The organism is Flavobacterium esculini (assembly GCF_048284325.1).
GTDB lineage: Bacteria > Bacteroidota > Bacteroidia > Flavobacteriales > Flavobacteriaceae > Flavobacterium.
Map to the genome: position 1 here is coordinate 1 of NZ_JBLVPI010000003.1, position 230,686 is coordinate 230,686.

General features: G+C 35.9%; 164 protein-coding genes and 2 pseudogenes. 60 read left to right on the plus strand and 106 right to left on the minus strand.

Annotation, left to right across the window (positions count from 1 at the left end):
• Window positions 1–1,632: T9SS type A sorting domain-containing protein (locus ACNQGG_RS03460; protein ID WP_417961574.1), on the plus strand; the 1,632-nt coding region annotated here is incomplete at its 5' end.
• 463 nt (window positions 1,633–2,095) lie between these two features.
• Here ACNQGG_RS03460 and ACNQGG_RS03465 read toward each other — a convergent pair.
• Window positions 2,096–2,617, minus strand: a complete 522-nt coding sequence (locus ACNQGG_RS03465) for a DinB family protein (protein ID WP_417961576.1) — start codon at window positions 2,615–2,617, stop codon at window positions 2,096–2,098.
• Window positions 2,618–3,055: 438 nt separating this feature from the next.
• Between ACNQGG_RS03465 and ACNQGG_RS03470 the strand changes: the two genes are divergently transcribed.
• From ACNQGG_RS03470 to ACNQGG_RS03485, 4 genes are all read left to right on the plus strand, one after another.
• Window positions 3,056–3,781 carry an IS3 family transposase gene (locus tag ACNQGG_RS03470; RefSeq protein WP_417961578.1) on the plus strand — a complete coding sequence of 242 codons (726 nt, stop codon included), beginning with the start codon at window positions 3,056–3,058 and terminating at the stop codon, window positions 3,779–3,781.
• 218 nt (window positions 3,782–3,999) lie between these two features.
• Window positions 4,000–4,218, plus strand: coding sequence for an integrase core domain-containing protein (locus ACNQGG_RS03475; protein WP_417961851.1), 219 nt, complete (start codon window positions 4,000–4,002; stop codon window positions 4,216–4,218).
• A 303-nt stretch (window positions 4,219–4,521) separates the two neighbouring features.
• A complete protein-coding gene (locus tag ACNQGG_RS03480) occupies window positions 4,522–4,812 on the plus strand; it encodes a helix-turn-helix domain-containing protein (protein ID WP_111410209.1) in 291 nt (96 codons plus the stop codon).
• A gap of 60 nt (window positions 4,813–4,872) precedes the next feature.
• Window positions 4,873–6,129, plus strand: a complete 1,257-nt coding sequence (locus tag ACNQGG_RS03485) for a type II toxin-antitoxin system HipA family toxin (protein WP_417961581.1) — start codon at window positions 4,873–4,875, stop codon at window positions 6,127–6,129.
• Between the two features lie 1,129 nt (window positions 6,130–7,258).
• Here ACNQGG_RS03485 and ACNQGG_RS03490 read toward each other — a convergent pair.
• The 6 genes and pseudogenes from ACNQGG_RS03490 to ACNQGG_RS03515 all read right to left on the minus strand — a co-directional run bounded on the left by ACNQGG_RS03490 (window position 7,259) and on the right by ACNQGG_RS03515 (window position 9,222).
• Window positions 7,259–7,420, minus strand: a complete 162-nt coding sequence (locus ACNQGG_RS03490; protein ID WP_417961583.1) for a hypothetical protein — start codon at window positions 7,418–7,420, stop codon at window positions 7,259–7,261.
• 200 nt (window positions 7,421–7,620) lie between these two features.
• Window positions 7,621–7,761 (minus strand): annotated as a pseudogene (locus tag ACNQGG_RS03495) (DDE-type integrase/transposase/recombinase); the annotation flags it as partial.
• Complete coding sequence (locus ACNQGG_RS03500) at window positions 7,752–8,285, minus strand: zinc-binding dehydrogenase (protein WP_417961852.1); 534 nt, start codon at window positions 8,283–8,285, stop codon at window positions 7,752–7,754. The gene ACNQGG_RS03500 and the pseudogene ACNQGG_RS03495, both read right to left, overlap by 10 nt.
• A gap of 55 nt (window positions 8,286–8,340) precedes the next feature.
• Window positions 8,341–8,541: a hypothetical protein gene (locus ACNQGG_RS03505; protein WP_417961585.1), complete on the minus strand. Its 201-nt coding sequence runs from the start codon at window positions 8,539–8,541 to the stop codon at window positions 8,341–8,343.
• Between the two features lie 22 nt (window positions 8,542–8,563).
• Complete coding sequence (locus ACNQGG_RS03510; protein ID WP_417961587.1) at window positions 8,564–8,971, minus strand: Cif family virulence factor; 408 nt, start codon at window positions 8,969–8,971, stop codon at window positions 8,564–8,566.
• Window positions 8,972–9,000: 29 nt separating this feature from the next.
• Window positions 9,001–9,222, minus strand: coding sequence for a tautomerase family protein (locus ACNQGG_RS03515; protein ID WP_417961589.1), 222 nt, complete (start codon window positions 9,220–9,222; stop codon window positions 9,001–9,003).
• Between the two features lie 293 nt (window positions 9,223–9,515).
• On the opposite strand from ACNQGG_RS03515, the gene ACNQGG_RS03520 reads away from it, so the two are divergent.
• From ACNQGG_RS03520 to ACNQGG_RS03535, 4 genes are all read left to right on the plus strand, one after another.
• Entirely contained in the window at window positions 9,516–10,346 is an 831-nt protein-coding gene (locus ACNQGG_RS03520; RefSeq protein ID WP_417961591.1) for a helix-turn-helix domain-containing protein, read from the plus strand.
• Window positions 10,347–10,427: 81 nt separating this feature from the next.
• Window positions 10,428–10,991 carry an ester cyclase gene (locus ACNQGG_RS03525; protein WP_417961593.1) on the plus strand — a complete coding sequence of 188 codons (564 nt, stop codon included), beginning with the start codon at window positions 10,428–10,430 and terminating at the stop codon, window positions 10,989–10,991.
• Between the two features lie 70 nt (window positions 10,992–11,061).
• Entirely contained in the window at window positions 11,062–11,895 is an 834-nt protein-coding gene (gene ygiD / locus ACNQGG_RS03530) for a 4,5-DOPA-extradiol-dioxygenase (RefSeq protein WP_470303372.1), read from the plus strand.
• A 68-nt stretch (window positions 11,896–11,963) separates the two neighbouring features.
• A complete protein-coding gene (locus tag ACNQGG_RS03535; protein WP_417961597.1) occupies window positions 11,964–12,632 on the plus strand; it encodes an alpha/beta hydrolase in 669 nt (222 codons plus the stop codon).
• A gap of 211 nt (window positions 12,633–12,843) precedes the next feature.
• Here the strand turns inward: ACNQGG_RS03535 and ACNQGG_RS03540 are convergent, their stop codons facing one another.
• On the minus strand, window positions 12,844–13,626 hold the full coding sequence (locus ACNQGG_RS03540; protein WP_417961599.1) for an alpha/beta fold hydrolase: 783 nt from the start codon (window positions 13,624–13,626) through the stop codon (window positions 12,844–12,846).
• 350 nt (window positions 13,627–13,976) lie between these two features.
• Between ACNQGG_RS03540 and ACNQGG_RS03545 the strand changes: the two genes are divergently transcribed.
• Window positions 13,977–16,442 carry a glycoside hydrolase family 3 N-terminal domain-containing protein gene (locus ACNQGG_RS03545; protein ID WP_417961601.1) on the plus strand — a complete coding sequence of 822 codons (2,466 nt, stop codon included), beginning with the start codon at window positions 13,977–13,979 and terminating at the stop codon, window positions 16,440–16,442.
• A gap of 201 nt (window positions 16,443–16,643) precedes the next feature.
• Entirely contained in the window at window positions 16,644–16,865 is a 222-nt protein-coding gene (locus ACNQGG_RS03550; protein WP_417961603.1) for a tautomerase family protein, read from the plus strand.
• 276 nt (window positions 16,866–17,141) lie between these two features.
• Here the strand turns inward: ACNQGG_RS03550 and ACNQGG_RS03555 are convergent, their stop codons facing one another.
• From ACNQGG_RS03555 to ACNQGG_RS03595, 9 genes are all read right to left on the minus strand, one after another.
• Window positions 17,142–19,784: a TonB-dependent receptor gene (locus tag ACNQGG_RS03555; protein ID WP_417961605.1), complete on the minus strand. Its 2,643-nt coding sequence runs from the start codon at window positions 19,782–19,784 to the stop codon at window positions 17,142–17,144.
• A gap of 263 nt (window positions 19,785–20,047) precedes the next feature.
• Window positions 20,048–20,911 (minus strand): alpha/beta fold hydrolase, encoded by an 864-nt coding sequence (locus ACNQGG_RS03560; RefSeq protein WP_417961607.1) that lies wholly within the window; start codon window positions 20,909–20,911, stop codon window positions 20,048–20,050.
• A gap of 40 nt (window positions 20,912–20,951) precedes the next feature.
• Entirely contained in the window at window positions 20,952–22,478 is a 1,527-nt protein-coding gene (locus ACNQGG_RS03565; protein WP_417961609.1) for a carboxylesterase/lipase family protein, read from the minus strand.
• A 60-nt stretch (window positions 22,479–22,538) separates the two neighbouring features.
• Window positions 22,539–23,504 carry an HpcH/HpaI aldolase family protein gene (locus ACNQGG_RS03570; protein ID WP_417961611.1) on the minus strand — a complete coding sequence of 322 codons (966 nt, stop codon included), beginning with the start codon at window positions 23,502–23,504 and terminating at the stop codon, window positions 22,539–22,541.
• A gap of 41 nt (window positions 23,505–23,545) precedes the next feature.
• Complete coding sequence (locus ACNQGG_RS03575) at window positions 23,546–24,406, minus strand: 3-hydroxyacyl-CoA dehydrogenase family protein (RefSeq protein ID WP_417961613.1); 861 nt, start codon at window positions 24,404–24,406, stop codon at window positions 23,546–23,548.
• Between the two features lie 35 nt (window positions 24,407–24,441).
• Window positions 24,442–25,566, minus strand: coding sequence for a bile acid:sodium symporter family protein (locus tag ACNQGG_RS03580; protein WP_417961616.1), 1,125 nt, complete (start codon window positions 25,564–25,566; stop codon window positions 24,442–24,444).
• A 96-nt stretch (window positions 25,567–25,662) separates the two neighbouring features.
• Window positions 25,663–26,415 (minus strand): LamG domain-containing protein, encoded by a 753-nt coding sequence (locus ACNQGG_RS03585; protein WP_417961618.1) that lies wholly within the window; start codon window positions 26,413–26,415, stop codon window positions 25,663–25,665.
• Between the two features lie 32 nt (window positions 26,416–26,447).
• Window positions 26,448–27,224 carry an IclR family transcriptional regulator gene (locus ACNQGG_RS03590; protein ID WP_417961620.1) on the minus strand — a complete coding sequence of 259 codons (777 nt, stop codon included), beginning with the start codon at window positions 27,222–27,224 and terminating at the stop codon, window positions 26,448–26,450.
• A gap of 70 nt (window positions 27,225–27,294) precedes the next feature.
• Window positions 27,295–27,711, minus strand: coding sequence for a VOC family protein (locus tag ACNQGG_RS03595; protein ID WP_416858285.1), 417 nt, complete (start codon window positions 27,709–27,711; stop codon window positions 27,295–27,297).
• A gap of 127 nt (window positions 27,712–27,838) precedes the next feature.
• Between ACNQGG_RS03595 and ACNQGG_RS03600 the strand changes: the two genes are divergently transcribed.
• From ACNQGG_RS03600 to ACNQGG_RS03630, 7 genes are all read left to right on the plus strand, one after another.
• Entirely contained in the window at window positions 27,839–28,672 is an 834-nt protein-coding gene (locus tag ACNQGG_RS03600; RefSeq protein ID WP_417961623.1) for an HTD2 family dehydratase, read from the plus strand.
• Between the two features lie 6 nt (window positions 28,673–28,678).
• Window positions 28,679–29,896 (plus strand): CaiB/BaiF CoA transferase family protein, encoded by a 1,218-nt coding sequence (locus ACNQGG_RS03605; protein ID WP_417961625.1) that lies wholly within the window; start codon window positions 28,679–28,681, stop codon window positions 29,894–29,896.
• 132 nt (window positions 29,897–30,028) lie between these two features.
• Complete coding sequence (gene pcaF / locus ACNQGG_RS03610; RefSeq protein ID WP_417961627.1) at window positions 30,029–31,243, plus strand: 3-oxoadipyl-CoA thiolase; 1,215 nt, start codon at window positions 30,029–30,031, stop codon at window positions 31,241–31,243.
• Window positions 31,244–31,250: 7 nt separating this feature from the next.
• Entirely contained in the window at window positions 31,251–32,063 is an 813-nt protein-coding gene (locus ACNQGG_RS03615; RefSeq protein ID WP_417961629.1) for an SDR family NAD(P)-dependent oxidoreductase, read from the plus strand.
• Between the two features lie 20 nt (window positions 32,064–32,083).
• Window positions 32,084–32,323, plus strand: coding sequence for a hypothetical protein (locus ACNQGG_RS03620; protein WP_417961631.1), 240 nt, complete (start codon window positions 32,084–32,086; stop codon window positions 32,321–32,323).
• Window positions 32,324–32,342: 19 nt separating this feature from the next.
• On the plus strand, window positions 32,343–32,660 hold the full coding sequence (locus ACNQGG_RS03625; protein WP_417961633.1) for a cupin domain-containing protein: 318 nt from the start codon (window positions 32,343–32,345) through the stop codon (window positions 32,658–32,660).
• A 40-nt stretch (window positions 32,661–32,700) separates the two neighbouring features.
• Complete coding sequence (locus tag ACNQGG_RS03630; protein WP_417961635.1) at window positions 32,701–33,351, plus strand: nuclear transport factor 2 family protein; 651 nt, start codon at window positions 32,701–32,703, stop codon at window positions 33,349–33,351.
• 1,475 nt (window positions 33,352–34,826) lie between these two features.
• On the opposite strand, the gene ACNQGG_RS03635 is transcribed toward ACNQGG_RS03630, so the two are convergent.
• The 3 genes from ACNQGG_RS03635 to ACNQGG_RS03645 form a co-directional block, all read right to left on the minus strand.
• Entirely contained in the window at window positions 34,827–35,312 is a 486-nt protein-coding gene (locus ACNQGG_RS03635; protein WP_417961637.1) for a hypothetical protein, read from the minus strand.
• Window positions 35,313–35,469: 157 nt separating this feature from the next.
• Window positions 35,470–35,835 (minus strand): DUF2200 domain-containing protein, encoded by a 366-nt coding sequence (locus tag ACNQGG_RS03640; RefSeq protein ID WP_417961639.1) that lies wholly within the window; start codon window positions 35,833–35,835, stop codon window positions 35,470–35,472.
• An 11-nt stretch (window positions 35,836–35,846) separates the two neighbouring features.
• Complete coding sequence (locus tag ACNQGG_RS03645) at window positions 35,847–36,239, minus strand: DUF1801 domain-containing protein (RefSeq protein WP_417961641.1); 393 nt, start codon at window positions 36,237–36,239, stop codon at window positions 35,847–35,849.
• A gap of 446 nt (window positions 36,240–36,685) precedes the next feature.
• Between ACNQGG_RS03645 and ACNQGG_RS03650 the strand changes: the two genes are divergently transcribed.
• The 4 genes from ACNQGG_RS03650 (at window position 36,686) to ACNQGG_RS03665 (ending at window position 43,349) form a co-directional block, all read left to right on the plus strand.
• Window positions 36,686–37,264 (plus strand): TetR/AcrR family transcriptional regulator, encoded by a 579-nt coding sequence (locus tag ACNQGG_RS03650; protein ID WP_416835146.1) that lies wholly within the window; start codon window positions 36,686–36,688, stop codon window positions 37,262–37,264.
• Window positions 37,265–37,414: 150 nt separating this feature from the next.
• Window positions 37,415–38,626: an efflux RND transporter periplasmic adaptor subunit gene (locus tag ACNQGG_RS03655; protein ID WP_417961643.1), complete on the plus strand. Its 1,212-nt coding sequence runs from the start codon at window positions 37,415–37,417 to the stop codon at window positions 38,624–38,626.
• Window positions 38,627–38,636: 10 nt separating this feature from the next.
• On the plus strand, window positions 38,637–41,798 hold the full coding sequence (locus ACNQGG_RS03660) for an efflux RND transporter permease subunit (RefSeq protein WP_417961645.1): 3,162 nt from the start codon (window positions 38,637–38,639) through the stop codon (window positions 41,796–41,798).
• 132 nt (window positions 41,799–41,930) lie between these two features.
• The gene (locus ACNQGG_RS03665) at window positions 41,931–43,349 is read left to right on the plus strand and encodes a TolC family protein (protein WP_417961647.1); all 1,419 of its coding nucleotides are present in this window, start codon (window positions 41,931–41,933) and stop codon (window positions 43,347–43,349) included.
• Window positions 43,350–43,444: 95 nt separating this feature from the next.
• Here ACNQGG_RS03665 and ACNQGG_RS03670 read toward each other — a convergent pair whose 3' ends face one another.
• From ACNQGG_RS03670 to ACNQGG_RS03755, 18 genes are all read right to left on the minus strand, one after another.
• The gene (locus ACNQGG_RS03670; protein WP_417961649.1) at window positions 43,445–43,984 is read right to left on the minus strand and encodes a TetR/AcrR family transcriptional regulator; all 540 of its coding nucleotides are present in this window, start codon (window positions 43,982–43,984) and stop codon (window positions 43,445–43,447) included.
• Between the two features lie 36 nt (window positions 43,985–44,020).
• Window positions 44,021–45,229, minus strand: coding sequence for a 3-oxoadipyl-CoA thiolase (pcaF, locus tag ACNQGG_RS03675; RefSeq protein WP_417961651.1), 1,209 nt, complete (start codon window positions 45,227–45,229; stop codon window positions 44,021–44,023).
• Between the two features lie 16 nt (window positions 45,230–45,245).
• Window positions 45,246–45,764, minus strand: coding sequence for an FUSC family protein (locus ACNQGG_RS03680; protein WP_417961653.1), 519 nt, complete (start codon window positions 45,762–45,764; stop codon window positions 45,246–45,248).
• Window positions 45,765–45,826: 62 nt separating this feature from the next.
• Window positions 45,827–47,173 carry a 3-oxoacid CoA-transferase gene (locus tag ACNQGG_RS03685; protein WP_416858300.1) on the minus strand — a complete coding sequence of 449 codons (1,347 nt, stop codon included), beginning with the start codon at window positions 47,171–47,173 and terminating at the stop codon, window positions 45,827–45,829.
• 3 nt (window positions 47,174–47,176) lie between these two features.
• On the minus strand, window positions 47,177–47,956 hold the full coding sequence (pcaD, locus tag ACNQGG_RS03690) for a 3-oxoadipate enol-lactonase (protein ID WP_417961655.1): 780 nt from the start codon (window positions 47,954–47,956) through the stop codon (window positions 47,177–47,179).
• A gap of 15 nt (window positions 47,957–47,971) precedes the next feature.
• Window positions 47,972–48,760: a benzoate diol dehydrogenase BenD gene (gene benD / locus ACNQGG_RS03695; protein ID WP_417961657.1), complete on the minus strand. Its 789-nt coding sequence runs from the start codon at window positions 48,758–48,760 to the stop codon at window positions 47,972–47,974.
• A 16-nt stretch (window positions 48,761–48,776) separates the two neighbouring features.
• Complete coding sequence (gene benC, locus ACNQGG_RS03700) at window positions 48,777–49,796, minus strand: benzoate 1,2-dioxygenase electron transfer component BenC (RefSeq protein ID WP_417961659.1); 1,020 nt, start codon at window positions 49,794–49,796, stop codon at window positions 48,777–48,779.
• Between the two features lie 10 nt (window positions 49,797–49,806).
• Window positions 49,807–50,292 carry a benzoate 1,2-dioxygenase small subunit gene (benB, locus tag ACNQGG_RS03705; RefSeq protein WP_417961661.1) on the minus strand — a complete coding sequence of 162 codons (486 nt, stop codon included), beginning with the start codon at window positions 50,290–50,292 and terminating at the stop codon, window positions 49,807–49,809.
• 1 nt (window position 50,293) lies between these two features.
• Complete coding sequence (locus tag ACNQGG_RS03710; protein WP_417961663.1) at window positions 50,294–51,643, minus strand: SRPBCC family protein; 1,350 nt, start codon at window positions 51,641–51,643, stop codon at window positions 50,294–50,296.
• Window positions 51,644–51,806: 163 nt separating this feature from the next.
• The gene (gene catA / locus ACNQGG_RS03715) at window positions 51,807–52,733 is read right to left on the minus strand and encodes a catechol 1,2-dioxygenase (protein ID WP_417961665.1); all 927 of its coding nucleotides are present in this window, start codon (window positions 52,731–52,733) and stop codon (window positions 51,807–51,809) included.
• A gap of 50 nt (window positions 52,734–52,783) precedes the next feature.
• Complete coding sequence (gene catC, locus ACNQGG_RS03720) at window positions 52,784–53,074, minus strand: muconolactone Delta-isomerase (RefSeq protein ID WP_417961667.1); 291 nt, start codon at window positions 53,072–53,074, stop codon at window positions 52,784–52,786.
• A gap of 10 nt (window positions 53,075–53,084) precedes the next feature.
• Window positions 53,085–54,206 carry a muconate/chloromuconate family cycloisomerase gene (locus ACNQGG_RS03725; RefSeq protein ID WP_417961669.1) on the minus strand — a complete coding sequence of 374 codons (1,122 nt, stop codon included), beginning with the start codon at window positions 54,204–54,206 and terminating at the stop codon, window positions 53,085–53,087.
• A 354-nt stretch (window positions 54,207–54,560) separates the two neighbouring features.
• Window positions 54,561–55,439 (minus strand): AraC family transcriptional regulator, encoded by an 879-nt coding sequence (locus ACNQGG_RS03730; protein ID WP_417961671.1) that lies wholly within the window; start codon window positions 55,437–55,439, stop codon window positions 54,561–54,563.
• Between the two features lie 115 nt (window positions 55,440–55,554).
• Entirely contained in the window at window positions 55,555–56,940 is a 1,386-nt protein-coding gene (locus tag ACNQGG_RS03735) for an MFS transporter (protein WP_416858440.1), read from the minus strand.
• 58 nt (window positions 56,941–56,998) lie between these two features.
• Entirely contained in the window at window positions 56,999–58,309 is a 1,311-nt protein-coding gene (locus ACNQGG_RS03740; RefSeq protein ID WP_417961674.1) for a DcaP family trimeric outer membrane transporter, read from the minus strand.
• Between the two features lie 62 nt (window positions 58,310–58,371).
• Window positions 58,372–59,736, minus strand: a complete 1,365-nt coding sequence (locus tag ACNQGG_RS03745) for an MFS transporter (RefSeq protein WP_417961676.1) — start codon at window positions 59,734–59,736, stop codon at window positions 58,372–58,374.
• Between the two features lie 871 nt (window positions 59,737–60,607).
• Window positions 60,608–62,641 carry a tetratricopeptide repeat-containing sensor histidine kinase gene (locus ACNQGG_RS03750; protein ID WP_417961678.1) on the minus strand — a complete coding sequence of 678 codons (2,034 nt, stop codon included), beginning with the start codon at window positions 62,639–62,641 and terminating at the stop codon, window positions 60,608–60,610.
• A 109-nt stretch (window positions 62,642–62,750) separates the two neighbouring features.
• A complete protein-coding gene (locus tag ACNQGG_RS03755) occupies window positions 62,751–62,993 on the minus strand; it encodes a hypothetical protein (RefSeq protein WP_417961680.1) in 243 nt (80 codons plus the stop codon).
• Window positions 62,994–63,105: 112 nt separating this feature from the next.
• Between ACNQGG_RS03755 and ACNQGG_RS03760 the strand changes: the two genes are divergently transcribed.
• Complete coding sequence (locus tag ACNQGG_RS03760; RefSeq protein WP_417961682.1) at window positions 63,106–63,780, plus strand: response regulator; 675 nt, start codon at window positions 63,106–63,108, stop codon at window positions 63,778–63,780.
• Between the two features lie 303 nt (window positions 63,781–64,083).
• Here ACNQGG_RS03760 and ACNQGG_RS03765 read toward each other — a convergent pair whose 3' ends face one another.
• From ACNQGG_RS03765 to ACNQGG_RS03775, 3 genes are all read right to left on the minus strand, one after another.
• Entirely contained in the window at window positions 64,084–67,032 is a 2,949-nt protein-coding gene (locus ACNQGG_RS03765) for an exo-beta-1,4-galactosidase (RefSeq protein ID WP_417961684.1), read from the minus strand.
• Between the two features lie 113 nt (window positions 67,033–67,145).
• Window positions 67,146–69,494 carry a beta-galactosidase gene (locus tag ACNQGG_RS03770; RefSeq protein WP_417961686.1) on the minus strand — a complete coding sequence of 783 codons (2,349 nt, stop codon included), beginning with the start codon at window positions 69,492–69,494 and terminating at the stop codon, window positions 67,146–67,148.
• A 112-nt stretch (window positions 69,495–69,606) separates the two neighbouring features.
• Entirely contained in the window at window positions 69,607–71,214 is a 1,608-nt protein-coding gene (locus tag ACNQGG_RS03775; RefSeq protein ID WP_417961688.1) for a family 43 glycosylhydrolase, read from the minus strand.
• Window positions 71,215–71,252: 38 nt separating this feature from the next.
• Between ACNQGG_RS03775 and ACNQGG_RS03780 the strand changes: the two genes are divergently transcribed.
• Window positions 71,253–71,546, plus strand: coding sequence for a hypothetical protein (locus ACNQGG_RS03780; RefSeq protein WP_417961690.1), 294 nt, complete (start codon window positions 71,253–71,255; stop codon window positions 71,544–71,546).
• Between the two features lie 91 nt (window positions 71,547–71,637).
• On the opposite strand, the gene ACNQGG_RS03785 is transcribed toward ACNQGG_RS03780, so the two are convergent.
• The 4 genes from ACNQGG_RS03785 to ACNQGG_RS03800 form a co-directional block, all read right to left on the minus strand.
• Entirely contained in the window at window positions 71,638–73,068 is a 1,431-nt protein-coding gene (locus ACNQGG_RS03785) for a TolC family protein (protein ID WP_417961692.1), read from the minus strand.
• Window positions 73,061–76,231, minus strand: coding sequence for an efflux RND transporter permease subunit (locus ACNQGG_RS03790; protein ID WP_417961694.1), 3,171 nt, complete (start codon window positions 76,229–76,231; stop codon window positions 73,061–73,063). Before ACNQGG_RS03790 ends, ACNQGG_RS03785 begins: the two co-directional genes overlap by 8 nt.
• A 22-nt stretch (window positions 76,232–76,253) precedes the next feature.
• Window positions 76,254–77,336, minus strand: a complete 1,083-nt coding sequence (locus tag ACNQGG_RS03795; protein ID WP_417961696.1) for an efflux RND transporter periplasmic adaptor subunit — start codon at window positions 77,334–77,336, stop codon at window positions 76,254–76,256.
• Window positions 77,337–77,509: 173 nt separating this feature from the next.
• Window positions 77,510–77,992, minus strand: a complete 483-nt coding sequence (locus ACNQGG_RS03800; protein WP_417961698.1) for a hypothetical protein — start codon at window positions 77,990–77,992, stop codon at window positions 77,510–77,512.
• A 179-nt stretch (window positions 77,993–78,171) separates the two neighbouring features.
• Between ACNQGG_RS03800 and ACNQGG_RS03805 the strand changes: the two genes are divergently transcribed.
• Together ACNQGG_RS03805 and ACNQGG_RS03810 are read left to right on the plus strand one after the other, a co-directional pair.
• The gene (locus ACNQGG_RS03805; RefSeq protein ID WP_417961700.1) at window positions 78,172–78,471 is read left to right on the plus strand and encodes an ArsR/SmtB family transcription factor; all 300 of its coding nucleotides are present in this window, start codon (window positions 78,172–78,174) and stop codon (window positions 78,469–78,471) included.
• Window positions 78,472–78,477: 6 nt separating this feature from the next.
• On the plus strand, window positions 78,478–79,584 hold the full coding sequence (locus tag ACNQGG_RS03810) for an NADH:flavin oxidoreductase (protein ID WP_417961702.1): 1,107 nt from the start codon (window positions 78,478–78,480) through the stop codon (window positions 79,582–79,584).
• A gap of 97 nt (window positions 79,585–79,681) precedes the next feature.
• Here ACNQGG_RS03810 and ACNQGG_RS03815 read toward each other — a convergent pair whose 3' ends face one another.
• On the minus strand, window positions 79,682–80,380 hold the full coding sequence (locus ACNQGG_RS03815) for a LytR/AlgR family response regulator transcription factor (protein WP_417961704.1): 699 nt from the start codon (window positions 80,378–80,380) through the stop codon (window positions 79,682–79,684).
• On the minus strand, window positions 80,380–81,417 hold the full coding sequence (locus ACNQGG_RS03820) for a sensor histidine kinase (RefSeq protein ID WP_417961706.1): 1,038 nt from the start codon (window positions 81,415–81,417) through the stop codon (window positions 80,380–80,382). The genes ACNQGG_RS03815 and ACNQGG_RS03820 overlap by 1 nt, the downstream gene beginning before the upstream one ends.
• A gap of 165 nt (window positions 81,418–81,582) precedes the next feature.
• On the opposite strand from ACNQGG_RS03820, the gene ACNQGG_RS03825 reads away from it, so the two are divergent.
• The 17 genes from ACNQGG_RS03825 (at window position 81,583) to ACNQGG_RS03905 (ending at window position 110,835) form a co-directional block, all read left to right on the plus strand.
• Window positions 81,583–82,968, plus strand: a complete 1,386-nt coding sequence (locus ACNQGG_RS03825) for a TolC family protein (protein WP_417961708.1) — start codon at window positions 81,583–81,585, stop codon at window positions 82,966–82,968.
• A 10-nt stretch (window positions 82,969–82,978) separates the two neighbouring features.
• Entirely contained in the window at window positions 82,979–86,251 is a 3,273-nt protein-coding gene (locus ACNQGG_RS03830) for an efflux RND transporter permease subunit (protein WP_417961710.1), read from the plus strand.
• 96 nt (window positions 86,252–86,347) lie between these two features.
• Complete coding sequence (locus tag ACNQGG_RS03835) at window positions 86,348–87,430, plus strand: efflux RND transporter periplasmic adaptor subunit (RefSeq protein WP_417961712.1); 1,083 nt, start codon at window positions 86,348–86,350, stop codon at window positions 87,428–87,430.
• A gap of 338 nt (window positions 87,431–87,768) precedes the next feature.
• Window positions 87,769–88,827, plus strand: coding sequence for an NAD(P)-dependent alcohol dehydrogenase (locus ACNQGG_RS03840; protein ID WP_417961714.1), 1,059 nt, complete (start codon window positions 87,769–87,771; stop codon window positions 88,825–88,827).
• Window positions 88,828–88,833: 6 nt separating this feature from the next.
• Complete coding sequence (locus tag ACNQGG_RS03845; RefSeq protein ID WP_417961716.1) at window positions 88,834–89,250, plus strand: (R)-mandelonitrile lyase; 417 nt, start codon at window positions 88,834–88,836, stop codon at window positions 89,248–89,250.
• Window positions 89,251–89,534: 284 nt separating this feature from the next.
• Complete coding sequence (locus ACNQGG_RS03850) at window positions 89,535–90,767, plus strand: ROK family transcriptional regulator (RefSeq protein ID WP_417961717.1); 1,233 nt, start codon at window positions 89,535–89,537, stop codon at window positions 90,765–90,767.
• A 610-nt stretch (window positions 90,768–91,377) separates the two neighbouring features.
• Window positions 91,378–94,764 carry a SusC/RagA family TonB-linked outer membrane protein gene (locus ACNQGG_RS03855; protein ID WP_417961718.1) on the plus strand — a complete coding sequence of 1,129 codons (3,387 nt, stop codon included), beginning with the start codon at window positions 91,378–91,380 and terminating at the stop codon, window positions 94,762–94,764.
• A gap of 18 nt (window positions 94,765–94,782) precedes the next feature.
• On the plus strand, window positions 94,783–96,234 hold the full coding sequence (locus ACNQGG_RS03860) for a RagB/SusD family nutrient uptake outer membrane protein (protein ID WP_417961719.1): 1,452 nt from the start codon (window positions 94,783–94,785) through the stop codon (window positions 96,232–96,234).
• Between the two features lie 105 nt (window positions 96,235–96,339).
• A complete protein-coding gene (locus tag ACNQGG_RS03865; protein WP_417961720.1) occupies window positions 96,340–97,260 on the plus strand; it encodes a dihydrodipicolinate synthase family protein in 921 nt (306 codons plus the stop codon).
• Between the two features lie 30 nt (window positions 97,261–97,290).
• A complete protein-coding gene (locus ACNQGG_RS03870; protein ID WP_417961721.1) occupies window positions 97,291–98,463 on the plus strand; it encodes a galactose oxidase in 1,173 nt (390 codons plus the stop codon).
• Between the two features lie 89 nt (window positions 98,464–98,552).
• Window positions 98,553–99,797, plus strand: a complete 1,245-nt coding sequence (locus ACNQGG_RS03875) for an MFS transporter (RefSeq protein WP_416856523.1) — start codon at window positions 98,553–98,555, stop codon at window positions 99,795–99,797.
• 137 nt (window positions 99,798–99,934) lie between these two features.
• Window positions 99,935–102,040: a GDSL-type esterase/lipase family protein gene (locus tag ACNQGG_RS03880; RefSeq protein ID WP_417961722.1), complete on the plus strand. Its 2,106-nt coding sequence runs from the start codon at window positions 99,935–99,937 to the stop codon at window positions 102,038–102,040.
• Between the two features lie 95 nt (window positions 102,041–102,135).
• The gene (locus tag ACNQGG_RS03885) at window positions 102,136–103,323 is read left to right on the plus strand and encodes an AGE family epimerase/isomerase (protein ID WP_417961723.1); all 1,188 of its coding nucleotides are present in this window, start codon (window positions 102,136–102,138) and stop codon (window positions 103,321–103,323) included.
• Between the two features lie 97 nt (window positions 103,324–103,420).
• Entirely contained in the window at window positions 103,421–106,657 is a 3,237-nt protein-coding gene (locus ACNQGG_RS03890; RefSeq protein ID WP_417961724.1) for a LamG-like jellyroll fold domain-containing protein, read from the plus strand.
• A 58-nt stretch (window positions 106,658–106,715) separates the two neighbouring features.
• Window positions 106,716–107,837 carry an N-acetylglucosamine-6-phosphate deacetylase gene (gene nagA / locus ACNQGG_RS03895; protein WP_417961725.1) on the plus strand — a complete coding sequence of 374 codons (1,122 nt, stop codon included), beginning with the start codon at window positions 106,716–106,718 and terminating at the stop codon, window positions 107,835–107,837.
• Between the two features lie 52 nt (window positions 107,838–107,889).
• The gene (gene nagB / locus ACNQGG_RS03900; protein ID WP_417961726.1) at window positions 107,890–109,827 is read left to right on the plus strand and encodes a glucosamine-6-phosphate deaminase; all 1,938 of its coding nucleotides are present in this window, start codon (window positions 107,890–107,892) and stop codon (window positions 109,825–109,827) included.
• 138 nt (window positions 109,828–109,965) lie between these two features.
• Window positions 109,966–110,835, plus strand: coding sequence for an EamA family transporter (locus ACNQGG_RS03905; protein WP_417961727.1), 870 nt, complete (start codon window positions 109,966–109,968; stop codon window positions 110,833–110,835).
• A gap of 83 nt (window positions 110,836–110,918) precedes the next feature.
• Here ACNQGG_RS03905 and ACNQGG_RS03910 read toward each other — a convergent pair.
• The 10 genes and pseudogenes from ACNQGG_RS03910 to rhaT all read right to left on the minus strand — a co-directional run.
• A pseudogene (locus tag ACNQGG_RS03910) lies at window positions 110,919–111,050 on the minus strand (YegP family protein); the annotation flags it as partial.
• Between the two features lie 129 nt (window positions 111,051–111,179).
• Window positions 111,180–112,199, minus strand: a complete 1,020-nt coding sequence (gene fbp, locus ACNQGG_RS03915) for a class 1 fructose-bisphosphatase (RefSeq protein ID WP_417961728.1) — start codon at window positions 112,197–112,199, stop codon at window positions 111,180–111,182.
• A gap of 118 nt (window positions 112,200–112,317) precedes the next feature.
• Complete coding sequence (locus ACNQGG_RS03920) at window positions 112,318–112,905, minus strand: LutC/YkgG family protein (RefSeq protein ID WP_417961729.1); 588 nt, start codon at window positions 112,903–112,905, stop codon at window positions 112,318–112,320.
• The gene (locus tag ACNQGG_RS03925; protein ID WP_417961730.1) at window positions 112,898–114,298 is read right to left on the minus strand and encodes a lactate utilization protein B; all 1,401 of its coding nucleotides are present in this window, start codon (window positions 114,296–114,298) and stop codon (window positions 112,898–112,900) included. The genes ACNQGG_RS03920 and ACNQGG_RS03925 overlap by 8 nt, the downstream gene beginning before the upstream one ends.
• A 71-nt stretch (window positions 114,299–114,369) precedes the next feature.
• A complete protein-coding gene (locus ACNQGG_RS03930; protein ID WP_417961731.1) occupies window positions 114,370–115,740 on the minus strand; it encodes a glycoside hydrolase family 28 protein in 1,371 nt (456 codons plus the stop codon).
• Window positions 115,741–115,793: 53 nt separating this feature from the next.
• The gene (locus ACNQGG_RS03935; RefSeq protein WP_417961732.1) at window positions 115,794–116,534 is read right to left on the minus strand and encodes a (Fe-S)-binding protein; all 741 of its coding nucleotides are present in this window, start codon (window positions 116,532–116,534) and stop codon (window positions 115,794–115,796) included.
• Between the two features lies 1 nt (window position 116,535).
• Window positions 116,536–117,897: an FGGY-family carbohydrate kinase gene (locus ACNQGG_RS03940; RefSeq protein WP_417961733.1), complete on the minus strand. Its 1,362-nt coding sequence runs from the start codon at window positions 117,895–117,897 to the stop codon at window positions 116,536–116,538.
• A gap of 13 nt (window positions 117,898–117,910) precedes the next feature.
• On the minus strand, window positions 117,911–119,185 hold the full coding sequence (locus ACNQGG_RS03945; protein ID WP_417961734.1) for a sugar isomerase: 1,275 nt from the start codon (window positions 119,183–119,185) through the stop codon (window positions 117,911–117,913).
• A 178-nt stretch (window positions 119,186–119,363) separates the two neighbouring features.
• A complete protein-coding gene (locus ACNQGG_RS03950; RefSeq protein WP_417961735.1) occupies window positions 119,364–121,505 on the minus strand; it encodes a bifunctional aldolase/short-chain dehydrogenase in 2,142 nt (713 codons plus the stop codon).
• Between the two features lie 53 nt (window positions 121,506–121,558).
• Window positions 121,559–122,608 (minus strand): L-rhamnose/proton symporter RhaT, encoded by a 1,050-nt coding sequence (gene rhaT / locus ACNQGG_RS03955; protein WP_417961736.1) that lies wholly within the window; start codon window positions 122,606–122,608, stop codon window positions 121,559–121,561.
• 732 nt (window positions 122,609–123,340) lie between these two features.
• Between rhaT and ACNQGG_RS03960 the strand changes: the two genes are divergently transcribed.
• Window positions 123,341–124,381, plus strand: coding sequence for a GntR family transcriptional regulator (locus ACNQGG_RS03960; RefSeq protein ID WP_417961737.1), 1,041 nt, complete (start codon window positions 123,341–123,343; stop codon window positions 124,379–124,381).
• Between the two features lie 130 nt (window positions 124,382–124,511).
• Here ACNQGG_RS03960 and ACNQGG_RS03965 read toward each other — a convergent pair whose 3' ends face one another.
• Entirely contained in the window at window positions 124,512–126,389 is a 1,878-nt protein-coding gene (locus ACNQGG_RS03965) for a rhamnogalacturonan lyase (RefSeq protein WP_417961738.1), read from the minus strand.
• Between the two features lie 143 nt (window positions 126,390–126,532).
• Window positions 126,533–128,011 (minus strand): glycoside hydrolase family 28 protein, encoded by a 1,479-nt coding sequence (locus ACNQGG_RS03970; RefSeq protein ID WP_417961739.1) that lies wholly within the window; start codon window positions 128,009–128,011, stop codon window positions 126,533–126,535.
• A gap of 266 nt (window positions 128,012–128,277) precedes the next feature.
• On the opposite strand from ACNQGG_RS03970, the gene ACNQGG_RS03975 reads away from it, so the two are divergent.
• From ACNQGG_RS03975 to ACNQGG_RS03990, 4 genes are read left to right on the plus strand one after another with little or no spacing between them, the layout of a single operon-like run.
• The gene (locus ACNQGG_RS03975) at window positions 128,278–129,591 is read left to right on the plus strand and encodes a rhamnogalacturonan acetylesterase (protein ID WP_417961740.1); all 1,314 of its coding nucleotides are present in this window, start codon (window positions 128,278–128,280) and stop codon (window positions 129,589–129,591) included.
• A 22-nt stretch (window positions 129,592–129,613) separates the two neighbouring features.
• Window positions 129,614–132,481, plus strand: a complete 2,868-nt coding sequence (locus ACNQGG_RS03980) for a glycoside hydrolase family 2 TIM barrel-domain containing protein (RefSeq protein WP_417961741.1) — start codon at window positions 129,614–129,616, stop codon at window positions 132,479–132,481.
• 17 nt (window positions 132,482–132,498) lie between these two features.
• Entirely contained in the window at window positions 132,499–134,007 is a 1,509-nt protein-coding gene (locus tag ACNQGG_RS03985) for a rhamnogalacturonan acetylesterase (protein WP_417961742.1), read from the plus strand.
• 41 nt (window positions 134,008–134,048) lie between these two features.
• A complete protein-coding gene (locus ACNQGG_RS03990) occupies window positions 134,049–135,359 on the plus strand; it encodes a right-handed parallel beta-helix repeat-containing protein (protein WP_417961743.1) in 1,311 nt (436 codons plus the stop codon).
• A 166-nt stretch (window positions 135,360–135,525) separates the two neighbouring features.
• Here the strand turns inward: ACNQGG_RS03990 and ACNQGG_RS03995 are convergent, their stop codons facing one another.
• From ACNQGG_RS03995 to ACNQGG_RS04095, 21 genes are all read right to left on the minus strand, one after another.
• Window positions 135,526–138,015: a glycosyl hydrolase 115 family protein gene (locus ACNQGG_RS03995; RefSeq protein ID WP_417961744.1), complete on the minus strand. Its 2,490-nt coding sequence runs from the start codon at window positions 138,013–138,015 to the stop codon at window positions 135,526–135,528.
• Window positions 138,016–138,050: 35 nt separating this feature from the next.
• Window positions 138,051–139,376 carry a rhamnogalacturonidase gene (locus ACNQGG_RS04000; RefSeq protein WP_417961745.1) on the minus strand — a complete coding sequence of 442 codons (1,326 nt, stop codon included), beginning with the start codon at window positions 139,374–139,376 and terminating at the stop codon, window positions 138,051–138,053.
• A 6-nt stretch (window positions 139,377–139,382) separates the two neighbouring features.
• Window positions 139,383–140,789, minus strand: coding sequence for a family 43 glycosylhydrolase (locus ACNQGG_RS04005; protein ID WP_417961746.1), 1,407 nt, complete (start codon window positions 140,787–140,789; stop codon window positions 139,383–139,385).
• A 288-nt stretch (window positions 140,790–141,077) separates the two neighbouring features.
• Complete coding sequence (locus ACNQGG_RS04010) at window positions 141,078–143,414, minus strand: glycoside hydrolase family 2 TIM barrel-domain containing protein (protein WP_417961747.1); 2,337 nt, start codon at window positions 143,412–143,414, stop codon at window positions 141,078–141,080.
• Between the two features lie 176 nt (window positions 143,415–143,590).
• Window positions 143,591–144,937, minus strand: a complete 1,347-nt coding sequence (locus ACNQGG_RS04015; protein ID WP_417961748.1) for a TolB-like translocation protein — start codon at window positions 144,935–144,937, stop codon at window positions 143,591–143,593.
• Window positions 144,934–146,295, minus strand: a complete 1,362-nt coding sequence (locus ACNQGG_RS04020; protein WP_417961749.1) for a glycoside hydrolase family 88/105 protein — start codon at window positions 146,293–146,295, stop codon at window positions 144,934–144,936. The genes ACNQGG_RS04015 and ACNQGG_RS04020 overlap by 4 nt, the downstream gene beginning before the upstream one ends.
• 29 nt (window positions 146,296–146,324) lie before the next feature.
• A complete protein-coding gene (locus tag ACNQGG_RS04025) occupies window positions 146,325–147,617 on the minus strand; it encodes a DUF4861 domain-containing protein (protein WP_417961750.1) in 1,293 nt (430 codons plus the stop codon).
• Window positions 147,618–147,890: 273 nt separating this feature from the next.
• Window positions 147,891–149,003, minus strand: coding sequence for a PKD domain-containing protein (locus ACNQGG_RS04030; protein ID WP_417961751.1), 1,113 nt, complete (start codon window positions 149,001–149,003; stop codon window positions 147,891–147,893).
• 14 nt (window positions 149,004–149,017) lie between these two features.
• Window positions 149,018–150,412, minus strand: coding sequence for a glycoside hydrolase family 28 protein (locus tag ACNQGG_RS04035; RefSeq protein WP_417961752.1), 1,395 nt, complete (start codon window positions 150,410–150,412; stop codon window positions 149,018–149,020).
• Between the two features lie 325 nt (window positions 150,413–150,737).
• A complete protein-coding gene (locus ACNQGG_RS04040; RefSeq protein WP_417961753.1) occupies window positions 150,738–153,161 on the minus strand; it encodes a DUF4982 domain-containing protein in 2,424 nt (807 codons plus the stop codon).
• Window positions 153,162–153,406: 245 nt separating this feature from the next.
• Window positions 153,407–153,733 (minus strand): L-rhamnose mutarotase, encoded by a 327-nt coding sequence (gene rhaM / locus ACNQGG_RS04045; RefSeq protein ID WP_417961754.1) that lies wholly within the window; start codon window positions 153,731–153,733, stop codon window positions 153,407–153,409.
• Window positions 153,718–154,758, minus strand: coding sequence for a family 43 glycosylhydrolase (locus tag ACNQGG_RS04050; RefSeq protein WP_417961755.1), 1,041 nt, complete (start codon window positions 154,756–154,758; stop codon window positions 153,718–153,720). Before ACNQGG_RS04050 ends, rhaM begins: the two co-directional genes overlap by 16 nt.
• Window positions 154,759–154,776: 18 nt before the next feature.
• Window positions 154,777–156,180, minus strand: coding sequence for a sulfatase-like hydrolase/transferase (locus ACNQGG_RS04055; RefSeq protein WP_417961756.1), 1,404 nt, complete (start codon window positions 156,178–156,180; stop codon window positions 154,777–154,779).
• Between the two features lie 138 nt (window positions 156,181–156,318).
• The gene (locus tag ACNQGG_RS04060) at window positions 156,319–161,091 is read right to left on the minus strand and encodes a rhamnogalacturonan lyase family protein (protein ID WP_417961757.1); all 4,773 of its coding nucleotides are present in this window, start codon (window positions 161,089–161,091) and stop codon (window positions 156,319–156,321) included.
• A gap of 683 nt (window positions 161,092–161,774) precedes the next feature.
• Window positions 161,775–163,916 (minus strand): hypothetical protein, encoded by a 2,142-nt coding sequence (locus tag ACNQGG_RS04065; protein ID WP_417961758.1) that lies wholly within the window; start codon window positions 163,914–163,916, stop codon window positions 161,775–161,777.
• Window positions 163,917–163,936: 20 nt separating this feature from the next.
• Window positions 163,937–165,472, minus strand: coding sequence for a sialate O-acetylesterase (locus ACNQGG_RS04070; RefSeq protein ID WP_417961759.1), 1,536 nt, complete (start codon window positions 165,470–165,472; stop codon window positions 163,937–163,939).
• A gap of 361 nt (window positions 165,473–165,833) precedes the next feature.
• Entirely contained in the window at window positions 165,834–167,357 is a 1,524-nt protein-coding gene (locus ACNQGG_RS04075; RefSeq protein ID WP_417961760.1) for an alkaline phosphatase family protein, read from the minus strand.
• Between the two features lie 108 nt (window positions 167,358–167,465).
• A complete protein-coding gene (locus ACNQGG_RS04080) occupies window positions 167,466–168,950 on the minus strand; it encodes a SusD/RagB family nutrient-binding outer membrane lipoprotein (RefSeq protein WP_417961761.1) in 1,485 nt (494 codons plus the stop codon).
• An 11-nt stretch (window positions 168,951–168,961) separates the two neighbouring features.
• Window positions 168,962–172,435 carry a SusC/RagA family TonB-linked outer membrane protein gene (locus ACNQGG_RS04085; protein ID WP_417961762.1) on the minus strand — a complete coding sequence of 1,158 codons (3,474 nt, stop codon included), beginning with the start codon at window positions 172,433–172,435 and terminating at the stop codon, window positions 168,962–168,964.
• A 68-nt stretch (window positions 172,436–172,503) separates the two neighbouring features.
• Entirely contained in the window at window positions 172,504–173,115 is a 612-nt protein-coding gene (locus ACNQGG_RS04090; protein WP_417961763.1) for a sigma-70 family RNA polymerase sigma factor, read from the minus strand.
• Window positions 173,105–174,052: a FecR family protein gene (locus ACNQGG_RS04095; RefSeq protein WP_417961764.1), complete on the minus strand. Its 948-nt coding sequence runs from the start codon at window positions 174,050–174,052 to the stop codon at window positions 173,105–173,107. Before ACNQGG_RS04095 ends, ACNQGG_RS04090 begins: the two co-directional genes overlap by 11 nt.
• Before the next feature lie 897 nt (window positions 174,053–174,949).
• On the opposite strand from ACNQGG_RS04095, the gene ACNQGG_RS04100 reads away from it, so the two are divergent.
• Both ACNQGG_RS04100 and ACNQGG_RS04105 read left to right on the plus strand, forming a co-directional pair.
• Window positions 174,950–175,063, plus strand: coding sequence for an Arm DNA-binding domain-containing protein (locus ACNQGG_RS04100; protein ID WP_417961853.1), 114 nt, complete (start codon window positions 174,950–174,952; stop codon window positions 175,061–175,063).
• Between the two features lie 177 nt (window positions 175,064–175,240).
• A complete protein-coding gene (locus ACNQGG_RS04105; RefSeq protein ID WP_417961765.1) occupies window positions 175,241–175,423 on the plus strand; it encodes a hypothetical protein in 183 nt (60 codons plus the stop codon).
• Between the two features lie 37 nt (window positions 175,424–175,460).
• Here the strand turns inward: ACNQGG_RS04105 and ACNQGG_RS04110 are convergent, their stop codons facing one another.
• The 5 genes from ACNQGG_RS04110 to ACNQGG_RS04130 form a co-directional block, all read right to left on the minus strand.
• Window positions 175,461–177,233, minus strand: a complete 1,773-nt coding sequence (locus tag ACNQGG_RS04110; protein WP_417961766.1) for a T9SS type A sorting domain-containing protein — start codon at window positions 177,231–177,233, stop codon at window positions 175,461–175,463.
• Window positions 177,234–177,290: 57 nt separating this feature from the next.
• Window positions 177,291–178,853, minus strand: a complete 1,563-nt coding sequence (locus ACNQGG_RS04115) for an ice-binding family protein (RefSeq protein ID WP_417961767.1) — start codon at window positions 178,851–178,853, stop codon at window positions 177,291–177,293.
• 374 nt (window positions 178,854–179,227) lie between these two features.
• Window positions 179,228–180,805, minus strand: a complete 1,578-nt coding sequence (locus ACNQGG_RS04120; protein WP_417961768.1) for an ice-binding family protein — start codon at window positions 180,803–180,805, stop codon at window positions 179,228–179,230.
• Window positions 180,806–181,117: 312 nt separating this feature from the next.
• Entirely contained in the window at window positions 181,118–186,619 is a 5,502-nt protein-coding gene (locus ACNQGG_RS04125; protein ID WP_417961769.1) for a hypothetical protein, read from the minus strand.
• Between the two features lie 36 nt (window positions 186,620–186,655).
• The gene (locus ACNQGG_RS04130) at window positions 186,656–187,633 is read right to left on the minus strand and encodes a hypothetical protein (protein ID WP_417961770.1); all 978 of its coding nucleotides are present in this window, start codon (window positions 187,631–187,633) and stop codon (window positions 186,656–186,658) included.
• Window positions 187,634–188,479: 846 nt separating this feature from the next.
• On the opposite strand from ACNQGG_RS04130, the gene ligD (ACNQGG_RS04135) reads away from it, so the two are divergent.
• Together ligD (ACNQGG_RS04135) and ligD (ACNQGG_RS04140) are read left to right on the plus strand one after the other, a co-directional pair.
• Window positions 188,480–190,024, plus strand: a complete 1,545-nt coding sequence (gene ligD / locus ACNQGG_RS04135) for a non-homologous end-joining DNA ligase (protein WP_417961771.1) — start codon at window positions 188,480–188,482, stop codon at window positions 190,022–190,024.
• Window positions 190,025–190,242: 218 nt separating this feature from the next.
• Window positions 190,243–191,178, plus strand: coding sequence for a non-homologous end-joining DNA ligase (gene ligD / locus ACNQGG_RS04140; RefSeq protein WP_417961772.1), 936 nt, complete (start codon window positions 190,243–190,245; stop codon window positions 191,176–191,178).
• Here the strand turns inward: ligD (ACNQGG_RS04140) and ku are convergent.
• Both ku and cfa read right to left on the minus strand, forming a co-directional pair.
• Window positions 191,175–191,963: a non-homologous end joining protein Ku gene (ku, locus tag ACNQGG_RS04145; protein ID WP_417961773.1), complete on the minus strand. Its 789-nt coding sequence runs from the start codon at window positions 191,961–191,963 to the stop codon at window positions 191,175–191,177. The genes ligD (ACNQGG_RS04140) and ku overlap by 4 nt on opposite strands.
• A 68-nt stretch (window positions 191,964–192,031) precedes the next feature.
• Entirely contained in the window at window positions 192,032–193,150 is a 1,119-nt protein-coding gene (cfa, locus tag ACNQGG_RS04150) for a cyclopropane fatty acyl phospholipid synthase (protein WP_417961774.1), read from the minus strand.
• Window positions 193,151–193,689: 539 nt separating this feature from the next.
• Between cfa and ACNQGG_RS04155 the strand changes: the two genes are divergently transcribed.
• Window positions 193,690–195,084 (plus strand): glycoside hydrolase family 130 protein, encoded by a 1,395-nt coding sequence (locus ACNQGG_RS04155; protein ID WP_417961776.1) that lies wholly within the window; start codon window positions 193,690–193,692, stop codon window positions 195,082–195,084.
• A gap of 120 nt (window positions 195,085–195,204) precedes the next feature.
• Here ACNQGG_RS04155 and ACNQGG_RS04160 read toward each other — a convergent pair whose 3' ends face one another.
• The 9 genes from ACNQGG_RS04160 to ACNQGG_RS04200 all read right to left on the minus strand — a co-directional run bounded on the left by ACNQGG_RS04160 (window position 195,205) and on the right by ACNQGG_RS04200 (window position 212,002).
• Window positions 195,205–196,206, minus strand: a complete 1,002-nt coding sequence (locus ACNQGG_RS04160) for an LLM class flavin-dependent oxidoreductase (protein WP_417961777.1) — start codon at window positions 196,204–196,206, stop codon at window positions 195,205–195,207.
• 207 nt (window positions 196,207–196,413) lie between these two features.
• On the minus strand, window positions 196,414–196,929 hold the full coding sequence (locus tag ACNQGG_RS04165; RefSeq protein ID WP_417961778.1) for a cupin domain-containing protein: 516 nt from the start codon (window positions 196,927–196,929) through the stop codon (window positions 196,414–196,416).
• Between the two features lie 39 nt (window positions 196,930–196,968).
• A complete protein-coding gene (locus ACNQGG_RS04170) occupies window positions 196,969–198,591 on the minus strand; it encodes an alpha-glucosidase (protein WP_417961779.1) in 1,623 nt (540 codons plus the stop codon).
• Between the two features lie 10 nt (window positions 198,592–198,601).
• Entirely contained in the window at window positions 198,602–200,329 is a 1,728-nt protein-coding gene (locus ACNQGG_RS04175) for a hypothetical protein (protein WP_417961780.1), read from the minus strand.
• Between the two features lie 48 nt (window positions 200,330–200,377).
• A complete protein-coding gene (locus tag ACNQGG_RS04180) occupies window positions 200,378–201,667 on the minus strand; it encodes an MFS transporter (RefSeq protein ID WP_417961781.1) in 1,290 nt (429 codons plus the stop codon).
• Entirely contained in the window at window positions 201,667–202,725 is a 1,059-nt protein-coding gene (locus tag ACNQGG_RS04185) for a glycoside hydrolase family 130 protein (RefSeq protein WP_417961782.1), read from the minus strand. Before ACNQGG_RS04185 ends, ACNQGG_RS04180 begins: the two co-directional genes overlap by 1 nt.
• A 299-nt stretch (window positions 202,726–203,024) precedes the next feature.
• Window positions 203,025–204,506: a RagB/SusD family nutrient uptake outer membrane protein gene (locus ACNQGG_RS04190; protein WP_417961783.1), complete on the minus strand. Its 1,482-nt coding sequence runs from the start codon at window positions 204,504–204,506 to the stop codon at window positions 203,025–203,027.
• Between the two features lie 22 nt (window positions 204,507–204,528).
• On the minus strand, window positions 204,529–207,594 hold the full coding sequence (locus ACNQGG_RS04195; RefSeq protein ID WP_417961784.1) for a SusC/RagA family TonB-linked outer membrane protein: 3,066 nt from the start codon (window positions 207,592–207,594) through the stop codon (window positions 204,529–204,531).
• Between the two features lie 205 nt (window positions 207,595–207,799).
• Window positions 207,800–212,002, minus strand: a complete 4,203-nt coding sequence (locus ACNQGG_RS04200) for a hybrid sensor histidine kinase/response regulator transcription factor (RefSeq protein WP_417961785.1) — start codon at window positions 212,000–212,002, stop codon at window positions 207,800–207,802.
• Window positions 212,003–212,402: 400 nt separating this feature from the next.
• Between ACNQGG_RS04200 and ACNQGG_RS04205 the strand changes: the two genes are divergently transcribed.
• The 4 genes from ACNQGG_RS04205 to ACNQGG_RS04220 all read left to right on the plus strand — a co-directional run bounded on the left by ACNQGG_RS04205 (window position 212,403) and on the right by ACNQGG_RS04220 (window position 215,116).
• On the plus strand, window positions 212,403–213,185 hold the full coding sequence (locus ACNQGG_RS04205) for an RMD1 family protein (RefSeq protein ID WP_417961786.1): 783 nt from the start codon (window positions 212,403–212,405) through the stop codon (window positions 213,183–213,185).
• Between the two features lie 225 nt (window positions 213,186–213,410).
• Entirely contained in the window at window positions 213,411–214,112 is a 702-nt protein-coding gene (locus tag ACNQGG_RS04210; protein WP_417961787.1) for a virulence RhuM family protein, read from the plus strand.
• Window positions 214,113–214,158: 46 nt separating this feature from the next.
• Window positions 214,159–214,383: a Fic family protein gene (locus ACNQGG_RS04215; RefSeq protein ID WP_417961788.1), complete on the plus strand. Its 225-nt coding sequence runs from the start codon at window positions 214,159–214,161 to the stop codon at window positions 214,381–214,383.
• Window positions 214,384–214,405: 22 nt separating this feature from the next.
• On the plus strand, window positions 214,406–215,116 hold the full coding sequence (locus ACNQGG_RS04220; protein ID WP_417961789.1) for a DUF4339 domain-containing protein: 711 nt from the start codon (window positions 214,406–214,408) through the stop codon (window positions 215,114–215,116).
• Between the two features lie 288 nt (window positions 215,117–215,404).
• Here ACNQGG_RS04220 and ACNQGG_RS04225 read toward each other — a convergent pair whose 3' ends face one another.
• From ACNQGG_RS04225 to ACNQGG_RS04270, 10 genes are all read right to left on the minus strand, one after another.
• On the minus strand, window positions 215,405–216,256 hold the full coding sequence (locus ACNQGG_RS04225; protein WP_417961790.1) for a TorF family putative porin: 852 nt from the start codon (window positions 216,254–216,256) through the stop codon (window positions 215,405–215,407).
• A 56-nt stretch (window positions 216,257–216,312) separates the two neighbouring features.
• Window positions 216,313–217,665: an NAD-dependent succinate-semialdehyde dehydrogenase gene (locus tag ACNQGG_RS04230; protein WP_417961791.1), complete on the minus strand. Its 1,353-nt coding sequence runs from the start codon at window positions 217,663–217,665 to the stop codon at window positions 216,313–216,315.
• A 94-nt stretch (window positions 217,666–217,759) separates the two neighbouring features.
• Window positions 217,760–218,410 (minus strand): GNAT family N-acetyltransferase, encoded by a 651-nt coding sequence (locus ACNQGG_RS04235; RefSeq protein WP_417961792.1) that lies wholly within the window; start codon window positions 218,408–218,410, stop codon window positions 217,760–217,762.
• 114 nt (window positions 218,411–218,524) lie between these two features.
• Complete coding sequence (locus tag ACNQGG_RS04240; protein WP_417961793.1) at window positions 218,525–219,946, minus strand: aldehyde dehydrogenase family protein; 1,422 nt, start codon at window positions 219,944–219,946, stop codon at window positions 218,525–218,527.
• Window positions 219,943–221,241, minus strand: a complete 1,299-nt coding sequence (locus ACNQGG_RS04245) for an aspartate aminotransferase family protein (RefSeq protein ID WP_417961794.1) — start codon at window positions 221,239–221,241, stop codon at window positions 219,943–219,945. Before ACNQGG_RS04245 ends, ACNQGG_RS04240 begins: the two co-directional genes overlap by 4 nt.
• Window positions 221,234–221,719 carry an Lrp/AsnC family transcriptional regulator gene (locus ACNQGG_RS04250; protein WP_039109557.1) on the minus strand — a complete coding sequence of 162 codons (486 nt, stop codon included), beginning with the start codon at window positions 221,717–221,719 and terminating at the stop codon, window positions 221,234–221,236. Before ACNQGG_RS04250 ends, ACNQGG_RS04245 begins: the two co-directional genes overlap by 8 nt.
• A 56-nt stretch (window positions 221,720–221,775) precedes the next feature.
• On the minus strand, window positions 221,776–223,371 hold the full coding sequence (locus ACNQGG_RS04255; protein ID WP_417961795.1) for an amidohydrolase: 1,596 nt from the start codon (window positions 223,369–223,371) through the stop codon (window positions 221,776–221,778).
• 51 nt (window positions 223,372–223,422) lie between these two features.
• Window positions 223,423–224,769, minus strand: a complete 1,347-nt coding sequence (locus ACNQGG_RS04260; protein ID WP_417961796.1) for an aspartate aminotransferase family protein — start codon at window positions 224,767–224,769, stop codon at window positions 223,423–223,425.
• A gap of 72 nt (window positions 224,770–224,841) precedes the next feature.
• Window positions 224,842–225,489, minus strand: a complete 648-nt coding sequence (locus ACNQGG_RS04265; RefSeq protein ID WP_416856728.1) for a GNAT family N-acetyltransferase — start codon at window positions 225,487–225,489, stop codon at window positions 224,842–224,844.
• A gap of 12 nt (window positions 225,490–225,501) precedes the next feature.
• On the minus strand, window positions 225,502–227,028 hold the full coding sequence (locus ACNQGG_RS04270) for a Na+/H+ antiporter NhaC family protein (protein WP_417961797.1): 1,527 nt from the start codon (window positions 227,026–227,028) through the stop codon (window positions 225,502–225,504).
• A gap of 197 nt (window positions 227,029–227,225) precedes the next feature.
• Between ACNQGG_RS04270 and mmsA the strand changes: the two genes are divergently transcribed.
• The 3 genes from mmsA (at window position 227,226) to ACNQGG_RS04285 (ending at window position 230,589) form a co-directional block, all read left to right on the plus strand.
• Window positions 227,226–228,683: a CoA-acylating methylmalonate-semialdehyde dehydrogenase gene (mmsA, locus tag ACNQGG_RS04275; RefSeq protein WP_417961798.1), complete on the plus strand. Its 1,458-nt coding sequence runs from the start codon at window positions 227,226–227,228 to the stop codon at window positions 228,681–228,683.
• Between the two features lie 104 nt (window positions 228,684–228,787).
• Window positions 228,788–229,237 (plus strand): GNAT family N-acetyltransferase, encoded by a 450-nt coding sequence (locus tag ACNQGG_RS04280; RefSeq protein ID WP_417961799.1) that lies wholly within the window; start codon window positions 228,788–228,790, stop codon window positions 229,235–229,237.
• Between the two features lie 17 nt (window positions 229,238–229,254).
• Window positions 229,255–230,589 (plus strand): aminotransferase family protein, encoded by a 1,335-nt coding sequence (locus ACNQGG_RS04285; protein ID WP_417961800.1) that lies wholly within the window; start codon window positions 229,255–229,257, stop codon window positions 230,587–230,589.
• Window positions 230,590–230,686 lie beyond the last annotated feature (97 nt).

Below are 230,686 nucleotides of genomic sequence, written 5' to 3' on the forward strand. Positions count from 1 at the left end.
GGCCCTTATATGGTGAACTTCAATGGCGCAGGATTCTTGGCTCAAGCCTCTCCAAAAGTATATGCAGGCCTTACCGCCGGTACCTACACTTGGATTGTTAAAGATGCCAATGGATGTATTGTACAAGGTTCAGAGACTATTGCACAACCAACCATTTTGGTAGCTTCGGCAACTCCAGTAAATCCTAGATGTTGTAATGAACCAGATGGTTCAATTACACTAACATTCAGCGGTGGAACAAGTCCTTATATGGTCAACTTCAATGGTGCAGGCTTCGTGGCTCAAACCTCTCCAAAAGTATATACAGGCCTTATAGCCGGTACGTATACTTGGGTAGTAAAAGATGCGAATAATTGTATCTTTACAGGCGGCACGGTTACTTTAACCAATCCACCATTGATAGTAGCATCATCAGTCCTTGTGAATCCTAAATGTAACGGAGGAACCGATGGTTCGATCACAATTATTGCTTCAGGAGGTACTGGTGCACTAACGTACTCTATCGATCAAGGGGTGACTTATCAAGCATCCAATGTATTTACAGGGCTTGCTGCAGGAGAATACAAATGGAGAGTAAAAGATGCCAATGATTGTTTATTGAAAGGCACATTTATCTTAACCACTCCACCAGCTGTAATCGTATCAGCAACTCTTGTGAACCCTAAATGTAACGGTGGAGCCGATGGTTCAATCACGGTGAACGCTACAGGAGGCACAGCTCCATTGATGTACTCTATAAATGATGGAGTTTCTTACCAAACATCTAACGTGTTTAATGCACTGGCTGCAGGACAATACAAATGGGCGGTAAAAGAGGCCAATGGCTGTATTTCGAAAGGAACGGTTAATTTAATCAATCCACCAGCGATAGTTGCATCAGCAACACCAGAAAATCCTAAATGTAATGGAGGAACCGATGGATCTTTCAGTATTACAGCAACAGGAGGAACAGGTATACTGATGTACTCTAAAGATGACGGATTGACTTACCAAACATCTAATTTATTTAGCGGTCTAGCCGCTGGAGATTACAAATGGGTGGTAAAAGATGCCAATAACTGTATCTTGAAAGGAACTGTTACTTTAGTAAATCCGACATTAATAGCGGTATCTGTAGCAGCAGTAAATCCTTCCTGTTGTGAAGCATTAAAAGATGGTTCAATCACCTTGAATGCTACTGGCGGAACAGGTACATTGATGTACTCTATAGATAATGGAGTTTCTTACCAAACATCTAATTTCTTTGGTAATTTATCTGCAGGAGAATACAAATGGGTGGTGAAAGATGCTAATAACTGTCAAGTCAGTGGCATCGTTACTTTACGAAATCCAAGCGATCCAAATGCACGATCAATAGCTACGAAAACCGCAACAGCTGATTTTACGGCTTACCCTGTTCCTTTCAAAGATGTTCTTACAATCAGATACGATTTTGATTATACCTCTGATGTAAAAATTGAAGTATTTAATGCACAAGGTATTTTGGTACTTTCAAAAACGGAGACAAATAGTTATTTGAGTAAAGAAATCATGCTACACCTTCATACATATCAAGGACAAGAGCAGATTTTTATTGTAAAACTGACTACAGATAGAGGAAGCAGTATCAAAAAAGTAATGTCTTCTAAATAACTTCTAACACTTAACTAGTCCTATAAAATATTGAGAAGGATTAGAGTTACATTAAACCTCGGAAAGTAAAACTTTCGAGGTTTTTTGTTGTGTTTTACAAAGCTAAATAATATAAGTCCCAAACGAGTCTCCTAATGGGAATCGTTAGTTGCGAGCAAGGGAGCTCAGGGCGACCTCAAATCTGAAGGAAGCCGGAGACAAAACTATGATTGAACGAATAGCAACATAATACAAGGCTTCCTCTATAGACTATTGAAACAGGAATATACAGAATGTCCAGCCCAATTGTTTTTTCTTATCAAATCAGCAATTCTATGAGTTATTCCAATATTTTTATCATTTTTATTTGATTTGCCAGATTGTATTATAAACGTTAATTGTTCATAGGCCTTTGAACTCGCTTTATCTTTAATTGAAAGGGTTAAAAAGTTTCTTTGATCAAGTAAAAACAAAACTCTTGTTATCAGTTATTTATATTTTCTTTATTCAGTTTTTCTGTTTCAATTTTTCCAAGAAGCCATCGCAAAGATGATAGATGTTCAAAGTCATGGCTACACAAAATGTGTATTAATGATTTCAAGGTAATATTTCCATACCCCTCAAAATAGGCTATTCTGTTCCATTTTGATTCATCAATTTCCTCAATCATTACCAACGTTTTTTTTCTTGCATTGTAAAAATCATAAATGACTTCTGAAAGCTTTACATTTTGATAATCTTTTTGAATAGACAATTTGTAGTCAATTGTTTTTAAGATTGGATAATTTTCATTTAAGATAGCTTGTATGTGTAAGTGATATTCATTCCTTTCAATGTCATTGAGATGACAAATTTGTTCAATTGCAGAGAATCTTTCTCCTGGAATTCCGTCCCAAGATTCAGGTTTCCATACTAAATCGTGGGTAGAGAATAATTGCAAAATTTTAATAACCTCTGCCGTCATACTTGAAAGCGAAAAAAATAATTTTGATTTTAAATTTCCCATTATGCTTTTATAATTTGTAAATTATTTCATTACCTTTTTTGAATTTTCCTTGTTTTTTTCAATGATTATTAACCATTTGAGTAAAAACTAAAGCTGAGTTTTAATAACTGTTAGTAACACTCATTTTATTTTCCAGCTACATATTCCATTGTTTTTCTGCAAAATTCCCTCATTCTTCTTTATATTTAAATGGAATTTGATAGACTCTTTCATTGATCTTTTTTTTCCAGAAAGATCAAATAATTTTACACTAATATTAGAGTTCCATTTAGGCTACGTATAAAACCAGATTATTTCAAATATAAATGAAATATCAATACAATTATTACCTTTACAAGAAAATGATTTAAGGCCTGAAAATTAAGCGACCCCATTTGTGGAGTTCATACCTAAAAATGGATGCAGAACACTAGACCTTTGGTTTTTAAAACAAAAAAAATGCAAAAACCAAGGCAATCATACACGTTAGAATTCAAGCGCAAGGCTGTAGCGATGGGCAATACACATTGCAGTATTATAAGGGCCTCGCGTGAACTGGGTACAAGCGCGGAAAATATCCGAAGATGGAAGAGCCAGCTCGATGATGAAAGATTGGGCAATAGAGCAAAACAGACTACGGAAAGTACACTTCTGCAATTAAAAAGGCTGAGGAGAGAGCTTGCAGAAGTCAAGCTGGAAAGAGACATATTAAAAAAAGCTGCCAGCATTCTATTTAGCAGAACACAGGTTAAATTTGAATTCATAAGAGAGCACAGAGACTGCTATCCTGTCGAGAACATCTGCAAAATACTTAGCGTCAGCAAGAGCAGTTATTACTATTGGAATGACAGGAAGCCATCCAAAAGAGCACTGCATAATCTTATCTTGCTCGATCAGATAAAAATCATACACAACCGGAATAAGAAAAGATACGGCAGTCCGAGGATTGCAAGAGAGCTGAAAGTCTCGGGCTTTCATGCCTCGGAAAAACTGGTCAGAAAACTGATGAAGCAGGCATCCATGCAGAGTGTCCTTAAAAGAAAATTTAAGACAACCACCGATTCTTCCCATAGCTATCCGGTAGCAGAAAACAAGTTAGACAGGGAATTCACCGTGGGTGGGGAAAATCAGGCCTGGGTGTCGGACATAACCTATATCAGGACAGCAAAGAGGTGGCTGTACTGACAACAGTAATTGACCTATTCGACAGGAAGGTCATCGGCTGGGCAATGTCCTCTGTGATCACAGCAAGGAATACCAGTGTCAGTGCCTCCAGAATGGCTCTTGTCAACAGACCAATTATTAATAATTCTCCCCTTATTTTCCACTCCGACCGCGGAATACAATACGCCTGCGGGGAATTTGTCCGAGAAATAGACAACTACAAATCGATTACCAGAAGCATGTCTGGAAAGGAAAACTGCTGGGACAATGCAGTTGCAGAGAGTTTCATCAAAACATGGAAGACAGAACTGATCTACCAGAATCGCTTTCGAAACAAGCAGGAAGCTGAGTCCTCAATTTCTGAATACATTGAAAAATTTTACAACACCGATAGAAGGCACGGGCATTTGGACAACCTAAATATTCTTGAATATCGAAAATTGCTGAGTCGAAATTGAAAAAGAATGGGCAAAAACCAACAAAGAATTTCACCCACGATAAAACGAGAGTAAAATACAGACGAATTCACTCTCATTTGATTGTGCATTTCAATTGTACTTTGCTGCGCAATATGTGGTAAAATGCAAATAGAAAAAGAAGATTCAGAAGATAATAATCCAATACTTCTTAAAAATAGTAATTAAAACAAATAGTCATAAAGACCCCAACAGCCCTAACTTTTAAAGATGAAAAAACACGAAAATGTTTGTTATTATGAACATAAACATTATTTTTGTTCATAATAATGAACATTTTAAATAATGAACAGAAAGAAACAAACCGTTTTTCCTAAGCACCAAATGACATTAGAACAGATGGGAGAAAACATAAAACTAGCCAGGAAAAGAAGAAAGCTAACCGCTGTTCAAGTAGCAGAAAGAGCAGATATTGTTAGGACTACTTTATATCAAATAGAAAAAGGTAATCCTAGCGTTGCTATTGGCGCTTATTTTAATGTGCTAAGAGTATTAGGACTTCAGGATGATTTTCTAAAACTCGCTGCAGATGATGAACTGGGAAGAAAACTCCAAGATCTTGAACTCTTAAAATAATAGTATCATCCAGAGCACAGTCAATAAAACGCTAACCATCAAAAAACAAAACCATTCCTAATGTCCACCAACAAAACCGACATATACGTTTACGCACATTGGAAAGAAATGTCTGAACCAAAAATCATTGGTGTCCTATCGGCACAACAAGCCAAAGGTAAAAAAACATTCAGCTTTAAATACGATAACGAGTGGCTTAAATCAGAACAAAAATTTATACTCGACCCAGATATTCAATTATACGGTGGTCCACAATACCCAAACCAGAAAGAAAACTTTGGCATATTCCTAGACAGTATGCCCGACACTTGGGGACGCACATTAATGAAACGAAGAGAGGCTCAGTTAGCAAGAGAAAATAATGAAAAACCTAAAACGCTGTACGATATTGATTTTCTTTTAGGAGTATACGATGAAAGCCGTATGGGAGCATTGCGTTTTAAAACAAACCCCGAAGGAGATTTTCTGGACAACAATAAGACAGCTTCTACTCCACCATGGTCATCCATTGGTGAATTGCAAAACGCAGCGGCTAATTTTGAAAATGACGATGATAGTGATGACGTAAAAAAATGGTTATCCGTTTTAATGGCTCCAGGTTCCTCATTAGGCGGAGCAAGACCAAAAGCCAATGTCTTAGATGCTGATGCTGATAAAAGTCTTTGGATTGCCAAATTCCCATCTAAAACAGATACAACCGATAAAGCAGCTTGGGAATTCTTAGCTTATCAACTGGCAATCAATGCCGGAATAGAAATGGCTTCCTGTCGTATAGAAAAAATAATGGGAAACTACCACACATTTTTCACAAAACGCTTCGATCGGGAAAATGGTGAAAGAATACACTTTGCATCCGCCATGACAATGACCAGAAATAATGAAGATACTATCCGGGACAATCCAGCAAGTTATTTAGATATCGCTGAATTCATTAGCAACTACGGAGCAAACATTGAAGCTAATTTACACCAACTATGGCGCAGAATAATCTTCAATATTGCCATTTCCAATACAGACGATCATTTAAGAAACCACGGTTTCATACTAACAAAAGAAGGTTGGATACTTTCACCTGCTTATGACCTTAATCCATCTATTGACAAAGACGGTTTAGCTTTAAACATTGATACCGATAATAATGATCTTGATTTTGAATTGGCAAAAAGCGTTGGCGAATATTTCCGTTTAAACAAACAACAAATGGAAACCATTATACAGGAAGTGCTACAGGTTATAAGCAACTGGAAAACGATTGCTAAAGAAATAGGAATTTCAAGAAGTGAGCAGGAGTTGATGATAAAAGCATTCCATTTTTAGTAATCGCGCTATACAATTTAATAAAGCATAATAATATTCCTAAATTTTCAAAAGAAAAATTTAGGAATGTAGCTAAAAAAGATATTGAAGGTTTTATAAGGAATAACAGTAAACTTATAGCGACAAAATAAGAACAACAATAAAATAAGTTATTGTGGTTTGAATCCAGTCAAGGTCACCTCAAAATACAATTAAACCAGCTTTTCAATCAAATATATTTTATACATTTGCACCAACCACTGGGCTAATGTGTTCTTAAAAAAGATATTCCTACAGATTAACAAAATGCTGTCCTTCAATTGAAATAATGGATAAAAGTTTGTTTGTTTTTATTTATTGTTGTTTTGTTCAGATTAGTACTCCAGTTGTACTTCATAATCTGTAAACCCTTATAAATACTGGGTTGCGAATTTCTGCATCGGCAATTACTATTTATTATAAAACTTAATTGTCATTACATTGTTACGACAATTAAGTAGATCAATTCATGGCTATATTATAGCTGCCATTCTCTAAAAATAATTAAGTAAATTTGAGAAATAGAATTTAAATAGCTTTCAACATAACCAGTTTATTTAAATCATGTATAAATTGGTTTATAAATTGTCTAGTAATGGTAATATTTACGTCACAAGTTATAGTACCCGATTTTATTTTCATTACTCTAATCATTAAAGTGTTCGACACTGGGTAAGAGTTCGACAGTCGAACTCTAACTTTCTTTCAACGACAACTTTTTACCTTTAAAAAACTTATAATTATTAAAAAACGTCAAAACAATTAGTTAAAAATTTTAAACTTAAAAAGTAATCACCAAAAAAATAATAATTTAAATAACTTAAAATCAACATATTAAATCATAATTTAAGCTATCAAAAAAAGTTAAAATCGGTATAAGGTGTTCGATTGTAATCCTGGCGACTCCACAAAAGGAAGGTGTCGAACACCTTCCTTTTTTATTATTCAAAGTGCTTATAATCAATCGCTTAATGATTCAATCATTTGGAAATTGAGACAAATTCCTTAAATATATTAAAAAAGAAAAGGGATTCGTTGGGAATCGAACACCTTAAAACACTAACAATCAATGTTTAAAACATAAAAAAAACAAGTGTTAGATCGAAATTTCTCACTCCCGTCCACTATCCTTATTTTTTTCATAGAATTCTTCAAGTGTCTTTCCCACAATTACTCGGACAAACCAATCAACTATAGCAACACGTTTTTCCTTTTCTTTACTCTTTTTTTTACTTCCATCACTTTTTTGAGACTTACTAGATTTTGGTTTCATGGCAAGATTATTAAATCAAATTGCAAAAACTTTTATCAAAGTTTATAATTCAATTTAAATTGATCATTAAAGAATAAAGATTTTTAGATTAATACTTAGGTTCTGTCTCAGCTGTCGATTATAAATCTAATTATTATTGCTTTCGGTTGGTTATGCTACCAATGAACAGAATGATTTAAAAATAGTTACATCAGGATTAATCATCTATTTCTTAACATTTGTACAACTTCAATTCCACTTAACGTTCTTTTAGCTGATTCAAAATCTTTAAATCCTAATCCATTTATAATTCTCCACTTGACAAAACGATGATCTTGCTCGACAATGTTGTTTAAGTATTTACCGTAGCGGGGATATATTCCATAGGCGCAAAATCAATAATTGACCATTCTTCCGACAACATACCCGTCATACAAACAGTGCCACCACTCACTACACATTTCAACGAATCTCTTAATGTAGAAGTACCTACCAATTCTAGCAGCTTATCAATTTTAAATTGAACTCCGTTTTGAATAATCTGACTAAGATTACCATTGTCAATAAGAACCTGATCGGCCCCATTAGCTAATAATAATTCTCTCTTATCCTCACTTCCGGTTGTTGCAATTACAAAAAGTCCTGCTTTTTTAGCGAGCTGGGCAGACAGCATTCCCACTGAAGATGTACCTCCTCTAATGAGCAGTGTTTCCCCCTTAGATACTTTAAGAGCCCGGTATAAAGAACCATATGCAGTTTGAAACATTTCAGGAAGGGCGCCAAGAATTCCCCAAGACAGTGTACTTTCAAAAGTATAAACAAGGCTTGCGGGAAGAACCGCATATTGCGTATAACTCCCATCAAAATCACGCCCCATTCCTCCCATAAAGGCAGCTACTTTTTGTCCTTTTTTCAGAATGCATGCTGGATCATACTCCACTTCACCCACACATTCTATTCCAATGTACTCTAGGAAAAACTACATTTGGTGACAGCCCCTTTCGTGTCATGAGTTCTGAACGATTAAGTCCAAAGGCTCTTATCCTGATTAATATCTGACCGGCTCCAGCCACAGGAATGTGACGCTCTTCAATAGAGAAGTTTTCAGCTCCACCGGCCTTTAGTAACACAACTGCCTTCATAAATCAATTTTTCGTAAATTAGTTACACTTCACGAACATTATTAAAAATATAGCGATAAATCTTCCAGCGCTCCGCTGTCTTTTTAAGGATAAAAAAATCAGTACTGGTCTTAGTCAGAAGTTTTAAATCTGAAATACGATTTTCTGTTGTAATTGCAAAAGCTTCTACAAAAGCAAAATCTCCCTCTATAGCAATCTCCTTTACAGCATAACTAATTTTAAAATTAGACCGTCTTAGATATCCTTTATCAGTTGTTCCTAATTGATCACGACCTATAATTTTTTTCATACCCTCAGGTATAAATATGCCATCCTGGTCAAAAAAGTCAGGAATTGACGCTGTCTGCGCGGTATTTAGTACCTCTGCAAAATTGCCCAGTACTGTATTTACAGCTTCTCTTTCCTTTTGGAAACTCATATTGATTTTCATTTATTATTAAATCTAGTGACACTTATTTCTTAATAACCTGGCTTTTTATAAAGCTTGTCCATATTTGGCTTTATTTCTTTTTCATATACCTCTTCCATCCAAACATCTTCAGCTACCTCAGTGATACCAATAGAAATCGCTGCTTCAGGTTTATCAGTACCTTCCATAATAATTTTAGTGATTTCTTGCGCTATTTTTTCTTTTTGTTCCTCAGAAACTCCAGGATACATTTTTACAACAATATGTGGCATTCTTTTTCTTATTTAATGTTTAACTTTAATTTTACAGTAAATCATTTACACATGATGATTCTGTAGTGCAAAATTGCAATAAAACGGTCCTTACAGTTAATAAACAAGTTTAAGAAATAGTCTTAATTTAGTTTTATATTGCTTCTTAAACTAGATTAAGACTTTACCGTATTACTTTATTTAATTTTGCAAAAAAAATGCCCAAGTTTTCTATCTAATCTTATCCTGTAGAGAATCTGCTGTTGCTTATTATAAATTATAATTATCTTTAACATCCTTTTAAAAAGCAAACTATGACAGAAATTTTCAATATGTTTCGCCTTACAGCTGCTGAATCACAGAAGATAATGCATTCTGTGAATGAGCCCCATACCCACAATTTTGAAGAACTTATCATAGGTGGGCAAGGTCAGCTGGAACATTTTATAGATTTCAAATCCCATCTAATGGATGCTCCTTTTGTAAGTTTTGTAACACAAGGGAAAATCCATCGCGTCAAGCCACTTCTTAAAGATGGTAAATGTGACATGTGGGTACTAAGGTTCAAAAGTGAATTTATCGCAGAAACCACCTTCAGTCTTTACGCATCATTCCATGATAAAGCCAACATCTCAATGCAGAGTAATAAATGTTTTGAAAAGTTAGACACTATATGTAAAATAATTTATGATGAATATCAACAGGAAGCTCCTGATCTTTCTGTAATCAGACAATTATTGAGTGCGCTTTTTACCATAATAGAATCCGAACGCCGAAAACTCAATCTGAACGATGATGAGTCAAAAAAAATACAAAGCAGCACTTTTAAAAATTTCCTACGATTATTGGAAGAACATTATAAAGAACCGAAAGATGTAAATTTTTATGCAGATAAACTTTTTATGTCCTCGCGCAACCTAAACCTCATTTGCCAAAATATATTACAGCAAAGCGTCACGGAAATTATCGAAATCCGTAAACTTACCCAGGCCAAAAATCTTCTGATGTCCACTGATAAAAATGTGGCTGAAATAGGTTATGAACTTGGTTTTAATGAAAAAACGTATTTTACCCATGCCTTCAAACGTAAAGCAGGATTGACTCCAACGGAGTTTAGAGAAGAAATACAGAAGATGCTTTCCTAAAAACACAACCTTTCTTCCGAAAAGTGTTACCTCAACCTTGTTATTAAGTCTCAACTTTGCATCATTAAAAAATGATACATTATGAAAAATTCAATTACAAGACAGGTAGCTGGTGTAATACTAGTTTTTACAGCTCTGAGTACTACAGCTTTTGCACAAAAAAAAGAAGATAATGCATCTTTGGTAAAACAAATTAAAGAACTTACCGCTGCTAACGCTCAAGTAGCGAAACATCTTGAAACTTTTGACACTTTAGACTATATAGTTTTCAGTAATCATGAATTTACACGTTTGCACGAAAGCCATGCAAAAAATATTAAGGTACACTTTCCTGACGGTCATACTGAGGTGGGTCTAGAGCAGCATATTAAAACTCTTGATGCGATGTTTGTATATGCTCCGGACACCCGCATTAAAGAACATCCATTTAAAATTGGCTCAGGCAATATTACTGCCGTAATGGGTTATATGGAAGGTACGTTTACACAACCGATGCCCGCAGGTGATGGTACTTTTATACAGCCTACTGGTAAGAAATTCAAATTACCAATGGCAACTATTGGAGTTTGGGAAAACGGTGTAATGCAAGAAGAATATCTTTTTTGGGATAATCAATCTTACATAAATCAAATATTAGGTAAATAAAAAAAGTAAAAAAATGGATAGAAAAGATTTTCTTAAAACCATGGCCATTTTACCATTGGGAGCTGCAGCAATGCAGCTCAGCTCCCTTAAAACAGCCACCGATGCTTTTGGTCCTACCGAAAGGATGCCTGTACTTTTTCTTGGACACGGTAATCCTATGAATACCCTAGCAGATAACAGTTTTACTCAAGGTTTTCAGCAAATGGCAAAAACATTGCCTAAACCAAGGGCCATTCTTTGTATATCAGCTCACTGGGAAACCAAAGGTACTTTTGTAACGGCAATGCAAAAACCAGAAACTATTCATGATTTTGGAGGTTTTCCTCAGGCGCTTTTTGACGTTCAATATCCTGCACCAGGAAGCCCGGAACTCGCATTGGAAACTCAAAAACTGATCACTTCAACCGCTATCGGGTTGAGCAATGAATGGGGACTGGATCATGGCTGTTGGACAGTTTTGAAATTCCTATATCCCAATGCCGAAATTCCTATTGTCGAAATGAGCATTGACTATACCAAACCTGCTTCTTATCATTATAAATTGGGAAAAGAGCTGGCAGCATTAAGACGCAAAGGTGTTCTAATTGTTGGAAGCGGTAACACGGTACACAATTTACAATTGGCCGCATGGGATAAAATGATGCTACCCGGATATGCTTTCGAGTGGGCTCATATTGCGAATGAAAAAATGAAAAAAATGATTCTTGAGAATGATTACCAGTCTCTTATCAATTTTGATAAACAGGGACGTGAGTTCCAGCTCGCCGTACCAACTCCTGAACACTATATTCCTATGCTTTACACTCTCGCTCTGAGGGAAAAAGACGAAAAGGCTACTGTCTTTAATGACGCCATAGTAGCCGGATCCCTTAATATGCTTTCTATAAAAATAGATAAGGCATGATGATAAAAAAACATTTTTGGATTTGCTTTAGCATCCTAATTTTAATTTCAATCTTTAGTTTTACCATTATGAATTCCAGCAAAGAAAAAACAACACTACATTACCTTGTAAGACAACCCAAAACCAAAATAACAAATCCGCCTTTACTGATACTATTACACGGTGTAGCTGGAAATGAGCAAAATCTTTTTTCTTTTGCCAACGACTTGCCTGACAATTTTTTAGTAGTATCAGCACGTGGGCCACTTACTCTGGGACCGCAAAGTTTTGCCTGGTTTCAGGTAAATTTTACCAGCGGACACCCCCAGATCAACGAGCAGCAGGCCGAAGCTGCCAGAGTAACTATTCTTGATTTTATTGAAAGTCTTAAAAATGACCTTGATTTTGATGATAAACAGGTTTATTTGATGGGCTTCAGCCAAGGAGGTATAATGAGTTACAGCGTGGCTCTTACTGAACCTGAAAAAATTAAAGGAATCGCTGTAATGAGCAGCAGGCTGCTTCCGGAAGTTAAACCTCTTATTGCCGATGAAAAACGTCTTGAAAAACTTAAAGTTTTCGTTTCCCATGGCAGACAGGATGCGGTACTTCATTTTCCTTTTGCAACTGATGCCGTATCGTATCTTCAAACAAAGGGTATAAAACCCGAATTCCATCAATACGATGAAGGTCATACTATCAATAAACAAATGTTTGACGACGTAAGTCTTTGGTTAAAAACAAATAGTGCTCAATAATAATTTCCCTATCTTGACATCTTAAAAAAATACCCGCTTTGTCGTAAAGCGGGTATTTTTTTAAGATGTTTTCTTTGTTTTTATGGCGTCTTAGAAACCCAAAGAATTAAAAAGACTTATACTGTCAACTTTAATTTAGTTAAAGAGTAAATAGTAAATTAGTCCAATAGTGGCCATTCTAGAAAAGTTTTTTTACATATAGAAGTCCCATTTATTTCAATTTCGTTATAAAATCTTTAGCTGCATTAAAAGTCTGTTCGGGAGCTTCTTTGTGAGGGGTATGGCCAATACCTGGGATAATAAGTTTTTTAGTTTTTGCACGTACCTGGTTAATGGTTCTGTTAACCTGTTCCAATGTTCCGTACTCATCTGCTTCGCCCTGAATAAAAAGCAAAGGACAAGTAATATCTTTCAATAGGTATTCAATGTTCCAGTCTTTATAAGCAGCACTTGTCCAGGTCTCCGTCCAAGCCTTAAAGATACTCTCTTCTTTATCTCCATGATATTTTGCCAGACGTTCTGCCAGATTAGTCGTTCTGTAGCCTTCCATTGCCTTCCAAATTCCTTTAAGCGTCACTTCTTCCACAAAAATATGTGCTGCTTCACAGATTAGGGCTTTAATTCTGTCCGAATACTTGGCTGCTGTGATCAATGCAATGGAACCACCGTCACTATGTCCAAAAAGAATAGCGTCTTTCACATCGAGTTGGGTCAATAGTTCGTTTAAGACATCAGCTTCCAATTCAAGGTAATTTACGGGGCGCTCATGAGTCGGCATCGGATCTGATTTCCCGTACCCCAACCGGTCATATACCAGCACATTGCACTTTACAGCTTCTGATAGTTTTTGAGGCAAATCTCTCCATAAGGTAACACAGCCTAAAGAATCGTGCAAAAAAACTATTGTAGGACAATCTTCAAAAGTATGATAATATTCTACGTAAATGTTTTTACCATCTACTTGCATGATTTCATCTATTTTATGTTCTGTCATACTATTCAAGAGTAATTTAGGTTGCGAAAATTTCGCATCTATTTAATTGCAAACTTTCATTTTTGTGACCAAAAATTTTAATCTCCCATTCTGAAATACATAATAATCTACGGAGAAATGAAGAATAAAAATTTTTCAGGCTTCATTAGATTATTCTTTAATTATTTTTTCAAACCCCATTGTTAAAAATTTAGGAGAAGAACCAAAGTTTAACCAAAATTAGGTTATTGTAGGTAATTTATTTTATAAAAACCAATAATGAAAATTTGTACTTCGTGGTTGCAAATATTAAAAAATATAATTAATATTGCTTCATTATGAAGCGATATTAATTACCATAAAAAAACCATATGAAAAACTTATCTTTTTCGAAAATTGCGAAAATATCGCTTCTTTCAACACTAGTAATCTCCGGGATTTCTTGGAATAAAAATTCTGAAATTAAAGATTCAAATGACAAACCCATAATCACTATTGACGGGTTTACCTTTTCTGATTTAAACCAAAACGGTAAATTGGATAAATATGAAGATACTCGCCTTCCGATGAATGACAGGATTCGGGATTTGATTAACAAAATGACCGACGATGAAAAAGCAAGTATGCTTATTGGAATAGGAATGCCCGGATTTGATTTAACTACTTTTAAATTTACAACAGAAGGTTTTCAAGGAAAAGTACCTGGAGCTGCAGGTGGAACATTTGAAATCAAACGACTTGGTATTCCAACGGTTACTGTTTCTGACGGTCCTGCAGGTTTAAGAATAAATCCAAAACGAAATAATGACCCAAACTACTATTATGCAACTGCATTTCCTGTAGGAACCGCGTTGGCATCCAGTTGGAATACAGAATTAATCAACAATGTAGGGCAAGCAATGGGTAACGAAGTCAAAGAATATGGCGTAGATGTTTTGTTGGGACCTGGAATGAACATTCACAGAAATCCATTGTGTGGCAGAAATTACGAATATTATTCTGAAGACCCATTACTTACTGGAAAAATTTCGGCAGCAATCGTAAATGGTATTCAATCGCAAGGTGTTGGAACCTCGGTTAAACATTTTGCCGCTAATAATCAAGAACGCAATCGTACGGGCATAAATGCTCATATCAGCGAAAGAGCATTGCGTGAAATTTATTTAAGAGGTTTTGAAATTGCAGTAAAAGAATCGCAACCTTGGACAATTATGTCATCTTACAATTCTTTTAACGGCACTTTTACTTCCGAAAGAAAAGATTTATTGACAACTGTATTAAGAGACGAATGGGGATTTAAAGGTTTAGTAATGAGTGATTGGTTTGGTGGATATTTAAGCTATTCGGCTCCCTTTACACCTAATGTAGTAAGTGATGTTACTGCACAATTATCTGCCGGGAATGATTTATTGATGCCTGGACTGCCATCGCAAAAACAAGCGATTTTAGACAATATGAAAAGCGGAAAATTAACAGCATCAGTTGTAAATAGAGATTTAACCCGTATTTTAGAATTGGTTATGAGGTCACCAGCAATGAATAATTATAAATATTCTGATAAACCAAATTTGAAAGCAAATGCTGAAGTGACCAGACAAGCTGCTGCAGAAGGTACTATTTTATTAAAAAATGACAGCAATACATTACCATTCACATCAAAAAAATCACCATTAGCCATTTTTGGAGTTACTTCTTATGATTTCATTTCTGGTGGAACTGGTAGTGGCGATGTAAACGAAGCGTACACGATTTCATTAATTGATGGCTTGACCAATAATGGATTTGCAATAGATTCATTAGAAGGATTATATAAACCTTATGTTGCAGATCAAAAGGCAAAAGAAATGGAACGTCGTGATAAAAATGGAGGATTACTGGCCACACCAAAACGAATTGTTGAATTAGAATTGAATAAGGCGAATATAGAAAGCAAAGCCAATTCATCTGAAATTGCCTTGATTACAATAGGCAGAAATGCAGGTGAAGGTGGTGACAGAAATGTTGATGAAGATTTTATTTTGGCTGTTGACGAAGTAGCTTTAATCAACAACGTTTCGGAGGCATTTCACGCCAAAGGAAAAAAAGTAGTTGTAGTGTTGAATATTGGTGGTGTAATTGAAACTGCAAGTTGGAAAGATAAAGTAGATGCCATTCTTTTACCATGGCAACCAGGTCAAGAAGGAGGAAATTCTGTTGCTGATGTTTTTTCAGGAAAAGTAACTCCTTCCGGAAAATTAACAATGACTTTCCCTATTAAATACGAAGACACACCTTCATCTAAAAACTGGAATGGAACCCCTGTAGAGAATCCTACAAGTGTAACTTATGAAGAAGGAATTTATGTTGGATATCGTTATTACAACACTTTTGGAGTAAAACCAGCCTACGAATTTGGTTATGGTTTATCGTATACCAATTTTGATGTTTCTAACTTGAAATTAAGTACTAAAACTTTTACCAAAAAAATGACTGCAACAGTAACGGTAAAAAACACAGGAAAAACAGCTGGAAAAGAAGTGGTTCAATTGTATTTGTCTGCCCCATCAAAAAATACAGATAAACCAATTTCTGAATTGAAAGCTTTCGCCAAAACAAAGTTATTACAACCAGGAGAAAGTCAAACCATTACTTTGACAATTAACCCTAAAGATTTGGCTTCATTTGTTACTGCTAAAAATGCGTGGGTAGCCGAAGCTGGTGCTTATAAAGTTGCCATTGGAACATCTTCATTGAACATTAAACAAACAACTAAATTTTCTTTAGCAAAAGAATTAGTAGTTGAGAAAACAAATGCTGCGTTTGCTCCTGATACCAAATTTTCAGATTTAAAACACTAATTTTTAAATTAAATTTGTGATCAAGAAGTAGCTCTTAAAAAGCCTGACTGAAATGTCAGGTTTTTGTAATAAAATTTAAGAAAGGTTTAAGATTTTTATAGATAATTTTAGCCCACTAAAAAATAATAGCGAGAAACGATAGAATTATATAGATAAATCATTGTTGATACGCTGCAAAATTTAACTTTAAATAAGAAAACAATGCCACACGTAATTGTAAAGATGTATCCTGGAACTTCTGAGGAACAAAAAGAGAAAATTGCACAAGAAATTACTAAAGTTTTAATGACAATTGCTGATAAACCTGAAGTAGCAGTTTCTGTTGCCATAACTGAAGTTACAGAAGATAATTGGATGGAAGAGGTATATGCTAAAGAAATAAAACCGAATATGGAAAAGCTTTATAAAAAACCAGGATATTAACACCAATCTTAAGTTCTAAACAAAAAAAATCCTTGTTTTATTTTTTCAAATAAAACAAGGATTTTTTAGTTTAAATATTTTATTGCTAAGGTGTGTGTTTTTTATAAATAACACCTACAAGATTATTGAAAAAGAGGAATTTAATTGAGGTCACCTAATGAAAGGCAACCTCTTTTAAACTCAAAACAAAACCTTTTTCAAACAATTATTAGTCACTACTCAGATTATAATTAGCTAATCAACAGAGTAGTAATATTGATTAACCATTACTATGTTTTATTTAAAACTGTAAGATAATGAAGCCCAAAAACTGCGAGGTAAAATAGTTCTACCAATCATTAGACTTCCTGGAGCTACTGCTGAAAAATCTCTAAATTGATCCCCTCTAACATCTCCTTCGGTAAGAGCTCTAGTATTTGTTAAATTATCAACCCACATTTTAGCATCAATCGCTTTAGATATTTTGTATCCTACACTAGCTCTCATAGTTACATAAGCAGGTAATTTATAGCTATCAGATGGAGACGTGTAACGACTTCCTGTATAGATAATACCCCAATTAGTATAGAATTTTTTGTAATCATAATTGGCTGATAGCTCTGTACTTAAAACAGGAACTCTTTCGGTTCTGTTTCCAGAAAAGTCATATGTTTTTTCTCCCAATTCTGCAAGAACTGCAGGATTAGTATTAGTTGATGCTTTATAATCCGTATATTTAGAATCTTGTAATGTTCCAGTAAGTCTTAAACCTAAGTTATTGGATACTTTATAGGCTACTTCATACTCAGCACTTAAGGTTGCAGTAGAACCAAAAGCTACCAAAGCTTGCAATCCAGCACTAGTAGGAACCATAATATTTAATGAGACATTTTTAATTGCTGAATAACTAACAGAACTAAACAAAGACCAACCATTATTCGCATATTTATATCCTAATTCAGCCAAATATACGGGACGTTTTTTAATAGAAGCAGCATTGAAAACCTGTACACCATAGTCTAAATAATTTGGCGTATTGTATGCTCGTGTAAGTCTAGCAAACATTGCTGCATTTTCGCTTATTTTATCATTAAGTCCTGCAGAAAATGCCCAGTTGGTATTTGAAAATGAATAATCTGTTGTACCGGTAATAGTCGTAGTAGCTGGAGCAGAAGGGTTTGGTGTTCCATCTGAGTTTACCCCATAATAAGGTCTTTTGCCATCTATATTATGATTATCCAAACGGAAACCCAAATCCAATCTGTATTTAGCACTCAAGGCAATTTCGTCAGTAATATAACTAGATAAAATACGTGTATCTGCTATATATAGAGCGGTACTCAATGGTATAATACCATTTCCTACAACACCAAAAGCTGGAATAAGTAAACGACGTGGATTTTCTTTCAATTCCTGAAAAAATAAGAAAGTATCATAGGGACTATTGTTTACATTATGTTGGTGTATTCCTACACCCATTCCAAGGCTATGATTGTTTACTTTTTTCTTGAAATCAAGATTGTTGATATATTGCTTGTCTTTATTTCGCCAATTAATGGCTACTGTAGTAACATTATAATCGTTAGCACCATATACAGCAGGACTTCCGTCTAAATAGGTATAATCAACTCCAGGAACATATCCTCCCACACCTACCGGAATACTTGAATTTATATCAGTTTTATTGTCTTGGTAACGAAAATTATTAGATATCTGCCAGTCATTATCAGTAGTATAATTAAATTGAAATCCTATTGCACCCATTTTGGTGTGCATCGCATCTGCTAAATCATAGCTGGTTGTTTTTCCTGAACCGTTAGTATAATCCCATTTTGAATCTACTACTTCCATTGATTGTGTGAAAATATCGTAGTTTGATATCGCTTTTGGTTTACCTGAACCATCATACGAATAATAACTAGGTAGTCTCCAATATACTTTGTCATTAATATATTTTCCTAAAAGACGAAAGTATCCTTTATTGTTTTTGAAATGATACGTTATATTTCCTTTCAATTGACCACCTTTACCAGCGTTATATGGAGGAGATACGATTCCATTATCAGTACGATAAGATCCACCAATATTGTATCTAATATTATCGTTCAATGATCCCCCTGTATTCCCTTCTACTTTGTATAGACCTTGAGAAAGCCCAGAAGATACTTTTAATTCGCCATAGCTTTTAGCTGCCCCTACATAGCTAATGTTATTTATTACGGCACCAGCCGTATTAGCCAAAACTATAGAGGCATTTCCTCCACGAATGGCTTCGACATTTTTAATGGTAAGATCTGATTTATAATATTGATCTGCAGATGGAGCCGAACTAAATCCAGTTGGTAATACAGCTAGTCCATCTTCTAAGATTCCTAAATAGGTGTAACCGCCTCCTTGAGGAAAACCACGCACCCATACATTTCCGGGACCATCACCACCGCTACTTTCTACTGTAAGACCTGGAATGGCTTTCAACATATCGATATTGTTAAGTGGTGCTCTTTGTTGAATGTCTTTTGCTGTCATTGTAGTAATTGCAACACTTGATTCAACTTTTCGTTTAGGATTTCCTCCAGTAACTACTACTGCATCTAATTGCATTGGATCTTCGACTAATTGTCCGTTTATCACGACATCATTATTTTCTACAGTAACCTGTGCAGAAGAAGATAAATGCCCCAATAGGGTAAAAAGAACCTTGTATTTACCGTTTGGTAAATTATTAAATTTGTAGTAAGACAAGGAATCGACCTTAGTACTTCGATCAGTGCCATTACTAGAGGAAAGTTTAACTGTAACTTCTGAAAGTGGTGTGCCGCTTTTGTCTTTTACAATGCCTGAAATACTTCCTTTATTTTGTGCAAAAACTGCACTTGAAACAATAAATAGACATAGGATCCAAAATGTTCCTATTTTGTCTTTAAATAATAATTTTTTCATTTTGTTTGTTTTTGGTTAATAATTTTTATTAATGGTGATTTGCAAATTTTAAATGCTCTGCAAATTTTATTTAGTGAATTTTATCCCTAATTATCAGGAAATAAAAGACATAGATTATGTTATATTCGAACAATTTCGAAAATTTATAAGTCCCCAGACTATTTAGGGATAGGTATTAAAATGATTTATTGGCGTTTGTTTACACCTTTTGAAGTGAATTAAGGAGGCTCCATAAAATGATATTTCCTCTTTTTATTAACGGATTAATTTTTCAAAAAAGGCACAATGCATGCCCAGCTTGCATCAAAATTTTCGGTAAAACATTCGTGTGTAGTATTTGGAATTATTGCGATTTGAGATTTTGGAATAAATCTTGCAACTTTTACAACACGCTCTACGGGGTTGCTATCGTCTTTGTCTCCAGCCATTACTAATACAGAGCATTTTATGTTTTTAAGCAGATCATTACCAACTGTTAATTTACTGTAACAAGCATTTACCCCTGCAAACATATCTTCTAATCTGTTGGGCTCGGGCATTAGTTTTAACTGTTGTTCAAAAAACGGTTTATCAAATGTCATTGCTTGCTTAGCAGTGAAGTTAAATTCTCTTATGCCTGGATATAATTCTCCTGCACCAATTGCTATTATTTTTTTAATCCTATTTGGATACATAACTGCCATTTGATAAGCAGAGTAACCGCCATCGCTAAAGCCGAGTACCATTACACTATCTTTGGTAACGGTATTTATTACCGCCATTGCGTCGTTGGCACGTTGTTCAAGACTTATGGGTTCAGTGCCCAATTCAGATTTGCCGTGACCACGAGTAGAAATGGCTATTACTTGATATTTTGGTTTTAATCGGTCAATAAAGTCAGCCATTTCAACAGTAGAACCGAATAATCCACCGTGTAACAATACGATAGGTTGCCCTTTACCATATACTTCATAATAAATTTTAGCATCATTCGCCTGTACATAATGTCCTGCTTTGGGATTATTTCCATAAGGTATTTTATTGACCACATTAGCGGGTTGAAAAGCTCTTATTAAATTTTTTTGCTGCGCTTGAACATTTGACATAAAAAACAGTAAAATGAAAGCGGTTACTAATTTTGAATACATATTGATATTGTTTTAGTGAATAAAGTTGTTTTTGATTGGTTTAATTATTTGCTTCTAAAAAATCAAATTCTTTTTTTAATAATACGGACTTTGATTCTATTTTATCGCCTGCTACCAATATGGCACCCGTCTGTTTATCATAACTTTTCCATTCGGGTAAATTGTTTCCATTTGGATTACCCGTTTTTGCAAAATTGACCCAATACGACGAAAAAATAGTTTCTATCTCTTTGTCTAATGCTTGCCAAGGACGATTCCAAGTATGCAAATTATGAAGCACATACGGAACTTCCGAAGTGTGAAAAGCTCCATAATTGGGGAAATTTGGCTTATCTGGTGCAACATGACCAAATTGGTAAATGTAACTTGCTTTGTTATTAAAACTTGCTAAAAGATGGGAAGGCATTCCTGCAAAACCTAGTAATGTCAATTTTTGTTTTACTGTTTTAACTTCATCTGCCGTAGAAGCGGGAAAAATACTCAAAAACGCATCAGCTTTATCGCCATATTTTGTTTGGGCTTCTTTTTTATAATCGTCAAGAGTCATGTTAGCATCACCCATAAAACTTCCATCGCCAGTTACCCAACCGGTTAAAATTGGCGTTTGATTGTGCAAGCCTTTTTTGAAATGTTCTAACAAATTAACGGGTAAAACATAGCCGTCCATCGTTGTTCCAAATCTGCCTAGTTCTGGATTATTACTTAGCATTTGCAATTCTTCGGCTGATTTTTTTCGTAATTCAGCAATTGAATTTGTGTTTGCTCTTTTCATAAAAACAACACCTTGCTCTTCGGATTTTTCTAAATTTTGACTGAGCATATTATTTAACAAACCGCCACTTTGCGCAATGGCTTTGTGAAACAAACCTTTTGCCAACGGTGAAGCAATCAAAGCGGTTACGCTAAAAGCACCTGCAGATTGACCTGCAATTGTAACGTTATTTGGATCACCTCCAAAGGCTGCAATGTTTTTCTGAACCCATTTTAATGCCGCTATTTGGTCTAAAAAACCATAATTGCCCGAAGCCTGATAGCCCGATTCTTTGCTTAATTCCGGGTGTGCCATAAATCCAAAAACGCCAACTCGATAGTTGATACTAACGAAAATTACTCCTTTTTTTGCCATTTCTTCACCATCATAAATCGCACAATTTGCTGAGCCACTACTTAACCCACCACCATAAATCCATACAAATACGGGTTGGTTTTTGGATTTAGCTTTTGCAGTAGTCCACACATTTAGATACAAACAATCTTCATTGATAGGTTCGGGTTGAGCAAGAAACTCCTCCGTCCAACAAAAGAAAGGCTGAGGTTTGTTTTGCATAGGACTTGCCGAAAAAGCTTTACATTGTTTTATGCCCTTCCAGTTTTGAACAGGTTGCGGCGCATTCCATCGCAAATCACCAATTGGTGCCGCAGCAAAAGGAATACCTTTAAAAATACAAACTGTTTTATCCGTACTGGCTGTGCCTTGAATTTTGCCATTAACTGTCCCTACAATTGGGTTTTGAGCTTTTACAAAAACCGAAAAGCATAAAAGGACTAATAGAAGGTTGTTTTTCATAATCTTATATTTTTAAAAGAATGTTTATATCGGGTTTAAATTATAAAAACCTTTCGATTCCTATTTTTTAGCAGCTTGATTAATCCTGTTCGTAATATCCTTGAAAAGCCCAGAATACATTCCTTTGATGAGTTGCCAATCATGTGTCAGCAGAATCATATTGGCTCCCGAAGCTACATTTTTTACGGCTTCATCTGGGGAAAGTGCAAGACGAAGAAATGCTCGGTTTGGAAACGATTTGACTACTGCAGCCATTTCATCTAATACCTGTACTACCTTTGGATCCTTCCAATCGCTAACACCAAGTTCCATCGAAATATCACCCGGACCAATAGCAACACCTGTTACACCTTCAACTGCCAATATTTTAGATAAATTTTCTTTTCCTTTTAGGCTTTCGACAATCATAATGCAAACTACATCTTTGTTCGCTTGCTGACGTCGTTCATATTCATTACCGCTATAACTAATAGAAGCTCTTGCGAAGCCTGAGCCTCGAACACCAAGCGGTTTGTATCGACACCAAGAAACCAATTCGGCAGCTTCTTCGGCAGTTTCTACATGAGGGAATAAAAAGCCACTGGCTCCAGCGTCGAGTATTCGTTCTGTCAGATTTAAGGAACGTTCACCCAGTCGGACAAGGGTAGGAACTTTATGGAGTTCAGCAGCAATAATGGCTTGCCCAATATCGTTGTAGTCACGAAGTCCATGTTCAAAATCCAAGAAAAGAAAATCAGCCCCAGCTTCACAAACTACTTCTACCATTGTAGGATGAGCGATGTTGATTACTGCACCTTTTAAAACTTCCCCATTACTAAGTCGGTCTTTTAATTTTTCTCTCCTACTATTGTTCTTAATCGTATCCGATGCTTTTTTACTAACAAAATTGTCATTCGTATATTGAGTGGAACCAAATATCTTTACAGAAGTATCTTTTTTGACTTTTACATCCTTGTAACCAAGTGATTGCGATTCAAATCCAAATAAAAAAAACACAGATAACAGAAGCAAAAAAATATGTCTCATGATAAATTTGATTTTTAAAACTTCCTAATCTATTATTTTTACTATTGCTCATAATCATAAAACCCTTTCCCTACTTTTTTTCCAAATTCTCCTTTTGTAAATTTCTCAACAACAGTGGGAGAAGGTCTGTCAGCGGGATCTCCACTTTCTTCGTATTTTTCCATTCCTACATGATAGGCTAAATCTATACCTGTAAGGTCTAATAACTGAAAGGGGCCCATTGGGTAGCCCAATCCGTTCTTGGCGGCTGTGTCTATATCTTCAAAACTGGCAACGCCCATATCCAGTAGTTTAAGGGCTTCTTGTCTAGTGGCTTGCAAAAGACGGTTGACTAGAAAACCGTATATCTCTTTGTGAAGTAAAACAGGTGTTTTATTCATTTCCTTTGCAGCATTCATTACTGAATTAACTGTTTCCTCAGAAACGTGTGGTCCTTGTACCACTTCAACCAATTTCATCACCAAGGCAGGATTAAAAAAGTGCATATTGCAAACTTTCTCCGGTCGATTGGTTGCATCTGCAATTTTAGAACTTACGATGTACGAGCTATTCGTAGCCAAAATTGTATGAGCAGGACAAATTTTATCTAAGTGAGCAAAGAGTTCTCTTTTTACTTCTAATTTCTCAATAATGGCTTCAATTACAAGATCCGCTTCAACGACCGCTTCTTCAATTGTTGGGACAAAAGCAAGGTTTCCTAGAGCTTTGTTAGCCGCTTCTTCGCTTAACTTTCCTTTAGCTACCCTTTCTTTCAAATAATTATCGGCGAACACAATTGCTTTTGCCAGTATATCAGGATTGCTATCTGTACATTTTACTTGAAATCCAGACATAGCTGCACATAGGGCAATCTGATGTCCCATATTACCAGCTCCAATGACGCTAATTTTACGTATCTCCATACTAATTTTGCATTTAGTTATTAATGATAAATCCTTCAAATCGACTCAGTAGATTTATTTTCATTTAGGATTAATAATTCTTTATTTTCATTATCTTTTTTCCGCCACCAATTTGATAACATTGACCCTGAAATAGTCATCCAAGGCACAGCTATCACTGATGCTAAACCAACAGTTGCTATTTTTCCCATTTGTAATGCAATTCCAGAAGCAAGCCCTCCATTTTGCATCCCTACTTCCAGAGAAATAGTACGACATGATGCTTCGTCCAAACCCATAAACCGCCCACTCCAATAGCCTAACAGATACCCAATTGTATGGTGAATCATTGCTGATAAAAATAACAATGGCCCAATTTCTAATAAAGAATCTCTACCCGATGAGACAATAACAATCATCATCATCAAAACACCCAACATTGAAAGTTTGGGTAACACAAACTGTATTTTTTTTACACCATTTCTAAGAAACCTATTGACAAGCAAACCTAATATTATTGGTAAAATAATGATTTCAGCTACATGCAGCATCATGGCTTGTAAATCAATAGCTACGTATTGACCTGCTAATAATTTCATTAACAAAGGGGTCAGAAACGGTGCCAAAAGTGTAGAAATCGCAGCAATAGTAAGAGACAAAGGCATATTGGCTTTTGCAATAAATGCTAAAACATTGGAAGTTACTCCACTTGGTACCGAGCCCATCAATATAACACCTGCAGCGATTTCGGGTGCAAAGCCAAAACTTTTGGCTAAGGTAAAACCGACTAAAGGCATGATAGTGAAGTGACTTACGAGACCAATCAAAACTGCCTTGGGCGTTTTAATAACACCTTCAAAGTCTTTCAGACTCATTTCGGTACCCATCGTAAACATTATCAACTGAATAAGCGGGACAATAAAGCCCGTGAACTTAAAATCTCCAATTTTTTGGAAATATTGAGGATAAAAAAAACCAACTGAAACAGCAGCCATTACCCAAATCGTAAACGACATTTGATTTAGAATCGAAACGCTTCGACCTCCTATTGCTAAACATATAAGTGAGCCAACAACAAAAGGACCTGTTGTCAATAATCCGTCTCCAAAAATAAAGGTCACTATTGCTAAAAGAACTAAAATAGCGGAGGCGGCAAGTAGAAATTTGTTTATTTTTTTCATGAATAAATAGAGCTAAGTGACTATGCACTAATAGTTAATGATTCAAATTTATTTTTTTATAGTTTTATTTATTTTTTTGAATACCTATCAACTAATTTAAATATCATTGATTTTTTCACCTGAATGCGTATCTCTTAATGCTTTTTTGGTTACTTTTAAGTCTTTGAAATAGCCAATTGTAGCAATATCAACATAAAGTCCAATACTCCCCTTTATAGTTGTTCCCAACATTTTATTTACAATAAACGACGAATATTTCATGTTGTTGATAAACATTTCTGCGGTTTCGCCATTGACTTCTATTCGCATAGTTATCCATTCGTTGAGTGCCACAGGTGCCGACCCTTCGTATGAACCCGCGGGATATTTATCCCGAAGCGTTTGGAACTTTGCATGCGGGTAAGAAAAATATTGAACTGCATGGTTTCGAGCCATTTGATTATTAACTCGACCGACTTTAGGTCTTAAATAGATAGATTCAAAAGCTTTATCTTCTTCAGCAATTCTAAAATAAAGGCCTATAAATCCTGCCGCAGGTGGATAGGGAGATGGGTTTTGAATCTGACTGTACATTTTTATTTCGATAGTTCCATTTTCAAAATCTTCAAGATCTACCAATTTTGCATAATGCGGCTCATCAACAGTGGATTCTAATCGATTAGCATCGAATGGTATTGCCGTTAAGTCTCGTTCAATTTTTAATACTTTTTTTCCTTTAAAATTAATAATTGCTCCTGTAACGTTGTGCAATTCAAAAGTTTGTTTGCCGAGCTTCAATTTTTGGAACGATTGGGCATTTGCTTCGAAAGTGCCGAAGAACAAAAGTAAAATTAGGATTGTTGTTTTCATTTTTAGGATCAATTATTATTAAAAATTAAATTTTACATAATTATTTTTGTCGATATACGCATACTCAGATTTGATACACATTCTCTTAACATTTCTTCTACCTGCTCATGCGTAAATTGGTTCGTTCCATCAATTCTAGCTAACATAGGAACTGTCATCGCTGCTACTGCATTTCCATTCATATCCAATATAGGAAATGAAATGGCATGAAGTCCTGCATACTGTTTACTCTTTATGGACGCGAATCCTTTTGAAATTACTTCCTTTAGACCATTACTAAAAGTTTCAATCTCAGTCTCTGATGAATTTGGAAGACTCTCTCGAATTCTGATTTCTTTGATGATCTGGTCTTGAAAAGCCAGCAATACCATACCAGATGCTGAAGGAGCAACCTCAATTTCAGAGCCTACCCGAGTCATAAAACCAAGTCCATTTGGTGGCTGAATTGACGCTATAACAGTTTGAAAACCATTATTGTAAACTCTCAAATCACAAGGAAAAGAAACTGCTCTTGATAAACCCTCCATAATTGGAAGTGCTTCAGTCAACAAACGATAAGTAGGAGGATGAAAATGTGACAATTGAAACAACTTAGAAGTAATGGTATAAACATTGCCGTAGTTGGCAACATAATTCCTTTGCACTAAACAGTTCAACATACGATAAATTTCCCCCAATTTTCTCCCAAGTTGAGCAGCAATTTCTTGCTGTGTAAGTCCATTTTCACACGTACTAAGAACTTCTAAAATATCTAAGCCTTTGTCTAATGCTGGGGCTGAATAAGCTCCATTTTCTTCTTTGTCTTTCATACCTTGTTTTTTATTACGTTTATTTTAGATAAATATCCGCTATTTTAAGTAAAATAAACCGTAAATCAAATTACATTCCTATTTGATGTACTTCGATGATATTTCCATCTGGGTCATGAAAGAAGATTTGATACCAACCAGCTAATGCCCATTTACCATAGTCAGCATAGGGAACATTCTGCTCTTCTAATTTCTTTTTAAAAGCTTCTATGTCATCAGTTCTAAAACAGAAATGACCATTTTTGATTGGATTAATCCATTGCTTCATGCGGAATCCTGCATCATTATCTTTCTGTGTGATATGAAATTCTACCTCTCCATCGGTTAGAAATTCAACTTGACCATCATAACGATTCACTGTGTCCTCGGTCGTCAAACCATGTTCTTCGTCTTGAAGGCGATTTAAACCGAATATCGATTGATAAAAATTTGATAATCTTGACACATCTTCTGTGCATAGATTCATGTGATGATACTTAAATTTCATGCTTTGCGAATTTAATATTTGTTATTTCTTTTGCAAATATGAAATAATATTTTCAAATATAAAAAAATAATTTGTATTTTTGTTGAAATTCACATTTATCCACGTATTTGTGAGAATATATAACAATATGCAAGAAACCATTTTAGAGTCTAAAACTCAATCAAATGAACAATGTAGTCCTACCATGGTACGTCGAGTAGCTGCTATGTTAGACTTAGATACTCATTCTTTTTCAGAAGGAGCTATATTACCAAAAGGATGGCATTTTTTTATGCTAGCTGGTGAAACACGAAAATCCAAATTACGCAAAGATGGATTCCCTGGCTTGGGTGTTGCTATTCCTGACCTTGAGCTGCCAAGATTGCTTTTAGGAGGAAGAACTACATCCTACAATGGTGACATTGTAATAGGTTCAGTAGTAGAAAAAACGAGTTTTATCAAAAGCATCGTAGAAAAAACAACTAATTCGGGACCGATGGCAATTGTAACAATCCAACACGAATTACGTCCCGTTACTGCATCAATTCCCGCCATTATTGAAACCCAAACCTACATTTTGCTTAATGCGAGTCCCGCTTCCAAGAATTCTATAAAATCACTTTCTCAACCTATAGAAGTGGAACATCAGAAACAAATAATTCCGGATGAAACTATTTTATTCCAATACTCTGCATTGGGATTTAACTCTCATAAAATTCACTTGGATAGAGGTTATGCGCAAAATATTGAAGGACTTCCAGATTTGGTAGTAAACGGTGGTTTAACTACACTTTTATTAACCGAATATATCAGAACCGATTTAGAGCTGGAAATTACGGATATAAAAGTAAAACATATAGCTCCTCTCTATTGCAATAGACCAATGACTCTGACTGCGGAAAAAAGCGAAACTGGTTGGAAATTATATGTTTATGATGATAATAATGATATAGCAGTTGAAGCGGAAACTAACGTAAAATGATTGAATATGAAGTTTGAACCATTAAAAGGCATCAAAATATTAGATTTAACATCCGTAGTTGTTGGTCCAGTGGCTACTTGGCGATTGGGGCAGTATGGAGCAGAAATTATTAAGGTTGAAAACCCTTCAGGAGATCTGATGCGTGGTCTTGGAGGAATGTCACCTACGGGACAACATTCCGGAGCTTACTTACATCTTAATCGAGGAAAAAAGAATATTTGTCTTGACTTAAAAAAAGAAGATGGAAAGGAAATCATTCAAAAATTAGTGGAATGGTGTGATGTAATTGTTGCCAATATGCGACCCGATGCTTTGGAGCGTTTGGGCTTAGATGCAGCTACGATTAGGTCAAAATATCCAGACAAAATATATTGTTTGATAACTGGCTATGGCACAGATGGTCCTTATTCGGGATTACCAACTTACGACAGTGTTTTACAAGGTGCATCCGGTATTGCTGGATTAACGATGGCTCGTGATGGAAAACCGGCTTACGTTCCTATGTTAATCTGTGACCATGTTGTGGGCGAAATTACGGCAGGCACGGTTATGGCTGCACTGATGCAACGTCAAAATAGCGGAATAGGTTCAAGTATAGAAATACCGATGTTTGAAACCATGGCATCTTTTGTTTTGCAAGAACATTTGGCACAACAAAGTTTTGAACCTCCTGTTGGTCCTCCGGGCGATCTTCGACTTTTAAGTCCACATAATCAGCCCGTTAAAACTAAGGATGGATATATTTCCTTTACCATCAATACTGATGCTCAGGTACAAGCCTTTTTAAAAATAACGGATAGAGCTGAATTACTCCATGATGAACGATTTATAACTGTGGCAAGCAGGGCAAAATATGTTTCAGAATGGTTTGAAATTCGTGGTCGGGCACTCGATAATAAGTCAACTGATGAATGGCTTAAAATATTTCGAGAAACGGACCTACCCGCTATGCCCTGCCATACGCTTGAAACATTAACTAATGACCCACATTTAAAGGCTGTTGCGCTAATTGATTTTGAAAATCATCCAACCGAAGGGAAAACTGCTGTAATTCGATCCACCATAAAAGTTGATGGCAGCTATCCCTCAGCTCGTTCTGCTTCTGTTCCTTGTGGATGGGACACGACGGAAATTCTTAGCGAATTGGGCTTTTCAGAAACGGAAATGGAAAAAATTTTAATAGAAAAAGCAGCCTACAATTTTAAAGATTCAAAACAATCATAAAAGCAGTTATGAATTTATTAAGCTATATTACTAACAATTTTTAATCAGATGAAATCGCCATGATTCCAAAACACAAACTGGAATGAAGAATGCCGATACCATATTCCTTTAAAAATAAATTATTATCTACGTATGAAACAATCCTATATCATTGATGCTATCCGAACACCAATTGGTAGTTTAGGAGGCACTTTATCAGCTCTTCGTGCCGATGATCTCGCAGCATTACCAATTAAAGAACTAATCAAAAGAAATCCAAATTTACCAGCAGAGCTAATTGACGATGTGATTTTAGGGTGTCATAACCAAGCGGGGGAAGACAATCGAAATTTAGCTCGAATGGCTTTACTATTAGCCGGAATACCACACACCGTTCCAGGTGAAACGGTCAATCGTTTATGTTCATCAGGAATGTCAGCGATTATTCATGCCAATAGAGCCATTAAAGCTGACGACGGAGATATTTTTATTGCAGGCGGAATGGAGCACATGACCCGTGGCCCGTGGGTGATTTCTAAAACATCAAAACCTTTTGGCAATGATGCGCAACTGTTTGATAGTAGTTTTGGATGGCGCTTTATTAATCCCGAAATGCAAAAATTATACGGTACCGATGCAATGGGAGTAACCGCTGAGAATTTGGCAACTATGTATGGAATAAGCCGTGAAGATCAAGATTTGTTTGCATTTCACTCGCAACAAAAAGCATTTATAGCACAACAAAACAGCATTTTAGCGGATGAAATTATGAAAATTGAAATGGCGGATAGAAAAGGTAATATTACTATTTTTGATACAGATGAATTTATTAAGGGCAGTACAACACTAGAAATCCTCTCCAAATTAAACCCCATTTTCAAGAAAGAAGGAGGAACAGTAACCGCAGGAAATGCTTCTGGATTAAATGATGGAGCTGCTGCCATGTTGATTACTTCGGAAGAAGCATTAAAAAGACACCATTTTATTCCAAAAGCAAGAATTGTATCATCGGCGGTAGTAGGTGTAGAACCTCGAATTATGGGAATTGGTCCTGTTGGAGCGACACAAAAAGCATTACAAAAAGCAGGTTTAACCCTCGACCAAATAGATGTATTTGAATTCAATGAAGCTTTTGCCGCTCAATGTTTAGCGGTTACTCGAAATTTAGGAATTGCCGATGATGACGTTAGAGTAAATCCGAATGGTGGAGCAATTGCACTTGGACATCCACTCGGAATGTCGGGTACTCGAATCATACAAGCGGCTATGAATGAGCTACAACGTTCAAAGAAAAAATATGCACTTGCCGCTATGTGCGTTGGCGTTGGGATGGGTTATGCCGTAATAATTGAAAATCTTACTATTTAGAAAATATATGAAAAATATACACTCAAACGAGGATAAAAAATACAATCACCTACTGTTAGAAAACAAAGTCTGTGTGATTGTCGGGGCTGCATCTTTACGCAGTATCGGATATGCTACGGCTGAACTTTTTGCAGCTCATGGGGCTAAATTAGTCCTTCTTGATTTGGTAATGAATGCGAAAATAGCCAATGAGGTTGGTACTTCCATCGCTTCACAAATAGGTCATACACCTGACATTATTTATCATCAATGCGATATACGAGATATCTCAGATTGTGATAAAGTGATAGAAATGGCAGTAGCACATTTTGGAACTATTGACTGCTTAGTGAATTGTGCAGGCATTGTAAAATCAGAAGGAATGTTGTCTATCACTGATGAAGCGTATGATTTGATAATGGATGTAAACCTTAAAGGTACTTTCAATATTTGTAAAAGTGCTTTGAAAATATTTACTAAAAAGCAAGCTGGAGTTATCGTCAATTTATCATCTTTGTCGGCTCAACGTGGTGGCGGATTGGTAGGAGGTACTCACTATGCCGCTTCAAAAGGTGGAGTTATTAGCCTTACTAAAGCTATAGCTCGAGAATTTGCACCCATGAATATTCGAGCGAATGTAATTTGCCCAGCCATGATCGAAACCAGTATGCTGGATGGACTTTCGGAAAAACAATTGAATGATGTGATTTCGGGAATTCCATTAAAACGTGTTGGTAAAACGATAGAGTTAGCCGGTACTTGTCTTTTTCTAGCTTCCGACCTTTCGGGATTCATTACTGGTACTACTATTGATGTTAATGGTGGAATCCATATTCATTAAAAGGTACAAACAATTTCGGAATGGACATATTATTAAAATACTATGGTTTAGATTGGCTAGCAATGGCTTCAAGTTTGTTAGCCGTTTATCTAATAGGGAATAAAAACCGAATAGGTTTCGCTTCCTTTATGCTTGCTAATGCGCTTTGGATATATTTGGGAATTTTTAGAATGCAAAGTTTTGGCATCAGTATAGGCAATGTATTTTTTCTAATCATGAATTTTAGAGCGTATCTAAAATGGAGAAAAGTTCAAGAGTAAAAATAATTAAACTAAAAAAATGATTGAAGTAGACACACTACCACAAAATGACATAAAAGAAGGATTCAAAGCAAGGTTTGTTCATACAGAAAATTTCACCTTGGGTTACTGGGATGTCGAAGAAGGGGCGATTTTGCCCATGCACTCACATTTCCATGAACAAGTTACCCAAGTTTTGGAGGGGAAATTTGAATTGACCATTGCCGAGGAAACAAAAATCTATGAAAAGGGACAACTTGCTGTGATAGCACCGAATGTAGTGCACGGAGGAAAAGCACTTACAAAATGTAAGATATTTGATATATTTTGTCCCGTTAGAGAAGATTACCAAATTTAATTTTTAGGTGTTTTATCAAATCAATTTTAAACTATCAAAAATGAAAAGCAAAGCTAATTTTACTATACGATTTGTATTGTATTTCGCCTTTTTATTAATTTCTAATCTACTTTCTGCCCAGAAAGTAGAGGCTAAAAACAAAATAGGCAACTCGACTCTCCATAAACAAACAAGTACTTTGAATACAGAACAACTTCTCGCACGTATTATAGCCACTGAAGACCGACTTGAAATCCTAAACCTTCTTGCAGGTTCAGCTTTTAGTTCTGATGTAGCATCGGAATCGTATTGGACGAAAATGTTTACAGAAGATGCCACCTTTGACAGAGGTGCTACAAGACAAGATAAAGGTCGAGATGAAATATTGAAAATCGTCAATGCACCTGAACAGAAGGAGGCTATCAAAGGCGGAATGACACATTTAACAATGCTTCCTCATATCTCGCTAAAGGGCGATACTGCAGTAGCTACGGGTTATTTGCTTATAGTTATGCCAGACACAACAGCCTCCCATGTGCAACTTCCTGGTAAAGGAACTTCTACTGGATTTTCTATTTATCAACTCACAGTGAACCAATGGAAACTCTTGCGAACTACAGATGGCTGGAAAGTTACTAATCGCTCAGTAAGACCCATATCAAGTGCCGATTCTCGTGCTATTCTTCAACAAGCAATTGAAGTAAAAAAATAGTTAAATAACACCAGATACCTTTAACTTTTATATTGGTTTCATTCAGCCTCTAACTTGCCCCAACTCCTATTTTTCTTTTCCTCATTTGCGCCTCAATAAATGGTGCAAACCTATTTACTCAACGTTGAATTGTAGGGTGAACAACTGAAACTCCCACATTTTTATTATCTCCTACCTCTTTAACTCAACGTAAACCTAAGTTTGAAAAATATTGCCTTAAGAATTATAGCTCTTGGAGAACAATGACCTTTAGTATTCAAGAATTGAAGGATTAAAAAAAAATGAAAGTAAAGGTTATTATTAGATGCAACAGAGCTAAAAACAATCCGCATAGACTTTATTAATTATTAAATTTAACTCTAGATGAATAAAAAATATTCTATGTCTAGAAAAATTTTATCACTTTGTTCCAACCACTGGATTAATGTGTTCTTTCAAATACTTAGAGGTTCAAAAATCGTCATCTAAAAAAAGTATCTATATTTGTTTATTTTTTTTTGTCTTATTTTATTCAGATTAGTACCTTATTAGTGCCTTGAAGTCTGCAAACTTTGATAAAATCTGGGTTGCTAATTTCTGCATCGGGGTAATCATTATTAATTACAATACTTAATTGTCGTTACAATGTCATGACAATTAAATATATAAATTCATGATTTATATTATCGATACCATTCTCTAAAAATAATTAAGTAAATTTGAGAAATAGAATTTAACTTTAATAACTCTTCACATAGCCAGTTTCTTTAAATCATCTATGAATTGTTAAGTAATTATAGTATTTAAATTACAATTTATAGTGCCTGATATTTCTTTTTTTTACTCCAGTCTTTAAAAGTGTTCGATTGTGAATAAGAGTTCGACAGTCGAACTCTAACATCTCCTTTATGTACATCTTTTTACTTATAAAAAACTTAGAATTATTGAAAAACATTAAAAATACTTAGTTAAATTTTTTAACTTTAAAAAATTACCATCAAAAAATAATTATTTAAAATATTAAAAACCAATACATTACATCATAATTTCAAACTATCAAAAAAAGTTAAGATTGGTATAAGGTGTTCGATTGTAATCCCGGCGACTCCACTAATTCATTTTCAATTGAAACCAAAAGCCTGTAAATCTTAGGATTTACAGGCTTTTTCGTTTTTATTAATTTCAAATATCATCATTAAATTATAATCGGAAGGGTGCTTATTCGGTTACCCAAGAAAAAGTAATTTTTAGGTACCCGAATTTCAAACAAGACCTTGTTTAATAAGGAGTTTGAATACTGAACATCTTGACAATAGAATATTTAAAGTCGAAATTTAATAACTTCAAAAGTCACCACATTATGAAAAACAAAATTGCAATACTTTTTTATGCAAAGAGTGCAAACAAAATACAGTGTAGCAAATCAATATCTATTTAACGAGTAGTGAAAATATTAATTAATTTAAACTAATCAGGGAAATAACGTGCCTATTTACTTACTGTTTATCAATACAGTCAACAGTTGTAAATTTAAATTTCACACGTTCAAAATCGATAGGTTTACCTTTAACAAAGTAAGAGGAACCCATAGTGGTTTGTATTTCACCATTTCCTAAAATAAGTGTGTTCCCTCGTTTTAGAAATGCCATTGGATTTTTATATGTTATTTCTTTATTAGCGCCCTGAATAAAGGTATAACTTATAAATAACGTATCTCCACGGAATTCTCCTGCTATTTTCCCAATCTTTTTTGGCATATTAAAAAATTTCATCTCCATATCACCAGTTATTTTTCCGTTTTTTAAAGTGTTCATTTTTAGTTCAAGAGTATCTTGTTCGTAAAGTGCCTTATAGCATTGGACACTCAGCGGTTTTTCAGTCTGAACTTGGGTGCTTTTTTCGATATTTTCGTTTTGATTTTTTTTACAGCTTTGAAATCCTATACAAGCAAACAGCAAACAAAAAAGAACTGGAGTTTTCATAATAGTACGTATTTAGTTAATAATTATAGTCATATCGATTCCCAATTTACGCATAAATAACATGCAATGGTAGTTTTTCTCTTTTGTTCATCATACGCTCTAAGAAGCGCAGTACTGCTGGATCATTCTTGGAAAGTGACAAATCATCCAAGTCACGCTACTCCACTCGCAAAATCTTCTCGATCTTTCGCCCTTTAGCCAACTCATCTACAAGCTTGTCCAAATACCTTACCTTTTGCGTTAACGGATTTTCGATTTCTTCTACCCGATAGCCACAGATTACACCAGTGATTAGGTGAGCATTAGGATTTAATACAGCATTCTCAAAGAATTTTTCAAAACTAACTTTGCCTGCAATAAGGGCTTGCAGTTTTTTTTCATCATAACCAGTCAGCCACTCAATTACTTGATACAATTCATCTTTTGTTCTGTTTTTTCGCTCTACTTTTGTGAGATAATGTGGAAATACCGTTGCAAATGTCATTTTTGCAAAACGTTCATCGTGATTGTTTGTATTATTCATAACGCTCCATTTTATTTTAACCTTAGTAATTGTCCTTTTCTTTTTACAATGTTTTTGTAATCCCATTGAATATCTCTTGATTTTTTCAGACAACGTTTAAGGTCCTTTGGATTGATTTGCTCAACGCTAGTAAAGAAAATAGAAGCATCTTTAAATTTGTCACCTCGTATCTTTAAATTGTCTTCTTCAAAGTCAGCACCACTCCAAAACATCAAACGCAATCCTGCTTTCTGTTGACTGTAACCAACAATTGGATTACCCTCTAAAAACCAAACAGGATGGCCGTGCCAAATTTTGCTTTCTGCTTCAGTCAAAACGTTGTCAATAGTCTGAGCAAGTAAATTGCAAATTGTTTTGCAGTCCGAAGTCAGCTTGTCGTTATATCTTTTAATCTCTTCGTTCATCTGATTGTGCCTTTAATATGGCTTCCAGCGTTTTGTTTCTTTACGATATGCGGTCTTTAAAAGCATAAATTTATCTTAACCAAAAAACTTAATTAAAAGTACAAAAGTAATTGGCAAACGCCAAAAAATTCACAAAGCAACCAAACTTAGATTTACGAACTACCCTGTACATTTTTAAATTAACAACTGTTACACCAATCTCTCGCTAATTCATCTAAAAACATTAATGCTAGTCTTTTAGTTAGTAAAACGGAACAAAACTTCTCGATACGCTTCGCACTCGAAGTGATCTCCCTAAATACGCTAACAGTCATACTCTTTCATTTTCTTAAATTGCTTTTTTTTTAGCTCCTAAAAAAAAATACAACTAAAATTAAAAATAAAATTTAATTCTGAAACGCTTGTTCCAAAAATAATTATATCTTTGCACTTTAAAATTACTCCTAATGGCTCGCTGTGTAGAATTTAACGAAGTTGAAAAAATTGAAAAAGCAATGAATGTCTTTTGGGAAAAAGGATATAATGCTACTTCAATGCAAGACCTCGTGGATGCAATGCAGATCAATAGAAGTAGTTTATATAATACAATTGGCGACAAACACCAATTATTCATGAAATGCATCAGCAATTATTTTGAAACAGCAATGTGCGAAGTAAAGCAAAAAGTGGCCAATGAAAAATCTGCGAAGCAAGCTCTTATCAACATTATTAATGATAAAGCATCTTGGATAGTAGATTGTGAAAAAGGTTGTCTTGGTATTAAAACTATTTTTGAATTAGCACCTGAAGACCTTGTAGTTCGCAACTTAATGAGTAAAAACAATGATATTTTTATTGATTTTTTAGCTGAAACGGTTCAAAAAGCAATGGATAATAAGGAAATGGATGATACTGAAGATGCTGCTTTAATGGCAGAGTATATTATGACATCATTTACTGGTTGGAAACAATCCTATATTCTCCATAGAAATCCAATCAAAATCAAAAAAATGTCAGAATTCCTGATTAAAAATATATTTAAATAACATCTTTTTTTTCGCCTAAATTCTGGAACGTTTATTTCAGAAAATAATATACAATAAGCATACACATTTTTAAATTACAGCATTGATTCTGAAACGATTATTCCAGAATTATCGCTACACAAAATTACTAACCTTTAAATAAAAAACAGCATGAATTCTGAAACGTTTATTCCAAAAATAACTGCAATATCTAAGACCAATTTAAATCCAATTACAATCATGAAAAAAATTACCATTTTAAGCATAATGGCTGTGTTTTTAATCAGCTGTGCAGATAAATCGCAAGCACCTGCTGCTGCGCCCGCTCCTCTCCTGCCTGTTATGGCAATAACTACTGAAAACACTACTACTGATACCGAGTATCCTGCTTCCATACAAGGTACGGTTGATGTAGAAATCCGCCCACAAGTAAGCGGTAATTTAGACCGAGTTTATATCGATGAAGGTGCTTACGTTTCAAAAGGACAATCTTTATTCAAAATAAACGAACGTCCTTTCCGTGAGCAACTTAACAATGCATTAGCAAACCTTCATGGTGCCGAAGCGGCATTAATCAACGCGCAATTGGAAATTGATAAACTGACTCCACTTGTACAAAATAAAGTAGTTTCGGACTATCAGTTAAAAACGGCTAAAGCTTCTCACAGAATTGCAGCTTCGAATATAGAGCAAGCCAAAGCAATGGTAGAATCTGCAAGAATTAATTTGAGTTACACGACAATCAAAGCTCCAGTAAGCGGTTACATTGGAAGACTTCCAAAAAAACAAGGAAGTTTAGTATCTGCAAGCGATATTGAACCATTAACCAATCTTTCGGATATTCACGAAGTGTATGCTTATTTCTCATTAGGAGAAACGGATTTCATCAACTTTAAAGGTCAAAATTCAGGAAATACTCTTGGTGATAAAATCAAACAATTACCACCTGTTTCTCTACTATTAGCCGATGGCAGCACCTATTCTCAATTAGGAAAAATCGATATGGTCGACGGGCAATTTGATAAAAACACAGGAGCAATAACTGTTAGAGCAACTTTTCCTAATGCAAGCGGTACTTTACGTTCCGGAAATACCGGAAAAATTCGTTTAGGCATTCAACATAATGATGCCATTTTAGTTCCTCAATCGGCTACGATAGAAATGCAGGATAAAGTTTTCGTTTTCACCCTAAACAAAGGAAATAAGGTCAACAAAATGCCCATCACGATTATCGGTAAAAGCGGGACTGACTATCTTATCAAAGACGGTGTAAAATCAGGCGACCAAATCGTATTAAGCGGTATCGACAAACTTCAGGAAGGACAAGTTATTGAGCCTGAGAAATCAACCGCTAAAGTTGCTCTAATAATTAACAAAAAATAATTTTACGAAAATGTTCAAAATATTTATACAAAGACCCGTACTGGCAACGGTTATCTCCATATTATTGGTGATATTGGGTATACTTGGGCTTACGAAATTGCCTTTACAACAGTTCCCTGATATTGCACCGCCATCGGTTTTAGTAACGGCCGTTTATCCGGGAGCCAACGCAGAAACGGTTTTGCGCTCCGTTGCACCATCACTGGAAGAATCTATAAACGGTGTGGAGAACATGACGTATATGAGCTCAACAGCCAGTAACGACGGTACTTTAGCAATTACCGTTTTCTTTAAATTAGGAACGAATGCTGATCAGGCTGCCGTTAACGTTCAGAACAGAGTGGCGCAAGCTACAAGTCAATTGCCAGCAGAGGTTGTTCAACAAGGTGTAACCACGGCGAAGCAACAAAATAGTTTTATCATGGCGATTGGTATGTATACCGAGAATGAATCGAAATACGACCAGACTTTTATTGCTAATTATGCCCAAATCAATATCATCCCTGAAATCAAACGTATTCCGGGTGTAGGTTCAGCCAGTATTTTTGGAGGTGTAAAAGATTATTCCATGCGTGTTTGGTTAAATCCAACTCAAATGGCGACCTATAAGATTACGCCAAATGAGGTAATGGCCGCTATTCAGGATAAAAGTTTGGAAGCTGCTCCAGGGAAATTTGGAGAGCGAAGTAAAGAAGTTTTTGAATACGTTATCAAGTACAAAGGAAAACTAACCAAACCCGAAGAATATCAAAATATTGCAATACGTTCTAATGCTGATGGTTCTATACTTCGATTAAAAGATGTAGCGAGAATTGAACTTGGAGCCTACTCCTATAATAGTTTAACGCGTTTGAACGGTAAAAAAGGAGTCGTAATCGGTATCATTCAGTTGGCGGGTTCAAACTCAAATGACATTCAGGTTGCGATTAACAAACTGATGGTAAAATCAGCTAAAGATTTCCCGGCAGGAATAAAACACAATATTTTCTATAGTACAAAAGTTTCTTTGGACCAATCGATAGAACAGGTTGAACATACTTTAATAGAAGCTTTTATATTGGTTTTCATTGTAGTGTTTATTTTCTTGCAAGATTTTAGATCGACTTTAATTCCGGCCATTGCAGTTCCAGTGGCAATTTTGGGTACGTTTTTCTTCATGCAGTTATTCGGATTCTCGATAAATCTATTAACATTGTTTGCCTTAATTCTAGCAATTGGTATTGTGGTCGATGATGCGATTGTTGTCGTCGAGGCCGTGCATGCAAAAATGGAACATAAACATCTGTCTCCAAAAGTGGCAACACACGAAGCGATGCACGAAATTACAGGTGCTATTATTTCCATCACGTTAGTAATGGCCGCGGTATTCCTGCCAGTTGGTTTCATGGAAGGTTCTACTGGAGTTTTCTATCGCCAGTTTGCTTTCACGATGGCAATTGCAATTGTAATTTCAGCAGTTAATGCTTTAACCTTAAGCCCTGCCCTAGCCGCTTTGTTCTTAAAAGACAATCATGCTGCAAACGGCGATATTCCATATGAGAAAAAAGGATTCAAGGAGAAATTCTTTAACGGATTCAATAATAGTTTCAATTCTTTAACGAACCGTTACGTGGGCAGTTTGAGATTTTTGGTTCGCCACAAATGGGTTAGTTTAGGTGGTTTAGCGGTAATTACTTTAGCTACAATTGTAATGGTAAAAAATACGCCTTCAGGATTTATTCCAACTGAAGATCAAGGATTTATTGCTATTGCGGTTAATACCCCATCGGGAACCTCTTTAGACGGAACTCAAAAAATAATGACTCAGGCAGAAAACACATTGAGAGGTTTAGACGCATCCCGATTTGTAACTGCGATTTCAGGTTTCAACTTATTAACGAATTCGACAAGTCCATCTTCGGCAGTTGTTTTTGTTTTGCTTAAACCAAATGAAGAGCGCGGAAAAATCAAAAATATCGACGAAATAATGAACGAGGTTCGTGGTAAATTAGGCGCTATTTCTGGCGGTAGTTTCTTCGTATTTAGTTTCCCGACTGTTCCTGGTTTCAGTAACGTGGAAGCATTAGATTTAGTCCTTCAGGATAAAACTGGCGGTAAACTGGATAAGTTTAGTGGTATTTCTCAAAACTTCATAGGAGAATTGATGAAACGACCTGAAATTGCGGTAGCCTTTACCAGTTTCAAAGCTGATTATCCTCAATTACAATTGGATATTGATGATGCAAAAGCCGATCAATTGGGTGTGAAAGTAAAAGACATCCTGCAAACCATGCAGGCTTATTTTGGTAGCGCACAGGCATCAGACTTTAATCGATTTGGTAAATATTACAGAGTAGTTGTTCAGGCTGATATTGCTGATAGAGCTGATCCGTCATCAATAGACCGTGTTTTTGTAAAAAACAAAAATGGTGAAATGGTTCCACTAAATACTTTGGTAAAACTGACTCGTATTTATGGTTCTGAAACAGCATCGAGATACAATTTATTTAATTCCATTTCGATCAATGCGATTCCGAAACCAGGATTTAGTTCCGGTGACGCCATCAAAGCAATCGAGGAAGTGGCTGCTCAACAATTGCCAGCAGGCTATAGTTATGAATTCTCAGGACAAACACGTGAGGAGATTTCTTCCGGAGGTCAATCAGCAACAATTTTCCTTCTGTGTCTGATATTCATTTACTTCTTGCTTGCCGCACAATATGAGAGTTACATTTTGCCTCTAGCAGTCATCTTATCTATCCCTGCCGGAATATTCGGAGTATTTGTAGCCATTGGCTTGACCGGAATCGAAAACAACATTTACGTACAGGTTGCTCTTGTCATGCTGATTGGATTACTGGCCAAAAATGCGATCTTGATTGTCGAGTTTGCTTCGCAGAGAAGAAAAGCAGGAAAATCATTAGTTGCTGCATCAATAGAAGCTGCAAAATTGAGACTTCGCCCAATTATCATGACATCTCTGGCCTTTGTCGTGGGGTTAATCCCAATGATGAGTGCCACAGGACCATCAGCTCAAGGAAACCACTCGATTAGTATTGGTGCTGCCGGAGGAATGGTTTCAGGAGTAATCCTAGGGTTGTTAATCATCCCGGTTTTATTCATCGTATTCCAACATTTACAAGAAAAGGTTACTGGAAAACCACTAGCCGTAATTCATAACGAAGAAAAATAAAAAATGGAAAATTATATAACCACAATTCTGATAACAGTTTTTGTTATCATCGCATACATATCCTATAGAGTTTCGAAAGATCTTGAAACTAGAAAAGATACTTGTTCAGAAATTTAATGCCAAAAAAGTAAAATGAAAAATCATACAACCAAAATTGTTGCGATAGTAATTCTTATCACAACATTCCTATCCTGTAAAGTTTCGAAGGATATTGAAGTTCCAAAAGATGCATTTCCTGATAATTTCAGGAGTGCATCCGCTTCCGGCGATACAACAAGTATTGCCAATATAGAATGGAAAAATTTCTTTACTGAGAAAGACATCGTAAAACTGATAGACAGTGCTATTACAAAAAATAACGATTTGCAGATTGCAAGCAAAAATATTGAAATTGCACACTATCAATTAACGCAGGCTAAATGGGGAAATATTCCCGAAGCAAATCTTTTTGTGAATGTAAGTTCCAATCGTCCTTCTGAAAATAGTTTCAACGGAATTAACTTAAATCAGGCTTTAAACGAAAAGCATATTGAAGATTATTCGGCTGGAATCGGACTTTCGTGGGAAGCAGATATCTGGGGTAAAATTCGCAGTCAGAAAAAAGGTGCCTATGCAGGATATCTTCAATCAGAAGAAGTAAAAAAAGCGTTGCAAACTACTATTGTTTCAAATGTTTCCAAAGGATATTACAATCTTTTGATGTTGGACTCTCAATTAGAAATAGCCAAAAAGAACCTGCAACTAAATGACAGTACAACTAATATCATCAAATTAAAATACGATGCGGGTCAGGTTTCTTCATTGGCCATTCAACAATCGGAAGCACAAAAACTAACTGCGGCACAATTAATTCCGTTATTGGAACAAAATATTGCCATTCAAGAAAATGCGCTTAGTGTATTGACCGGTTCGTTTCCAAGTTCAAAAGAAAGAACAATTACACTAAATTCAATTCAACTGAAAGAGAATTTAACGACAGGAATTCCATCTTCATTAGTAAGACAAAGACCTGATGTAAAAAATGCTGAATTGGTCTTGCTTAAAGCAAATGCAAACGTAGGAATTACAAAAGCAAGCTTATATCCTTCCCTTAAAATTACGGCAAGCGGAGGTTTAAATTCTTTTGCAACAAGCAACTGGTTTAACATTCCTGCTTCGTTATTTGGAACTGCGCTTGGCGGATTAACACAACCGTTGCTAAACAGCAAAAAAATAAGAACGCAATACAATATTGCTAAAGCCGAAAGAGAAAAAGCAGTTTTAAACTTCCGCCAATCGGTTCTGATTGCCGTTAGTGAAGTATCAGATGCTTTGGTAAAAATCGAAAAGCTGGAAAGACAGCATTTTTTTATTAAAGAACGTGTAAAAACGTTACAACAAGCAATAAAAAATTCGAATATGTTGTTTAAAAACGGAATGGCAGACTATCTCGAAGTAATTACAGCACAAGCTAATATGTTGCAAAGTGAGTTGGAATTAGCTAATATTAAACGGGAACAATTAACCGCAAATATAGAATTATACCGATCATTAGGCGGAGGTTGGAGATAAGATTATTTTAAAAACAGCATTATTTCAAATTTAAGAAATGATGCTGTTTTAACACCTATTTTTTTGCAAGATTTCATTTAGGAAACTTCCATTACTTAATTGAGATTCTTATATTTCTGTTGTAGTAGTTTTGTCAAGGCACTTTCGGTTTTAGAATCCAATTGTTCTGAGGCAAAATGTTTCCACATTCCATCGATATAAATCAGTAATAATTCAGCTTCCAAAACTGGATTTTCATACTGCAATTTAGAAAAAGCTACTGTTAGTTTTTCGTAACAAGGCTTCATAAAAATGTCGTGGTATCTTTGAGAAAGAGAATTTAACGCAATGATTTTATGTTGCATTTTCCAAAAATCGGGATGCGAATCTACCAAAATTTGGGGAACCTCAACGATTTTCAAAATGTATTGCAATCCGCTTTCGTCATTCAAATAATTGGAAATTATTTTTGCCGCCTCTTGATAGCCATGTTTAATAATTTCTTCCAGTAATTTTTCTTTGGTACCAAAATGCCTAAATATCAATGCTTCTGAAGTTTCCGCCTCAGAAGCAATCGATTTTGTAGAAGTGGCTCGCTCCCCATTCTCTGTGAACAGTTTGAGAGCAGCGTCAAGTATGTCCTTTTTTTTGCTCATCTGGAAATTATTTAGATTGAGAGCATTTTTATAATTTTAAACTCTTTCAATAATTACGGCGTACCCTTGTCCAACACCAATACACATGGTTGCCAAAGCATATCGTTTTTGTAGCCGTTGCAAGGATAAAGCAGCACTATAAACTATTCTGGTTCCTGACATTCCCAGTGGATGTCCCAGGGCAATTGCGCCTCCATTTACGTTAATTCTAGAATCATTATCTTGAAGTCCCATGGCTCTGGTACAGGCTAAACTCTGGGCTGCGAAGGCTTCATTCAATTCAATAATGTCGATATCATTCAATGTTAATCCGGCTTTCGCCAATGCTTTTTGCGTTGCCGTAACAGGACCAATTCCCATAATTCGAGGTTCAACACCTACAACCGCCGAACTTACGATTCGGGCTAACGGTTTTAAATTGTACTTTTTTACCGCCTTCTCAGAAGCAATAAAAGTGGCTGCAGCACCATCATTCAATCCCGAAGCATTTCCTGCAGTAACCGTTCCATCTGCTTTGAAAGCTGGTTTTAATTTGGCCAAAGTTTCCAATGTTGTACTGGCTCTGACGAATTCATCTTCAGAAAAAACAATTGGTTCGCCTTTTCGCTGCGGAATGCTAACGGGAATAATTTCTTGCGCCAATACTCCATTTTCTTGCGCTTTTGCTGCTTTCATTTGTGAATTATAAGCGAAAAAATCTTGGTCTTCCCGACTGATATTATACAAATCCACTAAATTTTCAGCAGTGATTCCCATCGGATCTACGCCATACATTTGCTTCATTTTTGGATTTACAAAACGCCATCCAAAACTGGAATCTTCCATTTTAGAATCGGTTCCATAGGCTTTAGATGATTTTGAAATCACCAATGGACCACGGGTCATGTGCTCTACTCCGCCGGCAATAAAAATATCACCATCCCCCGCTTTAATAGCTCTTGACGCACCAATAATTGCAGACATTCCTGAGGCACACAATCTATTAACCGTTTCTCCCGGAACCGTAGCCGGTAATCCCGCTAGTAATGACGCCATTCGAGCCACATTGCGATTGTCTTCTCCAGCTTGATTGTGACATCCTAAGATGACATCATCAATCGCAGCGGGTGGAATATTTGGATTTCTGTTTACTAATGCTGCAATGACAATTGCCGCCAAATCATCTGCTCTGACAGCAGAAAGTGTTCCTCCAAAACTTCCTATTGGCGTTCTGATTCCATCAATTATATATGCTTCTATATTCATTTTTATTACTTTTAAATTATAATTCTTCTTGCGGAAGGTTTGCTTTTTTTCTCCAATAATTAATTACCACCGATGTGATAATGGTAATCGATAATCCAATGAAACATCCGGTAGTCACTGATATAAAACGTTCTACAGCTCCTATCCATGACATTTGCGTCTGTTCATGAATCAATACAATAATGAGTGCTACAATTGCGGTTCGCGCCACATTCATCAGTTTAAATAAATAACAAGTGGCAATGGAAAGAACAATACCCAACAATAGCATATAGACATTTGGGGCATGAATAAAATAACAAAACAATCCAATTCCGGAACCAATTAGGTTCGATTTAAACCGTTCAATCGATAAACGACGCGCATCTTTTGCTTCGGGCGAAATCACCAAAATAATAGAAAGCATCGTCCAATACAGTTCATATTGAGGAAAACCCAAATACAATTGATAGCCAATTAGAAAACCAATGATGCATTTGAACCCATAAATAATTAAATCAGATCCGATACTGTATCGTATTAATTTGTTTACCATTCGATTAGTATTAGATTCATTAGAATTGAAAAACTAAAGGTAATTCTATTCTATCCTTCTTTTTAGGCCAATTGTTCCACGAATTTTGCTTCCGTTTTTTCTCGAATTTCTTCTAATGTTGCTCCTGGCATTAGTTCTATTAAAGTGAGTTTGTTGTCAATATATTTGAAAACGGCCAATTCTGTAATCACCATATCAACAGACCCTAAAGTCGTCAAAGGCAATGTACAAGTAGGTAAAATTTTGGAACTTCCGTCTCTGTTGTTGTGATTCATGGTAATAATCAGCGTTTTTGCTCCTGAGGCCAAATCCATTGCTCCACCAACTCCCAATAAAGGTTGTCCCGGAACAGCCCAATTCGCCAGATTTGCATGCTCATCTACTTCTAAACCTCCCATTACTGCAACATCAACATGTTTTCCACGAATCATGGCAAAAGAATCTGCACTGTCAAAATAACTGCTTCCCGGTACTGCCGTAACTGGAATTTTCCCCGCGTTTACCGGATAATTCATTGCTCCTCCACCATCTACAGGTTCTGGACCAACGCCCAACATTCCGTTTTCAGTATGTAAAATAACACCGTGTTTTGGTGTAATTAAATCGGCAACTAAAGTTGGAATTCCAATTCCTAAATTGACTACATCTCCTTTTTTCAATTCCTGTAATGCGCGTTTGGCAATATTCATACGGTCTTCACTTACTTTTTTCCCTTTACTCACCGATGCCGATGAACCTAAGTCTTCCAAAGTAAGTGTCGCCTGAACCAAGTAATCGACGTAGCACCCCGGTGTGTGAATATAATTAGGATCTAAAGTGCCTTCCGGTACGATTTCTTCCACTTCAGCAACAACCAAATCAGCTGCCGTTGCCATAGCGCGATTGAAATTTTGCTCGGTCATACGATAGATTAAATTTCCTGCTGTATCTGCTTTCCAAGCTCTGATAAAAGCAACGTCTCCACGAATTCCTTTCACAAAAACCTGTTCAACACCATCAATTATTTTAGTCTCTTTCCCTTCTGCAATAGTTGTTCCCGCAGCTGTTGGCGTATAAAAACCTCCTATTCCTGCCCCTCCGGCTCTTAAGGCTTCGGCCAGAGTTCCCTGTGGTATCAATTCATATTCCACAATTCCATCTTGAGCCGCTTTCACCGCTTCGGGATTACTGGTAAAAAAAGAACCAATCATTTTTTTCAATTGTCCGTTTCGCAACAAACGTCCGCCCCCAATTCCCGCTTCGCCTACATTATTTCCAATAAAAGTGATGTTTTTAGTTTCAGTTTTCGATAAAGCATCCATTAAATGGACTGGATTTCCCGTCATCCCAAAACCACCTTGCAATAAGGTATCACCATCTTTTACGAATGCTGCGGCTTGTTCGGTTGTTATTTGTGGAACTGTTTTCATAATTTAATTTTTAATAAATTCTATAAGTAGTTTTGTAAAATCATCGGCTTTTTCAATATTAGAAATATGAGCCGTTTTTAAGCCAGCTAATATCGAATTTGGAATTTTTTCCATTAGAAAATCACCATCTTTTATGGTTGTCACCAAATCCTCTGTACCGGAAATAATTAAGGTTGGTGCTAAAATTTTGGAAACTTCATCTGTAAAATTAGCATCCCGAACGGCAGCACAACAAGAACTATATCCTGCTACTGGCGTTTGCACAAACGTTGCTAAAACCGAATCAACTTCCCCTTTATTTTCGCTGACAAATTCAGTTGTGAACCAGCGTTCCTGCGTTCCAGAAACGATACTGTCCAAACCATTTTTTTGAACGATTTCTATTCGGGAATTCCAGCCTTCCTTGTTTCCAATTTTTACGGCAGTATTACAAAGTATCAGTTTGTTCAACCGTTTCGACGCATGAATTCCCAACCATTGTCCGGTCAATCCGCCAATAGACAATCCGCAGAAATTTACTTTTTCAATCTTCAGAGAATCCAATAAATCCAATACATCGTTCCCTAGCATTTCAATCGAATATTCTCCTTCGGTAGCTTCGCTTTTTCCATGACCGCGAGTATCGTATCGCAGGATATTAAATTCTTTACCAAGCAATTCTACTTGTTTATCCCACATCGTCAAATCAGTTCCTAATGAATTAGAAAAAACAATAGTATGCTGCTTCTTGAAATCATCAAACACATAATTCAGTACTGTGTTCTGCATTTTTATTTTTGACATTATCCTATTTTTTTATTAACCCAAATCACCACCGGCAACCGGAATTGTAATTCCTGTGATATACGACGCTTCATCAGATGCCAGAAAAAGTATGGCTGAAGTTTGTTCTTCAATGGTTCCGTAGCGTTTCATTAAACTCGATTCGGTGGTTTGATCAGCCACTTCTTGTCTCCATATTTTTTCTTGCTCCGAATCTGGAGTTTCATTACGCGGAATCAAGCGTTCTGGAGCTTCGGTTCCACCTGGCGCAACCGCATTTACCCGAATGTTTTTTTCAGCATATTCGAAAGCCATAGCAGCCGTGAGGGCATTGACTCCCCCTTTTGCAGCAGCATAAGGAACACGATTAATTCCTCTGGTAGCAACCGAAGAAACATTCACAATTACACCTCCTTTTTGATCTAGCATAACCGGAAGAACGGCTCTGCATCCCCATAGCGTTGGGAAAAGGGAACGGCGAATTTCTTTTTCTATTTGATCTTCTTCGTAGGTTGCAAAAGGTTTCATCCAGATTGTTCCGCCAACATTGTTAATCAAAATGTCTATTCTTCCAAACTTTGCCACAGCTTCTACTACTACCGACTGAAAACCTGAAAACTGTTCCAAATCGGCAACAACAGGAAGTGCTTTATGCTGTTGTTCTTCACTCAATTGTGAAGCTATCTCATTTACTATTGGAGAACGATCAATTAATACAACCGAACCACCTTCGGCTAAAAGTTGCAATGCAACCGTTTTTCCTATTCCTTGCGCGGCACCGGTAACAAGCGCCACTTTTCCTGAAAATCTATTGGGGTGAAGCATTTTTACTGTTTAAAAATTATAATTGTACATTTTCCTGACCCGTTGGAACAAATTTTTCCATGTAAAAATTAACATGTTGAATCGCCTCTTTGTCAAGCGTAGTTTTTACCGCTTCCACCATCGCATTTGGTCCACAGATATAAATATCATAGGCTTTATCGCCAAGAAGCGCTTTGTTAATCCATTGGGTAACAAATCCTTTATCATGACCTTCCGCTTGTTCATCAGATGTACAAGTGAATAGTTGCAATGGCATAATTTCACTAAACGCTTTTAAGCGTTCCAGTTCCACCACATTCTCTCCTGTGGTTGCTCCATAAAACAAATGAATCGGTGTGGTATTCTTTTCTGCTTTTAGTTTTTCAAGCATCGCCATAAAAGGGGCAATTCCCGTACCTCCTGCAATAAAGATTAAATCACGTTGTGCCTCTCTCAGGTAAAAACTTCCCAAAGGAGTTACAATATTCAATTCACCTCCTACAGTCGCCTCCTCTTTTAGATACGTACTCATCAATCCTCCAGGAACTAATTTGATTAAAAACTCCGCTTCTGAAGCATCCGGTTGTGAACTATACGAATACGATCTGGTTTGTGAAGTTCCCGGAACCTCAATATTTACATATTGTCCCGGAAGAAATTGAAAAGAACTCCCGTCAGCAGCGCGCAATTTTAATTGGTAGATTTCAGAAGACAATCGGTTTAATTCCTTGATTTCGGTAGTGATAGCCGTAGATTTAACTTTACAGGCAGCAGAACTCGCCAATATATCAACCACAAGGTCTGATTTTGGTCTCACTTGACAAGCAAGCGCAAAACCTTCCGCTGCTTCTTCATCTGATAAGGCTTCTTCGATATAGTCTCCCGCATCAAAATTTCCTGATCTCATTTTACATTTACAAGTACCACAAGCGCCATCAGCGCAATCTAACGGAATGTTTATCCCAACACGATACGCAGTTTCTGCTACCGTTTCATTGGGTAAACTATCTATAAATCGGGTAACTCCGTCCTCAAAGTTTAATGCTATTTTTGCCATTACTTTTGTATTAAATATGATATATGTCAAGCACTTGTCGAATGTAATCGTTCTTAAGGATGACTTTTTTATTAGTGATTAAAAATGAATCTCCCACTTTTTTCAAAGTGTAAAAGGAAACACCAAAAAACTGATCCAATTTATTGTATCGAAAACTTAGTGTATTCCAGTTAAAACGTATTTTAACTTCATCATTGTTTTCTTCCAGAATTTCAAGATTGGTACAATTATGACTCGTTCTAGTGTCCGGTAAAGTAGCGCTGGAACGTTCAGTTCTGATTCTAAAAATACGGTCTTCCAAACCATTTCTGTTTGGATAATAAATCAACGAAATCTCGGTTTCGTAATTTGTCGTTAGATTATCCTCGTCATCCCAAGATGGCATCCAAAATGTTACTTTTTCATCGTATAACTGAAGCCATTCATCCCATTGTTTGTCATCTAAATGTCTCGCTTCTTGATAAACAAATGCCTGTATTTTATCGTAATTAGTCATCTTACAAATTGTTTTCTAGATTAATCAATTCCTCTTTTGCCAAAGCTGCTGCCAAAGTTTCTGCCCAATACTGGTGCTGCATCAGGAATAATCCTTCGTCTTCGGTTCGGATTCCACTTAATTTTGGATTGATTCCCATGGCGGTAGCATGTTCGTCCGGACCATAAACCCAATGTTCTGCCCCACGGCTCACATCGTTCCAAGGCATGTCTTTTGCCAAATAACTTTCCTGACACGATCTGAATTCTTCCAAATCATCAGGAGTTCCCATTCCCGTTACGTTAAAGAAATCTTCGTATTGGCGAATACGCAACGCACGGTCTGCTGCTGGTTCATTTTTGGGTGCAAAACAGTAAATCGTCACTTCCGATTTATCGACAGAGATTGGTCGAACCACGCGAATTTGTGTCGAAAACTGATCCATCAAATACACATTTGGATAAATAGCCAAGTTGCGGGTTTCATTAACAATAAAATTGGTTCTTTCTTCACCAAGTTCTGCATTCAATCGATCCAATTGACTATAAAGAGGACGCACTTCCGGATTCAGCATTTTGGTCCAAAGAAGCATATGTCCATTTTCAAAACCATAAACACCACCAATACTTTTTGACCATCCGTTAGGATCTACCGCTTTTACACCATCTTCTTTACGGTTACCCATAGTAGCCACATAGTTCCAATGCACGGAGCTTACGTGGTAGCCATCAGCACCATTTTCCATTTGCATTTTCCAGTTTGCATCATAAGTATACGTAGAAGCTCCTCGTACAACTTCCAATCCAAATTCTGCCTGATCCACCATTTGATCGATAATCTTTTTGGTATCACCCAAATAGTCTTCCAATGAGGAAGAATCTGGATTTAAGCTGCCAAATAAAAATCCTTTGTACGATTCAAATCGGGCCACTTTTTTCAAATCATGCGAACCTTCTGTATTGAACTGTTCCGGATATCCTGCGCCTTTTACATCTTTTACTTTTAGTAATTTTCCCGAATTATTAAAAGTCCAACCGTGAAACGGACATGTATAAGTAGATTTATTTCCTTTTTTATAGCGACAAAGCTGCGCTCCTCTATGGCTGCACGCATTAATAAAAGCATTCAATTCACCTTCTTTGTTGCGAGCGATAAAGATGGACTGTCTACCAATTTGAGTAGTGAAATAATCATTCAATTCTGTTATCTGACTTTCATGCGCCAAATACACCCAATTGTTTTCGAAAATATATTTCATTTCCAATTCGAACAACTCCGGATTGGTAAAGGATTCTCTGTTATGACGATAAAGACCTTCAGAAACTTTGTGTTCCAATAGGCTTTCTACATATTCTTTATTTAATTTTTCCATTAGTGTTGTTGTTTAGTAGTCATAACCTACCCGCTCCGGAGTTATTTTGGGGTAAAACCCCATGAGAATGATTCAAAAAATCGATTTTATTTGTTCCTTCTCACGGGGAATTTACAAGTCCAAAAAAGATTCGGAAAATGGCAATAGACCGTTTCTTTTTTTATTATGCTACAGCTTCAGCTCTCAATCGCTCTACTTCTGCATCGTGAATTCCTACAATTTCGCTATGTAATGTGAAGTCGAAATCGATTGAGGAAAAAGGCTTGTCTAATCCTTTTTCTTTGATTTTTTCCGCATCAGTAATTACGGTAAGATCTGGAATCAAACCTTCACGAGTTGCGAAAGCGAAATCATCCCATAAGTAGGGATCACCATCAAAGTTAATTTGTGTCGTTAATTTTCTGCAGCCTGGCGCTGAAACAAAGAAATGAACGTGAGATGGACGATTTCCGTGACGACCAACTGCATTTAAAAGTAATTCCGTTGATCCACCTGGAGGAACTCCGTAGCCAGAAGGAAGGATACTGCGGAATTGATAGTTTCCGTTTTCATCCGTTTCTATCGTTCCGCGTAAATTGAAATCACTTTGTGATTGGTCAAAATAAGAATAATTTCCTTTTAAATTAGCATGCCAAACTTCTACAATTGCATTTGGAATTGGATTGTTATTTTCATCCAAAACTTTTCCCTGCATGAAGAAAATCTCTCCTTGTTCTATTTCAGTTCCATCGTCCAAACGAGCAAAACCTTTTGATTTTGGTGCGCCGGCAACATAAAGTGGTCCTTCAATAGTTCTTGGTGTTCCACCAGTCATTCCTGCTTTTTCTTCTTCTTCATCCATGCGCAAGTCTAATAAATGTTCTATTCCTAAACCTGCAGCGATCAAACCATATTCTTCATTTTTACCTGCTTGTGTCAAGTAATTTACTGCCGTCCAAACTTCATCCGGTTGTATATCTAAATCTTCGATGGTGTAAAACAAATCGCGAAGGATTCTGTTTACAATTGCTTTTGCTCTTTCGCTTCCAGCTTCTACTTTTTCAGTACTTTCAATTTTTTGAAGTAATCCGTCTATTTGTGCTCTAGTCATGATATTGATTTTTTAATTAATTATAGTTTTTTTTTGATTATTTAAAAGGCTTACAATTCTCCTTCTTTAATAGAAGAATAATGTTTGCATAATGATTTTACTTCAATTTCCATAAAAGGAAAAAGGGGTAAATTGCTCAAAATTTCATGAAGTTCAGCCGGACTTTCTACATTGAAAATACTGATGTTCGAATACTTCCCGACAATTCTCCAAATGGCTACCCATTTTCCGCTGCGTTGCAAATCTTGGGACATTGCTTTTTCTTTTGCTTTTAATTCGTTTACAAAATTCACATCTAAATCATGTGGAATTTTTACGGTCATTTCTACGTGGAATAACATAGTTTTATTTTTATTTACGTTTATATTGGTTGAGTTTTTCTAAATCTAATTCCAAGCCTAAACCCGGACCTTGTGGGATTTTCATCGAAGCATTCGAAAATGCTACTTTGGTTTTAACAATATCATCCGTTAATAATAATGGTCCGAAAAGTTCCGTTCCCCATGACATTGTTTTCAACGTACTGAAAGCATGAGCCGAAGCAACAGAACCAATTGTTCCTTCTAATAAGGTTCCTCCGTACAAACTGATATCAGCAGCTTCTGCAATTGCAGCCACTTTTAAAACATTATGCAATCCGCCTGATTTTCCTATTTTTAAAGCAAAAACATCGCCTCCTCTTATTTTGGCCAATTTGTAAGCATCTGTACTATCGTTCAACGCTTCATCGGCCATAATGGGCACGGTAAACATTTTACTCAAACGAGCCAAACCTTCAAAATTTTCTTTAACTATAGGTTGTTCAATCAAATCAATTCCTGCTTCCTGAAGTTTAGCAATGCTTATTTTTGCGGTACTTTCATCCCAAGCCTGATTCACATCCACCGTTACTTTTGCTCGGTCTCCCAACGCTTTCTTGATAGCGGCAACGTGAGCGATTGCAATTTCCGGTGCTTGCCAACCAATTTTTAATTTGAAAGTAGTGTGTCTTCCGATGGCCAAAAGATGTTCGGCTTCTTCAATATCCTGTTGTGTATTTCCGCTGGCCAAGGTCCATAAAACAGGTAAAGTTTCGGTAATTGCACCTCCTAATAAAGTTCCAATAGAGACACCCAATCGTTTACCATGCGCATCTAGAAGCGCTGTTTCAATTCCGGATTTTGCAATTCGGTTGCCTTTAATGTTTTTTTCAATCCAAAACATGGCTTTGTGAATATTGGTCGCATCCTGACCCACTAATAAAGGAGCAAAATAAGTATCAATGTTGAGCTTCATGCTTTCCGGAGATTCCTCTCCATAACTCAATCCACCAATTGTTGTCGCTTCTCCAATCCCTTCAATTCCATCACTGCAAAACAAACGGATGATAACCATAGTTTGTTTTTTCATTACGGTCATAGAGAGATGATGCGGGCGAATTGTTGGCAAATCCACCAGAATGGCTTCAATTTTTTCAATAATAGGATTATTCATTTCTTAATATATAATTTTATTTGATTTCAACAGGAGTAAGTACTCACTCACAAACAATTAAGTGCTCACTTACTGTTTGCTTATCACAAATTTATAGCTAAAAGCAGGGTCTAAAATTGGATTAATTTGCTATTAATGAGACAAATCAAACAAATAGACAAAAAACATAACTATTTGTTTACAAAACCTTTAAATAGGAAAACAAAGAAAAACAACCCTGATTTTCTTTAAAAAGCAGGACAAACAAGATTTTTTGTAGTACGATTGGAAATAAGATTGTCATAAACACCTAATTTATAGGGTTTACAACTATCGCATTTTTATAATTGTAGTGGTAAAAGACGAATGAAGTGATTACTTACGTCCTAATTGACTTCTGAATTCTTTGGGAGTCAGCCCTGTTTTTTTCTTAAACAAACGCGTAAAATAAGCGGGATCTTCGATATCTAATTCATACGAGATTTCAGCAATTGACATATCAAAATTGCGTAGGTAAACTTTAGCTTCGTCAATAAAAAAATTAATAACAACATCTTTTGGCGATAAGCCGGAAACATCTTTACAAATTCGGTTGAGATGTCCGCTTGAAATAGCTAAGCGAGCCGCATAGTCTTCAACGTTTATTTTAAAAGATTTTTGTTCCTTAATTAATTGAATAAAACGCCTGTAATACATTTTATTCTTATTATCAGAAAGAGGAACAGCAGCAGAAGTTACAAATATCCGATACAAACGCAACAACATCATTCCAACTAGGTACTGTAAAGCATGCTGTTTACCCGGTAGTTCAGAATAATATTCATCGATACATTTACGAATCGTTGTCAAAGCATCATTGATTAATTTATCATCTTCGGATAATTTTGAAATGTGTATTTCGTCTATCTTATTGATGATATCGGTATCAAGCTTCAACATATTCTCCAAGGATTTGTCATAAAGCGAGATTACCCATCCTTTAGTATCCGGATTCATGCGCAGACCATGACTGATATTTTTTGGAATAGAAAAAAAAGAGACACTATCCACAACTTGACTTTCGCCATTAATTATCAATTCAAGGTATCCGCTTTCTACCACAAAAATTTGAAAAAGATCACTATGTGCATGAGGTTTAATATACCATTCGTGGCGTTTACCGGTCATTTCCATTGGAGTAACATGAATAATATCCCTAACCATATCGATAGAGTTATCACCATAAATCCCCTTAAAAAATAATTTACTTCTCATGTATTATTTTATCTCAAAAACTATTTTGAAACCTATCAAAGATACTACAAATACAACTATATCGTTTGAGTACTATTTGCATTTTTTAGATAAAAGAAAAAAGCTTGGTGGTGTTTTAAGACAGATTGGTAGTATTCAATTTTGAAAGTCGGTATAAAAACAGTGCCACAAAAACCAAATAAATAATGGCCATACTCATCGCAATAGTATACCCGTCTAAACCTTGTTTCAAACTATAAAAAAACACGCTGCCAATAATACTGATTCCAAAAGCAGATGAAAATTGTTGCACGGTTGAGTAAACACCTCCGGCCAATGCGGCATAATCTGTTGGGATTTTTTTAAGCGCATAATTCAAAATCGACGGCAAAAGTGTCCCTTGTCCCAACCCATACAATAAAAGAAACCACGGAATGTAATCCACATTTGCTTGGTCTCCAAGAGTAAGCATCTGTAAAACCAAAGAAATAATCATTAGACAGCAGCCTATAATCAATAATTTGATTCCATATTTATGCAATAATTTTAAAGCAATAAATGAAGACATCAAAAAACCAATGCCATTAAAAGTAAAATACTGGCTGGCAATATAAGGATCCAGATGTAATGTTTTTTGGAATTGAACCGCACATATTAATAAATAAGAATTATGTGCTCCGAAAAAAAACAACGCTACCAGTAAAACCAAATTGAAACTTTTTATTTTAAAAAGATTCGTGTTCATTAAAGGACTTCTTTGCTGTTGGGTTTTCTTTTTTTGGTTCTTCCAAAATATATATAATAGAATCCCAGATGAAAATAGCAAAAGCAATACTAAAATCGAAAATCCTTGCTCTGGTACTAAAGTGAGCCCGTAAATTAAACTTCCCAAAGCAATGGTTAATAGCAGTACACCAAGCAGGTCAAATTTACCTCCTCTATGCAGACTCGTTTCCTGCAAAAAGAAAAATGAAAGTACAACGGTTACTAAACCAAAAGGAACATTTATCAAAAATATCAATCGCCAACTTTCTTCAATATAATGATGTGCCACAAAATAGCCTCCTAAAAATTGTCCTAAAATAGAAGCAATACCCAACGTAATTCCGAAAAAGCCAAAGGCCAAGTTTCGTTCTTTGGCTTCTCGAAAAGTAACTTGTATAATAGTCAAGGTTTGAGGAATCATAAAGGCCGCGGCCACACCCTGAAAAAATCTGAAAAGTATCAATTGAAAAATGGTACCCGAGTAACCACATAAAGCCGATGTAATTGTAAACGAAAGCATCCCAATAATGAATATTTTCTTTCGTCCAAAAAAATCTCCGGCTCTTCCTCCTGTGACTAAAAAGACACAATATCCCAACAGATAAGAACTAATGACTAATTCTGTATTACTGTCTGATGTCAAATACTGCTGTTTGATTTCCGGCAAAGCCATATTCACAATATACACATCGATTACCGAAAGTAATGGGGCTACAAGTACAATAATTAATGCTAGCCATTTATTGGTTTCTTTCATATTCACAAAAAAACGTTGGATGCAATTCTTTTGAATTACACCCAACGCATTAAAAAAATTAAAATTTAAGAACTGTGGCAAATACAACTCTCCAGGTTCCTATCAAATTCAGATTAGTTACTGCTCTACCGCTGTTATCCGCATTCCCCCATTCGGCAGCCGAATATTCTGCTTCCAAACCAAATTTCAGATTTTTAATCGGCACTTCAATTCGTGGTGCCAAACGATAAATATAGTTGATAGTTCTGGTCGTTGTATTTCCTGGTGCCGCTATACCTCCTACCATGTTTGAAAATCCATAAGCTACCGCTTTTCCAGAAATTGGATTAGTAGCACCATCATTTTGGCTAAAGCCAGCAAAGAACCCAGGAATTATTTTTTTAGTTTTCCCGGTTAAATCAATCCAAAAAGATTGTGTCGCCATAGTCGAATAGGTTTCTAAACCCGGACCTGAAGCGGGTGTATATCCTACATACCCTCCAAGCATAATGAAAGAAGTGGCGTTTTCGCCATACATTGCTTCTGCTTTTATAGTCATCGGCTTCGTTTCAAAACGGCCATACGCCATAACGGAAACACTGTTGACTCTTTCATTGGAAAAATCATTGGTCAATCCAGAACCTGTTTTAGGACGAATTTGCTCAAAATGACCTGCCAAGCCTACAAGAACATCTTTATTTTTATAATTTACCTGAACGTGTCCGGAAGGAATTGAACTGTTTCTGTACGGAGCCGTATTCGAAGTAAAATCCCTTTGTGAAACGGCTGCTATCATAAGATTAAAATGAGTATTCAACTTTTGGGTAAACCGAATCTGAGGATTTCTGTTGTACGGCATATAAGGTGCACCTCCACTGAAATTTACTACTCCTGGAAACATTTCTGGAATTGTTAGCGGATGCCAAAATTGTCCTATTCCCAACTGGCTTTTTTTCCAGTCCAATGTAATATAGGCATGTCTCAAACGAAATTCATTGATTCCTCCTTCGGCATTACCAAAAAAATCACCTTCAAGAAATCCTACAGTTTTTGCCCCTAAAACATCAGGTGCGTTTACTTTGACTCCCGCTCTGGATAATACATTCAGCATTTGAAACTTGGAAGCGGAATTTCTGTCTTTCCCATTGGCATCAAAGTCAACATCTTTTCCCCAAAGTACCACTGCCGCTTCTCTTACATCAACAGTCTGACGGGAATCAAACACCGCATCATGCCGAATAAAACCAGAAAACTTAACCTCAAAAAGCGGTTCTTTTTTCTCTGGTTTAATAGCGACAACGCTATCCTTTTTTTTAATAGTTTCCTGCGCATTAAGTAGCACTGCCGTAAGTAACAAACCAGTTACTGCAACTATTTTTTTTAACTTCATTTCGTTATTTTTTGTGTTCTATAAATCCTTAACTATTTAGGATTTATCTTGATTTTAATTGTCTATTCTTCGGTAACAATAGTATTTAGTGCAGCCATTTCCTGTTGCTTTACCTGTGCTTTTTTCTCTTGACTGTGCTTTACATTAATAAAACAAACTGCCAAAGCACCTATAGCTCCCGGAATAGCAAATGCCACAAAATTGAATTGGAATGGCAATTCTAAACCCATTAATGCCCCACCTAAAATAGGCCCAAGTATAGCACCCAATCTACCTATTCCAGATGCCCAGCCAATCCCGGATGATCTAATGTTTATAGGATAAAACTGTGCGACATACGTGTAACACAATATTTGTGTACCAATAGTGGTTGCTCCTGCAATAGCGATTAAAATATACAATACCATCGTTGAACTTTTGAAACCAAGTAAACTCAAAGAAATAGCAGCCACAGCAAAAAATGAAATCAGCACAGTTTTTAAATTAAATCTGTCGCCAAGCCAGCCTCCACCAATAGCTCCTGCCATTGCACCAATATTTAAGACCAATAAAAAAGTAAGGCTGGAACCTAATTCGTAACCTGCTTTAGTCATTAATTTAGGTAGCCAAGAATTTAATCCATAAACCATCAAAAGACAGGTAAAAAAAGCAACCCAGAACATAATTGTACTAACCGTTCTGTTATGTTTAAATAGTTGATTGACACTTGCCCCTGCAGCTTTCGCTTCTCCAGAATCTAAAACATCGCCTTGTTTAGGAACGTAAGTTGGCTCAATGAGGGAAAGTATTTTTTTAGCCTCATCAGTTCTATTTTGTTTCGCTAAAAACCCAACAGAATCCGGTAAAAATTTGATAATCAAAGGCAATAGAAGTATGGGCACTAAGCCAACATAAAATACGGATTGCCATCCAAAATTTGGAATCAAAAATATTCCCAATCCGGCAGAAAGCATCCCTCCTACAGAATAGCCGCTAAACATCAATGTTACTAAAGTACTTCTGACTTTTTTTGGAGCATATTCAGTCATTAAAGCCACTGCATTTGGCATTACCCCACCAATTCCAAGTCCTGCAAGGAAACGCAAAATTCCAAATTGTAAAGGTGTTTGAGCAAATCCATTGATAAAAGTGAATCCGCTGAATAAGAAAATACAAATAATGATTGCTTTTTTTCGTCCAATACGATCGGAAAGTGTTCCAAATATCAGTGCTCCAAACATCATCCCAAAGAGTGCATAACTCCCCAATGTGCCAGCTTCTAATGGAGTTAAATGCCATTTATCCATCAACAAAGGCAAAACTACCCCATAAATAACCAAGTCGTAACCATCAAAAATGATGATTAGTGCACACCAGAATATCACCGTCCAATGAAATCGGTTCAGCTTTGCGTTGTCTATCAAATTATGAATATCTATTTTTCGCATAATTTTTTGTTTTTTTAGTTAAAAATATAATGGTTATTGGTTAATAGGTATTACAGGCTGTTATATGGTTGAGCCCGTTTTTAACAAATTTTTCCATATAAAAATTTGTATGTTTAATAGGATTATACCAAGGTTTATTTTGGTTCATTCCTTATATATGATGCATCATTTACAGATACTGTTTCTCATTTTAAGCACAATCTAATTGGTATTCATCAAGAATTTAGTAGTTAAACAGCATACTTATTCCGTAATACATTTACTCTATAATTAGCACATTACCAATAAAAACAAATTTAAATTACACAAAACATAATTATTAACTGTTTTAAATATCGATATGCAAATATTGAAATTATTCAAGGTGAAAAATTGTTCTTTTAAATCAAAAACAGGACAAATCAAATGTTTAAAAGAAATTGAAGATGTAAAAAGAGTATTTAAATCCTTTTTTTACGAATAACGAAAAGGTAGCATGCAAAAAACAGGAATTTGTAAATCAGACTTGTGCGTATAGTCCTAAGCTATTTGGTATTATTGCGACAGCAAAAATGAATACCATTACAAATTGAAAGTAAGAAGAGTTTTTATGTGTTTTTATTTTTTGATTGCTAAATTGAAGTATCTAGTTTCCAACTAAAACACTGCACAGTTACAAACCAAATATTAGCCCAAAATTTCACCAATTAGCACAAATTAATTAGTGAAAATTAGTGAAATTCGCGGCAAAATTTTTTTAGAACTTAAAAAGAAAGGCACTAAAGAGCATCGTTTTTTTAAACCATAATTTGATACAAATAAAAATAAACCATAGTATTTTTGAATTGGATATGGTATAATTTTTTAAAGCTTTAAATATTTAAATATTTAATCAGGATAGTGCCTGAAGATTAAAACCAACTTCAATTTTAGTTCCTTCTCCAATTTTTGATTCAATACTAAATTGACCTTTTAAAGAATTAGCTCTTTCTTTCATATTAGTTAATCCGATACCTTCTTTTTTAATTTTCATATCAAATCCTACTCCATCATCAGTAATAATCAATTGCAAAAGATTTACATGCTTTCTCTCAATTACTACTTCACATTTTTTTGCATTGGCATATTTATCAATATTTAAAATAGCCTCTTGAATGATACGATATAAATTAATCTTATATATATTTTCAACAGTTGCCCATTCAAACATTCCATTATTTATATATTTAAACTGGGTGTTAGTGAACTCTTTTTGATTTTCTATTAAACTTGACAATAATATATTAAAATCATTACCATCAAAAAAAGAGCCTCGACTTAAGTCATGTGCAATCATTCTAATCTCACTCTCAATATTTTGTAACTCACAAATATATACTTTCCTTTTTTCAATAGTTTTCTCGTCTACCAAAGAATTAAAGAAACCTAAATTCATTCGAACACCATAAATTTTATTCATTACACCATCATGCAATTCTTTGGCTATTCTGGCTTTCTCACTATCTTTTGCAAGATCAATTTTTCTATTTTGTTCTGTCAATAGTTGGTATATTTCATCATTAGCGCTTTGTTGTTTCTTAAAAAACTGTAACTCTTTATTTCTATATTTTAAATATCTTGAAACAATAATTAATATCAGTAATAAAACTAGCCCAAACGAAACTATCAAAATATAAAAGTTCTCTTTTGTCAAAACTTTATTTTCATCTTCAATTCTTGAAGTTTCATATTCAATTCTGGCATACTTATTATGAGTGTTTTTTTGAACTCGATTAATACTATCACTTACTTTAATATATTCATTTGCATAAAATAACTTATTTTTTTTATCCAATTCAGATAATAATTTTAACGAAGCTAAAATTTCATTACTGTTCTTAATTTTAACGGCTAATTGATTCGCTTCTTTTAAACTTTGAATTGATTTTACAGTATCTTTCTGAGTTAAAAAATATTCACCTATATGTATTTTTTTATACAAAATATCCGACTCATCCCCTATACTATCGACAATTCTTAAGGATTCAAAAAACATGGAATCAACATTTCTATAATTCCCACTTTTCATCTTAGAATAAGCCAAATTACTTAAAACATTAGCATATAGACCCGGTGATTTCTTTCTTAAATCTTTTGAAAGTACCCTTTGTAGTTTTTCTATGGACTTCGAAAACTCCCCTTTTAAATCGTATAAATTGCATATATTAATAACCGAACTTACGTTGTAAATATTTACTACATCTTTATCTTCTCCCTTAATTTTCATTTTTTCTACACTACGCAACGCTAATTCATGATAACGTAAGGCTTCATCATAATTAACCAATTTCTCTAAACAATTCCCCATTAACGAATTGCAAGAATAAATCAGGCGGTAATTGGCAGATTTTTTTAAATACTGTAATGCTTTAGAAATTTCAACTTCACATTCTACATAATTTCCGTCGTAAAATAAAACATAGGCCTTATTGAATAGCATTCTACCCATATTATCATAATCCTGAATTTTATAATATAATTTTTCTGCTTGTAAATAGTAAAAATAAGCGCTGTCACTTTTTGAGTTTCGATAACAATCGCCTATATAAAAGAGGGCCTTTGGAATTCTGACACTATCGTTAGCCTGTTTTGATAGTTTTAAAGCTCTTAAACTGGAAGATAAAGATTTTTCTAAATTATTGGTATAATAATATTCCGTCGCGACATTTAAATAGGCCTCTCTGACAATGGAATCATTTTCTTTAGATTTTAATAAATCAATTATTGAATCTAAGTATTTCTCTTTTTTATTTTTTCCTAAACCCTCTAAATTACTGTTGTTAAATAAAGTAGTGTTGTTTTTTACAGGGGCATCCGAATCATTCTTTTGGCATGAAAAAAAAAAGGATAGCAGGAGTAAACAGATTATTTTAGTAGGGGTACTCAAAATGCATTATTATTTTATAATTTCAAATGTAGTATTTTGAAATAAGAATACCATACGATTTACAAATAAATCATATGGTACTCTTGTTTCAATTAAGTAGGACTTAATACTATCTTGGTGGTATGATAATGCTTGGATCACCATCTGCTTCACTTACCCTTGTAGTAGTAATTTTCGTGCCTGATTTCACTGTAGTGGAATCATTAGTTTTTGCATTCAAAACTGTCTGTGGTGTGATTTCAAAACTCTTATTTTTAACTTCTTGAACGTCATAATTCTCATCATCACTGGAACAGGAATAAGTTAATAAAGAAATGGAAACAAGTCCCGCAATGTATAATTTGTTTTTCATAAAAATGTAGGTTAAGTTAAATATGATTTAATACAAAAAAACAACTTTGCTTCGTTTAAATATTACGGTTATACCGTAATATTTAATTATTTTTGTGCGAAATTAAATAAATATGAATCCGCCCCTTAATATTTTGATAGTTGATGATCACCCTATGACAGTTGATAGCTATAGTAACCTATTATCTGATAACCAATTTCAAGAAAACATACCCAATTTTATAAAAAGTTATAATTGTCAAGATGCCTACAACCAAATATTTTTTCATCTAAAGCAAAATACAAATATTGATTTGGCATTATTAGATATTAGCCTTCCTCCTTGTAAAGAGCTTAATATTGAAAATGGCGTTAATCTGGCTTCACTACTAAGAAAAAATTTTAAAAATTGTAAAATTATCCTTCTTACCATGCACAGTGAACCCCTTACTGTAGATAAAACTATTAAAGAGATAGACCCGGAAGGTTTTGTTTCTAAAAGTGATATTAACTTTGAATTATTTCCAATTATTTGTAAAAAAATTATGGTTGGGGAAATATTTCGAAGTCCCACGATACTGGAATCTCAGAGAGAATTATTTAAAAAAAATATAAATTGGGATAAACATGACAGTCAGATTCTCATCTTAATTTCACAAGGAGTTAAAACGGTTAATCTTCCTGATTATATTCCTCTTTCTATGAGTGCTATAGAAAAAAGAAAAGCAAATATAAAAGAACAGTTATTAATGGGAAAAGGCAGTGACAGGGATTTAATAGATAAAGCTAAAAAATTAGGCTTGTTATAAATTTATCGTAAGCATCCATACAATCCTTATTCAACAACAATTCTGATATTTTGCGGTTTTAATATTAAAGGAATATGACTCGTCTCAAGATTAGTTTTACTTTTTTTTGCAAAGTGTAATTCCATCCATAATTCTTCGAAACCTCTGTTATAGAGTGTTTTTTTTGTTAATGTGCCGAAAGAATGGTTGAAAAGAATGGCTAAATAACTTAAGCCGATAATAATTATTTCCACAGTTTTTTGGAAACCTTGAAAAAATTAACCTGAGTTCGATTAATCACTTTCGAACTCAGGTTATTTAATTTTATTTCACTTTATTTTGATTCGAATTGGGTTTCAATTCATCAGGACTGTCTTTGGTGTACGTCTTAAAAATTTCTTTTGAAGGACTGACAAATAGATCCTGTATTACCCCAAAACTCAAACTATTTTTTGGATTAAATTGATCCGAATTCATGTACTGCTGGAGCGACCAAAACAATTGTTTGGCAGCGGGTTTGTTTTCAACATCCGGTCCCACATCAGCGCTACTCACTATAATTGTTCCTTTTCCCACTTGTGCTTCAAATACTAAAGCCAGCCTGCGATTCATGAACCAAGTATCAATCGGTTGAATCAATGGGCGGAAATCGACTGGAAAATCCTCCATATTCATTACTTGTGAGCGGTTTTGAATGTCCCACCACTGCAAATCACTGTGAAAACTAGTTGGGAAATTTGCAAAAGCCAGACTTTTATCCTGAATCAACATTCCTGTAACATGAGGCGGACGCATTTTGAACCAAGATGTATTCCAAAAAACAGGAAGAAAATGCATTTCCACTTCTTTGCCTTTCACTACTTTTCCCGATGCATTCAAGAATACTTTTCCTCCATTATTCAGCACTTCTTTTGCTTTATCGTCTAACACTGTCGTGTAATAAATAGAAGAAGATATTTCAATTTTTTTATCAGGATATACCCAAAAATCCCAATCGTTGGCAAAGTCAGTTCCATTTACCCTTACTTCAAGATTTAATTTTGAAGCCTCCTTGATTCCATTCAACGGAAAACTAAGGTTTCCAACAAAAATACCATTCCCATTTTCGAAAGTTTTTGCATCGAAACTTCCCGAAGAAAGTGTATTTCCTTTTTCGTTTTGAATAGTCCAACTGACTACAGTACCTTTCAATGGGTTTTTCCCAGAATGGAATAGCGCTATTTCAGCCTTGAAGGTTTCTGCATTGGTATAGACGAACTTTGGAATCTTTGCTAATGGAACTGTTGAATTACAAAATCGGCTATACTCTTTTGCAGTAACATATCCTTTTTCTTGAAAAAAAGCATCCACAACACCTACTAAAGCCGTTCCTTGACCGGGAAAATCCTGTAATCCCAACATTTGAAAACCTCCATAACCTGGCGTTCTCAACATTTTTTCGATTTCGTTTTTATAACACAAAACCTGTAACTTTCCAGAAGCATTCAAAAACTCTTTGCTCTGATTTCCCATATGATGATCTTCCAAATCTTCACGAAACATCTCAAAGTTTTTGGCTCTGTAAACCCCTTTGTATTTTTGAATTTCGTCGAAATTTGGAAAAACACAATACTGGCCAATTTCGTGGGCGACAAAAGGAACTTTAAATGGAGCAATTCCGGAGCTAAAATCAGATTCTGTTTCCGGCATTTTTTCCCATTTCAAACCTCTTACGCCACCACGTGACTGGTATTCTGCATTCGGAACTACAGGCCAGCTTCCTCCTACTGACATACCGGTGTAAACTCTTCGGTTATCTTTTGCTTTCCAAAAATCAACAAATTCATTGAGGTATTTTACCTGATTTCCTGCAGGTTCATTCCCTGCAGACAACATGGTAAAGGAAGCATAATTACCGTACTCCTTTGCCATTCGTGTGGTTTCGTCATATAAAAACTTATCAATTGGCTGACCCAATCCTATTTTGGGGCCGTGGTTAGGCCAACTCGGGCCTTCGGGTTGCAAATAAAGTCCAACTTTATCAGCAGCAATAAAGGCAGCTTCAGGCGGACACCACGAATGAAAACGAACGTGGTTTAAACCATAAGACTTTATTTTTTTAAATATAATTTCCCAAGCTTCAACCGTTGTTGCAGGATAACCCGTTAACGGAAATTCACAATTATGAACCGTTCCTCGAAGAAAAACAGGATTGCCATTTATTAAAAAGCGGTTTTCTTCTATTTTGAATTCACGCATTCCAAACTGAACCTTTTTACTGGCTTTTATGTTTTTCGAAACCAATTTTACTTCCAAGTTATACAAAGCGGGATCAAATTCGTCCCAAGTCAGCATTCCTTTTCCAAAAGGCAGCTCAAGTTCCATTGTATTTTCTCCCAACTTAGACACGGAAAGTTTGCCAACAATCTCTTGGGTTCGGTCTGTAGCTTTAGAATTGAAGCTTTTGGCAGACAAGACAATCTTTCCGCTAAAATTATTTGGAGTACCATTATTGACCTTAATTTTAATGCGGGCTTTTTGGTTTTTTACGTCAGGATAAATCTGGACGTCGTCTATATAAACGGGGGAAACGGATTCCAACTCCATTTTTCCGATGATGCCATTCCAGTTTCCTTGCGTATGATCGGTAACGCTGTGTGAATCGGGACCCACATTTATTTTTTTAATGCTATTGTCAATTCGAATAGAAATACGATGTTTTCCCGGAACGACATACTGACTCAAATCATAGACGTGAGGTGCTACCAGCGAGTTTTGCAAACCCACTTCCTTATCGTTTACCCAAACCCTGGTTTCGATATGGGCTCTTTCTAAATGAAGCAATATTCGTTGGCCTTTCCAATTCGCGGGAATGTTTACTTCTTTTTGGTACCAAGCTGCCCCAACATAATGTTTGGCAGGAGTCAGCCAGAAAGGAATATGTATATTTCCCGGTTGACGGTATTTTTCGAATCGCGGAATAAAATAAAAAGAACTGTCATAAATGCTGCCTGTCCATTTTGTTTTCAAAGTGATTTCATCCCCTTTCAAGAATTCCGCCATAGAGCCAGGCAAATGAATTTTGTCCGAAAGATTCTTGTTGTACCATTTTCCAGTAACACCTTCGTCATTTCGATCCATTTGAAAATGCCAAGTCCCTTCCAAATTAATCACTTGGGCCTGGCTATTAAAACTGCTTAAAGAAAATAAGACTGACAAAAGGAGACAGACGTAATTGTATTTTTTCATTGTGTTTTGTATTATTTTTGGTTCTACCGAAAATATTGTGAACATTCTTTTTTAAACCATTAAGAAAATTTAAGAAGCTTAAGAATACTGCAACTCTTAATTTTCTTAATGACCTTAATTGTTAAATATTTTTCTTTCATACAAATATCTGTAGAACCTTATTTTTTAATGGAAAACAAGTTCATTTTAATATAGAAACGATAGGATTTAACATTTCCATTCGTGCTTTTGTCGGTACGTGGCAGGTATCTGAAACCTTTAATTTTTACAGAATCCTCCATATTTACCACTACCTGATGTGGATGAGGCTTTTTTAATACCGTCCAAGCGGTGGACCAAAAAGTGGATTCCTGTTGGTCGAATATTTTTTCGGCCGAATAGTTTCCTACAGAAACCTCTTCACTATCGGCATAAATTATTTTCCATTTGGAACGGTTAATTGGTAAACCATCAGTGCCAATTAGTTCAAATTCGGCAATACTGCTGCTTTGGTCTTTTGGATTTTGAGAATTTAACGCCTCAAAACAGAAATACTGGCCTTCGAATTCTTTCTTGAAAGTTACTTCTTTCCAGCCTTGTCCCTCGCTTAGCAATCCTTCATCGGAAGGCATTTCAGTTGAAAGATCGAGCGTTTCTCCATTTTTACGGTGCAAAAGCGATTCGTCGATCACTATCTTGTCTAAAACTGGAGTCATGACACCAGTAATTTGTGCTGCTGCAGGAGTTTCTAAATCGAGAATTAGGATCTCGTTTTTTCCTTTTTTTAACCAACATCCCGGCATATAAAGGGTTTGTTGTGGACCAACTTTCCAATAACGACCTAAATTATAGCCATTTACCCAAACCATTCCTTTGCCCCAAGTACTCATATCAATATAAGTATCGCCGGTAGCTTTCAATTCAAAAGAAGCTTTGTGCCAAGCTGGACCGTTTACTTTTTCTTTTTTGAATTTTAAGTTTTTCTGAAAATCGTAATCCACCGGAAAATTGAAAACTTCCCAATTAGTCAGATTAGTGACATTTGAAGCTACCAGCATTTCTACTTTTTCCGTAATCCCTTTTCTGTCAATGATGGTTTTGCCGTAATTTACGCGCCCCATAGCCTCTACCAAAATATCGAGGACATCGCCTTTTTTTACCGAAGGTATTTCGATGGTGTTTTCGTCTTTGCGACGATCCAGGTTTCCGATGAGTTTTCCATTGACATAAATATTTGCCCAATCGCGCAACTCGGTAATTTTTAATTTAAAAGCCGTTTTGCATTCCGGCAATTGGGTGCGATATAAAATGCGTCCCCAGCCTTGGTCAAAGACTTCCATAGATTTTATGGTTTCCGTTTTATTGGCTTTCGGAAGATTTTCGAAAAGTGATGCCGACTCTTTAAAAGTAATTTTAGGAATCGAAATTCCAGGATAATTTGTAGGTGGTTCTGGAATTGTTTCTCCGGGATTCAGGTAATTTTTCATTAAATCGCGAACCGCATAGAATTTGTCCGTAGGCAGTCCTGCCTCATTTATTGGAGCATTGTAATCATACGAAGCGACCATGGAACCAAACGGTGGCGCATTGGCTCCACCCCATTGTCCAAACGAAGTACCGCCGTGAGCCATATACAAACTAAACGAAATTTTACGATCCAACATGTCTTTTAAACTGCCGATAAAACTGCTTATCGAACGGGTTTCGTGAGCACGTCCCCAATAATCGAACCAACCGGTCCAATATTCGCTACACATAAGCGGAGCTTTTGGATAAATTTCTTTATACTTTTCAAATTGTTTATCGATGTTGGAACCTGCTCCAAAATTTAAAGCGGTATAAACCCCATCCACATCATATTTGAAGAAGTTTGAACTCCAATCGCAACGGAACAATTGCACTTTGTCGAAACCTGAAATCCGAATTGCATCACGAATTTTGCCCATATATCTTGTGTCATTCCCGAAAACGCCATATTCATTTTCGACCTGAACCATAATAATGTTTCCTCCATTTTGAATTTGGTACGGCGCCAATTCTTTACCAACCTTCTTTAAATAGTTGATGGAACGTTCCATAAAATGCTGATCGCTTAACGTTCGTACTTGAATATCATTTTTTTTCAACAGCCACCAAGGCAAACCGCCCATATCCCATTCGGCACAAGCATAAGGGCCGGGACGGACAATGCAATACATTCCGTTTTTTTGGATGAGGCGTACAAATTCGGCCACGTCTTTTTGTCCCGTGAAATCAAATTTATCAGGTTGTTGCTCGTGAAAATTCCAAAAAAGATAAATGCAGATGGTATTCATTCCCATCGCTTTACACATTTGAATGCGCTGTTCCCAATATTCACGAGGAATTCTCGGAAAATGTATTTCGCCGGCACGTACCAAAAAGGGTTTTCCATTTAACAAGAAAGTATTTTCTCCAGCAACAAATGTTCCCGTTTGTTTCGAAACTTGTCCATTGGACATCAATGTCATAAAAATGACGATGGCAAGTAGTAGTTTAGATGTTTTCAATAATCTCATTTTTAATTCAATAATTACATTTACTTTATATTCAACCGAAATTAAAGGTTGATTGATTTCCAGAAAACTTTTTTATAAATGGCAGTTTAAAATTTGAAAGAAGCTATTTGTTCTGATTTTTCACCAGCGACACATCATCCACTTGGCTAGATGCATTGGCTGTTCCTTCTGCCAGAAAACCAATCTCCACTTTTCCGGCTTTGACAACTACATTTGTTATACGAATCGTTTGCCAATCGGCATTCTCCTCCGTAATACTGTATTTGAATTGGTTTCCATTACTGATGGCATACATTTCCAAATTAGTAAACCCATTGCTGTTCTTTACTTTAGCAGTCAGTGTGTATAACCCATCTCCCAGTTTAACATAAGCTGAAGAGGCGATGGTTTGCGATATTTTTCGATTGAAATTCACTTTATCACTGATATTCAGACTTTTTTCGCCTATTACAAGTTTTCGGTCATTTTCAGTATTGAAATAGTTTAAGACTGGAGAAGTAGCATTATCTAGTGAAATTTTATTCCCTTGAATAATCGTTGTCGTCCAACCTGTTAATGGCAGTTGTAAAGGTTTTACCGGACTTGGAATATACCTGCGATCCGCTTCAAAGCTGCCATTTTTAACAAAATCATTGGCATTGGCAACTTCCCATAAACCAGTTTTGGCATCTAAATCCCAAGAATGGAGTGAATTAAAATAAGGCGTTTTTCCATCAAATGAAATCGGAAACCATTGGTTGTATCCCAATCCGTTACCTGCAAAATTAGCCCATCTGTCACCACAATAAACTACGGTTTCCTGTTTACTACCTTTGACATTGACAAAAAAACCGGTTTGTGTAACATGCGCAAAATCATCGGAAGCGCCATTTATAATCAACATTTCATTGTTGGGAAGATAGGGTCCCCTAATATCGTCGGCTACCAGATAATAGGCAAAGGAGGCATCCCAGCCGTAGATATTGGAAGCAAACATATAATACTTATTGTTGAACTTGAACATGCAATTTCCTTCACGGCTTTCGCCCTTGAAAATTTGCGTACAGTCCAAGAGGTTGACTTTTCCTTCCTTAACACCAATTTCGGAAACATAAATCTTGTTTCGTCCTTGTCCATACGAATAAATAAGGTATGATTTTCCAGTATCTTCATCGGTAAATACGGTTTGATCGCCGGTATTGCTAGTTCCAATCATGGGTTCCATATTTATTTTTTGATGCCATGTAAATTGGCCCGTCGGCGAATCGGAAACGGTAATCAATACCTGATTGCCGTGCTGAACCAACATCGCGAATTTATTCAATTCTTTTATGTAAGCTACTCCCAAGCGACCTACCCAAGTCTTCCCTGACTTATTGGTTTCGGCTTTGGTCAAAACATCCCCTTCAAACGTCCAGTTAACCAAATCGACAGAACTGTAACAGGTTACAGATTCAAAAGTCGCATTTGGTTGCGTAACAGACGGATTATTTCTATAGCTATCAGCTTCAGCGTAATGAACTCCATACCAATAATATTTTTTTACTCCTGTAACTGGATCAGCAAATTTAAAAACGCCTCCCCCTTGACTGTTAATGGGTTGCCCGTCTTTGGTATTCCAGAATACATCATTTTTGATATTCCGTGTCTGTGCGCTTAGATTGTTCGTTGTACTTATTACTAAGATACAAACCAACAACAGTAGAGCTGAGTTAAATTTTATAATTTTCATTTTACATTTCTTCTGTTATAAAGTAAAAATAGATTATCATGCTACAATTGCTATCCTGTAGCATCCTGTTTGTTTTTTTATTAAACAGGACAGATACGATGGTCTTTTCCAAAACAAGCCTTTTGGCAACTTTGGCAACCTCTTTTAATTTAAGGAACCTCACTTTCTATGACCTGCGCATCAGAAAGCATCCAAATCAATATTGCAACTGGAATTACATCTGTATAAAAACGGGTGGTATAATTATAGAAAACACGGATAAAGCTAGAATTAGTGTAATTCGTGGCAGAAAAACTTGTGCATTTGCCCAGATACAATACCCTTTTTATTAAAAATAGTTGTTATAATACGAACTGCCCCCAAAAAGTTAGACACGATTTGGGGGCAGTTTAAATTTACTGGCTCTTTAGTTGAGCTATTATTTTATTTCCAGCCGCCTCCTAAATCCTTGTAAACATGGACTACAGCATTGAGTTGTTCTTTTTTGGTTTCTATCAATTCGAGTTTAGATTCCAAAGCATCACGTTGTGTCATCAGAACTTCAAAATAATCGACTCTGGCAGACTTAAACAAGTCATTAGAAACAGCTATAGACCTATTCAATGCATTCACTTGTTGCGACTTCAAGTCATAGCTTTTTCCAATATTACTGATCTTAGAAAGCTGGCTGGAAACTTCGAGATACGCATTTAGAGTGGTACGCTCATAGTTATACAAAGCCTGAAGTTGTCGTGCATTGGCAGAACTATACTCGGCTTTGATCGCATTTCTGTTGATAAGTGGCCCAGCAATATCTCCAGCCAGTGAATAAAGCAACGACTCGGGTAACGTAAATAAATATGATGGTTTAAACGCATTTAATCCTATCGCTGCTGAAATATCTAATGAAGGATAAAACTCGGCTCTGGCCACTTTTACATCCAGCTTTGCAGCAGCCAGTTCTAGTTCGGCTTGTTTGATATCTGGACGATTCGACAATAATTGTGAAGGAATTCCGGAATTGACAGCAGAAGGAAGTAAACTTAAAAAATCACTTTTATCCCTCGCTATTTCCTGCGGATAACGCCCCAGCAAAAAGTTAATTTTATTCTCCGTTTCTTTTATATTTTGAAGAATATCAAACTCCATACTTTTAGAAGCCATTACCTCTGCCTGAAACTTTTGAACGGCCAATTCAGTTGCTCTAGCAGCTTCTTTTTGAATTTTTACAATTTCTAAAGCGTTGGATTGCAATGTGATATTCTGTCTTACAATATCCAATTGGCTATCTAAAGCCCGCAATTCATAATAAGAATCGGCAACTTCAGCAATAAGGCTCGTAATCACGAAGTTTTTTCCTTCAACAGTCGATAAATATCTGCTCACAGCTGCTTTCTTAGAATTACGCAGTTTTTTCCAAATATCAACTTCCCAGTGGGCATAGGCTGCCAGTTTATAATCTTGTAATACTTCTGGAACTATAAGACCCGGTGTAATCTCCGCTGATGCATCCCCAGCTCCTTGACTGGTATACTTTCCTACTTTTTCAACTCCTGCACCCGCTCCTATACCGACTGATGGTAAGAGTAATCCTTTTTTTACACGGATATCATTCTTTGCAATCTCAATTTCCTGCAAAGTAATCATCAGTTCCTGATTGTTTTTCAAGGCTGTATCAATCAAACTTATAAGATTGGGATCCTTAAAATAGGTGCGCCAAGGAGTTGTTGAAATATTGGCCGTATCGGTACTCCTATCGAATGATTCGGGAACAGGTTTACTTGCTGCCAACGGCGCAATAGCTGGAGTACAACTTACCACCGCCAGACAAATGCCTAGCGGGATACTATATTTATGTAACTTGATTTTATACATGGTTATTATCAATTTCTTCAGTTAATGGATTATTATTTTGTTTTTTTACCATCTTGATTTTTACTGCAATACTTCCGAATATATAATACAATCCCGGAATAAGCAATACTCCTATAACAGTTCCTAAAAGCATTCCCCCAAGCGCAGCAGAGCCAATGGTTCTATTACCAATTTTACCAGGACCAGAAGCAAATACCAATGGAACTAAGCCCGCAATAAAAGCAAATGAGGTCATCAAAATAGGACGAAATCTTACTTTGGCACCTTCCATGGCGGCTTCTAAAATCGTGGCTCCGGCTTCGTGTTTTTGAACAGCAAACTCGACAATCAAAACCGCATTTTTACCCAGCAAACCAATAAGCATGACAAAAGCAACCTGAGCATAAATGTTGTTTTCTAAACCGCATATTGAAAGCAATAGAAACGATCCAAAAATACCTGCCGGAAGTGATAAAATCACTGCAAAAGGCAACACAAAACTTTCGTATTGAGCGGCTAAAACCAAATAAACAAAGAGTAAACAGATTAAAAAGATATAGATCGCCTGGTTACCACGACCCACTTCATCTTTAGAAATACCTGCCCAATCAATTCCATATCCTCTTGGTAAGGTTTTTTCGGCAACTTCTTGAATGGCTTTGATAGATTCGCCACTACTAAATCCTGGTGCCGATTGACCGCTAATTTCGGAGGCATTGTACATATTATGCCTTGTAATTTCAGACAATCCATATACTTTATCCATTTTCATAAAAGCCGAAAACGGCACCATTTCGTCACGATCGTTTTTGACATACAATTTCATAATATCTTCTGGCATGGCTCTGTATTCTGGCGATGTTTGAACAATTACCTTGTATTGTCGGTCGTATTTGATAAAACTAATTTCATAATTACTACCTACCAATGTGGAAAGTGTATTCATGGCATTATCAATCGAAACTCCTTTTTGCTGGGCAATATCGTTGTCGATTTTCATCATATACTGCGGAAAACTGGCACTATAAAAACTAAATACCGATGATAATTCTGGTCGTTTATTCAATTCTTTTACAAAATCGTTATTTACGGTTTCCATTTTTTTATAATCACCAGAACCTGCTTTGTCCAACAAACGCAATTCAAATCCACCTGCTGCACCATAACCGGGTACAGCTGGCGGTTGGAAAAACTCAAGTGTAGCTCCCGTAATATCTTTGGATTTTTCCTCGAGTTCTTTCATAATCTCATTTGCCGAATGCTCCCGATCTTCCCAACTTTTTAGGTTGACCAAACAAGTTCCAGAATTAGAACCTGTTCCTTCAGTTAAGATTTCAAACCCAGCCAAAGCCGATACCGATTGCACTCCTTCGATTTTTTCTGCAATTTTTTGCAATTTTAAAGCCACATCATTGGTTCTTTCTAATGAAGAGCCCGGAGGTGTTTGTATAATGGCATAGAACATTCCTTGGTCTTCGTTTGGAATAAATCCTGTTGGAAGACTGTTGTTTAAGAAAAAGATTCCTGTACAAAAAGTAATGAAGGCAATAAAGGTGATAGACCTTTTGTTGACTATTTTTCCAAGAATTCCTTGATATTTTCCTGTAAGTTGGTTGAATTTATTATTAAAACCATCCAAGAAATTGTTCAAAGGCGTTTTCTTTCTAGGGACACCGTGTGTGTTTTTGAGCATCATTGCACAAAGTGCAGGTGTCAGTGTCAGTGCCACAATACCAGACAAAATAATACCTGTTGCCATTGTGATAGAAAACTGACGGTAAAAAATACCTACTGGTCCGGACATAAAAGCAACAGGAATAAATACCGCTGCCATCAAAAACGTAATGGCTATAATAGCTCCGCTAATTTCGTGCATTGCTTTTTTGGTAGCCTTGAGTGGGCCTATATGATCTTCTTCCATCTTGGCGTGTACTGCCTCGATGACCACAATAGCGTCATCGACAACGACACCAATAGCCAAAACAAGGGCGAATAACGTAACCAAATTGATTGTTATTCCAAAAAATTGCATGAAAGCAAATGTTCCAATAAGCGAAACGGGTACTGCAATGGCAGGAATAAGTGTAGAACGCCAGTCTCCTAAAAATAAAAAAACTACCAATCCTACCAGAATAAAGGCTTCGACCAAAGTATGAATTACTTTTTCGATAGAAGCATCTAGAAATTTAGAAGCGTCATAACTTATTTCATAGTCAACACCTTTTGGAAATGATGATTTCTTGATTTCGGCTAATTTTGCTTTTACATCTTTAATAACCTGACTTGCATTACTACCGTAAGATTGTTTTATGGTAATTGCCGCCGATGGACTTCCATTCAGGTTCGAATAAATATCATACATCGAGCTTCCAAATTCTATATTAGCAACATCTTTCAGACGAAGTATTTCTCCGTTTGGATTTGATTTTAGAATAATGTTCCCGTATTGTTCCTGAGTAGTAAAACGTCCTGAATATTTCAACACATATTCAAAGGCTTGTGAGCGTTTTCCAGAACTTTCTCCCGTTTTTCCTGGCGATGCTTCCAAACTTTGTTCTTCTAAAGCCTTCATGACCTCATCAGCAGAAATCTTGTAAGCCAGCATTCTGTCTGGTTTCAACCAAACTCGCATCGCATAATCTCTATTTCCTACAATATCTGCATCACCAACACCATCGACTCTTTTAAGTTCCGAAAGAATGTTAATATCTGTAAAGTTGTATAAGAACTTTTGATCCATCTTTGGATCTTTGCTATACAAGTTAACGTACATTAAATTATTCGATTCTTCTCTAGTAATTTTCACCCCCTCTCGAACTACAAGCGGTGGCAGTTTATTTACAACAGATGCAACTCTATTCTGAATGTTTATAGAGGCTTGATTAGGATCTGTTCCTAAATTAAATATTACTTGTATGGATGCCTCTCCGTCATTCCCGGCATCCGATGCAATATATTTCATTCCAGGAACACCATTAATAGCTCGCTCTAAAGGAATCACAACAGATTTAATCAATAACTCATTATTTGCTCCAGGATATTCTGCTGTTACATTTACTTTTGGGGGCGAAATAGAAGGCAATTGCGTAACAGGCAAATGGGTCATTGCCAAAATACCTAGCAAGACAATCATCAGCGATATTACTATCGACAGTACGGGTCTTTCTATAAATTTATTAAACATTTTTTATGATTTAAGATTACGTCTATTCTGCTTTTAATTTCAAATGATTCAGCACTTCTTCTGGTTTCTCAAAATCGTATTTGATTTTGTCATCATCCTTCACTTTCTGAACGCCTTCAAGTAGTATCTTATCCGTTGCTGCAAGACCACTTTTCACTACATATAAATCGGGCATTTCGCCAGTAATGGTAATTTCTCTTGATCTCACAACATTATTTTTATCCACCACAAAAACGTATTTTTTATCTTGAATTTCGTAAGTTATTTTTTGAGGAATTACCAAAGCATTCTTAACAGGAACGGTCATTAAAACTTTACCGGTTTCTCCGTTTTTCAATAATTTATCAGGATTTGGGAAGCTGGATCTAAAAGCAACATTACCAGTTTCGCTATCGAACTCGCTTTCTATAAGTTCAACTTTTCCTTTATATTTCAAAAGTTTTCCGTTTGCCAAAAGCAAGCTTACATGACTATCGCCACGACCTCCTATATTGGATTGATATTCTAAATATTCCGGTTCAGAAACGTTGAAATAAGCAAACATCTTGCTATTATCAGAAAGACTAGTCAATAATTCTCCTTCTTCAACTAAACTTCCAATTTTTTTTGGGAGTCTATCGATAATTCCCGCAAATGGTGCCCTGATTTCGGTAAATGATAAATGGAGCTTTGCCATGGCTACTTCGGCTCTCACTTGTGTTAGCTTGGCTTGTGCGATGGCTTGTTCATTTTTGGAAATTACATTTTTGTCGGCAAGTGTTTTGGCATTTAAAAGTTCTATTTCAGCACTTTTTGCTTCTGCTTGTGCTTTTAGCAATTCGGCCTCATACATTTTGGGCATAATTCGGAACAATAACTGACCCGCTTTTACAGATTGTCCTTCGTCAACATAAATGTTTTGCAGGAATCCTTTTTCTTGTGTTCGGATTTCGATATTTCGCACTGATTTTATCTGAGAAACATATTCTTTGGTAAACGAAGTGTCGATTACAGCAGGATTGGTTACCGTAAATTTAATTGTTTCTTCTTTTTCTTCTTTTTTAGTTGTACAGCTTATTAAGCACAACAGGGCTATAAAGCCTGTAAAAACGGCATTTTTATTCATGGTATAAAATGAAATTGGCGCTATTTAACGCAGTGAATTCGGAAATTTATTGGATGGAAAAAGGCATAGATTGTCAGGGCGAAACCTAAACAGTCATGCAAAAGAGAGTTAGGTTACTATACATCCAGATCAGGTATTAAGAAACACACCTTTGGTAACCGATGAATAGTCTATCAAATTCTTAAAACTCTATTAGTGATATAAATAGTAGATGAATTGCCGCAAAAAGGCATGAAGATTTTAAAACGCTTGTAGTAATAATTTGAAATAGACAATTGAGAAACTGGTAAATACCAGTTATCAAGCAAACTATCTTTCCCAGCAAAAAATTTATTCGAAACTCCTTCTTTAAGATCATCACCGCTGGAGTATTCCTCATCTAAATCTAAGTCGGTATACTCAATTACGATGCTACCTTGATTTTCATTTTTAATTTTTACTTGCTGGCTTCTTGCAAGATTTAAAGTTGACGAGTAGCTAATGTGGTCATGATTTATATCTGCATGAAGATAACTCCCTCCGCCTAGCAGATGGATACACAGATATACAAAAAATACAGCTAGTCTCATTTGGGAGCCAAAAGTAATCAAAGAATTGAAAGCAAGGGAAGAATTTGTGTTGGATTTAACAAGTAAAAGCAACGAAAACGTTTTCATTAATTAATCTGAAATAAATTTTTATGAAATAAATAATTGGGCACAAAACAGTTAGTAAAATTTGAACTTATTTAACGCAGACACGCTTTCTCAAATCTTCCATTGGTGCTATCTCTTAAAAAAATCCTAAATAAATTTATTTAAATAGATATATCGGGAAAAGTCGATATATTTGCAGCATGGATCACATAGAACTATTTAAAGCATTATCAAACAAGTCCAGATTACAAATGCTGGAATGGCTAAAAGAACCTGAAATAAATTTTCCTGAACAACTGGCTGCAGGTTTTGAGCATGGTGTATGTGTAGGACAAATTCAGTCCAAAGCAGGACTAACCCAATCAACGGTTTCAGAATATTTAGCAATACTACAACGGGCCGGGTTCATTGAATCTACTCGTGTTGGGCAATGGACCTATTACAAGCGCAACGAGAAAGCATTCACAGCACTCAGCAAAATAATCGAATCTAATCTATAAATAATTATGAATACAAATAGTTTGTTTACGTCTTTCAATTTGAAGACGTTAAATCTTAAAAATAGAATTGTAATGGCGCCTATGACGCGCTCTTTTTCTCCAAATGGAATACCTACTGATGAAGTAGCAGCTTATTACCAAAAAAGAGCTGAAGGCGAAGTAGGTTTGATATTATCTGAAGGAACTGTTATTGACAGACCTTCTTCATCAAACGATGCTAATGTCCCTCATTTTTATGGTGATAAATCCTTGACAGGATGGAAACAAGTAATTGACAGCGTGCATTCAGCAGGTGGACAGATGGGACCGCAGATATGGCATATGGGAATTATGGACAACCACCATTCCGGTTGGGTTCCTCCAGTCCCTTTTGAAGGGCCATCAGGATTAAACAGACCCGGGTTTAGCAATGGGACTGCAATGTCAACAAATGATATCGAAAATACCATTTTAGCTTTTGGAAAAGCTGCCGCTGATGCCAAAAGATTAGGTTTTGACTGTATCGAAATACATGGTGCCCATGATTATTTAATCGATCAGTTTTTCTGGGATGCAACAAATCAACGTACCGATAACTACGGTGGTAAAACTTTAGCAGAACGTACTCGTTTTGCCGTAGAAGTAATTAAAGAAATTAGGAAACAAGTAGGCGAAGATTTTGCAGTGATTATGAGACTTTCACAGTTCAAACCATCGGATTACACTTTTAAACTGGCAAAAACACCTCAAGAAATGGAAGCTTGGCTTAGTCCGCTGATTGATGCTGGTGTCGATATTCTACATTGTTCACAACGTCGTTTTTGGGAACCTGAATTTGAAGACAATGATCTTAACTTTGCAGGATGGGCTAAGAAACTAACTGGCAAACCAACTATTACAGTAGGTTCTGTAGGGCTTTCTGGAGATTTCTTCGGCGCTTTTGCAGGAGAAAGTTCACAGCCTACTTCATTAGATGAATTAACAAGACGTTTTGACAGAGGCGATTTTGATCTCATAGCTGTTGGAAGACCTCTTTTATCAGATCCGAATTGGGTTGCCAAAATAAAAGCGGGAGAAAATGATCAACTTAAAGGCTTTAGCAAAGAAGCCTTGGCTGAATTAGTCTTGGAATAAAACTTAAGAACACAAATCATAAAGACTAAAATATTTTATAAATAGTCAAACCAAAAAAGAGAGAAATTCCTAGAATTTCTCTCTTTTTCTTATAAAATTATTTAGTCTTCAATCTATCGATTAATTCTCTGCGATATGTAATTCCAATGGGTAATTTCTCTTTTTTTATAATGACAAAATCTTTTTCGGTGGCATCAATTTTGTCCAAAGCAACTATATAGGATTTATGAATGCGTATGAAGTTTTTTTCGGGTAGGCATTTCTCAAACTCACTTGTGGTTATCGAAGCCAAATAAGTTCTTTTAATGGTATGCAATTTCACATAATTACCAAAACTTTGTGCAAACAAAAGCTGGTCTAATTCGATTTCAATAAAATAACCATCCACTTTTACGCTTACCGAATTGATTGTAACTTCTTCTGTCTTTATAGTATTTTCAGTTGAAAAAAACCGATCAATGGCCTTTAAAAAACGAGGAAAATAAATGGGTTTTAGTAAATAATCAATAACGCCAAAATCATAACTTTCGAGAGCAAATTCAGAATAAGCTGTTGTTAAAATAGTTTTAGGATGTGTTGGAATGATTTTCAGCAATTCTAACCCTGTAATTTCTGGCATATTGATATCCAAAAACATCAAATCTACTTTATTTTCTCGAAGATAATCCATGGTCTCAATACCATTATACCCCTGAAAAACCAATTCTAACTGCGGATTTTGTTTAATATAATTCGCCAGAACGTAATGTGCTGCAGGCTCATCATCAACAATAATACACTTTTTTGGTTCTTTCATTATACAAACTTTTTAAGTTGCAATTTCAAATCAACAATATACGTATTTTTATCGTCTTGAATGTCTAATTTATAGTCCTCCCCGTAAATTAGCTTCAACCGTTCCATGGTGTTTTTTAAACCAATTTTAGTAGAAACTACCCCTGTTTTTTTCTTCGGAATTGAATTGACAACATGCAAATGCAACAAACCGTTTTCAACAGTTATAATGATCCTGACAAAACATTTTTCGATAGCACAAGTTCCGTGTTTGAAAGCATTTTCGACAAAAGCAATCAGTAACATTGGAGATACTTTATACGCATTTTCGTTATCAATTTTACTATCGTAGGTAATGTCGCAGCGATAGGAAACACGCTCTTTTTCAAGTTGCACATAACTGTCTATAAATTCCAGTTCTTCTTCAATAGAGACGCATTGTTTGTTATTACTCTCCAGTTGATACCGCATTAGTTGCGAAACTTTCATAATCAAATCAGGTGTTCTTTCAGGAAATTCTAAGCTGATTCCGTAAAGTGTATTGAAGGTATTGAATAAAAAATGAGGATTCAGTTGTCCTTTTAGCGCATTCAATTGCATTTGATTGAAGAGTAACGTTTCATCAGTTTGCTTTTTATGAATTCGGTAGAATTTAAAAACAATTATCGGACTCAAAATACACACCAATGTACCCAAAACACTTGCCAATTGGTATACATAACTTCTTTGATGGGAGTTTTGATACAAATGGCATTTACTGAACATTTCTAAAGTCGTTATTTCATATAAAACTACCGAAAACACGATAACTGTTAATAGCGTCAGAAATAGATACGTTAATGGTCTTTGTCTCTTAAATAATATTGGCAACAGAAAAAACCGGTTGAATTGAGCATGCATGTACAAAATGAAATAGAGAAAAACACCCATCAAAATGGAAGCTAAAGAACTAAATAGCATCCAATCGTTTTTTAGGGTAAAAAGCGTAAATGAAAAGACAACAACGGCAATTTCTTGCCACCATTTGTTATCCATTATGTTGTCAAATTTTTTATTCATTTTTAATACTTAAACAATATGCAAATTAACTACAATTATTTAATCTTTATTTCCAATAAATGACAAATTCAATTGGTCATTTATAATCGCATTACATCATTTAAGAAGCCATATATCGGTCAAAGTCAAATAATTTTGTTGAGTACTATTTCACAATCCATTTTTATGTATTTCAAAAAAATTACTTTATTATTTTTCTTGATTTTTGCTGCTACTGGTTTTTCACAAACTTTGTCTTTAAAGGAAGCCATAAAAACAGGTTTAGAAAACTATGGTTCAATAAAAGCAAAAAGCAATTACAGCAAGGCTTCCCGAGAAACGCTCAAACAATCCCGTCGCGATTATTTACCAAATCTTAATTTATCTGCACAACAAGATTATGGAACTGTCAACGGACAAAATGGACCACTTTACGGTTTTGGAGGACTTGGAGTTGCTTCTTCCGGACTTCCGCTTCCAGAGCAAAACTGGAATTCTGCTTTTGGCGCGTTGTATTTAGTCAACATGAACTGGGACTTTTTTACTTTCGGAAAAATTCAGGAGAAAGTTAATTTGGCCAAAATCGATGTTCAAAGCCGTGAAAATGATTTGCAACAGGAAAAATTCCAACAGGAAATAAAAATCGCAGCTGCTTATCTTAATTTATTGGCGAGTCAACGATTATTGATTTCGCAGCGAAAGAATTTAGATCGTGCAAACGTTTTCAAAAGAACCGCTACAGCACGTGTTAAAAGCGGACTACTTGCCGGAGTTGATTCTACATTAGCCAGTGCCGAAGTTTCGAAAGCCAAAATGGCGCTAAATCTGGCTAAAAATTTCGTTAAAGAACAAAACAATAAATTAGTGGATTTGATGGGCGTTGCGCCTCAGGATTTTCTAACCGATACGCTTTTTGTAAATCAAATTCCGAAAGCAATTGTTGTAGCTAATAAAGCTTCTGACAGCTTACATCCGTTGCTTCAATTTTACAAAACGAAGATTGATTACAGCAATCAACAAGTCAAATTATACAAACGTTTTTATTATCCAACGATGAGCGCTTTTGGCGTTTTGCAAACACGGGCTTCCGGATTTGATTCGTCGTATGCTATAGACCAAACCGCTTTCAATAGAAATTATTGGGAGGGTGTACATCCAGATCGCAGCAATTATCTGATTGGAGTTGGAATTACCTGGAATTTGACTACTCCGTTCCGAATGAGCAAACAAGTGAGTGCTCAGAAATTTGTTTCACAAGCCCTGCAAGAAGAGTACAATCAGGCTGACCGAGAATTGAAATCGCAATTGAATTTTGCTGAGGACAAAATCAAAATCACACTAGAAAATTATGCTGAAGCGCCTGTTCAAGTAAATGCGGCAGCCCAAGCTTATGTACAAAAATCGACTTTATACAAAAACGGATTGACCACTTTAACCGATTTAACACAAACCTTGTTTATTTTAAATCGTGCCGAAATTGATCGTGATATTGTCAACAATAATGTATGGCAATCCTTTTTGCTTAAAGTAGCAGCAATAGGCAATTTTGACTTATTTATAAATGAATTTTAATTAAACCCATATGAATTTAATACGTTTTGCACTCCGCAAACCCATCTCCATATTGGTATTGGTTGCTGGTTTATTTTTCTTCGGAATTAGTGCCATCAAAGATATTAAGGTAGATATTCTCCCTAAAATGAATTTGCCTGTAATTTACATTGCACATCCTTTTGGCGGATACACTCCGGACCAAATGGAGGCTTATTTTGCCAAAAATTATGTCAACATCCTTCCTTTTGCCAATGGTGTAAAATCAGTGGAAACCAAAAATATCCAAGGGTTGATGATTATGAAATTGACCTATTATGAAAACACCAATATGGCGCAAGCAGCTGCCGAATTGAGTGCGCTTTCCAATAGGATCCAAGCGGCATTTCCTCCGGGTACGCAACCGCCTTTCATAATTCGTTTTGATGCTTCGTCATTACCAATCGGGCAGTTGGTTTTGAGCAGTAAAATTAGGTCTAACAACGAATTACAAGATTTGGCAAACGTGTATGTTCGGGCTTCTTTTACTTCGATTCCAGGTTTATTATCGCCGGCTCCCTTTGGCGGAAGCCCAAGAACCATTGAGGTTAACGTAGATCCTGATTTATTGCGTTCCCATAACATGACACCCGACCAAATTGTAGAAGCGATACGCCTCAACAATCAAACGGCTCCTTCCGGAAACGTGAGAATTGGCGATAAAAACTACATTACGCCAACTAATAATACGATTAAAGAACTTAAAGATTTTGAGAAAATTCCGTTGTTTAAAGGAAGCATTCAAAACTTGACTCTGGGTGATGTCGCGACCGTAAAAGATGGTGCCGATATTACCGCTGGTTATGCTTTGGTAAACGGAAAACGTTCGGTTTATATTAGTATTGCCAAAGCAGGAGATGCTTCGACTTGGGATGTGGTTCAGAAATTAAAGTCGGAACTGCCCAAAATTCAAAGTACACTTCCGGAAGATGTAAAATTATCATACGAATTTGACCAATCGGTTTATGTAATCAATTCGGTTAAAAGTTTGGTTACGGAAGGAATTATCGGAGCGGTGCTAACGGGATTAATGGTTTTATTATTCCTTGGAGACAGACGTGCGGCGTTAATCGTAATCTTGACCATTCCGATTTCGATTATTTCTGGCGTTTTATTTTTAAAATTATTCGGACAAACCATCAACTTAATGTCCTTAAGCGGACTGGCATTGGCTATCGGAATTTTAGTGGATGAAAGTACCGTAACCATTGAAAATATTCATCAACATCTCGACATGGGAAAACCCAAGGCACTGGCTATTTGGGATGCCTGTCAGGAAATTGCTTTACCCAAATTATTGATCCTGCTTTGTATCCTTGCCGTTTTTGCACCCGCTTTTACCATGGTTGGAATTCCTGGAGCTTTGTTTTTACCTTTGGCGTTAGCGATTGGATTTTCAATGGTGATTTCATTTTTACTTTCCCAAACTTTTGTGCCCGTTATGGCCAATTGGTTGATGAAAGAACATCCAAAAACGGAACATAAACCGAACATTACAGATGATGAAGCCGAGTTTAATGCTAGCGGATTAACTCCTGAATCTGAAAAAGATTTGATCGGTCAGAAAAAAGTAATGATTGAAAGAGATGATTTTAGTGGAGATGGAAAAATAAGTGTTTTTGAAAGATTCAGAATCCGATTTATGAAAACCTTAGACCGTCTTTTTCCCTACAAAAAAGCCGCTACTTTGGGGTATCTTATCGGAATTACAGTGCTTGCTATAATGTTCCTTACTTTTATTGGAAAAGATGTTTTCCCTAAAGTAAATTCGAGTCAGTTTCAGCTTAGAATGCGGGCTCCAGATGGAACACGCTTAGAACGTACCGAAGAAAAAGCGATTTTAGTACTGAAAGAATTAAACAAAATGGTAGGCAAAAAACATATCGGAATTTCATCAGTATATGTGGGACAACACCCTTCCTTATTCTCCATTAATCCAATCTATTTATTCATGGCGGGTTCGCATGAAGCCGTTTTTCAAGTAAGTTTGAAAGATTATGAAACCGATATGGATGATTTTAAAGATGATCTTAGAGCTCGAATTAAAAAAATTCTTCCGGATGTAAAAGTCACTTTTGAACCTATTGAACTTACGGATAAAGTATTGAGTCAAGGTTCCCCTACTCCTATTGAAGTTAGAGTTGCCGGAAAAGACAAAAAACGAAATGAAGCTTACGCTAATAAAATCGTCGAAAAACTTCAGAAAACATCTTATTTCAGAGATGTACAAATTGGGCAACCAATTCATTATCCTGCGATGAATATCGACATTGACCGAACTCGCGCTGCCGAATTGGGAGTGGATATGAATGATATTTCGCGTTCGTTAATTGCTTCCACTTCGTCTTCCAGATATACGGAGAAAAATACTTGGATCGATGAAAAAACAGGTTTATCGGTTGCGGTACAGGTACAAGTTCCTTTGAATAAAATGAAAAGCAAAACCGATATGGGAGAAATTCCTGTATTAAAAAATTCGTTGCGTCCTGTTTTAAGTGATATCGCCAAAATTACACCTGGGTTTGTAAGTGGTGAAAATGACAATTTAGGAGCTATGCCATACATTACAGTTACCGCTAACATCCACCAAACCGATTTAGGCACGGCTACAACAGATGTTGCTAAAACGATAGATTCATTGGGCGAATTGCCTCGTGGTTTATTCATCGAACCTATTGGTTTGAGTAAAGTATTGAGCGAAACATTAAGCAGTTTACAAGTCGGATTGTTAGTTGCCATCTTTGTAATCTTCTTAATGTTGGCTGCTAATTTTCAGTCGTTCAAAGTTTCTTTAGTAATTTTAACCACCGTTCCAGCGGTAGTTTTAGGTTCGTTATTAATGTTAACCATCACGGGTTCAACCTTAAACTTACAATCGTATATGGGAATTATCATGTCCGTGGGTGTTTCGATTGCCAATGCTGTTTTATTGGTTACCAATGCCGAGCAATTGCGAAAAATAAATGGGAATGCATTAGAATCGGCACGAGAAGCAGCAGCATTGCGTCTGCGCCCCATTATTATGACCAGTGTGGCTATGATTGCGGGAATGTTACCCATGGCGATTGGTCATGGCGAAGGAGGCGACCAAGTTTCTCCATTGGGAAGAGCGGTTATTGGCGGATTATTATTTTCGACCTTTGCCGTATTGCTCGTATTGCCTTTAATTTTTGCTTGGGCACAAGAAAAAACAAGTACACAATCTATTTCTTTAGACCCTGAAGACGAAGAAAGCATCCATTATATCTCATCATTAAAATCATAAAATGAAATCGCCATTAAAAACAAATTTGTTACAAACAAAAACCAATAAATAAAAGGCGATAACATAAATGACCTCTAATAAATAATTTTTACATTTATGAAAACTAAAATACTACAGTCGACCGCGCTATTTTTTGTAGCACTATTTTTTCTAAGCAGTTGCAATTCGAATAAAAAAGAAGCACCTGTTGCTGAAATAGAACCTAAAATGGAAACTTTTTCTTTGGCAAAAGCAAAACTGACCACCGACCTGCGTTTACCCGCCGAATTATCCGGTTTTAGTCAAGTGGATTTATTTGCTAAAGTAAACAGTTATGTAAAAACACTTAAAGTAGATATTGGTTCTGAGGTAAAAAAAGGACAACTCCTTATTGAACTCGAGGCACCAGAAATTAGTTCACAGTTGGCTGCAGCGGAGTCTCGCCTGCATTCACAGGAAGCCCTTTATACCGCCAGTAACAGTACGTACCAACGATTGCTTGAAACCAGTAAAGTAGAGGGAACGATTTCTAAAAATGATTTAGAATTGGCTTTTTCCAAAAAAAGTTCCGATTTTGCCCAATTAGCAGCGGCTCGTGCCGGACACAGGGAAGTCAAGATAATGCAAAATTATTTACAAATAAGAGCTCCATTTAATGGTAAAGTAACAGCACGTAACGTCAATACTGGCGCCTATGTGGGACAAGGAGCTCAAGTACCGCTACTGACGATACAAGACCAAAAGAAACTTCGTTTATCAGTATCTGTACCTGAAGCGTTTACAGGTTATCTCAAAGTAGGGGAAGTAATTACCTTTAATGTAGTATCTTTGCGAGGAGAAACATTTCAGGCTAAAATCAGCAGAATGTCCGGAGCGCTAGACCTCAAACTCCGTTCTGAACGTGTCGAATTGGATGTGATAAATTCCGACGAAAAATTACTCCCTGGAATGGTAGCTGAAGTACTCCTACCACTTAATAGCAAAAAAGAAACTTTTGTAGTCCCTAAATCGGCAGTTGTGAACAGCGCTGAAGGGATCTATTTGATAAAAGTAATCAACAAAAAAGCGCAACGCATCACCGTAAGCCTTGGACTTGAAGTGGATGACCAAATCGAAGTTTTTAGTGATTCATTACAAGAAAAAGATATTTTGCTTAGCAAATCAAATGAGGAGATTAAAGATGGTGCTGAGATCAATTAGTTCTTATTCTTTCAACAACAAATTAGGTTAATGCTAATTCATAAAGGTCTAATCGGGCAAGGTTTTGGAAACCTTCTAGGTATGGATTTTAAATATAAATACTTAAAAATTTTTAGAAATAACATAATAAAAATCGAACTTCAGTTTATAGCTTTCTTTGATGCAAATTATATCGATAGTTCTGTTTTGCGTGAGTGATGGCAGTGGAGCTCTTTTTTTGAGAGGTTTTTTTACCTATCAAAAAAAAGCGGGAACGTAGAGCACGACCCATAGTTTTCACGAAGGGGCACGTCCAAATAAAAAAATTAAATACAATATCAATTTTAAAATTTAATCGAATGGAAACAATAAATGTAAAAGCTTACGGGACAGTCGCGGTGGATGCCCCTTTAAAACAAATGGATATCGAACGCAGAAACATTACGGCTAAAGATATTGAAATCGAAATTTTGTATTGTGGTGTTTGTCACTCTGATTTACACACGGCTAGAAACGACTGGGGATTTACGACTTATCCTGCGGTTCCCGGCCACGAAATTGTGGGAAAAGTGACTAAAGTAGGAAACGAAGTCACTAAACTGAAAGTGGGCGATTTTGCGGCAGTAGGCTGCATGGTAGATTCTTGCCAAACCTGCGATAATTGCAAACAAGACCTGGAACAATATTGTTCAACAGGATTTACAGGAACCTATAATAGTGCTGATAAGCATTTGGGCGGTATGACTCTTGGAGGCTATTCGGAAAAAATTGTGGTAGACGAAAACTTCGTTTTAAAAGTGCCTGCAAATCTTGATTTGGCTGCTACAGCGCCTTTATTATGTGCCGGAATTACCACTTGGTCACCACTTCGCCATTGGAAAGTGGGAAAAGGGAGTAAAGTTGCCGTTGTAGGTTTGGGCGGATTAGGACATATGGCCATAAAACTGGCCAAAGGTTTGGGCGCAGAAGTAACCCTTTTTTCCCGATCACTTAATAAAGAAAAAGACGCTTTAGAATTGGGTGCAGATGCTGTAATTATCTCGACTGACGAAACTCAAATGAGTGCTGTAAGCGGAAAATTCGATTTAATTATTGACACCGTTCCTTATGTTCATGATGTAAATCCTTATGTAGGGACTTTAAATACTAATGGAACTTTGGTTTTAGTAGGTTATTTGGGCGGTTTGGAACCTATTTTAAATACGGTTCCGATGATAATGGGAAGAAAATCAGTTGCAGGTTCTTTAATTGGCGGAATTGCCGAAACCCAAGAAATGCTTGACTTTTGTGGGGAACACAATATTGTATCCGAAATTGAAATTATTAAAATACAGGATATCAACGAAGCGTATGAGAGAATGCTGAAAAGTGATGTTCGGTACCGTTTTGTCATTGATATGGCGTCGCTTAAAAGCTAAAAAAATATGAACACAACAGATAATAACGAGCAAAATCCAATTTTCACTCCCGGTGATAAAGCAAATCCTGATTATTTTACGGGAAATGCCTGGGTTAAATTATTAGTAAATGAAAATGAGTTTAATAGTATAATTGGCAACGTAACCTTTGAAGCGGGAGCGAGAAACAATTGGCACACCCATCCGGGAGGTCAAATTCTTCTTGTAACCGATGGTGGGGGCTACTATCAGGAAAAAGGCAAGCCGATTCAATTGATTCAAAGAGGCGATGTCATTAAAATACCAGCCGATGTTAAACATTGGCATGGTGCTGCAACTGATAGTGCATTAACTCATATCGCCATTACCGCAGTTACTCCAAAAGGTTCGATTGATTGGCTGGAAAAAGTAACGGATGAAGAATACACTAGTTACAAACTGTAAGAATGACTTTCAAGGAAAGGTGTTCGATTACAGTCCCAGTAACTACATAATTCATTTTCAATTAAAAAAAAAACCCTGTAAATCATATGATTTACAGGGTTTTTAGTTTTTACTAATCCCATTTTTACCTTTAGCGAAATCAAAATTAAATCCAACTTGTGAGATACTAATTATTGCAAACAGATTACCTATTTAATACTGAAATAAGATTTAAACCATTGTGTAAAAAAAATTATAGTAAGTTTGTAAATGAATCCCATTGATTTTTTTAAAAAGTAACAAGAATGAGTTTAAAAGATTTATTAGACAGTAGTAAAGACAAAAGCCTTTCGGGACAAAAGTGGCATATGCTAAGACAAGCAATCGTAAAACGATTATTGTCTGCCGGTAATGCTACAATAGCAGAATTAAGTTCTGAACTACAATCTAGTGTTCCAACGGTAACTAAAGCCGTTAACGAATTATTGCCCGAGGGCTATGTGGTAGATCTTGGGAAAATCACCAATAGTGGCGGAAGACGACCTTCTCTGTATAGTATCAATCCAACTTGCGCTTACTTTTTAGGGGTCGAAGTGAGTATTGCCAGTATGTCCATTGGCTTACAAAACATTAAAAACGAATTTGTCAGTATTGAATTAGGAACTTCCTTTATTTTAGAAAATACACAAGAGTCACTTTTGGAATTTTGTAATCTGATAAATTCATTTATAGAAGACAGTTCTGTCGAAAAAAAGATGATTGTGGGTGTTTGCATCAATTTTTCAGGTCGTATCAATTCGATGGAAGGATTTAGCTATAATTATTTCTTTAGCGAAAACAGACCTTTAACAGAAATTATTTCCGAACAATTGGACATGCCGGTACATTTAGAAAATGATACCAGAGCAATGACATTTGGTGAATATTGTGAAGGTGTTGTTGATGATGAACAGAATATAATATTTCTTAATTACAGTTGGGGTGTAGCTATAGGAATGATCACTGACGGTAAACTATATTATGGAAAATCCGGTTACTCTGGGGAATTTGGTCACAGTACTATCTTTGATAACGGGATTATGTGTCAGTGTGGTAAACTTGGATGTCTGGAGACTGAAATTTCAGGTTGGTCCTTAGTAAACCAATTCAAGGCAGCGCTAAAAGAAGGAAAACAATCAAAAGTAGTTCTTGATGAGAGTTCTCCTGCTTTGCAACACCATACCATTATAGCCGGAGCTTTTAATCTAGAGGATACTTTGTGTGTTGATTTGGTGACAAAGCAGAGTGAAAAAATGGGACGCTATTTATCTATTTTACTCAATATCTTTAATCCTGATTTATTAGTAATTGGTGGTGATTTTGCTCAACTGGGGGATTACACGCTATTACCTATTCAATCTGCATTAAAAAAATATTCATTAGGTTTAGTGAACCGGGATATGAAACTTAAAAAATCGACTTTAGGTCGTCGCGCCGGTGTTATTGGGGCATGTTGTGTTATAAAAGAAAAGATGTTATCCCCATTAATTAATAACTAAAATTACTTCTAAATTTTAGTTATTAAAATAATTTAATAATTACATTGTATTTGTTAAATTATTTTATATATTTACAACGTGATAATAAATAGCACGGAAAAAAATATATTTTAAATTGTTCTTTTACTAAATTTTATACTTTCTCTCCTACAAAAGATTAAGAAAAAGATTATAGTTCAAAAGAAAAACTCCGTCCAAATTACTATTAAAAAAGAGATTTTATCTTTTAAGATTACTAATTGCTACACCTATTTTGACTGTGCTATTTTCTATCGAAATGATTTTTTCTAATGCTAAAGATTGCCCATAAAAACTAAAGTAAGAATTTAAATTCTTAAAATACAACTGACGATTTTAAGATTGCTAACATAAAAGACAACAAAATTGGGAATACCCTTTTTTATAAAATATTCATTTGTTATCCATAAAAAAAGCCAGCATATGCTGTAAACATGCTGGCTGGTTCTTAATAAAAAGAACTGTGATTGGAAAACAAATAAATAAACCAAGAAGGAAGAATTATTATTAACCTAACCATTACAAAAGTATGTATTTATTACCAAAAAGCAAGCCTAAAAATTATTGGCTTACCCCTAACTTTGGGAAAGCTATGAAATTAACATCCTTATTTCTAGTAGCTTTTACCGTACAAGCATCAGCTTCAGTATCTTTAAGAACGGCTGTTTTTTTTGAAAAAAATAATACCGTTACAAAACAGACAACCAAATTAGCCTTAATCCAAAAGAAAATTACAGGAAAGGTAACTAATGAAAAAGGAGAGACGTTACCTGGAGTAAATATTATTGCCAAAGGCACTACTATTTCAACACAAACCGATTTTGATGGAAATTTCACATTTGAAGTACCCGACAATGTTACCACATTGGTTGTTTCTTACATCGGACTTCAGGAACAAGAAGTGACTATTGGAAATGCGCCACTTACTATAGTTCTAAAAGAAGTAGGTCAGCAAATGAATGAAGTTATTGTTGTGGGATATGGTTCTCAAAATAGAAGAACTTTAAGCACCTCAGTTTCTAAATTAGACAAAAAAGTTTTAGAGAATGTTCCTTACTCAAATGTAACACAAGCATTACAGGGAAACGTAACTGGTTTAGTGGTGCGTACCGCATCAGGGCAACCAGGTAAAGCATCTAATATTTTAGTACGTGGAGGTACTTCTATTGATAATCCGGCAGGTGCAACTCCTATGTATATTGTTGACGGAGTTATTCGTACTCAAATTGATGATATCAATTCTGCTGACATTGCCTCATTACAAGTATTAAAAGATGCCGCTGCAACATCAATCTATGGAGCTCGTGCTTCTAATGGTGTAATTATTATTACAACATCGACCGGTAAAGCTGGTAAAACCAAAATCACTTATAATGTTTCTACTCAAAATAGCCAAGTAGGAAAGAAATATGATTTCTTAGACGGAGGTGACTTTATTAGATTGCAACGTTTAGGTTTGTATAATGCTGCCGAAATCGCCGGACTTTCAACAACCACCGGTATTGCAAGACTCGGACAATTAACAGGAGCTACTCCTGCCGGTACCGGAAATAATTTATTGAATAACACCCCATTCGCCACTTTATTGAAATCGAATTTGGACGCACCCACTATTCAAGGTTTACAAGCTAAAGGTTGGCAAGAAATGGCAGATCCTCTTAATGCTAACAATACGATTATGTATAAAAGCACAAACTGGAATGATGTTTTATTTCAAAATGCGATCACACAAAATCACACTTTAGGTTTTAGTGGTGGTGGAGATGCCGGTACTTTTGATTTAAGCTTAGGGTATTTAAAAGGAGATGGTGTAACCATATTCACCGGTTACCAACGTTTTACCAGTAAATTGAATGCTTCTTTGAAAGTAGCCGATAACTTTACAATTAACGGTCGCGTTTTATATTCAAAGTCCAATAATAATCAAGTTGTTGCCAATAGTGTTGTTTTCAACAGATATTTAGGAAACTCCCCTACCACAAAATTGTATTTGGAGGACGGTACTTTAGCTCCTGGTCAAAATAATATCAATGGAAATCCATTATACCAAATGGGTAAAGTGAAAGGAATTAATGAGAATAATAAATTGCAGATGGGTGTTGACGGCGATTTAAAAATCACTAAAGATTTAACTTTTACACCTTCATTGTCATTATACAGTGAAAATGATAATAATAATACTTTTCAACAAGCTTTTTTAAGTGGAAGTAATGGTTTGGTAGATAACACTCGCACCGCTACCCGATTAAGCAATCAAATCGCACAAGTACAATACGAAGGGGTTTTTACTTATGCCAAAGCTTTGGATAATATAGGTGATTTTCAAGCAAAATTGGGTGCTTCTAAATTCGACAGAACCATAAAAGCATTTAATGCATCTGGAAAAGGAAGCCCGTCTGATCTTGCCCAAACTTTGGATTCATCGCCAATACCGGTTTCAGTATATAGCAACAATACCAGATTAGTGCTGAACAGTGTTTTTGGTCGAGTGAATTACGATTACAAAAGCAGGTATTTTGCAACAGCCTCTTTCCGTTATGATGGTTCTTCCAGTTTAGGTCCAGATAATAAATATGGTTTTTTTCCTGGATTATCTGTAGGTTGGAATGCACATGAAGAGAAGTTTTGGAAAGTAATGCCAGAGGTTGTTTCCTCTTTTAAACTTCGTGGAAGTTATGGGGTAAACGGGAATTTAGGTACTTTGGGTGATTTTCAATCGGGTGGATTATATTCAGGTACAACAAACGGATTTGCTAATAGCTACAACGGTCAATCTGCAATTGTAAATTCACAAATTGCTAATCCAGGTTTGAAATGGGAGCAATCACAAACTATAAATGGAGGTTTTGATTTAGGTTTTAATCATGATAAAGTTAGAGTAATTGGAGACTTTTATAATAAATTGACTTCTGATTTATTAACAAATCTAACGCTTCCTTCTAATAGTGGTTTCTCTACCGTGCTAACAAACTTAGGAGGATTAAGAAGCAAAGGTTTTGAATTAGAATTGAATGCCAATGTGTACAATCAAAATGATTTGAAAATTAATGTGGGTGCTAATGTTTCACACAATACTAACGTAATTGAGAAACTTCCTTTCAATGGAAATGCAAACAATAGAATTGGTGGAACTGAAATTTGGGATGCAGCAAGCAGTTCTTATAAATACGTAGGTGGTTTACAGGAAGGTCAAAAAATTGGTGATTTTTATGCTCACAAACAATTATATATCCTTTCTACACAAGCACAAGCTGATGCTTATAACGCAACTACAAAGGACACTTATGTAACTAAAACAGCTGCAGCCGGTGGTAATCCAACTGGTAAGAAATTTGCTGGAGATGCAGTATTTGAAGATACAGACAACAATGGTACAATTGATAGCCGTGACAGAACTTACATGGGTAATATGTTCCCAAAATTTGTGGGTGGTTTTAATTTTAATGCAGACTATAAAGGATTCTCATTAACCGTAAGAACCGATTACTCTTTAGGAGCTACTATTTACAATGAAGCCAGAGCGCGTTTTGTGGGTCAATTTCAAGGAAATTACGGATTATTAGCCGAAAGTTTACAGTCTTGGCAAAAAGAAGGTGACATTACTAATGTACCACGTTACCGTTGGGCTGATCAAACGAACCAAAATAACTTATTCCGTTCTGAAGCAAGTGGTGCAGCATATAATACCAATATGTTCCAAGGAAATAGCCGTTACTACGAAAGTGGAGATTACTTATGTATAAGAGAAATTACATTGAGTTATACCGTTCCAAAATCGATAGTTGAGAAAGCTAGATTAGCATCAGTACGTGTGTATGTAACAGGAAGTAACTTATACTATTTCACTAAATACAGCGGTTTAAGCCCAGAAGTTCAAGGGATTGATGGTGGTTCCAGTTTAGGATTAAATTCAGCTGGATCTACAGGGACTTATCCTGTTCCAAAAAACTTTATCCTTGGTTTAAACATTGGTTTGTAAATTTTAATATTAAATATCATGAAAAAGAAAATTCTTTTATATTCTATACTTTTTACCGGTTTTTCACTACTGAACTCGTGTCAGGATGACTTAAACCTTACATCTGAAAGCGTAATTACTTCTGCTAGTTTTTGGAAAACTGAAGACGATGCAAAAGCAGGTGTAAATGGTATGTACTTCAATTTCAGAACCCAAACCCAACAAAATTACTATTTATTGGGAGGAGCAAGAAGTGCAGAAATCACTAATGGAGTTCAATCTCCGCTAAGCTTGGCTAATTATTATAATAACAACCTGACTGCACAGAATATTGATGTGGATTGGGCTGGTTTGTATACCGTAATTCATCAAGCGAATTTGGTTTTGAAATATGTTCCGACTATTCAATTTAGTCCAACAACTGTAAATGAGCAAAAGAGATATATCGCGCAAGCATATTCTATGCGTGCTTTGGCTTACTTCATCATGGCTCGTTCTTGGGGTGGTGTACCAATAGTCACTACGCCAACGGAAAACACCAATCAATCTGAATATATTGTTCCGCGTAATACGATTGAAGAAACTTTTGCATTCATTAAGTCTGATATCGAATCAGCTATTGCGAATTATCCTGATGCAACAAACAATAAAACGCAATTATCCTTGTCATCGACTTACGCTTTAAAAGCGGATGTTAATTTATGGACCGCGAAACAATTAGGTGGTGGAAGTACTGATCTAAATACGGCTTTGGCTGCGATTAATGCTATTCCTACTGCACCATCTTTATTACCAAATTTCAAAGACGTATTTAGTTACACCAATAAAGGAAATACTGAAGTCCTTTTTGCGGTTAGATATTCTTTGGCGGATGTACCATCTGCGCTATCTGACAATTGGAATTCTTTCATGTTTGTTGGACCAAGTGACTTTGCCCCCCTAACAGCAGCGACAGCAACAGCAACTTTCGGAACTTTGGGAGTTGGTACAGGGAATGCAGGTATTTCAAGAGTACAACCAGATATTACCCATTTCAACTTTAGCAATACAGATACCAGAAAAATAGCTACTTATTTAACTTTATACAATGGAACTACTCCGGTAGTAACAGGTTTAGTAAAATACAATGGAACAGTTGATGGTGCTACCAGAAGATTTGTGAGCGATATCATTATTTACCGTTGGGCTGACATCCTGTTGATGAAAGCAGAAATTAAAAATGCTTTAGGTCAGGATCCATCTTCAGAAATGAATCTGGTAATGCAAAGAGCTGATGCTTCTTCCTCCTTTACAAATGGCTCTCAAACAGCTAATAATGATGTTATTTTAAATGAACGTTTGAAAGAATTAGCTTTTGAAGGGAAAGCATGGTGGGATTTAGTTCGTTTCAACAAAACGAATCTTGTGCCTTCTATGGCCGGTAAAAAGATATTGTTTCCAATATCTCAAAATACCATTAACTTTAATCCTAAAATCACTCAGAATCCATAGTGAAAATTGGATTTAAGAAGTATAGTTTAAATAATAAGCCGGGAATATTTAAGTTCCCGGTCTATTTAAACAACATAAATAAAAGACAATTTAAAAAAATACCTCATGAAAATTGAACATTTACAAGGGCTTATCTCAGCTCCTTTTACCCCCTTTAATAGCAATGGAAAATTAGATGTTAGCCTAATTCCGGCTTACTATACTTTTCTAAAACAAAACGGAATAACTGGTGCTTTTATTAATGGCTCTACTGGAGAAGGTGTTTCTATAACATTAGAAGAGAAAAAAGCGGTTGCTAAAGCTTGGGCAGATTGTTCCAATCACGATGCTGATTTTAAAGTAATGGTATTCTTAGGTGGAACTTGCCTTACCGATTGCATTGATTTGGCCAAACACGCTTATGAAATTGGTTTGTATGCCGTTTCATTGACAGCTCCGTTTTATTTCAAACCTGCTAATGTGGATGTGTTGGCTCAAGCTTGTATAAAAGTAGGCGAAAGTGTTCCTAATATGCCTTTATATTACTACCACATTCCAGTATTAACAGGTGTGAACTTCCCAATGTTTGATTTAGTACAAGCCTTAGACGGAAAGCTTCCTAATTTTGCAGGAGTGAAATATACGCATGAAGATTTTATGGATTACCAAAGTTGTATGAGTTACAAAGACGGTAAATACGACATGCTTTGGGGACGTGACGAGAATATGTTATCAGCATTAGTATTGGGAGCCAAAGGTGCTGTAGGAAGTACTTTCAATTATGCTGCTCCATTGTATTACGATTTGATTTCGGCTTTTAATGCCAATGATTTAGTTACAGCGCGTGCTTTGCAGCAAAAATCAATCAACATGATTCGTTTATTGGGTAAATACGGCGGAATTTCAGTAGGGAAAGCCTATATGAAAATGGTAGGTTTTGATTTAGGTGAATTTAGATTGCCTGTCAAAAACATGAGCGCTGACCAATTTGAATTATTTAAAAAAGATGTGGAAAGTCTAAATTTTGAAGATTTCAAATCAAAATAGCTTTGTTCGTTTTATTTTAAAAGAAATACCATGAATAAACATTTTTATCCTATAATTCTTTCCTTACTTATTATGCCGACAACTGACGCCCTATCTCAAAAAAAAGCTGTAAACCATGTGGAATGGAAAATGGCAGCGCAACTACAAAATACTGATGGAAGTATATCATTAGGTTTTGCGGGTGCTATTAATGGTATCAGTAACGATGTATTGATAGTTACCGGAGGTGCCAATTTCCAAGATAAAATGCCTTGGGAAGGTGGAAAAAAACAGTATTCAAAAGAAATTCATGTATTGCAGAAATGCAACGATACTTATAGCTGGAATAAAAATGTACGCAGCACATTACCCGAAGCAATCGCCTATTGTGGTTCTACCTCAACTGATTTAGGAGTGGTATATGTGGGGGGTGAAAATGAAAATGGACTTTCAAATAAAGCTTTTATTCTACAATGGAATGCTGCTGCAACTGAAGTTGAAGCCACATCCCTACCTGATTTTCCAGTACCTGTTACCAATATAGCGCTAACACATATTGAAAATGTAGTTTATGCCATTGGCGGTGATGAATCGACTAAATCTTCTGATTTATTTTTAAGTCTTGATTTAAATAGTTCTAATCCAGAGTGGAAAACATTACCAAAATTACCCATCGCTTTCGCTAATTCGGTTGCGGTAGTTCAGAAAGACAAGGAAGGAACCACTATTTACGTGATTGGTGGCAGAACCAAAACCCCTTCAGGAATAAGTGATTTGCACAATACCACTTTTGCCTTTAATTTAAAAAAACAAATCTGGGAAAGTCGTGCAAACATATCCGATGGAAAAAACACAACCAACTTTTCCGCAGGTGCAGGTGTTGCTGTAGGCAATCATTCTATCGTAATTGTTGGTGGTGATAATGGTATCGTTTTTCATAAAATCGAAACGTATTTATCCCAAATTGCACAAACCAACTCTCCTGAGGAAAAGGCCAAGCTAATCGCAGAAAAAAATGTATTGAACACGAATCATGACGGTTTTTATAAAGGAATCTTATTATACGATACTGTTACCGATTCCTGGTCTACCATTGGCGAACTGCCCTTTCTTACTCATGTGACGACTACAGCTACGCTATGGAACGATAAAATTGTTTTGTCTAATGGAGAAATAAAACCAGGTATTCGTACTCCTGATGTGATGTTAGGAACTATAAAGTAATTACACTCAAAATAGGTTTTAACCCCCATTTTTTTGCTATCGAAAAATGAAGGTAAAATCACAAATGAAATTTTAAAGCATATCAAAATATGAAAAATACAAAGTATTATCCTTGGGTAGTAGTAGGCTTGTTATGGCTTGTAGCCTTGCTAAACTATATGGACAGACAAATGCTGGCAACGATGCGTCCTTCAATGGAAACAGATATTCCTGAATTAGTCTCTGGTGAGAACTTTGGACGTTTGATGGCGATATTCCTTTGGATTTATGCTTTAATGAGTCCTATATCCGGAATTATAGCAGACAAATTAAACAGAAAATGGCTGATTGTAGGGAGCTTATTTGTTTGGTCAGCAGTAACGTATGCTATGGGATATGCAACAACTTACAATCAGGTGTATTGGCTAAGAGCCCTGATGGGAGTAAGTGAAGCTTTATATATTCCTGCCGGTTTATCACTAATTGCCGATTACCATCAGCAAAAAACAAGATCACTTGCGATTGGTATTCATATGACCGGACTTTATGTGGGTTCCGCATTAGGGGGTTTTGGAGCTACTATTGCCGCTGCCTATTCTTGGCATACTACTTTTCATTATTTTGGAATAGTTGGTGTTTTTTATGCATTCATTTTGGTTTTCTTTTTAAGAGAGCAAAAAGTTGCCGAAGTAAAAATTATAGATTCCGATTTGATGCTAATAAAAGAAAAAAGTTCGCTCTTCAAAGGCATGGCTTTGTTATTCACAAACATCTCGTTCTGGGTTATCTTATTCTATTTTGCCATAATAAGTTTACCGGGCTGGGCTACAAAAAACTGGTTGCCTACCCTGTTTTCAGAAAATTTAGGAATTCCTATGGAAGAAGCAGGTCCGCTAGCCACCATTGCCATCTCCTTTTCATCCTTATTGGGTGTGATTTTTGGTGGTATTCTATCTGATAAATGGGTACAAAAAAATATAAAAGGCAGGGTGTATACCAGTGCGATTGGTCTGAGTTTAACTATTCCTGCTTTATTGTTAATTGGTTTTGGACATTCATTATTCAATGTGGTCGGTGCTGCGCTTTGTTTCGGTATCGGTTACGGAATGTTTGATGCCAATAACATGCCAATTATATGTCAGTTTGTTTCTTCAAAACACCGGGCGACGGCCTATGGTGTCCTAAATATGACTGGAGTTGGTTGTGGTGCATTAGTAACTTCTCTTTTAGGAAAATCCTCGGATAGTGGAACTTTAGGCTCCGGTTTTGCTTTGATGGCGGGAGTTGTTATAATTGCATTAGTAGTCCAAATCAGTTTTTTGCGTCCAAAAGTGAATGATTTTGTCGATGCTTAAAATCCATTAGTATCGTTTACTAAGTTCAAATAATTGTTTTAAGTTGGGTTTGTTTTTTATCTTTTAAGGCGGAGCCTTGTGTTCCGCCTTGGGGATAATTTACGCCTATTTGTAATAATTTCTGAAAAAATAAAAACATGAATACGATAAAAAGGAATCTATTTTTAGTAGTCTTTTTCATTTCAATAGCCTTTCATTTTGAATCAGTTGCGCAAAAATCAACCCTCAAAGTGGCCTGCATTGGAGATTCCGTTACAGCGGGTTATCTCTTATCTGATGCTGCAAATGAATCCTATCCTTCGCAACTTCAAATCTTGATGGGCGGACAATATGAGGTGAAGAATTTCGGACATAGCGGAGCAACACTTTTGAAAAAAGGAAGTACACCCTATTTTAAAACTAAAGAATGTGCCGATGCCATTGCATACAGACCTGATATAGCCATTATTCATTTGGGTTTAAATGATACAGATCCTAGAAATTGGCCTAATTACAATGCTGAATTTGATGCCGATTACACTTGGTTAATAGACATCTTAAAAAAACAAAATCCGGCAGTTAAAATTTACATCTGTCGATTGACGCCCATATTTAATGAGCACCCTCGTTTTAAATCGGGAACCAGAGATTGGTTTTGGCAAATTCAATCTCATATACCCAACATTGCAAAAGCAAATCAAGTGGGTTTAATTGATTTACATGAAAAGTTATACCATCGTCCTGATCTTTTTCCTGATGCTTTACATCCGACGAAAGAAGGAGCAACTATTCTGGCCAAAACCGTTTATGAAAACATAACTCAAGATTTTGGTGGATTAAAATTAGCTGCTGTTTTCACTGACAATATGGTTTTACAACGCAACCAACCTATTCCAGTTTATGGAACGGCTAATGGAGGTGATACTATAGAAGTAACTTTTAAACAACAAAAAAAGAACGTCATTGCGGACAAATATGGAAAATGGAAAATTACTTTTCCCGCTATGACACAAGGCGGACCTTATGAAATGACAATTCAATCTAAAGGAAGAAACCTTGTTTTGAAGAATATTTTGGTTGGAGATGTTTGGTTTTGTTCCGGACAGTCGAATATGGCATTTCAACTTCAAAATTCAGAAAATGGTTCGGCGGAAGTAAAAAAAGCAATTGCTAATACTACTATTCGGTTATTCAATGCCAAAGCAATCCGTGATACTGATGAAACGGCATGGGATTATCTCACTTTGGTTAAAACCAATCAGCTGCAATTCTTTTCCGGAAGTTGGTCGGTATGTGATTCGATAAGTGCCAAAGATTTCTCGGCCATTGCCTATTACTTTGGTAAAAATATCGCCCACGAAGAAAATGTAGCTGTGGGTTTGATACAAGTTGCCGTTGGCGGATCACCGATAGAATCTTGGATTGACAGATACACCTTGGAACATGACGATAAAGTAGTTGATGTATTAACGAACTGGCGTAAATCGGATTTTATCATGCCTTGGGTCAGAGAACGTGCCAATGTAAATTTAAAAAACGCTACAAATGCAAAACAACGCCATCCGTATGATCCTTGCTACAATTTTGAAGCTGGAGTGGAAGCCTTTACAAAATTCCCGATAAAAGGTGTGATTTGGTACCAAGGCGAAAGCAATGCACATAATGTTGAATTGTATGAACACCTCATGCCTACATTAGTAGACAGTTGGCGTAAAGCCTGGGGCTCAAACCTTCCCTTCTATTATGCTCAATTATCAAGTATGGAGCGACCAACTTGGCCCGCATTCAGAGATGCCCAAAATAGATTGCAAAATAAAATACCAAACTGCGGGATGGCCGTCAGTATGGATTATGGAGATGCTCTCAATGTGCATCCCATTAAGAAAAAAGAAGTAGCTGATCGTTTGGCACTTTTGGCCTCTCGCTACACCTATAGAAAAGCTGTAATTGCGAATGGTCCTTCCGCTTTGAAAGCCATACAAAAAGGCGACAACATTCTAGTTTCATTTGCATTTGCAAAACAATTAACTACTTCGGACAAAAAAGAACTAATTGGTTTTGAATTGGTAAATGACAAGGGAATTCACATGCAAAGCAAAGCAGCTATCGTGAAAAATCAAGTATTAATTACGATCCCAAAAGGAGAAAAAATAAGAACCGTTTTATATGCATGGAAACCTTTTACAACTGCCAATTTAGTGAATGAAGCCCGCTTACCCTGTTCGACTTTTAAACTAGAATTGAATCCTGCCGCTGAAAACTAAAAAAGTCAAATCCTTTTATTTACTGACTAAACGAGACAAAAAAATAACATCTAGTACAAAATAAAAAATACTAGTTACAAAACATATATTAAAAAATGAGCTACTCAAAAACAGATCTTCTCAGCTTAAAAGATTTTTATCAGAATCAATTATTAAATGATACCGTGCCATTTTGGTTTCCACGTTCTATTGATACCGAGTTTGGAGGTTATTTATTAATGCGTGATCAAGATGGAAGTTTGATTGATGATGACAAAGCCGTCTGGATACAAGGGCGTTCCGCTTGGTTATTGGCTACACTTTACAATACAGTCGAGCCAAAACAAGAATGGTTAGAAGGTTCTAAGACAGGCATCGATTTTTTAAACAACCACTGCTTTGATACCGATGGACGAATGTTTTTTCACGTAACACGTGACGGACAACCCATACGCAAACGCCGGTATTACTTTTCGGAAACCTTTGCGGTTATAGCAATGTCAGCTTACGCAAAAGCAAGCAGTGATGAAGAAGCCGCTGAAAAAGCACGGTTTTTATTCGGAAAATGTATCGAATATTCAACTTCATCTGGTTTATTAGAACCTAAATTCACCGCTACCAGACCGTCAAAAGGAATTGGAACTCCTATGATTATGATAAACACGGCACAACAGTTACGGGAAAATATTGGAGACCCGCGTTGTGATGAATGGATTGATACATGGATTACTGAAATTGAAACCGATTTTGTAAAAGATGATATCAAATGTGTGATGGAACAAGTAGCGCCAGATGGTTCCATAATCGATCATATTGATGGGCGCACGTTGAATCCCGGTCACGCTATTGAAGGAGCTTGGTTTATTTTACATGAAGCAAAATACCGCAACAATGATCCTCATTTAATTGAATTGGGCTGCAAAATGCTCGATTATATGTGGGAACGCGGATGGGATAATGAACATGGTGGTATTCTATATTACCGTGATGTATACGACAAACCCGTTCAGGAATACTGGCAGGATATGAAGTTTTGGTGGCCTCATAACGAAGTGATTATTGCAACGCTGCTAGCCTACACTATGACAGGCGATGAAAAATATGCAACTTGGCACAAAATGGTACATGATTATGCGTACAGCAAATTCCATGATGCAACAAATGGAGAATGGTTTGGCTATTTACATAAAGACGGAACCATTGCCCAAACGGCAAAAGGAAATATGTTCAAAGGACCTTTTCATTTGCCGAGACAGGAATGGTATTGTTTACAATTACTTAATGAGTATTTAGAAGACAGTTAAATTTGATTTCGGCTATCGCTGTCAGCTCGTTTAACAAAACCGTTCCGGATTACAATCTTATGCTTTACTAACCAATTTTAACCAAATATTAAAAAATATGAAAAATTTATTACTTTCTTTTTGTTTGTTTTTTATGTGTTTATACGCTAATAGCCTAAAAGCACAAAGTGGTAAGGTCTTAAACCTTAATGGAACTAGTACGTATATGACGGTTGCTGATCATGCCGATTTAAACTTTGGCACAAGCCAAAATAAAACAATTACCTGTTGGATAAAAACTACCACTACAACTGGTACCCCACGTATTTTTGCTAAAAGAAATGGTTCATCAGGTAATGGATATGAGTTTTGGACCGGTAATGGTTCAAATGCCGGCAAGTTTGCCATAAATATGCAAGGTACGGGTACACCAAATAACATTAGTACAGCAGGTTATTCTGCAAATTCAATTGCTGATGGGACTTGGCACCATATAGCATTGGTATTAGATGCTTCCAGTAACAGAACAGTATATGGTTATGTAGACGGTGTTTTAGCAAATACAGGAAAAACCTTTACATCCATTACTTCGGATTTCTCCAATGCGTTGAACTTTGTTGTTGGAGCTACATCTGACACAAATAACAGTTACAAATGGGCTGGACAAATTGATGCTATACGAGTTTGGGATAAAGCAATGACTCCAACAGAATTAATGGCAGACATGACTGCAGTAATAAATGGACCAACCACTAACCTACTCGCTGCTTGGAATTTTGAAAACATAAGTGGCAGCACTGTTCCTGATGTTTCCGGTAATAATCATGCAGGAACTCTTTTTGGGTCTCCAACAGTTTCAAATGCTTTTCCGATGATTTTATCTTTGGATGGGGTAAATGATTATATGTCTGTTGCAAATCATGCCGATTTTAATTTGGCAATGGGACAAAGTTTAACCGTTACCTGTAGAATTAAAACAGCCGATTTCTCTAAAAGAATCTTGAGTAAGCGACCAGGCGGTTCGGGTATTGGTTATGAATTTATCAATAATTCATCAGCTAGCGGCGGGCAATTTGGAGTTAATCTAACAACAAGTGGAGGCGCTGCCGGACCACCTTATGGTACATCAAATGTATCTAATAACATCTGGCATCATCTGGCAATGGTTATTGATGTGGGCACTACGAGTTGTAAAATTTATGTGGATGGTGCTTTACAACAAACCAAAACTACCTCAAATATTGGTGGTATAAATACTGTTTCTAATACTGGTAATTTATTGTTTGGAACGCTAAGCAATTTTACATCCTTTATGAATATTCAAATTGACGATATCCGTTTTTGGAGGAAAGCAATGACAGCTGCAGAAGTACTTACAGATAAAACAGCAATTGTAACTGGTATCGAAGCTAATTTATTAGCAGCATGGGATTTTGAAAATGTAAGCGGAGTTACTGTTCCAGATATTTCTGGCCAAAGCCATCCCGGTACGCTAAACGGCGGAGCATCAGTAATCGCTCAAACAAATACCATGCAAATTAATACCGTATCCTTAATTCAAACGGAACTTCCAACGGGTATGGGAGATATTAATCAACGTATTGTTGCTGTAAAAGTCGCTGCCAACGGAACGATCAATCCACTTACTGTAAGCGCACTAAAATTCACTATGAATGGTACGACAAATAGTGCTGATGTTAGCACTATTAAAATATATTCAAGTGGAACTGATTCCGTTTTTAATACTGCTACTGCTACGTTATTTGGAACTACAGCACCTGCAGTCGGTAACCTAACCGTTAATGGAAGCCAAGCACTAGTGTCCGGAGATAATTATTTTTGGATTACTTATGATGTAGCTTCCGGAGCAACTGAAGGAAATCTATTGGATGCCAGTTGTGAATCGATAGTTGCAAATACTATAACTTATAATACCGCTGCCAACACTGTTGCAGGTAACCGCGTTATCCTATTAGCTAATACCCTTTTATTTACTCCGGGAGATGCCGGATCCTCAAACTATCGTATCCCTGCAATCATAACTGCGGCCGATGGTTCATTGGTAACCGTAACGGACAAAAGATGGAATGGTGCGGGAGATTTAGCAGCAAAAATCGACCCGGTAGTCCGCCGCAGCACAGATAATGGAAAAACATGGTCAGAACCTGTGACCATTGCCAATTTTGGTGCACCTACCGGAGTCGGAGATGCGGCATTGGTTATGGATAAAGCAACTGGAAATTTAATTTGTTTACTTGCTGCCGATTTAGGTTTCTTTGCTTCGACACCAACAAATCCAATTAAAATAAAATATTGCAGAAGTACTGATAATGGAATCACTTGGGGCGCACCAGTAGATATAACGAATCAAATTTATGGCGCTGGTTGCAGTAATGCTATCACTCAAAATTGGTTAGGCGTATTTGTAGCGTCAGGTAGAGCACATCAATTAAGAGATGGTCGTATCGTTGCTGCCATTTGTGTCAGAGAATCAAGTGGCGGAATCAATAATTACATGATTTCAAGTACTGATGGTGGTATTACTTGGACTCCATCAACAGGAATTGCTGAAACAGGAGGCGATGAAGCCAAAATTGTCGAATTGAATAATGGAAATCTGATGATGAGCATCCGTAATTCCGGAACACGCAGATTTAATGTATCAACCAACAAAGGTGTTTCTTGGGGCACAGCCTACAATCAGGCTAATATTACCGATCCTAATTGCGATGGGGATTTTATTCGCTATACCTCAACTTTAGATGGATTTGATAAAAACCGTTTGCTGCATACGATTCCTTTTGCAGCAAATAGAACCAATGTTTCTGTGTTAATGAGTACCGATGAAGGAGCTACTTGGCCAATCAGAAAAATAATTTTTTCTGGAGCATCGGCATATTCTAGTCTAACGGTTTTGCCTAACGGAACATTAGGAATCTATTATGAAAACGGTGAAAGTTCAACTTATCAAATGTATTTTGCCCGATTCAGCTTAAATTGGTTAACAAATGGAGCAGATACATTTGTTCCTAATACATCTTTTTCTTCATCTCAAACCGCAAAGCGTTCTGGCAGTTCAATTCCCTCTAATAAAAATTCAATATCAGGTAAGGAACTAAGTATCGATTTAGAACCCAATCCAACCAATGATTTATTAAAGGTTAAAGTTAATAATACCAAAGAACCAGTTACCGTTAAAATATTTAATTTAACAGGTGCAATAATTCGTAAGGCTACAATAGATAATACTGACCTAGAGACAATATTTTCTCTGGGAGATCAAGCTCAAGGCATTTATATTTTGCAGGTAAGCGACTCAAAAACAACAATCAATAAAAAAATAATAAAAAAATAAGCCTGTTGGATTGTATTTTTTAAACAGGAATAGGTTAAACACATTTAAATTATAAAAAATGAAACAAGCCATTGTTAACGGAATTGTACATACTGGCGATGAAATAAATAATGATGTCATTATTATAGAAAATGGAATAATTATTTCTGTCCAAAAAGAAATTCCCAATACTATTCCTCTAATTGATTTAAAAGGAGAACACATTTCTGCTGGTTTCATAGACATCCAAATAAATGGTGGAGAGCAACTTTATTTTAGCCAAACTCCAACAGAAGAAACCATTCAAGATATTTATGATACCAGTTTGAAATATGGTACTACGCATGTACTGCCATGCCTGATATCTTCTTCTAAAGAAACCATTCTTCAAGGAATTGAAGCCATTCGTAATTATAAAGCAAAATACAATAATGGAGTACTGGGAATGCATCTGGAAGGTCCTTTTTTGAATCCTTTAAAACGAGGGGCACATAGTATTAATCAGGTTCGTACACCTACTAATTCCGAATTAGAAGAAATTATCCGTTACGGTAAAGAGGTGATAAAAGTAATCACAATTGCACCGGAATGTTTTACAGATGAGCAGTTGGACATGCTGTTAGAAAGCGACATCGTTATTTCTGCGGGACATTCGACGATGACCTACAAAGAAGCGCAATATTATTTTTCTAAAGGGATTAAGCTGGTTACCCATTTGTTTAATGCGATGACTCAATTTGGGCATCGGGAACCCGGTTTAGTTGGTGCAACATTCGAAAATGAATCTGTTTATGCACCTGTTATTTTAGATGGTGCGCATTGTGATTATGCCGCTGCCAGAGTAGCATATAAACTAAAGAAAGACAAATTCTTTTTAATTAGTGACGCTGCTTTTTTAGGACGCAAAGTTGCCAATTTCAAATGGGAAAATTTTGATGCCCATCTAGACAATGGTTTTTACAGAAATGAAGAAGGTAATCTAGCCGGTGCCAGTATTTCGATGAAAGAAGCGGTTCAGAATGCATTCAATCATTTGAACGTATCGGCTGATGAAGCAATTAAAATGGCGACTTGCCGAGTAGCAGCCGCTATTAACATGGAAAATCAATTGGGTAAAATAAAACCGGGATTCCCGGCAAGTTTTGTCACTTTCAATGATAATTTGTCAAGAATAGAAACCCTAAATTATAATCCGATTTAAACAATCAATATTAAAAAAACAACTACACAACTAACTCAAATAAAAAATTAAAATGAAAAGTGTTTTAGAAATTAAACCTGACATCAGTTATAAAAGTGCCGGTAAATTTGAAGAAACGAGATTTGAAAAAATTCATAACGAAATTTTCAAAAATTCGGTTGAAGCTTCAAAAATTGTTGCACAAGAAATAGCGGCATTAATTAGATCCAAGCAAGCCGAAAATAAACCGTGTGTACTTGGTTTGGCTACTGGCTCTTCTCCTATAAAGGTCTATGAAGAATTGGTACGAATGTATAAAGAAGAAGGACTTAGCTTTAGTAATGTGGTCACTTTCAATTTGGATGAATATTATCCAATGACAAAAGAAAACAACCAAAGCTATCATTATTTCATGCATCAGCATCTTTTTAATCATATCGATATTAAACCGGAAAATATAAATGTCCCCGACGGAACGGTAGCGATTGATGAACTGAATCAATATTGTATTGATTACGAAATGAAAATTAAAAATGCAGGAGGACTTGATTTCCAATTATTGGGTATCGGCCGTACAGGACACGTTGGGTTTAATGAACCTGGTTCCCACATCAATTCAGGAACCCGAATCATTACTTTGGATCATATCACAAGAATAGATGCATCGTCAGATTTTAATGGTATTGACAACGTCCCTAAAAGAGCGATTACGATGGGAGTTTCTACCATTTTGAGATCCAAAAGAATTGTATTAATGGCTTGGGGCCAAAATAAAGCTTCCATCATAAAGAGAACCATTCAAGGAGAAATAAGTTCCGAAGTTCCTGCTACATTTTTGCAAAATCATACCAATACTACTTTTGTTTTAGATCAATCGGCAGCTTCCGAATTAACCCGATTTGAAACACCTTGGTTGGTAGGAGAATGTATTTGGACACCCGAATTAAAAAATAAAGCCATTGTTTGGCTTTGCCAAGAAACTAAACAATCGATATTAAAACTGACCGACAGGGATTACAACAATAACGGAATGTCGGATCTTTTGGCACAAGAAGGTTCTGCTTATGATTTGAATATTAATATGTTCAATGTATTGCAGCATACCATAACCGGATGGCCAGGAGGAAAACCCAATACGGATGATTCCCACAGACCCGAAAGAGCCAATCCTGCAAAAAAAAGAATCATCCTTTTTAGTCCGCATCCGGATGATGACGTGATTTCTATGGGAGGCACTTTTTCTAAATTGATAAAACAAGGCCATGATGTTCATGTAGTGTATCAAACTTCTGGAAATATTGCTGTCACAGATGATGAAGCATTGAAATTTGCTGAAGTTTGCAATGATTTTATTGGAGAAACTGATTGCAATATTGATTTTCCTGCGGTAATCAATTTCATTAACAACAAAACCGAAAATCAAATTGATTCTCTTGAAGTTCGAAAATTAAAAGGCCTAATCAGACGTCGTGAATCGTATGCTGCAACAAGATACATTGGCTTAAAAGATGAAAACACGCACTTTCTAGACCTTCCTTTTTATGAAACGGGCCGAGTAAAGAAAAACCCATTAGGCCCTGAAGATGTTGCCATAGTTTCTGCCATTATTGCAAAAATAAAACCGCATCAGGTTTTTGCTGCTGGTGATTTGGCAGATCCACACGGTACCCATGAAGTTTGCTTGAATGCCATATTTGTCGCCATGAAACAACTCAAATCAAAACCTTACATGAGTGATTGTTGGTTATGGTTGTACAGAGGTGCTTGGCATGAATGGGATATCCATGAAATAGATATGGCCGTTCCCTTAAGTCCTGATGAAGTTTTGCTAAAAAGACATGCTATTTTGTACCACCAGTCCCAAAAAGACAGAGTGATGTTTCAAGGAAACGACTCCAGAGAATTTTGGGTTAGAGCCGAAGATCGCAACAAAAATACCGCAAAGATTTATGACGATTTAGGACTTGCTGAATATGAAGCTATTGAAGCTTTTAAACGTTTTGATTATTAAAAAAAAGTAAGATTCAAATAACAAACTCTGTTTGGGAACCATGTTAAATGGGCTCCAAACGGAGTTTTTTCTATTATTACCCTACATCTATTTAAATTATAAATTTTGTAGTTTTACTCCCTATATTTGAATCTTTACATGAAAAATAAATTAATCAACATTTCTCCTATACCTGCAGTACTCTTCGCAATAATAAGTGTGCAATCAGGAGCGGCTATTGCTAAAGGTCTTTTTCCTGTTTTGGGTGCTGCTGGAACTGCATCACTACGAATTGGCATCTCAGCATTGCTATTACTGGCAGTTTACAGGCCAAATCTAAAAAAGATTACTGCTAACCAATGGAAATTAGTGATTCCTTACGGTTTGTCTTTGGGTGCGATGAATTTGGTTTTTTATCTTGCAATAGAGAGAATTCCAATTGGACTTGCTGTTACACTTGAATTCATAGGTCCGTTATTGGTAGCTGTTTTAGGTTCAAAACGGATGATCGATTTTTTCTGGGTACTACTGGCAGCCGCAGGAATTGTCTTGATCGCTCCATGGTCCAATAATGGAATAGACCTCTTAGGGGTTCTTTTTGCTCTTTTAGCGGGTGCCCTTTGGGCGGCTTATATTGTATTGGGAGGGAAAATTTCAAAAATAATGAAAGGTGGAGAGGCAGTAGCAACAGGAATGCTTTTTGCTGCAATACTAATTGTACCCTTTGGAATTCTAGGAAATGGGTTAAACAGCCTCACTCCAAAACTTTTCTCCTTAGGCATTGCGCTCGCTCTTTTGTCAAGTGCGATTCCTTTTACATTGGAAATGAAAGCACTCGGCCAACTTCCTGCCCGTACATTTAGTATTTTAATGAGTTTAGAACCTGCTGCAGCGTCAATTTGTGCACTTATATTTTTACAAGAACACCTTACTTTTAATGAAGTTTTGGCTGTACTTTTCGTGGTAATAGCTTCTGCTGGATCAACAATTACTTCCAGAAGACAAGAAATCAATACTGACTCCATTTAAACAAAAAGCCTATAAATCTAAGATTTACAGGCTTTTCTAATTTTTAAAATCATTATCGTTTAATTGCCCGTTTCATTATTTGATTAATTTGTCCTGTCATCAATAATTGCTTCAGGAGCATTCGTTTTTACGGATGCAATTCCATTATCACGTGAAGCTTCGTTCTCATATAGCTGGCTTGTACCAATTATTTGACCATTGGTAGCTTTTAGATTAACAGGTCTAATTCTTAACCGCAAAAGAAATCCTAATGACAAAAATGTCACAACCTTTAAGGGGAGTGACATTTTTACTAATATTAATCTATAAGAACCGTTAATCCTGTTGCTCCATGAGCAGTGGTACTAACGATTGTTCAACTCTGATTTATTGATAAATTCTTCCACTTTATCTACCATATTGGCACTACCACAAAAGAAAGGAGTTCTCTCATGCAATTCAGTAGGCAAAATTTCCATTATTCTGGAAACCCCGTCTGAAGCTTTTCCCCCAGCCTGTTCAGCTATAAATGCCATAGGGTTGCATTCATACAGCAGTCGTAATTTTCCTTTGGCTGCCCCAGAGCTTGTCGGATACAAATAAATACCTCCTTTGATCATATTTCTATGCATGTCCGAAGCTAAACTTCCAATATATCTTGAGGTATAAGGTCTATCCTCTTCTTCCAATTGGCAGTATTTAATATAGTCTTTAACTCCTTGTGGAAAATGAACATAATTCCCCTCATTTACCGAATAAATAGCCCCATCAACCGGAAATTTCATTTTGGGATGTGACAGGTAAAAAGTTCCTATAGCAGGATTTAAAGTAAATCCATTTACGCCATGACCAGTCGTATAGACAATCATGGTCGAAGTTCCGTAAATAACATAACCTGCTGCCACTTGGCTGATTCCAGGTTGCAAAAAATCTTCTAGTGTAACTGGCGTTCCTAAGGGTGAAATCCTTCTGTAGACAGAAAAAATAGTTCCTACGGAAACATTCACGTCTATATTTGAAGACCCATCCAAAGGATCCATCAAAACCACATATTTATTATTATTACTCTTGTCGCTGCCTTCTACGGTGATAAAATCATCATTTTCCTCTGATGCAATACCGCATACAATTTCTCTATTTATTAAGGTTTGAATAAACGTTTCATTGGCATAAACATCTAATTTTTGTTGCTCTTCCCCTTGTATATTTTTATCTCCTGCTGATCCAATAATATCAACTAATCCCGCTTTGTTCACCTTATAACTGACTACTTTTGCAGCCAATCGGATGGAGTTGAAAATTCGAGATAATTCGCCTGATGAATATTGAAAATCTTTTTGATTTTCGATAATAAATTCTCCTAAGGTTTTGTTGCTTTCTTCCATTATGAATTTCAGTAAGAGGTTAATATTTTATTTTTTGACAAAATTCGTAATCTAAAACTATTAAAATTCTTCTCATTTATTCTGCTCCTAAATTGGTGCATTACGAAGAAAAAAAAATCTAATCCATAAGAAACACCGTCAATCCTCTGGCTCCATGAGCGCCTAAAACTAACGATTGTTCAATATCGGCAGTTTTTGAGGGTCCTGCTATGAAAGTCCCAAAACCATATTCCTGATTTCCAATACGATCATATGCTTGATGCATAGTGGCTACAATATCTTTTTTGTTTACTACAATAGCCAAATACTGAGGAATAAATGTGGAAACGCGTTGCCCTAATAGAGCATCGGTTACCCAAAGCGCAGAGTTTTCAGCAACGCCAAAATGAGCTTTAACCAAAGTCAATTCTACATTTTCTAAAGTATGTGGATCATCGTTAAACCAATCAGTAGCTGCAATTTCAGCAAGTTCTGGAATCGTTGTAATCATTCGTTTTTCGGTGTCATAATTTTTTTTGACAAATGCAATTATGGCATCATAATTAGGGACCTCTACAAAGTCTCCACCGATTCCCTTCAATACCGTTTTATATTTGTCGAGTATCTCAAAAACTTCTAATCCTAAAGTACCTAAATTAGGTAATTCACTAGCTGTCGTGGGTTGGTTTTGTTTTATTTTTTCTAAAATAGTGGTTCTGCTACTCATTTTGTTTGTCTTTAGATTCCTTTCCATTTTTCTTGTACCACTCTCTAAATGATTCTTCAGGTGGTGCCGGCATTTCTCTTTGTTTGTACCAAGGATTAAGACTGTTATTGACCAAAACGGGTATGTTTTTCATCACAAATCGTCCTGCTTTTCCAGCAAAATCAAAAACCATAGGATTAGCCAAAACGGTTGCCATTCCTTTCATTGCTATAGTTTTCCCTAGCGGAGAATGTCCTTCTTTTACCAATACTTGGCGCCATTTATACAATTGATCGTGAATATCAATTTTTACGGGACACACATTCGTGCAAGAACCACAAAGGGTACTGGCAAAAGGTAAATCGGCATTTTTACTCATGTCAAGATTTGGTGCCAATATAGAACCAATAGGTCCTGCCACCGCATTGTGATAGCTGTGTCCGCCACTTCGTCTGTAAACCGGACACGTATTCATACAAGCCCCACAACGGATGCATTTCAATGAACTCCTGAAATCTTCCCTGCCTAATTGGGTCGTTCTGCCATTATCGACAATAACAATATGCATTTCTTTCCCGTCTCTGGGCGTTTTAAAATGGCTGGAAAAAGTGGTAATCGGTTGTCCGGTTGCACTTCTTGCCAATAATCGAAGGAAAACGCTCAAATGTTTGCGCTGTGGAATTATTTTTTCAAAACCCATACAGGCAATATGTACATCAGCCAGATGCACACCCATATCTGCATTTCCTTCATTGGTGCAAACTACAATTTCACCGGTTTCAGCAATAGCAAAATTGACTCCCGTCAATGCCACTTTTCGCGTAAGGAAAGTATCTCTAAGATGCAATCGCGCTGCTTCGGTTAAATATTGTGGGTCGTTATTTCCTTTTTCTGTTCCAAGGTGTTCGTGGAACGTTTCACTTACATCTTCTTTTTTGAGGTGAATTGCAGGTAAAACAATATGACTTGGTGGTTCTTTTCTAAGTTGAACGATACGTTCCCCTAAATCGGAATCGATCACATCAATTCCCTTTTCGGATAAATATTCATTCAAATGGCATTCTTCGGTAAGCATTGATTTAGACTTAACCATCTGCTTCACGCCATGTTTTTCCATTATGGAATGCACTATTTTATTGTGTTCATCTGCATCCGCGGCCCAATGGATAATAACACCGTTTTTCTGGGCTTTCGATTCAAATTCAAGTAAATACTCATGAATATTCGAAAGCACATTGTTTTTTATGTCTGAAGCCGTTTCTCTGAGTAATTCCCATTCTGGAATTTGAAAAGCTGCTTTATCTCTTTTTTCACGAACAAACCAAAGGGTTTCGTCGTGCCAATCTACTCGTTTAACATCTTTATTAAAAATCGCTGCGGCTTCGCTATGTTCAATATTTTTTTTTGAAGTCATCTTATATACGTTTGAAAATTGAATAATTATAAATAATTATACCGAAATCCTCTAATTTAATTATTTTTTTATCAATTCTTATTTACAAAATTCAATACATTTTCATGTATTGAATTATCTCCTTGAATTTTATCAGCTTTCACATTCTTAAGAAATACATTTTCTATTGGGAGTTCTTTTTGACCTAAAATTCTAGAAATAAATTTGGAATTAGTAGCGCTGATATTTTCAAGATTTATGTTATTTATTGGGGTAAGTCTTCGTTCAATAGTTGGAACTAAATCACGCCATTGATACAAAACATCCGTTTCAATCCCAAGTATCCCTTGATCGATTTTACCAGAAACGATATTGCTCATGTAAATATTTTTCACATATCCACCTCTGCGTTCATTGGTTTTTATGAACAGAAGATGGTTCAATTTGGCACCATCCACAACAGTGCATTTATCGATAAATACATTTTCTACACCACCCGAAAGTTCACTTCCAATGGCTACCAGTTGGTGCCCGTTTTTGACGATACAATTTCGCATCACAATATTTCTGGAAGGGGTATTCAATCGCCAAGCATCTTGATTACTTCCTGATTTGATGGCAATGGCATCATCGCCTTGGTCAAAAACACAATTTTCAATCAACATATTTTGACTCATTTCTGGATCCACTCCGTCATTGTTATGGCCATGGGCGTAAACTTTTAGATTTCGAAGCACAATATTTTTGGAAAGAAAAGGATGAATCGTCCAAAAAGGGCTATTGGTTATGGAAACGCCATCCATCAAAATATTTTCGCAGCGATTAAACTGTATGAATTGAGGACGGAAATTCGCGCTGTCATTAACCATTTGTCGCTCTTCCATTGGTTTATTGTAAGAAGCCAAATTGTATAAACGTTTCAAACTTTCCATATGTCCTTTTGGTCGTTTGAACCACTCTTTCCAAACATCCATTTTGGCTTTTAATTCTCCTTCACCCGTAATGGCGATATTTTTACATTGGTATGCATAAATCAGCGGAGAATAATTAAGACACTCATATCCTTCCCAAGAGCTGTGAACAGAAGGCAGATAATCCTTTGGATCTTCGGAAAAAAGCAGGATTGCTCCTTTATCCAAATGCAGATTGACATTACTTTTAAAATGAATTTTTCCAGTTAGCCACTCGCCTTTAGGAATCATGACTGTTCCTCCTCCAATTTTATTTGCTTTATCAATTGCTTTTGCAATAGCTAGGGATGTTTTATCCTTGTTCCCTTGTACTGCTCCAAAATCAACAATTGACACTTTTTTGCAATTACTAAAATCTGGAATTTTAATATTTGGCATCTTAAAAGGAGCTTCAACTATAATTTCTTTTACTGTTACTGAAAATTTATTTTCCTTAAAAGAGACTAAAATAAGGGACAGAAATAGTGCAAAATACAAAATGAAATTTTTCATTATAATCTTAATTAATTTATAGTTACAAATCTATTCTTCATTGTCGATTAAATTTATACTCTCAATGTGTTTAATATTTCTGCAATATGAATAATTTTTATCGGGCTTTTTTGTCTTTTTAAAATGCCTTCTAAGTGCATTAAACAGGACATATCGCCACCGGTAATATATTCTACCTGATGGTCTTCATGGTCTTTTATACGGTCTTGTCCCATTTTTACAGAAATCGCTTCTTCGGTGACACAAAATGTCCCTCCAAAACCACAACATTCATCTTTTCTGCTTAATGAAACCAGATTTATTCCGTTTATTTTACTTAATAATTGTTCCGGTTTAGAGAAAAATGGCGCATTCAACTCCGTCATTTGCGAAAGCTTCAATCCACGTTGTCCATGGCAACTTTGATGCATCCCTACTTTGTGGGGGAAATCCCCGGGGATCAATTCGATTTTCAAAATATCGGTGATAAACTCGGTTAATTCGAAAACACGCTTTCTCATTTGAGATGCTAATGCTTCATTGTTTTCATCATGTAAATGCTCTTTTACATGCAATACACAACTCCCGGAAGGGCATACAATATAATCAAACTCTGCAAAATTAGCAATGAAATTAGTGTCACAACCTTTAGTCAAATGTTCGTACCCGCTATTGGCCATGGGTTGCCCGCAGCAGGTTTGCTTCATTGGAAAACGAACATCACAGTCTAATTTCTGTAATAATTCATAGGTTGCAATAGCCACTTTTGGGTAAAATTGGTCCACATAACACGGGATAAAAAGTCCAATTTTCATATTAATGTTTGTAAAATTTTAAATCAATCAAATCATTTTGAATCAGTTTCGGATTCCAGTTTTTATGAATCGCCAATGCGGCACCTAGAGCACTTGCTTGCGCCATAGAAGCGGCATACACTTCCATTTCTGGAAAAGATTCTGCCAGTAAATTCATAAAAATAGAGTTTTTACTAAAACCACCATCTACAAATACCTTTTTAACGGGACTGTTATGAATCACTAAGTTAGTTGAAAGTATTTGCTGTGTAACGATATCCAACATCAATTGGTGATACGCAATTTCGTAATTTTTAAAATCACTAAGATTTCTCTTTTCGAAAGGAGATTCCTGAAGAATTTTATATTTATCATCATTTGAAGAATACCTTTTCAGGTTAATTTCTCTCAATTTATAAATGATGTTTTTGTCAAAAAGAATCTCTTTATAAGTATCCAATGGCAATCCAAAATGACTCGCTAACTTTTTGGTTTGCACTTCATGTTCATTCCCTGCAAACAATCGAGCCGCCTTCACAGGCTTTTCTTTGTATTGCAAATAGCACAAACAGTCGTATTGCATTTCATCAAAAGTCAGTGGGGTCTCATTGAAAGGATTCATAGAAATACTCCAGGTTCCAGTGGACAACAGAACGAAAGGCTCCGTAAAATTTATCATATAAGGAATAATTGCCGAGGAACTATCATGCAATCCTACTCCAACCGCTATATCTCCTATTATGTTTATTGTATGTCCCGCATCATGAATACGCGGAATTTTATCTATAATATCCTCTTTCTTAAGCCATTTGTGATACTTCATCTTCTTGAAATTCCAAAGATTGGTATGACAACCGATACTGGTGATATCCGCAAAATATTTTCCCGTTAAAAGAGAACTTAAATATTGTGGCAAGTGCAAACAATAGGCCACTTTTGCAAATAACTCCGGGTTTTCCTCTTTCAAACGGTAAATCTGCATCCCGGAATTTAAACTTCCTAAAACAGGAGAAGCTGTTTTTAACGCAAACTTTTCTTCTCCTTTATATTTATCATAAAACTTCTTTTTTAGCGCTTCAGGATATGGTTTTAGATAATTATACAATGGTGTTAAAGAGTTCCCTTCTTCATCCACATAAATAAAACTGGCTCCATAGGTACTAAAATTTACCGCTTTTAAGATATATTCTTTTAATTCCTGCATTTCTGACAACCTAAAAACGATCCAGTTTCTGAGTTCTGCAATATCTTCGCAAGGGAAACCATCTTCATCCACCGTTTCAGGAAGATTCGCTGATCTTTCCCAAACAATTTGATAGTTTTCATTAAACAGAAAGACTTTTTTGTTTGTTTTACCAATATCAAAAATCGCTACTACATTCATTTTTGATTGGTTTTTACAAGCCTGTAGCTACTGTTTTAAATCCTCTTTCATTGATAAGCCCTTTTCTTACTGCAAGATCACGGTATAATCCAACTGGATTTAATGCAGCTCCAGAGCGCAAACGTGCTTCAGCAACCAAGGCGCGAACATCCGTTCGGAAAGCATTTTGTAAAATCTCTTGTGCCGTTACGACATCATTCTCATCTTGAGCAATTTCCAATGCTTTTCGGTCAACAGAAAGTGCTTGTGCATAAGCAACCATAATCGCTTCTACCGATTGCAATAAATCTTCCATCGGATCTTTTACATTATGTGAAGCATCAATCATCCATCCTAAATCTTTAGCGTGATTCATTCCTCTGGCATCCATTCCTTCCACCAATTCGTTGAAAATCAAGAATAATTGGTATGGTTTTAAGGCACCAGCAGTTAAATCATCATCGCCATATTTAGAATCATTGAAGTGGAAACCACCTAATTTTTCTTCCATCAATAATAGAGAAACGATTTGCTCAATATTAGCATTTGGTAAATGGTGTCCTAAATCAACCAAAGTGAATGCTTTATCCCCTAATTTCTTCACATAAGAATAGGATTGTCCCCAATCAGCAACTGTGGTAGAATAAAAGTTAGGTTCCGCACATTTATATTCTAAATACAATTTCCAGTTTGATGGCAATGCTGCATAAATTTCTTCTAAACTTTCCAGTGTATTTTGATAGGCTTTACGGAAATTTAATTGTCCCGGAAAACAAGAACCATCAGCGAGCCAAACTGTTAATGATTCAGAACCCAAAGCAATTCCTTGTTGGATTACTTCAATATTATGAGCAACCGCTTGTTTGCGAACCGCTTTATTTACGTTTTGTAAAGACCCAAATTTATACGAATGCGCTTGATCAGCTTGATCTTGAAATGTATTGGAATTAACTGCATCAAATTTCAAATTGTGTTGTGCAGCTAATACTTTAATTGCTTGATAATCCGTTGGTATGTCCCAAGGAATGTGTAAAGAGATAGCTCCAGAAGCATTATTCAAAGCGTGTAGTAATCCTACATCCTCGATTTTTTCTTCTAATGAACGGGGTTCACCACCACCTGGAAAACGACCAAAACGTGTTCCTCCTGTTCCTAAAGCCCAAGATGGAATTGCGATTTGAAAATCAATTAATTTTTGGATAATACTTTCGGTTTCTGCAATTTCAGATGCTGTGAAAACCAATTTATTTTTATGAGCCTTTAAAAGGTCATCATTATGGGAAGCTATTTTGTATGATTCAATTAACATGATATTTTTTTTTTAAAATTAAATAAAAAACTTCTTTAAAAGAAGTTTATGGATGAAGTCTATTTTTAAAAACAACCTAGTTCTTTATAAAAGAACTAGGTTACAAATTTAGATAAATCTAACGTCCGAAAGATACGGACGTTAGAAAAATCAGTCTAAAAAACAAACATCTAAAAACCTATCTATAAAAGCCCATTGCTACTCCACCGTCAACATTCAAGGCATTTCCTGTTGATTTATTCAACAAGCCACCAACAAATGCGAAACAAGCATTAGCAATATCATCCGGCAATATAATTTCATTCAATAACGTACGTTTCGCATAGTAAGCAGGTAATTCAGGTACTGTAATACCATACGCTTTAGCACGACCTTCTGCCCAACCGCCTGACCAAATATTCGAATCAGAGATTACTGCATCCGGGTTTACCGTATTCACACGGATTTTATCTGCTCCTAATTCGGCAGCCATCAAACGTGTTAAGTGTGCCTGGGCTGCTTTTGCAGATCCATAACCAGGATTATTTGGTCCTGCAACTACTGCATTTTTAGATACGATATTTACAATATCTCCACCAAATCCTTGCTTGCGCATTACTTCTGTTCCAGCTTTAGAAACAATAAATTGTCCTTTTACCAAAATATCATACAATCTATCCCATTCTTCTAAAGTATGTTCAGCAATCGATTTTGAGATACTGATTCCCGCATTATTCACAATAATATCTGCACCACCAAAGGCTAAACAAGCAGCATCCAATGCTTTTTCGGTACTTTTTTCATCCGTTACGTTTAGCAACGTACTTGAAATAGCATCTTTACCAAAAGATTTGATAAAATCGGCAGTAGCAGCTTGCAAACGCTCTTCGTTGATGTCGTTGATAACAACACAAGCACCTTCTTCTGCAAATCTTTTTGCGATAGCTTTACCTATTCCTCCTGCAGAACCTGTAATCAAAGCGATTCTTCCTGACAAGGCTTTTGGTTTTGCCATACGTTGTAATTTAGCTTCTTCCAATAACCAATATTCGATATCAAAAGCTTCCTGACGCGGCAATGAAGTGTATTCTGAAACTGCTTCAGCACCTTTCATCACGTTTACCGCATTGATATAATATTCTGATGCTAAACGCGCCATTGTTTTATCTTTTGCGAAAGTGAACATACCCACTCCAGGATATAAAATCACAACAGGATTTGGGTCACGCATTGCTGGTGAATTTGATTTCTTGCAGGTATTGTAATATTCTGCATACATCGCACGGTACGCTTCAAAAGCAGGAGTTAATTTTGCTTTGATCGCTTCCACATCTGATAAATCTTCGTTTGGATCTAATTCCAAAACCAAAGGACTGATTTTTGTACGCAAGAAATGGTCTGGACAAGAAGTTCCAAGAGGAGCTAATTTTTCTAAATCATTCGAGTTGATAAATTCCAATACTCTCGCATCATCTGTATAATGACCAATCATTTTACGTTCTGATGAACAGAAACCACGTAATATCGGAGCAACTTTAGCCGCTTTCAATTTACGGGCATCTTCTGGAAGGCTTTCCAATTTTTGACCTCCAAAAACTGGACGTTTTTTTCCGTAGTTGCTTTCTAAATAGGCAGCACATTTTTCAGTTACTTCAAGTGTGTTGATATAACTTTCGTAAGAAGTGTCTCCCCAAGTAAACAAACCATGAGAACCCAACATTACTCCTTTTAATTTTTTTCCTTTTGCTTCAGCTTCTTCCAAACAAGCACGCATTTGTAAACCCAAGTCGAAACCTGGACGTTGCCATCCCACCCAACCGATTTCTCCGTTGAATAACTCTTCGGTGATTTTAGCTCCGTCTTTTGCAGCAGCAATAGCAATAGCCGCATCTGGATGCAAGTGGTCAATGTGTTTGAAAGGTAAGAAACCGTGTAATGGCGTATCAATTGAAGGTGCTTTTGACGCTAAGTCAAAAATACAGTGGTTGAATAATTCCACCATTTCGTCTTCAAATTCAATACCTCTGTATACGTTTTCAAGGTTTAGCAATCTTTCTAAATAAAGTGCAGCACAACCTGATTTTGTTAATGTTCCAATGTCGCCACCAGAACCTTTAATCCACATTACTTCAGAATCAGCTCCTGTTAATGGGTCTTTATCCGTAATTTTTACCGAAGTGTTTCCACCTCCATAGTTCGTTAATCTCAAATCGGCTCCTAATAAATTAGAACGATATATGAAAAGTGCTACTTCATCTCCTGCTAATGCTGCAGCTTTTGCGTCATCCCAAAGATAGCTTACGTGCTGAAAAGTCATGTTATTTGTATTTATATTTGACATAGTGTTGTATTAAAAGTGTTTATAAAAGAGTTTGAAAGTGAATGTTATAAATATTAAAGAGAATTCCCAATACCCACCAATACAATTGACAGAAGAATCAGACCAATACCTAAAAGGAATGTATTAAAGGTCTTTTTAGATACACCAGACCATTCTTTTAAATAAAATCCCCAAAAGTTAGCTGTTAAAATAATGGTAGCCATGTGTAGAATCCATGAACTTGCCCCATTACCTAATTTACTTTCGCCCATTCCGTAGAAAAAGAATTGCAAAAACCACATGGTACCCGCAATGGCTGAGAAAAGTGTATTTTTAGCAATTGGAGTATTCGTATTGGTATAATCTCCGAAAGTTTTGTTTTTGAAATTAAGATACATACACCAAATAAAGTTGGTTGTCAATCCGCCCCAAAGGATAATTATGTAGGTAACATTATTTTGAAACAAAGGATTGAAACCTTGTCTAACAGCTTCTTCCGCCATTGGTTTTCCAGCTTCAATTCCGAAATTGAAAAAAGAACTCAAGATTCCAGAAATAATAGCAATTATTAATCCTTTTACTAAACTAAAATCTTTATCTTTATCTTCATGACCTGTAGCAAAATCAGCTTCTTTAAGCATTCCTGCTTTTCCAGAAAAGGCAATTCCTATAAGGCAAACCAAAACACCAAAAAGTACTAATCGACCACCGGTATTAGATAACATATCGGTGAATGAAACTTTACCTGCAACTGGATAAAAATTATAATAAATAGATGGTACTAATGCTCCAAAAGCAGAACAAAACCCTAAGGTAATTGAGTTTCCTAATGACATTCCCAAGTAGCGAACACCAAGTCCGTATGTTAATCCGCCTATTCCCCAGATTAACCCCATTGAATAGGTAACTGCTTTTATAGATGGAGCTGCTGCACTAATAATTTCGACAAAACCCGGAATAGTTAAATAAGCCGCAATAGGAGGAACGATTAACCAAGAGAAAAAACCACCTACAATCCAGTAGCTTTCCCAAGCCCAACCTTTAACCTTTTTAAAAGGCATATAAAAACTTCCTGAGGAAAAACCTCCTATCGAGTGAAAAAGAATACCGAGTAATGATTCCATTTAATATTTTAATTTATAGGGTTAATAATTCTTGTGATGTAAAATAAAAGAATCTCTAAAACAAAACTGTCCTGTACTATCCTTTAGCAGATACCACATTTAATTCAAAAAATAAATTTTACAAAATAATGTGATACTATTTTTTTTTCAATTTTGAACACCTAAAAACTAACAATACAATAAATTGATTTTAGTATCAACTCTTGCCACAAGCTCATAAACACTCTCTTAAATGGAAATTATTGTAGTGAATTAGAAGATTTTGATGTTTTCTATTTTTTTAAACTTGTAAAATAGTTAGACTAAATTTAACATCCTCAATAATTGTATTTTTTGTCAAAAAGACAATTAAAAAATCATTGTTCAGGAATACAATTACTTTAGAATATCTCAATTTAATAATACTTTTTTTATACTATTTGTTTATTTAATCAAAAATAATAAAATAATGGTCATATTATCATAGCCATTTAATTTTAAAAAATTACATTTGTGTAATCGATTGCGCAAACATTTATTCTATTTTTTTCTTTTAGAAAAAAATATTTACGATGAGATTAATATTGGTATATTTATTCATAAAGTACCTGATTAAATTAAAACTTATAAATGAGGAATAATTAAGAATTAGCAACACTTATTTTTTTAGTCCAAAAAATAGTTTTTAAATAGAATACCTATTAATTAAAAAATTAATGCCTATATTTTGGGTATAATTTATTTGACATGGATATGATTAAGTTTATTAAGATAGATGAGAATTCGAGAGTACCTAAATACAAGCAGATTGTAGATTCTATCATCTTTAATATTTCTATAGGAAATCTCAAAATAGATCAAAAAATCCCTTCAATTAACATGTTTAGTGAGGATTTTTATATCTCTAGAGATACCGTAGAAAAAGCATACAATATTCTAAAGGAGCGAAAAGTAATTTCATCCATTAGAGGTAAGGGCTATTATATTACACGAACAAAATTAATTTCCAAAATAAATATTCTATTTTTAATTAATAAGTTGAGTTCTTATAAAATGACAACGTACAATTCTTTTGTCAATAGTATAGGTGCAAATTCCCACACCGATTTATTAATTTATCATTGTGATGAGACCTTGTTTTTGAATTTATTGGATAAAAATAAAGGAGCTTATGATTATTATGTTATAATGCCACATTTTAAAACAGACGATTTAAAACATGTCAGTTATACTGACGAAGTGGTTAAGGCTATTAAAAGACTGCCGAAAGAAAAGCTGATTATTATGGATAATATTAAGCTTGGAATGGACGGTGAAATTGTTGAAATTTATCAAGATTTTGAGAATGATATTTATAATGCTTTAAAGGAAGGACTTTCGAAAATAGTTACCTATGACAAATTAATTTTAATTTATCCTGAAAATGCGGTATATCCTTATCCAAGAAGAATTTTACACGGATTTAAGAAGTTTTGCATAGAATATTCTTTAAATTTTGAAATTCTTAATGAGGTATATGACGATATGATTCTTAAAAAAGGAGATTTATTTATTACCATTGAAGAATCTGATTTAGTTAATTTAGTAAAACAAATGAGGGATGATGAATTTGTTTTGGGAAAAGAGATTGGTATTATTTCCTATAATGACACTCCGTTAAAGGAGCTGCTAGGAATAACCGTTATTTCAACAGACTTCAAAATAATGGGAGAAACTGCTTCCAGAATGATTCTCAATAAAGAAAAAGGTAAAATAAAAATTCCTTTCAATTTCATCGACAGGAATTCGATTTAAGCTATTTTTATGCATTAGGAGCATAATTAATACCGTCTTCTGTTTTCAAACAAACGACTTCAAATGTAAAACAGGAACTACAAAAATAAATTGTGGCTCCTGTTTCCATCATAAAATAAACAGAAAAGGCTTATTTATTTTTTATTGGTTTAGGAAAAGGAACCATTTCAATGTTTGGTTTTGGAGCAGGCTTCATTCCTTTACCCATATAAAAACTGGTATGCGGCGGTTGGTTATAACCAACATTTTGCCAAGCAATACTCAATCGGTATTGTGGGTCATGCATTAATGTATACTGTCTTATTGCAGTTGGAATAGTAGTGGTATAAATGCGTAATTCGGTATTATCGGCACTTCTCAGAATAAGTTCTTCTCTCCAATCTCCAAAAATATCTGCGGACAGCGCAGGTGTTGATTTACTCCCATTATTGGATACCGCTCCGTCAGCAGTAAACAATCGACCTTTACCATATTTGTCTATATAATTAGAGTTGAGCAACTCTCTGGTAGCGTCACCGTCCCAATAAATTAAAAAATTAGTCGAGCTAGGAACTTTCCCAATTTTATTTCCTTTAATATCATATAGAGAGGAAGCGCCCGACCACCACATTTGAGCTCCAACTCTTGTTGAATCTATATTATCTGCAACACCTCTTCCAACATCTTCATTTAGAGCTTCGGTGAACAATACTTTTCCTGTCTCCGCTGAAAACAAAGCAACTCCCGGACCTTTTGTACCTTCTTCAATTTCGTGTACTCCAAAAACTTCCAAACCTGGTATATCCAGATCAAGGTCACTTACATGTAATGCATCACCATGCCTAAAACCAGTGGTGTATAACCCTTTTCCATTATCATCAATACACATAGACCCAAAAATGATTTCATCTTTACCGTCATTATCTACATCAGCTACGGAAAGGTTATGATATCCCATACCAGAATATGGATTATCGCCGTTTTTACTGTCAAATACCCATCGGGAAGTTAATTTATTATCCTTAAAATCCCAAGCGGACAAAACGGTTCTTCCATAGTAGCCGCGACACATTATTACACTGGGATGCACGCCATCTAAATACGCTACGCAGGCTGTAAAACGGTCTACCCTATTTCCTGTAGCATCATTTTTACCATTTCCCCCTTTTCCGCCCCAAGCACCAATATTACCTCTTTCAGGAATATAGTCAGCCGTTGTTATTACTTTTCCGGTTCTTCCATTAAAAACAGAAAGGTATTCTGGCCCTTGTAAAATTTTTCCAAAGGTTCTGGATTCTGGATTTGTATCTCTCCAATCTTTAGAAGCATCCCCAATTATTGTGTTAGCACTATCCATAGATCCATCTGCTGTTTTACAAACAAATTCTGAAATACCATCACCATCCAAGTCATAGACCATAAATTGCGTGTAATGTGCTCCTTCACGGATGTTAATACCCAGATTTATTTCCCAGAGAAAAGTACCATTTAAAGTATAAGCCTGAAAAACGGGCGGATCCGTAATTCCAGTAGAAGAATTATCTCTCCCACGTCCTGTTAAATGAACTATTAATTCATACTGACCGTCACCATTGAGATCACCAACAGAAACATCATTAGCGATATATCCTTTTTTTTCTTTTATCGGAATAGACAAATATTGCTTATCCGGACTATTTGAGGCAATGGTAAAACTTCCTAATGTTTCTTTTTCTACATCATTTAAGACACTTTTTACAAACCAAGTATTTTCTTCTTGAGGATTAGCGGAGGTATCTATCAAATTAGTAGCGCCAGTTATGAGACTGGTATTGACACGTACAGCATTTTTACCACCACTTTTTCTATAAACGTTAAAAGCCAGATGGTCTGGATCTGTCCCCAAAACACGCCAACCTATATAAAATTTTCCTTTTTCTTTTACAGCAATGATACCTCTATCTAGGTTTTCCATTTGTCTTTGACTAAATACAGTAGGTGTTGATAAAAGGAATAAAAAGAGGAAACTTAGTTTGTTTATAGCATTCATAATTGTTTATTTTGTTGTTATTATCTGATAAGAATAGTGCTCATTAGCCCTATCAACATATCATTAGCAGCTCTTTTTCCTTACCTATTGTTATTATTGATGATAGACCAAAAAGGAAAATAAGAATTTGACTATTTATTTTTTTAATCCCCACAGAGAGTTTCCGGAAAGATCACATTCGTTGCATTTTCTATACTTACTTTTGAGCCATCATTTGTTTTGATTGATACATTTCTCAACGTCCAATTGGAACTATAAGAAATTCTTCCTGCAGTTTCTGCTTCAATATGAACATTATCCAAAATGATATTTTCAATGGTAGACGCTGCCATTCCCTCCACGTTAATAGCCGTCCCCACTTTTTTAACCTGAATATTTCTGAGTGTGATGTTTTTAAAATATGGTATTCCTTTAGAGGCCGGTTCTACTTTGGTGAGCATTTTTTTCCAATGTTCAGGTAAATTTTCTTCGGTATATCCATCAGGAAGTTTGGAGTAACTATAGCTTGGATTCCAATTCATGGATATTTGTATAAAGGTGTTGCAATTTTCCATTTTTATATTTTCCATAAGCACATCTTCTACAGTACCTCCCCTATTAGAAGCTGATTTGATATTCAATCCATTTTTAGTACCGTCTCCCGTTATATTTGAAGCATATACATGACGAATCCTTCCTGAAGTTTCACTACCTAATGTCAATAGTCCTGCACCTTTGCGAGCGATACAATCTCGAATAACTACATACTCAGTAGGTTTATTTACTCTCAGGCCATCCCAATCTCTTCCGGCTTTTAGACAAAAGTTATCGTCATTGCAATCAATGTCACAATTTTGAACCAAAATCCATTTCGAAGAATCAATGTCTATTCCATCAGTACTTGGACCATGACCTCCAATGTTGTTTCTTATAGTGATACCATCAACGGTTATGTATTGAGAGTATAGCACTTGTACTGTCCAAAAACCGGCCTGTTGGATGTTCAGTTTCTTCAATGTAATATTTTTAGAATCAGAAATTAAAATAGTTCTAGGGCGTTGCGCATCATAATCTACAATCCAACGCAATCCTTTAGGTTCATATTGCTTGCGCAGATCCCAGTAGTAATCCCAAAATACTTTTCCTTGACCGTTGATTATTCCTTCACCATCAATCATAACATTTTGTTGGTTCACCACATTGATTAAGGCAGCTGGCCATTTCATTTCAATTCCTGCGATTCTGGTATCTATTTGTTTGTAATCCTTAATATCTTGACTTCCTCTAATTTCAACATCTTTGCCCACTTTAAAATGGATTCCCTCTTTTATAAATAAGGACCCTGTTAGATAAATCCCTTTTTGAAAAGTAACAACACCTCCACCATTTTTGGAACAGGCATCTATTGTTTTTTGAATCGCTATTGTGTTTAGTGTTTTTCCATCTGGAATTGCTCCAAATTCATTTACAGAATAACTGTTTTTTTTAAAAACAGTTGATTTAGATCCCACTTTTTTAGTCCAAGAAGGCAAACTGATACTGCTTGTACCATTTTCTTTCTCTGAATTATTCGTATTTTTTACTCCACAAGAAAAGAGACTAATATTCGCGAACAATACCCAAAAAATAAAAATATATCTCATTTTGTTTTAATTCAGTAATTATCAGGCAAGTTCTTTGTTTTTTATTGGTATACTATCCTGTACCTACCTGATTTTATAAATATCCATAGTGCCCTATATCAGCGCAATTCTCTAATCATTTTTCATCATCATAGTACAGGATACTATATTAAAAAGTAACCGTTATTTTTGAAAAACTATTAAATTTAAATCTTATACCGTTGGTAAATACTAGACGTTTATTATTACTTGTTTTTTTATGTTATCTGCCGGTCGAACTTTTTTCTATGCATTCGAATTATTTACTGCAAGAGCATAAAAATCCCATCTCTAAAGAAAAGACTCCAACTTCTGATGTAAATTCTACTAAGACCCAATTATTTTGTTTCGGGAGTAAGAGAAAATCTCAGAAAGGAACGCTCATTGATTCTCAATTGATCTTCGATTCAAAAAGAGGTTATGGTTTTGATTTTAATACTGCTCAAAATATAAAAATCAGTCCTACTGCTTTTACTGCCGAAAAACCAATTTACTTTTCAGTATCAGTTCCCGAGGGAAATTACAGCATTGAAGTAGCTATGGGAAGCAAAGAAAAAGCATCGAATATTACCATAAAAGCAGAATCCAGAAGGCTGATGCTGAACCAGTTTTCTATAAAAAAAGGAGATCAAGTTACCAAAACATTCAATGTAAATATTAGAAACCCAAAAATTGATGCTACCACCAATATTAGTCTTAAAGATAGAGAAAAAGACACCTTCAATTGGGACAACAAACTAACTCTTGAATTTCTAGGTACTGTATCTATCCAAAGTATTAAAATCATTCCTGAAGAAAATCTCTCTGTAGTTTATTTAGCAGGTGATTCGACTGTTACCGATCAAGATGTAGAACCTTGGGCATCATGGGGACAATTTATCACCAACTATTTTGATGATAACGTAGTTGTTGCCAATTATGCTGTTTCAGGTTCGGCTTTGAGTTCTTTTAAAGGAAGCAATCGTTTGAAAAAAATAAGCGCATTGCTAAAACCAGGCGATTATTTGTTTATTGAATTTGGACATAACGACGAAAAATTAAAAGGCCCTGAAAACACGGCTTGGGAATCCTACTCCAAATATCTGGCTGAATACGTGGAAACGGCTCGAAACAAAGGAGCTTTTCCAGTTTTAGTTACCCCAACGCAACGTCGCGCTTTTAATACCGACGGAACTTTGAAACCTACTCACGGCGATTTTCCCGATGCGATGCGAGCGGTGGCAAAAAAAATGAATGTTCCGCTTATCGACATTACCCAAATAACTACTGTATTATACGAAAAATGGGGTGTTGAGGCTTCAAAAAAGGCGCTGGTACATTATCCTGCCAATACTTTCCCGGGACAGGAAAAAGCATTGGAAGACAACACGCATTTCAATAGTTTTGGAGCTAACGAAATTGCACTTTGCGTGATTAAAGGCATTCGTGATCTTGACCTTCCTTTGAAAAAATACATCAGCAAAGAAACTCCTGCTTACGACCCAACGAAACCGAATTACATTTCGAATTGGACTCTTCCGATGAGTGCCCGTTTTGAAATTGCAAAACCTGATGGTAATTAAATCCCTTTTGAAAAACCTAATTATGTTACATAAAAACACCTTTCACTCTTTTGTTATTGTTGCGCTTACTGCGTTTTCTGCGCTGAACGGTTTTGCACAACAAACCGACAAAATATATCTTTCTGGAAAAGATTTTGAACATCCCGTGCAATGGGATTTTTATTGCACCGGTGGCAACAACAGCAAGACTTGGTCAAAAATAAATGTTCCTTCGCAATGGGAATTGGAAGGTTTTGGCGAATATACTTATGGCCGATGGTATAAAGAATTAAACCAAAAAGAACCCAGCAAAGAAGAAGGTTTGTACAAATATGAATTCGAAATTCCTGCCGATTATAAAGGCAAGGATATCCTAATCGCCTTTGGAGGAGCAATGACCGATACCGAAGTAAAAGTAAACGGAAAATTAGCCGGAGAAATTCACCAAGGTGGTTTTTATGAATTCAAGTATGATATTACTTCTCTTTTAAACTTTGGTGCCAAAAATGTACTGGAAGTCCACGTGTGGAAACATTCCAGCAACAATACCGTAAATGCTGCCGAACGCAAAACCGATTGGTGGCTGTTTGGCGGGATTTATCGTCCGGTTTGGTTAGAAGTCTCTCCAAAAACACAAATTCAACATATTGCGGTAAATCCAAAAATGGATGGTTCGATTTCTGTCGATATGAACCTTAAAAATATTGGCAAGAATGCCACTGTCGAAGCAACTTTAAAAGGTTTGGATGGCGAAAAATTTGCCACTTTTTCCTTTCCAATAAAAGCCAAAAGCACCAAAGAAACAATTGCTGCCCAATGGAAAAACGTAAAACCTTGGAATACGGAAACACCGAATTTATACGATTTGGAATTGGTGTTGAAGCAAAACGGAACCGCGATTCATAAAGTGGAAAAAAGAATTGGTTTCCGAACCTTGGAGTTCAAAAAGAAAGACGGAATTTATGTAAACGGCACCAAAATTATAATGAAAGGAATCAATCGTCATTCCTTTTGGCCGGAAGGCGGACGCAGCACCAGCAAGCGCATCAGCGTATTGGACGGGAATTTATTAAAAGACATGAACATGAATTCCGTGCGTGGCCATTATCCGCCCGACGAGCATTTCTTGGAAGTTTGTGATTCCTTGGGACTTTTTGTTTTGAACGAATTGGCAGGTTGGCAAAATTCGTATGACACCAAATTAGGCACCAAATTAGTCACCGAAATGGTTACTCGTGATGTCAATCATCCATCCGTAATTATTTGGGACAATGGTAACGAAGGCGGTTGGAATTACGATGTAGATAAAGTTTTTGAAGACAACGACCCTCAAAAAAGAATCGTGATTCACCCTTGGGCTGATTTCAATGGTTGGGACACGCACCACTACCCTACATATTTAACGGGCATGCACCGATTTAATAGTGGCGAAAATGTGTTTTTTCCAACGGAATTTATGCACGGAACTTACGACAACGGACACGGAGCTGCCTTGGAAGATTTCTGGACACGCTACAAACAAAGTCCTTTGTTTGCAGGAGGATTTATGTGGGCAATGCTCGACGAAGCCGTTTTCCGTTCGGATTGGAAAGGAGACACCAAATTTGATTCCAAAGGTTCTCTCGCTGCCGACGGAATTCTGGGACCACACCGTGAAAAAGAAGGCAGTTATTACACGGTAAAAGAAGTTTGGGCTCCCATTCAATTTGCAACAAAACAAATTACCGAAAGTTTTGACGGTTCTTTTTTGGTTACCAATGACTATCTTTTCAGTAATTTGAATTCCTGTAAAATGGAATATAAAGTACTGAAATCAGATGCCAACATTCTTTATACAAATGCCGTTCCAACAACATTAAGCTCTGGAAAAATTGACATTCCAAGCATTGAACCCGGAGAAACTCGCAAGATTAAATTTGCGGTTCCAGCCAACTTTTTCGAAGGTGATGTTTTGTCGATAACGGCAAATGACATCCATGGTGCAGCAATTTATACTTGGACTTGGCCTATTCACAAAGCCCAGTTTTATGCGAACAAGTTTTTGGTTGCCAAAACGACCAAAGCAAAAGCAACTGCAGTTCAAACTGGCAATGAGGTAACTTTAAAAGGAAGCGATATCAGCGTAACTTTGGATAAAACAACAGGTGAAATTCTTTCTGTCAAAAACGCCACTTCAGTAATTCCGCTGACCAATGGACCTCGACCAATCGGGATGAAAGCCAAACTAAAAGAAATTCAAGTAGCTCAAGAAGGCGAAAATTCGGTTTGTATCGTACTATATTCTGGTGGATTGCATTCCATAAAATGGACAATGCATCCAGATGGAAGATTCAAAATGGAACTAATTGCCCTGAAAAATGCCGAAAATGCCGGTGGTTTTGACGGAGCTTATTTTGAAGATAAAATTAGTGCTTTCGGAATCACGTTCAGTTTTCCAGAAAAAGGTGTTACGGGAATGAAATGGTTTGGAAGAGGCCCATATCACGTTTGGAAAAACAGAATCAAGGGAACGACTTATGGCATTTGGGAAAAAGAGTACAACACAACCATAACAGGGGAAAGTTTTGAAAATTTGGTTTATCCAGAGTTCAAAGGTTATCACGCCAATGTAATGGGTGCGAATCTAAAAGCGGGTGCATCATCTTTCAAAGTATTTAGCGAATCCGAGAATTTATTTTTACGAGTATTCACTCCCGATTTGCCTAAAAACGGTTTTCCGGGAAGCAATCCGCAACCCGCATTTCCAGAAGGAGACATTTCCTTTATGTATGAAATTCCAGCAATGCGTGATTTCAAACCTTTGGAACACCAAGGACCAGAAAGTCAAGCTACCAACATCCGTATCAAAAAGGGTGATGATGGAATTTCAATGAATCTTTGGTTCGATTTTAGAGCATTAACTGAAAAATAAAATTTATACCTTAAAATATGAAATTGATTAAAATACTTTCTGTCATCTGTTTAGCATTTTTGTTATTTAATTTTACGGAAAAACAAAAAAACAAACCAACTGTTTATACCGTTGGAGATTCAACCGTAAAAAATGGCAGTGGCAAAGGTGACGGTGGACTTTGGGGCTGGGGAGATTACATAGGCCAATTTTTGGACACTTCAAAAGTTAGACTCGAAAACCACGCTTTGGGCGGAACCAGTAGTAGAACTTTTCAAGACAAAGGTTTGTGGTTGCCTGTTTACAATAAACTAAAAAAAGGAGATTATGTGCTGATTCAATTTGGACATAATGATGATGGGCCTTTAAATGATGATTCCAGAGCCAGAGGAACTATCAAAGGGATTGGTGAGGAAACCGAAGAAATCGACAATATGCTGACCAAGAAACACGAAGTCGTTCATAGCTATGGTTGGTATATTAGAAAACTGGTTAAAGATGCCAAATCCAAAGGTGCAATTCCAGTGATTTGTTCTTCGATTCCTAGAAATGATTGGAAGGAAGGCAAAGTGCCTCGCAACAATAAATCCTATGGTTTATGGGCGCGACAAATCGCTGAACAAGAAAAAGTGACTTTTATCGAACTCAACGATAACATGGCCATCGAAATGGAAAAATTGGGTGAAGCAAAAGTAACCGGAACCTATTTCTACAAACGCGACCACACCCATACATCGGCAAAAGGAGCGGTACTTTCTGCTTCGGTAATTATCAATGAATTGAAAAAAAGTAATAATTCTTTAAAAAAATATATTTTAAAAAATCCAAAAATTGTTCTTCCTGTCAAGAAAAAAGTCTATTTGATAGGTGATTCGACAATGGCGGATAATGGTAACAATCCTAATGCCGTGGGTTGGGGAGTTACTTTTCCTAACTATTGTGATACTACAAGAATCGAGGTCATTAATAAGGCCAGAGGAGGAAGAAGCACGCGTACTTATACCAAAGAAGGTTTGTGGGATGCGGTAAAAAATCAATTAAAACCGGGCGATTTTGTAATGATACAATTCGGTCATAACGATGCCGGAGCGGTTGATAAAGAAAAATTTAGGGGTTCACTAAAAGGAAACGGCAATGAAACCCAAGAAGTAGTTCGGGACAGTTTGACCGAAACGGTGCATACTTTTGGGTGGTATATGGAAACGTTTATTAAAGAAGCCAAAGCAAAAGGAGCTATTCCTATCGTTCTGAGCCAGACTCCAAGAAACGAATGGCCAAACGACAAAGTAGAACGCAGAAGCGATACTTATGGAGGGTGGTCGAAAATAGCAGCAACGAATGCGGGGGCTTTTTATATCGATTTAAACGAAATAGTAGCCTTGAAATACGAAGCTTTGGGCAAAGAAAAAGTGAAACCTTTTTTCCCAAAAGACCACACCCATACTGGTTTTGAAGGTGCAAATCTTAACGCTCTTACCGTAGCGGAGAGTCTCAAAAAAATAAAAGAATGTGGATTGAAAGAGTACATAGAAATTCCTGCGAAATAATCTAATTACTCATTTTAACTCTTTTGATATAATATCAGCAAATGAAAAATATAATTTTAATTATCACATTTTTGCTAAGTAGCTTTTTCACATTCGCTGCTGAATATTATGTTGCCCCGAATGGAAAAGATTCCAATATTGGAAGTATAGACAAGCCTGTCGAAACCATAAAAAGAGCCCAGGAATTAGCTAGTGCTGGAGATACCGTTTACATCAGAGGCGGTATGTATACAATGAGAGTAGAACAAATAGCAGCATATAATCGTGCTATGGCTTATGTCACCAAACTGGACAAAAGCGGAATCAGTTATTTAGCTTTTCCAAACGAAACACCAGTATTTAAATATAACAACATTACCCCCGCCAATTATCGCATTATAGCATTTTATGTCAATGGAAGTAATATTCGCATCAAAGGTATTGAAATAACTGGTGTTCAAGTAACAATAACAACCCATACACAATCCGAATGTTTCGAGGTTCAAGGGAGCAATAATACCCTGGAACAACTGCAACTACATGATAATATGGCTATTGGCATTTACATATTGAAAGGTTCCAATAACCTGATATTAAATTGTGATGCCTTCAGAAATTGGGATTCAGTATCCGAAGGTGGCAAAGGAGGAAATACCGATGGTTTTGGATGCCACGCTCCTATTGGCAATAAAAACAACATCTTTAAAGGATGTCGCGCTTGGTTTAATAGTGATGACGGCTTTGATTTAATTAATTCTGGAGAAACTGTTTTAATTGAAAATTGTTGGGCTTTTTACAATGGCTATACCTCGGACTTTATAAGCCGCGCAGACGGTAATGGTTTTAAGGTTGGCGGTTATGGTGGTAGTCCTCTGGACAAAATACCTAATCCAATACCTCGGAACACTATTCAGTTTTGTCTGGCTGTAGGCAACAAGCAAAGTGGTTTTTATTCCAATCATCATTTAAACGGAAGTAATTGGTATAATAATTCGGCGTATCGAAATAAGAGAAACTATAATATGCTGAACAGAAAAGCTGCCAACACGGCGGATTATCTCACCAATGTTCCAGGCTGGGCTCATGTAATGAGCAACAACTTGGGCTACAAAGCCACGGAAAAAGAATTGACGGATATCGACAAATCTGCTTGTACGTTAACCCACAATTATTTTAACCTCAATCTAACGATTAATGATTCCGATTTTTTAAGCCTGGATGAAACGCTTTTAACAGCTCCCAGACAAGCTGATGGAAGTCTGCCTAAAAATAATTTCTTTAGATTAAATGCTGCAAGTAATATAATTAACGCTGGAACTGCTATTGGGTTTCCATTTAAAGGAACCGCTCCTGATTTAGGTTGTTTTGAATAGGTTAATCTTTTAAAACTACTGATAACTAATTCTGTGTACCATGCAACTTGTTTTTCTCAAAATGCCATTTTTTGTGTATATTTTTTAAGGATAGTTCATTCCTGCAAATAAAAATACCCTCCCAAAAATCAGATTTCAGGAGGGTGTTTTTATTTTTTAACAGCACTTATTTTTCTTCTTTATAGGCCGGTATTTCATAAGAGCTTCCCTGGTCCAAAGGATAAACAACTAATTGATCTAAAACAATTCCGGTTTGATTGACTGTGATAGTGACAGTATGCTTTCCAATATTTGCAAATGAAACTGGCAATTTTATAATCGCACTGTTTCGTAATACATTTTCTTTCCATGCAGTATCTCTATCTTTGGTGTTAATCAAAAAAGACTTTGTTTCTTTTCCGTCTATTTGTACTCCTACTTCATGGTCAAACTTGTTAGCATGAGTTGGGAGCAAATGAATTTCTATTTCGTAATTACCTGTATTATCTACTACAAATTCATAAGAAATTGAAGGTTTTACATCCTTAAAATAACTGTGCTTGAATGGAAATAAAGTAACTGCATTATTACTGAACCCTAAACCATTAATTGTTTCCCATTTATAGTTTTTGGAGGCTTTGCTGGCAACAAATTTGTTTGCCTGTATCGTAATCACGGATTTTGGACTTTGTTTTACTGGAATTTCTTTTGGCAATGTTTTTATGGAATCGAAAACCGGTAAATTTCTCGGATACATCGACATCATCCCATTCCATTTTCCTTTACTCAAGCCGTTGTTGTAATATGCCGTGAGTTCTTTGATCTTCTCAAAAGCTTTCGCCGATAAATTCAAATATTTTTCCTTTTGTTTCAAATCGGTTGTCAATGCCGCCAAATTCCAATATAAAAATTTATGGTTCATATATGCCGCTCCTTCAATTGGGTAAACCACCAATTGGAAATAAGCATCTTCTCTTTCTTCGGGAACAAGTGATGAGGTATCTACTGCAACAGTAGAATACAAGTCACCTATTTTGTTAATCAAATTATCGTAGGCTTTTATTCTTTCCAAAGATTCTTCTGCAGTAAAATCGGAAAGTTTTATTGGTGTTGTTGGCTCTGTCTGGCTCCATCCCATGTATTCCGGTTTTCTGAGGAATGCCAATCGGTAATGTTCTTCAAATACAGCACTTAAATCTTCTGCCATGTATGGAGAAAACTCTCTGCTGATCCAGTTTTTTAAATAGTGCTTAATCCCATCTGATTTGATGCTATTGATATCCCAAGCCATATCCAGAAAGAACTCCATATCATACTCGGCTGGTTTGATATCTCCCACATTGACAATCCACATTTTTTTTGCGCCATTTTCATAGGCTTTTTTCATTTCGTACCATATCAAACCAGGTTGGGTGGTACTTAGCCAAAGGTAATCGTGAGGTCTTCCCCAATAACTTAAATGATAATAAACGCCACCGCCTCCAGGTCTTTTTTGCTCTTCGGTATTGCTTAAGCGTCTAATGTATCCATAATTATCATCAGGCCAGACTAAAGTGACATCTTCAGGAATTTTAAGTCCGTTATCATACATTTCTAACACTTCTTTGTAGGGTACAAATGCTTGAGGAATGTCCTTTAAAGGTTTTTTAAAAGTATTGGATAGCATGTTACGCTGCACACCAATTATCTTTTCCACCATCGTGACAGACTCCTGTAAATCTTTTGCACCTTCCATTTTACTGTCATGTACGCCTCTCATTCCTAAAGTCATGATCGTTTCGTTTTGAGCAGATTTCAATTCATCTAATCGATCCTGCCAATATTTATCTACTTGTATTTTATTGGTAAAATAATTATAATCACCATGAATTTTTAGTTTCCATTCATCAACATTATTTCTTAGCATGGGTTCGGCATGGGAAGAACCTATAATGATATGGTATTTTTGAGCCATTTCTTTATTTCCGACAATTGTAAAAAAACCTTTTGTAGACGGATGCATGGCTGGCCAAATGGTATTGGATTTCAACCGCAGTAGCAATTGAAATATTTTTTCATACGTTTTAGGACCAATATCTTTTGTTTCTGTTTCAAAAGTTTTGGCTGCCCAAGGCTGTAATCCCCAATCTTCATCGTTTAAGAAAATGCCACGGTATTGTACTGATGGTGATGAAATAATACCTTTTTTAGGTAGTTTTAGCGACACTGTTTCTTTTTTTATGGGATGAACATCTGCCCACCATTTCCATGGAGAAATCCCCAGACGTTCCGCCATTTCAAAAATTGCAAATACCGTTCCTCGGACATCACTTCCTACTACCAAAAGATTATCTTTTTCTTTATTGATACAAAATTTCTCCCATTGACCTGATAATTTTTGCTGTATTAATTTTGATTCGAATAGCGCACTAGATACTTTTCCAATGTATATTCCTTTGTTCGAAAACGTTTTGGCAGTAACAATTTGAGGTCTTTTACCGCTTATCTCTTTAATATCATCCGCCAATTCATTAATAGCCCAAACAATTAAAGAATCGGTATCATTAGCAATAAAAATAGTCGCTACTTGATTCGAATTAGCAATTGGATAATCCGTCATACCTATATTCTGACTATACGATTTTACATCAAAAAAACACAATAGCGTTAACGATAAAATAAGGAAGTTTTTTTTCATTTCAATCAGTTCGAGTTGTACTATCTATTTTAGATTTATTTGATTAATTGCTTATTTACGTAAACATTTTTAAAAGTAACTCCTTTTATTATGCTTTTATCGATGGCCGTATTAGTAGCTTCAATATTCAAATTTTCAAAGGTAAAATTGGTTAAACGAACGTTAGGATCATTCTCTACTCCATAAAAAGTATCGCATTTAAGATCAATATTCTTTAACGTAATATTATCTCCGTATGATAAGGGTACATCGGGACGTCCTTTTAAATCAAAAAATTGTTTCCAAGCAAAAACAGCAAGGCACGTTTTAGCCTCTCCTTTTATATTTTCAACCCTAATGAACTCATATCTTTGAGGTGTATCAGGTCTCATTTTAAGCCATAATAATCTTGAAGCTCCATCAATTTGGCAATTCCGCATAATCACGTTTCTGTTGTGAATGGATTCGCTTCCGTTTGTTAATGCGGAATGACAAAATCCAAAATGGCAATCTTCAATAATAATATTAGAATTTGGTCCATTATTTTTATCCTGATCTGCATAAGGTCCTTTGCCGCCTTTTAATGCTATAGCGTCATCGTTTACAGACATATAACAGCCTTTTATAAGAACATTAGAACAAATATCAATATCAATGGCGTCTGTACTTGGGGCTTTAGCTTCGAGGTGTGGAGAAAAAATATAAACATCCAATATTTTTACATTATTACATTTATAAAAATGATTGGTCCAAAAACCTGAATTAATCAATTTTACATCTTGAAGTTGCACCTTATTAGAATTCCAGACAAATACTAATCTTGGTCTTGAAACTTCTAGGTTGGTACATTTTGGGTTCTCTTTGCGTCTTGCCCAAAATGCTTCCCAATACTTCGAACCATTCCCGTTTAGTGTTCCTTTACCTGAAATTGAAAAACCATCAACTCCATAGGCATTTACTAAAGCAGGAAAATAATCCAGATTTTGACCTTCCATTCGTGAAGGCATGATAGGATAATCTGAAATAGTATCCGAACCTTTCAAAGTAGCACCTTCAGAAATATACAAACTCGTTTTGGGTTTAAAAAACAAAGCTCCACTCAAAAAAACGCCTTTAGGAATTATGATTACTCCTCCTTTTTTTGATGCTTTATCAATAATCTTTTGTATCGCTGCAGTTTGAACTTTTGTACTGTCTCTACTAACACCATAATCAGTAATCGTATATTTTTTACCCAAATTATTTAATTTAATTTTAGAAAAATCATTAAACCATTTAGGGATTACTGTTCCGTCAGGAAAGGTATCAGTAGTGTTATTTTGCGAAAATGCAACCTGGGAAATTCCCAATATGCAAACAATTAGTGCGAAAAAATTTTTCATTATTATCTAGTTTTGAATTATTATTTTGTCAAGAGAAACGAAGTTTCCGGTACTGCCATAATCTGTTTTTCTTTTATCAGACCAATTTGATCTTTCCCCTGTTACAAATACGGTTAATGTGTAAGTATCGTTCTTTAAAATTGGAGATCTGAATACTTGTGTTGACAAGGATGACTTGCTATACATGTCAATCAGTGATTTTAATATCGTATGTCCTTTTTTGTCAGATAGTTCCACTCGAGCGTAACCGTTTTCGGTACCCACATAACTGTATAAAGCAATTCGGCTTCCACTGAATTTGATTGAAAAAGAGGCTTCTTTGTCGTCTGATTTACTTTCAGACCGTACACCTTCATCATTGAGATGGTTCCATTTTCCAATATATTGAATTTGCTTGTCCGTATTATCTATGATTTTATCGGTAGTTTTAATTGACGATGCAAGTCCGGTTGCAGTATTGATTTGCCATGCTTCCTGATAAGTAGGCATGGATAGTGAAGTTCCTGATATTAAAAGCGGTTGCCAAACATAAGTTGCTGATGAGGCCTGTTTAGGAAAAGACCAGCGATCTCCCATAAACATATAGGTAGTGCCTTTTGTCCCTTCAATAGCTAATACGAAAGTTGATTGTGAATTCCAGGTTAATGTACCTTCCGGAGCAATAAGTCCTCTCAATATCCAAGGGCCTTTGATAGCATTAGAAGTATAATAGTAATTATCATTGCGTTCCCAACTGGTGAGGTTTGAACCGATTAAATAATAAATACCGTCTTTATTAAACATCGTAGGGGATTCAAATCCTGGTGTCATATTTTTATTTATTTGCTCAACAACCGATTTGTAATCGTCGCTCAATTTATAAATTTCACCACCATGAATAAGGATATACCCAGCGCCATCCTTATCTTGGAAAGTTCCCATATCCCATTTTTTTATAGGTTTGTCATTAAAAAGCAATGGACCTTTAAATTCATAAGGGCCTTTAATCGTTTTTGAAGTTGCATAACCTACAAACTGATCCTTATAAGTAATCGAATCAGCATGCATAAACATAATATATTCTTTAGTTTTAGGGTTTTTCATTACTTTGACCCTTTCGCCAACCCGGTTAGGACCTAATTTACCCGAGTTTTGCACAGGAAGTGCTATTTGCTCAAATTTCCAATTATAAAGATCTTTTGAGGAGTAACAATTAAAACCAGCAAAAGCATTATTAGTATCACTATGGGCTTCGCCAAAAAGATAGAATTTACCTTTATCTTTAATGATATTTGCTCCATGGGCACTTACACTATTTCCGTTCTGGTCAAACCAAGGTGTTCCAGAATATATGGCATCCGTTTTTCCAGGCAGTTGTGCGAATAAAATAGAAGTATTGATTAAAAAGACAATACATACTATTTTTTTACTCAAGTGTATGAAAATGGAATAACTACTTCGGAACATATTTTAGAATTTACATTTAATAATCAAATATATTCAATTCTGTTTTGTACTGTATCCTGTACTATCGGTATAATTATCTGTAAAGTACTATAGACAATAGTGAGATGATTTTTATATGTTTTAGCTAATCTATTACAGTAATCGATACCTCTTTTAAAACATAAAAAAGGCAATATTTTCAATTGAAAGTGCTGCCTTTTTATGGATAGTATTCACGTTGTATATACTACTTTTTGAATCAGTTTTAGGTTGGCATCAGTTTTTTTCTGGAACGATATCAATGGCTATTGAACCTTCTTGAAGTCCTTCTGCACTTGCTTTTATCTCAATTTTACCACCATTTTTGGCGGCCTTAATGATTGCGATTGTTTTCCCATTGTATGCTTGTCTTTCAGAAGCTTGATAGGCTTCATGACTAATGATATTACCATTGTCAACTCCAATAATTTTACCGGAATCCGCAATAGTAAATTTTATTAGATTATCTGCATTTGCACATGGTATACCTTTATCATCAACAATTGTTGCTGTGATAAAAGAGACATCATCCCAATTATTTGTTAGCGTTGGATTACTTTTAGTAAGTATAATTTTTGATGGTTTTCCGGCAGATGTAAATGCTTCTTGAGCTGCAATTTTATCATTATTTTTTCCAATTGCCTTTATGGTACCTTCTTCAAAAGTGACATTCCATTCTCTTGGTGAATCATCAGCTGGTTTTTTTACTGATCCTAATGACTTTTCATTAAGGAAAAGTTCCACTTCATCGCAATTGCTATACACCTGAACTTTTGCATTATCATAGGTATCAAAATCATTTGGTGTCCAATTGCCAACCCAATTTCCTGCTCCGGCATTTTCAGATTTTCTCACGATGTGTACTACTGGTTCAGTAGACCACCAGCTATCTCTCTGTAAGGCTTGCTGTTTCCAATTTCCGGCTCTGTCAAACAAACCTTGATTGTTGGTCGTTTCTGGCCAGTCAGCTTCACCTAAATAATCATAACCCGTCCATAGAAATTGACCTGCCATATACGGTTTGTCGCGTAAAGCAAGCCATTGATTAATAACGTGGGTGTTTTCGGTACCCAATACTTTCCAATTTGGGTGTGCTTCATGTGCCGCAATTAATTCATTTTCACGATAATTTTGCCCTACCACATCCATCTGTTCTGCAAAACCGCTAAGATACACTTTGGAATTAGCAGGTCTGAACAGCGCCATTGTTACGGGTCTGGTGTCGTCATATTTCTTTACAAGGTCTTCCTGCATTTTATATTTTTTGTACCCTTCAGGATAACTTAGGTCGTCATGTATTTCATTTCCAATACTATAAATAACGATAGAGGGATGATTTCTATCTCTCAAAATGACATCTCTTGTATCTTGTTCCCACCAATCCGTGAAATATAAATTATAACCTTTTTCGCCATTATGCTTAGCGGAATTCCACGTGTCAAAGGTTTCATCCATTACTACAAATCCCATTTGGTCACACAAATCAAGAAACTCCGGAGCAACAGGATTGTGTGAGGTACGGATGGCATTTACACCAACTTCTTTTAATTTTTTAAATCGTTCTTTCCATACGCCTAAAGGTACTGCCGCACCAACCGCTCCGCCATCGTGATGCAAACAAACTCCTTTTAATTTTAAATTTTTACCATTTAACCAAAAGCCAGATTCAGCAATGAATTCTGATTTTTTAATTCCAAATGGAATAGTTTGATTATCGATAAGTGTAGTTCCTGAATATAATTTGGTAGTTGCAGTGTATAAATTAGGTTCGTCAATATCCCATAATTTTGGATTTGCGATTTCAATGTCTTGCGACAATAAGCTCGTTGTGTTTGCTGCAATATTTTTTTGGCTTTCAACAGTTTTCACCACTTTTCCTTTAGCATCAACAATTTCGATTTGTAATTTGTAATTCCCCCCGATTCCTTTATTCTCAATTTCTACCTTTAGATTCACTACTCCTTTAGTGGCTGTAGCAAGTGGTGTCGAGATAAATGTTCCCCAATGTTTAAAATGAGTTGGATTTACCGAAACTAAACGAACGTGACGATAAATACCTGCGCCAGTGTAATAACGGGAAGCAGGTTGGATTGAATTATCGGCTCTCACTGCTATAACGTTAGCCTTGCCAAAGTTTAAATAAGGAGTAAGGTCATAAGTAAAGCTGGTATACCCGTACGGGCGTTTTCCTAAATGTTTTCCATTTATCCATACCTCACTATTAGCCATGATTCCATCAAATTCGATTGTACATATTTTTTTCGCATCAGCGGCATTCATTTCAAATGTTTTGCGATACCATCCAATTCCAGTTGGTAAATAGCCACCGCCACGGCCTGATGTGTTGTCTCTATCATAAGGTCCTTCAATGCTCCAATCATGAGGTACATCTAATTTTCTCCATTGTGTATCATTAAACAAAGGTTTCTCTGCACCAGGGACTTCTCCTTTTATAAATTGCCAGCCACTATCAAAATTAGTTACTTTGCGTGCTTGGGAAAAACCGTCTGTAGCCAAAGCTAAAAACAACAATAAGAAGGTAAATGGTAAATGTTTTATTTTAAAATAGTTCATTTTTTTTAATTTTTGAATTGGGTAAATTTCTCCCCAACATTCGTTTTATTAGTACTCTTTATTTTTCAATTTTAGCATCTGCGTAAGCTGCGTGAGAATTTTGGCATGCAGATTACGCTGATTTTGTAAAAGAAACTATTTTTTAAAATTTGAAGGTGTCTTTTTTATTGACTTAGTTATTCAACTTTACGTTTCAACCATTTTTTTGGCACATTGACAATACAGATATTCATGGTACGATTGTCTTCAGAAAGCATCGCCGATTGTATTTCTATTTTAGTTCCATCGCGATTAAAAGTAGGGTGTAAATGATCAGCCGCAGTTTCTTTATGACCCGTTGTAAGCATTATCATTTCGTTAGTTTTTCGGTCAATTAGATATAAACTTCGCGAAAAATCATCGCCCACGGCCCATCGTCCATCAGCTGAACCATGTACGTGCCATAAACCGCTACCGTTTTTAGTTTGCCCTGCAATAATCATCTCTCTGGTTCTAAGATTTACAATGGCAAGACCTGTAGGTTTTTCTCTAGTTCCAGTGGCTCCCCAATTACTTTCTTGGCCGGGATTGACTGGATTTCTTATCTCGCCGTTGGCCGCAACTTCCACAGGGGGATCTTTCTCAATATCAATTTTTCGATGTCCCATAATCGCCATGGCTACTTCATCTTTAGAAATTACGGCTTCGTGTGTAACCCATTCAAAATCGGATTCAGGATACAAAGGGCGTAAACCTGTACCGTCTGCCATAACAGTCCACGTACGTTGGGGTGACTTCCCCCCTGTTTCCCAGCAAAAAATAATTTCGCCCGGATTCCAGATATTTGATTGGATGTGTCCAATTTGAAAAGGAACCGAAATGACATGCTTCAACTCGCCTGTTTTCAAATTCATGCTACCTATTCCGCCCGGGCCAGCGCCCATATTTCTGGGTCCAAAACTTTTTTCGAGAGTAACCCCGGCAGTCAAATGTTTAGCGGCTTCTTCTTTTCCAACTCTAAAATAAACGCTGCCTTCATCGGCATCCAATGCCATATCGCCTGAAGCACCCATTTCCGGATTAGTCATACCACAGACACGTTCGTAAGCCGAAACGGGTTTCATTTTTCCTGATTTACTGTCTTCAAATACACTCGCCAAATTTACTTCTATGATTTGCATTTTGTCTTCTTGGCCTTTACGCATAAAGTACAATTTCATTGACTTTTGCGCTATGCAAAGCGTTCCGTTATAACCGCCTTCTGTAACTTGAACCAATACACCCGATTTTTCATTGACCGCAATGGCTTCCCCTTTAACTCTGTTAGATCTAAACACCAACCATTTCCCGTCTGAAGTCCACTGTGGGTGCGTTGGATACGTTTTGGAATCGCCCGCCGATTTTGTCGTTAAAAAAATTAATTCCTGACCCGTAACAGGGTCTTTAATTGTCTTTTTTTCGGATGGAAAACGAGTACCAATTTGACCAAAAGTAGTCGCCGTAACCAATACTATAATGGTATGTAAAAGGGGGTTAATTTTCATTTGTGTTGGTTGTTTTTACCTTCTATTTTTAATTGGACAGAGCTATCGTTGATTTCGAATTGACTGTCTTTCAATAACAAAATCACTTCAGATCCAGCCAATAAAACAGGCCCATAGCCATGAGCTGCAAATACATTTATTGGACGATAGTAATAAAAAGCAGGGTCAAATCCCATACCTGTTCCCACACAAGTTCCTTCTACTTGTCCTTTGGCATTGACTTTGGAGGCTACTGCATTCCATGCCAATAGAACCGCTGGTGCGTAAGTCATTTTATCAACATAACCACGATTAATGGCTCTGGCAATTGAATAGGTGTAAATGGCTGTTGCCGAAGTTTCTAGATAAGTATCATTTCTATCCAATAATTGGTGCCAAAAACCAGTTCCGTCTTGGTATTTTGCCAATCCTTTGATATGTGCTTGCAATTGCGCCAAAACTCCTGCATATCCTGGGTGGTTTTTAGGCAAAACTTCCAATAATTCAACCATTGTCATCACTGCCCAACCATTAGCTCTACCCCAGTGAAATTGAGGATGGTCTTCCATAGATTGCACCCAACCGTGCATGTAAATTCCTTTTTCTTTATTGAACATTCTCCCTGAAAACTGGTTGACTTGTTTTACGGCATCATCAAAATATTTAACATCTCCTGAATATTTACCCATTTGGGCAAGTGCCGGTACGCTCATGAACATGTCGTCTAACCAAAGCGTGTTGTCCTGAGGTCTGTTTCTGGCCAAAGTTCCATCTTGCAGTCTAAATTGCTTGTTGCTGATGAAGTCAATATAATTATTAATCAGCGGATCTACATTTGCTTTTAGTCCCTCTTGCTTTGCTTTTATAAAGGCTGCACAAAGTGCTCCTGCAAAATCTAATGCTTCAGGATGCAAGGTTTTGAGCATGTCTTTATCTTTGATGTTTTGCTCTTTATAATTTTCGGCGATATCTGCGATTAATTTGATTCGCTTGTTGGAATAATCGGCAAAATATTTTTCGCCCGTAGCTTTAGAAGCTAAAAGCATTCCCGCATAAGTAACTCCCCATTCGTAACTGGTAAGTCTAAAAGCACCTGACTCAAACATGATGTCTTCATTGCCTTTTTTATAATTCGTGATTTCCGCTTTTGTCGTTGCATTTACAATTTTAGAAGCTGAATTTGCATCCAGAAATTTATAAACTCTGTCCAATACCTTTTTGATACTATCTTTTTGAGGAGTTCCATAAGGTGTTGGATAATCTGGTTGAAGCAAATGCAGTGGCGCGGTTGCATCGTTTTTTTGTGCATGTACTGTAGCTGTTGATACTAGCACGCTCGTAAACAAAAGCGTTGCGATTTTAGAAAAAGAATGTTTCATACTATCGGTTTTAGAAATACAAATAAGGTTTATTTATTGATTTTAACAGTGATTTCGGTAGAAAGTTGTTTGGCTAAGTTGATTACATAATTATTGAAATAGGCCGAATCCTTGAAATTTTTATCGGCACTCAATTCCCAAGCTGCAATGGCATAATAACTGATTGGCTCCTTGTTTTCGACTTTGAATTTAGCCAAATAAGAATTGGTTAGTTGCCCTGTTTTTGGCGCTTCCATATAGCCGTTGTATCCCTTTTTAGGAACTATTATTGCTGTTCCCATAATCCATTCGCGATTATAACCTAAGTTATCATGTTGAATAAGACAAACAAAATTACCGGCTTCAACTACATTTAAAGGTTTTTGATTGTTAATGTTTGATAAGGCAATAAGTAACATTTCGTTTCCTTTAAGTCCATCCAGACTAACTGTGTTTTTATAGCCATACATTCCGGGCCAGATAGACGTAATTTCTTTTACCTGATACTTATTTCCCGATGCATTCCAATTGTGATAATCATAACTTAAAACAGAATTTTCAGGTCCTTCACTCACAATTTTAAAAGTTGTCTTTTCGATATTATTCAAAGTGTCGGTTCCAAGAATTCCAAGTCTGTTAATTTCATTTCCTACGAGTAATGCGTACCCCCCAAGGCCAGCTGAACTTCCCACGGGAAAAACATCTCTTCCCCAATCATACATCACATGATAATTATCTTCTACGGCTCCTTTACTGTTAATTCCAACATTTTCCGGAGTAATGGCAGGTATTTTTTTTCCAAAAACATCTTTGGCATTTCTACCATCTAGATAATGCCTAAAACCTACTTTGTCATTTTCCCAGGAAGGACCATCGGTTTGGTATTTTTGAAAACCTAGTTTTTTATAGACTTGATTCGCATTTACAGTTTCTTCGGTTGCGGGTTGTAAAGGTTCGTTTTCGGTTTCTCTTTTTCCAAATCTTGCGCTAGTTCTAATCGTAAATTTAGGTGCTTTTTTTACCCAAACAAGTTGGGTATTTTTCTTTTCATTGGCCGAAAAATTGGTCACTACAAATAGTTCATCCCATTTTCCATCGCCATCTAAATCATTAACTTGAGAAGGGATCGTGTCATTTTTATAAACCAATACAGGGTAATTATTCAAATCTCCTTTTACAGGCAACAGCTTTCTTGCGATAGAAATTGGTTTATCTGTTAATTCCAAATTAGAATTATTGGTTAACACTATTCTTGTTTCAGAAGTGTTTTTATACGTTTTACAGCCTACAAAAGCCATAATTACTAAGGCTACAGGCAAGTATAATTTAATTTTAGGTGACATTTTTTTTTATTTAAATTATTTTGATTCTTTTTCTTTTTTATAATTTTTTGATGTAAAATCAATTTTATATGAATCTTTCCCATGGAACTTTTTAACTCAATATTTCCTATTTTCAACGGATTAAAATCCGTTGCTACAAAACAAATCGTTCCTATGGAACTTTACATAAGAGAGCAGTAGGCTCGTAACATATTGTAGCAACGGATTTTAATCCGTTGAAAACAAATTTTTAATAGATTGAATAATTACATTTTTTAATTTTTTTAGATTTTTTTATTTCAATGCTACATCCCAAACTTTGGAAAGTCTGGATTTGCCTTTAGGGCCTTCAATATTTAAAACCACAATATATTTTCCAGCTTGTTTATATTGATGTATTGGGTTTTGCTCTGAAGAACTTGTTCCATCCCCAAAATCCCATTTCCACGATTTGATTTCCCCCTCGGATTTATCTATAAAAGCAACCATTCTTCGATTCATATCAACCACATTAAAAGACCATTTTGTAGCTATTCCTTTCTTGAACTGATCTTCAAGCGGCATTAATTTAAAAGGCAAACTATAGCTGGCATTTCCGTACATGGTATGCTCTTTTGATAAGTTCCAAAACCCATTATTGGCCTCTTTATTCACATCATCATAATCAATTATTGCCCAACAAAGTCCTATGTTTTTATTTTCTTCCAATATGGATTCAATAGCTCTTTCAGGATCATTTCCTGCATAATCAAAAGGAGTTATCCAAAACTCCAATGTCAATTTTCCTGATTCTCCGGGTTTAAAATTGTAATGTGTCGCAGCATTGGAATACGGCAATTCTTTTATCCAGGGCTGACTTCCCCAAGCTAAAGCCCAATCTTTTCCTTCCGAAGGGGTAAAAATATGATAGTTTTGTGCATGAACGCCATGATAAGAGAAATAGCCATCCATCGTATTTGTCAATGATTTATTGGGATGAAAACGATCAATAAATGGGCCTCCGGATTGATCGCCGTCTACAGTGATTTCAAATATATCGTTGTGCAAACCCGTCAAATAAAAATCCCAATAATTATCGTAGGCTTCATATAAAAAATACAGCCGATTCAATCCTTTTACCCAAGCCACTTTTACACTCACATCCAGATTTTTCGGATCCGCTTTAGTTTGTTTTCCACTGTCATCCCATAATTCTCCCATTCCAACAGCATAACTTTCAGGAACTATTTTCCAATCTTCTGCATTTCCGTCAACCGTAGGGATTTTATTTGCTGGAAACTGAAAAATTTTAAAACTGCGGTTTTCTTGTGACCAAGCCTGAACTCCAAAAAATAAGAGTATCAGCAATGACAAAAATGATTTTTTGCATCGTTTTAACCAACATTTATTTTTAAAATCTAAAGTCATATTTTATAAATTAATTACAGTTTGGGAATATCTATGGCCTTATATTTTGCAGGATTAGCTGATTCTCCTTTAAAATTAATCAGTTCTAATCCTGTCACATTATTTGCTTGAATGGCATTTGTAAAATAATCCGGAATCGAATTACCCCAAGCTATGCTGCAGTTTTCTAATACTACACGATCGCTATACCGAATAAAAATCCCCGGAGTATCATGATTTTCAATACCTTCATACGCTTTTGTAGGGCGGTTGTCAAAGACATTACCGGGATATTTTGTCCATCTGTTTAAGGTAACGGCAACATTATAAAGTCGGATATCGGTGATTCTACTTTCTTTTGTACCATTGATACGGATACTGTTTTCGGCCATTCCTTTTACATTTTCAATTAAAACATTGTGAATTTTTCCAATTTTAGTCTCCGGATTGCGCTGTATCGCTGTTAGTGAAATCGCCTCACCACGCCCCCACCAAGGATTAGAATGATATCGGGAAATAAAATTTATATCTCTAAAAACGATGTTATACACATCCCCTTCATCACGCAATTGGATTGTCAATCCGCGGCAACTGGTTTTTATTTCACATCGTTCAAAAACAATATTGTATATATCTTGTGCTGTTTCTGTTCCTATTTTTAATCCCGAATCCTGAGTTTCCAATTTACAATCGTGAACCCAAATATTCGCAGATGGACCGTAATCAATTTCTTGTTGCGTTGCTTTTACTACTATCGCATCATCACCACAGCTTATTTCGCAATTACGTATTTCAACATTTCGGCAATGATCGGGGTCAATTCCATCGCAATTAGGTACGTCAAGATTATTTTTGATTTTTACGCCATCGATTAAAACATTTTCACAACCCAGCATGTGCAGACTCCAAGAAGGTGCTTTTTCAATAGTGATATCCGTTATTTCTAAATCTATACATTTAGTAAGAATAAATAATTTTGGTCTCCAGTCTTTTGGCATCCAAATTTCCTTTACCGTATCGTAATGCGACATAAACTCTAATGCTCGTCCATTAATACTTCCTGTACCTGATATTTTCAGGTTTTTAACATCATTCGCTATTATGGAACCTTCAACCAAATAATCTTCTTTTTTAGTGCTTACCAAAAGTTGTGCGTTTCCTTCTAAATAAAATTCAATGTTACTTTTTAAAACCAGCGTACTAATAAGATATTGGTGGTTTGTAGGAAGTAGAACTTTTGTTCCATTCCCTAATTTTGCAGCTACGTCAATTGCTTTTTGGATTGCCTTTGTATCTAACACTTTTCCATTACCAATAGCGCCGTACTTTATAACATCTATAACGGTTACTACTTTCTGAGCTTTAACAGATATAACTCCGAAATTAATTAAAAGTAATAATAAAAATATATTTTTAAAGCTGTTATTCATTGGTACTTTCGTTTAAATTATATCTTCCGACAGCTTTCAAATATATTCAATAAAAATAGTTATACTGTCCTGTAGTATAGGGTTCACGACAAATTAAACTTTTAAAATATGTTAAAAAAAAAATCTTCGAAAATCTGCTATATCTGTGTGAAAAATTGCACGCAGATATAGCAGACTTTCGAAGATTAAAATTAATTAATTCGCAATACAACGATTGTTATAAAGATGAATTAAAGATTTTAAAAAGTGTATTTTGTTGTACACTCTTTGTAATCGGGGTTGACTGTTCCTTGATTTGTTTTTAAAGTGTGATTACAACCCGAAATCAATTTGATTTCAAAGGTATTTTTCCGGTTTTGAGTCCTTTACCCGTAACTTCTAATTCTATTTCACCCGCTTTTGAAGTGGACTGAACCAAAACAACTAATTTACCGTTAAATAGTTTCATGGTAGGTAAATGAAATAGTTCCAAAGAGGTAGCGTCTCCATTACACGCTGCGCGATACGTTCCTTTTCCGGTTACCTTAAAATGGAGTTGTTGCGTAGCATTTGGACAAGGATTACCTTTTTTATCTACTACAGAAACCGTAACAAAAGCTAAGTCTTCCCCATTCGCTTCCAGGTTCGTTCTATCGGCTTCGAGTTTTATTTGGTATGGCTTTTCTGCGGTATGGATTTCTTCTTCAGCAACACGATTTCCTTGTTTGTCAAAAGCAACTACTTTTACCGTTCCGGGTTCGTATTTGACATCCATCCACATCAATCGGTAACGGTTTTGTGGTGTGGCATTATTTTTTCTTTTAATTCCCATACTTTTCCCATTCACAAAAAGTTCGGCACTTTCATAATTTGTGTAGACAAATATAGGTGTCGTTTGTCCTTCTCTTCCTTCCCAATTCCAATGTGGCAAAATATGTAAGGTTTTATCATTGGTATTCCAACGACTACGGTACAAATAGAATCTATCTTTTGGTAAACCAGCTAAATCACTGATCCCAAAATAAGAACTTCGGGAAGGCCACTTTTCATCATAAGGCGTAGGTTCGCCTAAATAATCAAAACCAGTCCATACAAATTCACCGATAACCCAAGGCTTGTCATCTTGCAAAACAAAATCATCATCCGGTAAATTAGACCAACTGCAATATTCTAAATCATAAGAAGAAGTTTGAAAATCATCATATTGTTTGGATTGTGCTTTCACCACAGGGAATTTATAAATACCTCGTGAACTTACTGTTGATGCCGTTTCAGAGCCTAAAATAAAACCTTGCGGAAATTTTCCAAAAGCTTCTTCATACAAATGAACGCGATAATTAAGTCCCGGAATGTCTAACAATGCCCCAAATCCTGATGCCAACGTAGCTTTTACCTGATCCATTCCTACAGTTACCGGTCTTGTAGGATCCTCACGATGAAATATATCCTGCAACCACTTCGCTCGTTTAACTCCTTCTGCTCCATGTTGATCCGGAACTTCATTCCCAGAGCTCCACATCACGATACACGGATGATTGCGGGTTGCTTGAACCAAATTCACAATGTCTTTTTCAGCATCTGTTTCAAAGAATCGGTGGTAGCCATTTTTAACTTTTGGCTTGGCCCATTCATCAAAACTTTCTGCCAAGAACATGAATCCCATTTCGTCACACAATTCCAGTTGTTCCAATGACGGCATATTGTGTGAACTGCGAATGGCATTGCATCCCATATCTTTTAAAATAGTCAACTGCCTGCGCAAAGCGGCTTTGTTGATTGCAGTTCCTATAGGCCCTAAATCGTGGTGCAAACAAACCCCTTTGAATTTGCGTACTTCACCATTTAAACTAAAACCTTTGTTTGCTTCGTATTTAATGCTTCGAATACCAAATCGCGTGGTTATTTCATCTTTCAGGACATCGCCAAGATATATTTGAGATGTAGCTGTATAGAGATAAGGGCTTTCCGGACTCCATAAATGCGGGTTTTTGACGGCAATATTTTGTTCGAATTCATTTCCGAAAAGAGTCGAATTCTCGTTAGTTGCTACTTCAATTCCTTTGGCGTCTTTTATTTTGGTGATAATGCGAAGGTTTCCTCCGGAAACTTTTGTTTTAATCGTCACTTTAGCCAAATCAGAAGAGATAAATGGCGTGGTAATAAAAGTTCCCCATTGATCAATACTCTCTTTATTTTTAACTATAATTTTTACTTTTCTATACAAACCAGCTCCAGGATACCAGCGCGATGATAATCCAAGATTTGATAAATGAACCGCCAGACTGTTTTTTCCGTTGGCTGCAACATAATCTGTAATATCAAAATAGAAGTAATTGTAACCGTAATTCCACTCTCCCACTTTTTTGCCGTTTACAAATACTTTGGGTTCGCTCATAGCGCCTTCAAAAAGGAGAATCACTTTTTTGTTTTTGTCAAAATGCGGTATTGAAAATCCATTGCGATACCAAGCTTCTCCAATATAAGGCAAGGCTCCTGTTCGTCCTGTTTTTTCAGTAGCTATTTTTTCTCCGTTTTGCTCAATGGCAGCAATTTGCTTATCTATTTCTTTATCAAAAGGACCGTAAATAGCCCAATCATGAGGAACGTTTACAGTTTGCCATTTCGAATCATTAAAATCATTTTCGAAAGCCTTTTCGTTAATGCCTTTTGAAAATTTCCATCCATTCGTAAGTTCAGTAACTACCCTTTCTTGTGCATGGATCCCGGAAGATACCAGCAAAATAGTTAATATTAAAAGCGTATATTTCATAGCATTCATAGTTCTTATTTGTCTAATAATCGTACGGATTATTTCCTTTGATTTTTATTAAATATTAAAATTTTAAATATAGAGAAAAGTTTATTTCTTCTCATTTAAGACAAGCTCCTTTTGACCGTTTACAAGGAATATTTTTCGCTCTACGCTGAAAAAATGGACAGTGAAATCTAATCGACACTTTTTGTAGCTTTAGATTTTGTGGTTCATTTTTGAAATAAAAACCACTTGTGTAAACTTTAATCCATGTGAAAAACTTCTTTTAAAGGACTCGCAATTGGCGAATTATCTGGATTTGTTTCCATAATATCTCCCATATACGCCCACCATTTTTTTACGATAGGATGGTTGGGTAAAAAATCCATATCAAAATCTTCGTTTATTTTTTGAACTGCAAAAAGTATCAGCGTTTCTTCATCCAGAAAGATACTATAATCCTGAATGCCGGTTTCAGAAAGTAAGCTTTCTAATTCAGGCCAAATTTCGTCGTGTCTTTTTTTATACTCCAATTCAAAACCTGGTTTTAATTTCATTTTAAAAGCATTGCGAATCATTTTATTTTCCATTTTTTTGTTGGTTTAAGGTTAATCGTTACAGGTTTGTCACGGTTGCATATAATTGCACCGTTGTTATATTCTAATTCGGCTACTTGAATGGAACTTCGTCTGGTTTCAAAAGTATCTTTTCCTTTATTTTCGGGAGTGCGTCCAGGATGTGTAAAGTAGAAAATATAAGCTTTATCATCCTTTACAATTACATCTGCATGGCCGCCAATTACTTTATCATCTTCACCTGTTCCAGGGATTTGTAAGATATTTTTTTCTTGTCGGATCCAATTTACAAAATCATCAGAAGAAAAAACCCCTAAGCCTTTCCAAGCATCGATTATCATCCAGTTTTTGTTTTTCCATTGAAATACTTTTGGCCCTTCTCCTCGATCTTTTACTACTTTTTTACCGCTGTCAACCCAATGGTATAAATCTTTGCTGTCCGCATAATATATCGATTTACCATCGTTTTCATTATTGTAGTACATGCGCCAGATTCCATTTGGCAAACGAAATACAGAAGCATCAATGCAACGTTCAGATGCGAGATTTAATTTGGATTCGAATTTCCAATCGACCCCATTTTTACTGGTTAAATGAACGATATAACGTGGGTGGTACCAATCTTCGAAAATACCAGGAACAATAGTTAAGTACATGTGATATTTTCCTTTATGTTCAATTACCTCCGGAGCCCAATAGGTACCGTCTTTCATACCGTCTTTCATACTGTAATTGATCGTGCAATTGGCTTTGTAAGTCCAATGGGCACCATCGGATGATTCAGCAATGCCAATGGGAGTTCCATGAACCCAGCTTACGCCATTCCCTCCAATATTGGCTCTGCGATTGGTATAAAACATAAACCACTTTTTCTCTTTTTCATTCCAAATTATTGTAGGGTCAGCAGCACCATCATAAATTGCATCACGAAATAATGGTTTGTCAGCAATAGTATTTTCCTTTTTTTGTTCCCTTTTTTGAGCAAAAACAGGGAGGCAACACAGCATTAATAATAGGATAAATAATTTTTTAAGCTTCATATTATTGGAGTCATTTTTTTATTTTAAATCTGCATTGACTTTTTTATCGTCTTTTAAAAACTGCTGTTTCAATGCTGTTTTCATTTGAGCAGCAATTGTAGCATTATCCAAAATTACATTTTGTTTTTCTTCCGGGTCATTTTCAATATTGTAAAGTTCAAATAATGCAGGAGAATCATCAGCATGACGGCTTCGAATGATTTTCCAAGGTTTGCGTATCAGGCTTTCTTGAATGTGTCCTCTGATGTATATGTCATGCTTTGTTGTTTTAGAATTGAAAATGGTTTGCCATATGTTTTCTCCTTCAACTCCTTTTGGTATTTCGGCTCCTGAAAGGGTCAGAAAGGTAGGCATAAGATCTGTGATGGCGATGTAGTTGTTATTCTTTTTAGGAGTCAGATGGTTTTTCCAATACACAATAGCCGGAACTCGAATGGCGCCCTCATAATTGGATGTTTTCCAATCTCGCAAAGGAAAATTGCTTCCCAACACAGGATTGGATTCATGTACTCCTCCATATTCATTTTTAGAATTCCAGTTTTCCATGGCGCCATTATCGCTTAAAAAAACGATAAGGGTATTGTCCTCTAAATTCAATTTCTTTAAGGCTTCCATCACCAATCCAATACTATAATCCATATGGGTCATGGCAGCTGCATAATCTCTTCGGGAGCTATTTTTGATGGTTTTTAAATAAGGTTTTTTCCATTTATCTTCTTCCTGCAATGGGAAGTGGGGTGCACTGTATGCCAACTGAATGTAGAAATTTTTGGAGGAATCTCTTTTATTCGCCAGCCAATCTATCGTTTCTTTGGTGACTAAATCAGTGGTATGTCCTTCTTCTGTAATAAAGGTGCCGTTTCTATACCAACTCGCATCGCCGTTCTTGTATTTGTGGGTGTATTGATCAATTTGTCCGTGAAGAAAACCATAAGAATAATCAAAACCAAAAACATTGGGGCCGCTTGCAGTATTGAGTCCTAAATGCCATTTGCCGAATAAGGCAGTTTCATAATTCTTTTTTTTCAAAGCTTGTGGTAGGGTCGTTATTGAATCGGGTAAGCTTAGTTTGCTTTTGTCGCTAATGGGTGCCACAATTCCGATTCTACTGGACGGCATTCCGGTTAAAAGAGACGCTCTTGATGGAGAACAGGTTGGGCTCGTATAAAATCGGTTGAGTTGAATTCCTTTTTTTGCCAAGAAATTAATGTTAGGCGTTTGTATTTCAGAACCATTATAGTTTACATCATTCCAGCCTGCATCATCAGCAATGATTACCAAAATGTTAGGCTTTTTCTCTGCCGTTTTCTTGTCTACTATTTGAGAGTAAACTCCCAATGGGATGACCAAGCATATTAAAAACAAACATTTTGAAGTTCTTAAAAAGAAGGTTTTAAGGAGGTATCTGGAAGTCCATTTCATGAAAAGAAGATGAGTATTTTATTTCAAATTTATTTATTTATTGTTTCAATACTGTCCTGTGCTATAGGGTAACTGATTTAGCCATAAAAAAAGGAGGCTGTCTAAAAAGACAGCCTCCTTTGCAAAATAATAATCGTATTACTTTTCAAACACGATTTTTAGGCTATTTACCCCATCTGCACTAAGTACTTTTAAAAGATATATACCTTGAGCATGATTGGATATATTGAATGCGACGGTTTGCTTACCATCAATTAATTTGACTTCTTTTTGTGTTACAATTTGCCCAGTCATGTTCATGATTATAACATCCGCTTTTGACGATTTGTAACCACTAAGTTGCACTGTAAATTGTCCTGCAGATGGATTTGGATAAACCAATACTTCAGGTACAATTGAAACGCTTGGTCCGTCAATCTTCAATGAAGTGGTAGCTGTCTTAGCTGTTGTTGTGCAAGATCCCAGTGTGCAACCATGATTAAGATGAGCCCGAACAGCAGAAGAAGCAACACAAATCGCGACTCCGTTATGACAGACCATAACTTTATCATTTTTATTACCACAGCTAATATCTATCACATTAACCACTATTGATGCTTCAATAGTACAGCCTATTGCATCGGTTACAGTTACGCTATAAGTACCGGCACTATGTACATTGATAGATAAGGATGTTTGTCCGGTATTCCAACTGTATGTATAAGGAGAAGTACCGCCAGTTTGTATAGCACCTATAGTAAATGATGTAGGGCCATAACCCATATAAAGTGTATTCTTTTGAACAATGGTTTGGCTTAATGCATATACATCAGGGATTCTTGCAGTTAAAGGAGTGCCTACCGTAACGGGAGTACTTCCGGTTGTTTGATTGCCATTAACATCGGTAACCGTCCAAGTGATAGTAGATAGGCCAACATTGAAATTTCCGCTTGCATCACTACCTGAACCATTTCTTTCGGTAGCTCCTGTTATTTTATAGACAATAGTAGCTATACCGCAATTGTCATTAGCTACTAGAGCAGGAATGCTGTAGGTTGCATTGTAGCATAAATTTTGAGCAGAAGGATTTGTTAAAACTGGTGCCTCGGTATCTTTTACTGTTACAATTTGAGTCGCTATAGCCACGTTGTTTTGAGCATCTTTCACTGTCCAGGTAACGGTTGTCGTACCAATAGGATAAGACACAGGCGCATCATTCGTTAGTATTAAATCAGCAGCATTTGTACAGTTGTCTGAAATACTTGGCTGCGTCAATATTACCCCTGTTGCGGTACATCCCTCATTAGTGGCAACTGTTAAGTTATCTACTGATATAACGGGCGCGATTGAATCAATTACAGTGACATTAAAACTGTAGTTAATGGAACCCGAAGAGTTGTTAGCTGTAATCGTAACATTTGTAACCCCTTTATTGAATACGCTACCAGAACCTGTCCCGTCTCCGGAACCTGAAGTGGCTCCCGTAAAAGTATAAGTATAATTTGGAGCTGGAAGTCCGTCTGCTTCTGCGGCATAAGTGACAGCTGCATCACATCCATCAGCACGTGTATTCATAGTTGCACCCATAACCGCTGGTGCCGAAATGTATTTTACTTCAATATTAGGCACTGGCGCTTCAGCCATATCATAACCCAGAAAAAAACTTGGGTGTGGCGGCTGATTATAGCCTGAATTTTGCCACGCTATAGCGGTACGATATTGAGGGTCATGCATCAAGGTATAAATTCGATGCTCCGTAGGAATAGTAGTAGTGAAAAGAATTAGCGCAGTATTATCTGAGCGGCGAAGAATAATTTCCTCTCTCCAGTCGCCCATAAGGTCCGCAGTAAGAGCAGGATTCTTTTTAGTGTCGTTATTTGACGAAACCGGTGCAGCCTGATATATCGTAAACAAACGGTTCAGTGATTTTGTCGCAGGATTCCATTTATCCATGATTGTACCATCCAATAATTCGCGACCTAAATCGCCATCCCACCATACAGCACCATTAACGGACTGACTACCGTTAGTTGGTTTGATTGTTCCAATTTCACCGTCCTGAACATTATAAAGATTACCAGAAGAGCTCCACATCTCATACCCTCTGTGGTTAGGATCAATATCTGCGGCCAAAGCACGACCAACATCCCCTGTGGTTGGTGCACCAAAAATCATTTCGCCGGTTTTGGCATTATTAAGTCGTATACCATATGGACTGTATTGACCTGGAGACTCAAGACACTGCCAAATTTCCTGTCCCGGACGATCCGGATCCATGTCCGACATATGCAGCGCATCTCCATGGCCCTGACCGTAAGTCCAAAGGCGTTTACCATTATCATTAATAGCACTTGATCCGTTAATGATTTCATCTTTTCCATCACCATCAACGTCACCAATAGTCATCTGGTGATTCCCTTGGCTTGATATCGCATTATTGGCCAGATCACTCGGGTCTTTACTGTCGAAAATCCAGCGTAGCGTAAGTTGTCCGTTGCGCCAGTCGTATGCTGCTCGCACCAGTTTGTCATAATATCCGCGGCCTACAATCAGGCTTGGACGGGCACCATCAAGGTAAGCCACAGCTGATACAAAACGATCCTGACGGTTGCCATAATTATCTCCCCAATCCGAAGTATTACCTCTAGCGGGCTGGTAAGGGATTGTTGCCATAGCAGCACCCGTTAATCCGTTGAAGACTGTCAGGAACTCAGGTCCCTGTTGCACCCATCCTGAAGTATTGCGGTAATCAACATTGGCATTACCGATAACTACTCCGGTTCCATCCTTACTGCCGTCGGCAGTTTTTAAGATGATTTCAGCCTTCCCGTCTCCGTCAAAGTCATATACCATAAATTGATTAAAATGCGGACCTGCATTCATATTGATTCCTAAGTCAATACGCCATAATTTAGTTCCGTTCAATTTATAACAGTCGAAGATTTGGTTGCCGCTATACCCTCCTGCATTGTCATTTTTTGCAGTAGGCTCCCATTTTAAGAAAATTTCATACTCTCCATCACCATCTACATCACCCACACTGGCGTCATTTGCCGTGTAAGTATAGACTTTACCATCGGGAGTAGTTCCTCCTGCAGGGATTTGTAACGGAATCGTTAATTGATTATTTGCCCATACTGAAATAGGAGCTGAAGCTGGTCCTTCTACATTATTTTTCACCACTTTCACTGTATAGCTACCGTTAGAGGCAGTATTGTCCAAAAAGTTTGTTGAAGCCGTTATAGGTGCTGCATTAAGCTTCATATTATCTCTGTAAATATTAAAAGCAATTCCTGCAGGGTCATTACCCAGTAAGCGCCAGCTAATAAATACCTGACTGCTCGATTTACGCACCGCAACTACTCCACGATTTAGGAACTCCATTTGCTTCGGAGTGGTCACAATCGCATCTGGTAGCACGAGAGTATTTAATCTCACATTGTCACCATAAGAGGTTCCACCACTGTTAATAGCATAAGCTCTTATATAATACAAGGTTGTAGGATTAAGTCCGGGAATGGTCACAGTATATGACCCTGAACCTGCGGAGCCAGCCACAATCTTGGTGTTTGCCGTTGTTGGATTTCCACTAGTGTTGTAAACAATTCCTCTTTCTGTAATGGCTGAGCCACCATTAGAGGTAATGTTTCCACCTGTTTCTGCCGATGTGGTAGTGATATTAGTTACAGCAAGAGTACTAAGTACTGCCGGGGGTGGCGGTGGAGTGTAAATACGGACAACAGGTGTGCTGATGCTACTTGAATTATTTTTTGTGTAAACTACAAAAGGATATTCACTTCCTGTGGCAATGGTTAGGTTACCTACAGGCTCGTCGATACCACGTGCTACTAAAGGATCTTTCATTTCAGTCCAAGCAGTTACACCTGCAGCTTGCTTAAACACGCGCGCTGAGAAGGTAGCGGTGCTGCTAACATTATCAATAAAGGAGCAATACAAGTTGCCTGAAACATCTCTGATTAAGCTGATGCTTGGAGCATCCCGAGAGGAAAGGGTTGTTGCTGAACTCCAGGTTCCAGCTGTTTTGTTATAAACAATAACCGTAGCCCTATTGGTAGTGGCGGTATTGAAATAGGCAATCGCCAAATTTCCAATAGAATTGAGTGTCATACTGGTATGACGAATGGCAGCTGTTACGGTTGTTGTAACAGGTGTCCAGATACCGCCATTGCATTGGTAAAGTGCCATAGTTCCTGTAGAAGAACTAGTTGCAGACAAGCTGCAATAGACAAGCCAAGGCACATCTGCCTCGTCGATTACCAAGCTTACTGCTACAGCTTTTGCAGAAGCATTCACAGGAGCGGAACCTATCGTTGTCCAAGAGGTGCCATCAAACTTCTTCACATAAGGCGTCAGGTTTACTCCATCACCAAAGGCAATGTAGGGTTTATTGTCTGAATCGAATGCCAATGAACTGCGTGGTGTTGAACCGTATTGAGACACGGTATTGGTAACCGAGCCAGTCGAAACATACAAGTTATTACTGTCGCCGCTCAGCGGTTCCCAAATCTGTGTATCTGTATTATAAATTTTTACTGCTAATTTATTTCCATTAGAAGCATCAACATAGGTAATAAAAAGATTGCTGGCCTTATCAAGATATATTCTTGTATACGTGAGATTGGAGCCGATATCATTACCCAGCTGTTCCCATGCGCCTGTAGCAGCATTTCTTTTTTTTACTTTTGCAATAGTACCTTCTCTGAACGCTACATAAGGGACATTATCCAAAACCGTTATGGAAGTGTACGTAGCCGCAACGGATGATATCTGGGTTTCATTGCCCAAAATATTCCATTGCTGTGCAAACGAGGTCTGTACAGTAAAAAGGCACAAAACAGTAAAAAAAGTAAGTCTAAAGAGCATCTTCCTGAAAAGAAACGATATAAACCCAAAAAGTAGTTGTTTTTTCATATAACAATCAATGGTTAAGAATTTAAAAAAATATAATTTGTTTTTTTGCGACTTTGATAGCCACAGTTACCTGTAGATTTTTAAGTATTTATTGCGGTGATAAATAAGTAAAAGGGAACAACATAGCATTCAATAAACATATTTCATAGTGATGAGGTTAGGGTTAGTTGTCTCAAATATATTGGGATGTCTATTTAATAGTGTCCTGCCCTATCCTGTTAGTTTTCAGAAGATTAAGTTTTAAGTGCAAAATTTACATTTATTTGAAATCTAATTAACTGAAATTCAGTATTTTGAAATTTTTAACTTAATTTTATACATTTTTAATAATTTATTTATTGTTATAATGACAATTGTATTAATTTATAACATCTTATTTACGAAATTATTCAAAGTAAGAATTAGGAGTGTTTATTAGGAGTGTTTATTAGGAGTGTTTATTAGGAGGTTTCTTATTCCAAAATGCCAGAAAAACTAATTTTCAGGAATACATATAAAAAAACATCCCTAGCTATTTTCAATCAAATGGATCGAAAATGGCTAGGGATGTTTGGATGATTGCTGAAAGCAGAAAATTACAATATCATTTGTTGTTTTATATCATTTTAAAAATAAATCCTGATGCTATTTTATTTTCATCTCTCTAGTGTAAACTTTTTTACAAATTGAGGTGACTTAAAATTTTAGGGCATTTTTTTTAATCCTTCCCATTTAACCTTCCAAGAGCCATCTTTAGGAAATCCAGGGTTTGTGCCTGTGCTTCCATCCCATCCTGCACACATCATTGCAACAGCAGTTAATAAACCTCCGTTCCCAGGTAAATAAAGAGGCAAACGCTCTTCCTGGTAATTGTGACCATTTTTTAAATAGGTATTGGTCTGTACTTTCATAAATAAGGCGTCAAGAGCTTTGTCAGGCATTCCTAAACGCGCTGCTGCCATCGCTGTCATAGGAAAATCCCAACCCCAGGTTTTTTCCCAAGACCAAGTTTTCCAGACTAAATCAAACGTATTTTTCATAATCTCTTTATTCAATAAAGAGGTTTCCGGTAGCATTCCGTAAGTCCCTAAAACAGACGGATGATCTGTTTTAAACTCTGGATTGGTATACGAATCTTTAGCACTTTCTGTTGCTAAATAAACATTATCTTGAACCGGTAATGCAGACAATTTTTCAAGAACAGTTCCCCATTTTGAAGGTACTTTTTCGTGCAGTTGTTCTTTCCATTTTATAGCTGTACCCAATGCCCAATTCCAATACGCTAATTCATAAGTAGGATTAAATGTTTCCATAGCCTTGAAGCGTTCTTGCGCCGGAATTACGCCTGGTCCTAGTTCGTATCGGTCTTTTTCTTTATTATAATTTGCAAAAGAAGCCATGAAATCTGCAGTAGCAAAGACTTCTTTTTTATATTTTTCTAGGGTTTCTTTTGTAGGATTCGCTCTGTACATTAAATCCGCGAATGTTATGAAATGTGGCTGTTGCCAAATTAAAAAAGCCCCAATAGAAGACGGACCTTCATTTCCATCCGGGTCTGTCATTTTTTGCCATCTGACACCCTCAAAACCTTGTCTTTTAGCGATATTAGCTGCTTTATCAAATACTTTTTGATACCATGGTAAACTTTTCTCTAATAATTCCGATCTGCCCCATAAAGCAAAATGTACTCCATGCCACCAATGCATTTCTAAATGAGGTCTACCATACCAGCTGTTGTAGGTCAGACCTGTTTCCTGTGGAGGAATAGCTCCGGTACATTGCAATTTGGTAAGGTACTGCGAAAGAATAATTCTTCGCTCCAATTCATTGGCCCGACTATCCGTACTTCCAGAAAAATCTATAGCACCACCGCTTTGCCAAAAATTCTTCCATCCTTCGATACTACTTTTTTCTACAACAGAAAAGGATGGAATCACTTCAATTTTTTGATTTTTGAACGTACAGCTAAATGAAAAAGAATCTGTTTTAGAAGGAGTCAAAAGATAATAATTTTCTTCTTTTACGCTTATTTTTGCTTGTCCTTCCCACGACAATCCTATGTGATAGGTTATAGAATCCATTTTACGGGTAATTACCGCTTTTTGCTTATTTTGAGAAGAAATATTGCTTGCGTACTTTATTTTATCGTTCCATTTTGTACCAAAATCAGCCCATTCACCAGTTGGCTGAGGCAATCTAAGGCGGATTTTTAATTGTCCTTTCTTAATTAAATCCGATTGTATTCGAGCACCAACAACATCTTCCTTTTGATGACAGGCCGTCCAAACCGTTACCGGAATTCCTTCTATTGAAAAATGACTTTCAATTTCACCACTCCATAAATTTAAGGTTTGCTTTATATCCTTGAGGTCTTCCGGTTTCACCTTTTCCCCATTTTTTTTATACAAGTCCAATCCTAAATTTCCGAGTTGCAATCGATGAGGATTCGCACGAAAATAATTAACCGCATCAACTTGTCTTCCCGGTGTTTTTAATTGTACAGCATAAGAAACTTTTCTCTTATACTGATCAAACTCCTTTAGCGTTTCACTAAATTTATAATTTCCGGTATTTGGGTAGCTATCCCAACCCCATTCTGATTGCGTTCCCAAAGGAATACCATATTGATACACTTCAGGAAAAGTTTGCAATCCTGTAACATCGACAGTATACGCAAAAGTCCCGTTTCCTACACTCAATGAAGCCAGCGTATCTATCGCTTTAATTTCAATATTATGTCTGGAAACCAACAGTTTTCTATCAATTTTTTCTTGTCCATTCAATTGAAAACAAAGTAGTAAAACAATTAAAAATAGTCTTTTAAAAACGGTGTAAATAGCATTCATATATTTTTATATTTAGGTAATTAAAATTTAATATCCGTTTTTTTAGCCCAATTATCTGTCCTGAAAGGAGAAGCCGGCAAGTTTTCTTTATTGAATAAATTAGGCTCCGGTACCGCTTTCCATGCAAAACGAACTGCTACCGGTTTTTTTACTTTTGCAGCAAAAACCACAACGGTATTACCGTCAATTTTAGCATCTGCAGGATAAAATAACTGATCTTTTCCTGCGATCTCAAATTCTTTCAAAACTTCTCCGTTTTTCACAAGTCCGGAATTGGCATAATCAAAAAACAATTGAACTCGTTCTTTTTTGATTTTCATGTGATTGTAAATAGGGCCGGAATAGGTTAGATTAGCTTCATTATAAGTTTTGGCACGGGCTATTAAAGCCAATCGATAACCAACTGTATACTTGTTTATTGGATGAAGATTTACTGGATCCTCAATATCTGTTATTACAGCCATTCCGGTATTGACCACATTTTTTGACGTGATTAATTGTGCTTCCCTTAACTCTGGATTCAAACTGCGATGAGGAGCTACTTGTACAAAATAAAATGGAAAATCCCCTTGATTCCAATCGCTTCGCCAATTCTTAATCATTGCTGGAAATAAGCTTCGATATAGATATGGCTGATCCGCATTACTCTCTCCTTGGTACCAAATTACTCCTTTCATAGTATAATTAATCAAAGGACGCAACATCGCATTATATAATACATATGATGTTTTATTATCCTCTTTTTTGGGCTTTTTTAATTGACTTTTAGACAAATCATTATTGTTGGCGATTTGTTCTTTTTTTAAATAAAAATAATAGCTTTCGAGTTTTTCTTGGTATAATTTTTCATTTTTTGCATCGGTTTCCAAAATGGACAAAAAATCTGGATTCTCTTCCAAAACACTTTGCGAAGTCCAGGCCTCGACCTTTGTTCCACCCCATGAAGACGAAATTAATCCTATAGGGATTTTTAGATTTTGATACAAATCCCTTCCAAAAAAATAGGCTACAGCCGAAAATGTTTTCACGGTGCTTGGCGAACATGCCAACCAGCTTCCCGTAACATCATTCAATGGTTTTGGCGAAGCTTTGGTCAAAACGGTAAACAATCTAATATTGGAATAAGTAGCATTTTTAATTTCTTCCTCATAATTTTTTATTCCTATCCTGTTGGTTCCTTCTTGTCTTCCCACCGGATAATACATATTTGATTGTCCTGAACAAATCCAAACTTCTCCAATAAGCACATTGTGAAGTATAATTTTATTGGTAGCTTCAATAGTTATATCATAGGATCGTTCACTGCCTTGAGGGGTATCTACTACTGTTTTCCATGTCCCATCCAAGTTCGTTGTGATTTCTACAAGAGAATTTTGCCAACCTAATTGGATATTTATTTTTTCATTTGGCGCTGCCCATCCCCACAAATTCACTTTTGCATTTTGTTGTAAAACCATATTATCACTAACCAAGGCAGGTAATTTAACTTGAGCTGACACAGATAGTTTTGGACCTAAAACAATTAGAATTATAAGAATTTTTTTTAAATGAATCATGTTATCAAATTTTTAGTACTAAACTTTAAAGATAAAAGAGTTGAATAGTAAAAGTATCCTGTGCTTCCCTGTATAAGGAATTATAAAAAAGCATTAAGTGTTTCTCCTAAAAGATAAAAAGCGCTACAATCAAAAATCATAGTACTTTCAATAAGCTCCAGAATGAGTTCGTGTCAATCGAAGAATTTTGTCAATACACCAACCTAAAAATTGAACAAGATGAACCTTTGATAATTAGATAAACTATTTTTAAGATGTTCGATATATTTTATCTATTAATTAAGTGTTTATAGGAACAAAAAAATGATGGTATCTTAGCATTTAAGATACCATCATTACTTTTACATTAGAGTCATTATTATTATTCCTTTCTAATTACTTTCGTGAAATTGGGATAATTATATTTTCCTAAAACTGATCTTTCCAATTCTAGTTTATAAACTCCCCAAGGTAGCTTTGCTTCCGTTTTGATTGTTTCAATCTTAGCTGAATTAGGAGTGTCAGCTGGAGGATTCTCGGAAAGCAACTCATAGATAACCCGACCATCCATTTGTTTAGGAATAGTTAAATTATGTAGATGGAGAACAGTGGGAATTATATCAACATTAGAGGTAGGCAAATTGCCTTCAAAATTTTTCCTAAAACTAGGACCATTAGCTAATAATGCGATATGAATTTCATAAGGACTAAAGCCACCATGACCTGCAACGCCTCTTGCGAAACTTGCACCTGCATATCCCGCTCCGTTTTTGTTATCATTCCAGTTCATATCAACCAGGATATCTCCTGATCGGTCATGATCCCAATGTATTGTTTCAAAAGAAAGAGTTCCTTCTACAAAACCTTTTAGGTCTTCTTCTTTTGAAGCTTTAGTATAAATACCACCAATCCATTTCTGTTCCTGCAAGGCTGCAACAATATTTTTTATGCTTTTTTCGTCATGATCCTTTACATAAATTGCCCCTTCTGCAACCACTATTTCTGTTGATTCCTTGTCTTTTTTTAGTCCTTTCTGAATTAAGAAATCGGCAAGACCTTGTTTTCCAATATGGGTTACAAAACCATGATCGGAAGAAATGATAATATTAAAGTTTTGATCAAGTCCTTTTAATTCAAGAGCTTTAATAATTCTTCCAAACTGTTCATCAACATATTTGATAGACTCAATGGCTTCAGGTGATCCTATTCCGTTTTTATGAGCAGCCGAATCCGGGTCGCCATACCAAAGAGTACTGACTAATGGTCCCTCTAATGTTAAGCCATACTTGATAACAGCATCTGTTAACCATTTGTGTTTCCCTAATCCCTCTGGAGCTTCTCCAATCTCGTTTACGATCTCCATTTTTAAAGACTTCGGCAGAATCATCGTGGTATTAATGATTGCGCCTCCACTTACTTTATGATTTTGCATTAAGGCTTGTCCGGTTGAACCGGAGCTAAATACAAATAATTTGGAACCACTTTGTTCTAAAACCTCTCCTAGTGAAACAGATGTCAATAAATGATTGTCTGTTGCTTTAGCGATTTTATTTAATTCCGCAGCATCACCAGTGCTTAAACCTGCTGTCTCTTTTATCTCAGGAAAATAAACCGTATTTCCCATTAGTCCATGACTGCCTGGATAGCATCCGGTAGATAACGAAGATGCATTTACTCTAGTTACTGTTGGAAAAACACTGTGATGTTGTTTGCCATAACTTCCTTTTTTACTAAATAAATATACATTTGGCATTAATTCTGGGGTGATATAATCCGGCCTTAGGCCATCAAAAAAGACAACTAATGTTCGGAGGTTGGAAGTACTAGAATTTGTTTGTGCTAGAATCGTATTTGCTAGAAGCAAAGCCGAAAATACGATTAAAATATTTTTAGTTACTTTTTTCATAAATAGATGATATTTGATTTAACTATGATTTAATGCAGCCTGCAAATATGTTTTGGATAAGATTTTTGCAATGTTATTTATTAAGTTGTAAACTCGATTTTTAAAATATTATTTATCCCACCATACTTTGGTTGCGCTAGTATCACCACCAATTGAAGCTGAAGCTAATGCTAGATTTTCCGGATTAAGCGATTGAAGATAAGTTGGGTAAGGCACACGATTTGGAAATGCATTTTCAACCGGTATTCCCGATCCTCTTGGTAAAATTGGATATCCAGTTCTTCTTTTTTCAAACCACGATTGATAGTCGACAAAAAAGGAAGCATAATATTTTTGTGTAATGATTCTTTCTAATTGAATTTCTGTGGATGTGTTGGGATCATAAACTACACCTGCTTGAGCTAGATAATTTGGAGGCATTGTTACACCCCATTGTGTCATAGAAGCTGCTATAGCAGATTCGTAATGTTGTTTTGGGTTTTTCCCTGTAGTAAAGCCTTTTAAAGCAAGCTCTGCTTTAATAAACTCTAGTTCAGACCAAGTCATCATTACACCAAGTTGTGGTAAGGTTTTCATTATATCATTGTAGCTTGTATTTTTCCCAACCTGATATTCTGTAGAAATAGGATACCCACTTTCAATGCCTTGGTAAATATTTTGGCCACCAACACTTACTGTACCAAACCATAAAGTTCTTCTTGGGTCATTATCGGTATTCATTTTGTTAATAAAGAATTTAGTTACATAGGTACCATCTCTCCATTCTAGCTGTCTTATATTAAAATAAGGATTGTAATAGGGGAATGTACCTGTATATTTAAAAATGGCATCATCTGCATTACTTGTAAATACAGGATATTTGACTGGATCAGCCAGAATCTCTGTAATTTGTTGGCTACTATTGATTTCCCCGTTGCGTTTTGACAATCGGAGCAGCAATCGAAGTCTTAATGAATTGGTAAATTTTTTCCATTTAACAATTCCAGGATTTGTCCCTCCCGAAAGGCTATTGGAATTATATAAAAGATCTCCGCCATAAGTAAGAGCTTTGGCCGGATTAAGCAAGGTATTAGCCTCTTCAAGATCACTTAGAATTTTAATATAAATATCCTTCTGTTTGTCAAATGCAGGTTTAAAGTTGCCTTGAGATGCCATGATTGCTTGTGAGTAGGGAACATCTCCATACAAATCAGTAAGAATAGAATAGGCCCAACATTTATAAATCAAAGCGATTGCTTTGTAATTATTTTCTTGTAAAATTTCGGAACTTTTGTATATATCTTCTATGTCGGTCATATAGCTGTAAAAGGTTGACCAGACTGCTGAACCTGGATTAACTACATATCTATGCAATCCAACTCCTGAAGGACTAGATCGAGGCGCATCAACCTGCATGAGCTCATGAGTGAAACTCCGAGAAGCAGTCATACTTGTATTTACAATTCTAAACTGTAACTGACCCAACATAACTCCTGGAGTAATTTGTTTCGGACGGTTGGGATCTGTATTGATCTCTTCAAAATCTCTTGTACACGAGGATATAAGTAGTACAACCAAAAAGAGAAAACTATATTTTTTATTTATTTTTATCATAATCTATTAATTTAAAATTTAAGGGTAAGATTGGTTCCTATCGTTCTGGTAGAAGGAAATTGAGCTAATTCTACACCTGGAGTTAGTGTGCCATTATTTAAATTTCCTCCTTCGGGATCAAAACCCGGGAACTTGGTGAAATTAAATAAGTCTCTTCCGTAAAAAGCAAGACTTGCAGATTTCATTCCTACCTTTTTTAAGAAGCTGTTAGGTAAATTAAATTCTATCCGAACTTCTCTTAGCTTAATAAAAGAAGCATCAAAAATATTAGTTTCTCCATTACTGATGGTATAATAATTTTCATAGTAGGAACTTGCTGCTACTCTAACGGTATTAGGAAGATACGTTCCGTCTGATTGTAAAACGACACCTTGGCCAATAATTCCTCCATCACGACCAGGCAGCGTAATCTTGGTTTTTCCCAGTGTATTATTCTTATGATTGGTTTGGGAATACATACTACCTCCTTTTTGTCCGTCTAAAAGAAAACTCAGTCTCACTTTTCCGATAGTAAACTCATTCATCAATCCCGCTTTCCAATCAGCAAAGGCATTACCTTGTTTTTTCATTACAGGATCCAATGTAGCAGGCAAACCGGCCGAGGTATAAATAATCTGACCGTCAGGAGATCTCTGGAAACCTCTGCTGTACATATCTCCCATTCTGCCTCCAACTCTGGCTTCGATGCTAACATTACTTTCATGGTTATAAATAACCTGGTTTGTTATGCCTGGAGCCAGCTCTTTTACATAACTTCTATTGCGACTCCAAGTGAGGGTACTATTCCATTTGAAATTATTTTTTGCTATTAATTTTCCAGTTACAGCAAGCTCCATTCCTCTACTGTTTATTAAACCTGCATTTACCATTGCATTTGAGTATCCGGAAACGGGATCTAAAGGAATTGCTAGAATTTGATTGCGACTATTATTATTGTAATAAGCGATATCGATCGATAAGCGGTTTCTAAACATTCTAAGATCAATACCAGTTTCTATACTAGAAGTTATCTCTGGTTTTAAATTTGCATTGAATAATATTGGTGTATTAGTAAAACTATTGCCATATATTCTGTCATAATATTTATCGGTTTGATATGGCCTTGTGTCGTTACCAACTTGTGCCCACGATACTCTAAATTTAGCAAAGGAAAAAGCCGACGGTAAGTTTGTTATCTCATGAATTAGGAAGCTAGAACTAAGCGAAGGGTAGAAAAAGGAATTGTTACCGTAGGGCAAAGTACTTGACCAGTCATTACGACCCGTAATATCTAAAAATATTTTTTCTTGATAGGAAAATTGTACTAAACCATAAAAGCTATTAATCGCTTTCTTTGTTTTTAAAGGATCTGCAACTGCTTGATCTAAGCTATTTGATATTTGGTAAATACCGGGCTGAGACAACTGATCGGCATAAAGTCCTATGAAATCATAGTTTTGTCTCATTGAATTTGCACCTGCTGTAAGGTTATAATTAATAGTATTATTTAGTGCATTCTTATAGGTTAACAAGGCATCTGTATTTATTTCATAACTAAAAACATTTTGTTCCCTATACATACCACGGGCATATTTAGTCATGCTAAAAGGACGTTGTTGAGATCTAAATTCATTTGACATGTCCATACCAGAGCGCATCATAAATTCAAGCTTATTATTAAACTGATAGGTTGCAGATACGTTTCCAATCACACCATGTTTATTCATTTTGTTAAGCATTTCGTACATTCCAAGATAAGGATTATCAGGTCCTGTATTGAAAGGGTTCTTTTGTTTAACACCAACAAGTCCAGGTTGCCAATACGGTTTAAACCATTCCAGTTTAATATTTGGAGCTGTACCAATCATAAGAAAATACATAATCGATTGATTATTGTATCCAGCAGCTGGAAGATTATCACTTTTTTTATTCGTATAATTCATCTTTCCATTTATCTTAAGCTTCTCCGAGATTTGTTGATTTACTGATAAAGAAGCGTTTATTCTTTCAAAACCTGTATTAGGAAGAATCCAATTATTTTTAAGATGAGTTATCGATAATCGGGTAGACCCTTTTTCATTTCCGCCTTCTAATGCGATGCTATTTGATTGTGTAGTACCTGTTCTGAAAAATCCAGAAATATAATTTTTGTTGGCTACCCACGGAGTACGTTCAGTAGGTTTACCATCTGCAGCATTTGGATTATATTGAAAATAGGACTGTCCGTCAAATTTTGGTCCCCATGCCCTTCCTGCACCTACATTTGTACTTGTATTTAGACCATCAGCGCTATCTAAGTAAGAATAGTATTGATTTGTTCGTCCCTCACCATATTCAAATTGGTAATCTGGCCAACGATTTACTTGATCAAAACTAAAATTACTACTAATTGTTACTCCCATTCCTTTATCTTTCGTCTTGCCCGACTTGGTCGTAATAATAATTGCACCACCAGCGGCTCTACTTCCATATAAAGCAGTTGCACCAGCACCTTTTAATACCGTAACTTTTTCAATATCTTCAGGATTTATATCCGATATTGTGGAACCAAAATCAACCGGGCTATCCTGTGATAGGTGAGAAGAGAAGCCAGTGCCTGTAATCTTACTGCTGACTGGAACTCCATCTAAAACAATTAAAGCTTGGTTATTATCAAGATTAAGTGACGACTCACCACGAAGCGTTATTCTGGAAGAACCCATTGGACCTGCACCTGATCCCTGTATATTTAGACCTGCGACTTTTCCTGAAAGAGAATTTACCCAATTATTTGATTTGGCATCTTTTACTGCATTTTCACCTAAAGATTGTGCGGCATATCCCAATGATTTTTCTTCACGCTTTATACCTAGAGCTGTTACAACAACTTCTTTTAGAGATGTTTCGTCTTGATTGAGCACTACTTTAATTGCTGTCTTATTTTCAATATTGATTTCTGTAGTCTCAAATCCCATATAACTAACTGACAGAAAAGTTGCGTCTACAGGAACATTTAAAGTAAATTTTCCATCAAAATCAGTGGTGGTTTCTATTGTGGTTCCTACTACAAAAACAGAAGCCGCTGGTATAGGTAAATTGGACTCATCCAAAACTACTCCTGTAATTTTTCGAGTTTCTTGATTCTTTTTTTGAATGATTTTTTGAGTTATTTTTTGAGGAATCGGGCTGAGTCCTTTTACTAAAATTCCATTTTTAGTTATCTTAAAATCAAGATTCCCCTTTTCCTTCAAAACATCCAAAACCTGATCTAAATTCTGATTATTGACTGCTATCGATATTTTATTTTTAAGAAAATTTTTATCAGACATGTAAATAAACCTGTTGTCTATTTGCTGTTCAATGAGAGTAAATATTTTTTTTATCGAAGCATCTTTTAAGTTTAAATTAATTCTGCCGTTTTTAGAAGGATTTTCAAAGACTTCAAGTGTTTTTGGAGTATTTGAATAACTAGTCCAAACGCCTATCTGAAGTAACAAGGATAAGGTTACTATAATTTTTTTTTTCATTTTATATGATTGTTTATTTTTAATTTTAACGTCCAAACCAATCTTAAGGAAGCGGGTTTTGTAAATAGTTAGTAAATGGTATTGATTATTTCCCCTTTGTCATAAGATTTTAAAGCCTTACTAATATGTTTGAGTGCAAGCGTAATGTGATTTTCAACCGTTTTTGGAGTTACACCTAATATTTCAGAAATCTCTTTGTACTTTAATCCGTCGATCCTACTGAGTTCAAATACCTGACGTGACTTTTTAGGAATAACATCTAATATTTCGCGAATTATATTCCTATTTATTTCCTTTTGTTCCATGTCAATTATCTCTACCTCTATACTGGGTATACTCATAGTATGAATAACTTTTGTTTCATCAATTTGTTGATGGAACTGCTCAAATTTTTGTGATTTTTTCAAATTATTTTTTACTATTACATATATATATGATTTAGGGTTTCTAATTCTATCCAGGATATTCCTGTTATTCCATAGTTCAATAAAGACATCAGCTACTTTTTCCTCGACAAGACAATAATCTGATTCATAACCTTGCCCAAAGCGACACAATCGGGAGTAATATCTATTGAAGAATTGTTCCATTGCCTCATGTTGACCATTTTGTATTTGCTGAAATAAAGAGTCATCTGAAATACAGTCGTTCATACCTGTTTTTAATTGATTAATTTTCATAATACTTAGTTATTTCATAAGTTTTGGGTATGGTTTTGGTTATGGTCACATTGGATATGAATTCTAATGAAGTAATAAATTCATCAATTTCTTGATCTTTAAAAGCTCCTTTAATACGCTGATTTGCAATATTATTGTCTTTCATGATAAAATTCACACCGTAGAATTGATTGATTCTAAGCAATGCATCTTGAAGCTTTATATCATCTAAAAGTAGAATATTGTCTTTCCATGCCGAAATTTTGCCCAGATCAAAATTTCTTTTGGTAACTGCTTTTGACTTAGAATTCCAAACCAGTTCTTCACTTGGCAAGAGGTTGATTTCGTCATTACTTTCTTTAAGCAACACATTTATCTTTCCTTTTTCAAGAGAAACCGTTTTATCATTAAAATTTCCATTAACATTAAATTCGGTTCCCAATACTTTAATGTCAAAAGCTTCAGTGTGTACTATAAAAGGAGCATTTTCATTATGCTTAACTTTAAAAAAAGCTTCTCCAATTAACCAGATCTCTCTCTTTTCACCAAAATCACTGGAATACTTCACGTCACTGCCTGAATTTAAAATAACGGTACTGCTATCCGGCAAGAATACCGTAAGACGTTCTCCAGATCTCGCTATTTTATGATTTGTATATCCTTGGTTTGTGTTTGTAGTAAAATAGAAGCCTAAACCAATAACTAAGAGGAATGCAAGAGCAAAAACAGTCTTTCTTTTAAAAAGTAATGAAGCCGTATTTGTGTGGCTTTCGGCTTTTTTATACTTGTCTTTAATTTGACTGAAAGAAGCAGTTGTTACCGGTAAATTGGATTGAGGATAGTGGATCCAAATCATTTTATAATCCTCAAAAATAGCGAGAAGTTCATCATCTAAAGACAATTCAATTTCAAATACAGATCGCTCTGGTTTTGACATCTCATTGAGAAGATACTTCACACATTTTTTTTCTTTCCTACTTACATTCAACATAAATATTATCCTTTGTTTATAGGAGTCAAAATAAGAGGAATACCCCTAGTTTTCAATACCATCAAATCGACACGATATCGTTAATGCATTGTTAATAGGTATATTTTATGGAAAAAAAATAAGTAATTATTCTTGTAATTTATCTTTTGTTAAAACTATTAAATCTAAAAATGATTAAGAGTTTATATCTGTACTCGATGAACATACAAACTATTTATCGACAAAGTAATCAATTGTTACAGATTGCCAGAGGAAATCTGAATAAGCTATAAAACGTACTTGTAAGGATCGAGCAATTCTGCCTATAGACCATCCTCAAACATGAACAGGTTAAAACTTTGATAATTGGTTAGAAATTGTGTTGTAGATAACAAAATTTTGAACCTTACCTATTCAATTTTTAATATTAAAAAAATAATTTACCTTTGAAAAACCTTTAATTATCACTATCGTTACAGTAATAAGATTACATGATTTTTTACCTATAAATTGTAGGAGTAAAATCAAGCCCCTTGTTTTAAAATAGTTTGCGAAATATCGTAAACACTGACATAAGGAGAGAGAGACAAATCCCTCTTTCTCCGCGGATTGTTAAACAATCTTTATCAAAACCCACTAAATCATACGATTTAGTGGGTTTTTCGCTTTTATCTTATTCCAGATTATTCAAATAATTGCATAACTAAAGTGTCTTTATCGGTGTCTCTAAAAATTGTCATTTTACAGACACCGAATTTATCGAAAAGACTTGTATAGCAAGGTGTTCAGCTAATGAACATCTTGCTATACAAGTCTTAAACAATAAACTTAGTATTAACTTAAAGTCACCACACAATTCAAAACAAAATCTCCATTCTCTATTACATCAAGAGAACAAAACCCAACTCTAATGGACAAGTTCCAATCTATTCCAGAATTACTGTAGATGGCAAACGATTTGAAATAAGTGCCAATCGTTTTATTGAGCCTAGCAAATAGTCGTCAGAAGCTAATAAAATGAAGGGATAATCAGAGGAAGCACGTTCAATTAATAGTTCCCTTGATATTCTAAAAGGAAAAGTCTATGATGCTCAAAAAGCATTAATTCATAATAACACTCCAGTTAATATTGATGCAATCAAAAATAAAGTTGTTGGAGTTGAGCAAAGAGGCAGAATGTTAGTTCCCATTTTCCAAGAGCATAATAACAAAGTAGAAATTCAAATAGGTCAAGAGTTTGCTCCAGGAACTTTGGAGCGTTATAAAACATCCATGAAACATACAATTGAACTCCTACAATGGAAATATTCCGTTTCTGATATCGACATCAAAGATATTGACCATTCTTTCATTACATAATATGAATTCTATCTGAGACCTATCAAAAATAAGAGCATTAGTTTTTTACAATAATTTTTGTTCCTATTTCTGTTTTATCAATTGTAGTCAACTTAACAATATAAATTCCATCACTTAAATTCGACGTCGAAAACACATAAGCCGAATCAGTTCCAAGATGCTTTGTTGAAAAAATTAACTTGCCCGCAACATCATACAACCCATAGAAATCAAGTTCTTTTTGAAAGGGATTACTAACCGTTAAATTCTTTGTAATGTTGTTTTGTTGTATTAAAAAATTTTGGCTTGCCAAATCAGGAAGGCCTAAAACACCATTAGTAAAGGTAATTTCATATTGCGTATTATGAGTTCCGGCTGGCAATGTCAAATCGAAGAAATTATTTTTAATGTCATAATAAATATTAGCGACTTTATCATGTATATAAATAGTGGTAACTTCAGGAAGATTCAAAATTTCCTTCATAGTAATTTTGTAATTGGCTTCAGCTGCATTTTTAAATCCAATTGCTATTTTTTTAGTAAGGTCAAAAGGGAGCACATTTATAACATATTCATCATTGTTCAAAACAAAGTAAATATTTGCAGGTCCATCATTTGGCGAAGCTGAATCCATAGCGTGATCTACGCCGTCTGTGGATAATGCATCAAATGCCAAAACCATTTGACTAATGGGTCCGTTGTTCAATAAAGTATTAAAACGAATTTGTGGAGTAGTATTCGCGTTAGCACTTTTAGTATTGGCTTTTTTTTCAAATTGTGACAAACTGTTCCATCCTTCTTTTACGAAAACACGGTAACTATTTTTCATTTGAACGTCACCAGTGGCGTCTGGATCACCTGCTATCATAAAACCTTGTCCAATAGGCGAATATTTTCTTTGGTACATATTGCCTGGGCTCGTAATCGTTGTGACTTCCGCACCAGATCCATCATAGGAATAGAAGACTGCAGGAAGATAAATATTCATTCCGGAATAAGTGGCATACCCTCCTTTATAATCGGCTATATTATGTGAATCTATCGTTTTATCCTGTTCCCAGAAATAAGCAGTTCCGGTACAATTTTTTTCAGCATTTAAAAACGCTTGCAAATCTATAGACGAAGGATATGGATTTCCGGTTAATGTCCATTCATTGGGCAAAACTTGAATAGTAATAGTTCCATCGTTTGGTTTTCCTCTAAAATCATATCGCTGGCTTTTCCCGTCAAAATTGTTTTGAACTCCATTGACTGTAGTTGTATTTATTCCTGAACAGCCTTTCATAGTAAAACCTTCACCTGCTATTATGGTGGAAGCGAAACCTACATTAATCCAATTAGAATAGGTACTATTGTTTATTAATTTCGAGATCCAATAAGGTGCTATTGCAAATGGGCTAGCGGTGCCATTATAATTATTCATTGCTAGGATTGTTGCCGGTAGTGTTACATCTGTTGTCATAGGAATTCCCAATTGAGTAATTCCAAAAGGATTATTTACGGATGTTGATGTACTTATATCTCCCACTGGAGAACACCAATAATTAAATTGAAATTCATTTACAGTACCTTCCTGAAAAACAGATAAAGCACCTACTCCTTTATTAGTCCCTAATCCACTGGTACCTTGCAAGAACTGGCTGTGATTCCTCAAATAAAAATTACTGCTAGCAGCACTTAGCTCTAATCCCTGTTTTACATAAACAACCTCGTTGTTTACAAAAATATTTGTGTCAGCACCAACAAATACCTGAGCAGTTGAGTAAGTCTGAAATAAGACCCCTAGAATAAACAAGAATGACCTATTAAGAATTTGTGAGTTTATAATCATATGGATTAAGTGATATTATATAAATTTCCTTTTCTAAATCTAAAATTGAAAATATTATTATCGTACACTTACTAATGTTAATATTTTATTTGTCAAAGTTATCGTGCCTAGGTCTACTTTCCATCTAATATCAATTGCTTGACCAGCTGCGACAGTAGCCATAGCATGCAGTGAAATGTCCACAGTGTTCACATTCAATGTTCTTGTTCTACTTGAGTTAGCAACTAAAACTCCATTTTGATAGACGCTAAAAGTTGCCAATGCATTATTGTTAATTCCAGGTAGATTTACGGTACCATTCACGGTAGCAGTTCCAAATCCTGTTATACTACCATTATTAGTGCCTATATCTCCCGTAATATTTGAAGCTCCCGCATTGGTTATGCTTCCATTAGAAGTAAATATTGCAAAACTCGATATTGCACCTAGGTCGATATAAGGGCTCGAGGGTGGTATAGTTATAGTTGAAACATCAATACCTATTGCCCCTAAATTGGTTAGCATTCTTCCGTCAAGATTGGAGGAAGCACCCATCGTAACCGCTCCACTATGAGAAAGAAGCGTCCCTTTCATTGTATTTGATGCACCCAAACCTATGGCTCCTTCGGCTATCCAAAACACATTAGAAGAAGTTGCTCCGTTTATTAAATTGATCGAAGTGCTTGCTGTAGTTGTAAATGCTGCTCCAAACCTGAAAATAAAAACTGCATTTGGATCATTCCCACCATCTAGAGTAATCGCTCCAGATGCGGAACCTGCTGCCGCAATAGTATATACTCCTGCCGTAAGGGTTTCATTTGCAAATGCGGCTGCATGAGTGGTATTAGTGGCCGCTTTCCCCATAAGGGTATTATAAGTAGTCAACAAATTTACAGCTCCTGATTCCGTCTTGTTGCCAGAGGCAATTGCATATTGACTATTAAACGTAACCGCATAAATTCCGGCTCCTGGAATTAAAGTCATTCCGTCGGCCACTATATCAGTTGTTGAACTAGTTGATATACTCGATGCAGAATTAACAGAACTATATCTGTCTAAATTAGCTAACACAAAGGCCGTAGTTGCCAGTTGTGTTGTATTTGTTCCATTGGCAGCTGTAGGTGCTGTCGGCACTCCAGCAAAAGTGGGAGATGTGGAAAAAACGGAATTTCCTGTCCCTGTTTCGTCTGTTAGCGAATTTAATATTTGTGTGGATGTTATGCTTTCTGTTGCTGTCCCGTACAGGGTTCCTGTTGGTGGCAATGTAACACCGGTTGAAGCCGTTGTAGTTATTGTGGTTGCATATGCCCCTGATAAAGTTAGTGTTGAGGCATTATTATTGGCAATTCCTGTCCCACCATTTGCAGGTAAAACAATATCGGTTAGAAAATGCTTCCAACCAGCATTATAAAAATTAAAATTAGACGTGGTGGTGTTGTACATAAGAAGTCCATTTGCAGGAGAACCAATTGCATCTCTTTCCGTTGTGGATAATCTAGGTAAAAGAACTCCTTTATCGTTTGAATAAACATCTAAAACTGACGAGATGTCAGGGGTTATTGTTCCTATTCCTACTTGAGCACTTACTATTCGCGAAATCATCAAGAAAGAGATGAGTAAAAAAGAGGTGATATTTTTCATTTACTTTTTCATTTGTTATTATTATATTATTATTCTACTGACCACTACCAATAATAGAATTAACAATGAAATCTTTTATGTTTCAATGACTTAAGTTCTTTATTCTGCAAATGTGGTGTTATTTAATGGTTAAACGCTTGTTTAAAATAATAAAGAAATTGTTTAATGCCACCTACAACAATGTTTTATTTATTTTAACTCTTAATTTAATGCAGTCAGTGGCTCTTTCTCCAAATTTTTCATTGGGATATAAATAACGACTAAAAAATATTTTGCATTTTTTTCTTACAAATTAAATATTTATTATGCGTTATTTGAAATGTATCGCGACTTAAATTATAATAAGCGATAATCTAAACTAGTGTATTAAAAAATCATTGAACCTTAATTAAGGTTAATATTCTATTTTTTAAAGTTACTGTTCCCATATTTATTTTCCATCTAATATCAATAGCTTGACCAGCGATGACATTTGCTATTGCCTGTAATGATATATCCACGATATTTAAATTAAACATTCTTGTCCTGATTGAGTCCGCAATTAAAACTCCATTTTGATAAACACTAAATGAAGCTGTTGAATTGTAAATAATTCCCGAAAAATTTATAGTGCCATTCACTGTAGCTGACTGAAATCCTGTTACCGCACCAGCTATTGCTGCCGTATCCCCTGTAATATACGAATGCCCTGTGTTACCTATATCTCCATTAGAACTAAAAATGGCAAAACTGGATAGTATCCCCAAATCGAGATAAGAACAGGAGGTTGGTATACTTATAATTGAGTTATCAACCCCTATTGCTCCAAGATTAGTAAACAATCTACCTTCAAGATTGGATGAAGCTCCTAGTGCGACTGCTCCACTATGAGCCAGAAGCATTCCTTTCATTGTTGTTGAAGTACCTATACCTATGGCTCCTTCCACTACCCAAAACACATTACAAGAAGATGCCCCATTTTTTAAAATAACTGTAGTCCCGGCAGTTGTGCTAAATGCTCCTCCAATTCTAAAAATAAATACTGCATTTGGATCTCCGGCAGCATCCAAAGTAAGAGTACCTGCTGCTGTACCTGCTCCAGCTATAGTGTATACTCCTGCCGTGAGAGTCTCTCCGTTTCCAAACACGGATGCATGTGAGGTATTAGTAGCTGCTTTCGCTATCAGTACATCATAGGCAGTATTTAAATCTATGACACTTTGTTGTGTTTTATCAACAGAGTCGATTGTATATTGACTATTAAACGTTACCACATAAATTCCAGCTCCTGGAGTCAAAGTCATTCCGTCGGCCACTATATCTGTTGTTGAAGTAGTTGATATACTTGATGAACCATTAATAGAACTATATCTATTTGGATTATTAGCCAATACAAAAGCGGTAGTTGCTACTTGCGATGTGTTAGTACCATTGGCAGCTGTAGGTGCTGTTGGCACTCCTACAAAAGTGGGGGATGTAGAAAAAACGGAACTTCCTGACCCCGTTTCGTCTGTAAGCGAATTTAATATCTGTGCGGATGTCATGCTTTCTGCCTCAGTTCCATATAGAATTCCCGTTGTTGGCAATGTCACTTCGGTTATGCCCGATGTCGTTATCGTGGTTGGATATGCCCCTGTTAAAGTTAGAGTGGAGTCATTATTATTGATGATACCTGTCCCTCCATTTACAGGAAGAATAAAACCAGTTAGAAAATCTTTCCAACCCACATTATAAAAATTAAAAATCGATGTTGTGGTATTATAAATTAGAAGTCCAACTGCCGGGGACCTAATAGCATCTCTTTGGACAGTAGTCATTCTGGGAACAAGCAGTCCTTGTGAGTTCGTGCTTAAATCCAATATTGAGGAGGAATCAGGATTTATAGTTCCGATTCCAACTTGCGCACATGTGATTTGTGAAAATACAAATAAGGTGACAATTAAAAAAAAAGCGATATTTTTCATTTTATTCATTTGTTATTATTCTACTGACCATTACCAATAATAGAATTAACAATGAAATCTTTTATGTTTCAATAACATAAGCTCAGTATGTTGCAAACCTTGTGTTATTTAATTATTAATCAATAGTTTATAAACCAATGAACTTAAATTAATCCGTTTGGCATAGTCTAAATGGCGCTTTTTAGCTTAATTTTCTTAAAAAAATTGGTTTTATGTTGAATTGAAAAATCACGCAAATTTATAATACCCAATTGTTAAAAAGAGAATACATTTTTAGGCATTCTCTTTCTTAATTTCTAAATTACATTTATGCGAAATAAATTAATTCACCTTAATAAGAGTTAATATTCTATTTCCAATAGACGATGTTCCTAAATTAGTTTTCCATCGAACAGTAATCGTTTCTCCTGCTAAAACAGTTTCAATTGCTTGTAAAGAAATAATAGATGATTCATCATTAGTTGAAATTGTTCTACTTGAATTTGGTGTCTGTGAATTATTTTTATAAATACTAAAAGTAGTTGAAGCATTACTTACGACAACATTGGAATTATTAGTATTTGAATTACCAAAAATATAACTGCCAGCAATGTATATAGAACCTTTAATGGCAGCAGTGGATGTGGTATCAAATCCAGTGATAGCTCCAACGTTTGTTCCAATATCACCAATTATATAGGAAACACCTGTATTTGAAACAGCGCCACTATTGGAGAACATTACGAAATCAGACAATATTCCAAAGTCAATAAATGAACTTCCCGAAGGAATTTTAGCAGATCCTGGCCCAAAAGAAACAGCTCCAGCAAAAGAGAACATTCTTCCTTCAAGAATACCACCATCAGCCATAGAAACTGCACCATCGTGCGCAATAAGAGTTCCTTTCATTGTAGTTGAAGCTGCTAATGAAATAGCACCATTTACTACCCAAAACACATTATTGGCAGAAGCTCCGTTGACCAAAATAATTTCAGCACCAGCTCCCGAAGTTAGTGCGCCTCCACTAAAAAAGATAAATTTAGCATTAGGATCATTTTGTGCATCCAAGGTAAATTTTCCTGAAATAGATGTCGCAGCGGCTAAATTATAAACCCCAGGTAAAAGTATTTCTCCATTGCCTAAGATTCCATCATGTGTTGCGGTAATTGAATAAGCCATCAATTGATTATATACATCCAATAAATCAATTACGCCTTGAGCAGTACTTACAAATTTAGTTGAATTTGAGGTGTCACTTGAATTACTAATTGAAGTAGTCTTGCATTCCGTATTAAAAGTCACTTGATAAGTTCCGGCTGGCGGTGATAGTGTCATTCCTAAAATTTCAGTATCTGAATTTAAAGTAATGCTGATGTCTCCCGAGTTATTTACAGAAAAATAATTAACTGACCCTCCTTGGACACCTTGAGGTCCAACTGCTCCAGTATCTCCTTTAACTCCAGTTTCACCCATTAATCCTTGAATTCCTTGGTTACCATTGCTACCATCGGCACCATCCAATCCTGTGTTTCCTTTTGCTCCTTGCGGTCCAGTTGTCCCTTCGATTCCAGTCATTCCGGTTTCTCCTGTTGTTCCAGTGTCTCCCTTGGTTCCTTGCAATCCAGTTTCTCCCTGAATTCCGGCTATTCCTTGGATTCCGTTTACTCCAGAATCACCTTTTGCTCCTTGCAATCCAGTTTCTCCTTGGATTCCGGCTATTCCCTGAATTCCCTGAATTCCGTTTGATCCTGTTGCACCTTTCAACGAAGCTATAAAATCAATTTCTGATCCGGTATGTGTCAATGACCAAACTTCATAAGCCGATTTTCCATCAACTCCATTGGTTCCCGCTGTTCCAATTTCTCCTTTTATCCCTTGAATTCCCGTTAATCCAGAATCCCCTTTTGTTCCTTGCAATCCAGTTAATCCATCGATTCCAGCTATTCCTTGGATTCCATTCATTCCTGTTGCTCCGGTATCTCCTGTTGCACCTTTCAACGAAGCTATAAAATCAGTTTCCGTTCCGGTATGTGTTAATGACCAAACTTCAAAAGATGATTTTCCGTCAACTCCATTCGTTCCCACTATTCCGGTTTCTCCTTTTAATCCTTGAATTCCTGTGTCACCTTTTGTTCCTTCAACTCCAGCTATTCCTTGGATTCCATTCAATCCTGTTGCTCCGGTATCTCCTGTTGCACCTTTCAAAAAAGCTATAAAATCAGTTTCAGTTCCCGTAGTATTTGTAATTTTCCAAACTTCATAAGCCGATTTTCCGTCAACTCCATTCGTTCCTGTTATTCCTGTGTCTCCTTTTAATCCTTGAATTCCAGTTGATCCAGAATCCCCTTTTATTCCTTCAACTCCAGCTATTCCTTGGATTCCTGTTGCTCCGGTATCTCCTGTTGCACCTTTCAACGAAGCTATAAAATCAGTTTCCGTTCCGGTATGTGTTAACAACCAAACTTCAAAAGATGATTTTCCGTCAACTCCATTCGTTCCCACTGTTCCTGTATCTCCTTTTAATCCTTGAATTCCAGTTGATCCAGAATCCCCTTTTGCTCCTTGCAATCCAGTTAATCCATCGATTCCAGCTATTCCTTGGATTCCATTCAATCCTGTTACTCCGATATCTCCTTTTATTCCTTTTAAAGAAACTATAAAATCTGATTCCGTTCCGGTATGTGTTAACAACCAAACTTCAAAAGATGATTTTCCGTCAACTCCATTCGTTCCCACTGTTCCAGTTTCTCCTTTTAATCCTTGAATTCCAGTTGATCCAGAATCCCCTTTTGTTCCTTCAACTCCAGCTATTCCTTGGATTCCTGTTATTCCTGTTGCTCCGGTATCTCCTGTTGCACCTTTTAAGAAAGCTATAAAATCAGATTCCGTTCTGGTATGTGTTAATGACCAAACTTCAAAAGCTGATTTTCCGTCAACTCCATTCGTTCCCACTGTTCCTGTGTCTCCTTTTAATCCTTGAATTCCAGTTGATCCAGAATCCCCTTTTGCTCCTTGCAATCCAGTTAATCCAGTTAATCCATCGATTCCATTCAATCCTGTTACTCCGATATCTCCTTTTGCACCTTTTAAGAAAGCTATAAAATCTGATTCAGTTCCGGTATGTGTCAATGACCAAACTTCAAAAGCTGATTTTCCGTCAACTCCATTCGTTCCCACTGTCCCAGTTTCTCCTTTTAATCCTTGAATTCCAGTTGATCCAGAATCCCCTTTTATTCCTTCAACTCCAGCTATTCCTTGGATTCCTGTTGCTCCGGTATCTCCTTTTATTCCTTTTAAAGAAGCTACAAAATCAGATTCCGTTCCTGTATGTGTCAATGACCAAACTTCATAAGCCGATTTTCCATCAACTCCATTGGTTCCCGCTGTTCCTGTGTCTCCTTTTAATCCTTGAATTCCAGTTATTCCTTGGATTCCAGTTGATCCAGAATCCCCTTTTGTTCCTTCAACTCCAGCTATTCCTTGGATTCCTGTTGCTCCGGTATCTCCTGTTGCACCTTTCAACGAAGCTATAAAATTAGTTTCCGTTCCGGTATGTGTTAGTGACCAAACTTCATAAGCCGATTTTCCGTCAACTCCATTCGTTCCCACTGTTCCTGTGTCTCCTTTTAATCCTTGAATTCCAGTTGATCCAGAATCCCCTTTTGCTCCTTGCAATCCAGTTAAGCCATCGATTCCAGCTATTCCTTGGATTCCATTCAATCCTGTTACTCCGATATCTCCTTTTATTCCTTTTAAAGAAACTATAAAATCTGATTCCGTTCCGGTATGTGTCAATGACCAAACTTCAAAAGCTGATTTTCCGTCAACTCCATTCGTTCCCACTGTTCCAGTTTCTCCTTTTAATCCTTGAATTCCAGTTGATCCAGAATCCCCTTTTGTTCCTTCAACTCCAGCTATTCCTTGGATTCCTCTTATTCCTGTTGCTCCGGTATCTCCTGTTGCACCTTTTAAAGAAGCTATAAAATCAGTTTCTGATCCGGTATGTGTTAGTGACCAAACTTCATAAGCCGATTTTCCGTCAACTCCATTGGTTCCCGCTGTTCCCGCTGTTCCTGTGTCTCCTTTTAATCCTTCAACTCCAGCTATTCCTTGGATTCCTGTTATTCCTGTTGCTCCTTTTAAGAAAGCTATAAAATCTGATTCCGTTCCGGTATGTGTTAATGACCAAACTTCAAAAGCTGATTTTCCGTCAACTCCATTCGTTCCCACTGTTCCTGTGTCTCCTTTTAATCCTTGAATTCCAGTTGATCCAGAATCCCCTTTTGCTCCTTGCAATCCAGTTAAGCCATCGATTCCAGCTATTCCTTGGATTCCATTCAATCCTGTTACTCCGGTATCTCCTGTTGCACCTTTCAAGAAAGCTATAAAATCAGTTTCTGATCCGGTATGTGTTAGTGACCAAACTTCATAAGCCGATTTTCCATCAACTCCATTGGTTCCCGCTGTACCAATTTCTCCTTTTAATCCTTGAATTCCAGTTGATCCAGAATCCCCTTTTATTCCTTCAACTCCAGCTATACCTTGGATTCCATTCAATCCTGTTACTCCGATATCTCCTTTTGCACCTTTTAAGAAAGCTATAAAATCAGATTCCGTTCCGGTATGTGTTGTTAATGACCAAACTTCAAAAGCTGATTTTCCGTCAACTCCATTGGTTCCCGCTGTTCCTGTGTCTCCTTTTAATCCTTGGATTCCAGTTGATCCAGAATCCCCTTTTGTTCCTTCAACTCCAGCTATTCCTTGGATTCCATTCAATCCTGTTGCTCCGATATCTCCTTTTGCACCTTTTAAGAAAGCTATAAAATCAGATTCCGTTCCGGTATGTGTTAATGACCAAACTTCAAAAGCTGATTTTCCGTCAACTCCATTCGTTCCCACTGTTCCTGTGTCTCCTTTTAATCCTTGAATTCCAGTTGATCCAGAATCCCCTTTTGCTCCTTGCAATCCAGTTAATCCAGTTAATCCATCGATTCCATTCAATCCTGTTACTCCGATATCTCCTTTTGCACCTTTTAAGAAAGCTATAAAATCTGATTCCGTTCCGGTATGTGTCAATGACCAAACTTCAAAAGCTGATTTTCCGTCAACTCCATTCGTTCCCACTGTCCCAGTTTCTCCTTTTAATCCTTGAATTCCAGTTGATCCAGAATCCCCTTTTGCTCCTTGCAATCCAGTTAATCCATCGATTCCAGCTATTCCTTGGATTCCATTCAATCCTGTTGCTCCAGTATCTCCTGTTGCACCTTTCAAGAAAGCTATAAAATCAGTTTCAGTACCAGTATAACCTAACGACAACCATAAAGCATAAGCTGATTCACCAGTTGCCCCATCTGAACCAACACTTCCTTTAGCACCATTTAATCCAGTATCTCCTTTTGCCCCCTTTAATGAGATAATAAATTGACTTTCAGACTCTAATGGATTTACTGTTTTCCATATTTCATAAGCAGATTTACCTGGAACACCTGTAAGTCCATCTTTTCCGTTAGCTCCTTCTATACCTCTATCACCTTTCTCTCCTTTGTCTCCATCATTCCCTTTTCCACTGCTACCAATTGCAATCCAACTTGGTTTATTCTTAGTTCCGACATTATTCTCAATGGCATTTACTGTAGTATTGAAAATCATCAAACCGGTAGCTGGACTACTAATTAAGTCTCGTTCTTTTGAACTCATTCTAGGCAACAGAAATCCCTTAGTAGTGGAACTAACATCTAAAACTGAAGAATCATCTGGATTTTTAGTGCCAATTCCTGTTTGTGCATTTAAAATCCCCGAAATAAGTAAAATTGAAAATAATAAGTACTTTTTTATTTTTTTCATTTTTGTTTTATATATAACCATTATTATTTTTACGATTTAGCGAATTCCCATTCTATTAATCAATTTTTTTGTTGCAACTGAAACTCCATTATCTAATTCTATTTTAGCAATATAAACAGCCTCTTCATGAGAAAATTCCATATTGTATTTGTATTCTCCATCTAGTTTTTCAGAAACTATTTTTTTACCGGTTATATCATAAATAGCAATACCAGTAATCCTTGAACTCGATTGAATGATTAATCTACTTTCATTTATAAAAACAGTACATTCACTACTACTAGAATTACGTAAAGTTGGTTTTGATGAACTGCCTAATGAAAAAGCGGAATACAGCGATAGATCAACAATTGTATTTGAACTGATAGACCCCGAAACTAAACTGCTTTTTTCTCCTAAAAGGGAAGATACATCAATCGTTGAAGGTATAGGTACCCATTTGGAACCGTCCCAGCCTACAATTGTTAAACTAGAAATTGAAGATTTTGTTAAAGCGGAAATAGAACTGGAAGATCCCCAACTAAGCGAAAGAGCAGCATTGACTCCAGCACTCTTAATATCCCAGTATTCAACCGAAGATATTGATGAAATTGAAGCGTCTAAAACAGTACTGATTGTGCTTGGTGCTGATCTAAAATAGGCAGCATCGACGCCACCAGAAGTTAAAGGAATGACTTGAATTGGAGCATAAAATCCAGATTGTCCAATAGGTAAAATGAAAGCGGTATCGTTTAGAGTTTGAGCATACCCGTCAATATAATGTATATCACTGGCCCCAATCCATGTGGCACCTTTAGCAAAAGACAATACTCCATAATCTAATTTCGTTCTGCTGGTAATTGTTGAACCTGATCCAAAATCAAAAAGGCCTAATCCAGAATAAACTACACTGTTATCACTAATATATAGATCGCCATTATTTTGAACTTGTGCCTCAAGCGCATTTGATTTACAAAAGATAATAACAAATAATGTATAGAGAAAAAATGACGTTATTTTAGGGTTAACTATCATAAAAAAATCAGGAATGAAGTAAGAATAAAACCTTCCATTAAAGACGAAATTTTTTCGAAATTCATTCGAAAAACAACAATAGAGTATTTTTTCATCATTAATTTTTTATTTAGATTTTTGGCAAACCTATGCTAAAGAATATGGCTTTAACGGAATTAAAAAAACAATCTGTTTAAAAGAGTCTTAAGTACGATTAAGTACGTGTTTTTCCATTTTCAAATTTAATTATCTTCAATTTTTTATTTTATATTTTAAAAATAATTAAAAATAACTCTACCAATTAGACGATTTATTGAAAATAATTTAAAAATCGTTTTACTTTAATGAATTTAAAAAGAGAGACAAAAAACTAGGGTAAACGACAAAAAAATAGAGAGCCGATTTCAAAGTACAATTATGAAAAATTAATTCAATAGATTCCTAATTTAAATATTTTATAATGGAAAATATTTTTAATGCTAAACTAAATCCATTGTGTAGTCCTAATAAATTTCAAAACTTATTGTAGTAAATAAAATAGTATCAATATGATAATTTTAAACCAAAAAGCGAACAATTGTTTAAAAGAAAATAGTATTAAATCCCATAGTCAAGTTCTATCACATCGATAAATCATAAAGATTAATTTATCAACTTATACTAAAATAAAAAAATGTATAAAAATTTGATACAAAATAGTAAGAAATTGATACCCTGAAATTATCCTTAATGCTATATCCTTTTTATTTTTATCTTCAAAAAACAAAACTAATCGTCGAATATTCAACGACATACACACAGTTATTGCTTTATAATTAATAAATTTACATGTTGTTATTTACCTTAGATGCACTAATAAATCCACCCATGACTTTAGATAAATACAATCAGAAACGTGATTTTAATTCTACTGGAGAACCCAAAGGAGAAGCCTCGAAAGAGGCACAAAATGAATTGATTTTTGTCGTACAAAAGCACGCAGCCTCTCATTTGCATTATGATTTCCGTTTAGAACTAAATGGGGTTTTAAAAAGTTGGGCAATCCCGAAGGGCCCCTCCATGAACCCAGCCGACAAACGCCTTGCGATTATGGTAGAGGATCATCCTTTTTCGTACAAGGATTTTGAAGGCACTATTCCAGCAGGAAATTATGGAGCCGGGAATGTGATAGTATGGGATAACGGAACGTATACGTTACCAGAGACACAATCCAAAACAACTCTAAAAAATAAATTAAAAGCAGATTTAGAAAAAGGTTACCTGAGTTTTATCCTGAAAGGAAAAAAATTAAAAGGCGAATTTTCATTGGTGAAGTTAAATAGTGAGCAAGAGAATGCGTGGCTTTTGATTAAAAAAAATGACGCGTATTCCACAGATGCCGATATTTTAAAAAAAGATAAATCTGTTATATCCAATTCAAATTTAGAGGATTTAGCTAAAAATTCAATTGCCGTTAATACTAATCGCAGCGCTCAATTTAGCAAGCCCATGTTAGCCCATACTATTGAAAAGCCATTTGACAAAAAAAATTGGATTTTTGAAATAAAGTATGACGGTTACAGAACCATTGCGGTTATTAATCCGGATCAAGTCAATCTTTTTAGCCGCAACCAGCTCACTTTTAATAAAAACTTCAAGGCAATCGCCGATGAATTAAAAAAAATAAATCATGTTGCGGTACTTGACGGCGAAATTGTAATTGAAGATAAAGCCGGCCGTTCCGATTTTCAATTGTTGCAAAACTATATCAAAACGGGGAAAGGAAACTTAAAATATTATGTTTTCGATATTTTAAATCTGGATGGTAACGACACAACCGGTCTCGGATTAGTACAACGAAAAGAATTAGTTGAAATTTTGTTGCGTAAATTCAAACTATCGAATGTGTTTTATTCACAACATATTCCCGAAAAAGGCGTCTTATTTTATGAACTGGCGACAAAAAAAAATTTGGAAGGCATCATGGCAAAAGAGGCAAATAGTCTGTATAGAGTGGGAAAAAGGAGTAGCGATTGGCTTAAAATAAGATTTTCACAACAGGAAGAAGCAATTGTTATTGGTATAACAGAATCAAAAACGACCCGCAGTTATTTTGGAGCCCTTTTACTGGCTCAATATGATCGCAAAAAATTACGATTTATTGGGAAATGTGGTACCGGTTTCAAAGAAGAAACACTAAAGGAATTGTACAATAAGTTTGAACCTTATTTTACGGAGAAATCACCGTTAGAGGACAAAATACCTGTACGTGATAAAATAAAATGGCTTAAACCAAAATTTGTTTGTCAGGTGAAATTCACTGAATGGACTCAGGATGGTTTTTTGCGGCATCCTGTTTTTCAAGGCTTACGGGTAGATAAAAAAGCGAAAGAAATTACTTTTTCATTAAATGAACCCGTTCGGTTAAATTAATAGAATCCTGAATCACTAAATAAATATAAGATTTAACCACACTTCGACTTTGCCCGGTGCACTTGAAGTATAGAATAAAGAAAAGAATAGACCAATTCTTGATTTCGCATACCTATGATTTACTATAATCAAGTGAAACGTCTTTACAAAATCAAGAAAAACTATGTAGTTAAAAAATAACAAGAAAATTACATAAACTTAAATTAAAAATTACTGCCATGAATAGTATAAATGAAAATGATTTTTATTTAAAAATGGGCAAAGTAAGTTTGCATTTAACCAATCAAAACAAAATATTTTTCCCAGATGATGGTATTTCAAAAGGGGATATCGTAAATTATTATAATGAAGTTTCTGCATTCATATTACCCTATCTAAAGAATCGCCCGGAATCCATGAACCGATTTCCTAATGGAATCAACGGAACCAGTTTTTATCAAAAAGATGTGGATCCGGAAAAAATTCCATCATGGCTGACAACGGAGAAAATTTATTCGGAATCGAATGATAAATACATTGATTATTTGCTGTGCAATGACAAAGCAACCTTACTGTATATGGCAAATTTAGGTTGTATTGAATTCAACCCATGGAATTCCACAATTAAGAAAATGGATAAACCGGATTGGGCTGTGATTGATTTAGACCCTGCAAAAAATGATTTTAAAGAGGTTGTAAAAACAGCACATACCGTAAAAAAAATAATGGATGAATTGGAAACAGAATGCTATTGCAAAACTTCAGGAGCAACAGGTTTGCATATTTACATCCCGTTAGGGGCTCAATACCGGTATGATTCCGTTAAACTATTTTCAGAATTAATTGCAAACAAAGTTGTTGCTAGATTGCCTGAAATAGCTAGTGTTACACGACCGGTTGGAAATAGAGGGAATAAAATCTATATTGATTTTTTACAAAACAGACAAGGGCAGACTTTGGCTTCGGCCTATTCTGTCAGACCCAGACCCGGAGCCACCGTTTCAACTCCTTTGGAATGGGGAGAAGTGAATGAAAAATTATCTCCAGTACAATTTACCATCAAAAACGTGCTGAAACGCTTTGACAAAAAAGGTGATTTATGGAAACCGGTATTGGGCAAAGGAGCCAATTTAGAACTAATTCTGAAAAGGATTTCTGAAAATCCACCGCATTAAGACGATTTACTTTTCTCGCTTTCAAGACTCGCTTTCAGCATAGCCATTAGATCATCATTTTGTTTATGTACCACTTTTAACTTAGGGGCAACTTGTTTTTTTCCTTTTACTTTATTGTTTATAATTTCTAAAAGTTTTGCTGTATAATTATCCTTGTATTTTGCAATATCAAATTTCTCGGTTAATTGTTCCACTAATTTAACTGCCATATCCATTTCTTTTGAATTCATTTCAGAAAGCGGAGGTAATTTTAATTCGGTAGTATTTCTAATCTCCTCTTGAAATCGAATTCGGTTAAGCACGATAACATTTTTATAAGATTTTAAAATAACTAAACTCTCTTTATTTCTTAAAACAATGGTACCTACCCCTACTTTTTCAGAAGTTTTCAACGCATCCCGAAGCAATGCATACGCCTTCAAAGCTCCTTTATCAGGTTCAAGATAATAAGGCTGTTCATAATAAATAGTGTCAATTTCTTTTTCATCAACAAAATTCATTATTTCAATAGTCTTGGTTTTTTCAGCTGCAGCAGCTTCAAAATCTGTGTCTTCAATTACCACATACCGGTCATCCAGTTTATACCCTTTTACTATATCAGCATAAGCGACTTCTTTGCCCGTATTTTCATTAACGCGTTTAAATTTAATGTTAGAATAATCATTCTTATCGAGCATATTCATTTCAATATTGCTCTCCTTAACTGCTGAAAATACTTTAATTGGGATATTAATCAATCCAAAAGTGATTGAGCCTGTCCAAATTGATTTTATTCTGGTTTCCATAAAACTTCTAATTTAATTATTCGATGACAATTCAAGTGATTGTTGCTGCAATTTGAGGAATGCAGACTTTAAAATCGAACAGACTTATATTCCTTTTGAAAAGATGGTTTTGCAACTACAATCTGCCAAAGATTTAACCTTCGGGAACGGAAGGATGCTGCCGATATAGCCAGATAAAAATTCCACATTCTGTAAAATGTTTCATCATATTCCTTTTTTAAAGAATCACTGGATTTTTTAAAATTATCTTGCCAAGCCTTTAAAGTGTAATAATAATGTAACCCGATGTTATGTAAATCCTCTAGCAATAGTTTTTCTTCCATTGCTTTTCCTATTTGTGCCAAAGAAGGAATTAATCCACTGGGAAAAATATATTTATGAATCCAGGGATCCGTATTCAAATCTGTTTTGTTACTGGCAATAAAATGCAGTAGACAAAGACCATTATCCGTTAGATTTTTATTAATAATTTTCATGAATCTATCGTAATTCTTATACCCAACATGTTCTAACATCCCGATAGACACAATACGATCAAATTTTTCATCAATATCTCTGTAATCCTGAAAACGAATTTCAACATTCAGACCTTTGCAACGCTCAATGGCTAATTTTTGTTGTTCTGTCGAAATGGTTATCCCAACAACATTCACTTTGTAATTTTTTGCGGCATAATAAGCAAATCCGCCCCATCCACAACCTATGTCTAATACTTTTTGATCTGGTTTTAATTGTAGTTTTTCACAGATTAATTTTAATTTTTGTTCTTGTGCTTCACTTAAAGTTGATGCCCCTTCCCAATAACCGCAGGAATACATCATTAAAGGATCGAGCATATTTTCATATAATACATTCCCAATATCATAATGATGCGCGATGGATTGAAGTGCTTTAGATTTAGTCTGAAGATTAAAAAACTTTGCTTTAAGAACTAACAAAAAGAATTTCCAGTTATTCTGTACTTTTTTTTCAATTCCATTTGTAAATATTTTATTGAAAAAAGTGTCTAAGTCTTCACAATCCCACCAGCCTTCCATATAACTTTCTCCCATTCCAAGTGATCCCTGACTTAAAACACGTTGATAAAATCTTGGATTATGAACCTTTATATCATAAGGCTTGTTGCCATTGATGGTGATTCCAGTCTCTGAAATTAATTCTTGTACAGCTGCTTTATATCTGTTCATTTTAATGTACTTATTTATACCTGTTTGGGGTGTACTTAGTTCCTAAAATAAGCATGCTAAATTAATTCAAATAACTGAATTACAACACATTAAATTTACAAAAAAAATAACATCAATTTTAAAATATTTTTGCTTAAAACTCCAAAATATAGACAACTTCTAAAAATAGTGCAGACCTAATCTTTAAATTCTAATTCGAAAAAGAATCTATGCTTTGATATCATTCCTCTTTAGGTTTCAATAAGACTAAAAAACACTTTATAATTAATCAAAGCTTGCTCAATGCTATATAAACCAATTTACACTTATTTTTATGTTTATTTTTTCGTAATTTTGAAACAACACATAATTAAAATTTGCGCTTTAAAACCCCCAACTTCTTAAAGAAATTTGAGAACAGATATTAATCCCTAACCGCCTTTTATTACTTCACAAAAGCACACTTTATTATAAAAAAAAATAAATATATGCGAGTTTCTGTCATCCGAAAAAATGTAATATTCACGCCTGATTCTAGGAGGGTTGTTGCCCGGTATTTTATGAATGGAGATCAACGGACCCAAAAAATGGTCGGCCATATAATGATGTTGGACGAAAAACAGGTAATAGATACCCTGGAACACACACTCCGGGAGTTTGCCAGACGGCATCGAAATATTTCCAGCACATTTTTCAGGCATTGTGAAAAAATTAGAGGAATAATTGAGGGGATGCAAATCAATTATGACGGCCTGTCAGATGAACGAAAAATGCTTATAGGTTCCTACTGTACAATGGAGTATGCGATAGAATCTGCCGCTTTTTTCAACCCGTCCATTGTGGAAGATTTTGATCAGTCGGGCCTAGAAATGGGTGAAAAAAGGGTTATTATTTCTTTCCGTGCCACTGGTGAAGGTCATATTTCATCCATCGTTTTTAGAAGGGGAATCCTGGATAAGAACAACCATCTCCAAATAATGAAAATTGGAAATAATATTGACAAAGCTGAGATTGTACACAAAACATTATATAACAAAAAACGGTTTTTAATAAAATTGGCAGAAATGCATACTTCAAACAAGTACTCTGCCCATATTATGCAGGATCTTCCCGATGAATTTGAGTATGCCGTATTAAAAAGCATGATAAATACAGCCTTATGCGATCCAATGATTCGCCAAGAAAGAAGAATTGCCCTCGAAGAAATAATCTGGTTGGCAGATTCATTTTATGATTTGCAATTCAAGCACGATTCTGATATAACCGAACGTGTTATATTTCCAATATCAGATTCTGAAAGTCGTGGTATTGAAGATGCCCGCTTTGTGCGCTTTGTGGATGATGATAAATCAGAAAGAATAATAGCAACTTATACGGCTTATAATGGTCATACCATTCTTCCAAAACTAATTTCTACCGAAGATTTTTATACGTTCCGTGTAATGCCATTACATGGAATCGGTGCCCAAAATAAAAACCTGGCATTATTTCCCAGAAAAATAAAGGGTAAGTATGCCATGCTATCTAGAATTGATGGGGTTAACAATTACCTTATGTATTCTGATAGAGCTACACAATGGAACAATCCTGTTATGCTTCAAGAGCCCCGTTATCCATGGGAATTTACACAAATCGGAAATTGTGGTTCCCCACTTTGGACTGCAGAAGGCTGGCTAGTTATCACCCATGGTGTGGGCGCCATGAGACGCTACTGCATAGGTGCGTCACTGTTTGATCTTGACGATCCTTCGAAAGAAATTGGAAGGCTTAAAGAACCCTTGCTTTCACCATTAGAGGACGAAAGAGAAGGGTATGTTCCCAATGTCGTATATTCTTGCGGTTCAATTATTCACAACAACAGTCTTATATTGCCTTATGCTGTATCTGACTATTCCTCTACTTATGCTGTTGTGGATATGGTAGAATTGATGGATGCTTTGAAGAAAAGTAAATGATAATTTATTTTAGATACCCCACATATAATGAAATTCCAACATTTGTATAAATAAAAATTCCGTTTCAATTGAAACGGGATTTTTTTACTTTCAAACGATTCTTATACTTTAGTTGAAATATTATTTTAAAGTATCGATAACTTCTTTCATGAGTCGCAAACTTTTCAATTTCTCCTGATGATTAAAAATGGGACTGGTAATCATCAATTCATCAACACGGGAATAAGTTATAAATTGCTGTATATCGGTTGCTAATTTTTCTTTGTTTCCCACAAATGAGCAGGCTGTCATCTGGTTAACATGAAAACGTTCCTGATCGCTCATAATCCCTTCTAAAGAATCAACCGGAGGCTGCAGTCCTTTTCTATCATTTCGTATTAAATTCAGAAACATTTGCGTCAAACTGGTTGACAAAATTTCAGCTTCTTTATCTGTATCTGCGGCTATCGCATTTACACATGCCATCGTTTTGGGTTTGTCCAAAAATGGAGAAGGCTGAAAATTATCACGATAAAATTCAAACGCTTGCAACATCAATTTGGGTGCAAAATGTCCTGCAAATGCATACGGTAATCCATTGGCAGCAGCCAAAGCCGCACTATCCATACTGGAGCCTAAAATCCAAACCGGAACTTTTGTCCCTTCTGCAGCGAAGGCACGTACATTTGCTGTAGCATTTTCCACAGAAAAATAATCCTGAAGTGCGGCCACATTTTGTGGAAATCGTTGGGATTGTTCAAAGAAATCTTTCCGAATGGCTTGTGCGGTCAACGAGTCCGTTCCTGGCGCTCTTCCTAAGCCCAAATCAATTCGGTCAGGATAGAGCAATTCCAATGTTCCAAACTGCTCCGCAACGATAAGCGGGGAATGATTTGGCAACATGATTCCTCCGGACCCCACTCTAATATTTTGTGTTTGACTGGCAATATAACCAATCAGAACAACCGTCGCTGAACTAGCCACATGTGCCATATTATGATGTTCGGCTAACCAAAATCGATTGTATCCCAAACTATCAGCAAGCTGGGCTACCTCTTTTGTTTTTTGCAATGTTTCGCTAGCGTTGCTATCTTCAGTAATCACTGCTAATTCTAATATAGAAATTGGAATATTTTTTATCATCTAAATTTTGAATTTTGAACAAAATTAAGCATTTACACCAAAGGCCTATATTCTTTGGTGTTAATTGAATTATAATGTTTTAAAATCAAAATAAACTATTATTTATTAGCCTTTAAAGTACAAGTGACTAGGTTTCCTTCTCAATTTATAAAAAAATCTTACCTATCCCAATGCCTCAACATGACCCACAATAGAAACAATCCTTATTTATCTTCCAAAATCATCTTGTAAACGAACAATATCATCTTCATCAGAAGGGTTTTCCGGATCAGTATGCTGCCAAATTTCGGCAACTATCCCCCAAGAATCAAGGCCTATCAAGCGATGGCGTTCCCCATTGTCCATTTGAATAAAAGTGCCTGGTGCCAGTTTTTGAATGTCCCCTTCTTCATCGGTCAAACTCGTTTTTACCCCAACAATACCAGAAAGTATTTTCCATATTTCGGCTCGACGATGATGAAATTGCCAAGACAACCGTTTATGTGGAGCAACCACTAAGATTTTAGGACTCAGTTTATTCGTAATTTTAATCACATCCATTTCTAGATGTGGGAAAAATTGAGCTGCAAAAGCAGAAGCTTGACTTTCGTCAATTACAAAAAAACCTCCCCAAGGCCGGGTTTCATCTTGTTTTATAATGGTAAAATTTTCTTTTTTTAATGCTGCCGCAATTTGTTCAAAAACAGCACTTTTTTCTAAATCATTAGGTATGTTCAGATTCATTTTTATTGTTTTAAAAAGTATTCGGTTGATATATTTATGCTAATTTTTGTAAATAATAAAACCATTAGGTTTCAATTTTGGTTTTCCCATTAGGATTTTAGCTCCTTTTGGAAGCTTGATTTCTTTTGCTAAGCCAAAATTTATGAGTACCGTAATTTGCTCTCCTTCAAAAGAACGGGTAAACAAAATTTGATTGTTATGATGTTCTAGTCTTTCGTATTTCCCATATTGCAAAACTTTTTCATTATTTCGCAGCGCAATCAACTTTTTGTAGCCGTTAAGAATGGACTTTTTTTTGTTCATTAAACGCTGAACATTGTTTTTTTTGTAATCAGGATTAATTTTTATCCAAGTTTTCTGTGTTGAAAAACCTGCGAAAGGAGTCCAATTCCATTGCATCGGACTACGGGATTTGTCCCGATTGTGCTCATTTCCTTCAACAAGCGCTTCATTAGATTTTTTCCCTTTGGCCAAAGCCAATTCATAATGAGTCCTTCCTTGAATATCGACCATTTCACCCAAATTTTCTGCGATGATGTTATGCATCCCGATTTCTTCGCCATAATAAATAAAAGGAACCCCTTTGGCGGTAAGCATCAATGCCGATAATGCCAACGCTTTATCAGGATTACCATCGGCTAATCGGTCTATCATTCGAGGCATATCATGGCTTCCAAAAAACAAAGTTGGATAATTGCTCATGTTTTTTTCCATACTTTGCAATTCGTCAAAAATACGTTGCGAAGAAAATATTTTAATGCTTCCAAAGTTGAAATTAAAAACCACATCCAACAAATCCTGTGACTGGTATTGTTTTAAAACATCAATTTTATCGCTTCCTATTTCTCCTACTATAAAACGATTATCATATTCGCTTACAGTCGATTTTATGATTCGCATGGCATTTTTCACACCAGCCTGATCGATGTCGTTGGTGTGTTGTTGTAGCCCGTCTTTTACCGGATTATTCGCCATAATTCCATCGGTGGTTAAAAAATTGATTACATCCAATCGAAATCCATCGACACCGCTATCCAGCCAAAAGCGTAGCCCTTTTTGAACCTCAGCCACAACTTTAGGATTCGACCAGTTGAGATCTGCCATTTTTTTATCAAACTTATGATAGTAATATTGATGGGTTACCGTGTCTTTCTCCCAAGCGGTTCCCCCAAAAAAAGATTCCCAATTGTTGGGTTTATCTTTCCAAATATAATAATCCCGATATGGATTGTCAACTGATTTTCGAGATTCCTGAAACCAATTGCACTCCGTGGAAGTATGATTCAGCACCATATCCATAATCACTTTAATTCCTCTTTTATGCGCTTCTTTCAAAAAAGTATCAAAATCTGCTTTGCTGCCATAAGTAGGATCTACCTCGTAATAATTAGCAATGTCATAACCGTTATCAACCTTTGGCGAAGTGAGAAATGGAGTCAGCCAGATTCCTTTTATGCCCAACCCCTGCAAATAATCCAACTTTTTGATCATCCCTTTAAAATCGCCATATCCATCGCCATTACTGTCCGCATAACTAGGCATATAGATTTGGTAAAATACCGATTCTTTCCACCATTTTTCTGAATTTTCATGCTGTTGTGCGGCAACGGAGCTACCAGCAAACAGCAACAAATAAAATAATGTACTGATTGTATATTTCATATCAAAAAGTTTATTTTTTCTGTTGAAAATTATAATCTACCACAACACCGTCTACTAACATTTTAGAACCTTCATACGTTATTTTACCGCCAGATGGAACACAAATAAGTACCGCAGCACTTTCTGGAGCAATCTTTATTTTAACCGAAGAAGAAACGTTACGCGCAACAAAACGCCCCGAAACAGTATTGTACAAATCGACTTTTTTTCCTTGCTCTGCAGCTACTGAAACTTTTTTATTCGTAGCATAAGGGTTATAATATAAAAAAGAAGGATAGGCTTTATCACTATAAAAATCAGTAGCCAGTAGATTCAATTGTAGAATTCCAGTCACATTCGTTGCACGGATAATGCTTCCGAAGATCCCCACATGTCCGCTGCCATAAACACTGAATTGCGATTCTTCGGGATTTTGACCCGGTACCCAAAGTGGTCCGTCACCTTGTGCCACGGGTCCCTTTATGTTTTCATAGGCTTTATAACTGGACTGACGAATCATCCCTTCATACCCGATTACTCCTTTGCTAACCTCAGCTAGATGCGGAATCGTTTCGTGCTCATCCGGCATGTACTGCGGATAAAAGAAGCGCGAAGCATTAGCGGCGTTCAACATCCATTTCCCAATTGCCGTAGCATACGATTGATTGTAGCGAACCATCGGAACCATTGGCCAAGCCATATCATAGGTATTCATCAAAAAGCCATAACCACCATGATCCACGGTACTACCAACGGTTCCTGAAATGTCAATTCCGTTCCAGTTGCCTACCAAAACACCCCAGCCTTCCCTACAAATTGCGGTTCCATCGAAGGTCCACCCCAACATTTTATTCGTGTCGTATTGCGCTGCTCCTTCTTCTGCGTTTATTCTTGCCGCTAAATAAGCTCCAAAAGGCATTAGCAATTCATACGTTGGATTTATAGGTTGCGATTGTAGTGCAGCCAATGCACTTTTGGCTCCTTTTAAATACCTTGGATCTCCAAATTTTTTATACGCTGCATACAAAACCCATGCATGACCCGCTGCGGCATCAGGTTGCGCGCAGATGTTGTTTTTCATCGGTTTCATTTTGCCGTAGTCAAAATAGGAATAATCATAATTCCCATTTAAAATAGAATCGGCTTTGAAGAATTTTTCGGCTATACTTTTAGCGATTACATCAAAACCCGGTTCGTTAGGGTATTTGTCATAAACGGCATAAAACAAGAGATTCGGATATACATCATACCACCAATCCCGTCCATAACCACCACCCAATAAAGCCACTTCCGGAGCCGTATTGTTCATCATAATGTCCCAACCTGTTTCACTATTGAAATAATTTTTTAGCATACCAACATAATTTAAATTTGGTTGTTTGCTTTTGTCTATCCCCACTAAACTGGCGCCTAATGTGGCTCCCATTGTAGCGAGTGCTTCATGAAACATCCCTTTATTATTGGTTCCTTGCCTCACATCAGCCACTGCGGTATAGATACCAACAACGTTTTGAGGAAAATTCTTTTTGGTACTGTCTATCCATACCATCGGCCAAAATTTACCTTTGGCATTAAAATCATATACGGTACTATCAAAACGCACCGCCATTTTTTTATAATCGATGATTTGAAATGGTTTGGGCAAGTTTGGCATCTGGTCCACACGTGCTATCCTTTGTTGTTTAACTTGGGCAGTTCCATTGAATCCGAAAAGGATAAGAAACAAACCAGCGCAAGTAATTTTGAAAATAATATTCATTTCTTATTTTGATTTAATTATAATTCTATTTTAGAAATTGATCGGTATTTACAGCATTTTTTCGGCCACTTCATTCCGTACTTTGCTATCAATTACAGGTTCATCCGGAGAAAGCAATTTCCCTTCTGCTATAATTTTCTTGGCGACAAAAATAGAACTCAACTGCAATATCGCAACGATAACAATAGCATAGCGCAACGCAATTTCAGTAGAGATAGCATAGGCCAAAACGAGAAACGTTCCCGCTCCTAAAAATCTCCCTGTAAATAATCCCGCCTCGTGGTTCAAAATATAGGCAAATTCGCCTCTTTTTTCAATTTTAGAAACAATATCGATTACTTTAAATTGAATTGGAAAATACGCCAAATCCATCAGGGGTTTTGCAATCAGCAACAATAAAATAAACATAATCACACCGGTTTGATTGAATAATAACCCATTGACTATTGCTCCTAAGGCAAATAAGACAAGTCCTGCAGTAAAAATTTTTATTCGATCCGAAGGTTTTGAAATCCTTCCTAAAACATACATAATTACTGCAGCAATTATAGCTCCTATGGATTGAGCAGTTCCTAATGCCCCTTCTTTCCCTATTAATAACATGATTAGCATGGCTGGCGCTGTTACCAGAAAACCCTGTACCAAACCTTTCAATACTGACAATGACAACAACTTATACCATAATTGGTGAAATTTAAAAAAAACGTATTTTTTTTGTTCCGGGTTTTTGAATGTCCCCCTGAAACAAACTATAGAGGCTGCTACAGTCACTAAAAATACGATTCCGGTAATAATTAGATAGGCCGTGTGAATTTGTGCTTCGTCTCCGCTTGATTCGATAAACCAACCAATAGTAATGGGAATGACTACGGCTATAATCGTGTAGAAAAAGGTTTCCAAACCATAATAATAATTTCGATTCGTATCATTGGTAATGGCTAATGCCAAATAATCTCTGTTGGACCAATAAAAGCCAAAAGACAATCCCATCGTAATACCTGCAAATCCTATTCCCACTAAATCTAATGTCTTTAATGACATCATAATCATCATGGAAACGCCGCTAAGCATCATTCCTGCCGAATATAATTTCCTGATATTAAAATGTTTCAGCAAATAGCCATTCAATAAAAAAGTAAGCGGTATTCCGGTATAAATAGTAAGCTGATAAATCACCACCTTTACTGGGTCATTAGAGCTTCGCATCACATAAGCAGCTACAAAAATATCGATCACCGGCAACACGATGGCATAGACCAGATTAGTAAGTACTAATATTTGAAAATTGTGGGTCTGGCTTTTAAAATGGCTAATTTCGGTTTGTAATTTCTTGAACATTAGTTAAATTTTAAAAGTGAATAAATCGCTTTGATAGAAAACTCCGCGCCGCAAACAAACTCATCCGAAGCACCGTAATAGATGGTAACCGTATCGCCATCAGGCTGAACAATATGTCCGTTAGTAAATACTACATTCCCAAAAAAACCAGTCAACTCATAGGTTGCGGTAGGAACCATTATGGGTTCTTCAGTGCGTGCAATTACTTTTGTAGGATCTTGTAAATCCATTAAAAAAGCCCCTAAACAATATTGATGTGCCGCATTGGCTCCATGATAAATAGCCAGCCACCCTTTTTCAGTTTTTATGGGAGCAGCTCCTGCACCCACTCTTTTGCTATCCCATAGCCCAGCCCTTGTTTTTATAATACAATGGTGATTTCCCCAGTGCAAGCCATCCGGAGAGGAAGTGATCCAAATATAATTTCCTCCAATATCAACGCTGCTTGGGCGGTGTAAAGCATAAAACATCCCATTTATTTTTTCATCAAAGATGGCGCAATCCTTATTGTGTGGTGGCAACATCATCCCATGGGATTGAAAATTTTTCCAATCGGTTGTGGTGCGTAAACCTACACCTACTCCATTATCAGAAACTGCGGTATAGGTCAGGTAATATTTATTTTCGAGCAAAGTAACCCGGCAATCTTCTATACCAAATGTTTCCAATATTCCCTCTCCAACTAAAGGTGGATAATTCTCTGGCTCATAAAAATGATGTCCATCGGTACTGCATAATAATCTCAGATGTGATAACGTAGTCAAATAATCTACTCCTTTATAATTGATCACTCTGGCATCGCTGGCGTCTAATTCCGGATCGGCTGTAGGAATTTCTATAATTTTAATCGCTCCAGTTTCCGTTAAAATAGGAAACGAAATACTATTCTCTTTTTGTTCCGGTCTTTCGGCAACACGAACAATCAACCATGTTTTTCCTTCAAATTGAAATACCCCCGGATTAAGAAGACAGGTAATTTGTAAGCCTTCTCTGCTGGCAGGTAAATCTGCTGGGGATAATAATGGGTTTTGTGTAAAACGTTTTGCAATATCTTTCATGCTAATCTATTTTAGTTTTTTTAGTTTTTAGTCGAAATCTATTTCTAGCTTACGAAGATGTGTAGTGTAACAGTAAATTTATTCATAAAATCTTACAACTATTCTATTTATTTACAGATATATAGAATAAGAAACTGATTTTCATTAGATTTAAAAAAATTCAGACCATTTATGAAATTCATGTTGGTTCAGATTTTACTTTTAAGGATCAGAAATCAATTCAAAATATAAAAATAGAGAAGTAGCAATTTTTTAAATGCAACTGCTACTTCTCAAGGGATCTTAAATAAACCAGAACATTAATACCCTGGATTTTGTGTCAAAGTCCCTGCAGATGCATCAATTTCTGATTGAGGGATTGGATACAACATATGTTTATCTTGAAAACTTTTGCCATGAGCGGTCATCACTGCTTTTGCAATTCCCCATCTTTTTAAGTCCAACATTCTTTGATTTTCGAAACCAAGTTCTGCTCTTCTTTCTGAAATTAACCAGCCTTTTACAGTTGCTTTATCTGTAGAGGTAGCCCGGTTTAGTAATGTTCCCACTGGCGGAATTGTTCCTAATGCCGTTACTGTAGTTCTGGCTCTGGCTCTTATTTGGTTGATAATTGCAATCGCTCCGGGATAATTACCTGTTTCATTCATTGCTTCGGCTTTCCAAAGCAGGGCATCAGCATAACGCAGGTACACTTTATTTGTAGGGGCATCATCATTCCCTTTATTGGCACCATTTAAGCTTCCTAAAATTTTATTCACATTTTGATTCGCGGCATCAACTGTGTATAATTTTCTTGGATCGTTTGGTTCAAATGAATTTAAAAAATCAGTGCTTGGCGCAAAGAATCCCCATCCTAAAGGAGCACAAATCCCATTCCCTTTCCTTGGGGTGGTATTGGATTGATGATCGTAAGAAAAAATAACTTCATTGTCCGTATATTCTTTAGCTGTACTGAAATTATCGAAATAATTTGTATTTAAACTATATCCAAGTGGCGCTAACTCATCCACTAAAGTTATTACTTCTGCCCATTTTTGAGTATATAAAGCCGCTTTTGCCTGAAGCGCTATCACGGCACCTTTAGAAACTCGCCATTTTTCTGTGGTAGAAGAATATTTGGCGTTTGGCAACAATGCTTTTGCTAGGACTAAATCTGATTTTATTTTGTCCCAAACCAATCCTTTATCTGCTCTCACTGCAACATCAAAAGCTTCCTGATAGGTTTTTACTGGTGTTAAAATTAAAGGCACATCACCAAAATTAGTAACCAAGGAGAAATAGTAGTATGATCTTAAGAAATAAGCTTCTCCCAACAATTGATTTTTTCTGGCAGCAGTTATTCCTGTAACTGTTTCTATATCCGCTTTTGTCAATAATTCGATGGCGGTGTTTATTCTTTTAATTCCTTCATAATCATATTTCCATAACCCGTTTGGCCCTCCATTAGTAGAGGTAAAGGTAAAATTATTGATTTCGTCAATCCAAGGTTGATCGCCATCAGAAGACCATTTTTTCTCCATATCATCCGAGGCGATATCTTGCATGATATAATCATTCTGAAAAACAAGTCCTCCGGCCCAATCCCATTGGGCCAGGATATTCAATCTATTTGAAAGCAATTGGTACGATGAACTCACCGATTTTTCCAATGTATTTAATGTCGGTGTAGTATTTGCCTGTTCCAACGTTGTCAATCCAATTGGGTCTTGCGTAAGTTCGTCTTGACAACTTACCAATAACATTAAGCCTAATATAAGTCCAGTTATAACTATTTTTTTCATGATTTATATTTTTACTGTTTTATTAAAGTTGCACTTTTAATCCTAAAATAAACGACTGAGATTGTGGATACGTTCCTTTGTCGATCAATGACGTGGATTCTGGATCTAAGCCAGTGTATTTAGTCACTGTAAATAAATTTTGACCTGATGCATACAAGCGCAGGTATTTAACCCCAGCTATTTCAGTATTAAAAGTGTATCCAATTTCAATATTTTTTAATCTTAGATAAGACGCATCTTCAACAAAAACACTCGATACATTTCCACCTCCATTGTTGTTAAAAGTAAGTCTGGGAGTCGTATTGCTTGTTCCTTCACCGTGCCAGCTATTCAACACTGCTGTTGTTGAATTGAAAGGACGGCTATCATAATCCAAGATTTGTTTCAAATCATTATAGCGATCCACTCCTTCTACACCTTGTAATAAAAAAGAGAAATCAACGTTTTTATATGAACTGGAAAACGCAAAACCATAGGTTACTTTTGGAATCGGGTTACCTATAAAAGTTCTGTCATCAGCGTTAATCTGACCATCACCGTTTAAATCTTTAAACTTGATATCTCCTGGTTGTGTTCCATTGGCATTTGCAAATAAAGTATTGCTCACTTCAGCAGCATTTTGATAAATCCCATCAAATTGGAAACCATAATAAGAGCTTATTGGCTGTCCTACTTCTGTTTTAGTATGTGTCGCTTCATCGGTAATATTCTTTACAAATGTTTGCAGTTTATTTACTCTATTGGTCAAAGTAGCGATGTTCGCATTTACATTGTATTTGAATGCGTGATCCTTGTTTTGAAGATTCAATCCAAATTCAAATCCTTTGTTGCTTACCTCTCCTGCATTTACAAAAGTTCTGTCGATAACTCCTACAGCTACTGCCGGTAAACCTACTGTCAATAATATATCTGAAGTTTTTTTGGTAAAATAATCCGCAGTAAAGGATACTTTATTTTTCAAAATTCCTAAATCTATCCCAAAGTTAGTTTGCGTGGTAGTTTCCCATTTTATGTCTTCATTTCCGTATCTTCTTACACCTGGCGGGTCCGAAGTTACATCAACAATTGTTTGATACGCATTATTAGGTATTTCTTGATTCCCATTTTGCCCCCAACTTGCTCTCAATTTTAAATTAGATAACCAATCCGCTTTTTCCATAAAGTCTTCTTTAGAAACTACCCAACCACCGGAAACAGATGGAAAATAACCCCATTTATTATTCGACCCAAATCTAGAAGAAGCATCTGCCCGCATTGTACTGGTAACAAAATATTTATTGGCATAGCCATAAGTTCCCGAAGCAAAGAAGGATAACAAAGCCCAGTTACTGGCAGATCCTGAACTATAAATATTCGTTGTACTCCCATAATCAAGGTATCTGAAAGGATCGGTAGTATTATCAAACCTTTCTCTGCTGCCCCCTATTGCAGCTGATTTACTGGTAATATTCTCAGTTCCTAACAATAAATTGACCGCATGTTTTTCGTTAATCGTTTTTATGTAATTCAACGTATTACTGAAAGTGAAAGTCATAGCATCCCCTCTATTTTCGTTCAAACTGTTGGGTCTGTTATTTCGTCCCATACCATAAAAGGGATTGGAAGCATCACTAATGTTCGCATCTCCAAAATTTTCCCCAAAATTCTTGTTATGTGAAAATTGAATATCAACCCCTAAATTACTTCTGAATTTTAAAGATTTATCTCCCAAGAAAGCATATTCGCCATATAAATTTCCAAAGGTCTGGAAGGTATTTCTTTTGTCATCTGTAAAATGAACAATTGCAATAGGGTTTGATGTATACTCGTAATTTTTACTCCAGCCATCATTAGGCCCTGTATAGAAAGGCAAATCAGTATATGGATTTCTTGCAGAATAAGTTGGATCACTTGAATTTTTATAAACTCCCAAAACTGGAGGACGAATTAATGCATGACGAATGATACCCGGAGCATCGCCACTGGAAGACAATTTATCTTGTTTGGCATAACTAAGTTGCAAATTGGTCCCCACTTTAAAACGATCAGAAAGATTTGCGTTAACATTTGTTCTAAAATTAAAACGTTGGTATTTATCATTATTCTCCACTATAATACCATCTTGTCCAAAATAACCTCCTGAAATCAAATATTGCATTTTTTCAGAACCACCACTGGCCGAAACTTGGAAATTTTTAGAGATTCCTGTAGTAAACAATTCATCTTGCCAATTAGTATTGGCTAAATCAGTTCTGTTTCTGTCTGTTGCATAAGGACTAATTGCCGAAGCTGCATTTCCAGCTGTATTATGCCAAGCTTGATCTTTTACCGTCAAATATTGATCTGTATTCAACATTTTAGGAAGATTGGCAGCAAAGTGAATTCCGGAGAAATAATCAACATCAAAACTTGATTTTCCTGTTACACCACTTTTGGTCGTGATTAAAACCACTCCTCCCGCTGCTCTTGAACCATAAATAGCTCCTGCCGCGGCATCCTTTAATACGGACATTGATTTTACATCCGATTGGTTCAGGAAAGAAATATCACGTGTAGGAACGCCATCAACCACATACAATACGTCATTATTTCCTAGCGTACCTTCTCCACGAATACGAATTTTGATTCCATCACCAGGCGCACCTGTATTGGCTGACACAAAAACACCCGCTACTTGTCCTTGCAAAGCTTGACCCACATCTGCCACTCTGGTTTTTGATAAATCATCCATATTAACCGAACTTACTGCTCCTGTAATAGATGCCTTCTTTTGACTTGTATATCCCACAATAACTACTTCGTCTAATTTTTGTGAATCACTTGTTAATCGTGCATTGACAATGCTATTTCCTAGTACCGGAATTTCTTTGGTTAAATATCCGATATAGCTAAAAACTAAAACCGCATTAGAATCTACTTTATTAATCGTATAATTTCCATCAAAATCAGTTACCGTATTTATAGCGGTTCCTTTTACGGTAATATTTACTTGCGGCAATGGACCATTGCTATCCGAAACTACACCCCTAACTGTTTGTGCATACATGGCACTCCCCGATACGATTGTCCATAATAGAACTATATTATAAATGATATTTTTTCTCATCATTGGGTTGTGTTAAATTGATTAATAATTCGAGTTAATTTTTTCATGTTCATAAAAATTAGGTTAATTAAATGCATTAATGGTTTTTTTAGCTGATTTGAAAATCATTTGATAAAAGTAATTGGAGCGCACAAAAAAAGGTGTACACTATTTCTTCAAAAGTGTACACCTCCATAAAAGATGCTGATTACAAGACTTTTAAAAACTTCTAGCCTTTAGATTTGTATTTAAGCTGATAATTTTTTGGTGTGGTCGCATACATTTTTTTAAACTCGCGGTAGAAATAAGAACGGTTGTTAAAACCGGATTGATAGCAAACTTCCGATACTGTCAATACATTCTTACGCAACAATTCGGCGGCATGTTTTAGCCGTACGGTTCGAATTAAATCACTCGGGGTAAACCCGAAAATCTGTTTAATCTTACGATACAATTGTGAATTACTGATTCCTAATTCTTTTTCAATAAATAAGCTTTGAAGATTTTCATTATCAATATTCTTGCGTATCAGTTCGATTACGCTTTTTACAAAATCTTTTTCCTCATTATTAATTGGAAGCGCAGATAGGTTTTCGACCGGCGTATCTTGTGTAAAGTACTTTAATAGTAGTTCTTTTTCTTCTAATAATTTTTGAATCCTTATCAATAAATGATCCGGATAAAAGGGTTTCGGGATATAGGAATTGGCACCGCTTTCCAACCCTTCTATGCGATGTATAACTGAATCTTTTGCGGTAAGCATAATAAAAGGAATGTGCCAGGTTTTACTATCTGTTTTGACTTTTCTACAAAGATCTACTCCATCCATCAAAGGCATCATGACATCACTGATGATAATATCAGGGATGTCATTTTCAAGAATTTCTAATGCTTCGATCCCATTATAGGCGCTAATAATTTTATATTTCTCTGCTAATAAATCATTTAGAAACAAATGAATTTCTTTCTCATCTTCGACTATCAACACCGTTTTTCGATGGTCTTCAAGTACTTCAAGTGATGAAATTTTATTGGGAATATCCTCTGTCTTGCCTGGAATTTCTTCCAGAATATTTTTTAGATGATGCGAAATCAAAATCGGACTTACTTCAACGTCTCGTTCCTTTTCAGTAAACGATTCTTTATTGCAAGGGACCAAAATGGTAAAGGTAGTCTCTTCGTTTGCAATACTGGAAACCTGAATTTCACCACGCAATACGGTCACCAATTTCTTGATGTACGCCAGTCCAATTCCTGTTCTAAACATATCATTTTCAGTTCCTGCATGGATATCCGACAAGAAAAAACGATCAAATAATGAATCTAATTTTTGTTTTGGAATCCCTTTTCCGGTGTTTATGATGGTAATGTTTAATGTTTTTGAATCCTGAATCTGAAATTTAAGATCAATTTTTCCGTTTACAGGAGTATATTTGAAAGCATTAGACATCAGGTTGAATACTATTTTCTCTATTTTATCCTTATCAAACCATCCTGTGAGGGTGGATGGAATATCAAGATTATAAACAATATTTTTTTCTAATGCCCATTCGTCAAACAATTCGGCAATTTGTTCCACCAAATTAACAAGATCAAATTCTTTTACCGATACTTCTAAATAATCGTATTCTGCTTTTCTGAATTCTAATAATTGTTGTGTGAGAAACAATAATCTGGAAGAATTACGCTGAATCATTTGTATAAATTTCTGGTTTTTATCGCTGAGATTTTCGGTTTCAGATAGTTTTTGAGCAGGTCCAACAATCAAAGTCAAAGGAGTTTGAAACTCATGGGCTACATTTGTAAAAAAGGTCAGTCGGTTTTCATGAAGTTGCTCTTCTCTTTTTCGAAAAAGGATATTTTGACTCAATGACTGCCGTTTTTTGTAATAACTCAACACAAACAATATAAAAAGGGCAAACAACACGCTATAAATTATAATAGCCAGATTAGACTGCCAAAACACCGGTTTAATGCGGATATCAATAGCATGAACGGGTTTACTCCAAACGCCATCGCTGTTCGTCCATTTTATCCATAAAGAATAATTTCCTTGTGGAACGTTGGTAAAGGAAATTATTCTTCGGTTGCTAATGAAATTCCAATTGGTATCAAAATTCATCAATTGATAAGCATATTTGCATTTTTCACTATTAACATAGGTCAAAGCCGCTAATTCGATGTCAAAAAAGTTTTGATTGTGGTTCAATACAATCGAAGGATGTGAAGTCGCATCTGGTGGTATCACCAATCCCTGATAATAAGGAATTGCTTGATTTTGCCCGCTAATTTTATTAATAAGAATAGCTGGAATAAGGGCCGATTCTTTTATTTTTTGAGGTAAAAAGTAATTAAATCCTTTTATTCCTCCCATAAAAATGAAATCTGATTTCCCATTTTGGTAAAAAGCCCCATCTGCAAATTCATTATTTTGAAGACCTTCGTTTTTTGTGTAGTTAATAAACTTTCTTCCGTTAAGGATAAAATTAGATAATCCAAAATTCGTGCTCAACCAAAGATTGGATTTTTTATCTGAAACAATTCCGTGAATGGTATTGTTAGGAAGCCCGTCTTTGACTGTAAAACTTTTAAATACAGCGCTTCCATCATTTTTTATGTTTTCCAGTAAATTCAAACCAAAACTTGTCCCTATCCAAAGCCGATTACTGTCATCCATCTGTAAACATAATATATCATTATTGGATAAACTTTTAGGATCATTCTTTATGTTTTTATAGGTGCGAAATTGACCGGATTCTTTGTTAAACAGACTTAAGCCACCCAAACGGGTTCCTATCCAAAGCTGATTTTCATTCTTCGGAATTATTGAAAAAATAATATTACTGCTTAATGCTTTTGCCGCATTATTGCCAGCAAGGTATTTTTGGAATTCAGTCACTTTTAATTGATTTCCGGAACGTTCAATTTTGCACCGAATCATCCCATATCCATTGGTTCCAAGCCAAATAAATCCTTTTTTATCCTGATAAATGGTATACGTTGACTTAAAGAAACCGCATTTTTCGCTCCCTAAAATTTCTGACCAATTGATAAGTCTTGATTTTTTCAAGTCAAAAATAGTAATGCCATCTCCATCAGTTCCTATAAAAATTAAATCCTCTTGTCCTTTACATAAAGCAAATACAGCATTGTTAATCGTACTGTTACTTTCATTGAAGGCGGTGTATTGCAACGGTTTTTCAGGATTCAGATAAAAATTAGAAGAAAAGCGAAATAGCCCTTTTCCTTTAGTTCCAACCCAAAAAGAATTCCCATAGACTTCAAGAAATGCCCTAACAATGCCACCATCCAGTTCTGGAATTTGTGCTTTAGAAATTAAATTAAAGGCTCTTTTAAGCGGATACGTTTTAAAAATTCCATCACCATCTGTACCTGTCCAAAGTACGTTCTCACTTCCCTGAACTAAGGTTGTGATCTTTTGATTTTTAAGATATTTTAACCAGGGTGTATCGATGCTATTTCCGGTACTATCAATAATTAAATATCCCGATTTACTCGAAAGCAAGAGCCCTTCCGGAATATGTCCAATACTATTTTCAATTTTTTTTTGGACAATAACCTGACTCTTTTTATCGAACAAAGAATATAATACTGCATTTCCTGTTGTGGGAACGATACCTATTTTCTGGTTTGAAGCTATTCCAAAAGTTTTAACATTGTTTGCAATCAAAGCTACTTTTGAAACTGTTTTTTTGTTAGTGCTGTCAGTGCCAAGTGACAAAGCAAAGAGTTCATTATTTTCGAACAAAACAAGCAATTCACCTGTTGGGGAAAATTCCATTTTTAGTACCGCTTTTGTCGAAAGATTTTTGGCCTTTAATGACTGAAATTCAGTCCCGTCAAAGTAACCAATTCCCCAATCCTTTACGGCACAGAATACTTTTTTTGAAGCATCAAGCGCCATATTAAATTCTGATTCTGATAAGGGTGGTTTATTTTTCCTGGTAAAATAATACCGCTGAAACGCATCCGTTTTTTTATCATAACGATTAATCCCATGTATGGTCAGTATCCAGATTCGTCCGGAATTATCTTCGTCTATTTTAAGGATTACCTGATTGCTCAGGCTATTTTCATTGTCTAATTCAGGCCTGAAAATCTTGAAATTATTTCCGTCATATCGATTTAGACCATCCCATGTACCTACCCAAAGTAAATTTTCGGAATCCTGAAAAATAGCATTAACAGAACTATTGGAAAGTCCTTTCGTATTATCCAATTGTTCAGATGAATATCTAACATCTAAGGCCTTGGAAACATCCAAAAGTGGTTTACTATTACTATGGCTTTCAGGAATAACATTTCCCTGACCACGATTGTGTTCATCATCTAAAGGACTAGTTTTTTCGTTGTTGTTACAAGCAACAAGTCCTATAAAAATAAAACCGATAACTAAAGTATTAATTTTCAATTGAATAACTGTTTTCTGGATTTTTTTTCTTTCTAAAGTAATTTAATACCGTTATAGAAGTATAATGTACAACTCATTTTCATTTTTTTTAAATGTAAGCTATCGCAATCTTTTAAAGGATAGAATAGATTATACACAAAAGGAAAATGCGACGAAATTGATGCAATCATAATAACCAAATATATAAAAAAGTTAGTACTAGAATAAAATAATGGCCTATGTTTCCGCTAACAATGAAAATGATTGAACTCAAAAGAGTTGTGCTGACTGCATTTGCAAGAATAGTATTTTGTTATTATAAAGAGAAATTCCAGCGTGTGCTAATTAAAAAACTAAAGAATATCTTAAAGTCGAATATAAAATCTGAATTTTCCTTAATTTTGTATAAAATAGTTTGATTATGGAAATCAGAATCGAAGCTGTTCAAATTGCGGAATCTTTTAATATAAAGAAATTCCGTGGCGATTTTCGTGCCGAAGTGAATTCGGGCTCCACTTCCGAGGTGTTTTATGCATTGGAGGAAAACGAGCGTTATTTATATGTTTTTGATTATGGTGTTGTGGTCTTTGCCAATTATGATGCGGTTGCCAAAAGTGAATTTGTCAACTTTATAAAAAATTACGCCACTACTTTAGTCTATTTAGATTTATCAGAAGAATACCGCATTGAAACCGATGAAACATTACAAAAGCTCATCGTAAAAAACAATTATGTCACTGTCTCTCAAATAGATTCCTCACTCATGCGAATCGTTATGCTCAATATCGCTCAATCTGTTGCACTTGAATATTACGAAGTACTGACCGATGACCTCATTACCTCTTCAAAACACTACATTCTGGAATTGGAGCGACGTGGTAAACTCAGTATTTCCAAAACCAACTTGCTCAAATACATTGGAAAAGTCCTAAATGTAAAAAACAGTATCGTAGACAATTTATATATTCTTGATGACCCAAATCTAGTTTGGGATAACGAGGAACTCAACCTGCTCAACCGCCATCTTAAAGCTAATTTTGATATCAATACCCGTTTTAAAGATCTCGATTACCGCTTGCAAATTGTAGAGAACAATCTTACGCTGTTTACTGATGTACTGAACGTGCGGGAAAGCTCCCGACTGGAATGGGTGGTTATTATATTAATTGCACTGGAGATTGCCATTGCGTTATTTTTTCATTAAAACCTAAAGCCTATTCCATCTTATTTCCTTTTACTTCACACAATAAACTCTAAAATATTTCTTTGATTCTTTATTCTATAAACAAAGTCATTTTTGTTATTTTTGTTTTTATTACTGTGTAAAATCAAGAATCACTATTCCGCTAATGGATGATGAAATGGATGAACGAAAATGATACATTAGCGACATAATGAGCATAATACTTGGATTTAAAACCATAGCTTAATGAATAATCAGATAGAAATATATAAATCTTCAGACAACAATGTAGAACTGCAAGTAAGTCTTGATAACGAAACTGTTTGGCTAAACAGAGAGCAAATCTCGGTTTTATTTGATAGAGATATCAAAACCATAGGTAAGCATGTTAATAATGTATTTAATGAAGGGGAATTGGATAAAGAATCAGTTGTCGCAAAATTTGCGACAACTGCAACTGACGGTAAAACATATCAAGTTGATTTCTATAACCTCGATGTTATTATATCTGTTGGTTATCGTATAAAATCTAAACAAGGGACACAATTTCGTCAATGGGCAACACAACGTTTAAAAGACTATTTAGTCAAAGGGTACACCATCAATGAAAAACGGTTACAAGAAGCTGAGAATAAGTTTAAAGAATTAAAGCAAGCTGTTCATTTACTAGATTCCATTACAAAATCTAAAATAGTAACTGGTGATGAAGCGCAAGGTTTATTAAAAATATTGAGTGACTATGCTTTTGCGTTGGATATTTTAGATCAATACGACCATCAGACATTGAAAGTCGCAACAACAGATACTAAAGAATTATTCAAAATTTCGTATCCAGAAGCAAAGAAAGCCATAGAAAGATTAAAAACTAAATTTGGTGGCTCTAATTTGTTTGGAAATGAAAAAGAGGATTCTTTTAAAAGCTCCTTAGAAACAATTTATCACCTTTGATGGGATCGATTTATATCCTTCAGTACAAGAAAAAGCGGCACATTTATTGTATTTTGTTACCAAAAATCATTCTTTTTCGGATGGTAACAAAAGAATTGCAGCTTTTCTCTTTGTTTGGTTCCTAGATTGCAATGGATTATTATATCGTAGTGCAAGAAAAGTTATTGATGATAATGCTTTGGTAGCAATAAAGCTGATGATCGCTGAATCCAAATCTGATGACAAAAACATGATGGTTAAAGTCACAATTAATTTGATTAACAATAAATAAGTACTCCATTAAATATTTATAAATGAAAACCTATTACATTCATAACGGAACTGAAAACAGCGGTCCATTTCTCTTAGAAGAACTAAAGTCTAAGAAAATTACAAAAACAACATTAATATGGTTCGAAGGTATGGACGAATGGAAATATGCCGGGGACATCCCTGAATTAAAAATTATTTTGACCGCAGTGCCACCGCCTCTGAATAAGATTCTCTCTTTACGAAAAGAAGAGAAAAAAGTAGTAAGTCAAACTATTTTAGGAATGGACAAAACTATCTTTTTTTGGGCTTGTGGAATTTTAGCTTTAATTATTGGAACACTGATTTTTAATACTTATCAAGATAACAGAAGTTTAGAATTAGAACAGAAAAATAAACAAACCGAATTTCAAAACCAACAAATTGAACTACAGCAAAAACAAACGGACGAGGAAAAGATACAAATTGCTATTCAAGAAAAAATAAACTCAGACAGACTCTCTAAGCAAAAAAAAGACTCTGTAAACTATAGAATTTCAGAAATTAAGAAAATACTCCTTGTTAACAATGCCAATTTAGAAGAGGATCAAAATAAATTAATTGATGCCAAGGATTTCAAATTATTAAGAACAGAAAGCGAAAGGGAGGAACAAATTAACTGGATTGAAAATGATATTATTCATTGGCAAAATGAAATTAAAAAACTAGAAAATGAAGCGGATCTGTTGTATTTAAAATTAGAAACAATACACTAATCCTAATTTTAGGAATCAATAAGAATTCCAAAGTAAAGAAAATTCCAAAGCTTTTTTTATATGAATGAATGTTAATTTTTTTTGCATTCTTAAAGGATTTATAGAAATCCTTGTTGTTCAATACGTTTAAAAATAGATAAAAAGTTATTACCAAAAAATATTTTTGAGCTTTTAAAAAGAGGTCAAAAATATTTTGAAATAACTTTTCAATACACCTTTAGTGAAACACTACTTATAATTCTTGAACTAGGCTATTAAAAGAAGAAGTGTTTTTGACCGATAAATAAATTATTTAATATTAAAAGTCACACCCGCAGAAAAGAAATTTCTAACCGTTTTAGTCAAATTATCATTGGCATCAAATTGCTGAATTCCGTAGTCATTGTTCGTGTATCTAATAAAAACCGGCAGACTAAATTTGTTCGTAATTTTTAACTCTTTAGCAACATTCACTCCTACATTCGAGAAAGTAAAACCTGATTTACCACTGGCATCAGCTCCATAATAACCGCCATTAATGACTGCAGCACCAACAAAAGGTCTAACGTCGACTCCTGCTTTTTCTAAAGAATAGGTATATCCAATTTCAGCATAACTAGAAAAAGCTCTTGATCTTTCTCCACTATCATCATATTTATAATCGCCTCCACCAATAAACGTGTTCCATTGAAAGTCTAACGGTACTCCTTTTTCAGAAAAATCTAATAATACAGAAAGATCTAAACTCTGTGCTGAACCTTCTGAATAATCAAAATAGCTGCTTCTTTCCCAATCTTGATTATTCTTAGTTGCCGGCCAATAGTAATCACTCAACATTACTTTCACAACAGGAGATATTTGATAGGAGATACTCCAATCAAACTCGTTGTAAGCATCGGCAGCATTAGAAAAATTTGTTGTCGCCCATACTCCAACCGACAATTTATCAGTAACAGCATAAGAAAGATACGGTTGAAAAGCTATTTTATCTCCATAATATTTTAGTCCTCTCCATAAGTAGGGATATACAACATCTACAGCAGCTGTAAATTTAGGCTCTGGAGCTTCTGGCTCAGCCACAGGCGTAGCAACCGGTGCATCTTGTGCAAATGCCAAACCGCTTGTTAACATTAATGCTAAAATTAATACTGCTTTTTTCATTTTTGGTTGGTTTTGGTCGTTAATTTTAAAATCCATTTTCTATTCTTAAATTATAATTATTCGATAATTACTGATTTCATATTCATAAATTCTTTGATACCAATTTCAGACAATTCTCTTCCGTACCCTGATTTTTTTGTTCCACCAAAGGGAATTCTGGAATCAGAACGTACCAATGAGTTTATAAAAACATTTCCAGCTTCAATTTTTCTTGCTAATCTGTATGCATTTTCACGATCTTCCGTCCAAATCGCCGATGCCAATCCATATCTGTGGTTATTTGCAATAGCGACAGCATCGTTTTCATCTTTGGCTCTTATAATTGTAGCCAATGGACCAAACGTTTCCTCTTGAAAAGCAATATTATTGACATCAACAAAATCAATTAATGTTGGTTGGAAATTGCAATTTTCACGCTCTCCTCCCAGTACTAATTTTGCTCCTTGTTGCAATGATTTTTCTAATTGATGGCTTAGTTTTTCGGCCAAATCCAATCGGGCTAATGGTCCCATATTGATTCCATTCTGTAAAGGATTCCCTTGACTTAAGGCACTTACTTTTTGAGCAAAAAAAGCAGCAAATTCATCCGCTACTTTTTCGGTAACGATAAAACGTTTGGCACAAATGCAAGCCTGACCTGCATTTAGCATTCTGGATTGTGACGCAACAGTGGCTGCTTTTTCAATATCGGCATCATTCAAAACAATAAATGCATCTGAACCTCCCAACTCCATAACCGATTTTTTGATATGCTTTCCAGCCAATGAAGCCACAGAAGAACCCGCCATTTCACTGCCAGTCAACGTAATTCCATGTACAATATCCGACGCGATTACACTTTCGACTTGAGCAATATCGATGGTTATTTGTTGGAAAACACCTTCCGGAAAACCAGCTTCCAGAAATGCATTTTCAATAGCTTTGGCACAACCAATAACATTAGGAGCATGTTTTAAAAGTGTCACATTACCAGCCATAATTGCCGGCGCAGCATAACGCAATACTTGCCAAAAAGGATAATTCCATGGCATAATCGCAAAAACAGCACCCATCGGATCATAAACAGATAGGCTAGTAAAAGGCGTATCGTACTTTTCGTCTTTCAGCATTTTCTCTGCATTCTCCGCATAGAAGTCACAATTTCCTGCTGATTTTTCGACTTCACTAATTCCTTCAGGTAAAATTTTACCCATTTCATTAGTAATCAATAAACCTAACTCGTCCTTCTTTTCTCTCAGAATATTGGCCAGTTTTTTCATTTTATCAGCTCTTTCCTGAAAAGAAGTATTTCGCCAATTTTTAAAAGTACTTTCTGATAATTCCAATTTCTGATTCAGTTGTGCGTTTGTCAACACTTCGTGTTCCGCAATAATTTCTCTTGAAAATGGATTTATTGATTTGAATATCATTTTGTTTTTTGTTTAAAATTTAATGTTGCACGTTTAAAGTTCCTTGAATGAACTCCATTACGGCTGAACACTGAGACTGAACACTGATTACTCTTTAATGGTTCTCGCTTAATTTAGTGTTTGGATCCAAAGGCCAATACATCAATACCGAACAATTCCCGCTTCTTGGATCATCTAAATAATCGAATAATGGTTCCACCAGAATGAATCCGCATTTGGTTTGAGCCGTAACAGTTGGATCACTGATTTCCCCTTTTATCAGTTTATCACAGTATTGCGCAATCGTCATTTGATCTTTTACTTTGTCATAACCTATTGGCATTCCCGCAGTCATTTGCCCTTTACAACCTAATACTTTAGCCACATCCTGACGCGCATTATAAATTGCTCTTCCAATACCTTTTCCTTGGTAATCCGGATGAACTGAAACATCCAGACCATAAATCCAATCGGCTTTAGGGTCGTGCGTTCCCAACCATAAATCATCAGAAATATCCAAAAAAGTATGATGTCCTTTGTGGTAATTTTGAAGCAAAGTCGTACAAGAAGCGATCACTTTATCATCGTCTAAAACAATAAATTGTCCTTCTGGAAAAATCTCCAAATGCCTTTTATATTTTTCTTCCGTAATTAATTCCTCAGCAGACAAAGTAGGAAAAACAATTTCCTGTAATTCCGCTTGCTGTTTTGCATGTTCCGGCAAAGGCGTTTGCAACGTGTATTTACCTAAAATTTCTTTTTTCATAATTTTTTATTTAATCTTGTTATCATTTGGAACACTTCTCTTAACCGCGCTCATGATGACAAAAATGGATTCACAATCTGCAATCAAAAATCGTTAATCTTAAATCAAAAATCTTTATGACATATTTCCATAACTGATTAGTTTCAATTCCATGTATTCTTTCAATCCTTCAGAACCGGATTCGTGGCCTATTCCGCTACTTTTCCAACCTGAAAAGGGCAATTCAGTCCCTTGAGGAGCCCATTCATTAATTCCTACCATTCCAAATTCAAGATTTTCAGCATAGAAATTAGCCGTTTTTATGTGATTGGTAAAGGCGTAGGAAGCCAAACCATATTCAGTATCATTTGCCCATTCGATAACTTGCTCCTTTGTTTCAAAAGGAATCACAATCATTAATGGTCCAAACATCTCCGTCTTGATAAAAGATTGACTTTGTAGCGCTTCAATCAAAGCCGGATGCACAAAAAACCCTTTTTCAGCCGGTTCACCGCCAATATGAATTGTTGCGCCTTCATTTCTTGCTTTTTCAAGCATAGCCAAGGAATGTTCCTGTTGTTTTTTATTGATAAGCGGACCCAGAAAATCAATTTCTCCCCCGTTAATTCCTGTTTTTAATTTTGAAATATCATCTTTCACAATAGCGATGAATTGCTCAAAAATGGCAGCATGTACATAAAAACGTTGCGGTGAAACACAAACTTGTCCACAATTTCTCAATTTAGCAACCAAAGCTTGATGAGCAATTACAGCAACATCTACGTCTTTATCGATAATTACTGGTGCATTTCCACCAAGTTCCAAAGACAATTTAGTTGCCGTTTTTGATGCGCCATCCATAAGTATTTTCCCCACTCGGGTACTTCCTGTAAAGCTTATTTTTTTCAATAAAGGATTATCAATCATTTCAGTTCCCGTAGAAACTGGTTCTGTGTTGATTAAATTAAAAACTCCTTTAGGAATTCCGGCTTCGTGTAGGGCTGTAGCCAAATTAAAACTCGACAAAGGCGTAAATTCCGAACCTCTCATGACTACAGAGCAACCAGCGGCCAAAGCAGCTGCAACAGCACGTGCCGGATTGTACGCCGGAAAATTCCAAGCTGTAATCACTCCCACAACTCCTACCGGCTGATAAATAACCATCGCTCTTTTATCGACTCTGTTCGTAGGAACTACTCGACCATAATTTCTTTTCCCTTCCTCAGCAAACCATTCGAAAAGATTAGCTGAAACCTGCCATTCTCCTCTTGATTCCAACATTGGTTTTCCCGTCTCCAACGAAGTTTCCTTTGCGAAAGTCTCTACGTTTGTCCGAATATAATTCGCTGCTTTTTTTAATATTTCAGCTCTAAAATAAGGCGTTGTACTTTTCCATTCTTTGAAAGAAGCATCAGCGGCTGCAATTGCCAAATTACAATCGGCAACGTTTCCAAAAGGTACTTTATCAATTAGTTCTTCGGTAGCGGGACTCTGCAAATCCCAAGTGGCGCCATCAATTGCGTCGCACCATGCTCCATTTATATATTGCTTTCTCATAGTATTTCTTCTATTGTTTGTTCCAAAATAGATAAGCCTTTTTCTAAAATTTCATCTTCTATAAATAATGGACTTAAAATTCGGATGCAATTTCCGTAGGTTCCAGAAGTGATTACAATCAATCCTTTCTCTAAACATTTATTGACAATGGCTTTTGTGGCATCACCATCAGGCATTTTAGTTTCAGGATTAAAAAATTCTATAGCCAACATCGCTCCCAATCCGCGAACATCAGTGATGTTTTTCGGATATTTAGCCTGCAACTGATTGAATCTATCTCGAACTATCTTACCCACTTTTTCACCAGCTGCATTGATATTATTTTTTTGCATGTAATTGATACTTGCCAATGAAGCCACGCAACTCAACGGATTTCCTAAATACGTTCCTCCAATAAGTCCCGGTTTTACGGCATCCATAATTTCTTGTTTTCCAATAACAGCACCAATAGGCATTCCGCCGCCCATCGATTTTGCCCAAGTAGACAAATCTGGAGCCACGCCATAATGCTCGTAAGCGGCCCATTTTCCGGTGCGACCAAAACCGGATTGTACCTCATCAAAAATTAAGAAAATGTTATTTTCGGTACAGAATTTACGCAAGTATTGAACATATTTTTTGGAAGCAACGGTAAAACCGCCTTCCCCTTGTACTAACTCCAGAATAATTGCAGCAGTTTGACTTACTGAAACGGTTGATGAAAAAGTTTTATGTAACTTCATAATCATCAAATCATCAAACTCATCTGAAGTCATTCTGGCGCTCATACTCGGTTTATAATACGGGAATTCCAAACGGTATACTTCAGGAGCGTAAGGTCCGGCACCTTCTTTGTATTTCACGTTGGATGTCAAAGTCATCGCCATCATTGTACGTCCGTGAAAGGAACCGTCGTAACAAATAATTCCTGATTTTCCCGTTACGGCACGAGCAATTTTAATGGCATTTTCAACAGATTCAGCACCAGATAACGTCAGCATTGCTTTAGTAGATTCACCGTGTGGCAAAATCTCACACAATTTTTCCGTTAAGTCTAAATATTGTTCGTAAACAGAAACATTGAAGGAAGCATGAATGAACTTCTCCGCTTGTTTTTGAATTGCTTCAATAATTTCCGGCACACCATGTCCCGCATTATTTACCCCAATTCCTCCTGCAAAATCAATCAATTCTCTGCCATCGGCATCAATAATGATGGCTCCTTTGGCAGATTGAATGCTGGATGGATTGAAAATTCCCAAAGCGTTTGGAACACTTTTTTTTCTTCTTTCGTATAATTTGTCTGTATTATTCATTTTGCTTGCTTGATAATTTTGCTAATTCTAAATCGGGTTGCGCGAATTTGTAAATTTTCATATACATATTTGTTTTGGTATCAAAAACACCTTCCATCGCATGAATTTTATCTCCTAATAATTCATTTAAATGCTCCATATCCCGACACATAATATTAGCCTCAATATCATAATCTCCTGAAACGGATGCCAAAAAACTAATTTCAGGCAACTTTGCTAATTCCTCAAAAATGGTTTTCATGTATGATTTTGGTTTAACCGAAATCAAAACACTTGCATAAGCATTAAACCCAATTTTATTAGGATCGACTCTACCAATAATTTGCAAAGTCCCATCTTCAATTAAGTTAATATAACGGTGTCTAATGGTACTCACTGCCACATTAATTTCTTTAGAAATTTCAGTAAACGACATTCTACCGTCTTTTTGAAGAAGTTTCAATATTTGGTAATCTAATTCATCATCTAATGCACTCATCTTTTATTTTTTTTAAAACGGTATCAGGATTTAAAACCCCCATAACGTATGATTTTCTACTCTTTTTTATATTTTAATTCTCCATTTACCCAAGTTTCATTGGCTTCAACGGTAGAAACATCGTCTAATTTAAATGGATTTTTATTCAAAACAATAAAATCGGCATATTTCCCTGTGGAAAGACTTCCTTTTATATTCTCTAAATTATCCGCAATCGCACTTCCTAAAGTATAGGCGCGTAATGCTTGCTCGAAAGTTATTTTCTGGCTTTCGCCAATGACAAAGCCGTCCATCGCTTTTCGAGTTACTGCCGTTTCCATATTAATCCAAGGATTAATTTCTTTCACCACAGGACCATCGGTAGATAAGGCTAAATTTATTCCGTTATCCAAAACCGTTTTGCAAGGGTAAACCACATCTAATAATGCGTCTGGCAAAGTGCTTTTGAAATTGTTTGCTAATTCATAAATGAAAATGGGTTGCATCGCTGCAGTCATGTTCATCAGTTTAAAATCTTTGATATTTTCATTGGATAAAAATCCAACATGCTCAATTCTGTGTTTTAATGTATTGTCAATTTTGAATAAATCACGATACACTTTCAAAGTCAAATCAACCGCTTGATGCCCAATTGCATGTGTGGCAACCGAGAATCCTTTTTCAACGGCTTCTTTGGCTGTTTGATAAAACTTATCATAATCCAATCTCAAAACGCCTTTGTAACCATCAGTGTTTTTATACGGAACATTCAATGCTGCTGTAGCCGAACTCAAACCACCATCAGAAAAAAACTTTACCGTTTTTATTAGTAAAAATTCCGATTCATATTGTTCCGGTAACACCTGAATCTCATCACTCCCATCCGGAATTCTAAGTGGAAAAACATTCATTCGCACTTTCAATAATCCTTCTTGATCCAATTTAATGTAAGCTGCCAATAATTCTTCATTTGCAGCCGGATCAGTCGCACTTGTAATTCCTAAACTCAATAAATACTTATGCGCTTCCAGAATCATGTTTTTATATTCTTCGAAAGTAAATGGAGGAATGTTATTCATGATTAATCCCAAAGCTCTTTCGGTAAAAATACCTTGTAGGCTTCCATCTCGATTTTTGCGAATTTCTCCTCCAAAAGGAACTTCAGTAGCTTCATCAACTCCTGAAATCGCTATAGCTTTTGAATTGGCAATTCCAATGTGAGCACAAGTTCTAATTACAAAAACAGGCCTGTCAGAAATAATTTCGTCCAAATCTTCTTTGGTTGGCAACCGTTTTTCTTCAAGTACCATTTCATTAATTCCACGAGCCATAATCCATTCAGAATTCGGATTATTCTCAGCAAACTCTTTTAATAGTCTTTTGAATTCTACTATGGATTTTACACCGCGAACATCTAACATATACGTTCTAAGATGCCCAATTTTCCAAACATGAATGTGGGCATCATTCAAACCCGGAACCACTGTTTGTCCGTTAAAATCAAATTCATTGGAAAAAGAACCAAACTGATTGCGCAATTCGGATTCAGTTCCAATTCCCTCAATTTTTCCCAAATGGTTAATTACCATGGAATCCGCTTTTGCAAAAGCAGAATCCATAGTACTAATATTGGCATTATATATCAGTTTAAAAGTCATAAAGTCTAATGTCATAAAGTCTCAATGTCGAACTAAGTCTTTACGACTTTGAGACTTTCGTCTAAATTATTTTCTTTCGTTCAATACTTCTTGAATCGCATTTTCAATCACGTCTAATCCTTCCTGCAATTGTTCGTCAGTGATAACAATTGGAGGTAAAAATCGAATGCAATTGGTATACAATCCTGCTCTGATTAAAATCAATCCATTTGCGACTGATTTTTTGATTACTGCCATAGCAAAATCCATATCAGGCTCTTTGGTTTTTTTATCTTTTACAAATTCAACTACCAGCATCGCTCCTATTCCACGAACATCACCAATACAAGAAAACTTATCTGCCATTGTATTTAATCGTGTTCTAATGGCATCTCCCACATGAACTGATTGCGCTAAAAATTCCGGGGTGTTAATTTCTTTCACTGTAGCAAGTGCGGCAACTACAGCAATTGGACTTCCTGAATACGTTCCTCCAACACCACCTAAATGCGGTGCATCCATCATTTCTGCTTTACCGGTGACGGCACTAATTGGCAATCCTGAACCTATTGATTTTGCCATTGTTACCATGTCAGGAATCACTCCGCTGTGTTCAATAGAAAGGAATTTCCCAGTTCTACCAGCACCTGACTGAACCTCATCGGCAATAAAAACGATACCGTGTTCATCACACACTTTTCTTATTTTTTCCAAGAAACGTTTAGGAACAGGAATAAAACCACCTTCACCTTGAACAGGTTCGATAATAATTGCTGCAACCGAAGAAGGGTCAACATGTGAAATTAAATTCTGGTCGAAACGTTCGATACAAAAATCAATGTATTCTTCTTCTGTGAAATTATCTGGTTTGCGATATACATTTGGAGAATGAAAACGATAAATATCCTGGGCATAGCTACCAAACCCTCTTTTAAATAAAGCGTATTTACTAGTTAAACTCAACGTAAGTAAAGTTCTACCGTGATAGGCTCCTTCGAAACAAATAACGGCAGGTCGTTTCGTATAATATCGTGCAATTTGCACTGCATTTTCTACCGCCTCAGATCCCGAACAAGCCAATAACGTTTTCTTAGGAAAATCTCCCGGAGTAATTTTATTCAACAATTCTGCAAACTCTAAATACGGTTCAAAAGTAGTTACCAATGCGCCCGTGTGCAGGTATTTATCCATTTGGTCTTTTATGGCATCAACAACTGCTTGAGGTCTGTGTCCCAAATTTACCATCCCGATTCCGCCAGCAAAATCAATCAATTGATTTCCATCTACATCCCACACTAAAGCGCCTTCAGCCTTTTCTACAACCACTTCGGTAGATTTTCCTAAACCCGCAGGTAAAGCAGCTGCTCTTCTTGCTAACATTTCTTTGCTCTTTGGTCCAGGAATTTCTGATACTTTTTTAATTTGAGTTCCCATTTTTTTTAATTTAATTATATTCTGAATTTTATTCTAACTTTATTGCTGCACTTTTTTTTCAAAAAGATGAAATTATAAACTATAATTTTCATCGACCGGATAGTACATTAAAATACTGGCGTATCCCGCTTCCGAGTCATTGATATAATTGTATAAAGTCCTTATCCATCTAAACCCTGCATTTCGTTGCGGTGTAATTGTTGGATCCGTAAATTCTTTTTTCTCCAATGCTTCGCAATATTCTGCAATGGTCATTTTATCTTTTACTTTTCCGTAACCAATAGTCATTCCCGCAATAATCTGTCCTTTGATTCCAAGGTTTTTACACACTTCATGCCGCGCTTTATACAGTTCTTTAGAAAGGCCTAAACCTCTGTATTCCGGCAACACGCCCATATCAATTCCATACATCCAATCTCCATCCGGTATTTGAACATTAGTAAGCCACAAATTATCTGTTTCTTCCAAAAAAGTACTGTAATGGACCGGGAAATTACATCTGAAAGTACTTGCAGATGCAACAATCTTTCCGTCTTTTTCCACTATAATTTGACCTTCTGGAAATATTTTAATATGATTCGCAAAATGATTCCTGTCTAATAGCTCCGATTGATGCAATGTTGGATAACATTGTAATTGAACATATTCCATTTCAATACCATCATCCTGAGTTGCATTCCGTATCAGAAATTGATCATCTAAAATCTTTTTACAAATCATAGGTTTATGTTATTACAAAATGAAACCCGCCAAAAGATATAATATGGATGATATTCCAAATATTACTAACTGATATGGAAATTGTGAAATACCATGTTTCATCATATCTATTTTACACGATTGCGCCGTAAGAACTCTATTATCAGAAAAGAAACAAGCCGCAGCTCCCCAAACAGTTCCAGAAGCCAACGCTCCTTGGGTCAACCAAAAATCGGCTCCTATTGTACGTGATAAGATAGCTGTCGTTGGTACTAAAATTGCATATATTCCCCAGTTTGAGCCCGTAGCCCAACAAATCCATGCCACTAATGCAAAAACAACAAAAGGAAGGGTCGCACTATTCAACCAACTAATTCCTTGTAATTTCTCAGCTACAAATTCATTAAATCCCAATCCGTTTTGAACATCTTTTAATAAATAGGTCATTCCTAAAACCACTAACACGAAAGTGATTGATTCCATCCCTTTAACGAAATTGTTAGATATTTTATTAAACTTAATTACACCAAATACGAGATAATATAAATAAGTCGCTACGCATGCTGTTGCTATTCCTCGTAATGCATCAATATTACTAAATATAGATTCAGAAGAAAAAGTTACACTACCCCAATATTCTGAATCATACGGATAAGGAAAAATGGTACACCAGATTAGAATAACCAAAGGCAAAATGAAATAGACTAGCTTCCCTTCTTTGGCTGATTTTTTCTTAACTTTTAAAACATCAATATCAATTATTTTTACATTTGCCTCCGCTTCTCTTATTGCTTTTGAATCCGGGATTAACTGAAACACTACTAATGCCCCAAGAATTAAAGAAATCCACGCCGAAAAATTATACGGAATTGTTCCCAAAAATGCTTCAATGGGACTTGTTATAACTTTTCCTGCACTATTTAAAACACCTCCTTCAATAGTTGCGATTTGAGTTCCATAAAAAATAGTCCAAGTCGAAATTGGAAATATTATAGTCAACGGTACACAAACAAAACTCAAAACCAAGGCTAATTTTTCTCTTGAAACACCAAATTTATCTGTAATAGGTCTCATGGTATTACCAATAGACAATGCGCTTAAGTAATCATCCAGGAAAAAGAAAAAACTTAGAAAATAAGTCATAATGAGCGACTGTTTTTTATTTGTAACATGATTTTCAGAATATTTCCCAACTGCATTAATTCCACCGGAAGCCACTAATAATTGCACAAATGCACCATATAATATACAAACTAAAATCACCCATATTAATCCTTGATCGTGAGCATCTCTCGAAATGGAGGAAAACATACCATCAAACATATTCAATGGAAAAATCATACCTTCCCCTTCAGGAAAAAATTCTTTGGATCCACCTTGCATTGCCAATAAAACAAATCCCACAGCACAACCAATAATTAAAGGCTCTAATGCTTTTCTTGTCATTATTGCAATTCCTAATACAGTAAATGCGGGAACTAGAGCATACCAATTGATAAAATAACAAAGTGCCGCCAGAGACAGTAAGGCTACTCCGATAATAGTTGAGATTGATTTCATTGATTTTGTTTTTGGTTAATAGAATAATTTAAACTGGTTAGTATTTAAACTCATGCTCACTTTTTATTATAAATTGTAAATAAATTAATATATAGCTTATTGTTTTGTAAATCTAACAATATTTTTAATACATACAAAAAATATTATTTTATTTTTATTAAATAGTGTATATTTGAAAAACTTAAAAAAGTATAATTATGGTATTTGATGAAGTAAAAAACTTTATAAATGGGGAGTTCAAATCTGGAAGCTCTAATAAAATTCATGCTGTTGTATCCCCTTTAGACGGAAATGAATTGACTACTTTCAAAGAATCCACAATAGAAGATTTGAATGAAATTATCAGTTTTGCTAAAAAAGCACAAAAAGCTTGGCAAAAAGTCACCTTAAAAGAACGTGTGCAGGTTTTCTATAAATACAAACAATTACTGGAACAAAACAGTGCGGAACTAACCGAAATTATTTACCGTGAAAACGGAAAAATTCATGGTGAAGCCAAAGCCGAAATTGACAAAGCCATTGAACTGACAGAATTTGCCTGTTCAATTCCACAATTTATAAATGGAGAAAATATGGAAGTAAGTAAAGGAGTTTTTTGTTCTTCTACTAAATTACCATTAGGAATTGTGGCATCGATTGTTCCTTTTAATTTTCCAACTATGGTTCCACATTGGACCATTGTAAATGCTATCGCATTGGGAAATGCTTTCATTTTGAAACCATCCGAAGCGGTCCCGATCAGCAGTCAATACACCGCAAAATTATTGAAAGAAGCCGGACTTCCTGATGGTTTATTTAATATCATAAATGGCACACAATCAACTGTTGAGAATCTTTGTGATCATCCGGATATCAAAGCCATCACTTTTGTCGGTTCTACGAAAGTGGCAAAAATAGTATATCAAAGAGCCAGTCATAATTTAAAACAGGTTTTAGCACTTGGCGGAGCCAAAAACCATATCATTCTTCTTCCAGATGCGCATCCTGATATGGCATCATCAAATATTGTGGCTTCCATGAGTGGCTGTGCAGGACAACGATGCATGGCAGCGGCTACTTTAATAGCAGTAGGAAATTGCGATGCCATTCTAAGTAAATTAATCGATGATGCCAATAAAATTCAATGCGGGACAACATTGGGTGCTGTGATTTCGAAAGCAGCCAAAGAAAAAATTGAATCCTATATCACCGAAGCCGAACAACAAGGCGCCAAAATAATTTTGGATGGTAGAAACACTATTGTTCCAGGGAAAGAAAATGGTTTTTATGTTGGACCAACAATTATAGATTACGCTACTGCCAACATGCGTGTGGCAAAAGAAGAGATATTTGGGCCTGTTCTTACTATTGTTCGCGTTAACACGATTGATGAAGCTTTGGCAATTGAGAATGCGAATCCTTATGGAAACGCCTGTTCCGTATTTACACAAAGCGGTGGTTTGGCAAATTATGTAACTGAAAATGCTTCCGCAGGAATGTGTGGTGTAAATATTGGTGTTCCAGTTCCCAGAGAACCTTTTGGTTTTGGCGGATGGAATGAATCGAGATTTGGCTCAGGAGATATTACAGGAAAAAGTGCTGTAGGATTTTTTACCAAAGAAAAGAAAACCACTACCAAATGGAATCCTGAAGCAGGTACCAACTGGATGAGTTAAATCCTTCATTCGAGAAGTTATGTGGACTCTCCAAAGGAGAGAAAGATAGATATTAAATAATAATTTGTATTTTTAATGTTCAAACCATTTAAAAATAAACAATTATGATACGAAAAGCTACTTTACAAGATTTGGATCAATTGACGCTATTGTTTGATCAATATTTGGTTTTCTATAAAAAACCATCTGATTACGAAAAACACAAATCGTATTTAAAAGAACGATTAGAGAATAATGAAGCGATTATTTTTTTAGCTTTTGATGAAGATAATATCGAAAAAGCCATAGGATTTACTTTAATCTATGTCACATTCTCTTCTTTAGCATTGAATAAAATACTGATTTTAAATGATTTATTTGTAGATTCTACTATTCGAAAGAAAGGAATTGGAGAACAATTAATTCTAAAAACCATTGATTTAGCAAAAGAATTAGGCTCTGATTTAATTCGATTGAGAACGGCAAAAAACAACATTACAGCACAAGGGCTGTATCACAAAATGGGGTTCATAAGAGACGAACATCTTTACAGCTATGACCTTGCTGTAAAATAAACTATATAAATAACAGCATGTTGACTAAAGAACAAATAATAAGTGATAGTAAACAATACAGCTTGTTTACTTGGGTTGCCCAAAAAAATGTAAATCCTATTCCAATCGAAAGAGCCGAAGGTGTTTATTTATATGAAACAGGCGGTAAAAAAATTATTGATTTCTCCAGCGGATTAATGTCGGTGAATATAGGTCATGGGGACCAGCGTGTTACGGATGCCGTAGTCGAACAAATGCAAAAAGTGAGTTATGTAACGCCTTCTTGCACCACAGAAATCCGGGCTCGATTAGCTAAAAAATTAGCGTCCATTTGTCCCGGGGATTTAAACAAAGCTTTTTTTACACTTTGTGGAGCATCATCTATTGAAAATGCAATAAAACTAGCCCGTTTATATACTGGAAAACATAAAATATTTGGAAGATACAGAGGCTTTCACGGAAATTCATCCGCAAGTATGACGGTGGGTGGCGATCCCAGAAAACAATATACGGACGCACAACAATCGACTAATATTTTTCATCTTGACGATCCTTATGACTTTTATGGGTTAAGCGATCAAGATGAAGAAACGAGATTAAAATGGAGCTTGGATGCTGTTGAAAGAATTATTCGTTATGAAGGCGGTCATACCATTGCGGCCTTTATTTTCGAAGGGGAAAGCGGATCTTCGGGTTGTCTTCATTATCCAAAAAGATATTTAAAAGGCATTAAAGCGTTATGTGAAAAATATGAAATTCTATTTATTGCTGACGAAGTGATGAGTGGTTTTGGGAGAACCGGAAAATGGTTCGGATTTGAACATAGTGCTATTGTACCCGATATGATCTGCATGGCAAAAGGGTTGACTTCCTCTTACCTTCCGCTAGGTTGCTTGATGGTTTCAGATAAAATTGCCGAAAAATTCGACGATTCTCCTTTATGGCTGGGATTGACTTATAATTCTCATCCGGTTTCTTTGGCGGCTTCTCTGGCGGTTGTCAATATTTACGAAAGTGACAACTTGATAGGAAACACAATTAAAATGGGTGCTTATATGGAGAAACGCATCAACGAAATGCGTGTAAAGCATCCTTCAATAGGTGATTTTAGAAACAAAGGATTATTGGGTTGTTTAGATATTGTAAAAAGTAAAGAACCGTATCAATTGATGGCTCCTTTCAATGCTAATGCTGCCGAAATGGAAGTGATGAATAAAGTAGGTGCCAGATTAAGAGAACTAGGATTGTATACCTTTGTGCGTTGGGGGTATATTTTTATTGCTCCACCTTTAATGATAAATGAAGAACAAATTGATGAAGGTTTAGCCATTATTTCTCAGGCATTGACTATTGCCGATGAATATGTTGTCTAACTTGATTCGAAATCAAAATAGAAAAGCAGTTGCGAGTATAAACTTCCAACTGCTTTTTTATTTATCCCTTAGATTCTGAATAATTCAATTGGGATTT

What these genes read in the sequence shown, in the direction of transcription:
- ACNQGG_RS03995 (WP_417961744.1), bottom strand. Translation starts at nt 138,015, where the DNA reads ATGAAAAAAAACTTCCTTATTTTATCGTTAACGCTATTGTGTTTTTTT.
- ACNQGG_RS03470 (WP_417961578.1), top strand. Translation starts at nt 3,056, where the DNA reads ATGCAAAAACCAAGGCAATCATACACGTTAGAATTCAAGCGCAAGGCT.
- ACNQGG_RS03660 (WP_417961645.1), top strand. Translation starts at nt 38,637, where the DNA reads ATGTTCAAAATATTTATACAAAGACCCGTACTGGCAACGGTTATCTCC.
- ACNQGG_RS03735 (WP_416858440.1), bottom strand. Translation starts at nt 56,940, where the DNA reads ATGAAAGAAACCAATAAATGGCTAGCATTAATTATTGTACTTGTAGCC.
- ACNQGG_RS03760 (WP_417961682.1), top strand. Translation starts at nt 63,106, where the DNA reads ATGAATCCGCCCCTTAATATTTTGATAGTTGATGATCACCCTATGACA.
- benB (WP_417961661.1), bottom strand. Translation starts at nt 50,292, where the DNA reads ATGACTAATTACGATAAAATACAGGCATTTGTTTATCAAGAAGCGAGA.
- ACNQGG_RS03600 (WP_417961623.1), top strand. Translation starts at nt 27,839, where the DNA reads ATGCAAGAAACCATTTTAGAGTCTAAAACTCAATCAAATGAACAATGT.
- ACNQGG_RS04055 (WP_417961756.1), bottom strand. Translation starts at nt 156,180, where the DNA reads ATGAAATGGACTTCCAGATACCTCCTTAAAACCTTCTTTTTAAGAACT.
- ACNQGG_RS04195 (WP_417961784.1), bottom strand. Translation starts at nt 207,594, where the DNA reads ATGATGAGAAAAAATATCATTTATAATATAGTTCTATTATGGACAATC.
- ACNQGG_RS04125 (WP_417961769.1), bottom strand. Translation starts at nt 186,619, where the DNA reads ATGAAAAAAATAAAAAAGTACTTATTATTTTCAATTTTACTTATTTCG.
- ACNQGG_RS03725 (WP_417961669.1), bottom strand. Translation starts at nt 54,206, where the DNA reads ATGAATAATCCTATTATTGAAAAAATTGAAGCCATTCTGGTGGATTTG.
- ygiD (WP_470303372.1), top strand. Translation starts at nt 11,062, where the DNA reads ATGCAGCTCAGCTCCCTTAAAACAGCCACCGATGCTTTTGGTCCTACC.
- ACNQGG_RS03930 (WP_417961731.1), bottom strand. Translation starts at nt 115,740, where the DNA reads ATGAAAAATTTCATTTTGTATTTTGCACTATTTCTGTCCCTTATTTTA.
- ACNQGG_RS04250 (WP_039109557.1), bottom strand. Translation starts at nt 221,719, where the DNA reads ATGAGTGCATTAGATGATGAATTAGATTACCAAATATTGAAACTTCTT.
- ACNQGG_RS04165 (WP_417961778.1), bottom strand. Translation starts at nt 196,929, where the DNA reads ATGAATCTGAACATACCTAATGATTTAGAAAAAAGTGCTGTTTTTGAA.
- ACNQGG_RS04205 (WP_417961786.1), top strand. Translation starts at nt 212,403, where the DNA reads ATGGAAATCAGAATCGAAGCTGTTCAAATTGCGGAATCTTTTAATATA.
- catC (WP_417961667.1), bottom strand. Translation starts at nt 53,074, where the DNA reads ATGTTATTCCACGTAGAAATGACCGTAAAAATTCCACATGATTTAGAT.
- ACNQGG_RS04190 (WP_417961783.1), bottom strand. Translation starts at nt 204,506, where the DNA reads ATGAAAAAAATAGTTATAACTGGACTTATATTAGGCTTAATGTTATTG.
- ACNQGG_RS03835 (WP_417961712.1), top strand. Translation starts at nt 86,348, where the DNA reads ATGAAAACTAAAATACTACAGTCGACCGCGCTATTTTTTGTAGCACTA.
- ACNQGG_RS04280 (WP_417961799.1), top strand. Translation starts at nt 228,788, where the DNA reads ATGATACGAAAAGCTACTTTACAAGATTTGGATCAATTGACGCTATTG.
- ACNQGG_RS03665 (WP_417961647.1), top strand. Translation starts at nt 41,931, where the DNA reads ATGAAAAATCATACAACCAAAATTGTTGCGATAGTAATTCTTATCACA.
- ACNQGG_RS04285 (WP_417961800.1), top strand. Translation starts at nt 229,255, where the DNA reads ATGTTGACTAAAGAACAAATAATAAGTGATAGTAAACAATACAGCTTG.
- ACNQGG_RS03935 (WP_417961732.1), bottom strand. Translation starts at nt 116,534, where the DNA reads ATGAAAATTGGACTTTTTATCCCGTGTTATGTGGACCAATTTTACCCA.
- cfa (WP_417961774.1), bottom strand. Translation starts at nt 193,150, where the DNA reads ATGAACAGATATAAAGCAGCTGTACAAGAATTAATTTCAGAGACTGGA.
- ACNQGG_RS03790 (WP_417961694.1), bottom strand. Translation starts at nt 76,231, where the DNA reads ATGTTTAATAAATTTATAGAAAGACCCGTACTGTCGATAGTAATATCG.
- ACNQGG_RS03880 (WP_417961722.1), top strand. Translation starts at nt 99,935, where the DNA reads ATGAATACGATAAAAAGGAATCTATTTTTAGTAGTCTTTTTCATTTCA.
- ACNQGG_RS03745 (WP_417961676.1), bottom strand. Translation starts at nt 59,736, where the DNA reads ATGCGAAAAATAGATATTCATAATTTGATAGACAACGCAAAGCTGAAC.
- ACNQGG_RS03565 (WP_417961609.1), bottom strand. Translation starts at nt 22,478, where the DNA reads ATGAAAAACAACCTTCTATTAGTCCTTTTATGCTTTTCGGTTTTTGTA.
- ACNQGG_RS03730 (WP_417961671.1), bottom strand. Translation starts at nt 55,439, where the DNA reads ATGAGAAGTAAATTATTTTTTAAGGGGATTTATGGTGATAACTCTATC.
- ACNQGG_RS04170 (WP_417961779.1), bottom strand. Translation starts at nt 198,591, where the DNA reads ATGAAATATACAATCAGTACATTATTTTATTTGTTGCTGTTTGCTGGT.
- ACNQGG_RS03510 (WP_417961587.1), bottom strand. Translation starts at nt 8,971, where the DNA reads ATGAAAATCAATATGAGTTTCCAAAAGGAAAGAGAAGCTGTAAATACA.
- ACNQGG_RS04210 (WP_417961787.1), top strand. Translation starts at nt 213,411, where the DNA reads ATGAATAATCAGATAGAAATATATAAATCTTCAGACAACAATGTAGAA.
- ACNQGG_RS04155 (WP_417961776.1), top strand. Translation starts at nt 193,690, where the DNA reads ATGAATGGAGATCAACGGACCCAAAAAATGGTCGGCCATATAATGATG.
- ACNQGG_RS03965 (WP_417961738.1), bottom strand. Translation starts at nt 126,389, where the DNA reads ATGAATGCTATAAACAAACTAAGTTTCCTCTTTTTATTCCTTTTATCA.
- ACNQGG_RS03925 (WP_417961730.1), bottom strand. Translation starts at nt 114,298, where the DNA reads ATGACTTCAAAAAAAAATATTGAACATAGCGAAGCCGCAGCGATTTTT.
- ACNQGG_RS03525 (WP_417961593.1), top strand. Translation starts at nt 10,428, where the DNA reads ATGAAAAATTCAATTACAAGACAGGTAGCTGGTGTAATACTAGTTTTT.
- nagB (WP_417961726.1), top strand. Translation starts at nt 107,890, where the DNA reads ATGAAAAGTGTTTTAGAAATTAAACCTGACATCAGTTATAAAAGTGCC.
- pcaF (WP_417961627.1), top strand. Translation starts at nt 30,029, where the DNA reads ATGAAACAATCCTATATCATTGATGCTATCCGAACACCAATTGGTAGT.
- ACNQGG_RS04255 (WP_417961795.1), bottom strand. Translation starts at nt 223,371, where the DNA reads ATGACATTAGACTTTATGACTTTTAAACTGATATATAATGCCAATATT.
- benC (WP_417961659.1), bottom strand. Translation starts at nt 49,796, where the DNA reads ATGGCAAAAATAGCATTAAACTTTGAGGACGGAGTTACCCGATTTATA.
- ACNQGG_RS03810 (WP_417961702.1), top strand. Translation starts at nt 78,478, where the DNA reads ATGAATACAAATAGTTTGTTTACGTCTTTCAATTTGAAGACGTTAAAT.
- ACNQGG_RS04120 (WP_417961768.1), bottom strand. Translation starts at nt 180,805, where the DNA reads ATGAATAAAATGAAAAATATCGCTTTTTTTTTAATTGTCACCTTATTT.
- ACNQGG_RS03795 (WP_417961696.1), bottom strand. Translation starts at nt 77,336, where the DNA reads ATGAATAAAAATGCCGTTTTTACAGGCTTTATAGCCCTGTTGTGCTTA.
- ACNQGG_RS03785 (WP_417961692.1), bottom strand. Translation starts at nt 73,068, where the DNA reads ATGTATAAAATCAAGTTACATAAATATAGTATCCCGCTAGGCATTTGT.
- ACNQGG_RS03555 (WP_417961605.1), bottom strand. Translation starts at nt 19,784, where the DNA reads ATGAAAAAATTATTATTTAAAGACAAAATAGGAACATTTTGGATCCTA.
- ACNQGG_RS03875 (WP_416856523.1), top strand. Translation starts at nt 98,553, where the DNA reads ATGAAAAATACAAAGTATTATCCTTGGGTAGTAGTAGGCTTGTTATGG.
- ACNQGG_RS03860 (WP_417961719.1), top strand. Translation starts at nt 94,783, where the DNA reads ATGAAAAAGAAAATTCTTTTATATTCTATACTTTTTACCGGTTTTTCA.
- ACNQGG_RS03945 (WP_417961734.1), bottom strand. Translation starts at nt 119,185, where the DNA reads ATGTTAATTGAATCATACAAAATAGCTTCCCATAATGATGACCTTTTA.
- ACNQGG_RS03840 (WP_417961714.1), top strand. Translation starts at nt 87,769, where the DNA reads ATGGAAACAATAAATGTAAAAGCTTACGGGACAGTCGCGGTGGATGCC.
- ligD (WP_417961771.1), top strand. Translation starts at nt 188,480, where the DNA reads ATGACTTTAGATAAATACAATCAGAAACGTGATTTTAATTCTACTGGA.
- ACNQGG_RS03775 (WP_417961688.1), bottom strand. Translation starts at nt 71,214, where the DNA reads ATGAAAATTATAAAATTTAACTCAGCTCTACTGTTGTTGGTTTGTATC.
- ACNQGG_RS04025 (WP_417961750.1), bottom strand. Translation starts at nt 147,617, where the DNA reads ATGTCACCTAAAATTAAATTATACTTGCCTGTAGCCTTAGTAATTATG.
- ACNQGG_RS04110 (WP_417961766.1), bottom strand. Translation starts at nt 177,233, where the DNA reads ATGATTATAAACTCACAAATTCTTAATAGGTCATTCTTGTTTATTCTA.
- ACNQGG_RS03635 (WP_417961637.1), bottom strand. Translation starts at nt 35,312, where the DNA reads ATGAAAACTCCAGTTCTTTTTTGTTTGCTGTTTGCTTGTATAGGATTT.
- ACNQGG_RS03920 (WP_417961729.1), bottom strand. Translation starts at nt 112,905, where the DNA reads ATGAGTAGCAGAACCACTATTTTAGAAAAAATAAAACAAAACCAACCC.
- pcaD (WP_417961655.1), bottom strand. Translation starts at nt 47,956, where the DNA reads ATGTCAAAAATAAAAATGCAGAACACAGTACTGAATTATGTGTTTGAT.
- ACNQGG_RS03550 (WP_417961603.1), top strand. Translation starts at nt 16,644, where the DNA reads ATGCCACACGTAATTGTAAAGATGTATCCTGGAACTTCTGAGGAACAA.
- ACNQGG_RS04265 (WP_416856728.1), bottom strand. Translation starts at nt 225,489, where the DNA reads ATGATTTGTAAAAAGATTTTAGATGATCAATTTCTGATACGGAATGCA.
- mmsA (WP_417961798.1), top strand. Translation starts at nt 227,226, where the DNA reads ATGGTATTTGATGAAGTAAAAAACTTTATAAATGGGGAGTTCAAATCT.
- ACNQGG_RS04035 (WP_417961752.1), bottom strand. Translation starts at nt 150,412, where the DNA reads ATGAATAACAGCTTTAAAAATATATTTTTATTATTACTTTTAATTAAT.
- ACNQGG_RS03505 (WP_417961585.1), bottom strand. Translation starts at nt 8,541, where the DNA reads ATGAAGGCAGTTGTGTTACTAAAGGCCGGTGGAGCTGAAAACTTCTCT.
- ACNQGG_RS03645 (WP_417961641.1), bottom strand. Translation starts at nt 36,239, where the DNA reads ATGAACGAAGAGATTAAAAGATATAACGACAAGCTGACTTCGGACTGC.
- ACNQGG_RS04260 (WP_417961796.1), bottom strand. Translation starts at nt 224,769, where the DNA reads ATGGGAACTCAAATTAAAAAAGTATCAGAAATTCCTGGACCAAAGAGC.
- benD (WP_417961657.1), bottom strand. Translation starts at nt 48,760, where the DNA reads ATGCTTCACCCCAATAGATTTTCAGGAAAAGTGGCGCTTGTTACCGGT.
- ACNQGG_RS03985 (WP_417961742.1), top strand. Translation starts at nt 132,499, where the DNA reads ATGAAATTGATTAAAATACTTTCTGTCATCTGTTTAGCATTTTTGTTA.
- ACNQGG_RS03850 (WP_417961717.1), top strand. Translation starts at nt 89,535, where the DNA reads ATGAGTTTAAAAGATTTATTAGACAGTAGTAAAGACAAAAGCCTTTCG.
- ACNQGG_RS03545 (WP_417961601.1), top strand. Translation starts at nt 13,977, where the DNA reads ATGAAAAACTTATCTTTTTCGAAAATTGCGAAAATATCGCTTCTTTCA.
- ACNQGG_RS04160 (WP_417961777.1), bottom strand. Translation starts at nt 196,206, where the DNA reads ATGATAAAAAATATTCCAATTTCTATATTAGAATTAGCAGTGATTACT.
- ACNQGG_RS03885 (WP_417961723.1), top strand. Translation starts at nt 102,136, where the DNA reads ATGAGCTACTCAAAAACAGATCTTCTCAGCTTAAAAGATTTTTATCAG.
- ACNQGG_RS03845 (WP_417961716.1), top strand. Translation starts at nt 88,834, where the DNA reads ATGAACACAACAGATAATAACGAGCAAAATCCAATTTTCACTCCCGGT.
- ACNQGG_RS03780 (WP_417961690.1), top strand. Translation starts at nt 71,253, where the DNA reads ATGCTACAATTGCTATCCTGTAGCATCCTGTTTGTTTTTTTATTAAAC.
- ACNQGG_RS03940 (WP_417961733.1), bottom strand. Translation starts at nt 117,897, where the DNA reads ATGAATGTAGTAGCGATTTTTGATATTGGTAAAACAAACAAAAAAGTC.
- ACNQGG_RS03710 (WP_417961663.1), bottom strand. Translation starts at nt 51,643, where the DNA reads ATGGAAAAATTAAATAAAGAATATGTAGAAAGCCTATTGGAACACAAA.
- ACNQGG_RS04085 (WP_417961762.1), bottom strand. Translation starts at nt 172,435, where the DNA reads ATGAAAAAAAAAATTATAGTAACCTTATCCTTGTTACTTCAGATAGGC.
- ACNQGG_RS03490 (WP_417961583.1), bottom strand. Translation starts at nt 7,420, where the DNA reads ATGAAACCAAAATCTAGTAAGTCTCAAAAAAGTGATGGAAGTAAAAAA.
- ACNQGG_RS03625 (WP_417961633.1), top strand. Translation starts at nt 32,343, where the DNA reads ATGATTGAAGTAGACACACTACCACAAAATGACATAAAAGAAGGATTC.
- ACNQGG_RS04060 (WP_417961757.1), bottom strand. Translation starts at nt 161,091, where the DNA reads ATGAAAAAACAACTACTTTTTGGGTTTATATCGTTTCTTTTCAGGAAG.
- ACNQGG_RS04080 (WP_417961761.1), bottom strand. Translation starts at nt 168,950, where the DNA reads ATGATAAAAATAAATAAAAAATATAGTTTTCTCTTTTTGGTTGTACTA.
- ACNQGG_RS04240 (WP_417961793.1), bottom strand. Translation starts at nt 219,946, where the DNA reads ATGAGAAAGCAATATATAAATGGAGCATGGTGCGACGCAATTGATGGC.
- ACNQGG_RS04075 (WP_417961760.1), bottom strand. Translation starts at nt 167,357, where the DNA reads ATGAAAAAAGTAACTAAAAATATTTTAATCGTATTTTCGGCTTTGCTT.
- ACNQGG_RS04050 (WP_417961755.1), bottom strand. Translation starts at nt 154,758, where the DNA reads ATGAAGCTTAAAAAATTATTTATCCTATTATTAATGCTGTGTTGCCTC.
- ACNQGG_RS04180 (WP_417961781.1), bottom strand. Translation starts at nt 201,667, where the DNA reads ATGTTCAAGAAATTACAAACCGAAATTAGCCATTTTAAAAGCCAGACC.
- ACNQGG_RS04030 (WP_417961751.1), bottom strand. Translation starts at nt 149,003, where the DNA reads ATGACTTTAGATTTTAAAAATAAATGTTGGTTAAAACGATGCAAAAAA.
- ACNQGG_RS03755 (WP_417961680.1), bottom strand. Translation starts at nt 62,993, where the DNA reads ATGAAAAACAAATTATACATTGCGGGACTTGTTTCCATTTCTTTATTA.
- ACNQGG_RS03905 (WP_417961727.1), top strand. Translation starts at nt 109,966, where the DNA reads ATGAAAAATAAATTAATCAACATTTCTCCTATACCTGCAGTACTCTTC.
- ACNQGG_RS03480 (WP_111410209.1), top strand. Translation starts at nt 4,522, where the DNA reads ATGAACAGAAAGAAACAAACCGTTTTTCCTAAGCACCAAATGACATTA.
- ACNQGG_RS03830 (WP_417961710.1), top strand. Translation starts at nt 82,979, where the DNA reads ATGAATTTAATACGTTTTGCACTCCGCAAACCCATCTCCATATTGGTA.
- nagA (WP_417961725.1), top strand. Translation starts at nt 106,716, where the DNA reads ATGAAACAAGCCATTGTTAACGGAATTGTACATACTGGCGATGAAATA.
- ku (WP_417961773.1), bottom strand. Translation starts at nt 191,963, where the DNA reads ATGGAAACCAGAATAAAATCAATTTGGACAGGCTCAATCACTTTTGGA.
- rhaT (WP_417961736.1), bottom strand. Translation starts at nt 122,608, where the DNA reads ATGGAATCATTACTCGGTATTCTTTTTCACTCGATAGGAGGTTTTTCC.
- ACNQGG_RS03540 (WP_417961599.1), bottom strand. Translation starts at nt 13,626, where the DNA reads ATGACAGAACATAAAATAGATGAAATCATGCAAGTAGATGGTAAAAAC.
- ACNQGG_RS03855 (WP_417961718.1), top strand. Translation starts at nt 91,378, where the DNA reads ATGAAATTAACATCCTTATTTCTAGTAGCTTTTACCGTACAAGCATCA.
- ACNQGG_RS03605 (WP_417961625.1), top strand. Translation starts at nt 28,679, where the DNA reads ATGAAGTTTGAACCATTAAAAGGCATCAAAATATTAGATTTAACATCC.
- ACNQGG_RS04220 (WP_417961789.1), top strand. Translation starts at nt 214,406, where the DNA reads ATGAAAACCTATTACATTCATAACGGAACTGAAAACAGCGGTCCATTT.
- ACNQGG_RS03570 (WP_417961611.1), bottom strand. Translation starts at nt 23,504, where the DNA reads ATGAGACATATTTTTTTGCTTCTGTTATCTGTGTTTTTTTTATTTGGA.
- ACNQGG_RS03615 (WP_417961629.1), top strand. Translation starts at nt 31,251, where the DNA reads ATGAAAAATATACACTCAAACGAGGATAAAAAATACAATCACCTACTG.
- ACNQGG_RS03670 (WP_417961649.1), bottom strand. Translation starts at nt 43,984, where the DNA reads ATGAGCAAAAAAAAGGACATACTTGACGCTGCTCTCAAACTGTTCACA.
- ACNQGG_RS04070 (WP_417961759.1), bottom strand. Translation starts at nt 165,472, where the DNA reads ATGATTCATTTAAAAAAAATTCTTATAATTCTAATTGTTTTAGGTCCA.
- ACNQGG_RS04065 (WP_417961758.1), bottom strand. Translation starts at nt 163,916, where the DNA reads ATGAATGCTATTTACACCGTTTTTAAAAGACTATTTTTAATTGTTTTA.
- ACNQGG_RS03655 (WP_417961643.1), top strand. Translation starts at nt 37,415, where the DNA reads ATGAATTCTGAAACGTTTATTCCAAAAATAACTGCAATATCTAAGACC.
- ACNQGG_RS03475 (WP_417961851.1), top strand. Translation starts at nt 4,000, where the DNA reads ATGTCTGGAAAGGAAAACTGCTGGGACAATGCAGTTGCAGAGAGTTTC.
- ACNQGG_RS04020 (WP_417961749.1), bottom strand. Translation starts at nt 146,295, where the DNA reads ATGAAACATTCTTTTTCTAAAATCGCAACGCTTTTGTTTACGAGCGTG.
- ACNQGG_RS03765 (WP_417961684.1), bottom strand. Translation starts at nt 67,032, where the DNA reads ATGTTCACAATATTTTCGGTAGAACCAAAAATAATACAAAACACAATG.
- ACNQGG_RS03970 (WP_417961739.1), bottom strand. Translation starts at nt 128,011, where the DNA reads ATGAGATATATTTTTATTTTTTGGGTATTGTTCGCGAATATTAGTCTC.
- ACNQGG_RS03975 (WP_417961740.1), top strand. Translation starts at nt 128,278, where the DNA reads ATGCATTCGAATTATTTACTGCAAGAGCATAAAAATCCCATCTCTAAA.
- ACNQGG_RS04000 (WP_417961745.1), bottom strand. Translation starts at nt 139,376, where the DNA reads ATGAAAAATTTTTTCGCACTAATTGTTTGCATATTGGGAATTTCCCAG.
- ACNQGG_RS03620 (WP_417961631.1), top strand. Translation starts at nt 32,084, where the DNA reads ATGGACATATTATTAAAATACTATGGTTTAGATTGGCTAGCAATGGCT.
- ACNQGG_RS04090 (WP_417961763.1), bottom strand. Translation starts at nt 173,115, where the DNA reads ATGAAAATTAATCAATTAAAAACAGGTATGAACGACTGTATTTCAGAT.
- ACNQGG_RS04245 (WP_417961794.1), bottom strand. Translation starts at nt 221,241, where the DNA reads ATGAATAATACAGACAAATTATACGAAAGAAGAAAAAAAAGTGTTCCA.
- ACNQGG_RS04230 (WP_417961791.1), bottom strand. Translation starts at nt 217,665, where the DNA reads ATGATATTCAAATCAATAAATCCATTTTCAAGAGAAATTATTGCGGAA.
- ACNQGG_RS03825 (WP_417961708.1), top strand. Translation starts at nt 81,583, where the DNA reads ATGTATTTCAAAAAAATTACTTTATTATTTTTCTTGATTTTTGCTGCT.
- ACNQGG_RS03590 (WP_417961620.1), bottom strand. Translation starts at nt 27,224, where the DNA reads ATGAAAGACAAAGAAGAAAATGGAGCTTATTCAGCCCCAGCATTAGAC.
- ACNQGG_RS04115 (WP_417961767.1), bottom strand. Translation starts at nt 178,853, where the DNA reads ATGAAAAATATCACCTCTTTTTTACTCATCTCTTTCTTGATGATTTCG.
- ligD (WP_417961772.1), top strand. Translation starts at nt 190,243, where the DNA reads ATGAATAGTATAAATGAAAATGATTTTTATTTAAAAATGGGCAAAGTA.
- ACNQGG_RS03870 (WP_417961721.1), top strand. Translation starts at nt 97,291, where the DNA reads ATGAATAAACATTTTTATCCTATAATTCTTTCCTTACTTATTATGCCG.
- ACNQGG_RS03865 (WP_417961720.1), top strand. Translation starts at nt 96,340, where the DNA reads ATGAAAATTGAACATTTACAAGGGCTTATCTCAGCTCCTTTTACCCCC.
- ACNQGG_RS04185 (WP_417961782.1), bottom strand. Translation starts at nt 202,725, where the DNA reads ATGAAAGATATTGCAAAACGTTTTACACAAAACCCATTATTATCCCCA.
- ACNQGG_RS03950 (WP_417961735.1), bottom strand. Translation starts at nt 121,505, where the DNA reads ATGTCAAATATAAATACAAATAACATGACTTTTCAGCACGTAAGCTAT.
- ACNQGG_RS04105 (WP_417961765.1), top strand. Translation starts at nt 175,241, where the DNA reads ATGTTAGTTCCCATTTTCCAAGAGCATAATAACAAAGTAGAAATTCAA.
- ACNQGG_RS04040 (WP_417961753.1), bottom strand. Translation starts at nt 153,161, where the DNA reads ATGAAATATACGCTTTTAATATTAACTATTTTGCTGGTATCTTCCGGG.
- ACNQGG_RS03485 (WP_417961581.1), top strand. Translation starts at nt 4,873, where the DNA reads ATGTCCACCAACAAAACCGACATATACGTTTACGCACATTGGAAAGAA.
- ACNQGG_RS03890 (WP_417961724.1), top strand. Translation starts at nt 103,421, where the DNA reads ATGAAAAATTTATTACTTTCTTTTTGTTTGTTTTTTATGTGTTTATAC.
- ACNQGG_RS04130 (WP_417961770.1), bottom strand. Translation starts at nt 187,633, where the DNA reads ATGATAGTTAACCCTAAAATAACGTCATTTTTTCTCTATACATTATTT.
- ACNQGG_RS03960 (WP_417961737.1), top strand. Translation starts at nt 123,341, where the DNA reads ATGATTAAGTTTATTAAGATAGATGAGAATTCGAGAGTACCTAAATAC.
- fbp (WP_417961728.1), bottom strand. Translation starts at nt 112,199, where the DNA reads ATGGAAGAAAGCAACAAAACCTTAGGAGAATTTATTATCGAAAATCAA.
- ACNQGG_RS04175 (WP_417961780.1), bottom strand. Translation starts at nt 200,329, where the DNA reads ATGAATATTATTTTCAAAATTACTTGCGCTGGTTTGTTTCTTATCCTT.
- ACNQGG_RS03815 (WP_417961704.1), bottom strand. Translation starts at nt 80,380, where the DNA reads ATGAAAGAACCAAAAAAGTGTATTATTGTTGATGATGAGCCTGCAGCA.
- pcaF (WP_417961651.1), bottom strand. Translation starts at nt 45,229, where the DNA reads ATGAATATAGAAGCATATATAATTGATGGAATCAGAACGCCAATAGGA.
- ACNQGG_RS03595 (WP_416858285.1), bottom strand. Translation starts at nt 27,711, where the DNA reads ATGAAATTTAAGTATCATCACATGAATCTATGCACAGAAGATGTGTCA.
- ACNQGG_RS03500 (WP_417961852.1), bottom strand. Translation starts at nt 8,285, where the DNA reads ATGGGAGGAATGGGGCGTGATTTTGATGGGAGTTATACGCAATATGCG.
- ACNQGG_RS04235 (WP_417961792.1), bottom strand. Translation starts at nt 218,410, where the DNA reads ATGAAAAAAGAAATTTTAGGTAAATACACGTTGCAAACGCCTTTGCCG.
- ACNQGG_RS03520 (WP_417961591.1), top strand. Translation starts at nt 9,516, where the DNA reads ATGACAGAAATTTTCAATATGTTTCGCCTTACAGCTGCTGAATCACAG.
- ACNQGG_RS03580 (WP_417961616.1), bottom strand. Translation starts at nt 25,566, where the DNA reads ATGAAAAAAATAAACAAATTTCTACTTGCCGCCTCCGCTATTTTAGTT.
- rhaM (WP_417961754.1), bottom strand. Translation starts at nt 153,733, where the DNA reads ATGGAAAATAAAATGATTCGCAATGCTTTTAAAATGAAATTAAAACCA.
- ACNQGG_RS03800 (WP_417961698.1), bottom strand. Translation starts at nt 77,992, where the DNA reads ATGAAAACGTTTTCGTTGCTTTTACTTGTTAAATCCAACACAAATTCT.
- ACNQGG_RS03630 (WP_417961635.1), top strand. Translation starts at nt 32,701, where the DNA reads ATGAAAAGCAAAGCTAATTTTACTATACGATTTGTATTGTATTTCGCC.
- ACNQGG_RS04010 (WP_417961747.1), bottom strand. Translation starts at nt 143,414, where the DNA reads ATGAACTATTTTAAAATAAAACATTTACCATTTACCTTCTTATTGTTG.
- catA (WP_417961665.1), bottom strand. Translation starts at nt 52,733, where the DNA reads ATGACTAGAGCACAAATAGACGGATTACTTCAAAAAATTGAAAGTACT.
- ACNQGG_RS03990 (WP_417961743.1), top strand. Translation starts at nt 134,049, where the DNA reads ATGAAAAATATAATTTTAATTATCACATTTTTGCTAAGTAGCTTTTTC.
- ACNQGG_RS03740 (WP_417961674.1), bottom strand. Translation starts at nt 58,309, where the DNA reads ATGAAGTTAAAAAAAATAGTTGCAGTAACTGGTTTGTTACTTACGGCA.
- ACNQGG_RS03465 (WP_417961576.1), bottom strand. Translation starts at nt 2,617, where the DNA reads ATGGGAAATTTAAAATCAAAATTATTTTTTTCGCTTTCAAGTATGACG.
- ACNQGG_RS03515 (WP_417961589.1), bottom strand. Translation starts at nt 9,222, where the DNA reads ATGCCACATATTGTTGTAAAAATGTATCCTGGAGTTTCTGAGGAACAA.
- ACNQGG_RS04225 (WP_417961790.1), bottom strand. Translation starts at nt 216,256, where the DNA reads ATGAAAAAAGCAGTATTAATTTTAGCATTAATGTTAACAAGCGGTTTG.
- ACNQGG_RS03805 (WP_417961700.1), top strand. Translation starts at nt 78,172, where the DNA reads ATGGATCACATAGAACTATTTAAAGCATTATCAAACAAGTCCAGATTA.
- ACNQGG_RS03585 (WP_417961618.1), bottom strand. Translation starts at nt 26,415, where the DNA reads ATGAAAACAACAATCCTAATTTTACTTTTGTTCTTCGGCACTTTCGAA.
- ACNQGG_RS03980 (WP_417961741.1), top strand. Translation starts at nt 129,614, where the DNA reads ATGTTACATAAAAACACCTTTCACTCTTTTGTTATTGTTGCGCTTACT.
- ACNQGG_RS03575 (WP_417961613.1), bottom strand. Translation starts at nt 24,406, where the DNA reads ATGGAGATACGTAAAATTAGCGTCATTGGAGCTGGTAATATGGGACAT.
- ACNQGG_RS04015 (WP_417961748.1), bottom strand. Translation starts at nt 144,937, where the DNA reads ATGAAAATTAACCCCCTTTTACATACCATTATAGTATTGGTTACGGCG.
- ACNQGG_RS03560 (WP_417961607.1), bottom strand. Translation starts at nt 20,911, where the DNA reads ATGTATTCAAAATTAGTAACCGCTTTCATTTTACTGTTTTTTATGTCA.
- ACNQGG_RS03680 (WP_417961653.1), bottom strand. Translation starts at nt 45,764, where the DNA reads ATGGTAAACAAATTAATACGATACAGTATCGGATCTGATTTAATTATT.
- ACNQGG_RS03650 (WP_416835146.1), top strand. Translation starts at nt 36,686, where the DNA reads ATGGCTCGCTGTGTAGAATTTAACGAAGTTGAAAAAATTGAAAAAGCA.
- ACNQGG_RS03535 (WP_417961597.1), top strand. Translation starts at nt 11,964, where the DNA reads ATGAATTCCAGCAAAGAAAAAACAACACTACATTACCTTGTAAGACAA.
- ACNQGG_RS04270 (WP_417961797.1), bottom strand. Translation starts at nt 227,028, where the DNA reads ATGAAATCAATCTCAACTATTATCGGAGTAGCCTTACTGTCTCTGGCG.
- ACNQGG_RS03685 (WP_416858300.1), bottom strand. Translation starts at nt 47,173, where the DNA reads ATGAAAACAGTTCCACAAATAACAACCGAACAAGCCGCAGCATTCGTA.
- ACNQGG_RS03820 (WP_417961706.1), bottom strand. Translation starts at nt 81,417, where the DNA reads ATGAATAAAAAATTTGACAACATAATGGATAACAAATGGTGGCAAGAA.
- ACNQGG_RS03640 (WP_417961639.1), bottom strand. Translation starts at nt 35,835, where the DNA reads ATGAATAATACAAACAATCACGATGAACGTTTTGCAAAAATGACATTT.